179 protein-coding genes and 14 pseudogenes (2 of these 193 only partly in view) are annotated in these 230686 nt (G+C 60.2%); 100 read left to right on the top strand and 93 right to left on the bottom strand.

Annotated features, from left to right (window positions below):
• From CNO20_RS09845 to CNO20_RS09835, 3 genes and pseudogenes are all read right to left on the bottom strand, one after another.
• Positions 1–254, bottom strand: a pseudogene (locus CNO20_RS09845) (hypothetical protein); it reaches 179 nt to the left of the window's first position.
• Positions 251–706, bottom strand: a complete 456-nt coding sequence (locus tag CNO20_RS09840; RefSeq protein WP_332889003.1) for a winged helix-turn-helix domain-containing protein — start codon at positions 704–706, stop codon at positions 251–253. Before CNO20_RS09840 ends, CNO20_RS09845 begins: the two are co-directional and overlap by 4 nt.
• Positions 707–1012: 306 nt before the next feature.
• Positions 1013–1246: a hypothetical protein gene (locus CNO20_RS09835; protein ID WP_101295968.1), complete on the bottom strand. Its 234-nt coding sequence runs from the start codon at positions 1244–1246 to the stop codon at positions 1013–1015.
• A 135-nt stretch (positions 1247–1381) separates the two neighbouring features.
• On the opposite strand from CNO20_RS09835, the pseudogene CNO20_RS23755 reads away from it, so the two are divergent.
• The 3 genes and pseudogenes from CNO20_RS23755 (at position 1382) to CNO20_RS09820 (ending at position 2305) form a co-directional block, all read left to right on the top strand.
• Positions 1382–1667: pseudogene (locus CNO20_RS23755) on the top strand (hypothetical protein).
• Positions 1667–1989, top strand: a pseudogene (locus CNO20_RS23750) (DUF7558 family protein). The pseudogenes CNO20_RS23755 and CNO20_RS23750 overlap by 1 nt, the downstream one beginning before the upstream one ends.
• A 22-nt stretch (positions 1990–2011) precedes the next feature.
• The gene (locus tag CNO20_RS09820) at positions 2012–2305 is read left to right on the top strand and encodes a hypothetical protein (protein WP_233204072.1); all 294 of its coding nucleotides are present in this window, start codon (positions 2012–2014) and stop codon (positions 2303–2305) included.
• 270 nt (positions 2306–2575) lie between these two features.
• Here CNO20_RS09820 and prf1 read toward each other — a convergent pair whose 3' ends face one another.
• The gene (prf1, locus tag CNO20_RS09815; RefSeq protein ID WP_101295967.1) at positions 2576–3652 is read right to left on the bottom strand and encodes a peptide chain release factor aRF-1; all 1077 of its coding nucleotides are present in this window, start codon (positions 3650–3652) and stop codon (positions 2576–2578) included.
• 211 nt (positions 3653–3863) lie between these two features.
• Between prf1 and CNO20_RS24290 the strand changes: the two are divergent.
• Positions 3864–4070 (top strand): annotated as a pseudogene (locus CNO20_RS24290) (type IV toxin-antitoxin system AbiEi family antitoxin domain-containing protein); the annotation flags it as partial.
• 65 nt (positions 4071–4135) lie between these two features.
• Here CNO20_RS24290 and CNO20_RS23295 read toward each other — a convergent pair.
• Positions 4136–4489, bottom strand: a complete 354-nt coding sequence (locus CNO20_RS23295) for a hypothetical protein (protein WP_199174789.1) — start codon at positions 4487–4489, stop codon at positions 4136–4138.
• Positions 4490–4766: 277 nt separating this feature from the next.
• Here CNO20_RS23295 and CNO20_RS09800 point away from each other — a divergent pair, with 277 nt between their 5' ends.
• Entirely contained in the window at positions 4767–6254 is a 1488-nt protein-coding gene (locus CNO20_RS09800; protein WP_233204071.1) for a glycoside hydrolase family 32 protein, read from the top strand.
• 316 nt (positions 6255–6570) lie between these two features.
• Here the strand turns inward: CNO20_RS09800 and CNO20_RS09795 are convergent, their stop codons facing one another.
• Together CNO20_RS09795 and CNO20_RS09790 are read right to left on the bottom strand one after the other, a co-directional pair.
• Positions 6571–7923, bottom strand: a complete 1353-nt coding sequence (locus CNO20_RS09795) for a glycoside hydrolase family 68 protein (protein ID WP_233204070.1) — start codon at positions 7921–7923, stop codon at positions 6571–6573.
• 202 nt (positions 7924–8125) lie between these two features.
• Positions 8126–9205, bottom strand: coding sequence for a TrmB family transcriptional regulator (locus CNO20_RS09790; RefSeq protein ID WP_199174787.1), 1080 nt, complete (start codon positions 9203–9205; stop codon positions 8126–8128).
• 479 nt (positions 9206–9684) lie between these two features.
• Here CNO20_RS09790 and CNO20_RS09785 point away from each other — a divergent pair, with 479 nt between their 5' ends.
• On the top strand, positions 9685–9966 hold the full coding sequence (locus CNO20_RS09785) for a hypothetical protein (RefSeq protein ID WP_101295965.1): 282 nt from the start codon (positions 9685–9687) through the stop codon (positions 9964–9966).
• Between the two features lie 566 nt (positions 9967–10532).
• On the opposite strand, the gene CNO20_RS24085 is transcribed toward CNO20_RS09785, so the two are convergent.
• Positions 10533–10655 (bottom strand): hypothetical protein, encoded by a 123-nt coding sequence (locus tag CNO20_RS24085; RefSeq protein ID WP_269844134.1) that lies wholly within the window; start codon positions 10653–10655, stop codon positions 10533–10535.
• A gap of 303 nt (positions 10656–10958) precedes the next feature.
• Between CNO20_RS24085 and CNO20_RS09775 the strand changes: the two genes are divergently transcribed.
• The gene (locus CNO20_RS09775) at positions 10959–13256 is read left to right on the top strand and encodes a glycoside hydrolase family 3 N-terminal domain-containing protein (protein ID WP_101295963.1); all 2298 of its coding nucleotides are present in this window, start codon (positions 10959–10961) and stop codon (positions 13254–13256) included.
• A 103-nt stretch (positions 13257–13359) separates the two neighbouring features.
• Here CNO20_RS09775 and CNO20_RS09770 read toward each other — a convergent pair whose 3' ends face one another.
• A complete protein-coding gene (locus CNO20_RS09770; RefSeq protein WP_101295962.1) occupies positions 13360–15375 on the bottom strand; it encodes a beta-galactosidase in 2016 nt (671 codons plus the stop codon).
• 147 nt (positions 15376–15522) lie between these two features.
• Between CNO20_RS09770 and CNO20_RS09765 the strand changes: the two genes are divergently transcribed.
• Complete coding sequence (locus CNO20_RS09765; protein ID WP_101295961.1) at positions 15523–15714, top strand: hypothetical protein; 192 nt, start codon at positions 15523–15525, stop codon at positions 15712–15714.
• 82 nt (positions 15715–15796) lie between these two features.
• Complete coding sequence (locus CNO20_RS09760; protein ID WP_101295960.1) at positions 15797–17461, top strand: TCP-1/cpn60 chaperonin family protein; 1665 nt, start codon at positions 15797–15799, stop codon at positions 17459–17461.
• On the opposite strand, the gene CNO20_RS09755 is transcribed toward CNO20_RS09760, so the two are convergent.
• From CNO20_RS09755 to xacF, 8 genes and pseudogenes are all read right to left on the bottom strand, one after another.
• Positions 17458–18180: a hypothetical protein gene (locus CNO20_RS09755; RefSeq protein WP_101295959.1), complete on the bottom strand. Its 723-nt coding sequence runs from the start codon at positions 18178–18180 to the stop codon at positions 17458–17460. The two genes, CNO20_RS09760 and CNO20_RS09755, sit on opposite strands and share 4 nt — an antisense overlap.
• Before the next feature lie 91 nt (positions 18181–18271).
• Positions 18272–19501 carry an ABC transporter ATP-binding protein gene (locus tag CNO20_RS09750; RefSeq protein WP_101295958.1) on the bottom strand — a complete coding sequence of 410 codons (1230 nt, stop codon included), beginning with the start codon at positions 19499–19501 and terminating at the stop codon, positions 18272–18274.
• A gap of 121 nt (positions 19502–19622) precedes the next feature.
• On the bottom strand, positions 19623–20510 hold the full coding sequence (locus tag CNO20_RS09745; RefSeq protein ID WP_101295957.1) for a carbohydrate ABC transporter permease: 888 nt from the start codon (positions 20508–20510) through the stop codon (positions 19623–19625).
• Position 20511: 1 nt separating this feature from the next.
• Entirely contained in the window at positions 20512–21441 is a 930-nt protein-coding gene (locus tag CNO20_RS09740) for a carbohydrate ABC transporter permease (protein ID WP_101295956.1), read from the bottom strand.
• 115 nt (positions 21442–21556) lie between these two features.
• Entirely contained in the window at positions 21557–23134 is a 1578-nt protein-coding gene (locus CNO20_RS09735) for an ABC transporter substrate-binding protein (RefSeq protein WP_101295955.1), read from the bottom strand.
• A 74-nt stretch (positions 23135–23208) separates the two neighbouring features.
• Positions 23209–23970: an IclR family transcriptional regulator gene (locus CNO20_RS09730; protein ID WP_101295954.1), complete on the bottom strand. Its 762-nt coding sequence runs from the start codon at positions 23968–23970 to the stop codon at positions 23209–23211.
• A gap of 178 nt (positions 23971–24148) precedes the next feature.
• Positions 24149–25132: pseudogene (locus CNO20_RS24285) on the bottom strand (Gfo/Idh/MocA family protein).
• Positions 25133–25215: 83 nt separating this feature from the next.
• Complete coding sequence (xacF, locus tag CNO20_RS09720; protein WP_101295953.1) at positions 25216–26655, bottom strand: 2,5-dioxovalerate dehydrogenase; 1440 nt, start codon at positions 26653–26655, stop codon at positions 25216–25218.
• A gap of 142 nt (positions 26656–26797) precedes the next feature.
• Here xacF and CNO20_RS09715 point away from each other — a divergent pair, with 142 nt between their 5' ends.
• Entirely contained in the window at positions 26798–27664 is an 867-nt protein-coding gene (locus tag CNO20_RS09715; RefSeq protein ID WP_101295952.1) for a fumarylacetoacetate hydrolase family protein, read from the top strand.
• Positions 27665–27969: 305 nt separating this feature from the next.
• Here the strand turns inward: CNO20_RS09715 and CNO20_RS09710 are convergent, their stop codons facing one another.
• Both CNO20_RS09710 and CNO20_RS23725 read right to left on the bottom strand, forming a co-directional pair.
• Positions 27970–29199, bottom strand: coding sequence for a mandelate racemase/muconate lactonizing enzyme family protein (locus CNO20_RS09710; protein ID WP_101295951.1), 1230 nt, complete (start codon positions 29197–29199; stop codon positions 27970–27972).
• 103 nt (positions 29200–29302) lie between these two features.
• Positions 29303–29675: pseudogene (locus tag CNO20_RS23725) on the bottom strand (alcohol dehydrogenase); the annotation flags it as partial.
• 6 nt (positions 29676–29681) lie between these two features.
• On the opposite strand from CNO20_RS23725, the pseudogene CNO20_RS09700 reads away from it, so the two are divergent.
• The 5 genes and pseudogenes from CNO20_RS09700 to CNO20_RS09685 all read left to right on the top strand — a co-directional run.
• Positions 29682–29963, top strand: a pseudogene (locus CNO20_RS09700) (SDR family oxidoreductase); the annotation flags it as partial.
• Between the two features lie 2589 nt (positions 29964–32552).
• On the top strand, positions 32553–32876 hold the full coding sequence (locus tag CNO20_RS22555) for a hypothetical protein (protein WP_143423176.1): 324 nt from the start codon (positions 32553–32555) through the stop codon (positions 32874–32876).
• A 995-nt stretch (positions 32877–33871) separates the two neighbouring features.
• Positions 33872–34924 carry an ATP-binding cassette domain-containing protein gene (locus CNO20_RS09695; protein WP_101295948.1) on the top strand — a complete coding sequence of 351 codons (1053 nt, stop codon included), beginning with the start codon at positions 33872–33874 and terminating at the stop codon, positions 34922–34924.
• The gene (locus CNO20_RS09690) at positions 34921–35760 is read left to right on the top strand and encodes an ABC transporter permease (RefSeq protein ID WP_101295947.1); all 840 of its coding nucleotides are present in this window, start codon (positions 34921–34923) and stop codon (positions 35758–35760) included. Before CNO20_RS09695 ends, CNO20_RS09690 begins: the two co-directional genes overlap by 4 nt.
• Before the next feature lie 97 nt (positions 35761–35857).
• A complete protein-coding gene (locus CNO20_RS09685; RefSeq protein ID WP_101295946.1) occupies positions 35858–36967 on the top strand; it encodes an enolase-like domain-containing protein in 1110 nt (369 codons plus the stop codon).
• Between the two features lie 53 nt (positions 36968–37020).
• Here CNO20_RS09685 and CNO20_RS09680 read toward each other — a convergent pair.
• Positions 37021–37215: pseudogene (locus CNO20_RS09680) on the bottom strand (IS1595 family transposase); the annotation flags it as partial.
• A gap of 1503 nt (positions 37216–38718) precedes the next feature.
• Here CNO20_RS09680 and CNO20_RS22960 point away from each other — a divergent pair.
• The gene (locus tag CNO20_RS22960; protein ID WP_158237386.1) at positions 38719–38889 is read left to right on the top strand and encodes a hypothetical protein; all 171 of its coding nucleotides are present in this window, start codon (positions 38719–38721) and stop codon (positions 38887–38889) included.
• 86 nt (positions 38890–38975) lie between these two features.
• Here CNO20_RS22960 and CNO20_RS09675 read toward each other — a convergent pair.
• Positions 38976–39232 (bottom strand): annotated as a pseudogene (locus CNO20_RS09675) (PadR family transcriptional regulator).
• 1054 nt (positions 39233–40286) lie between these two features.
• Between CNO20_RS09675 and CNO20_RS09670 the strand changes: the two are divergent.
• From CNO20_RS09670 to CNO20_RS09660, 3 genes are all read left to right on the top strand, one after another.
• Complete coding sequence (locus CNO20_RS09670) at positions 40287–41051, top strand: IclR family transcriptional regulator (protein WP_101295945.1); 765 nt, start codon at positions 40287–40289, stop codon at positions 41049–41051.
• A gap of 678 nt (positions 41052–41729) precedes the next feature.
• Complete coding sequence (locus CNO20_RS09665; RefSeq protein WP_101295944.1) at positions 41730–42881, top strand: thiamine pyrophosphate-dependent dehydrogenase E1 component subunit alpha; 1152 nt, start codon at positions 41730–41732, stop codon at positions 42879–42881.
• Between the two features lie 2 nt (positions 42882–42883).
• Complete coding sequence (locus CNO20_RS09660; protein WP_101295943.1) at positions 42884–43849, top strand: alpha-ketoacid dehydrogenase subunit beta; 966 nt, start codon at positions 42884–42886, stop codon at positions 43847–43849.
• 111 nt (positions 43850–43960) lie between these two features.
• Here CNO20_RS09660 and CNO20_RS09655 read toward each other — a convergent pair whose 3' ends face one another.
• Positions 43961–45424 (bottom strand): YjiH family protein, encoded by a 1464-nt coding sequence (locus CNO20_RS09655; RefSeq protein WP_101295942.1) that lies wholly within the window; start codon positions 45422–45424, stop codon positions 43961–43963.
• Positions 45425–45633: 209 nt separating this feature from the next.
• Here CNO20_RS09655 and CNO20_RS09650 point away from each other — a divergent pair, with 209 nt between their 5' ends.
• A complete protein-coding gene (locus CNO20_RS09650; RefSeq protein WP_143423203.1) occupies positions 45634–46074 on the top strand; it encodes a gamma carbonic anhydrase family protein in 441 nt (146 codons plus the stop codon).
• Positions 46075–46336: 262 nt separating this feature from the next.
• Positions 46337–47731 (top strand): SLC13 family permease, encoded by a 1395-nt coding sequence (locus CNO20_RS09645; protein ID WP_101295941.1) that lies wholly within the window; start codon positions 46337–46339, stop codon positions 47729–47731.
• Positions 47732–47828: 97 nt separating this feature from the next.
• Here the strand turns inward: CNO20_RS09645 and CNO20_RS09640 are convergent, their stop codons facing one another.
• Together CNO20_RS09640 and CNO20_RS09635 are read right to left on the bottom strand one after the other, a co-directional pair.
• A complete protein-coding gene (locus tag CNO20_RS09640; RefSeq protein ID WP_101295940.1) occupies positions 47829–49163 on the bottom strand; it encodes a CoA-binding protein in 1335 nt (444 codons plus the stop codon).
• A gap of 89 nt (positions 49164–49252) precedes the next feature.
• The gene (locus CNO20_RS09635) at positions 49253–49798 is read right to left on the bottom strand and encodes a helix-turn-helix domain-containing protein (protein ID WP_101295939.1); all 546 of its coding nucleotides are present in this window, start codon (positions 49796–49798) and stop codon (positions 49253–49255) included.
• 356 nt (positions 49799–50154) lie between these two features.
• Here CNO20_RS09635 and CNO20_RS09630 point away from each other — a divergent pair, with 356 nt between their 5' ends.
• Complete coding sequence (locus CNO20_RS09630; protein ID WP_101295938.1) at positions 50155–51288, top strand: amidohydrolase family protein; 1134 nt, start codon at positions 50155–50157, stop codon at positions 51286–51288.
• A 3-nt stretch (positions 51289–51291) separates the two neighbouring features.
• The gene (locus CNO20_RS09625; protein ID WP_101295937.1) at positions 51292–51657 is read left to right on the top strand and encodes a Rieske (2Fe-2S) protein; all 366 of its coding nucleotides are present in this window, start codon (positions 51292–51294) and stop codon (positions 51655–51657) included.
• A gap of 61 nt (positions 51658–51718) precedes the next feature.
• Here the strand turns inward: CNO20_RS09625 and CNO20_RS09620 are convergent, their stop codons facing one another.
• Positions 51719–54802, bottom strand: a complete 3084-nt coding sequence (locus tag CNO20_RS09620) for an FAD-binding and (Fe-S)-binding domain-containing protein (protein WP_101295936.1) — start codon at positions 54800–54802, stop codon at positions 51719–51721.
• 429 nt (positions 54803–55231) lie between these two features.
• Here CNO20_RS09620 and CNO20_RS09615 point away from each other — a divergent pair, with 429 nt between their 5' ends.
• Positions 55232–55639, top strand: a complete 408-nt coding sequence (locus tag CNO20_RS09615) for an acyl-CoA thioesterase (RefSeq protein WP_101295935.1) — start codon at positions 55232–55234, stop codon at positions 55637–55639.
• Between the two features lie 51 nt (positions 55640–55690).
• Here CNO20_RS09615 and CNO20_RS09610 read toward each other — a convergent pair whose 3' ends face one another.
• Complete coding sequence (locus CNO20_RS09610; RefSeq protein WP_158237385.1) at positions 55691–57154, bottom strand: DUF3179 domain-containing (seleno)protein; 1464 nt, start codon at positions 57152–57154, stop codon at positions 55691–55693.
• A 268-nt stretch (positions 57155–57422) separates the two neighbouring features.
• Between CNO20_RS09610 and CNO20_RS09605 the strand changes: the two genes are divergently transcribed.
• The 3 genes from CNO20_RS09605 (at position 57423) to CNO20_RS09595 (ending at position 61190) form a co-directional block, all read left to right on the top strand.
• Entirely contained in the window at positions 57423–57812 is a 390-nt protein-coding gene (locus CNO20_RS09605) for a universal stress protein (protein WP_101295933.1), read from the top strand.
• A gap of 345 nt (positions 57813–58157) precedes the next feature.
• Complete coding sequence (locus tag CNO20_RS09600; protein ID WP_101295932.1) at positions 58158–59618, top strand: YjiH family protein; 1461 nt, start codon at positions 58158–58160, stop codon at positions 59616–59618.
• A 348-nt stretch (positions 59619–59966) separates the two neighbouring features.
• The gene (locus CNO20_RS09595) at positions 59967–61190 is read left to right on the top strand and encodes an FAD-dependent monooxygenase (RefSeq protein WP_101295931.1); all 1224 of its coding nucleotides are present in this window, start codon (positions 59967–59969) and stop codon (positions 61188–61190) included.
• A 99-nt stretch (positions 61191–61289) separates the two neighbouring features.
• On the opposite strand, the gene CNO20_RS09590 is transcribed toward CNO20_RS09595, so the two are convergent.
• Together CNO20_RS09590 and CNO20_RS09585 are read right to left on the bottom strand one after the other, a co-directional pair.
• Entirely contained in the window at positions 61290–61613 is a 324-nt protein-coding gene (locus tag CNO20_RS09590) for a hypothetical protein (RefSeq protein WP_101295930.1), read from the bottom strand.
• Positions 61614–61761: 148 nt separating this feature from the next.
• Positions 61762–63261 (bottom strand): aldehyde dehydrogenase family protein, encoded by a 1500-nt coding sequence (locus tag CNO20_RS09585; RefSeq protein WP_101295929.1) that lies wholly within the window; start codon positions 63259–63261, stop codon positions 61762–61764.
• Positions 63262–63407: 146 nt separating this feature from the next.
• On the opposite strand from CNO20_RS09585, the gene CNO20_RS09580 reads away from it, so the two are divergent.
• From CNO20_RS09580 to CNO20_RS09570, 3 genes are all read left to right on the top strand, one after another.
• A complete protein-coding gene (locus CNO20_RS09580; protein WP_101295928.1) occupies positions 63408–64493 on the top strand; it encodes a cupin domain-containing protein in 1086 nt (361 codons plus the stop codon).
• Positions 64494–64648: 155 nt separating this feature from the next.
• Positions 64649–64831 carry a hypothetical protein gene (locus tag CNO20_RS09575; RefSeq protein WP_101295927.1) on the top strand — a complete coding sequence of 61 codons (183 nt, stop codon included), beginning with the start codon at positions 64649–64651 and terminating at the stop codon, positions 64829–64831.
• A 91-nt stretch (positions 64832–64922) separates the two neighbouring features.
• Positions 64923–65798 carry a fumarylacetoacetate hydrolase family protein gene (locus CNO20_RS09570; RefSeq protein ID WP_101295926.1) on the top strand — a complete coding sequence of 292 codons (876 nt, stop codon included), beginning with the start codon at positions 64923–64925 and terminating at the stop codon, positions 65796–65798.
• A gap of 322 nt (positions 65799–66120) precedes the next feature.
• On the opposite strand, the gene CNO20_RS09565 is transcribed toward CNO20_RS09570, so the two are convergent.
• Complete coding sequence (locus tag CNO20_RS09565) at positions 66121–67668, bottom strand: class I adenylate-forming enzyme family protein (RefSeq protein ID WP_101295925.1); 1548 nt, start codon at positions 67666–67668, stop codon at positions 66121–66123.
• Between the two features lie 374 nt (positions 67669–68042).
• Here CNO20_RS09565 and CNO20_RS09560 point away from each other — a divergent pair, with 374 nt between their 5' ends.
• A complete protein-coding gene (locus CNO20_RS09560; RefSeq protein WP_199174785.1) occupies positions 68043–68807 on the top strand; it encodes a UbiA family prenyltransferase in 765 nt (254 codons plus the stop codon).
• A gap of 1962 nt (positions 68808–70769) precedes the next feature.
• Here the strand turns inward: CNO20_RS09560 and CNO20_RS09555 are convergent.
• On the bottom strand, positions 70770–71399 hold the full coding sequence (locus tag CNO20_RS09555) for an alpha/beta fold hydrolase (protein ID WP_269844133.1): 630 nt from the start codon (positions 71397–71399) through the stop codon (positions 70770–70772).
• A gap of 236 nt (positions 71400–71635) precedes the next feature.
• Entirely contained in the window at positions 71636–72460 is an 825-nt protein-coding gene (locus CNO20_RS09550; RefSeq protein ID WP_101295922.1) for an alpha/beta fold hydrolase, read from the bottom strand.
• A 153-nt stretch (positions 72461–72613) separates the two neighbouring features.
• Between CNO20_RS09550 and CNO20_RS09545 the strand changes: the two genes are divergently transcribed.
• The 7 genes from CNO20_RS09545 to CNO20_RS09515 all read left to right on the top strand — a co-directional run bounded on the left by CNO20_RS09545 (position 72614) and on the right by CNO20_RS09515 (position 79199).
• Entirely contained in the window at positions 72614–73411 is a 798-nt protein-coding gene (locus CNO20_RS09545) for a helix-turn-helix transcriptional regulator (RefSeq protein ID WP_101295921.1), read from the top strand.
• A gap of 194 nt (positions 73412–73605) precedes the next feature.
• Complete coding sequence (locus tag CNO20_RS09540) at positions 73606–74163, top strand: hypothetical protein (protein ID WP_143423175.1); 558 nt, start codon at positions 73606–73608, stop codon at positions 74161–74163.
• Between the two features lie 68 nt (positions 74164–74231).
• A complete protein-coding gene (locus CNO20_RS09535; protein ID WP_101295919.1) occupies positions 74232–74549 on the top strand; it encodes a hypothetical protein in 318 nt (105 codons plus the stop codon).
• Positions 74550–75285: 736 nt separating this feature from the next.
• Positions 75286–75819: a DUF7342 family protein gene (locus CNO20_RS09530; RefSeq protein WP_101295918.1), complete on the top strand. Its 534-nt coding sequence runs from the start codon at positions 75286–75288 to the stop codon at positions 75817–75819.
• Positions 75820–75827: 8 nt separating this feature from the next.
• Positions 75828–76271, top strand: coding sequence for a toxin-antitoxin system TumE family protein (locus tag CNO20_RS24280; protein WP_101295917.1), 444 nt, complete (start codon positions 75828–75830; stop codon positions 76269–76271).
• A gap of 475 nt (positions 76272–76746) precedes the next feature.
• Positions 76747–77118 (top strand): carboxymuconolactone decarboxylase family protein, encoded by a 372-nt coding sequence (locus tag CNO20_RS09520; protein WP_199174817.1) that lies wholly within the window; start codon positions 76747–76749, stop codon positions 77116–77118.
• Between the two features lie 170 nt (positions 77119–77288).
• Positions 77289–79199 (top strand): formate/nitrite transporter family protein, encoded by a 1911-nt coding sequence (locus tag CNO20_RS09515; protein ID WP_101295916.1) that lies wholly within the window; start codon positions 77289–77291, stop codon positions 79197–79199.
• A 100-nt stretch (positions 79200–79299) separates the two neighbouring features.
• Here the strand turns inward: CNO20_RS09515 and CNO20_RS09510 are convergent.
• Positions 79300–79967, bottom strand: a pseudogene (locus CNO20_RS09510) (DUF7509 family protein).
• Positions 79968–80077: 110 nt separating this feature from the next.
• Between CNO20_RS09510 and CNO20_RS09505 the strand changes: the two are divergent.
• Positions 80078–80470, top strand: a complete 393-nt coding sequence (locus CNO20_RS09505; RefSeq protein ID WP_101295915.1) for a winged helix-turn-helix domain-containing protein — start codon at positions 80078–80080, stop codon at positions 80468–80470.
• Between the two features lie 36 nt (positions 80471–80506).
• On the opposite strand, the gene CNO20_RS09500 is transcribed toward CNO20_RS09505, so the two are convergent.
• From CNO20_RS09500 to CNO20_RS09490, 3 genes are all read right to left on the bottom strand, one after another.
• The gene (locus CNO20_RS09500; RefSeq protein WP_101295914.1) at positions 80507–81853 is read right to left on the bottom strand and encodes an amidase; all 1347 of its coding nucleotides are present in this window, start codon (positions 81851–81853) and stop codon (positions 80507–80509) included.
• A gap of 487 nt (positions 81854–82340) precedes the next feature.
• Positions 82341–82490: a hypothetical protein gene (locus CNO20_RS22955; protein ID WP_158237384.1), complete on the bottom strand. Its 150-nt coding sequence runs from the start codon at positions 82488–82490 to the stop codon at positions 82341–82343.
• 33 nt (positions 82491–82523) lie between these two features.
• Complete coding sequence (locus CNO20_RS09490) at positions 82524–82850, bottom strand: Fic family protein (protein ID WP_101295912.1); 327 nt, start codon at positions 82848–82850, stop codon at positions 82524–82526.
• A 924-nt stretch (positions 82851–83774) separates the two neighbouring features.
• Between CNO20_RS09490 and CNO20_RS09485 the strand changes: the two genes are divergently transcribed.
• The 7 genes from CNO20_RS09485 to CNO20_RS09455 all read left to right on the top strand — a co-directional run bounded on the left by CNO20_RS09485 (position 83775) and on the right by CNO20_RS09455 (position 92024).
• On the top strand, positions 83775–84785 hold the full coding sequence (locus CNO20_RS09485; RefSeq protein ID WP_143423174.1) for a hypothetical protein: 1011 nt from the start codon (positions 83775–83777) through the stop codon (positions 84783–84785).
• A 205-nt stretch (positions 84786–84990) separates the two neighbouring features.
• The gene (locus tag CNO20_RS09480; protein WP_143423173.1) at positions 84991–85929 is read left to right on the top strand and encodes a hypothetical protein; all 939 of its coding nucleotides are present in this window, start codon (positions 84991–84993) and stop codon (positions 85927–85929) included.
• Between the two features lie 372 nt (positions 85930–86301).
• Complete coding sequence (locus CNO20_RS09475) at positions 86302–86763, top strand: DUF7344 domain-containing protein (protein WP_101295909.1); 462 nt, start codon at positions 86302–86304, stop codon at positions 86761–86763.
• 32 nt (positions 86764–86795) lie between these two features.
• Positions 86796–87221, top strand: coding sequence for a HalOD1 output domain-containing protein (locus tag CNO20_RS22550; protein WP_143423172.1), 426 nt, complete (start codon positions 86796–86798; stop codon positions 87219–87221).
• Between the two features lie 28 nt (positions 87222–87249).
• The gene (locus CNO20_RS09465; RefSeq protein WP_101295907.1) at positions 87250–87579 is read left to right on the top strand and encodes a HalOD1 output domain-containing protein; all 330 of its coding nucleotides are present in this window, start codon (positions 87250–87252) and stop codon (positions 87577–87579) included.
• A 1291-nt stretch (positions 87580–88870) separates the two neighbouring features.
• Positions 88871–89092, top strand: a complete 222-nt coding sequence (locus CNO20_RS22950) for a hypothetical protein (RefSeq protein ID WP_158237383.1) — start codon at positions 88871–88873, stop codon at positions 89090–89092.
• 2062 nt (positions 89093–91154) lie between these two features.
• Positions 91155–92024 (top strand): amidohydrolase family protein, encoded by an 870-nt coding sequence (locus CNO20_RS09455; RefSeq protein WP_101296188.1) that lies wholly within the window; start codon positions 91155–91157, stop codon positions 92022–92024.
• Between the two features lie 106 nt (positions 92025–92130).
• Here CNO20_RS09455 and CNO20_RS09450 read toward each other — a convergent pair whose 3' ends face one another.
• Positions 92131–95433 (bottom strand): family 78 glycoside hydrolase catalytic domain, encoded by a 3303-nt coding sequence (locus CNO20_RS09450; protein WP_233204054.1) that lies wholly within the window; start codon positions 95431–95433, stop codon positions 92131–92133.
• A gap of 204 nt (positions 95434–95637) precedes the next feature.
• On the opposite strand from CNO20_RS09450, the gene CNO20_RS09445 reads away from it, so the two are divergent.
• Both CNO20_RS09445 and CNO20_RS09440 read left to right on the top strand, forming a co-directional pair.
• Entirely contained in the window at positions 95638–97266 is a 1629-nt protein-coding gene (locus tag CNO20_RS09445) for a sodium:solute symporter family transporter (RefSeq protein WP_101295904.1), read from the top strand.
• A gap of 4 nt (positions 97267–97270) precedes the next feature.
• Positions 97271–97537 (top strand): hypothetical protein, encoded by a 267-nt coding sequence (locus CNO20_RS09440; protein WP_101295903.1) that lies wholly within the window; start codon positions 97271–97273, stop codon positions 97535–97537.
• Between the two features lie 409 nt (positions 97538–97946).
• Here the strand turns inward: CNO20_RS09440 and CNO20_RS09435 are convergent, their stop codons facing one another.
• From CNO20_RS09435 to CNO20_RS09425, 3 genes are all read right to left on the bottom strand, one after another.
• A complete protein-coding gene (locus CNO20_RS09435) occupies positions 97947–98711 on the bottom strand; it encodes an IclR family transcriptional regulator (protein ID WP_101295902.1) in 765 nt (254 codons plus the stop codon).
• Positions 98712–98982: 271 nt separating this feature from the next.
• Entirely contained in the window at positions 98983–100014 is a 1032-nt protein-coding gene (locus CNO20_RS09430; protein ID WP_101295901.1) for a TIGR03560 family F420-dependent LLM class oxidoreductase, read from the bottom strand.
• A 13-nt stretch (positions 100015–100027) separates the two neighbouring features.
• Positions 100028–101233, bottom strand: a complete 1206-nt coding sequence (locus CNO20_RS09425) for an enolase C-terminal domain-like protein (protein ID WP_101295900.1) — start codon at positions 101231–101233, stop codon at positions 100028–100030.
• Positions 101234–101545: 312 nt separating this feature from the next.
• On the opposite strand from CNO20_RS09425, the gene CNO20_RS09420 reads away from it, so the two are divergent.
• On the top strand, positions 101546–102580 hold the full coding sequence (locus CNO20_RS09420) for a zinc-dependent alcohol dehydrogenase (protein WP_101295899.1): 1035 nt from the start codon (positions 101546–101548) through the stop codon (positions 102578–102580).
• Between the two features lie 1145 nt (positions 102581–103725).
• Here the strand turns inward: CNO20_RS09420 and CNO20_RS09415 are convergent.
• Positions 103726–104496 carry an IclR family transcriptional regulator gene (locus CNO20_RS09415; protein WP_101295898.1) on the bottom strand — a complete coding sequence of 257 codons (771 nt, stop codon included), beginning with the start codon at positions 104494–104496 and terminating at the stop codon, positions 103726–103728.
• A gap of 648 nt (positions 104497–105144) precedes the next feature.
• On the opposite strand from CNO20_RS09415, the gene CNO20_RS09410 reads away from it, so the two are divergent.
• Together CNO20_RS09410 and CNO20_RS09405 are read left to right on the top strand one after the other, a co-directional pair.
• Positions 105145–106485, top strand: coding sequence for an MmgE/PrpD family protein (locus tag CNO20_RS09410; RefSeq protein ID WP_101295897.1), 1341 nt, complete (start codon positions 105145–105147; stop codon positions 106483–106485).
• A gap of 207 nt (positions 106486–106692) precedes the next feature.
• Positions 106693–107970 (top strand): MFS transporter, encoded by a 1278-nt coding sequence (locus CNO20_RS09405; RefSeq protein ID WP_233204052.1) that lies wholly within the window; start codon positions 106693–106695, stop codon positions 107968–107970.
• A 559-nt stretch (positions 107971–108529) separates the two neighbouring features.
• On the opposite strand, the gene CNO20_RS23720 is transcribed toward CNO20_RS09405, so the two are convergent.
• Entirely contained in the window at positions 108530–108976 is a 447-nt protein-coding gene (locus CNO20_RS23720; protein ID WP_143423171.1) for a hypothetical protein, read from the bottom strand.
• On the opposite strand from CNO20_RS23720, the pseudogene CNO20_RS09395 reads away from it, so the two are divergent.
• The 10 genes and pseudogenes from CNO20_RS09395 to CNO20_RS09350 form a co-directional block, all read left to right on the top strand.
• Positions 108890–109495: pseudogene (locus tag CNO20_RS09395) on the top strand (SDR family NAD(P)-dependent oxidoreductase); the annotation flags it as partial. The gene CNO20_RS23720 and the pseudogene CNO20_RS09395 sit on opposite strands and share 87 nt — an antisense overlap.
• 112 nt (positions 109496–109607) lie before the next feature.
• The gene (locus CNO20_RS09390; protein WP_101295893.1) at positions 109608–110813 is read left to right on the top strand and encodes an acyl-CoA dehydrogenase family protein; all 1206 of its coding nucleotides are present in this window, start codon (positions 109608–109610) and stop codon (positions 110811–110813) included.
• Positions 110814–110841: 28 nt separating this feature from the next.
• Complete coding sequence (locus CNO20_RS09385; RefSeq protein WP_101295892.1) at positions 110842–111429, top strand: MaoC family dehydratase; 588 nt, start codon at positions 110842–110844, stop codon at positions 111427–111429.
• Complete coding sequence (locus tag CNO20_RS09380; RefSeq protein WP_101295891.1) at positions 111422–112864, top strand: acetyl-CoA hydrolase/transferase C-terminal domain-containing protein; 1443 nt, start codon at positions 111422–111424, stop codon at positions 112862–112864. Before CNO20_RS09385 ends, CNO20_RS09380 begins: the two co-directional genes overlap by 8 nt.
• Positions 112865–112982: 118 nt before the next feature.
• Positions 112983–114065, top strand: a complete 1083-nt coding sequence (locus tag CNO20_RS09375; protein WP_101295890.1) for a TAXI family TRAP transporter solute-binding subunit — start codon at positions 112983–112985, stop codon at positions 114063–114065.
• Between the two features lie 215 nt (positions 114066–114280).
• On the top strand, positions 114281–116308 hold the full coding sequence (locus tag CNO20_RS09370) for a TRAP transporter permease (RefSeq protein WP_394337256.1): 2028 nt from the start codon (positions 114281–114283) through the stop codon (positions 116306–116308).
• A 72-nt stretch (positions 116309–116380) separates the two neighbouring features.
• On the top strand, positions 116381–117004 hold the full coding sequence (locus CNO20_RS09365) for a DJ-1/PfpI family protein (protein WP_101295888.1): 624 nt from the start codon (positions 116381–116383) through the stop codon (positions 117002–117004).
• A gap of 458 nt (positions 117005–117462) precedes the next feature.
• Positions 117463–117840: a VOC family protein gene (locus tag CNO20_RS09360; RefSeq protein WP_101295887.1), complete on the top strand. Its 378-nt coding sequence runs from the start codon at positions 117463–117465 to the stop codon at positions 117838–117840.
• 266 nt (positions 117841–118106) lie between these two features.
• The gene (locus tag CNO20_RS09355) at positions 118107–119666 is read left to right on the top strand and encodes a sodium:solute symporter family protein (protein WP_101295886.1); all 1560 of its coding nucleotides are present in this window, start codon (positions 118107–118109) and stop codon (positions 119664–119666) included.
• A gap of 44 nt (positions 119667–119710) precedes the next feature.
• Positions 119711–120289 (top strand): hypothetical protein, encoded by a 579-nt coding sequence (locus CNO20_RS09350; protein WP_101295885.1) that lies wholly within the window; start codon positions 119711–119713, stop codon positions 120287–120289.
• A gap of 158 nt (positions 120290–120447) precedes the next feature.
• On the opposite strand, the gene hisD is transcribed toward CNO20_RS09350, so the two are convergent.
• Entirely contained in the window at positions 120448–121755 is a 1308-nt protein-coding gene (gene hisD / locus CNO20_RS09345; protein WP_101295884.1) for a histidinol dehydrogenase, read from the bottom strand.
• Positions 121756–121859: 104 nt separating this feature from the next.
• Between hisD and CNO20_RS09340 the strand changes: the two genes are divergently transcribed.
• Entirely contained in the window at positions 121860–122633 is a 774-nt protein-coding gene (locus CNO20_RS09340; RefSeq protein WP_101295883.1) for an SDR family NAD(P)-dependent oxidoreductase, read from the top strand.
• A 73-nt stretch (positions 122634–122706) separates the two neighbouring features.
• On the top strand, positions 122707–123813 hold the full coding sequence (locus CNO20_RS09335) for a zinc-binding dehydrogenase (protein ID WP_101295882.1): 1107 nt from the start codon (positions 122707–122709) through the stop codon (positions 123811–123813).
• 422 nt (positions 123814–124235) lie between these two features.
• Here the strand turns inward: CNO20_RS09335 and CNO20_RS09330 are convergent, their stop codons facing one another.
• From CNO20_RS09330 to CNO20_RS09320, 3 genes are all read right to left on the bottom strand, one after another.
• Positions 124236–125675 (bottom strand): aldehyde dehydrogenase family protein, encoded by a 1440-nt coding sequence (locus CNO20_RS09330; RefSeq protein ID WP_101296187.1) that lies wholly within the window; start codon positions 125673–125675, stop codon positions 124236–124238.
• Between the two features lie 1493 nt (positions 125676–127168).
• On the bottom strand, positions 127169–128236 hold the full coding sequence (locus tag CNO20_RS09325) for a mannonate dehydratase (protein ID WP_101295881.1): 1068 nt from the start codon (positions 128234–128236) through the stop codon (positions 127169–127171).
• A 109-nt stretch (positions 128237–128345) separates the two neighbouring features.
• Positions 128346–129137, bottom strand: coding sequence for an IclR family transcriptional regulator (locus CNO20_RS09320; RefSeq protein WP_101295880.1), 792 nt, complete (start codon positions 129135–129137; stop codon positions 128346–128348).
• A gap of 423 nt (positions 129138–129560) precedes the next feature.
• On the opposite strand from CNO20_RS09320, the gene CNO20_RS09315 reads away from it, so the two are divergent.
• Complete coding sequence (locus tag CNO20_RS09315) at positions 129561–130235, top strand: carbohydrate-binding family 9-like protein (protein WP_101295879.1); 675 nt, start codon at positions 129561–129563, stop codon at positions 130233–130235.
• Between the two features lie 72 nt (positions 130236–130307).
• On the opposite strand, the gene CNO20_RS09310 is transcribed toward CNO20_RS09315, so the two are convergent.
• From CNO20_RS09310 to CNO20_RS09300, 3 genes are all read right to left on the bottom strand, one after another.
• Entirely contained in the window at positions 130308–131516 is a 1209-nt protein-coding gene (locus tag CNO20_RS09310) for a mandelate racemase/muconate lactonizing enzyme family protein (RefSeq protein ID WP_101295878.1), read from the bottom strand.
• Between the two features lie 105 nt (positions 131517–131621).
• On the bottom strand, positions 131622–132557 hold the full coding sequence (locus tag CNO20_RS09305) for a dihydrodipicolinate synthase family protein (RefSeq protein ID WP_101296186.1): 936 nt from the start codon (positions 132555–132557) through the stop codon (positions 131622–131624).
• 115 nt (positions 132558–132672) lie between these two features.
• Positions 132673–133119 (bottom strand): hypothetical protein, encoded by a 447-nt coding sequence (locus CNO20_RS09300; protein WP_101295877.1) that lies wholly within the window; start codon positions 133117–133119, stop codon positions 132673–132675.
• A gap of 119 nt (positions 133120–133238) precedes the next feature.
• On the opposite strand from CNO20_RS09300, the pseudogene CNO20_RS23710 reads away from it, so the two are divergent.
• A pseudogene (locus CNO20_RS23710) lies at positions 133239–133785 on the top strand (aldo/keto reductase); the annotation flags it as partial.
• A 187-nt stretch (positions 133786–133972) separates the two neighbouring features.
• On the opposite strand, the gene CNO20_RS09290 reads toward CNO20_RS23710, so the two are convergent.
• The 3 genes from CNO20_RS09290 to CNO20_RS09280 form a co-directional block, all read right to left on the bottom strand.
• A complete protein-coding gene (locus CNO20_RS09290) occupies positions 133973–135298 on the bottom strand; it encodes a sugar ABC transporter substrate-binding protein (RefSeq protein ID WP_101295876.1) in 1326 nt (441 codons plus the stop codon).
• Positions 135299–135425: 127 nt separating this feature from the next.
• On the bottom strand, positions 135426–136352 hold the full coding sequence (locus CNO20_RS09285; RefSeq protein ID WP_101295875.1) for a carbohydrate ABC transporter permease: 927 nt from the start codon (positions 136350–136352) through the stop codon (positions 135426–135428).
• 81 nt (positions 136353–136433) lie between these two features.
• Complete coding sequence (locus tag CNO20_RS09280) at positions 136434–137381, bottom strand: carbohydrate ABC transporter permease (RefSeq protein ID WP_233204048.1); 948 nt, start codon at positions 137379–137381, stop codon at positions 136434–136436.
• 107 nt (positions 137382–137488) lie between these two features.
• Here CNO20_RS09280 and CNO20_RS09275 point away from each other — a divergent pair, with 107 nt between their 5' ends.
• The 4 genes from CNO20_RS09275 to CNO20_RS09260 all read left to right on the top strand — a co-directional run bounded on the left by CNO20_RS09275 (position 137489) and on the right by CNO20_RS09260 (position 142917).
• On the top strand, positions 137489–138646 hold the full coding sequence (locus CNO20_RS09275; RefSeq protein WP_101295874.1) for an ABC transporter ATP-binding protein: 1158 nt from the start codon (positions 137489–137491) through the stop codon (positions 138644–138646).
• 149 nt (positions 138647–138795) lie between these two features.
• On the top strand, positions 138796–140274 hold the full coding sequence (locus tag CNO20_RS09270) for a family 4 glycosyl hydrolase (protein WP_101295873.1): 1479 nt from the start codon (positions 138796–138798) through the stop codon (positions 140272–140274).
• Positions 140275–140328: 54 nt separating this feature from the next.
• Positions 140329–141939, top strand: a complete 1611-nt coding sequence (locus CNO20_RS09265; RefSeq protein WP_101295872.1) for a family 4 glycosyl hydrolase — start codon at positions 140329–140331, stop codon at positions 141937–141939.
• An 87-nt stretch (positions 141940–142026) separates the two neighbouring features.
• A complete protein-coding gene (locus CNO20_RS09260; protein WP_101295871.1) occupies positions 142027–142917 on the top strand; it encodes an NAD-dependent epimerase/dehydratase family protein in 891 nt (296 codons plus the stop codon).
• 1091 nt (positions 142918–144008) lie between these two features.
• On the opposite strand, the gene CNO20_RS09255 is transcribed toward CNO20_RS09260, so the two are convergent.
• Entirely contained in the window at positions 144009–144776 is a 768-nt protein-coding gene (locus CNO20_RS09255; RefSeq protein ID WP_101295870.1) for an IclR family transcriptional regulator, read from the bottom strand.
• Between the two features lie 277 nt (positions 144777–145053).
• Between CNO20_RS09255 and CNO20_RS09250 the strand changes: the two genes are divergently transcribed.
• A complete protein-coding gene (locus tag CNO20_RS09250; protein ID WP_101295869.1) occupies positions 145054–146553 on the top strand; it encodes a CoA-acylating methylmalonate-semialdehyde dehydrogenase in 1500 nt (499 codons plus the stop codon).
• Positions 146554–146595: 42 nt separating this feature from the next.
• Here CNO20_RS09250 and CNO20_RS09245 read toward each other — a convergent pair whose 3' ends face one another.
• Both CNO20_RS09245 and CNO20_RS09240 read right to left on the bottom strand, forming a co-directional pair.
• The gene (locus tag CNO20_RS09245; protein WP_233204047.1) at positions 146596–147366 is read right to left on the bottom strand and encodes an HpcH/HpaI aldolase family protein; all 771 of its coding nucleotides are present in this window, start codon (positions 147364–147366) and stop codon (positions 146596–146598) included.
• 242 nt (positions 147367–147608) lie between these two features.
• Positions 147609–148409, bottom strand: a complete 801-nt coding sequence (locus CNO20_RS09240; RefSeq protein WP_101295867.1) for a sugar phosphate isomerase/epimerase family protein — start codon at positions 148407–148409, stop codon at positions 147609–147611.
• A 241-nt stretch (positions 148410–148650) separates the two neighbouring features.
• On the opposite strand from CNO20_RS09240, the gene CNO20_RS09235 reads away from it, so the two are divergent.
• The 3 genes from CNO20_RS09235 (at position 148651) to CNO20_RS09225 (ending at position 151081) form a co-directional block, all read left to right on the top strand.
• On the top strand, positions 148651–149775 hold the full coding sequence (locus tag CNO20_RS09235; protein ID WP_233204045.1) for a 2,3-butanediol dehydrogenase: 1125 nt from the start codon (positions 148651–148653) through the stop codon (positions 149773–149775).
• Positions 149776–149883: 108 nt separating this feature from the next.
• Complete coding sequence (locus tag CNO20_RS09230) at positions 149884–150669, top strand: hydroxypyruvate isomerase family protein (RefSeq protein ID WP_199174784.1); 786 nt, start codon at positions 149884–149886, stop codon at positions 150667–150669.
• Between the two features lie 28 nt (positions 150670–150697).
• Positions 150698–151081, top strand: a complete 384-nt coding sequence (locus tag CNO20_RS09225) for a hypothetical protein (protein ID WP_101295864.1) — start codon at positions 150698–150700, stop codon at positions 151079–151081.
• 33 nt (positions 151082–151114) lie between these two features.
• Here the strand turns inward: CNO20_RS09225 and CNO20_RS09220 are convergent, their stop codons facing one another.
• Together CNO20_RS09220 and CNO20_RS09215 are read right to left on the bottom strand one after the other, a co-directional pair.
• A complete protein-coding gene (locus CNO20_RS09220; protein ID WP_101295863.1) occupies positions 151115–152170 on the bottom strand; it encodes an alcohol dehydrogenase catalytic domain-containing protein in 1056 nt (351 codons plus the stop codon).
• A gap of 122 nt (positions 152171–152292) precedes the next feature.
• Positions 152293–153390 carry a Gfo/Idh/MocA family protein gene (locus CNO20_RS09215; protein WP_101295862.1) on the bottom strand — a complete coding sequence of 366 codons (1098 nt, stop codon included), beginning with the start codon at positions 153388–153390 and terminating at the stop codon, positions 152293–152295.
• 341 nt (positions 153391–153731) lie between these two features.
• Between CNO20_RS09215 and CNO20_RS09210 the strand changes: the two genes are divergently transcribed.
• The 4 genes from CNO20_RS09210 (at position 153732) to CNO20_RS09195 (ending at position 158152) form a co-directional block, all read left to right on the top strand.
• Entirely contained in the window at positions 153732–154823 is a 1092-nt protein-coding gene (locus CNO20_RS09210) for a Gfo/Idh/MocA family protein (RefSeq protein WP_101295861.1), read from the top strand.
• A gap of 267 nt (positions 154824–155090) precedes the next feature.
• The gene (locus CNO20_RS09205; RefSeq protein ID WP_101295860.1) at positions 155091–156092 is read left to right on the top strand and encodes an ABC transporter permease; all 1002 of its coding nucleotides are present in this window, start codon (positions 155091–155093) and stop codon (positions 156090–156092) included.
• 5 nt (positions 156093–156097) lie between these two features.
• Positions 156098–156859: an ATP-binding cassette domain-containing protein gene (locus CNO20_RS09200; RefSeq protein ID WP_101295859.1), complete on the top strand. Its 762-nt coding sequence runs from the start codon at positions 156098–156100 to the stop codon at positions 156857–156859.
• 231 nt (positions 156860–157090) lie between these two features.
• Positions 157091–158152 carry a substrate-binding domain-containing protein gene (locus tag CNO20_RS09195; RefSeq protein ID WP_101295858.1) on the top strand — a complete coding sequence of 354 codons (1062 nt, stop codon included), beginning with the start codon at positions 157091–157093 and terminating at the stop codon, positions 158150–158152.
• Between the two features lie 492 nt (positions 158153–158644).
• Here CNO20_RS09195 and CNO20_RS09190 read toward each other — a convergent pair whose 3' ends face one another.
• Entirely contained in the window at positions 158645–159460 is an 816-nt protein-coding gene (locus CNO20_RS09190; RefSeq protein ID WP_101295857.1) for a sugar phosphate isomerase/epimerase family protein, read from the bottom strand.
• 427 nt (positions 159461–159887) lie between these two features.
• On the opposite strand from CNO20_RS09190, the gene CNO20_RS09185 reads away from it, so the two are divergent.
• The gene (locus CNO20_RS09185; RefSeq protein WP_101295856.1) at positions 159888–160340 is read left to right on the top strand and encodes a universal stress protein; all 453 of its coding nucleotides are present in this window, start codon (positions 159888–159890) and stop codon (positions 160338–160340) included.
• A 466-nt stretch (positions 160341–160806) separates the two neighbouring features.
• Here CNO20_RS09185 and CNO20_RS09180 read toward each other — a convergent pair whose 3' ends face one another.
• The gene (locus CNO20_RS09180) at positions 160807–162042 is read right to left on the bottom strand and encodes a mandelate racemase/muconate lactonizing enzyme family protein (protein ID WP_101295855.1); all 1236 of its coding nucleotides are present in this window, start codon (positions 162040–162042) and stop codon (positions 160807–160809) included.
• A gap of 431 nt (positions 162043–162473) precedes the next feature.
• Between CNO20_RS09180 and CNO20_RS09175 the strand changes: the two genes are divergently transcribed.
• Positions 162474–163277 carry an aldo/keto reductase gene (locus CNO20_RS09175; protein WP_233204043.1) on the top strand — a complete coding sequence of 268 codons (804 nt, stop codon included), beginning with the start codon at positions 162474–162476 and terminating at the stop codon, positions 163275–163277.
• 76 nt (positions 163278–163353) lie between these two features.
• On the top strand, positions 163354–164508 hold the full coding sequence (gene iolM, locus CNO20_RS09170) for a scyllo-inosose 3-dehydrogenase (protein WP_101295853.1): 1155 nt from the start codon (positions 163354–163356) through the stop codon (positions 164506–164508).
• Between the two features lie 87 nt (positions 164509–164595).
• Here the strand turns inward: iolM and CNO20_RS09165 are convergent, their stop codons facing one another.
• Together CNO20_RS09165 and CNO20_RS09160 are read right to left on the bottom strand one after the other, a co-directional pair.
• Complete coding sequence (locus tag CNO20_RS09165; RefSeq protein ID WP_101295852.1) at positions 164596–166335, bottom strand: thiamine pyrophosphate-binding protein; 1740 nt, start codon at positions 166333–166335, stop codon at positions 164596–164598.
• Positions 166336–166413: 78 nt separating this feature from the next.
• Positions 166414–167391 carry a TIGR03557 family F420-dependent LLM class oxidoreductase gene (locus CNO20_RS09160; RefSeq protein ID WP_101295851.1) on the bottom strand — a complete coding sequence of 326 codons (978 nt, stop codon included), beginning with the start codon at positions 167389–167391 and terminating at the stop codon, positions 166414–166416.
• 2758 nt (positions 167392–170149) lie between these two features.
• Between CNO20_RS09160 and CNO20_RS09155 the strand changes: the two genes are divergently transcribed.
• Positions 170150–170947, top strand: coding sequence for an SDR family oxidoreductase (locus CNO20_RS09155; RefSeq protein ID WP_101295850.1), 798 nt, complete (start codon positions 170150–170152; stop codon positions 170945–170947).
• 528 nt (positions 170948–171475) lie between these two features.
• Here the strand turns inward: CNO20_RS09155 and CNO20_RS09150 are convergent.
• The 9 genes from CNO20_RS09150 to CNO20_RS09115 form a co-directional block, all read right to left on the bottom strand.
• A complete protein-coding gene (locus tag CNO20_RS09150; protein WP_101295849.1) occupies positions 171476–171796 on the bottom strand; it encodes a hypothetical protein in 321 nt (106 codons plus the stop codon).
• Between the two features lie 5 nt (positions 171797–171801).
• Positions 171802–172209 (bottom strand): NAD(P)-dependent oxidoreductase, encoded by a 408-nt coding sequence (locus CNO20_RS23705; RefSeq protein WP_233204040.1) that lies wholly within the window; start codon positions 172207–172209, stop codon positions 171802–171804.
• Positions 172152–172796, bottom strand: a complete 645-nt coding sequence (locus tag CNO20_RS23700; protein ID WP_233204036.1) for an NAD(P)-dependent oxidoreductase — start codon at positions 172794–172796, stop codon at positions 172152–172154. The genes CNO20_RS23705 and CNO20_RS23700 overlap by 58 nt, the downstream gene beginning before the upstream one ends.
• Positions 172793–173227 carry a universal stress protein gene (locus tag CNO20_RS09140; protein WP_101295848.1) on the bottom strand — a complete coding sequence of 145 codons (435 nt, stop codon included), beginning with the start codon at positions 173225–173227 and terminating at the stop codon, positions 172793–172795. The genes CNO20_RS23700 and CNO20_RS09140 overlap by 4 nt, the downstream gene beginning before the upstream one ends.
• 46 nt (positions 173228–173273) lie before the next feature.
• Positions 173274–174734 carry an SLC13 family permease gene (locus CNO20_RS09135; RefSeq protein WP_101295847.1) on the bottom strand — a complete coding sequence of 487 codons (1461 nt, stop codon included), beginning with the start codon at positions 174732–174734 and terminating at the stop codon, positions 173274–173276.
• A gap of 58 nt (positions 174735–174792) precedes the next feature.
• Positions 174793–176283 (bottom strand): tripartite tricarboxylate transporter permease, encoded by a 1491-nt coding sequence (locus CNO20_RS09130; RefSeq protein WP_101295846.1) that lies wholly within the window; start codon positions 176281–176283, stop codon positions 174793–174795.
• Positions 176271–176918, bottom strand: a complete 648-nt coding sequence (locus CNO20_RS09125) for a tripartite tricarboxylate transporter TctB family protein (RefSeq protein WP_143423169.1) — start codon at positions 176916–176918, stop codon at positions 176271–176273. The genes CNO20_RS09130 and CNO20_RS09125 overlap by 13 nt, the downstream gene beginning before the upstream one ends.
• Positions 176919–176966: 48 nt before the next feature.
• Positions 176967–178043, bottom strand: a complete 1077-nt coding sequence (locus tag CNO20_RS09120; protein ID WP_143423168.1) for a Bug family tripartite tricarboxylate transporter substrate binding protein — start codon at positions 178041–178043, stop codon at positions 176967–176969.
• 103 nt (positions 178044–178146) lie between these two features.
• Entirely contained in the window at positions 178147–179124 is a 978-nt protein-coding gene (locus tag CNO20_RS09115; RefSeq protein WP_101295844.1) for an aminopeptidase, read from the bottom strand.
• 189 nt (positions 179125–179313) lie between these two features.
• Here CNO20_RS09115 and tcuA point away from each other — a divergent pair, with 189 nt between their 5' ends.
• The 4 genes from tcuA (at position 179314) to CNO20_RS09095 (ending at position 184102) form a co-directional block, all read left to right on the top strand.
• A complete protein-coding gene (gene tcuA, locus CNO20_RS09110; protein WP_101295843.1) occupies positions 179314–180723 on the top strand; it encodes an FAD-dependent tricarballylate dehydrogenase TcuA in 1410 nt (469 codons plus the stop codon).
• A complete protein-coding gene (locus CNO20_RS09105; RefSeq protein WP_101295842.1) occupies positions 180724–181875 on the top strand; it encodes a 2-methylaconitate cis-trans isomerase PrpF family protein in 1152 nt (383 codons plus the stop codon).
• A gap of 53 nt (positions 181876–181928) precedes the next feature.
• Positions 181929–182915, top strand: coding sequence for an aminopeptidase (locus CNO20_RS09100; protein ID WP_101295841.1), 987 nt, complete (start codon positions 181929–181931; stop codon positions 182913–182915).
• Positions 182916–183334: 419 nt separating this feature from the next.
• Positions 183335–184102 (top strand): IclR family transcriptional regulator, encoded by a 768-nt coding sequence (locus CNO20_RS09095; RefSeq protein ID WP_101295840.1) that lies wholly within the window; start codon positions 183335–183337, stop codon positions 184100–184102.
• A 459-nt stretch (positions 184103–184561) separates the two neighbouring features.
• Here the strand turns inward: CNO20_RS09095 and CNO20_RS09090 are convergent, their stop codons facing one another.
• The 3 genes from CNO20_RS09090 to CNO20_RS09080 form a co-directional block, all read right to left on the bottom strand.
• Positions 184562–185356, bottom strand: coding sequence for an IclR family transcriptional regulator (locus tag CNO20_RS09090; RefSeq protein ID WP_101295839.1), 795 nt, complete (start codon positions 185354–185356; stop codon positions 184562–184564).
• Between the two features lie 366 nt (positions 185357–185722).
• A complete protein-coding gene (locus CNO20_RS09085) occupies positions 185723–186772 on the bottom strand; it encodes a Gfo/Idh/MocA family protein (RefSeq protein WP_101295838.1) in 1050 nt (349 codons plus the stop codon).
• Positions 186772–188070, bottom strand: a complete 1299-nt coding sequence (locus CNO20_RS09080; RefSeq protein WP_158237382.1) for a purine-cytosine permease family protein — start codon at positions 188068–188070, stop codon at positions 186772–186774. The genes CNO20_RS09085 and CNO20_RS09080 overlap by 1 nt, the downstream gene beginning before the upstream one ends.
• Before the next feature lie 153 nt (positions 188071–188223).
• Between CNO20_RS09080 and CNO20_RS09075 the strand changes: the two genes are divergently transcribed.
• On the top strand, positions 188224–189198 hold the full coding sequence (locus CNO20_RS09075) for an LLM class flavin-dependent oxidoreductase (protein WP_101295836.1): 975 nt from the start codon (positions 188224–188226) through the stop codon (positions 189196–189198).
• A gap of 157 nt (positions 189199–189355) precedes the next feature.
• Here CNO20_RS09075 and thrC read toward each other — a convergent pair whose 3' ends face one another.
• The 6 genes from thrC to CNO20_RS09045 all read right to left on the bottom strand — a co-directional run bounded on the left by thrC (position 189356) and on the right by CNO20_RS09045 (position 196125).
• On the bottom strand, positions 189356–190519 hold the full coding sequence (gene thrC, locus CNO20_RS09070) for a threonine synthase (RefSeq protein ID WP_101295835.1): 1164 nt from the start codon (positions 190517–190519) through the stop codon (positions 189356–189358).
• Positions 190520–191641, bottom strand: a complete 1122-nt coding sequence (locus CNO20_RS09065) for an ABC transporter ATP-binding protein (protein ID WP_101295834.1) — start codon at positions 191639–191641, stop codon at positions 190520–190522. It abuts the gene before it with no gap.
• Positions 191642–191643: 2 nt separating this feature from the next.
• On the bottom strand, positions 191644–192483 hold the full coding sequence (locus CNO20_RS09060) for a carbohydrate ABC transporter permease (RefSeq protein WP_143423167.1): 840 nt from the start codon (positions 192481–192483) through the stop codon (positions 191644–191646).
• Positions 192480–193400, bottom strand: a complete 921-nt coding sequence (locus tag CNO20_RS09055) for a carbohydrate ABC transporter permease (RefSeq protein WP_101295832.1) — start codon at positions 193398–193400, stop codon at positions 192480–192482. Before CNO20_RS09055 ends, CNO20_RS09060 begins: the two co-directional genes overlap by 4 nt.
• Positions 193401–194816, bottom strand: a complete 1416-nt coding sequence (locus CNO20_RS09050; protein WP_101295831.1) for an ABC transporter substrate-binding protein — start codon at positions 194814–194816, stop codon at positions 193401–193403.
• 148 nt (positions 194817–194964) lie between these two features.
• Positions 194965–196125, bottom strand: coding sequence for an alpha-amylase family protein (locus CNO20_RS09045; protein ID WP_101295830.1), 1161 nt, complete (start codon positions 196123–196125; stop codon positions 194965–194967).
• A 163-nt stretch (positions 196126–196288) separates the two neighbouring features.
• Here CNO20_RS09045 and CNO20_RS09040 point away from each other — a divergent pair, with 163 nt between their 5' ends.
• The 3 genes from CNO20_RS09040 to CNO20_RS09030 all read left to right on the top strand — a co-directional run bounded on the left by CNO20_RS09040 (position 196289) and on the right by CNO20_RS09030 (position 199613).
• Positions 196289–197242: an LLM class flavin-dependent oxidoreductase gene (locus CNO20_RS09040; RefSeq protein WP_158237381.1), complete on the top strand. Its 954-nt coding sequence runs from the start codon at positions 196289–196291 to the stop codon at positions 197240–197242.
• A gap of 104 nt (positions 197243–197346) precedes the next feature.
• On the top strand, positions 197347–198453 hold the full coding sequence (locus CNO20_RS09035; protein WP_101295828.1) for a mandelate racemase/muconate lactonizing enzyme family protein: 1107 nt from the start codon (positions 197347–197349) through the stop codon (positions 198451–198453).
• Positions 198450–199613 (top strand): M20 family metallopeptidase, encoded by a 1164-nt coding sequence (locus CNO20_RS09030; RefSeq protein ID WP_101295827.1) that lies wholly within the window; start codon positions 198450–198452, stop codon positions 199611–199613. Before CNO20_RS09035 ends, CNO20_RS09030 begins: the two co-directional genes overlap by 4 nt.
• A 94-nt stretch (positions 199614–199707) precedes the next feature.
• Here CNO20_RS09030 and CNO20_RS09025 read toward each other — a convergent pair whose 3' ends face one another.
• Positions 199708–200430 carry an MBL fold metallo-hydrolase gene (locus CNO20_RS09025; RefSeq protein ID WP_101295826.1) on the bottom strand — a complete coding sequence of 241 codons (723 nt, stop codon included), beginning with the start codon at positions 200428–200430 and terminating at the stop codon, positions 199708–199710.
• Positions 200431–200540: 110 nt separating this feature from the next.
• On the opposite strand from CNO20_RS09025, the gene CNO20_RS09020 reads away from it, so the two are divergent.
• Positions 200541–201746, top strand: a complete 1206-nt coding sequence (locus CNO20_RS09020; RefSeq protein ID WP_101295825.1) for a pyridoxal phosphate-dependent aminotransferase — start codon at positions 200541–200543, stop codon at positions 201744–201746.
• Positions 201743–202750, top strand: a complete 1008-nt coding sequence (locus tag CNO20_RS09015) for a Gfo/Idh/MocA family protein (protein ID WP_101295824.1) — start codon at positions 201743–201745, stop codon at positions 202748–202750. The genes CNO20_RS09020 and CNO20_RS09015 overlap by 4 nt, the downstream gene beginning before the upstream one ends.
• Before the next feature lie 134 nt (positions 202751–202884).
• On the opposite strand, the gene CNO20_RS09010 is transcribed toward CNO20_RS09015, so the two are convergent.
• Positions 202885–203334, bottom strand: a complete 450-nt coding sequence (locus tag CNO20_RS09010) for a TIGR03668 family PPOX class F420-dependent oxidoreductase (protein ID WP_101295823.1) — start codon at positions 203332–203334, stop codon at positions 202885–202887.
• Between the two features lie 940 nt (positions 203335–204274).
• On the opposite strand from CNO20_RS09010, the gene CNO20_RS09005 reads away from it, so the two are divergent.
• Complete coding sequence (locus tag CNO20_RS09005) at positions 204275–205105, top strand: PIG-L deacetylase family protein (RefSeq protein ID WP_101295822.1); 831 nt, start codon at positions 204275–204277, stop codon at positions 205103–205105.
• Positions 205106–205497: 392 nt separating this feature from the next.
• On the opposite strand, the pseudogene CNO20_RS09000 reads toward CNO20_RS09005, so the two are convergent.
• Together CNO20_RS09000 and CNO20_RS08995 are read right to left on the bottom strand one after the other, a co-directional pair.
• Positions 205498–205794, bottom strand: a pseudogene (locus CNO20_RS09000) (sugar phosphate isomerase/epimerase family protein); the annotation flags it as partial.
• Positions 205795–205889: 95 nt separating this feature from the next.
• The gene (locus tag CNO20_RS08995; protein ID WP_101295820.1) at positions 205890–206888 is read right to left on the bottom strand and encodes an alpha-amylase family protein; all 999 of its coding nucleotides are present in this window, start codon (positions 206886–206888) and stop codon (positions 205890–205892) included.
• A gap of 163 nt (positions 206889–207051) precedes the next feature.
• Between CNO20_RS08995 and CNO20_RS08990 the strand changes: the two genes are divergently transcribed.
• Positions 207052–207246, top strand: a complete 195-nt coding sequence (locus CNO20_RS08990) for a hypothetical protein (protein WP_101295819.1) — start codon at positions 207052–207054, stop codon at positions 207244–207246.
• A 78-nt stretch (positions 207247–207324) separates the two neighbouring features.
• Here the strand turns inward: CNO20_RS08990 and CNO20_RS24275 are convergent.
• The 9 genes and pseudogenes from CNO20_RS24275 to CNO20_RS08945 form a co-directional block, all read right to left on the bottom strand.
• Positions 207325–209552 (bottom strand): annotated as a pseudogene (locus tag CNO20_RS24275) (ABC transporter ATP-binding protein).
• A gap of 5 nt (positions 209553–209557) precedes the next feature.
• Positions 209558–210652: an ABC transporter permease gene (locus CNO20_RS08980; RefSeq protein ID WP_101295818.1), complete on the bottom strand. Its 1095-nt coding sequence runs from the start codon at positions 210650–210652 to the stop codon at positions 209558–209560.
• A 7-nt stretch (positions 210653–210659) separates the two neighbouring features.
• Positions 210660–211661, bottom strand: coding sequence for an ABC transporter permease (locus CNO20_RS08975; protein WP_101295817.1), 1002 nt, complete (start codon positions 211659–211661; stop codon positions 210660–210662).
• A gap of 160 nt (positions 211662–211821) precedes the next feature.
• Positions 211822–213648: an ABC transporter substrate-binding protein gene (locus CNO20_RS08970; RefSeq protein ID WP_101295816.1), complete on the bottom strand. Its 1827-nt coding sequence runs from the start codon at positions 213646–213648 to the stop codon at positions 211822–211824.
• Positions 213649–213926: 278 nt separating this feature from the next.
• Entirely contained in the window at positions 213927–215837 is a 1911-nt protein-coding gene (locus CNO20_RS08965) for an FAD-dependent oxidoreductase (RefSeq protein ID WP_101295815.1), read from the bottom strand.
• Position 215838: 1 nt separating this feature from the next.
• Positions 215839–217374 carry a sulfatase family protein gene (locus tag CNO20_RS08960; protein ID WP_101295814.1) on the bottom strand — a complete coding sequence of 512 codons (1536 nt, stop codon included), beginning with the start codon at positions 217372–217374 and terminating at the stop codon, positions 215839–215841.
• On the bottom strand, positions 217371–217580 hold the full coding sequence (locus tag CNO20_RS08955; RefSeq protein ID WP_101295813.1) for a DUF1450 domain-containing protein: 210 nt from the start codon (positions 217578–217580) through the stop codon (positions 217371–217373). Before CNO20_RS08955 ends, CNO20_RS08960 begins: the two co-directional genes overlap by 4 nt.
• A gap of 1005 nt (positions 217581–218585) precedes the next feature.
• The gene (locus tag CNO20_RS08950; protein WP_101295812.1) at positions 218586–218876 is read right to left on the bottom strand and encodes a hypothetical protein; all 291 of its coding nucleotides are present in this window, start codon (positions 218874–218876) and stop codon (positions 218586–218588) included.
• A gap of 84 nt (positions 218877–218960) precedes the next feature.
• Positions 218961–220757, bottom strand: a complete 1797-nt coding sequence (locus CNO20_RS08945) for a glycoside hydrolase family 97 protein (protein ID WP_101295811.1) — start codon at positions 220755–220757, stop codon at positions 218961–218963.
• A gap of 251 nt (positions 220758–221008) precedes the next feature.
• Here CNO20_RS08945 and CNO20_RS08940 point away from each other — a divergent pair, with 251 nt between their 5' ends.
• Both CNO20_RS08940 and CNO20_RS08935 read left to right on the top strand, forming a co-directional pair.
• Entirely contained in the window at positions 221009–222124 is a 1116-nt protein-coding gene (locus tag CNO20_RS08940) for a Gfo/Idh/MocA family protein (RefSeq protein ID WP_101295810.1), read from the top strand.
• Between the two features lies 1 nt (position 222125).
• Positions 222126–222860, top strand: coding sequence for a sugar phosphate isomerase/epimerase family protein (locus tag CNO20_RS08935; RefSeq protein ID WP_101295809.1), 735 nt, complete (start codon positions 222126–222128; stop codon positions 222858–222860).
• Positions 222861–222933: 73 nt separating this feature from the next.
• Here the strand turns inward: CNO20_RS08935 and CNO20_RS08930 are convergent, their stop codons facing one another.
• The gene (locus CNO20_RS08930) at positions 222934–223692 is read right to left on the bottom strand and encodes a ThuA domain-containing protein (protein ID WP_101295808.1); all 759 of its coding nucleotides are present in this window, start codon (positions 223690–223692) and stop codon (positions 222934–222936) included.
• A 125-nt stretch (positions 223693–223817) separates the two neighbouring features.
• Between CNO20_RS08930 and CNO20_RS08925 the strand changes: the two genes are divergently transcribed.
• From CNO20_RS08925 to CNO20_RS08915, 3 genes are all read left to right on the top strand, one after another.
• Complete coding sequence (locus CNO20_RS08925) at positions 223818–224264, top strand: universal stress protein (RefSeq protein WP_101295807.1); 447 nt, start codon at positions 223818–223820, stop codon at positions 224262–224264.
• 72 nt (positions 224265–224336) lie between these two features.
• Positions 224337–225362, top strand: a complete 1026-nt coding sequence (locus CNO20_RS08920) for a Gfo/Idh/MocA family protein (RefSeq protein ID WP_101295806.1) — start codon at positions 224337–224339, stop codon at positions 225360–225362.
• Positions 225363–225374: 12 nt separating this feature from the next.
• Positions 225375–226850 (top strand): amidase, encoded by a 1476-nt coding sequence (locus CNO20_RS08915; RefSeq protein WP_101295805.1) that lies wholly within the window; start codon positions 225375–225377, stop codon positions 226848–226850.
• Between the two features lie 73 nt (positions 226851–226923).
• Here the strand turns inward: CNO20_RS08915 and CNO20_RS08910 are convergent, their stop codons facing one another.
• Entirely contained in the window at positions 226924–228546 is a 1623-nt protein-coding gene (locus tag CNO20_RS08910; protein ID WP_101295804.1) for a sulfatase family protein, read from the bottom strand.
• Between the two features lie 104 nt (positions 228547–228650).
• On the opposite strand from CNO20_RS08910, the gene CNO20_RS08905 reads away from it, so the two are divergent.
• A complete protein-coding gene (locus CNO20_RS08905; RefSeq protein WP_101295803.1) occupies positions 228651–229895 on the top strand; it encodes a glycoside hydrolase family 38 N-terminal domain-containing protein in 1245 nt (414 codons plus the stop codon).
• On the top strand, positions 229892–230686 hold the 5' portion of the coding sequence (locus tag CNO20_RS08900) for an alpha-mannosidase (protein WP_101295802.1). Its footprint extends 777 nt past the window's final position; the window shows 795 of its 1572 coding nt (coding positions 1–795); the start codon lies at positions 229892–229894; the stop codon falls past the right edge of the window. The genes CNO20_RS08905 and CNO20_RS08900 overlap by 4 nt, the downstream gene beginning before the upstream one ends.

Genomic DNA, 230686 nt, shown 5'->3' with positions numbered 1-230686 from the left:
CGCCAGTTGACGTCTTCGCTATCGACGTAGTGAAACGAATACATCCCCAGTTCACTCCATTGGATATCGAGTCGCGCAGCGTCGGCGTCGTCGAGCCCGTCAGTGAGGCTGATCTGCAGTTCCGTGGGTGCGACGACGTCATCGTACGACGTTGCGCCGACTAACGGCTCAAGTTCGAGCCAGAGGTCACGAATCCGCTGGAGCGCCGGGAGATAGATCGGCCCAAACTCGCCGGCACGGTCGTCGTCGCTCATACAGCGAGCTGGTGGCTGGCCTCGTCGTAAGCGAGTGCAGTTTGGGCGACCGCGAGGTTCTGTCGCGTCGTTCGCCACCCGGTGAGGTCGTCCCAGCCCTCCGTCTCGTCGGCGTCGAGTTGCTGGGCGAGTTCCTCCGGTGATACCACATCGTAGCGGTCCTCATAGCGCCGGATCTCGATCTTCATGTCCTTGATGCCCTCGAGCAACTCCGTCCGATTGACTTCCTCACGAAGCTCGCGGATCCGGGACATCAAAACCCGGTCGCTGTTTCGCTTGTACAGCGTTGTTTGGCCATCCTGTTCCGTCTCGGCGAAGCCCGTGTTCACGAGCGTCTTGCAGTGTCGACGTGCCGTCGGCTCGCTCACGAGGGCCCGGTCGGAGATCTCGGCTGCCGACTGCCCCTCGTGGGTTTGTTCGACGATTTCGTACACCCGCTCGAACGGCTCCATCGACTCGATTCTCAGTCGGAGACGGCGGAGACGGACGAGGGAGCAGATCACGGCGTTGTGATCGGAAGCCCATAGGAGGGACGTGATAGCCGCCACGGCGAGAGCCATTCCGTCTCTCGGGGATGTCACATTCGGCCTCGGGTTGCCCTAGCTTGAGTGGTGACACTGGAAGAGCCTTCTGTGAGTACAGAGTAGGAGACGAGAAAGAAACGAGTTGAGAGTGAAGCCGGCGATTTCTCGGATCACACACGGTGTGATGAGCAAGGAAAAGCGTATAGAAGATCTCTCGTGAAGAAGGTCTCTCCTTCAGGGTCGTGATGGTAGCCGGAGTTCGTCATCGACTTCGTAGAGGTAGCCCTTCAGGAGCAACTGCTCAATGTGCGCTCGCGCGTCGGCACGTTCGATACCCTGGTCCATGAGATAGGCGACGGCGTCCTCGCAAGTGAGCGTCTTGTCAGTCCTCGCTCTGTCGACGTACTGCTCGAGATGATCGAGCGCGGCTTCCTCACTGGAGTTGATCGGGGTCCGCGAATTCTCCATTACATAGGGTATCGGTGTCTCTGGATTTGACGATTGGGGTGCTGCCTTCGTGTCACTACGATCTAGCCAGGGGCGAGTTTGTCGACGCCGAAAGGCGCGAGGCGCGCCTGCGGGCGTGCCAGAGCGTGAGTTTTCATGACTAGTCCAGACGCATTCGATGATACGGCAGCCAATCACGAGCGACTCGAAACCGAACTCCTCGCACAGGACCGGGATGCGGCCCGAGTGTCAACGGCGGACGTCGACGAGACGACGGCGCGACAGCTCGTCAGTGACCTCGTCGACGACGGTCTCGTGACGGCGGTTGCCGAACAACGAGTGCTAGTCCACGAACCAAGTGGTCACGCCTTCGATTCGGCAATTAGCTGTCTTCCATCGTGGCTGGTCGGCTGCCCGCGACGCTTACGAGGCAGACGAATGATGCAGCAGACGCTGTCCGGCTGTGCTTTCTGTGAAACAGTGCCCGGGTCCGCGACAGGAGTAGCGCATACGTGGGGGAAAGACGACCGAGTCACCCACCAGATCTGCGTCGACTGCGCCGTCCAAGAGCATCCCGATCCCGACAAACGGGACCACACGCCTGCGATGGCTGTGGACTCGTTGTGGACACACTCGCCGCGCTCACGCGGTTTCGTGTCGAACTCGGCCATCTCGAAGGTCCATTGCAGCTCTGCGCTCGCTGTAGCCCCGGTGGACCCGCGACGTATTGGACCTGTGACCTAGACCCACACCTCGTCAAATAGCGGTTCGATCAACGGCGAAGAGATGTATCCGAACTTCGAAACATGGTTTGTCTCGAATGACGTTGAGCGAGAAGCACTCTCGAACCCCCTCACCGTCGACTTCGACGAGCGACAGATCGAGATCAGCCCGCTCGAACTCCAAATCGCATACAAACTCCGACTCGCACAAGCTGCAGACAGCCTCAGCGGGAAAGATTTCGAAGATGCCCTCCGCCTCTATTTAACGTTCGAGGAACGATTTAACACGGAGCAGCTCGAAGCGTACGTCAAAGAACTCGGAGTTGAGAACTACTATGCTGAACTCAAAAGAGTTTGAGGACGATCAACGCCGGAATACGGAACAACGGCGTGCGATGATCAAGCGATGGGCCGAATACGTTCGGACGCACGACGATCGTGAGTGGTCACGGCAGCAGAACCGGCTCATCAATTCACAGCTCCAGTCGGCAAACGAGATGGCTGCTGCTGGCGACACGGATCCCGTCCGATTTACGGTCGCTCGAGATCGACTGCGCGACCGGTGACTGTCCATAGACACTCTTCCTAGGGAACGCTGCGACAGACATGACGTCTAACACTACTCGGATTAGTTGATCGGAAACCGAAGAAGCGCTCCAAGACCTCCGAATGCGGTATCGAACTGCGCACCTCGGTCTGTGTCAGTCGACACGACGAGACACTCACCTCCGTGGTCGGTCGTCGCTACCTCTAGCTCACGAATCTCCGCCGATGGTCGGGCGTCGGAAACGAGGAGGACGTCGACCGCTCCGTAGTCGAGGGCGGTTCGCGTTTCCGCAGCTCCGTAGGCGACGTCTCCATCCTGTCCGAGCGCCGTGAAGAACCGATCGAGAGCCTCCCGCTCCCGTCGGCGCTCAGCATCAGACAGTACGTCCTCGGCGCGCTCGACGAGCTGTGAGAGCCCCTGCTTGGTCGCGTACTCAATCGGATAGACGCCTAGTATGCGGTTCCGCAACTCGTGGTGGAGATAGCCACCCTGCTGGAACTCGTCGACGGTGATCGTCGTCCCGCCGAGGAGGACGCCATCGACAGTGGGCTCATCGAGGAATGTCTGTTCGACAGCGTCGGCGACCTGCTCGAAGAACTCGTGTTTCTGGCGGTCGCGCTCACGTTCGAATCGCTGCGCACTCTGACCGCCAGCACGGGATTTTCCCATCACCTGGCTCTCAAAGGTCCGGCTGGAAACGATGCGTTCGCCGGCGAGGCGACCGAGGGCGGCACGGCCCCGTTCGAGGACGACCAGACCGTACACCTCTGACGGGGTGAGCGCCTGCTCGACGGGGGCTGTCTCGAATTCGGCTGCACAGCGGTACAGCGAGACGTCGACGGGGACGCTAAGATCGTCGAAGACGGCATCCTGCAGCTCGCCGTCGATGACACCAGCGTAGATGACGAGGCCGCTTGGTGGCGTCTCTTCGTACGCTTGGAGGAGGCGTCGAATGCGTCCGAGAGCGTCCTGGACGTGGGTTCGTGTCTGGTCAGATTTGATGTTCGCAGCCTGTGCATATTCGCGGTTGATGCGCTCACGGACCGTATGGAGTGATTTGCCTGGCGGGACGGCGACGGTGATGAGTTCGGTACCCTCGCCACGGTAGGTTGCGAGCTGGTTGATTCGATCGCGGAGTTCGTATTCGGTGGTCTGCATTTGTCTCGGTGAACGCGGCGTCGCTGCTCGATGAGAAGGCGATACACCCGCCGGCGCCGCTACCACCTATGAAAGAACAGAGCAAGCGCTTATCGTCCGCACGTTCACCCGTTGCACCGGCGGTGTGTGGTGCATACTATGTCGTTCGCGACGGTGCAGGATAATGCTTACGTCGAGACTGCAGGCGGTGGCCGAGAACGGATAGAGAGCCCTCGGCAACGGCGTCGCAACCAAGCGCATCGTCTACCTCGCCAACCGGCTCGGCATAGACCTGCCGACCCGAGAGGCACTCGTCGAATCGTTCACTAGCGGCTACTCCCTCCTCGATACAACTCGTCCCGAGATGGGGCCGACAAACAGTGTATATCGTCTCCAGATCAACGTCGAACCGGAGACACTCGGGCCGACGGAGTCCTAAACGGGTCACCCAGTCGACGTGCCTTCACCCTCCGGCGGTGAGGACAGCTCTTTCCCAGCGACAAGCTACCCGGTTGTGCCGACATCAACGGCGTCACGTTCGGGCTCCTCGAACTCGAGCGCTTCCGCAACAGCCGCTGGAAGCTCCGGGCGTGGCGCCGATTCCTGGCGTTCGATTTTCTCGGTTTTACGAGTGTTTTCATCGAGGGCGCGGGCGACTGGGAGCCCGCGCAGATACTTGTAGTCGTGGAGGATCTCGACGCCCCGCTTGGTGAAGCCGTAGAATTGCGATGTGAGACTCCACTCCTCTCGATCGTGATCGAAGCCGCACAAGACGACAGCGTCACCCTCGTGACGTCCGATCGGAAACTCTGACCGACTGTTCGTGAGATTGCTGATCGAGAAAGCGTAGGCGACCACGTGTCCCTGCGCGATCCACTCACCTTCTTGTGAGACATTCTCATCCGACTGTCAACAAAGGGCTAATTCAGTGGCTTCGGCTTGAGGTCACGCTTATTGGCTGTACTCTGTGTTTGCTACCCATTATATTCATTATATCCAATCATTAATTTACAATATCGGAAGACAATAGTAGTTCATTATCATGATGGTTCATATGGTGCGGAATGACGTACCCCGAAGCAAAGATGCACCAAAAAAAAGACCGAAACTCTCACGACGTGGTCTGGCCCATGTCATGGGAACCGGTGCATTGGCGGCAGTGTCACTTGGTGGAGTCACTGATCTCCCCTCGGTCAGCAAAGCGGTGTCTGCAACGGATTCAGTGTCCGACCAATGGCGACCTGAATATCACTTTTCGCCAGCCGAAGGCTGGATGAACGATCCAAATGGACTTGTCTACCACGATGGCGTCTACCACCTGTTCTACCAGGCCGGCGAAACTCGTCGTCGCTGGGATCACGCCACAAGTACGGACCTAATCACCTGGACCGAACACGGAACCAAAATTCCTGCCACTTCGTCGATTCAGGCCTTTTCAGGCGGTGCGGTCATCGACCACGAGAACACCGCTGGCTTTGGCGAAGATGCACTCCTATGCATGTATACGGGTCACCACGACGATGGGACCGAAGACCAACGCATCGCGTACAGCACGGACAATGGCGAAACCGTGCATAAATACGACGGCAACCCAGTGATTCCAAGCGATGTCGGTGATTTCCGCGACCCGAACCCGTTCTGGTATGACCCGGATGAGAGCTGGCGTATGGTCGTCAGCCGGGTTCAGTCAACCGACGGTCGACCAGCAGGCATCGAGATCTACAGTTCAGAGAACTTCGTTGACTGGGCCTACGAGAGCACCTATCGGTCAGGTGTCGAGGGATGGGAATGTCCGAGTCTTATCGAACTGCCGGTTGAGGGAGCAAACGACACGCGGTGGGTTCTTCCAGTGTCGCCGATGGAACCTCGGTCAGTTGAATTCCACGTTGGCCACTTCACTGGGACCGACTTTATCGCGGAGAATATCGTCAGGGCGGATTATGGGTATGATTTCTATGCGACGCAATGTTGGGGGAATACACCGACTGAGAGGGGCTTGAACATCGCGTGGATGAACAACTGGGAGTATGCGATGGAGGGGCCGAATCCAGGATGGCGAGGTGCAATGACGGTTCCAAGAACTGTAACACTCAAAGATAGGGGAGAAACAACCGATGTACGACAACACCCCGCCGATGAGATCACCGCCACACGAACTAAGACGCTGGTTGAACTGGACTCAGAGATAATCACGCCAAGTAAAGACCCGCTTGCAAAACAGGAGGTTGAGGGGCGCACAGTCGAACTCATTGGAACTATCGATCCGCTGAGTAGCGATCGAGTTGGACTCCGAGTTCGGCAAGGCGACACTCAAGAGAGCGTGATCAGCTATGACGTTGTGGAGGAAGTGTTACACTTCGACCGGACAAATGCCGGTGAGTTCTTCGATGCTGGGTATTATGGAACGTCGTCCATGCCGATGGAGCCACTTGACGATGGAACCATTGCACTTCGCGTTCTGATCGACCGCTGCTCGGTTGAAGTGTTTGCAAATAACGGTCGCCGAACAATGACGAACCTAGTCTACCCTGACTGGAACAGTACTGGGATTTCCCTCTTCGCCGAAGAAGGGGCTGCGAAGGTAGAACACCTTATCGCGTACGAGCTATCTGACAACCAATAATCGATCAACCCGGAAGGCGGCATCGCCTTTCCGAGATACACATAGGCACTAAAACATCTGAACTCTTGCAACCACTATACAGCCAAAGTGAGTGGTCTTCCCGAGATCAAAAATAGGTCGTAGAATGCGAAGCGATCTTACAATAAATACGGGACTGCTACTGCCATACTAGTATGAGATAGAGAACTATCACTAATTCTCGTATAAAACCCATCGAAAAGAAGATGTATGCCTCCTCAGTTGCCTTCGAGGATAGAGGGCAAAGCCGCCGTCTTCCCAGGTGTCCCTCGTCGGTTACGACGAGAAGGATGCTTTGTTATTTTCGATTACTGCTTCCGCTCGAAGCACCGACAGAGGGCAGGAAGTGACCGTCGTTTAGTTCGGCGACAATCTTCGTCTTCATTCCATTGAGTTGGAGCTTCAGACTGGGAGCGAGCGTCCCGCCAAAGAGCTCTTTCTGCTCTTCTGGGGGGAGGTTCCCGACTTCTTTGAGACTGATTGCGCCTTGCGAGGTGTCATCGAGACCACGGAAGTTCTCGAAGCTCTCTACCAAGATGTGATCTCCGTGCGGCATAGCGAGCCACGAATACGCTTGGAACGGTGCTTCTTCAGGATTTGCGATAACCAGTCCACTCTCGTTAAGCGGTTCGTAGTCACCGTACAGCGAATCACCCACGAACCCGTACAGCGCGTCAGGGCCATCTAATCCGGGCGCAAAGGTGAACTGGTGGCTGATAGTGAACAGGTACCACTTGCCGTCGTTAAACACGAAGTGAGGGCGCTCAAGCTGCTGGTTGGTCCCGATCGCTTCGAGCACGGGGGGTAACAGCTCCCACTCGGTCAACTCATCGTTCGTCGCCCGCATGACGCCAACATTTCCATTAAAGCTCTGCGGATCGCTTGGATCCGTACTCCCCGTTGGCGTGTTCGCCTCGAACACCACCAGATCTTCACCAGACTCGGGATGCTTGAAGTACCAGGGGTCACGGAACGCGTAGACGATACCTTGATCCCTCGACTGTTCGAGGGTCTGGTACATCTCACCGTCGGGCGTCCCCATGATGACGTGTTCTTGCTCGCTGGTCAGTTCGACGCCATTTGGACTCGTCTCAATCGATGCACCGATGCCGAGTGCGGGACGCTGTCGGAACTCCGGCTCGGGACTAACGGCCGTGTAGAAGTGGTAAATTTGCCCCTCTGTTTGATCATACATTGCGGAGCCGGCCCATTGATGGTGGCCAAGCGGCGTATCGAATGCTTTGCCACCCTCTTGCCAACTCTTTCCGTCTCGCGAGTAGAAGTACCGGATGGTCGCTGCGTTGTGACGGGCGCCAGGAACGAGGTCACTGGGCGCTGTCAGAGAGAAAATAATCTGCCAGCCATCAATCTTCACGATGGAACCATCGCGGTTCCGCAGGGGCCACGTGTCCCAGATCCAGTAATCATCGGAAATGGAGTTGGGATTGTCGCTAATTACCGGGGCGGTGGTATCGTCAGTCAGCTTGATCTGCTCTGCTTCTTCACGTGTCCATTGGTCGGTTTCATTTGGTTCAACTGCAACCGCAGAACCGCTCACGGATGAGAATCCTAGGCTGGCGATACCGAGGCCAGCGGCCGTTTTCATGAAACGTCGTCGGTTCGTCTTCGGCGAGCCAGTCTCGTCGAACATTGCGCTCAGAACTTTTTACTACTGCTTAAATAAATTTCTGGTGAGGATGTTGATTATAGATAAGAATATTGCTTATGAATACTAGTAGATATAATATACAAATATTGTGGACGATTACTACCTCAGCAGTCACGGCTACGTCATGCGCCGCAGATGACCACCACAGAACGTCTTACGTAAGACTTTGGAGACAAGCCACAAATCAATCAGGCCGAAGGGTAACAGCTGTCGCTTCGTAATCTTCAAGAATCGCGTTCTGTCCCCCAATGCTGACCTCACCTGCATCGGTCTCAAGGTAGAGACTCGTTTCTAATGTGTGCTCGTTGGTGGGTGGCTCAACCAGGGCCTGGCGGATGTGACTCACTGTCCCGGAGATTGTCTCTCCACCGACCGTTTCGATGTCCGCCCAAAGATCGATGCCCGACTTCTGATGAAGCATTGCTTGGAAGACTGCTTGCCAGAACCACTCGAACCGTTTTGGAAGCGAATCTCGATTAGTGACAAAGACTTCCGTCCCAACTGGCCAGTAGGCGCTAAAGAACATCCCACGAACCGACCCTGCAAGGTGTTGTTCCGAGACTGCGACACCGTCTCCGAGATCGTGGGTTCCAAACAGTAATTGAGCATCGCCGATCAGAGCCGACTGGCGTGTTGAGTGATCTCTTGAAGGGGTATCTGTTGCAAAGAGGAACAAGAGGCTCTCACTCCAGCAGCGAACAACATCTGCGCCGCCTCTGTATCGATTTTCTGCCTTCTCAAGGTTATCAACGTCTTGGATGAGAAGAAAAACGAGCACGTCTCGCTCGATCGCACCCTGGAGTTCTGATTCAATTTCTGGGTAGACGTGTTCTGGGATCGCAACGATGACTTCTTTTTGAGCTTTTGAAATGGCATCTCGCAGCCGTCTGATTGCGGTTTTTTGTGATTTTACTATCTTCAGCTCGGGTGTCTGGGGTTGCGTGTCATTAAACCGGTCTTTAAGCACCGGTGTTATCGAATCTATCCGACTTGAGAGGGTCGCCATCGATTCTTCCGGCGGTATGGCACGGATCGTCTTCGGCGACGCGTGGTCGTTGACACGAACAAGACCACGGTCTTCGAGGCGGTCAGTGATGGTGTACACTGCCGGCTGCGTGACGTCGGCGTCTTCCGAAAGGGTGCCTGTGGTCGCTTCGCCTCGGGACAGGAGAGCGAGGTAGACATCAATCTCTTTGTCCGAAAACCCGAAATCGCCCAGCTCTTCTCTGAGCATTGTGTCCGTTTCCTCACCGTGCTGAGACATTGTACAGACAGTTGGGACCCCATGAATTATTTTCGTGTCCATTCCGGTATACATAGATTGCTGACTCGACACGTTCAGGCGGTCGAGGTACCTTGGTTGAACAAGGGGTCGACCTATCCTGGCCCGACGGGCTAGCGATCGGATTCACCGATGAGACGTTTCTCGAAGTGATCAAAGACGTGGAGATTGAGGAGAGTAGAACGATGATTTGACTTATCAGCGCCTTGGGTTCGAGCACATACCCTCATCCAAGTGTTAGAATACGCATATGCAGCAGGCATTTTTAGACAGCTTTAGACCTAAGACTTCAACAGACACAGGAGGAAAACTGAGCAATTCTTCAATAAATGGGCTGTTGGAATGACCGCTGCTCACCCTCGAAAGTGCCCGGCATATCGGAATAAGCCCTCTACGTACTCTCTCCACTCACTGCTCGCTAACCCACATTACCAATACAAACTAGCTCGTGGGTTAGCCCAATGTCCACCTCACCAGACTCACTCCCCAAGTACCTCGCCGACGGCCTTGCCAACCAATCCTCAGACACCCTCGAAGACATCATCGACTACGCACAGCAACTCCACGACGAGAAACAACACCAGAACGCCACAGAAAACCAGCGTCGCCAAAACAAGAGCGACCAGTACAAAAACCAGATCCAAGAGCAAGACGTCTCAGCAGATCCTGACGATCACGACGCAGTCCCCGCCAACGCATACGTGACGGTTAAACAAATTGATGATCGCCAATACTACTACTGACAGTGGCGCGAAGACGGTAGCACGTGGGTCTCGAGGTACATCGCTCCTGTGAACACGGCTGACTAATCTTAGGACAAGACACGAGGAGTTGTCCACAAGACAATCCCCGAATGGGGATGAACAGCTGTCTCTTCTTTCTCTCCTCTCCCAAGCTACCAAGCATCAGCTCAATTATGTAGGCGCCGAACAACTCTATCCGAACTTCTTCGGCGAGTCGTCCCCCGACATCCCCGCCGAGGACCAACTGTTCGACCGTGAGCGTGTGGCGGCTATCGTGAACGGCGACTTCTCGTAAGCGGACATTATTTTCTGCACTCCGTCCTCATGTAGCCGGGGGCGTTCTTCACCGCTTCGTCAGATAGAAACGCCATGAAACAGCCAACTACGTAAGCGTTGGTTTGGAAATAATGCGTGATAGTATATTGAATAATTGTTCTCTAACTCGACCTTAGGACACTAATCTCGAGATATACTGCGGTTTTTATTTATATTTTCATACACTATCGATAAAATATCGAAAATATAAAATTGGGCATCTAAAGTAGAGAATGCAATTTATTATGTGCCTATTCGTTCACCAGACCCCGCGCGAGCGACGTGAGGAACACTTCCTTCACCTGCTGGTAGTATTGCTCGTCGTAAGCGTCGTACTCCTCTCTGGGCAGGACGAAGAGACCGATTGTGCCCATCACGCCGAGGATCATCTCTGGAACGAGGTCGGCTATCGCCCGGTCACTCTGCTTCTGGACCTCCTCGACGAACGGGAGGAAGCCGGCGAGCGCCGCTTGCGCCGACGCAGTACTACGACCCGACCGCCGTCCTCATCGAGGGGACATACGACCTCGGCGGCGCGGTCGCCACCGTCGCGCTCGCCGTCGCGAGCGAACTGTGGTTCGGCCGGCGGGACGTCAACTGACCGCCGCCGACCGTTCGCCACGCGGTAGCTTCCGTCCGTCAGTAGTCTTTTATTCCTGTGGGTCGCGCGTGTGGATATGGCAGACAAGCCACTGTACCAAGACTCGTCAGTGTCGACGGACCGGCGAGTCGAGGATCTGTTGGACCGCCTCACCCTGGAGGAGAAAGTCGCGCAGCTCGGGTCGTACGGCCCGGAGCATCTGCTCACGGACGGGGAAGTCGACCACGAGCGGGCGGAGGAGCTGCTCGAACACGGCGTCGGCGAACTCACTCGGATGGGTGGCGCCAGCGACCTACCCCCAGAACAGGTCGCAGAAGTGACGAACGAGATCCAGTCGATGCTGGAGCACCTCGGACCGGGGATACCAGCGATTCCGCACGAGGAGTGTCTCAGCGGCTACATGGGGAAGGGCGGGACGACGTACCCGCAAGCGATAGGGCTCGCGAGCACGTGGTCGCCGGAATTGGTTCAGGAGATAACCACTGAGATACGGGCGCAGCTGCAGGCGATCGGTGCGGCGCACGCGCTCTCGCCGGTGCTGGACCTCGCGCGCGACCTCCGGTGGGGGAGGGTCGAGGAGACGTTCGGGGAGGACAAATACCTCGCGGCGCGGATGGCCCGCGGGTTCGTCGAAGGCCTGCAGGGTGATGGCCCCGAGGACGGGGTGGCGGCGACGCTGAAGCACTTCGTCGGCCACGGCGCGGGCGAGGGCGGGAAGAACCGCACGTCGGTCGATCTCGCGCCGCGGGCGCTGGCGGAGCACGCGTTCCCGTTCGAGGCGTGCGTTGAGACGGCGAACGCGGAGGCGGTGATGAATGCCTACCACGACATCGACGGTGTTCCCTGTACCAGTTCGGAGGCGCTCCTCACGAAGACGCTCCGCGAGGAGTGGGGGTTCGACGGGGTCGTCGTCTCCGACTACGAGAGCGTCGCCTTCCTCAAGGACGAACACGGGGTCGCGTCGTCGTACGACGACGCGGCGACGATGGCGCTCGAGGCGGGGCTCGACGTTGAGCTGCCGGCCTCGGAGTGCTACCCGACGCTGGTCGAGGCCGTCGAGAACGGCGACCTCGCGGAGGAGACCGTCGACACCGCCGTCCGGCGCGTCCTCCGCACGAAGATCCGCAAGGGCCTGCTCGACGACCCGTACGTCGATGTCGACGCCGTCGAGAAGGTGGTCGAGACGGACGAGCAGCGGGTGCTCGCTCGTCGGGCGGCCCGGGAGTCGGTGACGCTGCTGCACGACGACGGCGTGCTCCCGCTCGACGATGCGGCCGACGTCGCCGTCGTCGGCCCGAAGGCCGATGCCTCAGAGGGACTGCTAGGCGACTACGCGTACCTCGCGCACAACCTGGAGACCGTGGAGGCCGGCATCGACATCGTCACGCCACTCGCGGGGATCGAAGCCCGGACGGAGGGCGAGGTGACGCACGTCCCAGGGTGCACAGTCAGCGGCCCGTCGACGGACGAGTTCGAGGACGCGGTGGCCGCCGTCGAGGACGCGGACGTCGCGGTCGCGTTCATCGGCGCGCGTTCGACCGTCGAGTTCGAGACCGCGCCCGACGAGACGCAGACGGCGGCGTCGACCAGCGGTGAAGGGCGCGACGTGACGGACCTCGGCCTTCCCGGGGTGCAGGCCGAGTTCGTGCGGGCGGTCGCCGAGGCGGACACCCCGCTCGCGGTCGTGGTTGTGAGCGGGAAGCCGCACTCGCTTGCGGACGTCGCCGACGCCGTCCCGGCGCTCGCACACGCATGGCTCCCCGGCGAGGAGGGAGGCAACGGCATCGCGGACGTGCTCTACGGCGACCACAACCCCAGCGGTCGGCTTCCGGTGTCGCTGCCGAAGAACGTCGGTCAGCTTCCGGTTCACTACAGCCGCAAGCCCAACACGATGAACGAGACGCACGTGTACACGGACAGCGATCCGTTGTACCCGTTTGGTCACGGCGAGAGCTACACGACGTTCGAGTACCGCGATCTCGCGCTGGCCGACGACGAGATCGGGCCCGGCGACACCGTCGAAGCGTCCGTCACCGTCGAAAACGTCGACGACGTCGCCGGTCACGAGGTCGTCCAGGTGTACGGCCACGACCACAACCCGCTGTTCGTCCGCCCGGTCCAGGAACTCGTCGCGTTCGAGCGCGTCTTCCTCGAACCGGGGGAGTCGGCGGCGGTTCACGTCTCCGTCGGCGCGAGCCAGCTGGCTGTCCGCGACAGGGACCTGAACCTGACCGTCCACCCCGGGACGTACGAGCTTCGCGTCGGCCGCTCGGCGTCCGACATCCGCGCGAGCGAGACGTTCGATGTCGTCGGCGAGCGGAAGCGCGTCCCCCGGAGCAGTCGGCGCTACTTCAGCGAGACGCGCGTGGAATAACGGGTACGGCGGTCCCGAGTGAACGAGCGCGGCGGTCGGGTCGGCACAGAAGACCCGATCGCAAGCGATCCGTTTCCGATTATCGTCCGTCCGAGACGCGACGCTACGACCGTTCGACCGTAATTTCGTGGGACGGACCGGCGACGACGGCGAGGTCGCGGCCGGACACGGTGTCCTCGCCGAGGACGATCTCGTTCGAACCGGGGTCGACGGAGACGGCGTCCACGCGGAAGTTGGTGACCCAGGTGTGGCCATCACGCTCCGAGAGGCGGACGTTCTCGGGGAGGCGGTCGCCGATAGGGACACCGGCGCGGTCGAGTACATCGACCGCGAGCGCATCCGCCAGGTTGGCCTCGGGCCAGACGCCGACGTAGGTGGCGTGACCGTCGCCGTGGGCGTTGCGAACCACGGCGGGTTCGCCGGCAGCGACGTCCGAGCGGTGACGGCCGACGACCGTCGCGCCGTCCGGGACGAGCCACTCCGCCCACGTCCGGTAGCCGTAGGCGTCGCCATCGAACTCGACGCGAGTCTCCAGGCCCGGGGAGAGACTCTCGTGCTGTTCAACGTGCGCGCCGACGACGTCGGTCAGCGGACCCGGCGCGAGTTCGTCGCGCAGCGTGTCGTGTTCGTCCTTCGTCGCCGACCGGACTGTCAGCAGCAACTCGCCGCCGTCGGCGACGTAGTCCGCCAGTCGGGCGGCGAGGTCGTCGGGGACGAGGTGGAGTGCGGGCGCGACTGCCGCGGCGTAGCCGCCGAGATCGGCGTCGGCGGGGACGAAGTCGACGGTGACACCCCGTCGGCGGAGCGCGCGGTAGTACGTCCGGAGGTGCGCCCAGTAGTCGAACTCCGGCGCATGCCGCTCGGCATGCAGCGCCCACATACTGTCGTAGTCGAACAGGACAGCGACGTTGCCGACAGGCGCGTCGAGGTCGGGCAGTCGCGCGAATTCGGCGGCCGCCTCGGCAGCCTCGGGGAGGCCGCGGTCGGGCGAGCCGTCGTAATTGTTGAGCGCGCCCCAGTACTGCTCCTGACCGAACCGGCAGCGCCGCCACCGGAAGTATGAGACGACGTCGGCGCCGTGGGCGGCCGCCTGGTGGGCCCACAGTCGCATCATCCCGTCGGCGGGTTCTGCGGAGTATGGGTACGCGCGGACGTCGCCCGCCTGGTTCTCCATCACCCAGAAGGGACCGCCACTCGCGCCGCGGAACAGCGCGTGGTTCATGCCGGTGACGTCGGGGTCGCCACCTCGCTGGACGGTCGCAGCGGCGGCCTCCGCCGGGTCGGGCGTGTCCGGCGCCCGCTGGCCGTGCAGCGTCGGGTAGGAATCCCACGCGGCGAAGTCGAGGTCGGCGCTCACGTCGAAGGCGTCCAGCTGTTCGAAGTCGCCCATGAAGTTGTGCGTGACGAACCAGTCGTCGTTCGCCTCCCGGAGGAGGTCCGCCTGCAGTCGGTTGTAGTCGACGACGCTGTCGGAGGCGAACCGGGAGTAATCGAGGAGTCGACTCGGATGGTGGTAGGCGGGCGTCGGCCCCGGCGGGTCCACCTCGCAGAAGTCGGCGTACTCCTGACTCCAGAAGGCGTTCCCCCACGCCTCGTTGAGCGCGTCGATCGTGTCGTACCGGTCGCGGAGCCACGCGCGGAACGCCGACGCACAGTCGTCGCAGTAACAGCGGACCGTGTCGTGGCAGCCGAACTCGTTGTCGGTCTGCCAGCCGGCGACGTGCGGCGAGTCCGCGAAGCGCTCGGCCGTGCGCTCTGTGATGCGCCGACTCTCGCGGCGGTACGCCGGGGAATTGAAGCAGTAGTGTCGGCGGCTGCCGAACTCCAGTGGCGTGCCGTCGGGACGCTCCTGCCGGACGCTCGGGTACTCGTCGAGGAGCCACTTCGGCGGCGTCGCCGTCGGCGTACAGAGGACGGCGCGCATACCGCGGTCGCCGACGAGGTCGACGGCATCGGCCAGCCACTTGAAGTCGTACGCGCCGGGTTCGGGTTCGAGACGACTCCAGGCGAACTCCGCCATTCGGACGTAGTCGATGCCGGCGGCCGCCATCCGTTCGACGTCGTCGGCCCACCGCTCTCGCGGCCAGTGTTCCGGGAAGTAGCACACGCCAGTACGCATCGTGAACACTGTCGTCGAGCGTGATAATAACTGGTGGGGGCCGGGCGGGCGCCTCGCGAGTGCCTGGGGTGGCGAGACGCCCGCCGCCGGGAAGCCTGACCCCGCAAACCGCGGATTTTTTAATCCGGGACAGTGAAGAGAGTGGCAATGTCTGTCAATCTCCGGAAGCGGAGCAACGTCGGGTTGCTCCTCGCGCTGATAGTAGCGACGATCGCGGTCATGGTCCTCGGCCTGATGTGGCTCCGCGGGCGAGGCGAGCCGCTCGTCGTGGAGGTCGCGTACGGCTCGCTGGTGCTCATCGCCGCGCTGTTCGCGTACGACAAGCTGCTAGTCCAGTGACCCGATGTCGGTCGCAGGGGAGCGCCGAAGCGATTAATACCCGCCGTCAGTATCGATACGTACTCTCGTCGACGAAGCTACCATGACAACGAACGACCTGTACACGGGATGGTCGTCAGTGCCGTCCCGTGAGACTCGGCAGATGATTCGCGACGCGTCCCGGCAGATGGGGAGTCTGGTCCAGAGCACCCTCGGTCCGCAGGGGATGGACAAGATGATCGTTCGGCGGATGCCCGACGACGAACTTCGCTACTTCGTCAGCAACGACGGCAGCGCCATCATCGAGGAGTTCGACGGGGAGACGGACCACCCGATAGCTAAGCACTTCATCCGGGCCGTCGAGGACCACGAGGACGACTACGGCGACGGCGCGACGACCATGACGCTGCTGGCGTCGGAGTTGCTGGCGACGGCGATGGACCTCACCGACCGGGGCATCCACCCCAACGACGTCATCGAGGGGTTCTCCATCGGCGCCCAGCGGACGCTCGAGACGTGGACCGAGACGTCGATTCCGCTGGCGGACGCGAGCGGCGAGTTGGACCGCGAGAAACTGCGCGCCGTCGTGATGACCGGGATGACGAATGGCCGCGAGAAGGAGTGGCCGCTTGGAGCGATCGCGGACACGGTCGTCGACGCGGTCGTGCGCGTCTCTGACCCCGAGACGGGAAGCGTCCGCCTCGACCACGCGAAGACGGTCACCGTCCCCGGCGGCGAGGTGACCGACACGGAACTCGTTGAGGGCGTTGTTCTCCCGGAGACCGTCGTGACCGCCGAGCGGCTCCTGCCGGCGACCGGCCCGGTGCTGCTCGTCGACGGCGCGCTCCAGTCACGGAGCCTCTCGGCGGACGTGAACATCAACGTCGAGTCCGAGGGCGATATCGAGCGGACCGCCGGCGGCCTCGACGAGAGCGAAGCCATCGCCGCGAACGTCGCGCTGACGGGAGCGGTCGCCGTCGTCGCGACCGGTGATGTCGACATGGCCGTCGCGAAGGAGTTGGCACGCCATGGGGCGATACTCCTCCGGAACGTGAAGACGACGGACTTCAGGTACATCGCCCGCGCGACCGGCGCGAGCCCCCGTGGGCCGATCCGGCCGAACACGCTGATCGACGAGGCCGTCCTCGGGGAGGCAACGGTCCGGTTCCGCGACACCGGCCGCGACGACGACTGGGTCGCTTTCGAGCCGCCCGCGGGCGTCGACGTGCCCGCCGTCACGCTCGTCGTCCGGGGGGGCACGCAGACGGCGGCCGAGGAGGCCGAACGACGAATTCGGGACGGGAAGAACGCCCTGCGCGCCTGCGTGCTAAACCCGACGGCGTTACCCGCCGGCGGTGCCGCCGAACTGGCGGCCGCGGGGGAGGTCCGGGCGCTCTCGACCCACTTCGACGGCCGCGAGCAGCTCGCCGTCGAGGCGTTCGCGGACGTACTGGAGTCCATCCCAAAGACGCTCGCGCGCAACTCCGGACTGGATCCGCTCGGCGCGCTGGCGGACCTGCGCACCCGCCACGACGCGGGTCACGGCCGGGCGGCCGTCTCCGCCGACGGGACGATCGTCGACGACGTGACCGCGGACGGCGGCGGACTCGACCCCTTCCAAATTCGGGTATCGGGGCTGATCCGCGCCGTCGAGTTCGTCAATGTCCTCACTCGCATCGATGGCGTGCTGCTCGACGAGCGCGAGCCGACGGTCGACCGCGTGCTCGGCGAGCCGAAGTACGGACCCGGCGAGATGCCGGAGAACTAGAGGAGTTGGGTCGCGGTCACCGCGACCAGCGTCACTGGGAGCACCGAGAGGACGCTCGCCTTCTTGTCGACGTCGTACAGTTCGCTCACGACGGGGAGCATCAGGAACCCGACGAGTATCCACCCGCTGGCCATCGCGACGTCGACGATCCGCATCTGGACGGTGTCGGCCACCGCCCGGTGCGTCTCCGCGACCTCCGTCGCGGGCGCGACGCCCGCGACGACGGGGTCCGGCGCCGGAATCGTCAGCGCGAGCGCGGCCGCGAGGGCGACCAGCGGGACGAAAAGCAGCGTCAGGTAGCCGCCGATCTTGAAAACGGTCGTGTCGAGCGTCGTCTTCTCGGAGAAGTAGCCCGCGAGCGCGCCGACGACGCCGAAGTAGAGGAACCACGTGAACCCGACGAAGAAGAGCCCGTAGAAGAGGTTGATACCCAGCGCGAGCGGCCAGCCGGCGAAGACGTACCCCTGCGACATCGCGAACGGCTCTGCGAGGTGCTCGAAGATGCCCCGCGAGAGGCCGTGGACGAGCAGGCCGAGCAGCGGTGGGAGCCAGCCGTACCGCTCGACGGTCCCGACGCAGTCGCGGACGCTGCCCGCGTGGGTCAGTTCGTGACCGAGTCGGCGCCACGAGCGCTCGCTCACCTCGCCGCCACCCGACGCTCGCGGGGCCGGGGTCGCGTCCGCGTCGCGGCCGAACTCGGGAACGTCGTCGGTGCTCATGGGAACGAAGCGGACGCACTCGGCCGGGGAGCCGGGGCCGTTCGCCGCTCGAATCCGGCCGCCCGGAACGTTTCGGTTCGGGTCACGGGACTCAGTCGCTGGCCTCGGCGGCGGACTCGGCCTGCGCGTCCGCGGTTGCCATCCGGCCCTTGTTCACGTTCTCGCCGGTCTCCGGGTCGAACACGTGCATGTGGTCCGTATCGAACGTCAGGTAGATGCGCTCGTCGTTCCGCTCGTAGCTGTTGGGAATCGACCCCGGGAGGATGAACGCCTTGTACTCCTCCTCATCGCTCTGCTCGTCCTCGCCGATCTCGACGTGGTCGGCGACGACGTCGTCGACGCCGGTGCCGTCCTCGAGGTCGAAGTACAGCAGGTCGTTGCTCCCAAGGGGTTCGATGATGTCGACGGTCGCAGGCACGGAGCCCTCGACGGCCGTCTCGTGCACCTCGATGTGTTCGGGGCGGATGCCGAGCAGGAACTGGTCGGCGTCGCTCCGCGCGGCGATGGTCTCGGCCTCGCGCTCGGAGATCTCGACGTCGACGTCGCCCCGGAACCGCGGCCGCTCGCCGGTCCGGTCGAGCTCCGAGACGAACATGTTCATCGAGGGGCTGCCGATGAACTGCGCGACGAACGTGTTCTCCGGCTGGTTGTACACCTCGCGGGGGGAGCCGACCTGCTGGAGTTCGCCGTGGTTGAGGATGGCGATCCGGTCGCTCATCGTCATCGCCTCTTCCTGGTCGTGGGTGACGTAGATGGTCGTCGTCACGAGTTCCTGCTGGAGGCGCTGCAGTTCCGTCCGCATGTGCTTGCGCAGCTTCGCGTCCAGATTCGACAGCGGCTCGTCGAAGAGGAACACCGCCGGATTCCGGACGATGGCGCGACCGGTCGCGACCCGCTGGCGCTGCCCGCCGGAGAGGTGCTTCGGCTTCTGATCGAGCAGCTCCTCGATGCCCATCAGTTCGGCGGCCTCCTCGACGCGGGCGTTGATCTCCTCCGCCGAGAGGTTCGTCGACCGCTTGAGTCCGAACGCCATGTTCTCCAGGACATTGAGATGCGGGTACAACGCGTAGTTCTGGAACACCATCGCGATGTCGCGGTTGCGCGGCGGTAGCCGATTGACGACCGTGTCGCCGATGTGAATCTCACCGTCGGTGATCTCTTCGAGGCCCGCGACCATCCGCAGCAGCGTCGACTTTCCGGAGCCACTTGGACCGACGAGCGTCAGGAACTCCCCGTCCTCGATCTCGAGGTCGAACTCGTCGACTGCGAGGATGTCCCCCTCGTAGACCTTCGTTACACTGTCGAACAAGATCCGGCTCATATTGAACTAAGAATCATATCGTAACTATTTATTACTTTGGTCCTCCTGTCGGCGCCCTCGGTCGTCGTTCGATCGGCTGGTCGCACGCGACCGGCGCGAAGACGCCGCGGCGGCGGGACGGCTACGTCTTGACTGCCCCCTCTGCGAGCCCGTTGATGATGTACTTCTGGAGGAAAAACAGGATGACGAACAGCGGCAGGGTGGCCCCCAGCGCGCCGGCCATCATCAGGTCCCACTGGAGGGTGTACTGGCCGACCCACGAGCCCAGCCCCGGCGGGAGCGTCGTCTTCGCGTCGTCGTTGATGAGGATGAGTGCCATCACGAACTCGTTCCACGCGAAGATCCACGCGAAGATGGCGGTCGTCGCGATCGCCGGCGCCGACAGCGGCACGATGACCCGCACGACCGCGCCGATGCGGGTGCTGCCGTCGATCATCGCTGCCTCCTCTAGCGACTCGGGGAGGTTCTCGTAGAATCCCCGAAGCATCCAAATGGAGAACGGCAGCACGAACGCAACGTACGCGATGGTGAGGCCGAGGAGGCTGTTGAACAGGCCGATATTCCGGAAGATGAGGAACAGCGGCACTGCCACCAGGATGAGCGGGAACATCTGCGTGAGCAGCAGGAACGTCGCGACGGCCTTGCGGCCCTTGAACTGGAGGCGACCGATGCTGTACGCGCCGAACGTGCAGACGAGGATGCTCAGCACCGTGGACGCCACCGTGACGATGGCGCTGTTGCGGAACCACGTCGGGAAGTTCGTCTGGTTCAACATGCGACGGTACGCGTCGAGACTGGCGCCCTCCACCCAGGCGCCGGGGTTCTCGATGAACGTGTCGAAGGCGACCTGGTTCAGCGACACGATGAACATCCAGAACACCGGCAGCAGGACGACGAATATCAGCGACCACAGCAACGCGTGGAAGCCGACGGCTTTCGCCCACTTCTCGACCTTCGGCGATACCTCGATACCGAACAAATTCGACGTGTGTCTCGGTTTGCTCGCCATGTTACTTGCCTCCGACTTCTTCCTGGTACAGCCGTAGGTAGACCATCCCGTACCCGAGCATAATGACCAGCATCACGACCGCGATGGCGGCCGCCAGCCCGAAGTTGTTGTGCATGAACGCCTGGCGGTAGATATACACTGGCAACACCATCGAGGAGTTGCCGGGGCCGCCGTCGGTCATCACGAACACGAGCGTGAAGTGATTCAGCGTCCACAGGCTCATCAGCAGCGTCGTGACGACGCCGATGGGCTGGAGGAACGGCAGCGTAATGTGCCTGAACAGGTCCAGGCGGTTCGACCCGTCGACGCGGGCGGCCTCGTAGAGGTCCTGCGGAATCCCCTTCATCGCCGCGAGGAACGTGATCATGAAGAACGGGAAGTTCCGCCAGACGTACGCCAGCATCACGGAGAACAGCGCGTAGCGGGAGCGACCCAGCCAGGGGATGCCCTCGCCGAACCCGAGGACCTTCATGAGCCCGTTGAACATCCCGAGTTCGTAGTTGAACAGGAGCGTCCAGTTCAACGCGACCGCGATGAAGGGGATGGTCCACGGGAGCAACAGGAGCGTCGTCGCGACCGACCGGCCCTTGAACTCGCGGTTGAGCAGGACAGCGAATCCCAGTCCGATCGCCGCCATGAGGACGACGGAGGCGAACGACCAGACGAACGTGTTCTTCATGACAACCCAGAAGTCCGGGAGGCCGAACACTTCGACGTAGTTTTCGAGCCCGACGAAGACGTCCTCGCGGAGGCCGCCGTACTCGTAGAAACTCAGCGCGATACCTCGTAAGATCGGGACGACGCTTATTAGCCCGAGCGCCGCCAGCGACGGCAGCAGGAACAACCATCCCCAGAGGCTCTCCTTAGAGAACCAGTACTGGTACTCCTCTGGGATGGTGATCCCACCCAATGTCGAGGTGGTGTTTGACATGCTCTATCGAGATAGATACGTGCAACTACTTTATTTGTATGGATTATTCGCGTGGCTGTCAGCAAGGACCCGCCGCTCGCCGACCGAGGGCAACCCGCGAGCGGACCTCGGTGCCTTACTCGTAGGGGTTGTATATTTTTGGCACTCCGTCGCCGTTAATCCACGGCTGGACGGAGTCGGGGGCGTCGTTGAGCGACGGGCCCTGCTTCTTCGGCTTCAATTCGTAGTCAGTGTAGTCGGCGTCGCTTATTGTCGACCGGATGTTGTTACCGGCGTTACGCAGCACTGTCTTCGGGTCGTTGTCGGAGCCGATCATCCCTGAGATCGGGGTCGAGTACCCGGTCGTGCTACCCTCGATTGAGCCGAGGAACGGCGCGCAGCGGCCGGCGCCGGTGATGCCATAGCGGACGGCGTTCGGCGCCTGCTTCAGGCGCGTCTGCAGCCACGAGTCCGGAATCTTCGTCGGATTGTCGGTGAACAGCTCCATTTCCTCCTGCCCCTTCCGAACCGGCAGGAAGTTTGGCGCCGACACGGGGAAGTACTTGTTCATCGTCTCCGGTTGGGTCATGTAGTTCATGAACCCGACCGAGATCTTCGCGTCGGTGTCGTTGTTAGTGACCTCCTTCCGGAACGACGTCAGACAACTGCCGCCCATGAACGACTGTCGTTCGCCGTTCGGGCCGGCGGGCATCGGCGTCAGCTCCGTCGCCTCCGCGAGCTCCTTGTTCTCCTGGTTGACGCCGTCCTGTGGGTCGATGAGACTGCGGGCGAGGTCGGTCGGCAGGTGGGCGATGGCGGTCCGCCCTTCCCTGTAAAGTTCCTCGCCGGACGTGCTGTCGACGCTCCCCCAGCCGCCGGGGGCGATGTCCCACTGCTCGCGGAGGCTGAGCGCCCACAGGTGAGCGAACAGCGACGCCGCGTTGTCGATCTCGACGGTGAACTGGCCGTCTGAGGAGCCGTAGAAGGACCCCCCCGACTGGTGCGTGAAGGCGGCCATGTTCTGCCCTGCCGGGAAGTCCTGCGCCCCCGGCGTCGTGAATCCAGAGGCGTTCGTGTTCTTGGAGACGGCTTGGCCGGCCTCGATGAGTTCCGCCCATGTCTCGGGGGGCTTGGACACGCCCGCCTTCTCGAGGAGGTTCATGTTGAGGTGGCTGGTGCGGAGTTCCATGAACCACGGGAGGCCCCAGAACTCACCGTCGAACCGTCCCCACGCGGAGATGGTGTCGTACCAGTCGTCGTACTGGTCGAAAAGTTCTGTGTTGGACCGGGCGGCGCCGCGGTTGCCGAAGTCAACCGCGTGCTCGCAGGCCATCTCGGAGACGTTCGGCATCGACCGCCCCTCGATCGAAGCGCTCCACTCCTGGAACACTTGGTCCCAGACGATGACCTCCGTGGAGACATTGATGTTCTCGTCGGCGGCGTCCTCGTAGCCCTTCGCCGCCTGTTTGATCGCTTTGGTCTCCGCGGGGATGTACCCCCGCATCGTCCACCACAAGAAGTCCTGTTCGCCGTTGCCGTCGGTTCCGCCGTCGCCGTCCCCCAAGCAACCGGAGAGGCCCGTTGCCGCCGCGGCGCCGCCGACGGCGGCGGCCGTCTCCATGAATCCCCGGCGCGAATACTCGGCAGTCCTGTCGCTCGGCTCCTGGACGGATTCCGATTCGGAATCGTCGCTAGTGTCGTCTGTCGGCGACATGACCGAACTGTCGTAAAGAAGTATTATATAATTACCGGGGAAAGTCATCGGCCGTCGCGCCCGGAGGGATTGCCTCACGAGTAGTTGTGGCGGAGTTCAATGACGTTCGCGGTGCCGAGCACCTCGTCGGGCAGTTCCTCCCGGAAACGCTGGTCGCTCACGCGGTGCAGGGGACAGGAGATGCTAATCGCGCCGATGCTACGGTCCTGTTCGTCGGTGATGGGCGCGGCGACGCAGCAGAGGCCGGTGAGGCGCTCCTCGCGGTCGAGCGCAAACTTCTGCTCGCGAATGTGCTCGAGTTCCTCGAAGAACTCCTCGCGGTCCGTGATGGTCGATTCCGTCATCCTCGGCATGCCGTGAGTGTCGAGGACGTCAACGACCTCCTCGCGCGGGCGGAACGCCAGCAGTGCCTTGCCGAGGCCGGTGCAGTGGAGGGACACCTGCTTGCCCTCGTACGTGTCGAGGTCGACGGCATTCTCCCCGCTAGCCTGGTAGAGGTAGATGCCCTTCCCATTCTTCTCGACGAGCAGGTTCACGAGTTCGCCCGTGTCGTCCGCCAGTTTGTCCGCCTCCGAGCGTGCGGAGTCGTAGATGTCCATGCGGTTCCGGGCGTACGCCCCGAGGCCGAGAAACGAGAGGCCGATGTGGTACTGGTCGTCTTCCTTGACGAGGTACTCCCTATTGACGAGCGTGTTGAGGTGGTTGTGAACCGCGCTCTTGCCCACGTCAACGCGGTCGGCGATCTCCGAGACGCCTGCACCGTCGAGATCCTGGATCACCTCGATGATGTCGAGGGCCCTGTCGACGGAGCGGACGGGATGTTTCGGCTGGGACATACCCCGACTTGCTCGCGAACCTAAATATAGGTTGTTCTACATTGGGCGAGAATCGTTCACTTCTGCTTGTATGCGGTCGATATAATAATTGTCTGAATAATCGTGAAGGTAGGCGCACGGCTGGCGAACCAGCCGGAGCGGACGACGTCGCCAGTCGACGATCCGCCGGACGACTCCTTCACAGTTCGACCGGCCCGCGGGTGTCCGCCGCCTCGTGGATCCCGCGGATGATGCGCATATCCTCTAGGCCGTGGCGGCCGTCGGGGTAGTCCACCTCGTCGGCGAGCAGCCGGTTCGCGAAGTAGTCGAACTCCTCGTGCATCTCACGCTGGGCGTCAAACACATCGTGTTCGACTCGAACCGACAGGTCGCCCCACGAGAGGTGGAGCGTACACTCGCCGTGGAACGCGGGGTGGAGTTCAATCTGCCCTCGGTGCCCGTGAGCTTCAGGTGCGTGTCCTCGTGGGCGTTCTGACTCGACGAGGAGACCATCCGGACGCCGTCCTCGAAGCGGAGGATCGAGGCCGACCGCTCGTCGGGCACGTCGGCGAACGCCTCGTGGCGCGACTCCATGCTCGAAGCGACCTCGACGGGTTCCCGGCGGAGGAGGAACCGCGTGTGTTGATGGAGTAGATGCCGAGATCCATGACGGACGTCCCGTAGCCGGAGCGGTCCAGGTCGAGTTGCCACTGGCCCGTGTCGGGAATCGTCTCGAGGAGCGGCTGGCTGTTGTTGCCGTACACCGACACGGGGTCGCCGAGGAAGCCGTCCTCGATGAGTTCGTGCGTCCGCCGCACCGCCGGGTCCGTGTGCATCCGGTAGGCGATCATCAGCGGCACGTCGGGGGACTCACAGAGCTCGACCATCTGCTCGGCGCGTTCGACGTCGCGACGTAGACGGCGTCATACGATTCCGCGGAGGCGCCGTTGTGGAACGCCTCATAACTGATTCCGACTTCGACGTCGTGCTCGGCGGCGAGTCGCTCGGCCTTCTCCACCGAACTGCTCACGAGCACCGTGGCTTCGCAGTAATCCGACTCTGCTATCGCCGGGAGGGCGACGTCCATCGTCCACCAGCCGAGCCCGATCAGCGCGTACCGTCACGTCCCGTCGGTCGGCGTCTCCCAGTCGCGCTCTTCGTAATCGTCGATCCAGTCGAGCATCACCTACGACTTCCGCCCGGCGGTACCAAAAAACTCCGCCCGAGGTGACGCGTCGCCGGTCCGTCGGCCGGCGCGCAATGGCTTCAGTACGCGTCGTAGACCGTCTTGCTGATGGTGTAGAAGTCGAGGCCCGCCTCGCCTTGCTCGCGGTAGGTCTCACTGGAGGATTCCTTCACGCCGCCGAAGGGGACGTGGAGTTCCAGCCCGGTCGTCTTCTGGTTGATCTTCACGACGCCGGCGTCGACGTCCTCGACGAACCGATTGGCCTCGCCGTGGTCGTCGGTGACGATGCTCGCCGAGAGGCCATACTTCACGCCATTGGCAACGTGGATTGCCTGCTCGTAGTCGCTCACTGGGATGACCGACAGCACTGGCCCGAAGATCTCCTCCTGGGCGATGCGCATGTCGGGTTCGGCGTCCGTGAAGACGGCTGGTTCGACGAAGTACCCCTCGCGGTCGAGCTTGCCGCCGCCGTACGCCAGCGTAGCACCCTCTTCCCGACCGATGTCGAGGTACTCGAGGGTGCTTTCAAGTTCGCTCTTGCTGACGTGCGGCCCCATGTCGAGGTCGTCGAGGCCGTGGCCGATCTCGATGCTCTCGGCGCGCTCGACGATGGTGTCGACGAACTCGTCGTAGACGTCCTCGTAGACGATGGCGCGCGAGCAGGCGGTGCAGGCCTGACCGGTCACGCCGAAGGCGCCCGAGGCGACGATGTCGGCCGCCTCCTCGACGTCCGCGGCGTCGCTGACGATCGTCGGATTCTTCCCGCCCATCTCGAGCTGGACGCGCTTGCCGTCCTCGGTCGCTGTGTCGTACACCGTGTTCCCGACGGCCGTGCTTCCGGTGAAGGAGATGGCGTCGACGTCCGGGTGACTGGCGATGGTGTCGCCGACCTCGCTGCCGGGGCCGGTGATCACGTTGAGAACGCCGCCGGGGAGGCCGGCCTTCTCCAGCGCGCGCGCCATCTCGTGGACGACGCCCGGCGCGAGCGACGCAGGTTTGATGAGGACCGCGTTGCCGGAGGCGACCGCCGGTGCGATCTTCCAGGCGGGGATGGCGATGGGGTAGTTCCACGGCGTGATGAGCCCCGCGACGCCGAGCGGTTCGGTACGCGTGTAGAGGTTCGTGTGCCGCGAGCTTGCCCCCTTGACCGTGCCGCCGAGGTCGCGGGCCTTCGCCCCGTAGTAATCGAAGATGTCGATAGCGCGCTGGATCTCACCGCCGGCCTCAGTCCGTGTCTTCCCCTCCTCGCGGACGAGCAGTTCCGTCAGTTCGTCCTTCCAGTCTGTGAGGATGGCGCTGGTCCGGGAGAGAATCTGCCCGCGCTCCGGACCGGACGTGTTCCGCCACTCCTCGCTGGCTCCGACAGCCGCCTCGACGGCGGCTTCGGTGTCCTCCGCGGTTGACTGCGGGTAGGTCGACACCGCTTCCTCGGGGTTCGCGGGGTCTACGGTCTCGAATGTCTCGTCGCTCTCGGACACGGTCCACTCGCCGTCGACGTAGTTCAAGCGCTCGGTTGGCATGCATCCGCTAGTCCGCTGGTCCGCGCATAATAAGTTACGCTCCAAGTGACGCGCGCGAAAGTCGATGATCTCCGACCTGAGACGGTCGTCCCCCCCCCTCACAGGCGGGAAGTTTATCACCAAGAAGATAATCGTTCAGTGCATGCGCTACTACCGCCTACCCAGCGGGGGAGAGTCTCGGCTCGTCGCCGACGACGGCGACGCCGTCTACGACCTCACGGCCGTCAAACCGCGGCTCCGCGACTTCGCCGACCTTGCGGCCGCGGCGAACGTCGCCGAACTGGATGTCGACGACATCGCCGCCAACCTCGTCGACGCCGCGCCGACCGTCGACCCGGACGCGCTCGCCGACGCCGGCCGACCCGTCGTCCCGGACGAAGTGTGGGCCGCGGGCGTCACCTACGAGATAAGCGAGGAAGCACGCCAGCGAGAGAGCAGCATGCCGGAGATGTACATCCGAGTGTACGAGTCCGATCGCTCCGAGATTTTCTTCAAGGCGACGCCGAGCCGGACCGTCGGTCCGGGCGAACCGGTCGGCATCCGCGGGGACTCCGACTGGGACGTCCCCGAACCGGAACTCGGCATCGTCCTCTGCGACGGCGACGTCGTCGGCTACACCGTCGGCAACGACGTGAGCAGCCGCTCTATCGAGGGTGAAAACCCGCTGTACCTCCCGCAGGCGAAGATGTACGACCGCTGCTGCTCGCTCGGGCCGTGCGTCGCCTCCGCAGGGACCGTCGGCAACCCCCACGAGCTGATGATGTCGATGACGATCCGCCGCGACAAGACGGTCGTCTACAAGGAGGAGACGTCGACGGCCGAGATGGCCCGCAGCTGTGAGGAGCTCGTCGACTGCTGGCGGAGCCACGACATCCTCCCCGACGTCGGCGTCCTCCTCACCGGCACATCGCTCGTCCCCGACGAGGGATTCACCCTCCGCCCCGACGACGAGATCCGCATCACCATCGAGGGTATCGGCGACCTCGTGAACACCGTCGTGGAAGTCTGACCGCGGCCACGAACTCGGTCGGGAGCGGTCACGCGGCTCGGCTTTTCGACGACGAACCCACGCACCGACAGCGGAGCGCACGACGGGACTGCATCGGCGACTCGACGGACCGTCGAGCGCGAAAAGATCGGTGGTCGCTGGCTCAGCGAGACGCGCGTTCGTCCTCAACCAGAGAAGTCGCGGAGAGAGGCTCGCGGACCGACCAGGCCACGGTTCGTCGAACTTCTGAATCGATGCTCTGCGCGCTCGACGGACCTACGCCTCGTCGAACTCCTCGGAGCGGAACTCCGTATGCGCGGTGAGGCTCACGCCTCGTCGAAGAGGGTCTCACCCTCAGCCATGTGCTCCTCGACGGCGTCGAAGTCGAGCGTCACGCCGAGACCTGGTCGCTCCGGCACCTCCGCGTACCCGTCCTCGATGATGGGCTCCTCGACGAGGTCCTCCCACCAGCCGAGTTCGTACGAGTGGTACTCGACCGCTAGCGAGTTCGGGATGGCGGCGCCGACGTGGACGCTCGCCATCGTCGCGATCGGCGAGGAGACGTTGTGCATCGCAACCGGCACGTAATAGAGGTCCGCGAGGTCCGCGATCTTCCGCGTCTGGCGCATCCCGCCGATCTTAGGCACGTCGGGCGCGATGATGTCGACCGCCTGCTCTTCGAGGAGGCGGCGCTGTCCGTGCGTCCGGTAGACGTTCTCGCCGACAGTGATGGGCGTCGCGGTGCTCCGAGTGACCTCCCGCTGAACGTCATGGTTCTCCGGCGGAATCGGGTCTTCGAGCCACCAGACGTCGTACGGTTCGAGCGCACGGGCGAGCCGGTGGGCGCTGCCGGCGCTGAACGACCAGTGGCAGTCGAACGCCGCATCCGCGCGGTCGCCAACGCGCTCTGTCACCTTCTCGACGATCTCGACTTTATGGTCGATTTCGGGCTTCCGGAGGTGGCGGTTCGCGCGGTCCTTCTCGAAGCCCGAGGGGACGTCGAGGTCGAACTTCAGCGCGTCGTAGCCGAGCTCCTCGACGACGCGTTCGGCCTCGTCGGCGCACGCGTCCGGGTTGGCTTCGTCTTCGGTGTGGCAGTCGCAGTAGATGCGCATCTCGTCGCGGTACTTTCCGCCGAGCAGCTGGTAGGCCGGGACGTCGAGGAGCTTCCCGGCGATGTCGTGCAGCGCGAGTTCGATGCCGGAGATAGCGGAGATGACCTTCCCTGAGATCGACCCTTCGCCGGACATCTTCTGGACGAGGTGTTCGTAGATGCGGTCAATGTCGAGGGGGTTCTCGCCCTTGATGAATGGCGCCATGCGCTCGATGATCTCCGGTTCGCCGGCGCCCCAGTAGGATTCTCCGTTGCCAACGACGCCGGCGTCCGTGTAGACGCGGACGAGCGTCCACGGGTAGTTTCCCTCGACGATGGTCGTCTGCACGTCCGTGATCTCCACGTCGCGGGGACCGCGGGAGTTCGTCACGCCCATCGTCTCCGCGGAGAGGTCGCGCATGGTATACTCTGCGTTAGGATCGGACAGCCGTCTGTAGTTCATCTACACGTAGAAATTACAATTGTACCTACTAAAACTTCCGTCGGGCGGCGCGACGCGGGATCCGATGGCGCGCAGACCCCCACTCGGCCCCGTGCGAACCCCCTCAGTCGCGGAGTTCCGAGACGTCGAACACGGGTTTGTAAGTACCGCCGGCGACGAACGCCTCGAAGGCCTCCTCGGCGTCGAGTAGCGAGAATCGGTCGTCGAGGAACGTCTCGGAGTCGACGTCCCCAGAGCGCATCAGCCGGAGCGACCGCTCGAAGTCCTCGAACGTCGACCGTAGGAGCACTGTCGGTCGATCTCAGCGGGACGAGCGGCGAGTACGGCATCGTTGTCTCGCCGGTCTGCCCGCCGAGGACGATCTGGCCGCCCTTCCGCACTTCATCAACAGACATCGTCGGTCCCGACGGGTGCCTGGTGGTGTCGAAGACGACGTTGTACCCGACGCCGTCGGTCAGTCCCTCGCGGCGGGCGTCGAGGGCGGCGGCACAGAGGCGTTCACCCGGGCGTCAGCGAAGCAACTCACGCCCGAGATACGGGGGAACGTCATCGCACCCCGGTTCGTCATCACGCCGCAGAACGAGGACACGTACGTGGAGAGGGCGGAGAAACGCCGGCGCATCGACGAGCGGACGCCGCTCGGTCGAGTCGCCGACCGTGCGGAGATCGTCGGCGCGGTCGTCTACCTCCCCAGCGACGCCGCCTCGCACGTGGCGGGGGAAGTGGCGACGGTGGACGCCCGATTCGCCGACAGCGCCCTTTGAGCCGCGGTCGTGACCCACCGTCCTGCTCGAGGGAGTGCGGTTCTGACCTCGGCGAGTTCGACTCCGGCACGACCCTCCTCGAGGTCAGCGATGGTGACGGCCGTTCGTAGACGGTGAATATCGTTCTTTCATTTAGAACGAAGGTCGTTCAGTACTTCCCAATCGGCGCTGAATTACTCGGAGGCAAGTTATCATATACTGTTACAGCCGCGGTACCGCCCCGAAAACCACGTCGTAGTACCCCACTACGTCGGCTCTACGCGCGAATCTACGAGAGGGACTTAACCCACCGTTCAACCGTCCGTTTTGTCCTGTACGCACTCTGTTCTGGATTACCGAACGCCGTTTTGAATGACTTCGACAGACTACTCCAGTAACAAACCGGCCTCCATCGGTGCGTCCGCAAACGTCAACCGGGTCACCGCCGAACCTCCGTTACGGAACCAACGCTGTAACGCGTTGTGCCGAAAAGCGACGGGCGGACCGGCCGAAGGTTGTGACATACATACTACTGTCACGGAGTCGTTCGCCGACGAGTGCGGAGCGCGGTTCGTTGTTTACTCGGTTGACGTCCTGATCGCAGCCGCGACCATACGTCAGCGGAAGATTGAACTAGTTGAATAAAAGCTGCACCAAACCTCCTGAACGACGGCTCTTAGTCGGAGTTGAATACTCGAGATAGCGGTTTATAAGCCTTCTCATGGGACGAAGACCACCGCTCGCCCGCCCACCAACCCAATTCTGATATGTTCCGTATATTTGCCATGAGAGTTAAAAATAATTGATTAAAGTGGGAAATTGTAACCATTACCAGTGCTTTTTCCTTAAAATTCTTATTATTATCGATTAAATGGCCTGATTTGGTGTTCAACCACTAACGTTCACCGTGCGGTCGGCTCGTCAAGGGGTCGAACCTGGTCTCAGTAGTCAAGGTAGTCGTTCAAATCTGCAAACTCAGCCGGGAAGAGGATGCCTTCAGCAGACACGCCGTCGACGCGGTCGAAATCCCCGAGGGTGCACCCTGGTTGTAGGCTACACTCTTCGAATTAAGCCTTCGATTTCGACAGATTACACATAGAAACCGACACAGCGTTGAACGTGTCTTTAAAGAGCTACAACGCCGCAACAAACAGTTGCCGATTCGTTCCACCATGCACCGCTCCGCCGAAATCATGTTACAAACGCTCACCTCCATAAGGAAGCACTACTCTGAACAATACCAAAAGGTGAACCCTAAATGAGCGCACCTTCGGTTTCCTCTCATCCCATCAGTACCACCTCAGTCTCAATGATTACACCAATGGTCCTGTAGCACCGTTCGACTCTACTTCGACATCTTATCTAGCCAGTTGAGAACAGCCGAATTGCCATAGTTTATCCAATAATCAATGTTTAAGGAGAGATAGTTCGATTGAGAGTTGGCCAGAATTTATTCGAGATCTGTGACGAGTTATTGACGATTTAGTCGGTCATTCCGCGTATTCCCGACGATCTCGAAAGAACGCGAGTTGCGAGGAGAAACTTATTTGTTTATTCTACTCTACCGTGTACTAGATGCCCAATATACTGTGTTTTCCCTGCTCAAACGGATAATTTTCGGAGTTCTCTTCCTAAGCAGGAATATTCAAAAATTCCTATGCAATATAGGCGAAATAAATCCTGCATAGATAATTAGATAAAGAGGGGGTATAGAGAAGTGCAGAACGCCTACAGGTTCGGGGTAGAGTTCATTCGGCGGTAACGATCGATCACCGTCAGTTTAGGCCACGTAATAGCTGATATCGGCGACCAGCCGAGTGATTTCCGCCATTCACCCCAGATTTAAACAGTGACATTAGCTGATTGTCTACTCTATCAACAAATATATCGTGAGGGACTCAGTCGATACCTGATACGTCGCTTTCGTTCAACTCAACTCGCGATCCATCGACGGTGCCGCGCCTGTCGCTCACGACGAGCCCAACGCCTAGTACACGCCGGCCGTCTGAGCGCAGTACGAAGACCACTCCAGCATCGTCGCCAGAAGCGAGACGGACGCCGGAATCCACACCCAGCCGCCGACTCCGTGATAGCAGCCGTCGCCAATGCCTGGTGAGTCGAATCCATCCTCAAGCCGACACTCGGCAGATCACTTCCGACAGCTGTCTTCCAGCACGAACTGATCCTTCCACTGGTAACGATCCCGTATGCGAACGAAGACGAAAACAACCATTCACCCGATGAGAACCTCGCGCTCAATTGCTTCCATACTAGTATTTGGACAACGACATGACTGCTCGCAGAGTTTGCCGACGCCGAACGAGAGTCAGCGGTCTTCTCAGTGAACAGTGGTCGAGAAATAGCCCATCGAATGAATCTTCGAGGCCCACGAGTCGCTGTCTTCGCGCTACTGCCAGTAGTGGCGATCGTCGATTCATTCGATGGGCTATTTCTCGATACATCGCTCCTGTGAACACGGCTGACTAACCTTAGGACAAGACACGAGGAGTCACCCACAACACCTGAGTGGGGATGAACAACTGTCCCTTTCCCCACTCCCAAACCACCAAGCAGAGCCTCGGTTATGACCGCAGGACGCTAGTTCCCTGTATGGCCACTGGGCGGTATCCACGAGTCGAGGTGACCGCAGACCCCTCACCACGTACCGCGCCGTTTCGATTCACAGTCGAGAAGCTCACAGACTGTTCGCCGCAGACGCCCGCGCAGATCAAAATCTCCTGCGAGTACCGCGCATCGACAGCGCAATCGATTGGATCCGGCGAGGACGATGTCGAGATCGTCAAGCGGCGTGGAACACGGCGCGTCGTTTTCTCATCTCGGCTCGTCGAACGGCTCCGTCAGCTCGGTGCACAGTCGGAGACGGCGGGGACGAACGAGGGAGCAAATCGCGGCGTTGTGATCGGGAGCACGTAGGAGGGACATGATAGATACCACGGCGAGAGCCTCCCCATCTCTCGGGAATGCCACATCCGGCCTCAGTTTGCCTGTCCGAGAGTGGCGACACCGGAGGAACCTCCCGTGAGTACAGAGTAGTAGGAGAGAGCAACAGAATGCGGGTGATACTGGCGACTTTCCGATCACACGCTATGATGAGCGAGAAAATCGGGGGATCACCTGTTCTCCGTTGGTGTCTCTACTTGCGGAGTGAGTGGCCGAGAAGAATCCCAAGAGGAGGCGTATTCTGAACGAAAGGGCGCCTGACGGTGGAATACGTCAAATCCAGGCGGATGAATGGGCCCCGATAAACTGCTGGAGCGTGGTGGCCTGTCAGAGCCATCCGAGCAGCTTGAGCGCGGGTAGAACCGAAACAACAAGGCCGGCGGCCTGCTCGGTTAATTCTCACTAGACCTGGCTGCTCTTCGTTGACCTGGATCTGGAGGTAATGTTTTACCTCAATCTCATCGTTACTTCCCACGTTTCCTTATGTTCCAAGTTCGGTGACTTTTTGCTGATTGAGGTTGGAGGTATGCTTGGCCTGGGTTTGGAAGTAAACGCCAAAACCCCGCGGGGGTTTCTCACCCTCGCTTTTCATGAGACGACAACTATCGAGCACACTGTTTTGTTCGCCGACAAAGTGAATTCCGGATAGGGTAGGGTGGAACAAAGTTTCGGAAGAAGCGTGGGAGTGTGAGAGTAGACTGAACCAGACCGTCGTTGAGCAGAGTTCAATCTCTGAATCGACAGGTAGTCCCAGAGAGGCGAGAAACGGCGTTGAGAGACTACAGCGGATCACTTTCACTCCGCATATGGCTCGAGTTTATGCCCTGATGAGGCGTCAGAGTAGTGAGGAGATGTAGAGCTATGAACAACCGTACTCACAGAGAAGAGTCAATGGAAGTGAACGCATGAGTGAGCGCCACTCACCACGAGATGCAGTCCATTCTTCGAAGCCATCGAATCCGGCGAAAATGACTTCAATCGAGGCGGATGGAGATTCTCAGTCCTCATCGATACTTTCTGCCGAAGAGGACCGAACCCTCCAGAAGTCTCCAACTGAACTTGATCTCGCAATTGAAACCAACGGCCTAAAGAAAGCATTCGGCGACACGCAGGCCGTAGACGGCGTCAACCTTCGGATCCCCCGGGGCACCGTGTACGGACTGTTAGGCCCTAACGGCGCCGGAAAAACCACGACGATCCGGATGCTCGCAACGTTGCTCCGCCCGGACGCCGGGATCGCAACCGTCCTCGGACACGATATCGTCCAGGACGCAGCCGAAGTTCGCGCAACGGTGAGTCTCACGGGCCAGTATGCCTCTGTCGACGAGGATCTTACTGGACGTGAGAACCTCGTCCTCGTGGGGCGCCTGCTCGGATTCTCTTGGCGCGACGCAAAGACACGCGCCGACGAACTCCTTACAGCCTTTGGCCTCGACGACGCTGCCACACGCCAGGTACGGACGTACTCCGGTGGTATGCGACGCCGACTTGATATCGCCGCGAGCCTCGTCGTTACGCCGGAAGTACTGTTTCTTGACGAGCCGACAACGGGCCTCGATCCGCGCAGCCGAAATCAGGTTTGGGCCATCATCCGTACCATCGCCGCGGAGGGAACCACTGTTCTCCTTACTACGCAGTACCTTGACGAGGCAGACCGCCTCGCCGACCGCCTCGCCGTGATCGACAACGGTCACGTCATCGCCGAGGGCACGAGCCGTGAATTGAAGGCCGCCGTGGGCGCCAGCACCCTCCACATCCGCCTCCGGGATCCAGAACGCCGAGAGGAGGCCGGAGCCATCCTGCGAGACGTCCTCGGCGTGGTCGTCCATAACGGAACCGATCGAGATGCCCTCTCCGCGAGCGTTCCGCACGATCAGGAGGCAGCAGCGGTACTAACGGCGCTCGCGGATGTCGGTATCCGCGTTGCCGAGTTCTCGCTCGGCCAAGCGAGCCTCGACGAAGTCTTCCTTGCACTCACAGGTCGGCCCGCTGAGGACACGACGGAGGAGATGAGCGCATGAGCAGCGAGACCACTCGGCCACCCACCGTCGTAGAGGAGGAACTCGGTGGAGTCCTCTCACGGATCGAGCGGCCGCCCCGCCCCGGACCCGTCTCTGCGTCGATTACTCTCGGGTGGCGGGCGCTTTTAAAAATCAAGCACGTGCCCTTCCAACTCTTCGACGTCACGGCGTTCCCGCTCATGACCACGGTGCTGTTCACCTTCCTGTTCGGCGGCGCCCTCGCGGGGTCCCCGCGCGAGTACATCCAGTTCCTGCTGCCGGGCATCCTCGTGCAGGCCATCGTCTTCATCACCGTCTACACGGGCGTCGGCCTCAACACGGATATCGACAAGGGCCTGTTCGATCGCTTCCAGTCGCTGCCGATCTGGCAGCCTGCACCGCTGGTCGGAGCGCTCCTCGGCGACGTATTGCGCTACTCGATGGCGGCGGTCATGGTCGTCGGACTCGGCGTTGTCCTCGGCTTCCGTCCCGAGGCCGGACTCGTGGGAGTACTTTTCGCACTTGCGCTCGTGCTCGTCTTCGCGTTCAGTCTCTCTTGGATCTGGATCGTCGTCGGACTCCTCGTCGATACACCCGAATCCGTTATGACGTCGAGCTTCCTCCTGCTCTTTCCGCTCACGTTCGTGAGTAATATCTTCGTCGATCCAGCAACCATGCCGACGTGGCTCCAGACCGTGGTCAGGGTGAATCCAGTCACGCATCTCGTCGACGCCTCGCGCGGCCTCATGCACGGTGGCGTCGCCTTGGCAGATGTAATGTGGGTGCTCGTCGCCTCCGCGGTGCTCGTTGCCGTGTTCGCGCCGTTATCACTCTACATGTACCACAAAGAGCGGTAACTAGAGGGGAGAATTAGCGAAGAGAGCGCTTCGAGCAATTCAGTCTCATAGCAATTATGACCAAGCATATATTCCGGAATCGGGAGAGAACTAACGTATGACATCATACGACCGTATAAAGGACTTGCCGCTCACTATCGATAGCTATGATCTTAGCTACCGCGAGCAGAACTGTACGGGGGATTTTGCACGTGCGAGCGTTGTGTTGTCAGTACAGGACGATATTCCAGGTACTCCTGAATTCAGGCGACCGTGTACTGAGATAACACTCCACGGAAAGGAAAGTACCGGCTACGGCGAAGACGTTACTTACGACGACGTGGACCATCATGCACTCATCGAATCCTCAACCGAACTCCCGCTTTCCGGTAAGTATACGATAGCGACATTTTCGGCGGCGCTCGACGGAATGGATCTTTTCCTGAATCGCGAACCAGAACGTAAAGCGTCTCGACACTATCGCCGGTGGGCAATCGAAAGTGCGGCCCTTGACCTCGCGCTCAAGCAGGCCAAAACGGATTTGGCTACAGTCTTAGACCGTGAGTACCATCCCGTTCGTTTCGTCGTCAGCAACCGATTGGGTGATCCACCAACGTTTGACCGGGTGGCTACCTGGCTCGGTTTGAATTCCAATTTAGAGTTCAAACTCGACATCACCCCCGGGTGGACGGACAAACTGATCAGGCAACTTGTGGATACCAATGCCGTCCGGATTCTAGACTTCAAAGGCCAATATAAAGGGACGGTGGTCGACCAGCCCTCGGATCCAGCCCTTTACCGACGTCTTATCGAGAACTTTCCGGATGTGCTCATCGAGGATCCAGTTCTCACCGACGAGACGCGGGCGCTCTTCGAAGGCATCGAACATCGAATCACGTGGGATGCGCCGATTACGAGTATGGAGAGTGTCAAGCAACTTCCGTTTGAGCCCGACTGGCTCAACATTAAGCCCTCGCGATTTGGCACACTTGAGAGCCTCTTCGATACCATCGACTATTGTGTGGAACACGACATTCGAATGTACGGCGGCGGCCAGACCGAGTTAGGCGTTGGGCGTCAGCACATCCATGCCCTCGCGTCGTTGTTCTATCCGTCGTCGCCGAACGATATTGCTCCACGAGAGTATAATCACCCGGAACCGACTCCTGGCCTTCCCACTAGCCCCCTTTCACCTCCATCAGATCCTCGCGGTCTCGAATGGTACTGACGCTCGAAGGCGATGACAAAGGACAGATGCTCATATGTGACAAATTGTTGATCTCAGAGGGCGGCTCGAATAGTGCGTTTGAGTGCTTCTTGACCTGGTTTATCGAATAACTCCCTTCGAATTTGAATCGCCCGAAGATACTGCGTGAGTTTGTCTTTTGAAACGCCTCGATGGGGTGAGAGTCACGGTCGCAACAGAGACCTGTGGCTCTCACAAATGTTGACGTGAACGTCTTCGTCAATCGGTTCGGTGAGGACGATGTCGAGATCGTCAAGCGGCGTGGAACGCGACGCGTCGTTTTCTCGCCTCGGCTCGTCGAACGGCTCCGTCGCCTCGGTGCCACAGTCGGAGACAGCGGAGACGGACACCGCGAGAGCAAATCACGGCGTTGTGATCGGAAGCACGTAGGAGAGGCATGATAGACGCCACGGTGAGAGCCGTCTCGTCTCTCGGACCTCCCACGACCGGCCTCTGCTTGCCTGTCTGAGAGTGGCGACACTGGAGGAACCTCCCGTGATTACAGAGTAGTAGGAAAGAAAGAAACGAAATGCAGGCGAAGCAGTCGATTTCTCCGATCACACACAGTGTGATGAGCGAGAGAGTCGTGGATTCTCTGCTCTGCCGTTGGCGTCTTTACGCGCAGAGGGAGTGACGAGAATGGCGGGCAGCGTGACGTCCTCGCCCGCCGTGAACGGCGGGGTTTCCCTTCCACAGCGGGGAACCCAGTCGGTCCGGTTCGATTTCGGGGCCCCCTCTCCCAGCGTCGGCGGGGCGGGTTGCACCCCTCGACCGGGAGCGTCCTGTGGCACCGCCACGTGTGCTTCCATCCGCGTGCGAGTCATCGTCGCGCGGTTTCTCAACGCGGCTCTCTCCCGAGCGGTCGATCTTCGCAGGTCCTTGTTGCCGGCCCCGGTCACACCTTTTGACTGGGCTTGCAGGGCACCGCAAACATGGGTGGAGTGCGGCCCGTCTCCTCCGGTGGCCAATCTGAGAGGAGACAGCGGACCCCGTGATACCACGTTTGTCACGGCGTCTCGTAAGCGTTTGAGTGCCGTGCTGGCACTCAACGGCGGTTGCATCGCTGTGGGCGGATTTCCGCCCCCCTTAACGGCGGGATTCTCTCCGAGAGGAAGATAATGATCTCTCCCCGGGTGTTTATCTTAAATGCAGAGGCTGGGAATAGATTTCCTTCTTCGAGGAGGTACACCTCAAAAATGAGAGACTCTACTACCAGGGACCTCACGTGCCCACGGCGACGAGAGGCACCATACCCTTCACAACGGGAGTTTCCCGCCTATGGTGCCTCCCACTAATAAAATACGCAGTAAGGTACCATACCACTAGCGGATTAGTAACCGAGCGAGAGTGCAATCAAAAGGGGGGATGGTGGTGTGTCAACCCGCTGAACGTCCTCGTGGTGCCTCTGAGCACGTTCATCCTCACGATATCGCTCACTCTATTAAACTCTCTCGAAATCTTACTTTCTCCTTTTTATGAGGGAATAATATGTGTGGTGGAACGATTCCCACACGGGGTTCGACCCCAGAGGAGTTTGGTGTGTCAGCGTGTGCCGGGGGATCGGGGAAACTATCTCCCGCACCATTTCGAAGCGAGTCTACTCCTGTGAGTCGTCGGGCCTTCTGAAGAGGCGATCAAACCGCTTCCGAGCGGCTTGCTCACACTGAGTGGTCGTTTCCGGGCCAGACTCCTGATTAACTACCTTTCCGTCCGCAATAACCACTTCAAGGACATTGCTTTCCCCCAGCGTCCGCCGGAAGCTGCTCTTCGTCAAGCCGAATTTCGTTGGCGATCTCGTCGTCCACTTCGACGAGCACGACAGCGTCCCCCTCTTCGAGACGATCGACCGTCACAGTGAACACTCCATCGTCAACTCCGCATTACGGAGGCTCGCTGTCTCGTGAGGCCCCACTCTTCACTCTGACAGAGGGGTTCTCTGGTATGACGTTCGAGGTTAGGCGAGTGCAGTCTCTCGAAGGTACTGGTCTTCCTACTCACGACGCTCTCTGAGGGCATCTCGTCCCTCATCGGAGATCGCATAGAAGTTGGTGCGGCGGTCGATCTGCCCCTTCTCGACGTAGCCCTCGGTGACGAGGACGTCGAGATTGGGGTACAATCGTCCGTGGTTGATCTCTTCGGTGTGGCGTCTTCGAGGTCTGCTTTGATCTGTTGGCCCGAGGGCTGGTCGTGGCCGGCGATCACGGTCAGGAGGTCGCGCTGGAAGCCGCTGAGGGTAAAAACCGCCATGACATGGAACATCATTTACTAGATGTGTATATACCTGCATTCAGGTTACATCATGGAAATTAGGAAAATTGTCTGGTTCAAGCCCCGACCTACACCTATATAGAAGGAACTATTGACGTTTCTAACGAATAGGAGAATTAGAATAACCAGGTTGAGGAAGTCGATGATCACAGTGAGATAGACGACGAGCCATAGCGATCGCCTACCAGGAGAGGGCAAACTTGTGTTGGGAAACTAGCCTTCGCTCTCCTACTTACGAGCGAGTGTGTCGTATGCGTTACAGTTGTGCTCACGGAGACGCCAGTTCACGTCAGGACTATCTATACGTGCCAGGATCATAGTTGTGAGAGTGTATGAAGGTGAAAAACTCCATGGCTCGCTGTTGTGCACCTTGCTCAGGGCAGCCGTAAGTGGAAGTTCGTTTTCAGCGAGTGCGTCTGCGTACCAGTTTATCACGAACTCATTGTATTCATTGGAGTCGGCAATCGTGAAAGTAGCCATTTCTTCAGAAGGCCACGAACAAGATCATCTCATCGGGATGGTAGTAGAGTAATCGAAGAGATCTGATTGAGTCTTGTCATCCTACCAACGAACAGAAATTATTAAACATTATTTAATTTCCAACTTGAACGAGCGATGCGCGATGGGTAGGTCCAGACGAATCCCAACAAACTACCCTGCCTCGGCAGAAGTTTGGCGGTTTGGCAGAGCTTTCTCGGTTCTTCTACTCAAGAACTGACGCGGTTAGTGTATTCGCAGAAAACACCGAGAAAGCGTACTAATGCGGCGCTATGTGGAGGAAACGCCAAGTAATTCTTCGCGGTGCTTTTCGTCTTGATTGGGAGAATATTCAAAATCCGTGCTCAGACAATTTGTGCAATCAAAATTGTGCCGAACGACCGGAATCTACTTAAATATCTAATCTATGTCATGTTTTCCCCCCAAAGGAGATCTTGGGTACACTCGAATGGTGATGCAGGTATTCCGGGAAAGCACTCGAGATTTGGTTTATGAATCAGTGTATTCAAAGGGGCGTGTGGCGTGTAATTGACGTATGGGAACAAACAACTCACCTCGTCGGGTCAAATCAGACGAGACTCTGTTCGCTATCCTAAAATCGCTAAAGGAATCGAATGGAGCAGGCGTAACGGAACTAGCGAAACAATTGAACCTAGCAAAAAGTTCCATTCATCGGCATTTGAAAACGATGGAAGATCACGGGTTCGTAGTAAATGAGGAGGGGAAGTATAAGATCGGACTTCAATTTCTCAATTACGGGGAGTATGCACGGAACCGATATGAGGTTTATCAAGCCTCGAAGCAGCAAGTGGAGATGTTAGCAGCAGAGACAGGCGAGATGGCCTGGTTAATCGCTCACGAGAACGGAATGGTGATGTACCTCTACGGCGCAGGCGGTGACACGGAGTTGAACGTGGATACGATCGTTGGCACGTGGACATACATGCACTACAATTCAGGTGGGAAAGCGATCCTAGCACATTTACCTCGTCCTAAAGTTGAAGAGATCGTTGCCAATCGCGGTCTCCCCGCAAAGACAGAACAGACAATTACTGATTCTGAGGACCTCTTCGAGGAGTTGGCAGAAGTCCGTGATCGTGGATTTGCATTGAACATGGGCGAGGACCTCGAAGGCATTCGAGCGGTTGGCGTTCCTATCATCTTCGAAGGGAGGGTCCACGGTGCGCTTTCTGTTGCTGGTCCTGCTCACCGATTAACGAAGGAACGTTGTGTCAACGAGATTTCCACTCAACTCCTCGCTGCCGCTGACGATGTCGAATTGAACTTGGCTTATAAATGAACAGATTACAAATCCCACTACGATCCACTACCATTGTTAATGATCAAAAGCGTGTAGATGGCAGATGTTCTTCAACTTTAGTGCCCCCTGCTTTGTGAAAATAGCTAATAGACTATCCATTTCTCCGCGAGTTATTTATCACTTATCGAGAAATAAATGGGCCTCCCAGTCGTTTGGGAAGCGGACTTCACCTGCATCGAAACGTACCTCCCCTTACTCTGACACCTGTTCGCTGACAGCGAACAAATCATGAGGAGCTGAGGTAGGCTGCCTCATAGCACCGTTCGGTATGACAGTAATAGAACTGTAATAAGATAAGGGTTGCGTTCGCTGTCACGCAAAGTAGTGTACTCATCGATAGTTGCAAAGTTTCTCCCCCACTTTATCGGTTATTGAATTCTACATTATCTTCAAGAACAATCCATCGTCATGGACAGATCGGTCGCGATGAGATGATGCGACAACACCCATGCCGAAGCGGCATGCCTCAGTGAATATCTGCGTCGTGAGCCCTCTTTCAACTCCGCCATCTCGGATTTCCTCCTGGAATTTCACGGTACCCCTCAGAGGAGGGTCACACTCTTCAGTCCCGTTTTTGATCGTGGTGATCGATCCTATGGCACGATGGTTTTATATGTCGATCTCCCAATTCTCGGGACAGCAGGTGTTCAATAGCTCATGGACGAGGACGGAATGTATGAAACGTCAATAGGGCCGCAGAGTGGCCGAGTCTCACAGAACGATCTCGATGTCGGGCTCCTCCAAATCGTCGAACCGGATGGTTCATACGCCTCGGAGGAGGTTCCTGCCCTTCATGATGACCAGCTGTGCGATCTCTATCGGTGGATGCTGCTCGAACGCACTTTCGATGAACGGATGGTGAAGCTTCAGCGGCGCGGTGAGCTTGGGACGTTTGGCTCTGGGTACGGACAAGAAGCGAGCATCATCGGTTCGGGATATGCACTCAAGGACGAGGATTGGCTCCTCGGGATGGGACGAGAAGCCGGCGCGATGTTCCTTCAGGGACTGCCGATGCGTGATATGATCCTGTTTTGGCGCGGCATTGAGGACGCCAATCGAGAGATGGCGAAACGTAACCTGATGATTGCCATCTCCATCGGTTCACACCTTCCGTTGGTGACCGGTGCGGCGTGGGGGATGCAACTTGACGGTGCCGACTCGGTCGTCGCAGCTTACTTCGGCGATGGTGCGAGTAGTACTGGCGCCGTCCACGAAGGAATGAATTTTGCAGGGGTCCTCGGTGCGCCTGCAGTATTCTTTTGTCAGAACAATCAGTACGCCATCTCGACGCCGTTTGAGAAGCAGACGCAAGCACGTTCCCTGGCACAGCGGGCTGTTGGGTATGGAATAGACGGAATTCGGGTCGACGGGAACGACGTGCTTGCCGTCTACAAGGCTATGGCAGAGGCCCGTGAGGCGGCCCAGGCTGGCAGCCCGATGTTGGTCGAATCTCTGACGTACCGACTAGGAGCGCACACGACAAGCGATGATCCGACACGGTATCGGGACCGTACAGAAGAAGCACAGTGGAAAAGACGTGATCCGTTAGACCGGTATGAATCGTTCCTCCGGTCTGAGGGACTCTGGAGCGAAATCAATCACGAGGCCATTCTTGAAGACGTCAACAACGAGTTCGATGCTGCCTTGCAAGCAGCAGATGAGTACGAACCGCGGCATGTCGATGAGATGTTTGACTACCTCTATGCTGAATTGCCACCATCTCTGCAGCAACAACTCGTGGAGTTCAAGGCGTTTCTCGAGGACCGCCCGGATGCGTACGACTACATCGACCAGCGAGCGAAAGGGTGACCATGCAGGAAACAATCGTCGGTGCGATTAACGATGCACTGCACTCGGAGATGGACGCGGACGAGCGGGTGCTCATCTTCGGTGAGGATATTGCAGAGAGCGGTGGTGTCTTCCGAGCGACTGATGGGTTGAAAGAGCGCTTCGGTGATGATCGCGTTCTTGATACACCCTTATCGGAGATCGCTATTGTTGGCGGTGCTGCTGGCCTTGCGATGTATGGGTACCGTCCAGTGGCTGAAATTCAATTTTCAGGCTTTCTTCCCCCGGCATTCGACCAACTGGTCACGCACGCCAGCCGAATCCGTTGGCGGACGCGTGGTGAGTGGAGCGCACCGCTGGTCATTCGAACGCCCTATGGCGCAGGCGTCAAGGCACTTGAACACCACTCGGAGAGCTTAGAGGGCGTCTATGGACACCTGCCAGGGCTGAAGGTCGTTGTTCCGAGTACGCCACGGGATGCAAAAGGGCTTCTGACAGCCGCCATCCGCGATCCTGATCCAGTGCTGGTCATGGAGCCGAAGCAAATCTATCGGTCGTTTCGAGATGAAGTGCCCGAGGAGTCGTACGAAGAGCCCATTGGCGAAGCTGCCATCCGACGGGAGGGATCCGAACTGAGCGTTATCTCGTGGGGGGCAATGATGTATCCTACGCTGCAGGCTGTTGAGAACCTTGGCGTGGATGCAGAGGTAATTGACCTCCGGACAATCTCGCCACTCGATGATGAAACGGTCGTAGAGTCGGTTAAGAAGACCGGGCGAGCACTGATCGTCCATGAGGCGGCCCGGACTGGCGGATTCGGCTCGGAGCTGATCGCTTGCATCAACGATCGAGCACTGATGTACCTCAAGGCGCCGATCGAACGAATCACCGGGTTCGACGTGCCAGTTCCACTGCTTTCGATGGAGGACTATTACCTGCCGAACCCGCCACGCATCGAGGAAGGAATCAAACGCGTCCTCACCGCCTAACAGGCGCGGTCCGTCACGTCTTTCTTCTCGTCCTGTTTCGGTCGGTAATTGCTCCCTTCGCGTTTGGTTGGGGTGCTGACAAAGCGAGCACTGAGTGCTAAGATCACCCCATCAGAGAAGTCCTAACCAAGCTACCCCGTGAGTAAGTGCTGCGGCGACAGGAATGAGAATGGCCGTTCGAAGACAGAAGACGATGACGAGGTCACGGAATCTAATTGGGATATCGTTGAACATATCTACCATCATCGGGGCAGACGCCGCGAAGAAGATGATCTGCGAAATGGCGATGATTGTGACGAAAAAGCGGGCTGTCGTGCTCGCCTGAGCGACGACTGCGGCCGCTGAAACCTGTTCAACTCCACTAATGAGGATTGCGGACGCGACCAAGTTCGCGTCAGGAATCCCGAAAACAGCGATTAGCGGCGCGAGTGGGGCAGAGATGAGCTGAAAGACGTTGGTCTCGGCGATCAGTAAGAGCGTGACTGTACTGATTGTGACAACCGTACCGAGAATGACGGCGGTGACTTTTAGCCCGTCGATCAAGCCTGTAACGGCCGTCTTAACGATTCGTCCGTTTTGGGCCTCGTCCATGGCTTCGCTGATCGCGAAGCGGAAGTAGTCGGTCAGCGATCCAGTGAAGGGAGTTTCGGGATCTGGCTCAGCGATGTACTCTTCGGGTACGTTACTGAGTGGCGGAATACGGACGAGGATTACGGCGCAGATACCTACTGCGACCAGCCAAGACACAACGATCACTGGAAAGAGATGTAGAAGTCCAACCGTCGAGACGATGACGCCGACGAAGCCGATACTCACCGGTGCGAAGCAAGTTGCTATAACGAAGACATCGCGCTTGTTGTAACCTCCACGGTTGAAGACGTTGTACGTCACGTAATATCCAACGGTGAACGCCCCAATCCAGGATGCGACCGAGTCGAGTGCTGCTCTCCCTGGTAGGCGAAATAACGGTCGCATGAACGGTCGCGTGAGAGTGCCGACAAATTCCAATCCGCCGAGTTCGACGAGCAGATTCACAAAGGCCGCTCCGAGCGGGATGATGACGACGACGCTCAGAACAATAATGCTCCACACCAACCCACCAACAGTTTTCGTGTGAAGCACGCTTGGGCCGAGTTTAAAGAATAGCAACGCCCCCACACCGATGCCGAGAATTCGAAGCATCCAGAAAAGCGGGGTAGTTTCCCAATAGGAGAGGTCAAGTCGTTCTTCCATATCGTCAGAGAGTGAAATAACGCCATTCTGATGCAATTGAGCCACGGTCGTCATGACACCACCTAGTGTGAGTACCGCAAGGCCAACTATGCCAACAATCACGGGGAACCGTGTGGTAATCGCGCTGGCAGCGACATCGAATGGAACGGTCAATTGTCCGTTCCAAGAAATGGGCACGAGAAAGAAGAACACGCCGAGCCCGAATGCAAACAGGAATCGAAGTCCGGGAGTAGGCTCGATATTCGTCACATCAATATCATGAATAGTCGCTTTTTTACTGGTCTCATCGCTAGGTTGCCACGTGCGTTGCTCCTCGGACTGCCACGGCCTCGATTTGAACATAACCGTTGATCGGAATCAAGGGTTATAAATGTTATCCGCTCACACTCACCGCGCCATTCATTGGCACAGTTTACTACCGAGTATCCTCGGAGCCATCGGTAGCGATGGAATTAGGGCGAAGCACCACATACAGAGACTGGGACATGTGTCCAAAATACCCATACAACGGCGCCACCCCCACGGTGGCCGACGACGCCTTCATTTCGGAGATGAGTTACCTTGTCGGGGATGTGTCGCTCGGACAGCGGTCTAGCATCTGGCCATTCGTCTGCCTCCGTGGTGACGCAGGGTCTGTCGAAGTTGGCGATGAAACAAACGTGCAAGAGTTCAGCATGATCCACGGAGCTAGGGTGGGTAATGGGGTAACCGTGGGCCATAGTTCAGTCCTTGACTATGCGACCGTCAAGGACAACTCGCTGATTGGGATGCAGAGCGCCGTTCTGCGTGGCGCGACAGTGGAATCACACGCTATCGTCGCGGCAAACGCCGTGGTGCTGCAGGACCAGACGATTCCCTCAGGGTATCTAGCGTATGGAACTCCGGCAGAAACCCGACCGCTCACAGAAGATCAACGAGATCAGATTGCGCGTACCCGTGACCATTATGTTACGCTCGGTCAGCAGTTCCGAGAGATCGAATCGGTCGACTAGTTGTGACGCTGCTAGGAGACCGGTCAAGGAAGCCACACAGAGCAGAACTCCCATATGGGGGGTTCCTGCGCACATTCAGTCCTGACGCGTCTCCCAACACCGAGTAAGGTACCGAGTGGACCGCGTGCATCTCGGATTGAGCCGCGCCGAAGGAGATAAACATAAAAACGACTCGGAGCGGAGACGTCGGCATCGTCTCTTTCCGGAGATGAGTACAGGTATGCCGACAAATTTAACCTATTGGTATGACCGATTATCCCTGATGGATCGCTGGACTTTGATCGAGGAACTTCGATCCCCGCCGATCGCATTCCTCCTTGCGACGGTTATCGCTGTGACAACCTATGCGATGGTTCCTGAAAAAGGGAACGTCGCATGGATGCTTTCGATTACGGCATTCTGTATTGTCCTTTGGATTTCTACGCCGATTAAACCCGCCTACACTGGGTTGATCGGTATTGGCCTCATCGCCGTTGTGTTCTCAACCGACCGTGCGCTAATTGGATTTCAAAAACCAGCTACGTGGCTCATTGGATTCGGGCTGTTGATGGGCGAAGCGACTCGCCGGAGCGGTCTCGCCAACTTGGCAGGGACTCGTATTACAGCCCATACCGTCTCTGAATCAGCCAGTGACCAGACCGAACGAACCTATCTGCGGCTTCTGGTTGCCCTTTCAATAGGGGGTCACGCCTTCGCCTTTCTCATTCCCTCGTCACTCGTTCGCATTCTCATCATTGCACCGATCCTCACGGAAATTGGTAAGGTTTTCGACGACCGAGATGCACGAGTCGGGTTGTTCCTTGGTCCTGCTTTTGCCACATTCTATGGTTCCTCCGGCGTTCTCACCGCGGACCTACCAAACATCATAATCACCGGATTCGGGAGCTCTATTGCAAACCATCACATCTCGTGGACAGAGTGGTTGTTTCACATGTACCCTCTTATGGGGTTGACGCGCGTAGTAGTCGTCTCTGGTGTCGTCTACTGTCTGTTCCGACCTGACCCCACCTCGAATGTCGATCTCCCGAAACTATCCCGAGACGATGCGACAAGCGCCGAGCGGCGCATGCTCGTTTTTCTTCTCCTAGGCTCTGGTATTTGGGCGACCGACTTCTTCCACGGGTTCCACCCGGTCGTCGGTGCGGTCACAGTTGTCGTGCTCGCGTTCCTGCCAAGTATCGGTGTAGCCGACTTCCAGCACGTGGGCGACACCGATTTCTCGATTCTGTTTTTCATCGGCGCCGTGTTTGCAATCGGTGACGGGCTGGCATATACGGGCTTTACTGCCGATGCGGCCAACTACCTACTTGAGTTGATTCCGACGGATGCATCGTTGGCGATCATCTTCGCGGTCGTCTTCGGTATCACGTTCTTGCTCACGTTTCTGATGGAGGGGTTGGCCGTTGCGAGTGTACTCACGCCTATCCTTATTCCGTACGCAGAGAATGTGGGCCTGCCGCTGACACCTGTGTTGATGTCGGAAGCGCTGGCGTTGAGCTCATACTTCTTCCCCTACCAGTCGGCGGTTCTCGTTACGATTTTAGCTGAAGGAGTTGCTAACACGAGGGAAGTCATCCGGACGACTGTCGTCTGTTCGGTCGTATCAATTCTTGTCCTCCTCCCGCTTCAGTTTGCGTTCTTCACCCTCCTTTACTAGTCGCTCTTCTGTTTTAGAACTAGCGCTGAGAGTGTTCGCGCCGTATTCACCATCGGCGAAACGGATTGAAAAATCAGCTCTTCAAGCGTTTAGCGACTTACGCACCGTCGATCGAACTGATCAGTGCAGCAGCTGCGTGCGCACCCCGTTCTGGCGCTTGGAACGTCGGGATCCCACGTTCCTCCATCTGGAGACGTTCTTCTTCAAGAGAATCAGCTGGTCCGGCAACTGTAAAGAGGATGGGTTTATTGACCTCCTCGGCGAGGGTTTCAAGTTCTTCAATGGGATACCCGAGAGAGTCCTCGTAGATCTCGTAAACGATGACGATGTCGACGTTCTCGTCACGGGCGACGGCGTCGATGACCTGACCAAATTTGGGTAACGGTCGACCGGTGTCAACCGGGTTTCCCGTGTAGGTGATCCCTTGTAGGAGGTCGTCAACTCGCTCTTGGGTCTGGCTCATCAGTTCGGGGAATTCGGCGCCGCGTTCGTCGAGTTCGTCGGCAATGATGATTCCCGGTCCGGCCTGCGCCGTGACGACGCCGACGTTCCGGCCATTCGGAACGGGCGAGTTAGCGATAACGCGACTAGCGTCCAGCAGCTCGGTCACCGACGAGACAAATACGACTCCCTCCTCGGCGAGTGCGTCTTCGTAGCTTTCGCGGCTTTGAATCGGTGCGGCGGTGTGTGAGTGGACGAACTCGCGGAGATTCTCGCTACCGACCTTGTAGGCGATGATCGGTGTCTCTGCGCTTCGGCAGGCTTCGAGGGTGTTCTCGATATCGTCGGTGCCCTCGATGTGGACCCCAATCGCCTCGGTCCGAGGATCATCGTCAAGCATCGGAATAAGTTCCGCAAAGTCCGCGGTCGCCCGGTTACCGAGTCCGAACATCGCTGACACGCCGTAGCCTTCGCGGTCAAACTGAAACGCGGAGGTGATGCCGACGCCCCCGCTCTGGGCGAGAATGGCGACGTTTCCCGTCTCAACCTTGCGGATTTCTGGGACGAACGAACCGTACAGGTCCAAGTGAGGAATACAGTACCCTGCTGTGTTCGGTCCGAGAACTGTGATATCGTACTCTGCGGCGATCCGAATGATCTCTTCTTCGAGTTTCTGGCCCTCCGCGTCGACTTCAGCGAATCCGCCGGCAAATATCACGGCTGCGCCGACCCCGCTCTCGCCGCACTCTTCGAGGACTTCCGGAACGATGGGGCTAGGCACACAACACAACGCTAAGTCGGCATCGACCTCGCTGACCGAGTCGACGAACTCGTATCCGTAGACGCTCCCCGAACTGGAAGGATTAACCGGGTAGACGTCACCATCATACGACCGGATATTAGTCATTGCGTCGTTCCCGAGTTTGCCGGGGGTCTTCGACGCGCCAATGACGGCAATTCCGTTCGGGTCTAAGAAGTCGGCTACACCCATATCGGTTGATTGACGAATATTGTAATATAGCTTACGAAGAAACGATTATGACGGCCGGTGATTGATCGATTGTTCTGGTACTTGTAATGTTATTCCTTTTCGTACTCGAGATATTTCTGTCCTTCTTCAGTTTCCAAAAGGATGTTGTCGAAGATCGCCGCTTCGGTTTTGAACTTATGAACACTGTGGAGCATCGTGTTGTGGAACTGGTCGATGAGTTCGCCATGCTCGACAAAGAACTCATGCACCCAGCGTTCCATTTTGTTGTCTGTCCGGAACTGCGCGATAACGTGCCACTGGTAGTTACTATCTGCCGTGAAAAACATCAGAACGTGCGGATCGTTTTGAAGAACATTATAACATTCACGCCAATTCTCCTCGAACTTCGGGAAGTTAAACGAGAGACGGAACAGGTAATGACGGAACATCTCTCGGTTCGGAAGAATCGTCTCACGGAAGATTTCCTCCTCAGACATCATTCGGAGGATCTCGTTGATACGGTTGTGCGACAGCGAGATTCCGTACTCGTCTTCGAGAATTTCGCTGAGTTCTCGCGTCGACGCTGTGGGATTGGCGACACGCGCTTTTAGAATCGTGATGTCGCGGGGAGAAACGTCGAATGAGTTGTCGTTCATCGTGATGATTCTGTGAAAGGCACCATAAAAAAGCTTCTCCAATCTTCCGATCGGATGCGTCGAACTGGGACGCGACCGACACAGAGCATCTAGAACAGTCGGACGAGATTCGACGTGTTCGAGAGAAGGCGATCGTCGGGTTGTCCGTAGCTAACGGGCTCTTCGATCTTCTGTGATACGGGTGGACGTGCGATGTTCGTCAAACCTCCGCGGGAGTACGGATCAGCGACGATTTTCTCCCCATCTTTGTTCGAAATTACCGGATATGAGTTTAAAGACCTCTCGGGCTAACGCAAATACAGCAGTCGGATATCTACCCGAACTTTGAATATCTGTGATTCGGTATCGTTTGTCGTATGGAGTCATCAATCAAGCGAATCAGGGGGGTTGCCGAGGCTCCGGAGCAGGCGTTCGACGACGAAATCGTTGATCTGGATTTCCATGTCAATCCTCTCGAAGACGAACTGTTAGCATACGTCGAAGACGACCGTGCGTTGGACAAGTTAACGACCGAGTTCGGCGCGACGCCAGTGATGGGGAAGTGGGACGCCGCCTACGGTATCAAGGAGGGACAAGAGGGGTTGTTTACGCAAGGTCGCGCCAAGTACGCCGAGGATGTCCGCGAAGCCTGCGCGCCGCTCGCCATCGATGAACCCATCGTCAACCCGGGAATTAACAATCTTAACCTCCAGCACCATCCCGTTCTGAAGAACGCGGTCTGTCAGGCGGCCAATGACTACATGCTCGACCACTTCGTTGACGAAGGTGTCTACACCGCGATGATGGTTCCCAAATGGGACCCCGATTACGCCGTCTCAGAAATCGACCGTCTCGCCGACGAGGACGGCATCGTCGCGGGGTATTCGTGGTTTGACCCGAAGGTGCCGTGGGGCAACGAACAGTTCGACCCTGTCTTCGAGGCGCTCGTCAAGCACGACCTCCCGTTATTGCTCCATGGGTCGCTCGCGTATTGGCCGCAGCACTCCTACATCGGCGACGATATGCTCACCTGGACTGAAGTGCTCGGGTTCGACTGGCCGATACACGCGATGGTCACTGTCGTTAACATGATCATGCGAGGCGTCTTCGATAAATATCCCGACCTTAGTGTCGTCATCCAGGAGGGAGGACACTGGTGGGTCCCCTTCCTTCGCTACCGAATGGACGAGTTCTACGAGATGCATCCCGAAGATATTCAGATTACGCCGCGAAAGATGGAGTCCGGCGAGCGCTACCTTGGACGTCTCCCGAGCGAGTACCTCCGCGATAACGTCTACTTCTGTACACAACCGTTCGCGCTGCCACGGAACGCGGGCGAGGCGGAAAATTTGTTAGATCTCTCGCTCGCAGACGAGATGTTCCTGTACTCAAGCGACTGGCCTCACCAGACGCTAGATCCGCCGACGTGGTTCTACACCTCAAGAGCGTTCGATGAGGAGACGCGTAAGCGGATACTGAGTGAAAACGCAAAAGAAATCCTCACTATTTGAACGATGGCTCACACCGAGAACTTCCGGAAAGTAGCAGAGGTCGGTGATATCCCTCTGGGCGAGGGTGAAGGGTTCGACGTCGGCGGGATTGAAATCGCCGTGTTCAATACCGGCGATGAGTACTACGCGATCAGCAATCGATGCTCTCACCAGCACGCCCCGCTCTGTAAGGCCGGAGAGCGAAAGATCAATGCCGAGGACACCTGGACCGACGAACGCGGTGGCGTCGACACCGAGGCTTGCACCGTCTCCTGTCCGTGGCACCTCTGGGAGTGGGATCTCGAAACGGGCGAACACGAGGCGTCAGGCCAGCGTATCGGCACCTTCGATTGTACAGTCGAGGATGGCGATATTCTCGTCCGAATCTGAACGCTGGCGTTAACGGCATCGGTCGACGGCGTGTCACCGAAGACGGCTGCGGATGTAACTGTCACCGCGAGATTGCGTGGGCGAGCAGTTCGATCGGCGTCGGCGGTTCTTCACCGTCGAGGTTACTGCCAGCCAGCGAACTATCTTCGGGAACTGGATCGAGGCATCTGTCGCCGAGTTGAGTTCGACAGGATGTGCCCGGTGCGGTGACGACGCGGGCATCGCTGTCTGCGATCTGGTCGACGAGGATATCGCCGATGGACTGGCTCATCGAGTAATGTTCGACCTCGTAGCCGAACGACCCCGCCATGCCACAACAGCCGGAGTCGAGCGGGTCCACCTGGTAGCCCGCACGTCGGAGGACACCGACGGCATGGTGGTCTTTCTTCGTGGCCTTCTGGTGGCAGTGGCCGTGGTAGACTACCGATTCGGCGGGCGCGTCCCAGTCGATGTTCTCGTCGAGGCGGAACGCGTCGAGATACTCACAGACACCATACGCGTTCGCTGCAACGGACTCCACGGACCGACCGTCCAGGAGGTCGAGCGCGTCGGACTGGAACATCACTGCGTCGGAGGGCTCCGCGAGGATGGCATCCCACCCATCGTCAACACGAGGTGCGAGTGCTGCGACGTTCGAGTGCATTGACTCCCGTGCCTTGTCGATGAATCCCTTCGAGAGCGCTGGTCGGCCGCTGTCTGTCCGTCTCGCTACATCGACGTGTACGCCGGCGGCTTCAAGGACGCGGACCGTCGCTTTGCCGACCTCGGGATGATTGTAGTTGGTGTACGTGTCGACGAAGAAGACGGCCGTTCGCTCGGCCTCGGCTTCAGGGACGCGTGAGCCGCCACGGGCCTCGAACCAGTCTTGGACCGTCTCGCGGTGGAATGTCGGCAACGACCGCTCGCGGGCGATACCTAAAGTTCGCTCGGCGATAGCTCCGGCACCGGGAAGCGACTCCACCATGTTCGAAAGCGGCGCGAGTGCACTGCCAAGGGGGGCGAGTCGGTCGAAGTTGGCGAAGAGTCTATCGCGTACGCTCGCTCCCTGCTCTTGATGGCGGGCGTACTGGACCTCGGTTTTCAGTTTTGCCATGTCGACCTCGCTCGGGCAGTCACGCGCACAGCCCTTACAGCCGATACAGAGGTCGAGTACCTCCTCGGCAAACTCATCGTCCGTGGGATCGTCCGGGAGGTCACCGCTCATCGCACGCCGAAGGAGATTCGCGCGACCTCGAGTGGCCGCGATCTCCTCGTTGGCTGCCCGATAGGTCGGGCACATGACGCCACCGGTGGTTTCCTGTCCACCCCGGCAGCCACCACACCCGTGACAGAGTTCGACCATCCCCTGCATCCCATTCTCGTTCCGCCAGTTCAACGCCGGCTCGAAGCCGGCGTCGTAACTGTAGGCATCGTCATACCGGAGGTTCTCGAGCATGTCATGGTCACCGCAGACGGTTCCGGGGTTGAGCAGCCAGTTGGGGTCGAACGCTGTCTTCAGACTCCTGAACGACTCCCAGAGGTTATCGCCGTACAATTTCCGGTTCCACTGAGTCCGCGCTCGGCCGTCGCCATGTTCGCCAGAGACGGAGCCGCCAAACTCGACAACCATATCGGTTATCTCATCGGCGATGGCGACCATGTCCTCGCGGTCGCGTCCGGCTTTTGTGTTTATCAGTGGGCGAACATGGAGCACGCCAGGTCCAGCGTGGGCGTAGAACGCCGCGTCGCTGTCACGACCCATCTCAACGAGCAACGACTGGAACCGCTCAACGAATGCGGGAAGGTGCTCGGGCGGGATTGCACAATCCTCGATGAAGCTAATGTGCTTCTCATCGGACGTCCGCGAGAGCAATATCGGAAGTCCTGCCTTGCGTAGCTTCCAGAACGTCTCTCGCTCGGCCGCTTCGTGGGCTTCAAGGCCCTCGAAGGAGAGTGTCTCGTCGTCGTCCAGACGGTCTGTGGATTCGGCACCCTCGCTGTCGTCCTTGGGAACACGGTCGGCGAAGAGGTTGGCGGTCTGTGAGCGCCCGTGGTCGTTATCCTCGGCATAGAATTCGACCAGCAGAGCGGCTTGAGCACCGTCAGGGACGAGCGCCGCGATCTCCTGAAATTCGGCCGTCTCGCGCGCAAGACCGATGAGGACGTCATCAATAAGTTCGACCGCCGCTGGCTCATGTTTGAGAACGTACTGGACGTCGGTCACGGCCTCAAGGACGCTCTCGTAGAACAACAGCGACACCGCCTTTGTCTCGGGAAGGGGTTCGAGCGAGAGTTCGGCCTCGGTGACGATGGCGAGAGTGCCTTCGCTCCCGGCTAGTAATCGCGCAAGGTTGACGGTCCCCGTCTCGGCCTCCTTAACGAGTACGTTGAGATTGTACCCGGAGACGTTGCGCTTCAGGTTCGGGAACCGATTTCGGATCTCGTCGCTTTCGTCGTCAAGGATGCGGATAAGTTCCGCGAAGACGCGTTCGAGGATATTTCCCACCGGATCCGCTCGCTCACGCATGTCGGCGACATCTATCTCGCCGAGTGTGACAACCGTTCCGTCGGCGAGCACGACTTCACACTTTTCGACATACGCGTCCGTCTTTCCGTACACCAGCGAGTGCGCACCTGTCGAGTTGTTTCCGATGGCGCCGACGACGACGCTGCGGTCACCCGCCGCCGGATCGGGCGCAAACTTCAGTCCGTGCGGCGCGAGTTGTTCGTTGAGATCGGCGAGAACGACACCGGTCTGGACGCGCGTCAATTGGTCATCGGGATCGATGTCAACGATGTCGTCCATATACCGGGTGAAATCGAGGACGACCGCCTCATTGACTGCCTGTCCGGCGAGACTCGTCCCGCCACCACGCGGGAGAACGGGGATTTCTCGTTCGGCGCAGTAGGAGACGATGCTCGCGACGTCTGTGGTCGACGTCGGGAAGACGACGCCGATGGGGACCGCCTCGTAGGCGGAGGCATCGGTCGCGTACAGCTGCCGGGTGTACTTGTCGAAGCGCACGTCGCCGTCAACGCGCGAGTCGAGATCGCGGACGAGATCCGGGCGGTCGACATCGTCCGAGACGTAGTCATACTCGGCACGCGCGTCCGCTGTTGGTTCAGTGTCGGTATCGTCGCCAGCAATGGTCGGACTCGTAGTCATAACTCGTTCAGATGACGACTACGGACAACAAGCGTGACACCGAACCCATGGGATCCCGTTCGGTCGTGCACCGGCTCGGTCTGTCTGTGTTGCGCCATGATCATCGGTTCATGATACGAGCAAGTAACGTTGTTGTTTCGGTTCATGAACAGTGGTTCACAGTTACTCTGCCGGGCTCGGTCCTGGGATCCCTTCGAAACCGTTCTCATCAAGGGAAATAAGACATCGTCTAAGTCGGCCGTTTCCTATTCCTAGCGTTCATCTGTGATAGCACGTTGTACGGTGAGCGCCATAAATTCGCTCATTGTACTCTTACCCACCGATTTGTAATTACGCATAGATCCATCTGGTTACCAGAGATGATATCCCTCTCACATGAGCGTGGCAATAGACTTATACGATGTCCGGACTCGTTTCGAGTATCGACGCATGAGTTTCACACGCAATTGGACCGTACGGTTTTCGGATACGGACCCATTTGGAATCGCGCACTATCCGCGAATGATCGACGCACTCCACGAGACCTCGGATATGTTCATGGAGCAGATCGGTTGGCCCTACTGGGAACTCCACGAGCGACACGAACTAGGTCTCCCTCTCGTCTCGATAGAGTTCGACTTCCACGGACAAGTGAAGGGGGGCGACGAGGTCGAGATTGAACTGCAGACAGTCGTCGGAGAGTCAAGTGTTCGGTTCGACTACCACGCGACCCACGACGGTGAGGTCGTCTTCGACGGGGCCGAATACCGCGTCTGCGTCCCGATCGGCGGCGACCACGGCGTTACGATCCCCGACGACCTGCGAGACGCCTTGGAGAGTGGTGTTGATACCAGTTGAATCACCCTAGGCGCTGAGTGAACACTGCCGGACGACGTGCAAACAGATGGGTCACTGAGAGCGGCGACGGTCCTTCGACCCAACTTCGACGCGGTCGTACTGCGACCGGAACGCGAAGAACAGACCGTGGCGGCCGGGAATGCGAGGCAGTTCTCGGCTGTCCGCCTCGCTCACAAGCGCGTCGTGAGCGACTCTCCAGCGTTCGCTATTGCCATCGACGAGCACCTCGCCGTCGCGCTTAACTGGTGTCAGCGGGGCTTCGTAGACGGCGACGTCGTTTGCGGGGTCGCGGAGGACGACTATCGCCCGCCCGTCGATCACGTCTGTCTCGATGGTGTTTTCGTCGATTTCTTCGATGGGATAGACGCGGACGGTCGTCCCGTCGTCGGTGACTACCCCGTAGACGTCGGTCTTCTCCGGTAACTGTCCTTCTTCAGTGGTTACTCCGGGCTGTATTGCATTCTCGTCATTCCAATAGTGGCGGAAGAACCCAATGTTGTTCTCGTAGAAGTGATAGTTAAAGTCGTACCCGGTCTCGATGTCGAGTGCGAGGCTCTCGGGATGCGTTTCGCGCCACTCTCCCCACGTGGTCTGCGTGACTGGACGGATATCGAGACGGATGTCGGACTCATCTTCGAAGTACTCGCCTGCAATCGGCACTCCGCGATGTTGGCTCCAGAGACTCTCGGTCTGCTCGTCGAACATGATCTTGTTCCCTGTGAGCAACATTCCCGTATTGTTGAATGTCAGCGTTCGGTCGCCGACGTTCCGGTCGTAGCAGATGGGAGCGTTACAGAGCGTACAGAAGCTAAGCGTCACTGATTCATCCTTGAGTGAGAGGTTCGCAAGTTCATGGGGAAACAGTACCCATCGGGGAACAGCGTAAGCGGTGTCGTCGATGGTGAGGCCGAAGACGGTGTCAGTTGGTCGAAGATAGCGTTCGTAGTCCCCCTCCATCTCGTCTCCTTCTGCGTCTGTCGAGACGGCGTCGCCGGGGGCGAAGTTCGGTTCGTTGCACGCAGCGAGGAACGACGGATCGCAGTTTCCCCAGCGAACGTCTTGGAGGTCGAACGCTCGCGATTCAGCGTCGAGTAGTCGACCCGCAGGTGGAAGGAACGACCGATAGAGTTGTAGTTTCCACTCATCGAATCCCTCAAGCGGGTCGATATCCTGTTGTGAGTACCAGCTTTCCCACTCGACCCAAGCGTACCCGGAGTCGTAGTCCGGTTCAGCGATGCTCCGTAATGCATCGCGGACGCCTGGCCAGCGTGCTTCCGGTAATTCGAGATACCGCGGTGGACTGTGCTCTCGAAGCACCTCAGGGAAGCCAAACTGGTCCCAATTGCTGGCTATCTCATGAACCATCAGTATCTCGATCAAATGCGGCACGACACGCCGATCACCCTTCGCAGTGATCGCGTCCAGTGTCGCCGCATGGACGTCCGCGTCACGAACTAAGAGATTCGCGACGAGTTCGTCAAGGTCGTCGTCTCTATCGTTGGCAGGTTGTGGCACGCTCACCCATGCGGTAGACACACACAAAAACTCCACCATTCGTTTGCGGGTTACTAGTCGTCGACGCTCCGAATTGGCACCCGAGACCGTCAGGGGAGCCGGTTTTAGATGGAGTCAGACACGGAAACAACTGAACTGTGCTAACAAGGGACAAAAAATAATATAACGATAGGAAGTAATCGGGTACAAACACGAGGTTAAACAGATGGGAGACCACGAATCGATCGGTGGAGTCCACAGTGACCCAGTTGGATCGAGTGATCAGTAGATGAAAACGGTACTCTTCTGCATCGACACTGAGGTCGACCGGGCGAAAAACCAGGTCGCATCGCTCACCACGCTACCGCTGGAGTCCGACCGTGTCCGAGTTGTCGTCTTCCACGTCTTCCGTGGCGACAACGAGGCAGATGCAAAGAAACTCAAATCGGTCATAGAAGCTACCACGCGGCTGGAAGAGGCAGGTTTCGTCGTCGATGTGCGCCAGTCAAGCGGTGACGCGACCCGAAAGATCCTGGATACGGCCGACGAACTTGATGTCGATGTGATAAGCATAGCCGGCAGAAAACGGTCGCCGACCGGAAAAGCACTTTTCGGGAGCGTCACGCAAGACGTGATTCTCAAATCTGAGAGACCAGTAATACTCAGTACGGCCGAGTAGCGTCGCTCAATACCACCACTCAGCTTCGTGAGACCGGGTTTACCATAGCTCTGGCGACGGAACAGCTCTCTTAGAACATCCGCGCCCATTACGAGCCTCTTTCCACGTAGTCTACAAGGAAAGAGATTCCTTAGGCCAGCAGAGAGCCAACCGCGAAACTGGGTCTACCGTTTCTTCAGGACAGGCCGTCACAAGTGATCTTCCTTTTGTCTTGGTCACCAGCGCGACGCTACCAGTTAGCCATAGAATTCAGTTGTGTTATAGCTTCCTCAACGATTATTTTAATAGAATGTTAGTGGACATGTGATCGGTGTTTTTATGACCCATGATACGGTTTGTCGGAATATGTTCGGTAGCCAGAGCTGGGAAGATGACGATCACATATCGGGTGAGACAGTGACTCCCACGGTAAAATCAATCAACGAGGTACACTTCGTCGACAAAGGGTTACACTCGACGTTGAAGTTCATCGTCGCGTTCGCAACCGGCGCGTTCTTTTTCCTCTTCCCAGTTCAATGGGAAGGGCAGACGACAATCCCCCTTGATGTCTTGATGACGCTCATTACCGATACGTCGGTCTTTGCCGTTGAGGTGTTTACGCTGCTAGTTCTCTTCGCTGGCGGTATTCTGACGACCATCTCGATGCTACACTACCAGGGGACGATCGCCCTAAGCGAGAGAGCCCGGAGGCTCGTCGAGGTCGACTACTGGCAAACGTCGAAATTGTTCTGGACCTTTCGCGTAACTGCGATGTTCCTTGGAGTCATGATGTTCTTTGGCGTCGGTCCGAGTTGGTTGCTCGGCGACGCCGTCGGAGGCATCGCCTGGGATGTCCTTATGATCACCATCGTTCTTGTCATCCCGCTCGGAGGGATCTTCGTCAACCTCCTCGCAGAACTCGGCGGTCTCGAGTTCATCGGCACGTTAGCCCAACCGATCATGCGTCCGCTGTTCGATCTCCCGGGTCGTTCAGCCCTCGACAGTGCGGCGTCGTGGCTTGGGTCGTTCAGTATCGGATACTACCTCACCCGCAACGTCTTCGATCGCGGTGGGTACAACAAGCGCGACGTGTTCGTGATCTGTACCTGTTTTGCGACCGCCAACCTCGGAACCGTCGGTGCGGTTGCCGCCGTCTTGGATCTGCTCGATATCTTCCCCATCCTCGTTTTGCTCTACCTTATTGCGACGCTTATCGTAGCGGTGGTCCTTGTTCGCGTTCCACCGCTCTCGACGGTCCCGGAGGAGTACGTCGCCGAGCCTGACCCAGAACCGATGTTCACTGGAACCCCTACCGACTATCTCCGTTTTGCCTTTAATGAGGGTGTGAGAACCGCACGAGAGGGTGAATCGATTCCCCGTGCTGCGCTCAACGGGTTCGTCGACGGAACGAAACTCACCGCGATGATCCTCGGAACGGTGCTAACGATTGGAACGTGCGTGCTCGCGCTTGAAGCGTACACACCGTTTTTCGAGTACCTCGCAGCACCGCTCGTCCCTGTGATGACTGCCCTCGGTATTCCGGATCCCCAGATGGCCGCTACGGCGATTCTCGCGGGTGCCGGTGAGTACTTCATTGGCGCGACACTCGTCGTCAAGGCCGATCTGGTCACGAAAGTCTTCGTCGTAGTCGTCACAAGCGCGCAGGCGATCTTCTTCGCCGCATCGCTCCCGATGATGGTCGACATGTTCGACGACATCCCCATGCGGATTCGCGACCTCACTGCACTGTTAATTCTCCGAACGGTGCTGCTCATCCCTATCGCTGCCGTATTGACCCATGGTGCTGTAACCATAGGGCTCATCTAATATCCTAAACACCTGCTGGCTAGCCGACCAAGTCGACTGTGTCGCAAAGTAGTTCGAAATGAATTACAGTCCGTCGACGGATGACGCCATCGTGCCTCCTTTGGCCATCTCACATTTGTGGTCAGTGTTAGCCGTTACGAAGTGAGCCACTCCGATGCGGTGAACCAGTGAGAGCGTCGACCTCAATACACAACTCACAGACGCTGAAGAACTGGAATCGTTGCTGGAGTTAGAACGCTCCCGGTAGATGTAATCCTGACACACGGATACTCGATTTTTGTAATCTCTTGTTCATCGTACGGTGTACGACCACAACTACTATACTGCCGTATTTCGTCACTGGTTCTCATGAGCGACGTACCAGTACTGGTAGCAGGCGCCGGACCGGTCGGGATGACGACGGCACTGGCGTTGCACGCACGTGGAGTCGAAACGGCCATCCTCGAGGCGGAACCCGAAGACAGAGACCGCTCGGGGAGTCGGGCCATCTACGTCCACGGTTCGACTCTTCGGACGCTCGAACGTGTCCATCCCGGGTTAGGCACGAACCTCGTCGACGAGGGCCTCGTCTGGCCGACTCGCCGGACACTATACCGCGGGAAAGAAGTGTTCAACCGGACATACGACTCACCCGGTGGATCCGGCGACATCCCGCACTTCACGAGCGTCCCACAGGTCGTCACCGAGCAGTATATGCTGGGGGCGCTGGCCGATATCGGAGTTGGCATCCACTGGGAAGCAGAAGTCAGGTCAGTGGAATCCTCACCCGACGGTGTTCACGTCGAGACGGCCGACGGTCGGGAGTGGGAGGCCAAGTATCTGATTGGCGCCGACGGCGGCGGGTCGACCGTTCGCAAGGAGATTGGATCAAACTTCGAGGGCAATCAGTCCGAGAACGCCTTTATCATCGCCGACGTCGAAGACGAGGAGATCGACGACGATCACCCCGACCTCGAACGATTGTTCCACTACGATGCTCCCGAGGCTGACGGCCGAAATGTGTTGCTTGTGCCATTCACCGGCGGCTGGCGCCTCGACATCCAGTGTATCGAGGGCGACGACCCCGACGAACTCAGCAGCACTGAGCGAATGCAGGAGTTCGTCCACGATATCATGGGTGAGGAGTATGCGGACAGTCTAAAGTGGGTCTCAACGTACCACTTCCTCCAGGTGATGGCGGACTCGTTCGTCGACGAACACCGGCGGGTGCTGCTGGCTGGCGAGGCGGCCCACCTGTTGGCGCCGTTCGGTGCCCGCGGAATGAACTCCGGCATCGCTGACGCCGACGAGGCCGCCTCGGCCATCGCAGTGGCGCTTAACGCGCGCACGGAGGCGGTTGCGCGCGACGAAGTCGAACTGTTCGCCGCCCGCCGCGAGAAGGCGGCCGAGTACAATCTCGACGCGGCTGGTCAGGCCCTCGAGTATCTCCAGGGCGAAGACCCCCTGACGGTCCTCCGAAAGGAGGCGGCCGCCGAACTCGCCGACTACTTCGAGGTCGCCGGCGAGTGGCTCGACGATGCACCGTACGGTCCCCACGGTGCGCCGCCGATCGTCTCGACCGGAAACTACTGAGTCGCCCTTACTGACATCTTCTCTCGTTTTACTGAACCGTAACCTCGCTCGTCCAGCGACGAGCGTGCAGGTAACAGTGCAGCGATGAGTGCGACCTGCTTAGGTCAGGTCCAATCTCTTAGCGACCCAGTGGTCCCGGGCAGCCATCACCAGTGCCTTCTCGTTTTTGAAGTCGGTCGTCTCGGCGACAAACTCGTCCCACTCCCCGTGACGGACCCGTTCTAATTCGTCGGCGGAAGCGGCGTCGCTGGGGCTTGCGGCGACCATCTCGTCGAACGACTCGAACTCGGTGTGCGCTCTGATGAACGCCACGTCGAACAGATCGGTAACGTGGGGCGTTTCGTCGTGGTCGTAGACATCGCTGGCCTCCGGTAGGGTGTCACGCTGCTCGGCGACCGCTTCAATATCCGGTTCTAACACCATGGTCTGTTTCCGTGTCGATACCTTGTAAATCCATCTCATCCGCAAGCGTCGGTGACGGCGTGGCGTTTCTGAAACTCGACGTTCCGAGAGAGGCGATGGGCGTCCCACCTCCCTCGCGGGACGTTCTTACTAGTTGCGGGTTAGCGGTTCAGAAGGGGAACTTGCGGGGTTCGTGCTGGAGCGAGATCCATTTTTTCTCCGTAATCTCGTCCAGAAAGTCCTCGCTGTTATAGCCGCCGACGCCGGAGGCGCCAGTGCCGCTGAAGGGGACGTGCGCCTCGTCGTTGATTGGCTGGTCGTTGACGTGGATCATCCCGGTCTCGATGCGATCGGCGATGCGTTTTCCCATGCCGATGTCGCCCGCTTGGACCGACCCCGAGAGACCGTACTCGGTCGCATTGGCAAGTTCGACAGCCTCGTCGACGTTCGAGAAGGGGATGACCGGCGCGATCGGACCGAAGTGTTCGTTGCAAGCGACGGCCATCTCATTGGTCACGTCCGAGAGCACCGTCGGAGCAACGACCAGCGAGTCGTTAACGCCCTCAAGTTCGACCGTTTCACCACCTGTTTCGAGCGTCGCTCCAGCGTCGACGGTCTCTTCGACGTAGCTGAGCATCTCGTCGCGCTGGGACTCGTCAATGATGGGACCAACGACAACCTCATCGTGAGCGCTGCCGACCGGGAGACCCTCTGCGCGATCGGTGAGTTTCTGGACATATTCGTCGTAGATATCCTCGTGGACGAGGTGTCGGTTGATGGAAATACAGACCTGTCCTTGGTGAACGAAGCTCCCGAACACGGCGGCGTCGATGGCGGCGTCAACGTCGGCGTCAGCGGTGACGATGTGGGCGTTGTTCCCTCCGAGTTCCATCGCGGCAACCGCAAGGTTCTCACCGGCGGCTGCAGCAACGCGCCGTCCGACCTCAGTCGACCCGGTGAACGCGATCACGTCGCTCTCAGGGTGGCTGGCGACGCGGTCGCCGATATCGGACCCACGTCCAGTAATGACGTTCAGTACCCCGCCGGGCAGTCCTGCCTCCTCGAACAGACGCGCGAACAGGAGTCCCCCGACGATGGGGGTGTTCGTCGCCGGTTTGAGCACCACAGCGTTCCCGGCGGCGATTGCGGGAGCGACCGCCCGCATCGAGAGGTTCAGCGGGAAGTTCCACGGCGAGATGACCGTGACAATCCCTTGGGGGACGCGCTGGACGATGTTCTCCTTGCCAGGGATGTTCGACACGACGTGTTCGCCCTTCAGCCGTCGCGGGAGCGTCACAGCTTCGGCAGCCTGGTCGGACGCCAAGTGAAGCGACGTCTCGCCCATCCCGCGAGTGCCGCCGGCCTCGTGGGTGAGCAGTCCGATTATCTCCTCATCGTGCTCATTCAGTAACCTGAGCAGCTCCTGGACGACTTCCTGACGGCGCGCCGGCGGCGTCTGTCCCCACTCCTCCTGTGCCGCGGCGGCTGCGTCGTAGGCGGCGTCAACGTCGTCCACGGTTCCGGCCGGGACCGTCGCGACCGTCTCGCGCGTCGAGGGGTCCTCGACGTCTATGGTCTCCCTACTGGCCGACCCACGCCACTCTCCGCCGATGTAGAGTCGGTTCCAGTCGGCATCGATACCGTATGCTGCTGATTGTCCTCGTGCCATACGATGTCATTGGACGAGTCGGTAATCAAGATTTGGAAAAACGGGATGGTTCGGACGCGCTCCGGAAAGAGGGCGAGTCGGATAAGTTCGGTCGCGCCACGAGAACCTCCAACACACTTATGGCGTTTCTTCCGGAAACAACTTCTATGGCACAGCAAGATCCTGAAGAGCGCATAGAACTGACTTCAGAGACCAGGCGTCTCCTCGAGGAGACGGACCTCCGACCGCTGTGGGAGGTTGAAGACACGATGGGGCACGTCTACGACGATCTCGAAGCCGACATCTGGAAGTGGGGCGACATCAAACAGGCAATCGATCACGTCGAGAGAGACATGCCGATAGAGGAACTCCCGCCGGGCTTCCAGCGGCGTGTCGCCGTTCCCATCAACACCGGGATGCAGAACGCCATCTCGAACACCATCTATGTCGGCGTCCAGACCGTCTCACCCGGCGAGACTGCGCCGTCGCACCGCCACGGGGCCAACGCCTTGCGCTTTACCATCGACGGCTCCGAAGACATGAAGACGGTCGTTGCAGGCGAGGAGTTCCCGATGGAGAACAACGACCTCATCACGACGCCGCAGTGGGAGTGGCACGACCACGTCAACGACTCCGACGAGACGGCGATGTGGCTCGACGTTCTTGATCTGCCACTCATTCTCGATTCGTTGAACTCGACGAACGTCTTCGAGAATCATGAACTCGAGCGTCAGCCTGTCACCAAGACCCAGGGCTACTGGGACTCCCAGTACGGGCACGCTCGTCCCGCCGGTGAGTCAAACGATGGGGGTATTCCGGGTCCGTTTGAAGGCATTCGCGAGCCGACGCCACCGTACCGATTCGGCTGGACCGAGATCCTCGAGACGCTCCGCCAACGTGCCGAAAACAACAACCCTGACCCCTACGACGGCTACAGCATGGCCTACGTCAACCCGACAACGGGCCAAGAGCCACTGTTTCCGACGATGTCGTTCCGGGCACAACTGCTCACCGAGGCGACGGAAGCGCACTTCCATAATGCCACGGAGGTCTTCTTCGTTATCGAGGGCAAGGGTACTACCCACGTCGACGGCGAAACGCTTGAGTGGGATCAGTGGGACATCTTCGTCGTGCCGCCGGACAAGCCTCATCACCACGACCCCGAAAACGACGAAGCCATCCTCCTCGGCATGACCGACCGTCCAGTGTTCGAGGCATTCAACTTCTACGCCGAGTCCGCAGCGGATCAGTAACCACGTCCACCTCTCGCAAACGGCGTTTCACCAGTTACCGAACATCGAGTGGGGTTCGTTGTCAGGTTCTCGGCATGCGATGTATCAGCTTCTTTCTGAACCCGGACGAGCAAAGGGGGAAATCCTTTATGAACTGGTGACCATACTGTGTTAATATGGCAGAGTTCGAGAACCCGTACGCTGAGCACGATCCGTTCGTTCAGGCGCACTTTGACTGTCTGGACTGCGGTGGGAAGCTCTGGGAATACGCGATCGACGGGCAGATGGTGTGCGAAGACTGTCGTAGCGTCTTCGAGTCCGAGGACGTCTTCGATGCCCAGATCCACGCCAGCGACTGAGTCCGTCCTCTCATATTCGTCGCAAGAGTGGTGCTGAAGCTCGATAGCCGAGAAAGGATGATTTATGTAGACGGACCACACTGGTCCCCGTATGCGACTCGTCAGATTCAACGACGATCGACTCGGTCTGCTGAATGACGGTGGCATCGTCGACGTCACCGACCGACTCGACCTTCAGACGAACGATCCACTGAAGGAGTACGCCCGCAAGGGCCTTGACGCGAGCACCTATGAGGACAAAGAGCCGGATTATCGCCGCGAGCAAGTGACGATTGAGTCGCCCGTCCGCCGCCCCGGCAAGGTAATCGCAGCGCCGCTGAACTACGAAAACCACGTCGAAGAGGCGTTAGCCGACAAAGATATCGTCACCGAAGAGTGGTTCACTATCGAGGACAAAGGCTACTTCCTCAAGGCTCCCTCTAGCGTCGTTGGTCCAGAAGATGGCATCGAACTGCCGTTCAACGACCGCCGTGTCGATCATGAGATCGAACTCGGCTTCGTCATGAGTGAGGACGTCAAGGATATCGAGAGTGACGACGTGTGGGACGCGATTCTCGGCTACACGATCCTTCTCGATGTCTCCGTTCGAGGTGATCAGGATCGATCGAATCGCAAATCGTACGACACCTTCACGGTTATCGGGCCGTGCGTCGCCACACCCGACGAACTCGACGACCCACACGACCTCGAGATGGAACTTCAATTGAATGGCGAGACTCGGCAGCAGGAAAATACGGGCGGGATGATTTACAGCTGTGCCGACATCGTCGAGTACGCCTCAATCGGAATGACCATCGAAGCCGGCGATGTCGTCACTACCGGGACGCCAGAGGGGGTTAGCGCAATAACCGGCGGCGACACGATCGACGCCACAATCGAAGACATCGGGTCGATGACCGTCGAGGTAACTGAACGCAACCTCGCATTCGCGGACGTGGACGTCAAGAAGAGCCAACAGAGCGACTGAGTGATTAAGTACTAGTAAGAGAGTTAGACTTCAAAGATAGTCAGACTTCATCACCGTTGATGGCAATTCAGAGGTAGCGTGAACGAGGATTTGAGCTCATTTTGGCTCGTTCGTTGAGATGAATTGGTTCACCACGTTTGGTTGATCTCATTCGTCACTTGGTGTCTGGTGATCTAAGTGTACGTAAGACTGTGATCAGGTTTAAACACTCAATGCCGTCGTCGGTGAACGACACGTCTACAACTGATTGTCGATGTCCCCTCTTCCGGGTGCGGAGGTTCGAATCGAACCCCGCTCCGTCACCTCATCGACTCCTCCGGATTCACTCGTCGAAGAATTTGACGACGATCGTCTCACGTTCGAGAGTTCCAGTATCAGTTCGTGGAAGCGGTTCGGTTGTCAATTCATACCGTCGCGGACGTTTGAAATCGGCCAGTTGGTCATGGTCTTTGCAGAATCGATCGAGTTCGTCGATGTCGAAGTTGGTCGATCCATTAGTATAGAGAACGCACGCGACTCGATGTCCCCACTGTTCGTCCTCGAGTCCAACTACAGCAGCCTCCTTTACTCCCTCGTAGGTCTCGAGAACATCTTCGATCTCCTCCGGATAGATGTTCTCACCGCCGCTGACGATCATATTATCAGTTCGTCCGACAATGTACAAGTAGCCGTCTTCATCGACTTCGGCACAATCGCCCGTCCGAAGCCAGCCGTCGACGTACGTTCGCTTGGTCGCCCCAAGATTATCTACGTATCCGTCACTCATACCTGGTCCGCGGGCGATTAGTTCTCCAGCCTCGCCTGGACTGACGACCGCCGTTGGATCGAATGCTTCCTCAGAGTCGGCAATTTCGACGACTCGAATTTCCCACGTGAACGATTCCTTTCCAATCGTTCCCGTATGGTCCTCCTGTGAGGATGGATGCGCGAACGTCAAATTTGGGCCACCCTCGGTCAACCCATAGGTGTTGTAGATGCCGTCGGTTAAGTGCCTGGACGCTTTTTGCACGAGCCGATCAGTTACGATCGATCCACCAGTTCGAATGTACGAGAGAGTCGTGACATCGTATTCCTCTACTGCTTGCGTCTCAGCCAATCTGTGTAACTGCGTCGGGACGGCAAGCAGCCCTGTCACGTCGTAGTTCTTCACAAGTCGAAGTGATTCTTCTGGATTAAAATCAGGCTGGAGGATGAGCGTCGCACCAGCTTGTAAGTGTGGAAGAATCCAGGCATCAGTCGTCACCATGTGGTACCACGGTGTCGTGACGAGTGCCGTGTCTCCCTCGTCGAGACCCATCTCCATAATCACCTGAGTACTCCCGTACCACATCTGTTCTTGGTCGAACAACACCGCTTTCGGCGTGCTCGTTGTTCCGCTCGTATAAAACACGCCGTGTTCGTAGTCTGGGGTCGGCTCTACTGGATTGGCAGATGACCCCGCAACGATCTCTTCGTATGCTTCAACATCGTCTCGGTTGATCGCCTTCTCTCCTGCGTGTATGCCAGTGTTGATCTCCGTTCGGTCGAGCACCTCGACTGCCTTCTCAACGTTCGCGTCGTCGAAGAGTAGCACCTTCGCCTCCGTCGGGCGGAGCATCGATGTGATGGCTCCAGGACTATCGCGGAACGGCAGCTGTACGTTCCCCACTCCTCGCTTCTGACTCGCGAGCATCGCTTCAATCGCCGTTGGGCCGGTTACCGCGAGCGTCGCGATTCGTCGATCAGCCGCGCGTTCGTTCAGTGCGTTCGCGAGTCGAGTCGTCCGTTCGCCCAGCTCTTCGTACGTCAGTGCCCGGTCATCGTCGGTGATGAATGCCGCTTTCGAGGGATGACACCGGACAGTTCGTTCAAACGCATCAGTGTACTTCATCAGTTGGGTCGCCTAAATGTGTTTCCTGTTACCGAATACATTAATGATTATGGTGCGCCTTTCAGCGGTCGATCAATTTACTCTACCTCAGTTCTCCACCGTGCGTTGCGAGTCTCTTCCTCACCCTCTGGTTATGTACCAAAATAGCCTGGATGCCGGCTCCTACTTATGGTCACCACAATCGGGCTTTTGGGAGTGTGGCTGTGGACGTGGATCTCTCCCTCCCTACACTGGAACCCGACCGATATATGACGCCTGCCACAAGATGATCGGGCGTGTACGATCGTTTGCACCGATTTCGATCTCACTTCGACAGACGGATTCGAGGGCTCTGGATCCACGTCCAACCCGTTTTTCTTCTCCCAGCGGTAGCAATGTCGTGGTTCGGTGCGCTCCTCGCAGACGACCTTTCGATTGCGACAGGGGTCGGACACAGTCTTGCGATCTGTCTTGCCGTATACGTTGCCCATCTCAAGGACGGGTACATCGATTTCTACACTCGAGGCGAGGACACTAGCAACCCTCTCACTCCAGCCGAGATCCACGTTGCAATTACCGTCTCAGCCGCCACATTCATGGGTTGCGTCGGGTTTCTTTGGATAACATCTGGAATCGTCGCAGCCGTTCTCACCATCCCAGTCGTCGTGCTTGCTCTCCTCCATGCCCCCTATCTTGATACGACTCCGGTCACCACGACCATTGATTATCCACTCGGTATCGCCTTTACGACGATGGGTGGGTATGCAGCGCAGACGAACTCGATGGCCTCGTCCGTTATCGCGGTGTCACTCATATTTTTCTTACAGCTCGCGGCGATCGGAGTGTTGCTCGATCTCCTTGATTACCCCCACGATCACCTCATTGCGAAGCGGACACTCCCGGTCGTACTCGGACGAGACCGTGCTAAACTTGTCACTTGGACTCTCGTCGCTGCAGCAGTCTGTCTGTTGGTCCTCTCAAGTGCCCTCGGAGTTTTTCCTCACTGTGCCGCCACAGCGGCTTCCCTCCCTCTCGGTGCCATGATGGTCTGTCTCAATCGCGGGTACGCGGCCGGCCGTGCTGTTTCGTTGTTCATCAAAACCACCTATGCGTTCGGCGGCGTGCTGTTTCTCACAGTTCGCCCCGGCCTACTCTGCTGAGTGAAAAAGTCGAGCTACGGGCTAGTTGTAGACGAGTCGAAGTTCGAGGAACAGCTCTAGCTTCAAGCGACTCGTTCAACTCGTCTGCAAGTGAAGAATCGGTGTCTAAGCCGATACTGCTCGTTTCCCAGACACCGTACCGATTTGTTCGAGACTGACGAGGTGTATGTGTGGTAAGTTCTTGACCACCCCGAGTCGGTCGGCGAGTCCGATCACTCCAAGTTGACTGGTTCGATTTTTAATTCGACAACAGCGAACAGCGCACCATCCAATTTAATGGAATGATCATGAAGTTCGTCTATTTTCCTGATGACCTCATATTACGGCACGAAGTAAGATATTTCTCCACTAATTCGAGTTTGGTTCTTAATAGAAAACGCTGATGTTCGCTGTCAGAGAACGTGATTAGGGGCCGGGAAATGAAGTTATCTTGGCGGCCGGTTCATTACAATCTTATGCTTGTAAGGCAAGTGCGACACCTAGTCACGGTCCCCCGGTCTGAGCTGTAGTGAGTTGATAAGAAGCAACTAGAAGATCGTAGACTGCTGTTCCGTCACAGCGAATGGTGCGTGAAGCCCTCAAGTAACAGATCTCTTTACGTGTCTTTGTGCAATTGATCGAACGGCTAAGAGACGATCATCAAGTGAAATTACGACTCAGCATCTGTGGACCGAGTGGGCGATATGGTATTCACGACCGTCGACGAAGCTCTGTGGACGTCGCTTGGCGTGATGGAGAGACAATCATCAATGATAACGAAATCTGCTGGCGGATCGGCCTAACGCGTTCATCAGCGGAGACGACTCTAACCTGCCTTGAGTCCATCAGATAGTTTATATTTCTGCGCAAGACAGTCGGCTAGTTTTGAATGCCACAGCGCTTCTCATACAGATACCGTGAAACCGCGACCTATCCAGGCAATCCGTGTCGTCAATAGTACTCCCAAATTGAATTCGGCAATAACGTGTGTCGAAATGGGGTTTGACCGTTGCACTGTCTGTCTAGTACGACCGCTAGCTTAGAACTATGTAGTAACGTGCTTTCCAGCGTCTCGCCTTTCCCTTACATATTCGGGACTGTAACGGGCCTTTAGTAAGGCATTGGAGTACTAGATTGTTAGAAACACGCTCATTATCGTTCCCTCATTTTGACACTTGATCCGCATGACGCCAGCAGTGTTATCACGCAACCATAATGGTTGTTCTCGACGTACACCTTACTACGTATATAATTAGACACTCCATAGCCAATCATAAGTGGGTGACATTAAGAAATATCTCGCGATTACAGCCATATGGTGCGTTATACCGTCGTATTTCCAGAAAACAAACCATTACTGTAGATATTCGTCTAAATTGCTCTCAATTCATAGCTAATGACGGAAAGTAGACGTAGATGGAGAGATACAACGCATAGATCTCTCTGTGTAAGGGCTACAGAGTTAGTAACATTTTTAGGGACAGTCGTTCTCCAATTTTTTCTAAGTAGATTCTTCTCACGCCAGATATTGCTGAGTGACTTTTTGAACTGATGAGGCACGAATTACCTAGGCGAGAAAATATTGATCTGCTTTTTACGGTAACCAACCATTGGCCTGTGAATGCGATCGTGGGGTTAAGCTAGAGCAGTCTCTCGGAGGTACTGATCTTCCCATTTATGACAGCCTTGGAGGGCACGATTGCGAGTTCGAGCTGCTGCTGGATGTGGGAGCCTGCCGGCCCCGCGTGGCTCTGAGGCGCAGTTCATCTGATTGCTCGGCGGTCGGCTTGGCCTCCGCGTCGGAGAGACCGCACACTTTCATACTCGTGGCTGGACTGGAACCGCAGGCTCATTCGAATCCCACAGCACGAACCGTGTGATTGTGGGTACTGTCAGCGACAGGCCCGCCAGGAAGCCGTTCACAACAACCAGCTCACCGAGTCCGATGCCGTCGTGTCCCGGTGGCACCCCAAGACCGTCGCCTCAGCTCGATCGATTCCATTCGACCTGGCTGGCACTTCCCGACGGGCCAACCGGCGGTTCGTTCTCTTCTCCCGGAGATCGAGCGATCTGGGCGAGGAAATCCTCGAGAGCCCCGTTGAAAAACCCGGGGTTATCCCATGGAGAGGCGTGGCCGGCATTCGGGACTTCCTGCACCGTCGCATTGGGGATCTCGGCAGCTAATGGCGGAGCATGACGGCTGATCACCGGTGATTCGTGTTCGCCATAGAGGATTAGCGTCGGGACGGTAATCGAGGCGAAATCGATGTCGACTTTGTGAAAGGACGTAACTGCCTGCAATGCGTTAACGGCGGCCGCTGTATCCATATCTGGAAACACCTCAACACGGAGGCTCGTGGTATTATCCCCCTCCAGTTTCCGTCCAGACCACAGCATGAGGCCCTTGGCTCGGTTGTACCCGACGAGGCGAAGGAACAAAATCAAGGTGTTCACTAACATGGTCCACTCGATGCGGTCCCGCCGGTTGACGAACGCCGGTGTGAAGGTATCGGCGAGCACGAGGCCGCTGAGACGATTGGGATATCGACTCGCGTAGACTTGGGCAATCGTCCCACCCATCGAGAGAGACCATACTAGTCGTTTCAGTGCCAACTCCCTCGAATAGGGGTTCGAACAGCCGGATGGATCTGTGCTCTGTATTCGGCACAGTCGTTGAAACTTATCATCGACTGAAGATCCCAACAGGGCCGCTCAGCGAGTCGGCGCTTAACGGACGGAGTCGGACAGTAAGAACGCCGGTTGTTTTCGGCGTACAGCGAAGCGCTAGGAGTCGTTTTCGGCGCCATATGGGTTCCAAGCTACCTCCGGTGCGTTCTGAAAGGAGAGTATCACGCTCGAAACGAGACTTCCGCGAGAAATTCTCGAACCGCAGTCGTGAAAAACGCGGGGTTATCGAGATTTGACGCGTGGCCACCGTCAGGCACCGCTCGAAGAGTGGCGTTCGGAAGTTTACTTCCTAACTCCACGGCGTGACGGCGGATGAACCCTACATCGTGTTCTCCATAGAGGACGAGTGTAGGGACGATAATCTCCGAGAAGTCGATCTCGGTCTCGTGGAAGCTGGTAAGCGCCCGGATTACCTTGGCGAACTCGTCGGTAGCCATCTTCGGCCCCTCTGCTCGAAGCTGTTCGATTTTCTCGTAGTCGCCGCTGACTCCCTCGCCTTGGATTCGCTCTTGGAGCCAGACCATGACCTTCTCGACTCGTTCATAGCCGACGAGGCGGACCAGCGGAATAGTAGCTTTCAACATCAGAAATTGGAGTCGTTCGCGCCAATCGAGTAGCTCTGGCGTGAATGTATCAGCGAGTACGAGCCCGGCGAGTCGCCCTGGGTATCTAGCCGCATACACCTGTGCGATACAGCCGCCCAGTGAGAGGCCGCAGAGCACGGGACGGTCGAGGTCCAACGCCGTGGTGAGCGCATGGAGGTCCTCGACGAACAGCTCGATAGAATACGGATCAGTCGTCGAGCCTCCAGTCCGGCCGTGTCCTCGAACGTCGTAGGCGATCGTCGTGTATTCGTCGCTGAGCGTCTCCAGTTGTGGCGTCCACTGGCTGTGGTCAACGATCGCCCCGTGAATGAACACAAGTGGTGGACCATCGCCACGGTGCTCGTAGTACGTCTCGATACCGTTTGTGTGAAGAGTCGGCATACGACTCCTTCTTTCGCTCTACTGTGGAAAATATACCCCTTGTACTGGACTGTCTAGAAGGCAATTGTACCCGGAGAGGAAGTGGTTTTCCGTCAAGCTCGATCGTGCAGAGGAGCGCCAAGACATATTCACGTGGTCGCAGTATCGAACCGTATGACCGCGCTCGACGACGTTGCCTTCCTCGCTCGCTCGCCGAGGCGCGTGAGGGTGCTCGAAACGCTAATCGAGGGCCCGCACACTCGTGCAGACCTGCAGGAGGCGACCGGCGTGCCGCGGGCCACGGTCGGGCGGATCGTCACCGAACTCGAAGCGAGAGGGCTGGTGACCAGTCACGGAGTAGATTACCGCGCCTCGCCACTCGGCGAGTTGCTCGCAGGGGAGTTCCTTTCGTTGGTCGAAACGGCAGAAACCGTCGACAAGCTGCGTCCAGTGATCGAGTGGCTCCCAGTCGAGGAATTCGACTTCTCACTCGAACACTTCGCCGACGCCACGATCACATTCCTGAAACAGAGCGACACGACCGCGCCCGTCGAACGAGCCGCCGCCCTCGTTGAGAACGGGGATTGTGTGCGTATCCTCGCGTTCGGATCTGCACCTCAGGTGATCGAAGCAGCCTGGCGAACGACGGTTCACGGGACACAATCGCTCGAAATTATCTTCGCTGCTAGTACCCTTGCTGAACTGTTAGCTGACTCGGAACTCGAATCCGGACGATGGTTGCGCGACCTTGCGCGCTGTGAGCGAGGAGCGGTGTTTCGGTATGACGGTGTGGTTCCATACAACATCGCAGTCATCGACGACACGGTCGGCTTCGCACTGGTCGACGAGTACGGAGCGCCGTCGGCACTGATCGAAACCGAGGACGAGGCGATCTACGCGTGGGCTGAGTCGACGATCAATACCTACCGACACGAGGCCGAACCACTCGATCCTGACGAGCTTCCGTCGTGAGGCTCACATCGTGAGCGAATCTCACGAGGTAACATGATAAGATGTCAGCGCCAAGAGATCCCTCGTGAATCATCACACCCTGGTGATGAGTGTGATCAGTTTCACGCTCTGGAGAAATTACCATGTCTCAATACGAACGGCAGCAACGACAACCTGAAACCGCGAGTCGACACACGTGGTGGCGCTGGAGCGCAGTGAGCGCCACGCTGGGCGGGATTTTGACGGCTGTAGTCAATCTATACTTGTTCACCGTGTTGAACCCACAGGAGTTCGCGCTGGTCGAACCTCCCGGGATTCTCGGGGGAATTTTCCTGGCGCTCGGATTGCCGGCATTGTACGCGAGTGAACATCACTGGTTTGGCCGACTCGCAACGGTCGGATTCTGGGTCATGGCTGTCGGGTGGATCGGTGCAACCATCGGGCTCCCAGTGGCTACCTACGGTCCAGGGATCGCGTTCCTCGCGACCTTGCTGGGGTGGCTCATCGCGATGCTCGGCGCGCTCATGTTTGGCGTGGCGATCTTGCGCACTGACGCCGCGACGGTCCCTCGACTCGGCGCTTGGCTCTACGTCGCTGCACTGCCCGTCGGTCTCCCGCTTGCCATCGGGTTCACCACCTACGTGATGGGCCAGGGCGCTGATCCGTGGGCCGGACCACTGCTGTTCTACGGCCTCGCCTGGATCGTCTTCGGACGCTCTCTCCGGAGAGCGAGCGAAGCGAAGGACGCCACGACGGAGATCGCGAACGCATAAGCACAGCACCACGAGAACACACAGATGGCTCAGGACGCGGCCCGTTCACGTCGACTCGACGCCGGTTTATGAGTGTCATCGGTGCCGGAGCGACGTTCTCGGCGACAAGCGGCCTTGCTCGTGCCCAGCGCCAGAATGAATCGAATTCGGACTCAGAGTCGGACGCCGCTATCGTCGACACCATTGCCAGGGAGCTGTTCGGCGGAGCGGTCATCCGTCCACGCTTCGGATACACCGCTCTCAGCGGCGAGAAACCACCTATTGAGCTCGACTACGATATCGAACTCCGGATGCGCACGCGGACTGGTAACGGACAGCTGGGGTTCTTCTTCGAGCCGACGGGTCTATCTGTCATCTACTTTGTATCGATAACCCTTCAGTATTGACATCCTCCCTGCGCTAAAGCGCGAGGATTCCTTCCTGGGGCCGTTCGAAACGGCTTCGCCGTTTCGTGATGACGGGAGAGCTCCGTTCTCCCGAACCACGTCGAGCCGCCCAACGCTACCCCGAAGGCAACTTCCTCTCCCCGCGTGGAGAGTACCGGGTTCGTGCGCTACACGTCGGCCCCCGAAACGAGGGTATGGCGTATTCGGCGTCCGAGATGGACGCGGTATCCGCTTGTGCCGTACCCGATACCGCTTCACCGCGAAGCGTCCGAATACCGAGCAACCACCCACGGTTGGAACGTGGGCGGACACGGGTCGTACCATCGACCATACTCCGCCGACGAGGGCGGAGTGTAACCGCGAACGGGGCGTGTTTTAGATGCTGTCGCCCCCTCGTTTGCGCGGTCGCTGCCGACCGTCTCCAGTGACGGGTAGGGGTACTGTGAGGACGGCGAACGAGTCTCAACCACGTAACTACTCGAATGTACGCTCGCACGTCGGCACGCTCGACCCGCTGTGTCGAAGTACCGCTCAAGGTGACTGATCGCTGGTTACTCACTGGAGTTGATCAGTGCCCGCAATCTCCCCTTGTGTACCGCATTAATGTCTCAAGGTTTGAGAATTAGGATGGTTCCGCGGTGCCATCTGCCGTCCGGCGACGGGAGAGGGTGTTGATCGAAGTGGGGAAACTATTCCCCGAAGCAAGAACTATATCCTTCGTCACGTAAGGTCGCGTATGTCCGATCCTGTGTCTCCGGATGGCCCCCCACCATTCGAGAAGGCGTTCCGTGGTGACGACGTCGAACAACGGATCTACGGAACGATCCTCCAGATCCGCAAGTCTGCGACGGCGAGCGCTATCGCCGAACGAGCCGAGTGCGATCCGAAGACAGCCCGGAAATACCTGGGCTGGTTCGCCGACCTCGGCATCGTCACGCGTCATGACGGCCACCCGGCCACCTATGAGCGCAACGACGCGTACTTCAAGTGGCGACGCGTCAACCGACTCGCGACCGAACACACCGTCGAGGAACTTACGGAGCGCGTCCGCGAGCTGACGACGCGGATCGACGATTACGAGGACGTATACGACGCCGCGACGCCAGCTGCTGTCGATGCTGTCGCCGTCGCAGAGGCGAGCAACGAACGGACGATCGACGACGTATACAGTGACCTCGGCGATTGGGCGACCGCACAGCAAGAGCGCGAGCGCTACGAACGCGCCCGCCAGCAACGCGCTCGCGTCGAGACCGAACAGGCATCTAGGTAGCCACATCGATGGTGCCACCAGCTGGCGATGGGAGCAGCCCTGCCCCTATCGACCGCCTAATCCTCGAGTTCCTCCAGACACGTCTGCGGGCGACACGGCAAATCGAGCAGGCGATCATCACGGACGCCAACGGGTATCTCGAACTTCACGTCCGGTTCGCATCGCCGTACTCCCCCCCGACTGTCGACGAGGCGACGCTACTTGTTCGCTGGTATACGAACGACGACTTCAAAATCCACTATCGAGAGGTGCATCCAGATCAGGCTTGGGAGTGCCGGTGGGATCGACATCCGAACCCTCACAATACACGGGATCACTTCCATCCCCCGCCTACGGCCCCGACAGCTGGCGAGAATACCTCCTGGCCAACGGATCATCGCGACGTACTGAGGCTCGTTCTCAGCGAAATTGAAGACCGGATTACGACGCTCTGGAATGGAGATGAGAGCTAGTCTCGTTCTCATAGTCTCCACTCTCTGTCAGGTGACTAGGGAGGTCGAGAAAAGTCATCCCGCCGAACGAGGAGATGACCTGGGCAGTCTCTCTACTAACCCACACGACGTCGGAAGAATAAGTGTGGGTTAGTCAAGCGATTGAGGATGCGGTTCGGGCACGAGAGCTTCGTAACCCTGCATCTCCTGCTCTGTTAACTTCCGGTTCGAATGGATTTATCCATCAATGATATCCTCTGACGGTCGTGCTGTATACAAGGCGCGTATTGTTCGCAGAGCTAACCTCCAAGCAAAGACAGAACTAAACCAACACATAGCGGTACGTAGGGAGGCTTAAATTGAATCGAATTGACGTTTTTGGCAAGCTACATGCTATATGCTGTCGACTTACATACTGCACCTCCTACCGCCGAGAGAGATGGCGACGGGAGGTGAAGGTGGTTGGTCCATGGTATCGGAAGCCACACAGCAAGAGATGGAGGAAATGCTCGGTCAAGTACCCAGCTGGATGGAGCTACTCGCAGACCCGGCGAGCGAACACAGTTGGGGACTGTTTCGCGATCTCGAAGCCGGAGAGACTGACCTGTCCGCACGCGAGAAAACGCTCATCGGCGTCGGCGTGGCAGCCGCTATCAGCTGTCCTTACTGCACCTACTTCCACAAAGAGGATGCACGGCTAGAGGGCGTCACGGAGGATGAACTCGAGGAGGCGGTCAACCTCGCCAGCGTCACGAAGTACTTCTCGACGATTCTCCACGGGAACGAGGTCGACATAGACGACTTCGTCGCCGAAACAGACGAGATCGTCAAGCACGTCAAAGAACAAGAAGCTGCGGCAGACGACTGACGCAACCGACACGAGGGAGGAAATTCCTCTCTGTCGATATTTTGCTGAATACAATCACTATACGCAATCCGAAGGAATCCGGCCGCTGTATGCAGCAACCCTGTTGCTCTCCGCCTCGCCGCAGACCACAAAACTACTTATCGCTCCCTCGAAAGGACGTATACACGGAGATGGCCAGCTCGCACTCCGACCCCACGCCCGCTGACGAGCCTGAACCCGACGAGAAGCAGGAAGACGACGTGCTCACCGATCAGTTCTCCACCGACGAGGTCTACCAGCGGGTGGTCGCTGACGCCGACCATGAGATCACCTCCGGGACGCGGGAGCTGTTCTTCAGCGCGCTGGCTGCCGGCTTCGCGATCACCGTCACCTTCCTGCTGTACGCTTCGGTGACGGCGACCACCGAGACGAAGATCGTCGGCGTCCTGCTGTACCCGCTGGGGTTCATTTACATCATCATTGGCGGCTACCAGCTGTACACGGAGAACACGCTGCCGCCGGTGGCGCTGACCCTGGAACGGCTGGCCTCGGTCCCTACGCTGCTCCGCCACTGGCTGATCGTGCTCTCGGGTAACTTCTTGGGGGGCGGTCTCGGGGCGCTGGCACTGGCCTACGGTGGGGTGTTCGACGACGCCACCGCGGAGGTCGCGATCGGCTTCGCGGAGAAGGGGATTGCCACCCCTGCCTCTACCCTGTTCGTCAAGGCCGCCTTCGCCGGGCTTATCGTCGCCGGCGTGGTCTGGATCAACTTCGCCGCCCGGGATACCATCTCCCGGCTGGTAGTCGTGTACTTGGCCTTCTTAGCCATCCCCATGGGTAACTTGTACCACGTCGTGGTTTCGTTCACCGAAGTGGTCTACCTGGCGCTGGTCGCTGGCGCCAACCCGGTGCCCGCGCTGGGTGGATTCGTACTGCCGGTACTGGTGGGCAATACGCTCGGCGGGGTAGTGCTGGTAACGGTGGTCAACTACTACCAGACCTCCGACCGACGCCTGGAGATCGACCGCTTTCAGAACGTCCGTCGGCTCTCGGTCCGGGAGTGGCTGGCAGGCTCGCTGGCAGGCCGCTCGTACGTCCCGGTGATAGACACCGTCGAGGAGATCGTCCGCGATCCAGAGACCTACCGCATCCTCGTCCCCATCGCTAACCCACGGACCGAAACCGGGGTTGTACGGCTGGCCTGCCAGCTGGCCGGCAGTCACAAGAAGGGGAGGGTTCACGTCGTCCACGTCGTCCAGGCGCCCCGACGTTGGTCCCGGGACACCGATCGCCCACAGTGGGACCGGATCACGCGCGAATCCAAGCGGCTTCTGGAGGACACCCGCCGGATCGGTACCAAGTACGAAGTCACCCTCGAGACCTCGACCGTGGTCAGCCCACGGTCGTTCGAAGAGATTTTCATCCTGGCCAGACGGACCAGTCCCGACTTGGTGGTGATGGATTGGGACCGGGAGGGCCTGTGGAGTTCGGCCCGCGCGGAGCGCCCACTGGACGAACTGACTAACCGACTGCCCTGTGACTTCCTGATAGCCAACGACCGCGGGCTCGACCCCTCGCGGATTCTCCTGCCGACTGCCGGTGGCCCCGATTCCGACCTGAACGCGGAGGTTGCCCGAGTGCTCCGGCAGGTCGCGAACGCGGAGGTCGAGTTGCTCCACGTCGTCGCCGACGAGGCCGACGAACGCGCCGGGGAGGCGTTCCTCCGGAACTGGGCCGAAAAGCGCGGCCTCGAGGACGCAGCGATCACCGTCGACTCCGGCGACATCGAGCAGGCCATCGCCCGGGCGGCCTCCGACAGCACGATGCTCATGATGGGTGCAACCGAGAAAGGCCTACTCTCCCGACTGGTCCAGGACTCGCTCCACTTGGAGGTCATCAACGACGTGGACTGCTCGGTGCTGTTGGCCGAACGGCCCTCCGCGCGGTCGATCCGCGAACGACTGTTCGGCTCCTCAATCCGGGAGCGCCGCCCTGCCCGGGCGTTCCGGGACCGTGTCGAGGAGGCCGTCGGCTCCGAGTCTCCCGAGGCCGCCGAACCCGCCCAGAACGAGGCCGAGCAGGATCAGGAAGCTGGGATGTGACGCCCCGATTGCTTCCGACCGATACCTCAGAAGGGCGACGCCCACACGCTTGACTGCGTTCGATCCATTGACCATCGACGGCTTCTTCTCGGCGCGCGCTTCAGTCGAGGCGGTCAAGCGAGCCGTAGAGTTCCTCGTTCTGAATGTGGGTGCAGAACTGTGCGCAGAGCCGACAGCAGTCGGCGGCGTCCGTGAACGCCCGGACGCTGGCGTCCCAGCGTGCGTGGACTGACCCGAGCATCGCACTCCGCACCGATGGTTCGGTCGCGACCATCATCCGTCGGGTGCGTTCTGGTGGCGTGGCCTCGGCCGCTGGCCCCTGCATGCCGTCGCCCGACAGCAGGTCCTCGAGGACACTCCCGATCTCGATACCGACGCCGAGATTGTCGCCCACCTGTGGCGCGATGAAAATGGTCACGTTGCTCGCCCGCGCGAAGGCGATACTCTGCGTCGCGGCGTCCATCTCGTCGAGTGGGACCCCAACGTCGATTGCGAGGAAGGCGTTGAAGCCGCGGTCGCCGAGACAGTCACGCGTCTCCTGGAGGAGCCGCAAGACCTCGTCCTCGGCGTACTCACCGCTGGCCTCGTTCCACGTCACGAACGATGGAACGTCGGTCTCGACGTCGGCGTCCGCTGGTAGCAGCGCGTCGACGTCGAACGTCCGGTACGGGCCCATCAATAGACGAGAAACTGCTCGCGCCGGACTGGGGGAAGGGCATCCGAGTCACCGACCGCCCGAGGGAGAGTGTCGATAATCCGATTCCGCATTCGCGTCGCCGATTCGGAACGATTACTTATAAATACGGGTGTTTTCAGGAATCCTCTACTAGAGAACGACCAAGTACGTGGCGCTACACCACTCGAACCGAGGCATCCCAATGGCTGAAACCGACCGCCGCCCGACCGACGAAGTCCGCCAGCCGGAGCCCCCGCTTCCCGAGGAGAGTGGGCTGACGCTCGAGGAGCACCTCGCAATGCAGCGGGCGATCGGGCACCCGACGCGGTTTCGCATCCTGCGGACGCTCGTTGCCAACGACGAACTGAGTGCCGCCGAACTCAAGTCTGCGGTCGACGTCGAATCCCATAACTTCCACTACCACCTCGACGAACTGGTCGACGTTGGGCTCGTCGACAAGCGCCAGCGACGGACCGCCGACAGCCGGGGGTTCTATACGTACTACCGGCCGACCGCGATGGGACGAGGCATCCTCGAGCACGGCGTCGAAGAGCTGATGCGCCGGGAACGCGGGTTCAACGACGCGTATTCGTAACCAGATCTCGCACGCCTGAGCATGCCATTGAGCGCCTTAGGTGAGACTGGACTCGTCGAGCGTGGCCTCCATCTGCTCGGCCCACGCAAGCAACCGCTCGTCTTCGCCGAACGCGCCGGCGCACTGCAGGCCGACCGGGAGGTCGTCGACTGAGCCGCCCGGAAGCGAGACGGCAGGTACCCCCGCGTGGGTCCACGGTAGGTTCATCACCGGATCGCCGGTGTCGTCGATCCCTTCGGGCGCGGGACCCGGGGCCGACGGACTGAGCCACACGTCGATGCCTTCTTCGACCATCGTATCGGCCAGCTTCGTGCGGAGGTCGCGCCGACTTGCGCGCCCGTCGGCCAGCTCGTCGACCGAAACCTCCCACCCGTCGCGAAGCAGGTCGACGGTGCCCTCGGCGTACTGGGCCCCGTACTCGTCGTACCACTCGGCGTGCGCGAGCGCGGCTTCCGCCGCGACGAGCCGGGTGTGACGCTCGTTGAGCGCCTCGATGTCCTCGAACAGTTGGACTCGACGCACCTCGTACCCGGCGCTGGCGAGCGCGTCGACCTGCGCCTCGAACTGTTCACGTCCAGCCTCGGACGCCTGCGAGAGGTACCGACCCGCCGGTACACCGAGCACGGGGGACCCGTCCCTGCCTGCCTCGTCGGTCTCCCAGCCCTCGCAGAGTACCGACGCGGCCAGCCGCATATCCTCGACGCTCCTGGTGAACGCGCCGACGTGGTCGACCGATTCGGCGAGCGGGAGGACTCCATCGATGGGGATGCGCCCGTAGCTCGGTTTGAAGCCGACGATCCCACAGAACCCCGCGGGCCGTATGACTGAGCCGATGGTCTGGCTCCCGAGCGCGAGCGGCGTCTCGCCCGCCGCGACCGCAGCTGCCGACCCGCTACTGGAGCCGCCGGGCGTGTGGTCAGGGTCGTGAGGATTTCGCGTCGGTCCCGGTTCGAAGTACGCGAATTCGGTGGTGACCGTTTTACCGAGCACCAGCGCGCCGGCCTCTCGGAGCGCGGAGACCGCACTGGCTTCTGCGCCGGTGAGCTCCGCAATCGGCAAGTCGGAACCCGCTCGCGTCGGGAGTCCGCCGACGTGGAAGATGTCCTTGACGCCGACCGGAACGCCGTACAGCGGCGGGCGGTCGCGCGGCTCTGGATAGCGGTCGCGGAGCGCCGCCGCGTCCGCGGTAAGCCGGTCGTGTCGGTCGGACTCGGCCACGAACGCGCGTACGGTCGGCTCGACCGCTTCGGTGCGGTCGTACAGTTCCTCGGCATAGGCGACAACGTCACGCCGGCCTGATCGTAGTCCCGCTGCGGCCTCGGCGAGACCCGCAGCGTCAGTATCCGCGGGTATCTCGCTCGGTGCACCATGCTCGTCAGGCATCGATAGGCCCGACCACGTGTACGGACGTGATTAACATTGTGCTGCCGGCCTTCAACCAGGGTTGAGTCAACCACTTTGACATCCTCATCGCCCTAAAGGGCGAATAACCTCCGGAATACTTGGGCGGGTCAAGCGTGTCGTAGAATCCATCTCATAGCTTGAGCTTCTCACGTCCCGGACCGTCTCCTCGCCCACCAGAGTGAGGGGATTCACGAGCGGGTCGGTAGATTTGCGGCGTCTCAGTCGACGACGATAGTCTCCGCGATTGTAGTACTAGACGTGTTGAGATCCGGTCACGGGTCGTGACACGGAGTTGCGCTGGGCAAACAGACGATTCTGCGTGCTACTGTGTATCGTGTGCTTCCCGCACCGTCCCTTCCAATGGTGCATCGCTGACATCTAACGGAGAGCTCTCCAACCACCCTAATTGCGAGACGAACACCTTGACAGCGGGGAGCGCTTCTTGCAGCTGGTTACTATCTCGTGGCTATTCGCGAGCGAGCTTCTCGTACGTCTCACGGTTTTCCTCTCGCTCACGACGCGCGAGTTCAAGCTGCGCCTCCACGCGGACATCCTTGTCGTCACTACGTGCGAGTTCCCGAAGGCGCTTCTTGTCGTCCGTTTCGAGGCTGGACATGAGCTTACTCTCCCATAGGTGGGCCATCTGTATTTACTCTTTGTTCGTGTGCGCTTCGAGGTACGATACAACCTCATCGATATCGACGCCTTCTGCATCTCTCCCGAATGCCTTGAGGGCTGTACGTTTCTTGCCATCGGCGAACGGATGTCGTGCTACGAGTAAGCGCATGAGATGGACCGCTTTCTCGTGAATTGTTTCCGGTGCTTGCCCGAAGTATCCCTCGGAGACATATGTGACAGCCGCTTCTATCGCACCCGGTGAATGGACCCCGGAGTCTGTTACATCACTTTCGGACACAATTTCAGCGTGGAGCCCATGAATCACGTCCGCCTCCGGGTAGACGATCTCGTCGGCCATTCAATCGGTTATATTCTCGCGTTTAAGAAGAACTCCGCGATTCGTTGTTTGGACTCCTGATGAGTGGTAGAGTGAGACAGTAGTTTTACGAGTGAACAGACCCACTTCTTTTCTGAAAACAATCGTTTCAGAGGTTGGGTTATAGAGGGGAATTTTTCTGCCAATTTGATTTTATGAGTTATACATAAATGAAAGAATTAGTTGAGAGTGAAGCGGGCGATCTCCCGGATCACACGCACTGTGATGGGCGAGGGAGTCAAGGATCCTCTGCGCTGCCGCTGGCGTCTTTATCTCCTTTAGGCGAGATCATCTCGACGTTTAGGGCCGGCGTGAATCGCCACGCGGGTCGAACCTGTCCAGACCGGCAGACTGAGGCGTTCTCCGAACGTTTTTTGCCCATTCGACGTGGCATGTCCGCGCCCATACCGCGACAATCGGGCAAATTCGGGTCCCCGGCTGAAGCTCGATGGTACCCTAGCGGGATACGTCAGATACCGACGCTAAACACCCAAGGACCTCCGAATCTCAGCAATCGAAGTGAACCCACGGTCGTCTGGAACCCAAACGGCCGACCAACTGCGGCTCAGAGACAGGAGTAACGGGGCGTGGCACTCCTAGCACCTCGTCAGTGTGCGACCCTGCAAACACCCACCTCAGCAAGACCGGTCTTGTGGGATGCTCTGTCGTTTATGACGGAGAGGATATCACGCGCGGAGTGACCGAGAATGGTTTCAATGTCCTGCAGACAATCCTCGTGTGACCGTTTCGCGTACTTCAGTAAACGCGGGAAACCATACACCTTTCTCGGAGGCTAAGTGGTGACGTTGGGGATAGCGGTGGGAACTGTCTACCGACAGTGTCAATCCATTTATGTTCTTTGCTGACGTTGTTTGCTAGCAGTTGCCCCGGCAGGTGGTGAGATTCATGGGAACAAAGACACACGTAGAAAGGAGGTCAGTACATTGGAGGGAACCACTAACGAGGACGATTCAACGGTTGACCGGTGTAACAGGGATCCTCCGCAATGCAGTACTGCTCCTTCTGCACGCCCTCACCATGCTGTTTTCATCGAAACGACACCAGCGATTGATTGTCTTTTCAGTCGTGTATATTGGGCTATTGTTAGTAGGTGTGTCGTACCTCTTAACGACACACATCTCTGTAGTGGTCATCCCCCTCACCGGGCGAATTGAGACGATGGATTATTTCCATGCGTTGGTAGCTATCCTTTCCGCACCTGTATTCGGGATAGCCGTCGAGATCTCTCGAGAGTATTTAAGTGATGGACACGCGCACCTACCACGAACCAGCTGGGTCCACCGGACCGCCGTCGGCGTTGAGATCATTGCGATACTGCTCTCACTGTACTTCGTGACGGATCTTCTTATCGAGGCGCTGCTCGGCCCGGTCGTCGTCCTCACGAGAAACATTTGGATAGGCATCGCCGGACCAACCATTGGAGAACGACTTGCCCTCCACGAATTTGTAGCGTCGATGGCGGGGTTCTACCTGTGGGGTGCAATATTTTTCTACTACATCCGTCGCGAACGGCTCAGTGATTTGCTCCCGCTGACGAAATACTCGGGTGTATTCTTCAGCCGAGACTACGCCGTCCTCGGACTAGCTATCACGCTCTCTGGGTTCGGCTCAGTGTTTACCCGCTTCTGGTTCGTAAATCTCGTCATAGCTCCTATCTACTCAGCAGTTGAAGCCATAAACCCGACTATGGGGTTGGTATTCGGAGTCCTCTCGCTAACGCTTGCAGATACGCTCGTCTATTTCTGTGTTTTCTTCATCCCCCTTTGTTTGGTCGGGATGACCGCCCGATCGGTCGAAAAATTCACTACTCAATGGCCGTGTCTATGCGATACGACGGTTCAAACGGACCTCTCCGACTTTGCGTCGGAGAACCCTCCCTCGTCACGGAGTGGGTAGAGAACCCTTTCGGGAGGTCGAGTCCGTAAGACCGCTTTGTGGACTGTCTGCCCCTTACGTCAATTTATTTATTATTTCGTAGTGCGTTATCTACTAGCGGTTGTCATTACAGCCGATGAGATTCATGGCAATACAGGCCCGCACACCGCCGAGACCGGTATATCGAAAAAAGTCTATACAAAAATCGATTCGGAATCTAAAGGGAGTGACTGGCGTTATCCGTGATGCGATAGTGCTCTTTCTGCACGGTTACGCGATGCTCGTTCGAGCGAAACACGCGTCAACACACCATCAGCAATTACTTTTCCTCTCATTCGGGTACGTAATGCTGATAAATATGGGTATAGTGATGGTACTCTGGAGGTATGGTTCGGTAGTGGACCTTCCGCTTCGCGGGCAGGTTGATATCTGGGACGTTTATTTGCCGCTAGTTGCCATCGCATCCGCTCCCGCAATCGGGGTGGCCGTCGAAATCGCCCGTAACTACTTGAATGGCGGCCGTGCCACGATACTGGAGGGTACTTGGCCCCATCGGACTATCGTTGGCTTCGAGGTCGTGGTAATACTGCTCGCACTATACTTCACGACAGACTATCTGACCGGAACGCTGCTCGGCCCAGTCGTTGACCTTACCGGAGACGTTTGGAGTGGCGTCGTCGGACAGACGGCTGCGGAACGAGTACCAGTTAGTAACTACGTTGCTTCCATCGCTGGGTTCTACCTGTGGGGCGCGATATTTTTCTACTATATCCGCCGTGAACGGCTGAGCGACTTATTACCGCTGACGAAATATTCAGGCGTATTCTTCAGCCGCGACTACGCCGTTCTCGGATTAGCCATTACGCTCTCCGTGACTGCAGGGCGAATAGGCCGACCGTTGTTCGTAAACTTCGTCGTGGCCCCCACCTACCCGATAGTGGCAAGCGTGAGCCCGGCGATTGGATTCTGGTACATCATCATCTCAGTATCGGTGTCGTACGCAATTCTTTACATTGCAGCCTTCGTCATTCCTCTCTATCTGGTTGGAACGACTAGCCAAACGGTCGGGAAATTCTCGACAGAATGTCGGCCGTTGTGTGATACAACCAGACAGGCGGAAATCACAGAGTTCGCCCCAGGACCCGCCCGACTCGTCGACGAATAGTCCGAAGTCCCATACCGGGCTATTCAGTGTGGTCAACCGCCGCGGAAACGCTCGTCGCTGTCGAGTTAGACAAACATGGCGTATACGAACCCGGAGAGCCAAGCGTGAGTGACGCACGCGCGTGGATTGACCTATGGAGACGATCTTGTATGGGTTCATCCGCGGTATCTCGACTAACGCAGCAGACCCTACGAGAAGCCACTCTCTGGCCGTGCTGAACCTCAAGCGGTCTCCAAGTTGGGTGGGTGCGTCACGACGCGAAAGGTGTTCACTACCGACCGAGTATACGCTGTTAGTTTACAATCCGCATGCCTGGGAACGCGTTGACACGTAGAGGCAAATTTTTCTCCGCGTCGCACCAACCGATGAGGCATGACTGACGATTCGGAGCAGCCAGAAAACGGGGTGGACCTGCAACGAAGCGTCGATGACTACATCCGGAGCGCTCACCCGCCTCCTGCAGAGATCCTCGAACTGGATTTCGTCTATGAGGCGCTCGCCCATCCGAGACGGCGGTACATCATCTATTCACTCCTCTCGAGCTCGCGCTGGACGCTCAGGAAGTTGGCGACGAAGCTCGTCGCTTGGGAGCAAGACATTCTCGAGGAGGACGTTACTGACACCGCTCGCGACGAGATGTACGTTTCGCTGTATCACACTCACGTCCCGAAGCTGGTCAAATTGGATATCATCGACGTCGAGGACGGCGAGACTGAAGAGATACTCGTCGCAGACGAGAACGCCGTGCAGGTGCTCGCCGTCCTCGAGGGGGCAGGGGCGAGTCTCGACGCTGCTCAGGAATCACACGCACGGAGAGACTACGACCAGGGGTAACCACAAGAAACCTTAAGCTAGGAGTGACACCGATGGACGAGAAATCAGCCAATTCAAGTCCCTCGTATGAGCCTGACCATCCCAGAACCGAACCCGCATCCGCCGAAAGGCGAGTGGATGCTCCGACGCCCGGGGAAGTCTCTGATAGAGGTTGGACCTTCGTGACACAGGCCCATTACGATCCTGGCGGGCCTCGCGACTTGACCACCGTGATTATCAGTGCGATCGCCGAGGCCGAGGACGTCTCATTGACCGACATTAAGCACCCACGATTGTACGAACTAGTGGACGTCACAACCATCGAACGCACGCTCTTCGGCCAATCTGAGACGACCGAAACCAACAGGGAAGCGACCGTCGAATTCCAGTACAAGCAATACAAGGTGCGCATTGAAGCCGACGGTTGGGTAACTGTCTTCGATCGCTCCACGGAAGGAGCGGCTGAGAGAGACGCCTAGTGGCTGTCCGTCCAAGGAGACTGGAAACATGCCAGACGAACGTGAGACCGATTCATCAACTGACTCGCTGACACGGCTGGAGAGCCTCGTCAGTCAGTATCACTATGACCTGGATGAGACGTACGATTTGACGGCTGCCATCCTCAAAGCCGTCGCCAAAGCAGAAGAGGTCGACCTACTGTCCATCACGGGACCGCCGTTCTTGTACGACTCGATTGACGCGGTGGCTCTCGAAGAGTCCTTGTTTACCGATCCGACGAGTGCTGACCCTCAGGCGGTCCAGTTTTCATTTTACGGCTATGAGATCACTGTTGAGAGTAATGGCTGGATTCAGGTGTATGAACGGCCGCCCGGGTGACTCTCGCTTATTCATCTGAGTGACTGTGAATCAGTATTAGGATCATCCAAGATATGTGCCGTGTTCTGGGATACGTTTCAACTCCTATACGACCTCCGTGGTAGCACGTCTCGGGAGAAGGGGGTATCGCACATCAAAAATTTGGCTTGATTCAAGGGGTACACAACCTAGTGCCGAAACCCTGCAACGGATCCCACTCAGAAGGCAAGCCAAACGCCGGTAGAAGCCGCTCATGGGTTAGTTGAATAACTGTATTAGCAAACCGGCCCCCGCACATCTTCACAACGGCCTCTCAGAATACCGTCCGAGAGTAGTCAACAAGAGAGCGTTGGCCATCACGATTTTTACTGATGGTCACCCACCGAGTTAGTGGGAGAGACCAGCGTACTCGCCACCGATTCAACCAGGTCTCTTCCGCTGGGGTCAGCACCCCTCAGATGGATAGGTTGTGTCGCCAGCACGCCAGTTCCCTCTCCGGGGTCTCGTCTTTGGTCCGACTCCGTTTGAGAACGCCTTCGACTGACGGAGGCCCTGAAGTAGGTTCAGAGATCGTCGAGCAGAATCTCACAGCGGCACCTATTGATCGAGAAAAAATCGGATTGAAGCTGCCGTCGACGCACAAGGCGATTCGGATGACATTCGAGGCGAACCCCACGACTCAAGTCGTGGGAGGAAGCCGACAGGGTACTCAACAGCCAATACACGGTTGTTTAGCCGAGTTTCGACAGGTTTAGGTATCATGTGAACGTCTGCCATGACAGTCAGGTGACGCACAAGTCGTTGCCTGTACGGGTCGAGAGTAGGCCGGCCCCGAACTCGGGGACTGTGACCGCGAACGGGTGCGAGTCCCGTTCCCCGCGTGGGGATAGAGCGCGAGAACACCGGGAATGAAATCGGCGGGACAACTTCCGACGCGGGTTCGGTAAGCGAGGTCGCAGCACACACTCCGACCCGCTGCCCAACTCGGATGCAGGAAGCCGGGCCTTCGACGGCGGATGAAGCGTGGGCCGAAACCCATCGGGGGAAAGCCCACGACTAAAGTCGTGGGTAGCTTACGAGAGAGAAGAAGACGAGGAACTCTTCTTCGTAAACTCCAGTATTCCGGAGTTAAAGGCGCTGCTTCACAAATCTCGTCTGAGGGCACAGAACATCCGGGAGCGACGGCAATGATCAGTGACCTGTTAAAACCAGATCAGGTGTTGAAGGTGCTCTCTGCTTCCGGAAGTGGCTTAATGCGGAATACATAGTCCGCATAAGCACCGTCAAGATTCACAGGATGCTCCTCGACGGTATGCTCCTGACAGAGGAGGGCCTCTGCCTCGACGGCACCGTGTCCTGTTTCCTCTTGATACCGTTCAAGGACGACAAAGGTTGCAGGCTCTTCGCAGCCCCGACGGTGACACGTACGAGGAGGGTCCGGGGAGTTTCCCTCTTCGGGTTGGGTTTCGTCTTCTTCATCGTGATCGTCGCGTGGCGGCTCAGCTTCATTGAGACGATCACGCGCCTCCGCTAATTCCCGCTCTCGCTGTCGATTCTCTTTATCGTGAGCTTTCTTGTCTCGGCTTTTTTTCGTGTCGGCCATGTAGGACGGAGGAGCCGAAGTGGGATAACCCTGTGGCCGCTAAAGTTGTGGGTTCCCGTGTCGAAGTATGTGTGATACCGTTGTTCGACAGTGAGAGTCTTGTGCACGGCGTCATCGAAGCGTTCTCGCAACTCTCCGCTAATGTTCGATTTGAGATTTTGGAAGGCACTCATCGGTTGAGCTAGTTGTTGCTCGATCAGCCTCAAACTGCTGTCGGTGGTTTGCAAGACGAATTTTAAGCCATGAATGGAAATCCGATTCGTCTGCATCTGTAGAGAGTTCATTGGGCCTTGTTTCGAGTGTCTCAATTTGGTGCATGCGTTTCAATAATGGATGAGCAAGTGCTGAGTCGGCGAGTAGAATCGCCTTCTTGGTTTTTCTCTCAAGTCGCCCGATGAACTTTGTAGGGAGTTGCACCCTTTGTGAAGGCGGTTTTCACTTTGGCAAGTCAGAGCGGGATCTCAAAGAGAATCTCATCATCGTCGAACTCGCGGAGTCCCTGTCAGCGTAAGCGGGTTTCATTCGCATCAAGGAGATCTTGTTCCCGGGTAGCCGTGAGTGAAAGACCGTTTTCGGCGAGTGCGTCTGCGTACCACTCGGCAGTGACATCCTCCCACAACTGAAGTCGTGGGCTTCCCACAAGCCGTTCTTGCTGAGTTGGGTGTTTGCAGGTTTGCACTCCACCACCGCAGTCGGAGTTGGAATCTCCGAGCGCAGTCCCGTGAGGGTATTGGTGGACTGCTGGCAGTGCCACGCTACCGGTACTCCTATCCTCAACGTGTTCTAACCCGTCGTTTCGGTTCCGGCGGGACCGAAAACACGTCGTCGTCAGATTCGGAGTTACTTGCTTTGAGTCGCACTCGGACGCGCCAGAAGGGGTCTACCTTCCGCTCTTTTGGTTGTTGTTGGTTGTGTTCGTCCGATACTACAATAGACGGCGGGAAGTATCGTAAGCGTTTCCACGACAAAGACGGCGATTCATCCCACGACTCAAGCCGTAGGTTTTCTCGCCTGCAATTCTATAACTCCCTGTATTTACTATAGTTCGTAATCGTGAAGGCAGTTATCTTTCGTTAGATAGGCCTACCACGAGCAAGGACATCTCGTCGGTGAGGTGGCGATAGTTCAAAACAACTGCGGTGAGTTCTAGGGATGCTGGACAACAAAAGTAATCAAACGACGCCAGTCTTCAACGCCAACGAGAGGTACTCAGTCGACGTGTCTGCTCTAATTCCTGTGAAACTCCTTTAGGTGGCTTAATAGGCCGTTTGTTGTTCTAACAGAGCCTTCTCCGTGCTCCTGGCTGGAAACGCGAACTGTCGAAATAAGCATGGAATTACTGCTTTCATAGGGCGTACTAAAGAGGATCTAAACGAGAATAGTCATTTATTTCGTAACTGTATTTTTTGATTCGAATCTGATTTTTCCAAAGTTCGCAATCGGGGATATTGTGCAGATACATTTGTAGAGGCCTCCTAAATCCGTTCAGATCGTTGTTCTCCTCAGGTTGTTTTCTTAAATAGAATCTCGTTTGAATCTTAGACTTTGCTGACGGTAGGCACTCGGTTGGTCCCAGGGTTGCGTGTGCAGAATAGCGAGGACGATCCTTGCTGTTCGGGTCGTAATTCTATGACTACCCCATTTCGAGTGAGAGATCGGTTTGATCAGTTTTTGACTGAATTTTAAGATCAATTAGCCGTTCGTGGAATACCTGAAATGGAGTGCACAGGAAACCCTCCATCGTCTGTATTCTATATCGAATCTCGATCGGTGGAGCGGTGGGGGTTTAAAAGGTGTACAAGTAAACGGATGATCTCCGCGTACGCAAGGCCAAAAACGCGTCAGAGGTCGACAGTACTAAACGATAACTCTGCGTGTCAAGAGCTCACCATTAAGTGGCGTTGATTGTGTAACGCTCCGGACGGGCGCGGTCTACAGCCCAGTAAAGAGAAGGAAGACTTAGGAGTCTTTTATGAGTACGTGCGGCCGCATGGTGCTCGATACACACACTCACGCCTGGGGACCGCCGACGCCGGAGCATCCGTGGACGAACGGCCCATTAGTTGAGGAGTACGTCGATAGCTTTTCGGTGAGCACCGTCTACCGGAGCGAGGCACTGCTCAAGGACATGGACGAAGTCGGCGTTGACGAGGCCGTCGTCGTCGGCTATCCGATCGGCGAGTGGACGGACAACTGGTACACTGAACGCGCCGCCGGCCACGACCGCCTCTACGGCGTCGTACTGCTCGACCAGTTCGCCGACGGTGCTGCGGACGAACTCCGCCAATCGATGGCCGTCGACGGTGTGATTGGCTTTCGCCTCGGTGCGATTTGCCCCTATGATCGAATGTGGGAAACGTTTGACCCTGACGTAACGTGGCTTCGCGACGCGATCAACGAAACGGAGTTCTGGGAGGCGGCACGGCAGACGGATGCGTTCGTTCAGATTCTCGCACACCGAGAGCAACTGGATCAAGCAGTCGAACTCGTCGAAACCTATCCTGACCTGACGTACGCGTTCGACCACTTCGCTCACGCCGATCCTACCGTGTCTCCCGAGGAAGGATCGTTCAGTCGATTTGCTGACCTCGCCGAGTACGAAAACGTCACCGTCAAAGTCTCGGAGATCCCACACCTGTCGAACGAGGCGTTTCCCTACGAGGACATGCACGACCACGTCCGGTGGTTACTCGAGACCTTCGGACAGGAACGGGTCATCTGGGGCTCCGATTATCCGAACGTCAGTGACATCGCTACCTACGAGGAGAGTCTTCGGTGGATTGAGTACGTCGATGGCCTCTCGACTGCCGACCGGGAATGGATAACTGAAAAAGCATTCCGACGGCTTGTCGACGTCAGGTAACTCCGTCGGAGCTCGAATTCGGAGCGAACTGGTCGTTCACACGCCGAGCTCTGTAGCCGGTCGAAAAAGACGATGAAAACCGATGCTATGAGCTGAGTTCAGGAGGTCACCGGGTGGGATAATTCACGACGTCAAATCGGTACGATCCCGACTCGACCTCCAGCACGATCGCCTCGTTTTCGTCGAATACGCGTCGTATCCCATCCGGAAGCCTCGCTTTGGCGCCGTCGTTCCAGACTTCACCTTCGAGTTCGGTTACCGTGATGTCGTTCCTCTCGATCGGGATTCGGACCGTGACGACCGAGTTCCACGGCACTTCGACTTCGAGCGTGATTCCGTCGTCCGTACGGTCCCATCGAGAGAACAGCCGCCCGTTCTTCGTCTCAATCTCTCCTTCGGCCCAGTCTAGATCGTCGATAATGAGCGGCGCGATCCGTAGTCCACTCGTGTCATCGGCAGATTCGTCGAATCGGAGCCCTGCAATCGCTTCGAAGAGCCACTCCGAGACGAAGTTGAACGGAGAGTGATTGAACGAGTTCATTCCGTCACCGATCCGGGAATCGCTGTCCCACCGTTCCCACATCGTCGTCGCCCCTTGTCGAACCATGTACACCCAGCCGGGCCGTTCGGGCTGACTCACGACTTGGTAAGCGATTTCCTCGTATCCGTAATTGACGAGCGTGTGGATCAGCGGTCGCGTCCCGAGGAAGCCAGTCTGAAGCTTGTTCCCGTCGGAATGAACTTTCTCCGCCAGACCTGCCGCGACAGCCTCTTCGCGTTCGTCCGGTACCAATCCCACGAAGAGGGGGACAGCGTATGACGCCTGCGTTCCCGGCCCGTACTGTCCCCCGTCAGCGTCGAAAAACGCCTCGTTGAACGCTTCCGCAATCTGTCCGGCGCGAGTAGCGTACAGCTCGGCATCCGCATTGTTGCCCAAGACAGTTGCGATCTTCGCGAACAAGTGCGTCGTGTGGTAGTGGAACGCCGTATTGAACAGATCGAACGGTAGTCCGCGTCGTCCGTCGTTGTTCTCGAATGCGAGCCAGTCGCCGTAATTGCCGTACTCGTCCGGAACGATGCCGTCATCTGACTGGTCGTGCCAGTAGTCGACGTACCGTCGCATTCCCTCGTAATGGCATTCCAGGACGCCCACATCCCCGTAGTGTCGGTACAGGTGCCAAGGAATCGTAACTTGGGTGATTCCCCACGTCGGATCCTCTGGCACTGTTCCGTACCCGTACGGAATCGTATCAGCGATGTATCCGTGTTCGGACTGTGCGTCGGCATGGTCGTCAAGCCACTTCTCGTAGAAGAGCAGTGCATCGAAGTTGTACATCAGTGCGCGCGCCGCGATGTGATTGTCCCCTGTCCAGCCGAATCGTTCGTCCCGCTGGGGACAGTCTGTCAGCACACTGTGTATATTTCCTCGCAGCCCCCACCGAGCGTTTCGCTGGACCTGACTCAAGTCTTCGTTCGAACAATCGAACGATCCGATCGATCTCACGTCGGTGTGGACGACGCGAGCGCGCACGTCTTCCGGAGCTAACTCACCGGGATAGTTCTCCACTTGAGCGTAGCGGAATCCGTGGTAAGTAAATCGAGGGTGGTACGTCTCGCACTCCGATCCGGCAGCGATGTACGTATCAGTCGCATCAGCTGTTCGAAGATCCACTAACGAGAGGCTTCCGTCTTCGAGTAAGGTCTCGGCGTGTCGGATCCGTATCTCGTCGCCTTCGCTCGCACCGTCGATTGTCAGTTCGACCCACCCAACGAGATTCTGACCGAAATCGATAATCGGACCGTCGTTGTGATCGTGTACTTCGACGGGGTTGAGCGTCTCGGTCACCCGAATCGGTGGCGTCCGTTGCGGAACGAGGTCCCCGCCGGGAGAGTCGACTACCGTCGCCCCGTCCCACTCGGCGTCGTCGAACCCTGGCTCTGCCCAGCCTGGCTGCTCAAGTCGTGCGTCGTACGTCTCCCCGTCGTAGATGTCGTTCATCACGATAGGACTTTGTGATGCCCGCCAAGAGCTGTCGGTCGAGACGGATCGCGTCGTCCCGTCCTCGTATTCGATCTCGAGTTGGAGTATCGCCCGCGGAGCGCCGAATCCGGTCCAGTCACGGGCATTCCTGGAGAACCATCCCCTGCCCAACCAGATACCGAGGGCGTTTTCGCCTTCTTCGAGTGCGTCCGCGACGTCATACGTGCTATATAAGGCCCGTTCATCGTACTTCGTCCAGCCGGGATTGAGTACGTCGTCACTGATCTTCTTGCCGTTGACGTACAACTCCCCGTACCCTAGCGTGCACACGTGGGCCATCGCACGCTTGACCTCGCCGCCGAGAGTGACCTCGGATCGCAAGAGCGGCGAGCCGGGAGCGGTTCGTGACTCGTAGTACCCGTTGACGAGACGCTGGCCGCCCCAGCCGTCCTCCTCAGTGCTTGACGAGGCTTCGACCGGTCGGCCCAGCGCGAGGTCGTCGCCGTTCGCGTCGCGAACTGCTAGTGCTGCGAGCGAAAACGTCCGCCAGGCCCGACGCTCCTCACCTACGTACTCAGTCTTCAGCTGGTGAAACGGATCGCTTGGAGGGTCAGACGGGTCAAACTCGTAGAGCTCGGTCGCCGTAATCCGAACGTAGCGCGCCGAGACGTCGGTATCGATAGCGACGGTGTCCGTTCCGGGGTTTTCCTGTGCCGTGTCCGTTCGGTCGACCACCGTCCGCGAGTCTTCGAAAGTTGGATCGTCGGAAACATCGATACGATAGCGGACGGGGAATCCGAACCCACTCGGACCGCCCGCATCGGCGAATTCTCCGGGCGGATCGCCCGCAGCGTACACCGCCGAGACTTCCATTCCGTCTGGGGTTTCGGGGCCGTTGAACGGGTTCGCCGGGTAAAGTTCGACTCGGTCGATCGGCTGTGAACCGCCGAGGTCGACTTGAATCCACTCCTCAGCGTCAGTGTCGGCGGGATGCCATCGGCTCACGTATCCGTTTGAATCTCCGCCGTCAGGGCGGTATCCGATCCATCCTCCCTCCCACGCCCGGTCACCTGCTAACGCCGTTGAAAACGTTGCGACGTCGGCCCATTCCGACGGCCGATCGTTCTCGTCCCAGACGCGAACCGTCCAGTAATAATCCGCATTCGAGTCTAGCTTCGTTCCATCGTAGGTGACGTTCGTCGTCTTAGAACTGTACACCTTACCGGTGTCCCATAGCTCGCCGCGTTCTTCGGCTGCAGCATCCGGGCTCCGGGCGACGAGGATTCGATAGGCGGTTTGTTTCGCCCCTCGATCGGATGAGTTCGCACGCCACGAAAACCGAGGTTCGGTCGGCTCGACATTGATCGGGTTGGTCTCGTATTCGACTCGAAGGTCGTCCACGTCTACGGAGCGCTCCCTCCTGGACATTGGCGGCATAGGGTGCGTGGTTCGTAGTAGCGTGACTTAGATGTTGGGTTGACGGTTCATTCGGCGAGAACCAATCGATCGGATCATTCAGTGAGGACTGCGAAGCGGCGTTCATGTGAACTGGCGGAGCGTCCCGGTATGTACGTTCGGCGTACACGGTACCGTAAATTATAATATGTGGGAATCTACTTTATCCGATGGTCAATGACAGCACCTGGCATACTAGGCGCGGCCGTAGTACAGACTTTAGGAAGCCAAACGCTCGTTGTGACGGAGTGGACCGCGATTAGCGTGTTCCTCCTGGGGTTGATCGTTTTCGGGGCGTATATGCGCCAAAACACCGTCAACTCGGCGAGCACGTTCCTCGCAGATCGATCCCTCCCACCGCTGGTCCAGGCTTTCTCCACGGTGGCGACGAATCTAAACGCAAACGATTTCCTCGGCCTCGCTGGATTCGCGTACGCGTTCGGTATTATCGTCCTGTTAGGCCCGATTACCAACGCGATCGCGATCGTGTTCGCGACGATCGCAATCATTCCCTTCATCAGGCAGATACAGGCCTTTTCACTGGGCGAATGGCTCAACGAACGGTTCGCGAGCCCGGTGGGGGACACGTACGACTTCATCTGGACGTTCGTTTGGATGTTCGTCAACATGGGACTGTACATCTACGCTGGATCGCTCGTCCTGAACACGCTGCTCGGATGGGATCTCTGGTTCTCGATCGGCGTTGTAGTTTTCATCGGGACCGCATACACGATTCTCGGCGGGTTCGGCGCCGTTGCCGGTTCTGATACCATCCAGTTCGTCCTCATGTTCGTCCCGCTGGCGTTACTCCTCCCGATCTCGTTGAAAATGGTCGGCGGAATACCGGGACTCCTCCAGGGGCTCGAACCGTATCAAGCGTCCATGACGCCCACGGAGCACCCTCTCGCGGCCGAGTTTCCGTTCGGCGGTCCAGTCGCCATGTTTCTCCTGTACTTCGGCTTTCTCGCGTCCTCAATTTCTTACTGGAGCGCGGAGTCCCAGATTCTCCAGCGCCCGCTCGCGGCCGAGAGCGCCGAATCCGCTCAGATCGGGTATCTGTATACGGGCATCTGGTACGCGGTTCTCGTTCCGCTGTTCATCCTCATTCCCGGTTTGACAGCGGCCGTGTTGTACCCAAACCTCGAGGTTGCTGATCACGCGATGCCGATGCTCATTCAGGATGTCATGCCGCCCGGCCTCTACGGCGTTGTGATCGTTGGATTGCTCGCCGGCGTTCTTTCTAGCGTCGATTCACAGCTCAACAATTTCCAGACGTTACTGACTGAGCGTATTTATCGGCGGTACGTTGCCTCGGATCGCTCGCCCGATCACTACGTGAGGGTAAGTCGAATGGCGGGTATCGTATTCATGATCGCCTGTATCGCGATGGCGTACGTTTTTTCCCAGCAAGACTCCATGTACTTGGTCGCAGTGTCGATACTCGCAACGATCATGCCCACGTTCGCCGCCGTCGCAATCGTCGGCGGACTGTGGGACGGGGCGACGACGACGGGTGCACTCACCGGCGTCGGAGTGGGCCTCGCCACCAGCGTCTTCATGGGGTTCGAACTCGGCCATGAGGCGGTGTACTCCCGGTCGCTCTACTCCCTCATCTTGGTGGTGGTCATCGTAGGCATCGTGAGCGCGTTCACGACCCGGAAAGACGAAGAAACACCGACTAACTTCTCGGATTCGTCCTCGACTACGGAGACGATGGTCTCCTCCCGCGTCAAGCGAACCGCACTCACAACCATAGCCGTCGGGCTACTGACGCTCGTTGCGGCGATAGTCATCTTCCAGGTGTGAAACCATGCAGGACCAACACGGTACCTCAACGAAGGACGGACAGGCAAGCGACCTATCGACGATTCAAAAGACCGACGACGAGTACGATCTCCCGATCGAACTGTTCGCCGGTACGATCATTCTCACCATGGGAATTCTCGTCCTCGTAACTCCGATCGTCACCGAGATGCCCACGGACTCGCCGTGGAACCCCACCGCGATGAACGTCATCACCGGCGGTATTTACTTGCTCATCGGAGCAGGTTTCCTCCGCCGTGCCGGATTCCCGTAAGCTCAGTCGACTCTGAACGAATAGCGACCGATACCGGCTTTTTCGAGCATATTTCCTGTCCCAAGTCGGCCAAAGCCTACGAGCGCTTTGGCCGGCTCGTAGAGGCGTGGAGCGATGGCCCCGCCTTCATAACGTCTACGGCTTCCATCAAATCACGCGGTCAGCCCAAGAGTTCACGTTCTTCGTTCTAAAGCTCTAATGGGGAGAGCGGTGCCGTTATCCGGTATTGTCGGACGAAGTAGCCGCCTCAGTCAGTCAGTGCTACGGCCGCTCGGACCCTCAGTTCCCGTCAAAACAGGACAGCGGCCGTATCACCAGTTAGGGAGTTCTGGCCGTTGCTAACAATTACAACACGGGGATTACTGCCCTACGTGTGTAACTCCACACTGTCCGGTGTTACCGGATGAAGTCAGGAGTAGGTCATGTTGACTTCGACGACGTTTGCGGCACTCAGAACGCTTTTCGGGATTCGGTCTTCGAAAACCTCCCCATCGAACCGGTTTGTCGGACCGGAAACGCTGATAGCGCCGAGAGGCGTATCTGAGGGGTCACAGATCGGAGCTGCGACACAGCGCATTCCTCGAACCCGCTCCTCATCGTCTATCGCGTATCCACGCTCGCGGACGGTTTCGAGTTGCTCTTTTAATTCGTCTGTGTCCGTGATCGTCTTCTGCGTTACGCCGGGCAGTCCGCGTCGATCGATGATCGCGTCGACGTGCTCTTCCGGGAGCTTCGCAAGGATTGCCTTCCCCAGTGCCGCCGTGTGGAGGTGCACGCGCATGCCGACGTGGGTATCGAGTTGGACAGCCTCTTCGCCCTTGACCTTGTAGAGGAAGACGCCCATTCCGTGTTCTTCGATCAGCAGATTGGCGTGCTCGCCCGTTTTCTCGGCTAACTTCTTGATCTCCGGTGAGGCAACGCGGTACAGTTTCATCCGGCTCCGAGCATATCCCCCGAGTTCCAGAAAGCGCGCACCGACGTAGTAAGTCCCGTCAATGTTAACGAGGTATTCGATGTCGGTCAGCGTCTTGAGGTGGTCGTGAACCGTGCTCTTCGGCATATCGAGCTCGTCGGCAACCTCGGCGACGCCCGCACCGTCAAGCGCACGCAACGTTTCGATGATTCTGAAACTCGTCGCCGCAGCCTTCACCGGAAATTGGGCCTGTTTTGGCATCTGCTACCAAGTGGTGGCACCACCACTTAATCCTTGTCCGGTCATCCCGGATAACTGTCTTCTAGCTTTTATTCCTTTCCTCGAAGCCGAGTTCGTTGAGGACATTTTCTCCGCGATAACAAACACGGTTCCACTGATGAATAATGGCTAATTCTAGGTGGCTGATCGAATAGTTCGACAATGAGTGTAGAAAAACGGTAGTACGAGCGAGACGAACAGAGCGCCAAAAGGGAGCGCAGATAGAAGCTCCCCCGAGTTGCGTCTCCGTAGTTTAGTCAAACTGTGAGATTACTTCGTCTGCGAACAGTTCCATGCCGCCAATGTCTGGGAAGTCGACAAACCAGCATTGAAATTTCGTGATACCGCGCTCTATTCGTCGTTCAATCGCCTCTGCGCACTCCTCGGGCGTTCCTGCGACGAAGTACTCCTTGGCATCCGCCTCGGTTTCGATATCGGCCTGGTCGACGTACTCCTCTTCGAACTGGATGGGAATCATGAGATCGAGCACCCGTTTGAGTTTCTCGGACTCGCGGGTACAGATGACGTGGCCGTCCCACGAGTACTCGATCTCATCGGGATCTCGGCCAACGGTGTCGCAATGGCGCTCAATGACGTCTATTTTGTGTTCAAGCGTTTTCGGTCTACCATTGAAGACGTCAGTGTTCCAGATGTCCGCGTGATTGGCGACAAGCTTCAGCGTCACCTGTTCGCCCTGTCCGCCAACGAGAATCGGCGGATGGGGCTCTTGGATAGGGCCGGGGGCGCAATAGGCATCGTCGATTTCGTAGTGGTCGCCATCGAAGGAGGCTCCCTCGCCGGGCTCCGCGGCCCACATCTCTTTCATCAGTCGGATGGCCTCGTCGAGGCGCATCAATCGCTCGAAGCCATCGCGGTACTCATAGCCGTAGGCGTCGTACTCGGGTTCGTGCCAGCCGGCCCCGAGACCGAGCTCGAGGCGGCCCTCAGAGATCACGTCGAGCGTCGCAGCCATCTTGGCGACCAGTGCCGGGTTGCGGTAGTCGTTGCACAGTACTAGCGAGCCGATGTTGATCTCCTCTGTGAAGCCAGCCATCGCCGAGAGCAGCGTCCAGCACTCGTACTCGGCACTGTCACGTCCGAGCAGCAGGTGATCCGGCGCCCACGCGGCATCGAAGCCGAGGTCCTCAGCCTTCAGGATGCCCTTCTTCGTCGTCTCCCAGTCGAGTGCCTCGTAGCAGGGCGTGTCCCGGTGGACCGGTTCGGACCCCTCGTCGGGCGCTCCGGCGAACACCGGCACGTTGTATTCGAACGTAATGTCGGTCATCTGTGTGGCAGGATCACTCGACCTCGTGGTGTTCTAACGCTTCACGGTTGACCTCCGAACTGAGACCAACCCCGTCGGGTAGCGGGATGACGCCGTCTTCGGCCTGCGGCGGATTGGCGTAGATGGCGTCAGCGTAGGTCGATTTCTTCTCGCTCTCGCGTTCGGCGTACCATTCGGGAATGGGGAAATACTCGGCCATCGGTGAGTTGGTCGACGCGGCGATGAAGTGGAGATGAGGGTTCGTCCCGGAGTGGGGGACCACCGGCACGTCGTGAGCGCTCGCCATGGCGTCAATCCGCAGTAATTCGGTCAGCCCGCCACAACGGTGGACGTCGGGTTGGAGGATGTCCACGGCCCCGCGCTCGATAAGTTCCTTATGTCCCCATCGGGTAAACTCGTGTTCACCGCCGGAGATGGGCACGTTCGAAGCCTCGCGGACCTCGGCGTAGCCGTCGATGTCGTCCGGGATGACCGGCTCTTCGATCCACTCCATGTCATAGCGTTCCAGGCGTTTTACCATCTTCTTGGCGTACCGGACGTTCCAACCCATGTAGGCGTCGCCGGCGACCGCGATGTCGTCGCCGACGGCATTGCGGACAGTCCTCACAATCTTCTCGTTCTCTTTCATTCCCACGCGACCAGCCTCGGGCCCGTATCGAAAGCGCAGTTTCATCGCGTCGAAGCCCTTCTCCGCGTAGTCGAGTGCCTCTCGCTCAAGTTTCTCGTGATCGACCGGGTGAAGGTTGCTCGCATAACAGGCGATCTCCTCCTTGACGGGACCGCCGAGAAGTTCGTACACGGGCTTGCCGACTTCCTTGCCGGCGATGTCCCAAAGCGCGAGGTCGACGGCACTGATAGCCTCAACGGCGGCACCCTTTCGGCCGAAGGGGATCGTCGCACGGTACATCGTATCCCACAGGCGTTCACGCTCGCGGGGATCCTCTCTGACGATCAGCTTCGAGAGCGTCTCTTCGACGATGGTTTCGATCGAACCTGTTGCCCAGTTACCGACGCCGATACCGGTGATGCCAGCGTCCGTTTTGACTTCGACAACGACGTCGCCGACCGGCCCCATCCACTTCCGGCGTGCTTGTGGGTTGTCGCCGTCGGCGTTGTTGTACTCGTCGAACTTACTCATGACCGTGACGAGCGGAAATTCGACGAATTCGCCCCAGGACTCGGTACTGACCTTCGTGACGTCTACGTTCGTTATCTCCATGACTGAATGGTCACTCCCATCAACTCGGTACCGAGTGTGTTCACTGCTCACATAAGCGTTTATGACCCGGAGAATTGACGAACCGCTGGAAGGGGGATCGAGAGGGGGCAAACGGAGTCGCGTCGTTGGATTCCACGAAACGAAGGGCGTGTGAGCGGATCACCCCTTTGTTACGTTCTCACCGTCGCCTTTCATCACGTCTTAACGGGAAGTGGCCCCCCACACCGCTGGCGGCGCTAGCGCACCTAAAGATATTTCTACGAGAGTCTCTGATTTACTGGCAGCTCGGCCAGAGCACAACGGCATACCACCATGAAAGCGATAGTTCAGACCGGTCCACGGTCCGTCGAGATTCGTGAGTGCGAGAAACCGCAGCCCGAGGACGACGAGTGCCTCGTCAAAGTCCACTCCGCCGGCCTCTGTGGGAGCGACGCCCACGCGTACAAGTACGAAGGAGGCTACGAGTGGATTCCAGTTCCGCGGATCATGGGACACGAGTATTCCGGTGAGATCGTCGAGATTGGCGACGCCGTCACCGACTTCTCGGTCGGCGACCACGTCGTGGAGGAACCGATCCACGACTGCGGGTTCTGCTTTCAGTGTAAGAACGGCCAGCCCAACGTCTGCCAGAACTTCGAAATTACTGGCATGCACACCGACGGCGCTTACACTGAGTACACGACCGTACATCCTCGTGATCTCCACCACATTCCCGAAGAGGTTCCGCTCAACCAGGCGGCGATCACCGAGCCGCTCAGCATCGCAACCCGAGCGGTGTTCACCCAGTCCTCTGTAACGCCGGGTGATACCGTCCTCGTCGAGGGGCCAGGACCGATCGGCGTGCTGGTCGCCGCGGTCGCCGATTCGATGGGTGCCGACGTCGTTGTTTCGGGTCTCGGCAAGGACAGTGAGTATCGCCTTCCGCTCGTCGAAACACTCGGTGTTGAAACGGTCGATATCGAGGATGCCGATCTCGAGGCGGTCGTCGACGATCGGACTGGCGGTATCGGTTTCGACGCCGTTTTCGACACGACCGGGCACCGAAGCGGCGTCGAGATGGCGGTTAACCACGTCCGAAAAGGGGGCCACATCGTCATCGTCGGTCTTCCGGGGGAGCCGAGCGAGCTGTTCATGACTCCCGTCGTCCGCGGGGAGATCGACCTGAACGCGTCCTATGGTTCGACGTGGCGGAACTTCGAACAGGCGATCCGTCTGCTGGCCACCGGTGCCGTCGACGCAGAGGCGATCATCGATACCTCCTACAGCGTCGTCGATCCGACCGCGGCGTTCGAGGCGTTTCTCGAGTCGGAAACGTGTAAACCTGTCTTCTCGTTCGCGGACCTGTAAGCGGTGCTCCCATCGGGCGATTTCCGCTTGGTTTGACGGGTGAGAACGTCTCGATACGCTTCACAACGAACTACAGCCGCGTGAGCTGATCGGCGTACCAGCCGTGATTCCGCCGTTCGAGCGAAGAAGTCTATGGCTCGTATCGTTTTCCACCCGCGAATCGCCGACTGGCGGCACGCGGAGTACAGGGGAAGGACGAGCCTCTCACGGGTCCAACGCCGGCAGAGAGACCTACAGCGTCTTCGACAGGGACGGTCGCGTCTTTGGTTGTATGGTGTTTGAAGGTCTCAAAGCGATCAGGGGGGTAATGGAGCAGAGCAAGGAATAGGGGCGCTAAGACGAGCGCATGATGCTGCTCCTCGTACTGGCCGACACCGGCTTCTCACGAGACGTGGTTACTGCGAGATCTGGCTGTAACTCGCTACGGTCGACGGCCGGACCGGCGGGTTATTTAATACTCTTTGAAATCTACGTCGCTCTTTCTGAGCGTTCGCCATTACCGGACGCCTCATCTTCTCACGTCTGATGATCAAACATTAATCAGTTATCGACTGAGACCCGATGGATGAGCAGGTTGTCAGCTAGATCACTTTTCGAACTCGTAGTAACAGAGAGTCGAACCCCCAATTCAATTGGCATCTCGGTTCGCGATTATCGTAGATATCGTGGTGGATCACCTCTGAAGCCTGAGCGCTCGTGAGTGAGGCACTCTGGTCGACATTGAAACCGTGCATTCCGAGCGATAACTCGGAGAGAGCAGGATTTGAACGGGTTTTTTAATTCACGCTATTCCGTGTGAACGCCGAAATTCGGGATCAATCCACCACGAGTCCGACGAGTTATCGCCCGTCATGTCTAATATCGATATACTGGAGCACGGAAGCCCGAAGAATGCCTCGCCGCTACACAGTGATTCGATGAGACGATACTAGTACTAAGTTGAACGATTACTGGAATCTGATCGTTTAGCGTAGTGCCAATAGTACGACCCACAGGGGGGGGGGATTGTTAACCAAAGATACTCCTCTCTCCATTACACTACTATATCTGTTCTTCGGAGGCCTGAGAGTAAGAGAAGCGGGGTGAATCCGCAGGGTGGTCAAGACACGGTTTCGGGAATGAAGCCTGGACAACGTTTGCGAGCCTCAGAGATACGCGATGTTCAACTCAAGCTCATTGGCAGTGCCGAGGAGGAGGTCGGGGAGTTCCTTAACGAACACGTTGCCCTTCATACGGTGTGTCGGTCCAGAGACGCTCAGGGCTCCGATGACTTCCTTGTTTTTTCCTCTAACAGGCACGCCGATCGCGTGGAGCCCCTCGATATTCTCCGCTTCGTTGTACGCGTATCCCTGCTCGCGAATCTGCTCGAGTTCAGCGAACAGTTCTTCCTCGTCGGTTATCGAGTTGGGTGTCACGGCGGGCAATCCACGCTCTTCGATGATCTCTCGCACCCTGGATTCAGGCAAGTGCGCTAGAATAGATTTCCCGGCCGCCGTCGAGTGGAGGAACATTCGCTTTCCCGTTTCCGAACCGGTTTCGACCGCATGATTTCCGAACGCTCGATACAGGAACACGCCCCTTCCCCGCTCTTCGATTACGAACTGAGATCGCTCGTCTGTCTTTTCCGCTAGTTCCTCGACCTTTTCTGCGGCCATCCTATATTCTTCTTTCCTCGTACGTGAATACTCTCCCAGGAGGAGGAACCGTGTTCCCACTTGGTACTCATCGCCTTCTTTGATGAGGTACCCCATTTCGTTCAACGTGGCGAGGTACGCGTGGAGGGTGCTCTTTGCAACGTTCATGTCGTCCGCGAGTGCGGAGACGCTCACACCTTCGAGTTCACGGATGCGTTCGGCGATTTCGAACGCTCGCCGGACCGATTTGAGCTGACCACGTCGTGTGTTTTCACCCTGCATATTGGTTGGTATTAGGCCCCACTTTATATATCGTTCGGAAGTTGTTAGTAGCTCTCCAGTTCGAATTCGTTTTCTCAACAGCAATTCTAGCGAAAGAGGATTCCAGACCAGCTACCTGTAGATCGGGAGGAAACCCGCTTTCGCGACTTTGGCCACCTATTCTAGAGGGTGCCGACCGCGTCTACGTCCAATATTCGTGATTACCGAATGGAAATCGAATGACGGTAGAGAATACGGCGCCGTACCCTTACTCCGCGTCACGAGAGCAGAATTCCAAACAGTGGCTTTGAATTCATGTTCTCTACTCCTGACCTCCATGGGGAAGACTGAAGAGGAACACCGAGGTTGATTATTCCGAATGATTATTAGCTGCCTTGACGGAGATGCGATGACAACTGCCGTCTGTGGCCGTGTAAAGCCGAAGGCCGGGAGGTACAGTCTTAGGCGGCGGTAGCCCGTTCGATAATCCCGAACCCACCCCTACACTTCCCGTCGGATCGAAGCCCGAGAACTGGCGCATACTTTGTAGTACGGCCACGTATAGTTGCGCGTCACTCAGCTAACTTGGAGCCTTGTTTGGTACCCTGGGTGGATTATCGAATACGTATCAGCCGAACGTTTATGAATCGATGACGGATAGTGCATTGCATGGAATCGACATCGCCAGAAATGGCTATCAGCGAATTCGTCACCAATATAACGTACGATGACCTCCCGGCGGAGAGCATCAAGACAGTCACGAGAGCGTTCATCGACACGGTTGGCGTAATGATAGCGGGGTCGGTCGAAGGAGCTGGCAGGACAACGGCCAAGTCAGCGGGGGTCGACCCAGCAAACGCTGACGTGGGGGAGTTGCTCGGCGTCAACGTGGCTGCTCCACCTGACTCTGTTGCTCTGCGGACTGGAACAGCTAGCCACGCGCTCGATTTTGACGACCTCTCGTGGGCAATGAACGGACATCCGAGTGTAACCCTGATTCCTGCGCTCCTTGCCCTCGCTGATGAGACCGGCGCAAGTGGCCGTGACCTCATTACGGCATACGCAGCCGGCTTTGAGACGGAATGTGCTGTTGCCGAACCGATTAGCCCCACTCACTATGAGGCAGGATGGCACGCAACGGCCACGTTCGGGACGTTTGGCGCAACTGCGGCGGCGGCTAACCTTCTCGGCTTAGATGCAACAGAGACCGCGCACGCGCTCAATATTGCTGCCTCGATGCCGTCTGGACTCAAGCGAAACTTCGGGTCAATGACCAAGCCGCTGCACGCCGGTCTCTGTTCCCGGTCCGGGGTCACTGCAAGTCTCCTCGCCATAGATGGATTCACCGCCGACACTGCAGCAATAAGCGGTGAACGGGGATTTTGGGATCTCTACAGCCGAGACGGAGGGGGTCAATTTTCTATTGGCGATCGCTGGGCGCTCCAGGAGGAGGGAATACACATCAAGGCGTACCCCTGCTGTTACTTTACCCACACTTCTATCGCGGCAGCCCAGACACTCACCAACGAAGGTATCGATCCCGATGAGATTGAATGTGTAACGGTTACGGCGTCACCGGGGGCAGGCGACGCGCTTCATTACGCCGATCCAGACACTGGTCTTGAGGCGAAGTTCTCGATGGAGTATGCCGTCGCCAGCGCTATTGTCCGAGATAGTGTTGGATTGTCCACGTTCATGGACTCTCCCATCGACGATCCTCAAGTCCAACGGATACGTGACCGAGTTGATTTCATTGTCGATGGAGATCTGGCCTACGATTCCCACAAGGCGACAGTGCGTATTACTACTGCCGGCAAAACCTATGAGCGATACCAAGAGAATCCGCCTGGTACTCACAATAACCCCCTGACGGAAGACGAACTACGTGCTAAATTTGAGGACTGCAGCGGCACAATCCTCAAGGATGCAGAAGTCGATCGGTTGTACGACGTTTTATCATCGCTACCGGCACAAGCAGGCGTCTCGTCGGCAATCTCTAGCGACCACTGACGCGCAGCACTAGGGAGCTTTGAGAGCCACCTTCTTCTCACGGTCATCTATCGGTGGGGGCGGGATTTCTCATCTCGGAAGACATAGCGAATCGAAGGTGAGATGTGGCATTGTGATCACTTCGAGGAGATGGTGAAACGTTTCCTACGGCTCACCACCCTGACGCACGCATCAGATACTCACCGCGCTTCAGACGGTACGCTTAATTTGGCTGAGGAAGAGCGAATAGAAGTGCGCCTGCTTTCATCGGTGGTCGGCGATGAGGCTGAATTACTCCAGGAAAGGCCGTTCCAGCTTCTTTTCCTTTCCAATATGCTCCCACCCCTTGGAACGGCCCTTCTTTCTCCCGTGCTCGGATCGCTCATCGATCCACTTGGTACGACACCAGCGAACATCGGCCTCGTGATGTCGGCTTTTACCGCACCTGCGATTATCACGATTCCCATCGTTGGAGTGATCGCTGATCGATATGGCCGGCGGCCGGTGATTCTCTTCGGACTGGTGTGGTTCGGTGTCGCCGGATCCGCGATAGCGCTGACAACCAACTTTCAGCTTGTGCTTTTCCTACGGGTGCTCCAAGGGATCGGCTTTGCCGCACTCACGCCGATTATCATCACCAGCATCGGTGATCTTTACGCTGGAACAAAAGAAGCGACAGCCCAGGGACTACGGTTCACGGGTTCCGGCATCTCACAGACGATTTTCCCACTCGGAGCAGGCGTGCTCGTCGGTTTGGCGTGGCGGTATCCATTCCTGTTGTACGCTATTGCCTTCCCGATTGCAGCGGTGGTCTACATTTATTTCGAGGAACCAGTTGATTCGGACGCTGCTAGCGACTCCGGCGTGAAAAACGTGAGACAGCAACTCCGTGCGTTATGGAGTCTCGTCTCACAGCGGCGTGTGTGGGCGATGGTGATCGTACGTGGAACGCCAAACATTGTCTGGCTCGGGTTCCTCACCTACAACTCGATCATCGTCGTCGATCTTATAGGTGGCACGGCCACAGAAGCCGGTTTGCTCGCCGCCCTCGGGAGTCTCAGCTACGCACTCTCGGCTACCCAGGCCGGACGTCTCTCCGCTCGATTCGACAGTCGGCTATTCCCGCTCATCGTAATGAACGTCGCGATGGCAAGCGGTCTTTGTATCGTGTTTATCGCTAGAACGCTCCTCCTAGCCTTCGTCGGGATCGTTTTCTTGGGGATCGGATTCGGTCTCACCCTCTCACTTTACCGAAGCATCATTACGAATTTGGCTTCACCCTCGGCCCGTGGCGGCCTCGTAAGCCTCGCAGAAGGTGTTGGCCGGATCACGTCGACTCTTACGCCAATTGGTATGGGTGCTACCATTGCCATCGCAACACGGTGGATGGAGTTCAGCGCGTCGGTACGGCTCGTAGGGGTCGGAACGGGGCTGGTTGCAGCTACAATCGGTATCGTGTCTTTGGGTATCGTGAACCGCTCACCACCAACTCACCTCAAAGAGTGATATCTATCGCCCGTGTATCGCGCAGTTGCGCAGATGATCGGGATACGTTACTTGTTGCCTTACCGTCGCACGTTGTGGGTCGCCGTCTACTTGGCGAACCGTACATTCTCCGTGAGACCGCCGTACCGATGAGGTGGGGTTGGAGGATGCTCACCACGCCCTCATCATACTGCAGTTTACGGGTTCCGGTGCCGAACGGTATGTCGGGTTCCTCTTACTTTCTCGTGAAAGTGATCTCCAGAATGTGAAGAAAGCGGAGGAAACCTACCGCTCTTCGTTTTTCAGCCCCTAACCGACTGAAAACGCTAATGAGGAACCATGGCGATGACTTCTGTATAAGGTGAGTTCCCAGATTACGCGACAGTGGACGAGAGCGACTCAACAGGCAGTCTGGCGCGTCACACGCTATCTTCAAGCGAGATGATAGTGGAGTCACCGACCCCTACGTTCACGAGGTGATAGATACCCCTCTGGACGAAGCGGCCACCACCGGCATCAGTTCAGTTACCGAGACCGATGGCGACGGCGTACTGACCACCGTGGCGGTGGGAGGCGGCGATCACGAAGCGGCCATCCGCGATGTTCCCAATGACGTCACGGCGATCGAGACCCTCGTTGCGGCCTCAGAACTAACATCGGTCGGAAAGGCTGAGCGTGAGAACGGTATGATAAGTGTCCTTCTGAATGGCGACGGACCAGTTCTCAGCGGCAGGTGACGATGAATCTTAAACTCGCCGACAATCGGGTGCTCCTCTTCGCCGCCAGCAAAGGTCTTGGCCGTGCCGACGCGACGGAACTCGCCCGAGAGGGCGCACGGATAGCGATCGCCGCCTGAAATCCGGCTAACCTCACCGAGGCAAAGGCACACGTCGTTGACAACGCAGGTGTAGATCCCGATTCCGTTCGCACGTACGCCTGCGATCTCGTCGCGCTGGACGACATTAAACGAACCGTTGAGGCCGCCACTGATGAGTTCGATGGTCTCGATGTGCTGGTGACCAACCACGGCGGTCCACCGGTCCAGCCGATCGGTGAGGTGGACGTGGGAACGCTGGATCGAACGTACGAACTCGTCCTCCGCAGCACCGTTATAGCACTTCAACCCGCCCTTCCCGTTCTCGCCGACGGTGGCACCGAGGCGTCAATTGTGAACATCGCCTCCACGACGGCGGCTGAACCGACCGCAGGAGACGTACTGCAGGCAGCGTTCCGGCCGGTCATCTACGCGCTTTCGAAGAGCCTGGCCGAGGAGTACGGGCCGCAAGGTATCCGGGTGAACTGCGTCTGCCCACGGGGGATTGTCACGGACCGCCTTGAAGACAAAATCGAACTCCTCGGCGACCGTGAGTCCATTTCTGTCGGAGAAGCAAGGAAACGCCGCACAGACGAACTGCCGGTGCGGAAACTCGGTGATCCGCCGTCGTTCGGCCGTGCTGTAGCCTTCCTTGCCTCGCCGGCAGCCGACTTCATCACCGGTGAGACGCTCGCGCTGGACGGTGGCTGGCTGGACGAGATGTCGCCCTAACCCCCCACCCGTGCTGAGTCCGGTCACCGTCACATCGGTTCTGAGCCCACCATGCGGAAATCGGTGTGTGCCTCCAATACGTTTAATGCGACCATCGAATACGTGTTGAGTGATGGCAACCTGTATCGACAGCGAACGGCTACTATCTCCGACGCAGCAAGCGGTTCGCAAGGAAGTACAAGTGGTGTGTCGCGAGTTCAATGAGACATACTGGCGTGAGCGAGACGCTGAGGGGGAGTACCCTCATGAGTTCGTGAATGCTCTCGCCAGAGCAGGTTGGCTCGGCATTCTCCTTCCCGAGAAGTACGGCGGGAAGGGATACGGAACCGAGGAGGCTGTAGTGCTGATGTACGAGATCGCAAAGAGCGGTGCAGGATTCAGCGGTGCACAGACGGTTCACGCCGCTATCTACAACTCAACGCCGATCGTGAAATACGGCAGTGACGACCTCAAAGAGGAGCTCCTTCCGCAGGTTACGAGTGGTGACGCGTGGATCCAGTGTTTTAGCCTCACCGAACCGAAAGCGGGATCCGAGTCGACCGCGATCACCACCTATGCCGAACGGGACGGCAATGAGTACGTAGTAAACGGTGAGAAACTTTGGACCTCTCGGATTGACGTCAGCGATTATCTCGTCCTGGCCGCGCGCACTACACCGCTGAACGAGGTCGAAAAGAAGACCGATGGTATCTCACTGTTCCTCGTCGATATCGAGCGCGGGATCGACGCGGGAAGCATCAAGTTGGAGGAGATAGAAAAGACCGTCAGCGGCGTGGTTAGCTCCTTCCGTGTCACCTACGATGACCTCCGAATTCCTGCTGACCAGCTAATCGGGGTGGAGGACGCAGGATTCTATCAGGTGCTGGACGGCCTCAACGAGGAGCGGTTGGTCATCGCTGCCGAAACGGTCGGTCTGGGCGAACTCGCCATCGAAAAAGGCGTCGCCTACGCGACCGACCGCGAAGTGTTCGACCGTCCTATCGGGAAGAACCAGGCGATTCAGCATCCGCTGGCCGCAGCGTTCGCCCGCGTCCAAGCCGCGAAGCAGTTCACGTTCAACGCGGCGATGCAAACGGACGACGCAGATCGGAAGGCCATCGGCGCGCGAGCGAACATGGCGAAGTATCTCACCGCCGAGGCCGCCTTCGAGGCCGCGGACGCCGCCGTGCAGGCCCACGGCGGACGCGGTGTCGCCCGCGAGTACGACGTTGAGCGGTACTTTCGTGAGGCGCGGCTCACCCGCCTGGTCCCCATTACGCAGGAGCTAGCGTTGAACTACCTGGGGGAGAACGTGCTCGGGCTCCCCCGGTCGTACTGACGAGCAACCACATGAGACACGCAGAACGATGAGCGATAACGACACTACGACGAACGATACGGCGGAGACTCGACTCGTTGAAGGATGGCACGGGCGTTACTACGAGGATTTCGACGTCGGTGACGTGTACAAACACCCATTCGGGCGTACAGTCACCGAGACAGACAACGTCTGGATGACGAACGTAACCATGAACCTCAATCCAATGCATTTCAATGAGGCGTATGCGTCCGAGACGGAGTTCGGTGAACGCCTCGTCGACGGAACGTTCGTCATCGCGCTCGCGGTAGGTATGAGCGTCATCGATGTCTCCGTCAACGCCACCGCGAACCTCGGTTACGATGACATCCGCCACCACGCCCCCGTCTTCCACGGCGACACCATCTTTGCCGAGAGCGAGGTACTCTCCAAACGGGAAAGCAGCTCCCGGGATCACGTAGGCATCGTCGAGACGGAGCTCCGGGCGTACAACCAGAACGCTGAGAAGGTCCTCTCGCTCAAGCGGACGCCAATGGTGTTGAAACGCGAGCACGCCCAACCCAGCGCCGCGCAGCCGCCAGGGTGGCCCGAGGGTATTGGCACCCAGCCAGCCGGCGACAAGGGAACGGATGACTAACCCCGACGATCGGATCGCGGACGGCCTCCCCGTGACCGACGAGTCAACGGCCGCCGACATTGTCGATCCCGAGGACGTTGTCCTGGTCAGCGGGTTCGGCGGTGTCGGTTACCCTAAACGAGTTCCGATAGCGTTGGCCGACGCCGACCGTGACCTGTCATTGACGGTTATCTCCGGGGGCGGCGTTGGTGGTGAAATAGATGACGCGCTGATCGAGGCTAACCAAGTGGCTCGCCGGTTCCCGTTCCAAACCCGGAGAATTTCCCGGGCAGCAATCAACGAGGACGAGGTCGCTTTCCACGACCGACACATCTCCCGGTTCGGGGACGAGGTGCGCCTTGGCGACTTCGGCGATCCGAATGTCGCCATCGTCGAAGCCGTCGCCGTCGGCGAAGACTGGTTGATCCCGTCAACCTCGATCGGCCACACACCGTCGTTCGTCGCCGCCGCCGACCGGCTCGTCGTAGAGGTGAACCGCCGACAACCCCGCGCCCTCGAACACGTTCACGACGTCTACCAGCGTGATCTCCCTCCAAACCGCGAGCCGATCCCGATAACGGATCCGGTTGAGCGAATCGGTTCGCCGGAAGTCACGTTCGACGCGGGGAAACTTGCTGCCATCGTCGAAACTGATCGCCCCGATGACCCGTACAATTTTCGGGAGCCAACCGTCGTCGACACCACCATTGCTGATACCCTGCGGTCGTTCTTGGAAGCGGAGCTAGAGCGGAATCCAACGCTCCAGGACCGCGTCCATCTCCAGTTCGGCGTTGGCAGTCTCGGAAACGCACTCATGGGCGCGCTCTCCGAGATCGATTTCGGAGATCGTACGGTGGTGTACTTCGGCGAAGTGTTCCAGGACGGTTTGTTGAATGCCATCGACGAAGGACTGTTGTCGGGGGCGAGTGCGACATCGCTCGCTCTCTCGGTTGAGGGGCAGAAGCGACTGTTCGAGGATGTCGACCGATACGCGGAGCACGTCGTGCTCCGTCCGGCTGACGTGTCTAACAACCCCGCTCTCATCGACCAATTCGGAGTGGTAGGAGTCAACAGCGCCGTTGACGTTGATCTCTATGGGAACGCCAACGCAACTCACATCGGCGGCACACGACTCGTCAACGGCATCGGTGGTGGCGGTGACTTCAATCGCAACTGCCGTCTCGGAATCATCGCGCTCCCGTCGACGGCCGGCGGTGGTGACATCTCGCGAATCGTCCCGGCGGTTCCGCACGTCGACCACACCGAACACGACCACTCCGTCATAGTCACAGAACACGGTGTTGCCGACCTCCGTGGATTGAGTCCGACTGAGCGGATGGACGCGATGATCGACGTTACCCACCCGGACTTCCGTGACGATCTCCGAAGGTACAGGGACCGCGCCCTTGAGGATGGTGGACACGTCCCGTTAAACGCCGATTTTGTGTCCCGATAGAAGGCGACATCAGAACTTCTTTATTTACTGTTGATCTCCCCCGAGTCTAATACACGCTGTCTTGACCGTTACGGAAGACAAAACATTTATGAATAACAATGAGAGTCATCGATTGTGCATGCCTGAAGATAACATATCTCGCCGTGAGGTAACGAAATGGGGAACGACGCTCGGGGCGATAAGTTTGGCTGGCTGTACTGAGACGATCACTGGCAGCAGTGGCGGTAGCGGCGGTGGCGGCGAACAGTATCAGATGGTCATCGCCGGCACCAGTTCCGGATCGTCGACACAACAGGCTGCTCAGGCCCTTGCGCGGGCTGCTAGCCAGCACAGTGATAACCTCTCTATCACCGTCCAAGTCACCGACGGCTGGACGGCAAACCTCTACGAGTACAACGACGACAACTTCCACACGATCGGTGTTGACAACAACTCTCTCTCGAAGGCGATGAATAATGAGGGGCCATTTGCAGAGGACCCGGTTGACTCCCTCCCGATGCAAGGGTTCGTCTTTACAAACCTCGAAATTCACTGGGTCGCAATGGAGGGATCAGGCATCAAGTCAACTGCTGATCTCAAAGAGGGTGGCTACACCATCTACCCGATCCAGCCTGGCTTTGGGACTCGCTTGCTCACTGAAGAAGTGATCAAGAAGGCGGGTCTCTGGGATCAGAACGAGATCCTCAACGTTGACACCAGTGACATCCCCGGTGCCGTTGAGGAGGGACGTGTTGATGCCCTCTGTATCTACGGCGCGAACGGCGTCAACCTCTCTAGCTGGGTGCAGGAGGTTGACGTCCGAAGTAACGGTAGCTTGTACCTCATGCAGATCGACGACAACTTCCGCCAGGCTATTGAGACCGTACCCGGTGCAATCCTGAAGGAGTTTGATAACTATCCCTATAAGTGGGAGCAAGACGTCACCCGCGTCACGGATACCACCGCCGCATGGGTCCTCGCCGGTCAGTGGGCATTTGGCCCCGAGGTCCCCGTCGATGCGGCCAAGGAGGTTGCCCGCCTCTCTGCCGAACATCACGAGTCTATCCGCGAGGCCGACCCGACCGCGCTTGACCACTCGGGCGTCAAGTCGATGACTACCGCGATCCTCCCCGAACTCGAGATCCACCCGGGCGTTGCCAAGTACTGGAAGGAAAATGATGTTTGGAACGATGAGTGGCAAGAAGGTGCGACGGATGAGTGACTCTCTACTCGGAGCGAACGTTCCGCGTATCTGGACATGGCTCGGACGCCACCGTGATCGCGACCACATATCATGCAAGAACACACAACAAACGTTAGATTACTGATGGTTGGGCGAGGTGAATGGCCGTGAGCGAACCGCTATCAGACGACTTTGAACCCGAGACTGGGCAGGGATTCGACACTGAAAGTCCGGGCGATGCTGAGGCTGAGTCAATGCGCAACGTCCTCATCGGGCTTTCAGTCGTCTTCTGGATGATTGTCATCTGGTACGCCTGGGACCAGACTATTCCACGGGCCCAGTACGGCGTCATCTTCTTCGGTGCCGTCCTCGAGTTGTTCATACTCTCTGAGCTGATGGATCTCGCGGGCGGTGGGCGAGACGAGCTCTTTGTCGACCTCAAGCGGGTCTACGGCCAGGCAAACCGGATTGAGTCGGCGCTGCTCACACTCTCGGCGATCGACGTGGCGATCACCTGCGCGTACATCGCAATAAATTTCCAGACGCTGTACGTCACCAGACAGGGGCGCGCATTCCAGCACGAGATCTACATGGCGGCGATCTTTACACTCGTCGTCATCTACCTAACGTGGCGGTCGTTCGGCACGACGTTCTTATCGATTATTCTACTGGGGATCGCCTACGGTCGGTGGGGCATGTTCGCCCCCGGTCCACTTGCGCATGGCGGCATTGGCTGGGATCGACTCATGCGCATTTTCGTCCTCAGCGTCGACGGGTTCTTCGGGTTTCTAACCCAACTCGTCGCGGCGTGGATTGCTCTGTTCCTGCTCTATGCGGGCTTTTTGAAGGCCTACGGTGCGTTTGATCTGATCATGCGCCTGGCGTTCCGCTCGGCCCGGTACATCGACTCTGGAATCGCACAGACCGCGGTGCTGTCGTCCGCTGTCATCGGGTCAGTCAACGGGAGCCAAACCGCCAACGCCGGCATGACCGGATCGTTCACCATCCCACTGATGAAGCGTAACGGGATTAAACCCGAGACCGCGGGTGCGATTGAGGCCGTCGCCTCTACCTCGGGGCAAGTGCTTCCGCCGGTCATGGGTGCCGCCGCGTTCATCATGGCGTCGCTAATCACTGGGATCACCTACGCAGACGTCATCGTCGCTGGCCTGATTCCGGCGGCGGTGCTAGTGGTGACGATTTTCATCGCGGTCCATTACGTCTCCGTGCCGCAACTCGACAACACAGACCCCGAAGACCTTATCCAAGATCCAATGCCGCGTATGGCGTTCCTAATTGAGATTGTGAAATACGGGGTTCCGCTGGCGATCCTGATATACAAGTTGGGGATCGAGCAGGTGACGGTGATGACAGCGGCGCTGTGGACGGCCACGGCGATGCTGCTTACCGGCACACTGACGCCTCTGCTCTTGGCCATGGCGGGGATGAGCGACGAATCCATCTCGGCATCTGCTCGGCGCAGCGTCTGGGAGACGCTCGATGGTGCGCGTGAGGGTGTGGTCGTCCTTGCGCCGGTTGCGATCATTCTCGGTGCGATTAACGGCGTTGTGGACGTCCTCACCGCGACCGGCGTCCCAACGTCTATCTCGCTCACGCTGATGGAACTCTCAGGTGGCGTGCTCTGGGTCGCGGCCGTCCTTGCGATGATCATCTGCATTATCCTCGGACTCGGAATGCCGACAACGGCATCGTACACCATCGTTGCGCTGCTCATCGCACCGACACTCATCAACCAGTTCTTTCTCCCAGAGCTCGCGGGACACTTCTTCGTGTTCTACGCCGCGATCCTCGCTGGGCTCACACCACCGATCGCGACCTGCGTCGCCGTGGCCTGTGGTATAGCGGGTGCCGACTTCTGGAAGAGCTGCTGGGAGGCCGTCAAGCTCTCGGCGCCGTTGTTCGTCCTCCCGTTCGCGTTCGTCTACCATCCCGAGATGGTCTCCGCACAGTTCGATACGCAGGTGTTTCTAACCGGCGCATTCGCGATGGTCGGTGCAATTGCGATGATCCACGGAATCAACTATCCGTTCGCGTTCGGCAAGCCAATTACTCTCCCGGCCCGATTCGCGTTCACTGTGACGGGCATCGTCATGATGCTACATCCCTCACGGCTGGTGCAGGCGCTCGCCCTGATTGTCGCCGTCGCGATGTACGTTGTCCAGACGGCCGTCGGACGACCGAAACCGATCGGCGTTCTCCGCCGTACGGTCGGCTCCACGAGCAGAAAACGGCCACAGACGGGGAAGGTGGAGCGCAAGTAACTCCGTCGGCTACACCGACCTCGCCGTTGTGCTCGTCCAAACAGCTTTACCGATTCCGGGCTGAGACGGACCATGAAGATCGCGATTGTCCTCTTCGAGGGATTCGACGAATTGGACGCGATTGCTCCCTACGAGGTGTTCGAGAACGCACACGAAGAGGGGGCAGACGTGACAGCGACGCTCTGTACGATCGATGACCTCGCTGAGGTAACCGCGAGCCACGGCCTCCAGGTCAGAACCGACCACCAACTCGTCGACCTCTCGCCGGATCTCGTCCTCGTTCCAGGCGGTCAATGGGGAGCACGCGGTGAGACTGGCGCCTGGGCCGAAGCAGAACGCGGCACCTTTCCGGAGACAATCGCTCGCCTCTTCGACGAGGGCGTCTCCGTCGCGGGCGTCTGTACTGGTGGGATGCTCCTCGCACGAGCGGGGATCACCGACGGACGCCCTGCGATAACCCACGCCAGCGCAGTGGACGACCTCCGAAGGTCGGGCGCAGAGGTGGTCGATGCTCGCGTCGTTGACGATGGAGACCTGGTAACCGCCGGAGGCGTCACCTCGGGTCTTGACCTCGCGTTCCATCTTCTGCGTCGGGAGTTCGGCGACGAGATAGCCGACGCCGTCGCCGACCGCATGGAGTACGAACCCCGCGGGCCGGTCTACTCCGAGCCGACCCAAAACCACCGGTCGCAGTGAGAGCGTCGGACGTGCCAACGGACAAAGTACGGGGACGATTGGCGCGTATCACTTGTATGCCCTCGGTTTTCGACAGTGACGTCATCGACCCCCGAGACGACGCTGAACTCTATCGTCTACTTCCTACGACGAGTGCAGACCCCAGGAAGCCGCATCATCGGTTGAACGTCGGGAACGTGTCGAGGAAACTAGTCGCACGTATCGCGTATTTAACACGGATGGACGCTTGAGACGACCGCCCACGCGCTGGCTCAGGGCGCTGGTACCCTCGATCCGACCGTTCACTGGACATCACTCACTCCGAAGCGGATCTCTCCTCGACCTCCTTGCAGAGGCTGTCGCTGGATCCAGCCTCGTCGTGAGAGGTTAGATCGAGAACACTCGGTCAGCGTTGTCCGTGACCGAGTGTTAGCATCCGGTAGGCCAAAGGTTATGCTTCTCCTCGGGCGTTGCCAGGTATGGTGCGAGACGCCATTCACACCGCGCTTTGGGTATCGGACATCGACGACACCATCGACTTTTACGTCGGCGGTCTCGGTCTCGACCACAATTGGGAGTTCACGAGCGACGGCGTGCGGAACGTTTACCTCGGTGGTCCCCATGGTGAGTTCCAATTCAAATACGATCCTGCTGGTGACCACGAGACGGGGCCGGGAGGCGGGTTCGCCCACGTCGCTCTCGGCGTCGAGAGCGCTGATGAGGCCTTTGAGGCGCTCCTCGAGCACCGCGATCCGCTTATCGTCGAAGAACCGACGACGATAGAGCAGATAGACCGTCGGGTTGGGTTCGTTGAGGATCCTGACGGCTATGTCGTAGAACTCGTTGAACGACTGTAGCGCTTTATACCTCGTCGGGCGATCACCCGTCGCCGAGACCGTTCGTTCTGTTCGATGACTAACGCGCCTGAGCGTAGGGAAAACATTTAATTCTGTCTCTGCGTATCTACCGTCAGGTGCACGACAGTGAATGTCTTGCAAATCCTAACGATAACGACGATCGCGTACTTCGTATTCGTAGCGCTGTGGATAACCAAGATGGAGGATCTCCTTCAAACGAGGGAAGAAGAACGAGCGTCGATGAACGGTAACGGAGGTCGACACTAATGGTCGAGGTTGAGAGGACAATCGTGACTTGGGGGTGGGGCTTTCTCATCGCATATATTCTTTTGATGATCGGTCTTGGCTATTTAGGATACAAACGAACGGACTCTCAGGACGACTACGCAACCGCCCGCGGAGGGTTCGGATTTCTCGCATTGGCCTTCGCCTACGCGGCGACAGTCGCCAGCGGATCGACGTTCATGGGCATCCCCGGTATGGCCTATGGAATGGGTTTCAAGGCCGGATACTATGCTCTTATCTATCCCATCGGTATCTATCTGGGGATGCTGTTCGTCGCTCGCATCACCAAGAAGGTGGGTGATCGATTCGGTTCCCAATCAGTGCCCGATTTCCTCGGTGACCGCTATCAGAGTCCACTGCTGCGCCTTTTAGCCGCTCTGCTGGCGCTGTTTTTGCTCTTTTACATCATGGCGCAAATCGCTGCAGCAGGATGGATGTTCGACACCATTCTCGGCTTGCAGTATGAATTGGCGATTTGGGTTGCCGGTGGGTTGCTCCTCCTGTACTTGACCGCAGGGGGATCACACGCCGATATCATCACCGACGCGGTTCAGGGCGTTATCATGGTTGGCGTTACGGTTCTGATCGTAGTGATGTTCGTCACGGGGTGGGGAGTCGATGGAGGCATCACTGGAGTCAACGCCGCGCTGCCCGCTGAGATGCAGTGGGACTCCCATACGGATCCAGCTAACCCGACGTTCGCGAATTGGTGGGTAATCTTCCTTCTGTTCATCGCACACATCGGCTTTACCGCGCTCCCTCATCTCGGTAACAAGTTCTTCGCGATCAAAGGGACACAGTACATGAAGAAGTTCATGAGCGTCGCCGCAGTTATCGGTATGGCACTGCCGTTGATGTTTTTAGGCGGTGTTCTCGGACGCGCCCAGGGGATTCAAATCGAAAATCCCGACGCAATCATTCCGATGCTCTTCGTGGAAAACCTCCCTCCGATACTGGCTGCGTTCCTCGGTGTGGCGATTCTCAGCGCGATCATTTCTACGGCCGACGGGCTGATTATCGCGGTTTCACAGATCTTCGCCAACGATCTCTATCGGAAGTCGTACGTCCCTTGGACGGGAGGCGACCCCAACAGTGATCGGGTGAATCAGCGAGCGCTGTGGATTTCGCGGGTCTCGACGATTGTCGTGACGATCGCGGCTGTAGCCGCCGTGATGACGCCGCCCGAATACCTGGCGATTCTCCTGTGGGTCGGCATCGGCGGCATCATCGCGGCCTACGGCGGTCCGTATTTCATAGGTACGTTCCGCGAGGAAACCTCAAAGATGGCCGCTCTTGTGGCGTTTATCGTCTCTTTCGGTATCTACTTCGTCATCCACTTAGGGCCACAATTTGGTCTCTACGAGGGGTGGTATCCTTACAATGAGAATCCGTTTGCCTCTTCCGCTATAGGATTTGTCTGCTCGTGTTTCCTCACCTACCTGATTAGCAAGTTCACCGAACCGCTTCCCGAAAGCCACCTCGACGACGTGTTCCGACCCGAGCGAGAAGTAACCCCCGACGGAGGTACCAGCGACGATTGAGTGACGCCAATCACTAAGTAATCGCAGAGACGTGTTATCCATCGATGGAGATTCGGACGTTCGACCCGCGGCTTGACGCCGAAACTGCGGTCGCTCGCGCTGACCGAATTACGATTGGCACGTTTCTGCGAGCGAGGGCGGCCGCGTTGCTCGGGATTTCCGAGGAACCTCTCGATGTTTCGATCGTCTACTATCCTGACTACATCGCCTTCACGACCGTGGAGTTGTATCACTACCTCACAAGCGATCGAACCCAGAAATTCCTCGTCGGCATCGATGCTGTGACCGGTCGTGTCGGCGAAATAGACATCGAACTACCATCACGGAACACCGTCGAAGCGGATCCTGACAAGGTGATCGCCCGGGAGTTAACGCCGGACGAAGCCAGAGAAGAGTGGAAGGATTGGCTTTTTTCGTACGTTGATCGCCGATTTCGCCCGTTCAAACGTCCAGATTTCTCCCTCGACGAGCTGGAACTCATATACGTTCCGTACTGGGTGGTGGACTACGGAACAGTGGCCAATAGTTTCGCCGTCAGCGGGCTCACCAAACAGGTGGAAGAACTCGTCTCACTCAAGCCTATAAAGGGATACTACGAGGAAGTTTATCAAGAGAAATACTGATAATCTGATAGGAACCGGGCAGCTCGAATGATCGACGTAGTCCGATCGTCTACCGTTACATACGAACCCATATCTATGATGCGCGAGTAGCTAACGACGGGAAAGCTCTCACCGTCGTTCCGAGGCAAAGGCGGTCAGGCTCGGAGGTTGTTCCCGCCTCAGTCGTCTTCGACCTCCGTCCCGTCGTTCCGGATGTCGCTGGGGATTCGAGCCTCCGCGGAAAGCTGGTGTGCGTGCGTGCCTTCCAGTTCGCAGATCTTCGCCGCGAGCGGGGCGATTCGCGCTGCGCCCTCGGCCGTCGCCTGCTGGTGGGTGAGTGTCTTCAGATACGTTCCGACCCAGATCCCGCCGCTGTACCGGGCGACTTCGAGCGTCGGGAGGCTATGATTCGTCCCGACCGCCTTGTCGCCGAAGACAACCGGCGAGTGTTCGCCGAGGAAGAGCGACCCGTAGTTGTGGAGGTCGTCAACGATCGACCGCGGATTGTCGATCATTAGGTGCAGATGTTCAATGGCGTAGTCGTTTGCGACGTCGACGGCGCTGTCCAGAGTGTCGGCGACGAGCACCTCACCGTTGGTCTCCCAGCACTCGCGGGCAGTTTCCTCGGTCCGTAAATGCGGAAGCTGTTCGCGGACCGAATCGATCGCCGCGTTCGCGAGGTCTTCGTCCGTCGAGACGAGGACCGGCCGGGAGTTGGGGTCGTGCTCTGCCTGCGCCAGTAGGTCAGTCGCGACGAGGTCCGGATCGGCAGTCTCGTCGGCGACGATCAGAATCTCCGTCGGGCCGGCGAGGAAGTCGATCCCTACATGGCCGAACACCTGACGCTTGGCCTCGGTCGTGAAGACGTTCCCTGGACCAGTAACCTTCGCAACCGCCGGAACCGTCTCGGTGCCGTACGCCATCGCACCGATCGCCTGCGCACCGCCAACGGCGTATATCTCGTCGGCGCCGGCTCGATCCATCGCGTACAGCTGCGCCGGCTGGACGCTTCCGTCCTCCTGTGGCGGCGCGCACGTGATCACCGTCTCGACGCCCGCAACTTTCGCCGGCACGATCGACATCGCAGGCGCTGCGACCAGTGGATGGCGGCCGCCAGGGATGTATGTCCCTGCGGACTCGACGGGAACGATGCGCTGGCCGAGCCTGATTCCCTCGGTGAACTCCCGTTCGAACCCCTCGATGTGTTCTCGCTGTTCTTCGTGAAACTCGCGCACGTTGGCGATCGTGCTCTCGATCGCCTCCCGTTTCTCGTCGGAGAGCGCCTCCGCGGCGGTCTCGATCTCCTCGTCGCTCACTCGGAGATCCTCCCGCTCGACGCCGTCGAACCGCCGCGTGAGTTCGTGGAGCGCCTCGTCACCCCGTCGTCGGACTTCCGAGAGGATGTCCCGGACGGAGTCGGTTACTTCCTGGTCGATATCGATCGACTCGCTCTCTGTCTCCTTGAAGTACGTGACACCTTCTGTCATACTCGTCCTCACACTGTCTGTCGGTAGGTCACGTGATAAATCCTGCTCGTCGGTCGATTCTGCGACTCGTAATGCATTTATAACTCCTCGTCACACCCCTTACCGTGCTATCGAACGACACGGTATTCGTCACCGGCGCGAGTCGCGGTATCGGCCGGGAGATCGCAGTCACACTGGCGGAGGCCGGGGCCAACGTCGCGCTGGCGAGTCGAAGCGACGGGATTGAGGAGACGGCTGAAGCGATCGGCGAACCGACCCGCACCCTCGCCGTCAGAACCGACGTCACAGATGAAGCATCGGTTACTGCGGCAATCGAGGAGACGGTCGAGACCTTCGGCGGGCTCGACGGGCTGGTGAACAATGCCGGCATCGCCGGACCGACGGCCCCCGTTGAGGAAGTTGACCGCAAGGCGTGGGACCGGACGTTTGCCGTGAACGTCACTGGAATGTTTCTCACGGTTAAACACGCCACGCCGCACCTCCGTCGGAGTGACCGGGCCGCCGTCGTGAATATCTCGTCGATCAGCGGGAAGCGGCCGCTCGAACACCGTACCCCGTACACGGCCGCCAAAATGGCGGTAATCGGACTCACGCGAACTCTCGCATTCGAACTCGGCGAGGATGGCGTTCGGGTGAACGCGATCTGTCCCGGCGCGACCCGCGGTCCCCGGATCGAACGGGTTATCGAGCGGCAGGCGGAGCGTCGAGGTATCACCTACGAGGAGGCGAAAGCGTGCGTGTTCACCGACACGGCGGCGCTCGGATCCCTCGTCGAGGCTCGCGATGTCGCCGAGTTGACCGCCTACCTGCTGAGCGAGCGCGGGCGACACATCACCGGGCAAGACATCAATGTGGACGCGGGCACGGTCTGGTACTAATCGGCAGCGTCCCGGAGTGAGCCATGGTACCGCCCAGCAGTACTTTTATGAGGGTCGATAGGGGATAGACGCTATGGCATCTCGTCCCACCGGTAGGCTCATCTACCTCGACGAGCCGGAGAAGCTGGAGACCCAAGAGTACGAGGTTCCGGAACCCGAACCCGGCGCTCTGATCGCCGAGGTCGTACGCGCGAACGTCTGCGGTTCCGAACTGCACATCTGGCGGGGACACCACCCGCAGGTGAAGGAGGGGGTGCTCGGTCACGAGGTGCTCTGTCGTGTCGCCGAACTCGGCGACGGCGTCACAACCGACTACGCCGGCGAGCCGATCGAGGTGGGCGACCTGATCGCGCCCGTCTACTACATCACCTGCCAGCGGTGTTATTCCTGTCAGGCGGGCCAGTTCCACCTCTGCCAGAATGCCTATCGCTACTGGTCAAAGCCTCCGGAGGAGCCCCCGCACTTTCACGGCACCTTTTCAACACACTACTATGTCCATCCCGACCAGTACTTCTACAAGGTCCCGGACGGACTCGATCCGGGTATCGCTGCGGGCGCGAACTGTGCGCTTTCGCAGGTCATGTTCGGTCTCGATGAGACAGGCGTCGAGTACGACGACACGGTCGTCGTTCAAGGTGCAGGCGGCCTCGGCCTCAACGCGATCGCGTACGCGAACGAGCAGGGCGCAGAGACGATCGTCGTTGAGGGGGTCGACGGGCGAATCGAACGGGCCCGCGAGTTCGGCGTCGACTACGTCGTCGACTTCCGAGAGTACGACACAGTTGAAGCCCGAAGCGAGCGTGTCAGGAAACTCACTGGCGGCATCGGTGCCGATGTGGCTGTCGAAGTAGCAGGCGTGCCAGCCGCCTTCGCCGAGGGGATCCACCTGCTTCGCGATGGGGGTCGTTATCTGGAGATGGGGAACGTCAGTCCCGGTCATACCACGCAGTTCGACCCCGGAGCGCTCACCCGTAAGTCGATCGACATCACCTCCGTTGTCCGATACAACCCCTGGTATCTCCACCGAGCGCTCGACTTTCTCGACGAGAATAGCGACAGCTACCCGTACGACGAGCTGATCGACGCAGAGTTTGCATTGGACGACGTTGAGGAAGCGCTCCATAAATCTGACAGCCGTGCGGTCACTCGGGCGACGCTGATCCCAGAACACAAACACTGAGGACGATCGTGGGTGCCCGATGGTCGCACCGGGACACCTGGAGGCATCCATCATCACACGACGCACTTGTCTTAAAGCCCGAATATCGATGACAGCGTCTTTTAGGCCTCATTTTCGCGTCGCCGTCCGCTGACCGTCAGTCAGATTGTGTGTGGTACATCAAACAACGATCCAACGCCGGCCACGTCAGCAATACCGAACGTGAGAGCGTATGCTTGTCGTGGTCCCAACGGCGGGACGGCGTCACCACATCAACCCTGTCGATAGTACCGGTCCGATCGCCATGTGTCCTGAGTCTGTCGGACACGCCCATCCGCGACCCCCTCCCGTCACAGCACCCATCGTCCGTTCTGATCCGTATCTCGGTGCGCTCCAACGCTTGATCGTCGAGTACTGACCGTGCGTCGTCCGTGGTGGCTTCATCATTGGTCGATCTTGAGGCAGACGTTCTTTACTTGCGTGTAGCTCTCGATCGCTTCGAGCCCCTTTTCGCGACCGATCCCGCTCTGCTTGTACCCGCCGAAAGGCGTCTCCACGCCGCCCGCAAACCATTCGTTGACGTAAACCTGACCGGCGTCGACATCACGTGCAAAGCGGTGGGCGCGACCGACGTCGGTGGTGAAGATACCGGCAACGAGTCCGTAGTCGACATCGTTCGCCAGTTCGATCGCCTCGTCATCATTTTCAAACTCGATAACGCTCAAAACCGGCCCGAAGATCTCTTCTTGGGCGATACGCATGCCGTTGTCGACGTTGTCGAAGATGGTCGGCCTGATAAAGTACCCGTTCCGGTGAGGGGCGTCGCCGCCGACAATCGGATCGCCGACCTCACTTCGACCGATGTTGACGTACTTCTGCACCTTCTCATACTGGTCGGCGGAGACGAGTGGGCCGACGTTTGGGTCGTCACTCCCCGGCCCGATCGAGAGGTCGGCAGTCCGCTTCGCAAGCTCGTCTACGAAGACGTCGTGGATCTCCTTGTGGACAAGAAGTCGCGACCCGGCCGAGCAGACCTGCCCCGCATTGGTGCCGAAGATCGCCTTGATCGTCTCGTCGAGTGCGACGTCAAGGTCGGCGTCGGGAAAGACGACGTTCGGGCTCTTTCCACCGAGTTCGAGGTGGGTCGGCGTAACGTTGTCCGCAGCGAGCTTGGCGACCTGCCGCCCGGTCGCAACTGACCCCGTGAAGCTGATCCCGTTGACATCGGGGTGGCTTGCTAAGGCGGCCCCCGCCTCCGCGCCGAAGCCGGGGATGACGTTAAGAACACCCGAGGGAAACCCAACGTCTACGGCAAGTTTTCCGACCTCCAACGCCGAAAGCGACGTCTCCTCGGCGGGTTTGGCGACTGCGACGTTGCCTGCTGCGAGTGCCGGCGCAGTGGTCCGGCCGACAAGGTTGATTGGGAAGTTCCACGGGATAATCTGTCCCGTAACGCCAAGCGGTTCGTGGATTGTGTAGTCCGTATAGCCGTGCGTCAGCGGAATGGTGTCGCCGTGGATTTTGTCCGCGATGCCCGCATAGTACTCGAAGTAGCGTGCACAGCCTTCGACGTCGGCTCGGGCCTGCGACAGCGGTTTGCCGTTGTCCCGCACCTCGAGTTCTGTTAGGCGGTCGATGTCATTCTGGATCGCCGTGGCGAGGCGCGTGAGTAGTCGACCACGCTCCTCCGGTGGAGTCGTCCGCCACTTCTCGAACGCCTCTCGTCCACTCTCCACCGCACGGTCGATGTCCGCCTCCGCTCCTCTCGCTACCTCAGCAAGTGGCTCTTCAGTCGCTGGATCGTAGGTGGTGAACGTCTTTCCGGACGCTGCGGGAACGGATTCGCCGTCTATTAGCAGACCGTATACGTCTGTCTCCGACATACTGTTCGTATTCAGGAGCAAGTGAATGAACCTTATCCTCGAACCCCGACAATTGGACGCTGGAAGCGTCGCGATTCCGGCAACGAGGGCGACGAACCACTCGGCGTTGAGACGCTCAGCGTCGAGAATACTGATTTCGAGGTGTTGGTCGACGATCGTGGGGGATAGTAGACCGAGACACATCTCCACCGCCGCCGAGAACTGGGCGGTGCCGTGACGGATGAGAGCTGCTTTTCTTTTGGGTGCAGACGATGAGAGATTCAGGTCTTAGAATGCACCAATCCGTGTCGACGCCGTGGACAGACAGCTTATCGCAGTGTCGAAGCGGTTCGCCGATTCCGAGATAGACCGCGGCCACTTCCCTAAACGGTCGCAGACCTCGCAGAACGTCTTACCGCACGCTGTCCTTTATTTCGACCCGACAGAAACCGCAGAGGAAACCGCGCCTACTCGGGGACCTCCCTGCCCGCGTAGCGTAAAATCCCTGCAGTCGACAAGCTTTGTCCCTGCATTCGTTGATGACGAACGTATAAGGCTGATACCATCAATGGGAAGTATACTAGATCGAGCGTAATAGCGGCCATATCGTTGATGGATATAGAGCAGTATCAAAAATCTTCTTAGAGAATAAACGAATGTTGCAACGTTTTCCATGACTCTCTTCGTCAGATCGAAACTTTGGTGTCCGATAAGACTGAACAAGCGACGCGGTACTACCGCAATCACCTCACTTGTGAGTGTCCCGGCGCTTACTCAAAACAAATCCAAAAAACTAGCCGAATGCAGAAACTCCCAGACAGTGGCGGATTGCTTGTAGAGAACAGCCATGACGGCCGGTTCCGGTTCTTTGTTCTCGGTAGTGATTACAGCTATACTGTTGTAACTATGGCTTCGAAGCGGTTCGTCATCGGTGCACAGGACCGCGTGAGAGAGTAATTACTTGTGCTACGCGTTTTCAGAGTGCAAACTCGGCGAATTAGATACTCGACATCCAGTTTCTCACCACTAATGTCTTTATTGGAAGATGGTAGCGACACACGGTTCGGCGTTGGCTTTTCGCCGGCTCCGGTGTCTTTCTCCTCGGGGAGTAATTCGTCCTGTATCGGTGAACGCGCTGACGTGGGTGTGAGCTGGATCACGCTCGTCAGAGTGAGCGCCTCTTGGAGCACGGAGACAGAGCCGACATGATGACAGAGCCGTTCTGTCGGCATCGGCGGTTAAATCGTCTGTCGTGGCAGGAGGTAGCCCGCCTAGTCCTTACGCTCGCTCTTCGACGGTTGTAGGGCGAACCCCGGCAACCAGCGAGTGACCTGACAGACATCTATTCGAGCCGAAGGTTCGAGGACCGCCGAGGGTGCCGCTGGGCGACACCTATCTCGAGTTGCAGAAGGGCGGAACCGAAGAGCAGCAGCGGGACACGGTTACTCGAACGGGATGCGACAGATACAATCAGTCAAACGACGGAACTCGATTGTAGGGCGTCGCTCCTCGATTTAGTTCCCCGAACGCACCGTGTCGATGACACCTCGAAGGTACCCAACAGTGAACCCTCGGGCACGGTGTCGCCAGTCGTCGTCCCCGACGACCTTCGGGACGTGATCGGGAATGACGACACCGTCGAAGCCGATTTCGTGGAGCGTCCGGACGGCCTCGCTGGTATCGAAGTTCCCCTCGTCGACTAACGTCTCATTGAATCGCGGGACGGTTCCCTCGACGTCGCGGAAGTGGACGAAGACGATCTGATCGCGCTCGCCGAACCGACGGAGCACCGCGTCTATGTCCTCGCCCATCTGCGAGAAACAGCCCAGGCAGAGCTTCAGTCCGTGGTTATCACTCGGAACGAGGTCCATCGCCCGCTCGAAATTCTCGACGTTTCGGAACAGCCGCGGAATGCCTCCGAGCGATTCAAGCACTGGCGGGTCGACAGGGTGCAGCGCGAGTCTGACGCCTGCCTCCTCGGCGACCGGCAGGACGGCTTTCAGAAACGACTCGTAGTGTTCCCAAAACTCCGCTTCGGTGTACGCCCGATCGAGACCGGGGGCTAGGCCGTCCGGATCGTCGAGGTCGTCGAGGTCGAAGCCGGTGCCGACCGCGCCGCCGCGAAGTTCGACCGGCGCGGTCCGCATCGGAACCACCCCGCGGGGGTTCCACTGGTAGCCCAGAATCGGGATGTCTGCCTCGCCGAGATTGCGCACGAGCGTCGTAATCTGGTCGAGCGCTTCCTCTGCCCCGTCGCGTCCGAACATGATGTCCCCGTACAACGAATATGGGAGTGACTGGATGCCGGTGAGGGTGAGCCCCGCGCTTTCGACGCGCTCACGGGCCGCATCGAGTTCGGCGACGGTGGGTATTGCATCCCGGCCGACGGAGAGCGTGTCGGTGCCGTCTCGATCGTTGAACTCGTCCGGCTCTTCGTCCGTGTCGGCGTGGTCGACGAAAATATCGGTTGCGCCTAGCTGTCTAATGTACTGAAGTCGAGGTTTCGAGAGTGCTCGCGTCCGAACACCGACGCGAACGTTCGCGTCGGTAGCCGCCTCAGCCGTCGCAGTGCTCCTGTTCATGGGTACCGATGTCCATGGAGGGACAAATAGTAGGGGGATGAATGCCCACCCGTGTGAGTGGTGTCAACATCCTGGCCCGATCAGGGGCACGAAACGTCGACTTCTGCGTTCACAACGATGAGTACTTGGTGTTGAGTTCGATGACGTTCGCGGTCTCCTGGGCGAGTTCGGCGAATTCGCGTTCGAGATGCCTGTGGGAGAACCGATGCGACGGACCGGTGATACTCACCGCGCCGAACACGTCGTCCCCATTCATAACCGGTGCCGCGACGCACCGTACTCCTTCGAGATTCTCCTCGTCGTCGAGGGCGTACCCCCGCTCACGCGTCGTCGCCAATTCCTCCATAAGGTTGTCACGGTCAGTTATCGTGTTCGGTGTTCGCGCCGGCAGCCCTCGCTCGCGGATGATTTCGTCGACGCGTTCTTCGGGAAGGTGGGCGAGAATCGCCTTGCCGAGCGACGTAGAGTGGACCGGCGAGTGGGACCCGGGTCGCGATGCGGTAACGACCGCACGCTCACCGCTGGCCTTGTAGAGGTACTTCACCCGCCCGTGTTCTTCAAGGCCGAACTGGATGACTTCGTCCATCTCCTCGGCGACCGAGTCCAGTTCGGCCGTGATGATGTCGTAGTTGCCTATTTGGTCGCGGACCCGCCCCGCGAAGCTCAGCAACCGGAGGCCGAACCGGTACTCGTTGTCCTCCTTCACGATAATTTCGTTCTGTTCTAGCGTGGTGAGGTGACTGTAGACCGTACTCTTCGAATGACCGACGTGTGACGCGATCTCCGAGACGCCCGCACCGTTGAGCGATTTGATTGCTTCCAGGATGCGATACGAGATATTCACCCCCCGTATCGTCCGCGGCTGTCGGGCTGGTTCGTCGATATCTGTGCTCGTGTTCATGCTTCGTACGACATTATCCCAGTTACTTAATTCTGTTCCTAGTAGGGGAACGGCTGGGAGCTACAACGAAGGTCGCCGACGAAATCGTTCGTGGCGTTTCACCTGCATTTCCGCGTTAACGTTCCAAATCCGTTCCGGTGATAACCTCGGTCTGTGAACCGGTGACGGCGTTCGACACCCCGGCTTGGTACCTCCGAGCGGTGAGAGAGGTTGCACCGGGATTCAGCAGGGAGGCACGAGTAGCACGTGTTCCCGTGAGGGGAATATACGTGTCGGCCCGTCGACGAATGCCACACTTTCGCCGCTTTCTCCTGCCCGGACGTTCCCCTCCCAAGAACGCAGGGGCGACACGTGACCGGTAAGCCGCCATCGTCCTTCCTCCGGCGAAGCGTTTAGTACCCGGCCGCATCACCGTTCGGGCGTATGAAGACCTACGATGTGGAGCGAACCGACCGACAGGTTCCGCTCACCGGAGACGTCAGCGATACCCCGTGGGAAGCTACCGCCGTCGCCACGCTCAACGAGTTCAACTGGTACGAATCCGGCCCGCAACTGGAAGCTACAGCGAGGGCGCTCTACGACGCCGAGGCGTTGTATCTCCTGTTTCACGTCGAGGACCAGTCCATCTCGGCGAGCGTCACCGAACTGAACGGTCCAACTTTCGAGGATAGTTGCGTCGAGTTCTTCGCTACCCCTGCTAGCCGTCACCCGAACCACTACCTCAACTTCGAGGCTAACTGCTGTGGAACGTTTAAACTCGCGTGGCAGAAACGAGGGTGGCAGGTTCGCGGACTCGACCGTGATCTCGTGACGCCGTCCCTCGCCGCCGACGTGCGCGTGGCGGCGTCCGAACCGGGGCCGACGCGCCAACCGACCGCAGACGACGAGTCGTGGTGGCTGGCCGCCGAGATTCCGTTCGCCGTCCTGCGCGCCCTCACTGGTCTCCCGTTCACGCCTGATACGGGATCCGTCTGGCGGGCGAACTTCCACCGCACGGGTGTCGAGACACCGTCGCAGGAGGTCACCTGGAACCCGGTTGACACGGACGAACCGAAGTTCCACAGCCCCGAGTGTTTCGGACGACTCCGATTCCAGTGAGTACTCGCAATGATTCCCTGGTGATCGTACTGATGCCGGCTGTGACGCGCCGTCTACAGGGTGTTTGTCTCTTCATCCTCTACCGTCTACCTTGGTTCCGCCGAGGGCGCGCTCGTCTCCTCGGTCGATTCGGTATCGTTCGACCGCGGCCTCGTCGACATCGATGCCGAGTCCTGGACCACGTGGGACCGAGATGGTACCGCCCGTCGGGTCAAGCGGATCCGACAGGAGTTCATCCCGCAGGGGGTTCTTGCTTCGGTCGACTTCGAACAACTTGTGCTCCGGGAGACTCCCTGCGTGCGGGTAGCTCGGAACGCTGGCAGCGAAGTGGAGCGCCGCTGCCAGACCGACACCGCCGTTCCAGACGTGCGGTAGCACCGCAACGTTCTCCGTCGCCGCCAATTTCGCGATGAACCGCGCTTCGGAGAGGCCACCGCAGTGGGTCACGTTCGGCTGGACGATGTCCACGTGTCGATCGTCGATGAGCCGCTTGAACTCAAATCGGTTGAAGTGCGCCTCCCCCGCGGCCAGCGGGATGCTCGTGTATCGGTTGAGTTCGGCGTATCCCGACAGATTTTCCGGCGGAACCGGCTCTTCTATCCAGGTGATATCGTACGGTTCCAGCGCTGTCGCCGCCTGGGCGGCCTGTTTCGGGCGATAGTTCCCGTTGAAATCGACCATGAGATGCGCATCGTCCCCGAGTATCTCCCGCGCCGTGGCGACGCGCTCTACGTCGTCCGCGACGTTTCGCCCGACTTTGATTTTCGCTGCGGTGAATCCCTCGTCCGCCGCGGCTCGCACCGGCGCTGCTGGGTCTTCGTCCCACTCGGTTATGTACATTGTCGAGGCGTAGGGGATCACCTCGGTCGGATCGTCGCCGCCGAGGAACGCCGACGCGCTGGACGTCCCGAGGAGGTCGGACACCGGTCTCCCGGTCGCCTTCCCGAGTATGTCCCACAGTGCGATGTCGACGGCGCTCGCCGCGCTGTGAATGAGCGGGCCGCGGCCGAAGTGGTACTCGTCGACGTAGATGTCGGCTGTAAGCGTCTCGACGTCGTACGGGTCCATGCCCCGGACCCGCTCGGCGAGTACTTCGTCGACGACAGTTGCGACCGACCGGGGCGGTGCGAGGGCCTCCCCCCAACCGACCGTCCCGTCGGCCGTCTCGATGCGGACGAGCGCGGCCGACCGAGACTGTGTGATTCCTCGCGCGCCACCGAGTCCCTGTCCCTCGCCGAGTGAGTGGGAGAGCGGAATTGCAGTTATTGAACGAACTTCCATATCACTTGGTCCTCCATTCCATCGTCATCGAGGGTGTCCCATCGATAGATCTCACCACCCGCTGTAGCCAGTGAGCGCCGATTCGGATATCAGAGCTGCCCGGACTCATGGAACGTCGGCCGCCTCGATACGGTGGTACATCTCCTCGGCTCGCGCCTTATCCTCATGCGAGAGTTCGACCAGCGGCGGTCGGACCGCACCGCCCGTGAGTCCGGCGAGTTCGAGACCGTATTTGACCGCCGGAATGCTGACTGCCCCGTCGAAGGTGTTATCGTGCCCGCATTCGGTCCGAAACCGCTGATACTCGAGTGTTACGTCTCGTATCTCCTTCGCGCGCTCGAAGTCGCCCGCTTCGAGCGCCTCCATGAGCGCGAGGCCGATTTCGGGGCGGAAGTTACTGACGCCGGCTGTGAAGCCCTCAGCGCCCTCCATGTAGAATTCAGGAGCGAGCGTTTCGGTGACCGCCACCCAGATCACGTCGTCGCTCCCCGCGGATATCGCCTCGCGGAACGTTACAATGTCGTCCAGCGCGTACTTGATTCCGGCCACGTTGTCGATATGGGTCAGCGCTGCGAGGAATTCGACGGACGGAGAGAATCCACGGATATAGGGGATGATCCCCGTATCGGCCACCTCCGCCAGCTCACGGTAGTACCGCAGGAGTCCCTGCTCATGTTTGTACGCGTGCATCGGCGGCATAACCATGATGCCGTCGACGCCGGTTCGTTCGAACGCCCCAATGAGTCGGGTAGTCGTCTTCAGGCTTCCTCCCGCGCCCGCGAGGACGCATGCGTCGGCCGCCAGCGCATCGACGCTCTCTTCGGTGATCGTGATGCGCTCTTCGTGTGAGAGGGAGTGGTACTCGCTGATGTTCGCACAAGCCAGGAAGGTCCGGACGCCGGCGTCGTAGAGGGCCTGCACGTTCGACCGGAGCGCGTCGTAGCGTATCTCCCCATCTTCCTCACCAAACGGAGTGAGGATTCCCGTCGCGACATCGCGTAGACCGACCTCTAGCTGCGTCGGCTCTGACTGCCGTTGCATGGTGTTATCACGCAAGGCAGTACTAATAAATCCACCGTACGCCCACCTCTGAGCTTCCGTCTGCTCCGCCCTCGACACCTGATCGAGGCTGCTGCCCAGTCCCAGGACGCCGCATTCACGGAACGCCAACGGCACGGTGTCGTCGGTAGAGATATACGGTAGAGATGCCCGCCGAGACGGCAATGAGGACGAAGAGTAACAGGACCGGCGCGAGGACTTCGTCGCGGCCAACAGTACGCACGGCAAGGTACGCAAGGAAGGTGACGCCGATGCCGATACCGACGTACTGCCACCAGCGCGGTTCCCACTCGACGTGCTCCCGGTTGACGTATATGGCGTCCTTGAACAGTGACGGGTACACCGCCACGCTCAGCAGGCTCGCCACGGAGAGGACGATACCCGTTAGAAGATCCGACGGCGCGACTACCACGTGAGCCGCGGCGATAGCGAGGTAGATCGTCACCACTACCCCGCTGACGATCTGCGCGGCCAGCACGTACCAGTACCTGCGTCCGGTACGGGCCCGCCCCGTGACGCTCGGGTTTCGGGGTTGTTTTTCCATGGACGTGGTCTCACGGCACGGCCCTAAATCAGTTCCCTCTCGGCGAACCGTCGCGCACTACGCCGAACCCCGTTGCCGCCGTCCGTGCTATTTTACGCAGAGGGTGCGGCTTGACGACTGTGGAGTATACGACCCTCGGGTCTCCCGGGACTACGGTGTCCAAGCTGTGTCTCGGAACGTGGCGCTTCACAAAGGAGACGAACGGCGTAGTCGAGACGGACCGCGCGGCGGCACACGACCCTCTCGACGCGGCGTGGGCACGGATCAACTTCATCGACACGGCGAACGTCTACGGGTCTCCCCCCGGCGAGAGTGAGCGATACAGCGGGGGAGTGGCTGGTCGATCACGACCGAGAGCAGTTTGTCCTCGCCTCGAAGGTGTACGGGGAGATGGACAGCACGAATCCGAGAACGGTCGAGGTCTCTCGGAAACACATCCGAGCGAAAATCGAGGAAACCCTCGGCCGACTCGGGACTGACTACCTCGACCTGTACTACATCCACCGGTGGGACGAACGGACGCCTGTCCGCGAGACACTCGCGACTCTCGACGATTTGATTCGCGAGGGGAAGAGCAACTATCTTGGCGCGAGTATGAGGACCACGTGGCAGCTGGCGACGGGGCTCTGGCCGAGCGACGCACGTGGCGGCTCAAGACACCGCGTCCGCACAGGTCGCTCTCTCCGACGAACAGGTCCGCTGCATCGCGGACGCGTACCGACGCAGACATGCGTCAGAAGGTTAACTGGAAGTCGCCGGCAGATACTTTCGAACGGTCTCACGGCCAACGCTCTGAGATGGTGGTCTTTGATATCTCGTTGCTGGAAAACGAAGTTTGGCTCGTCGACGTGTCTCAGATTTGACTGGCCGCCTGCGACCACTGCTTGTGCAGCTGCTTGCCGGCCTCCATCGGGTCGGTTTTGTCGTAGATGACGGCCTGACTGAGATCAAAGAAGGAGTCCGAAACCTTGCTCACACTCCAGAAGCCGTAGGACTTGCCCGTCTTGAAAACGTCTCTGAACCCCGCCCAGTCGGGGTTGTCGGTCTCTTCTGGTCCCTTCCACTCGACGTCCTTGTGAGCCGGGAGGTTGCCGGGGTCGTTCTTGAGGAACATGTTGATACCTTCCGGGCTGGTACCCGCTTTGATTGCCTTCCACGCTGCGTCCTTGTTCTGCGAGTGTTTATTCATGAAGATGGGCTTTACCTCCATGTACGTCCCCTTCTCACCCCCCTCGATTCGAGGGTTGTGCGTCGCAGCGCTCGCCCGGTAGTTCTCCATCGCCTTCGCGTTCGAGTTGTCCGACCCCTGTGCCACGCCGGGAATCCACGGACCGGTGGAGATGGCGGCGTAGTTCCCGTTCACGTACGCGATGTCGTGTTCGAGCGACCCGATACCGCGTGCGTTCGGATTCGTGGCCGGCGGGTCTGTCGCGTAGAATGGATCCCAGTAGTACTGTTTGAATACCTGACCGAAGTCTTTCTGGCTGACAGCTAGTTCCCACCCGTCACCCTTCGGTTCGAAGATGGAGTCGACCCGCTGGAAGAGGAACGAGAAGAACTCCTGGAGCATCCGGGTGTTACCTTTCTCACTGGTCAAGGTGAAGCCGTACATGCCGTCTTCGCCCCTCGTAATTTCCGAAGCCATCTGAATGAACTTCGACCAGTCGTCCGGAATCTCCCCGTACTCCTCCACTATGTCCTGCCGATAGACGAACCCGCGGCCGTTTCCGATGTAGGGGAGCGCCCAGACGTCATCTTGGTACGTCATCGTGTCGAGACCGATGTAGTCGTCCGAGTAGTCGAGTTCGTTGACGCGGTCGGTCAGCGGTTCGATGAGGTCGGCCGATACGTAATCCCCTCTGTGGTTCGGCGTGGCCTCGACGACGTCCGGGGTGCCGGTCTTCGCACCCGTCAAGAACTTCTGCTTGATGGTGTCATACCGCATATCGTTGAAGGTGACCTTCACCCCGGTCTGGTCTTTGATGTGGCTCTGCAGGTTGTTCACCTGCGAGTCCCATGCGTCGGTCCAAATGGTGATTCCCTTATTGCCGGAGTTTCCGTCACCGCCTCCCGACTGGTCGCCTTTACCTGTGCCGTCGGTACAACCGGCGAGTCCACCGGCGGCGAGTGCGGTCCCGAGCTGTATGTACTGGCGTCGACTGTAGCTATCTCTACCCATGCTAACTCCAATCACAAGTTGTTAATATAAAAATACTGTGTTCGACGTCTGTCAGTTCCCGACGAGCCGCGCCACCCATAGCTGCTCGCGTGCGCCGTGTCCGTCCGACGAAAAACGACCGGAACCACTATTCGCCGTGCATCCCGCCGCTGGCGAGTCCCTCGACGATCTCATTCTGGACGAGGGCGAACAGTACGATGGAGGGAACCGCGGTGATGGTCGCCGCGGTGATGGTCGCACCCCAGTTGATACTGTTTTGGCTCTGGAAGAGGAAGAGGCCGAACGGTAAGGTGCGCGTTGTGCCACTCTGCGAGAGCACGGAGACGAAGAGGAAATCGTTCCAAGAGGTGACGAACGTGTAGAACGCCGCAACGGCGATACCTGGGAGGGCGAGGGGGATGATGATGTGCACCAGCGTCCGGAAGTGCGAACAGCCGTCGATGCGCGCAGACTCGTCGAGCGCCTGTGGGATGTCGTCGAAGAAGCCCTTCAGGAGCCACAGCGCGAGCGGCAACGCTCGGATGGAATGGGCGAGGATTATCCCCAGGTACGTGTCGACGAGGGTGTACGAGTACATCATGAGGAAGAAGGGAATGATGATGAGTGCCGGCGGGAGCATCTTCGTCGCCATGAAACTGACGAGGATCGCCGAGCGGCCGGGGTAGGAAAACCGACTCAACGAGTACGCGCCGAGGATACCGACGGACAGCGTCAGGACGACGGTGCTGAGAGCGATGACCGTTGAGTTGACGAACAGTCGGATGAACTGGGGATTGGTCAAGACCTGTTCGTAGTGTCCTAAAGTGAAGTGCTCCGCCGACGGGATGATGATAAGCCGGTCCGCCTGGATAATCGCTCCTGATTTGACGGTCGAGAGGGCAAGCCAGATGACCGGAACGAGAAACCAGGCGAAGTACAAGAAGAGGAGACCATATACCAAGAGCGCACGCCGAGGGCTCGTGGTCTCGTCTAAGTACCGCTCGACGTTGAGGTATCTGCGGAGCCGTCCCCCGGTCGTATCCGGATTGAGTTCCGGCCCTGTCTCACTCGCCATGGGCACGCTCCGTCGGGCGGGTCTCGATAGCGGTCGGCTGGTTGTGCGCTGGTCGGATCTGGGGTCGGGAGTATGTCTGGGTCATGATGTGTTCTCCAGCTTGATGTATATCGCAGTGAAGACGGTGAGCAGGACGAGCATCACCACGCCGACGGCCGATGCGTATCCAAGCACGTATTGACCGAACGCCTGTTCGTACACGTACGTCCCGAGAACCTCTGTCGCGTTCACCGGACCGCCGCCCGTAGCGATGTAGATCATTTGAAACGAATTGAATGCCGCGATAACCTCGATGACGATCATCACCATTGAGATGTAGGAGATGTTTGGAAGCGTGATGTAGCGGAACTGTTCGAGGTTCCCGGCTCCGTCGATTCGTGCCGCCTCGTAGTATTCGTCGGGAATTGACTGCATGCTTGCGAGCAATGCGATCGCTACGAACGGGGTGTCCTTCCAGACTCGGAGCATCATCACCAACGGGAGCGCCAAATTGATGTCGCCGAACCAGTATTTGTTCGGGCCGCCAAATTGTACCAAGATGAGATTGACCAGGCCGTAGTCGACCTGGAACATCCACGTCCAGATAATGACGATGACGACCGGCGGAATCACCCACGGCACCATCGAGAGACTGCGGAGGAGACCGAGGCCAGGGAGGTTGTGCCGCAACAGCAGGGCGAGTCCGAGACCGAGGAGGTACATCGCCCCGACAGCCCCGACGGTGAAGATTACTGTGTGGATGAACGCTGTCGCGAACACCGGGTCTTCGAGTAACTGCCCGTAGTTCGCTAAGCCAACCCACGTTGACTGCTCCGGGTGGAGGAACGACCGCTGATGGAAACTGATCCAGATTGCCTGAAGAGTTGGATAGACGATGATGACCAGCATTAGCGCGGTCGCCGGGATGACGAGCCCATATCCGACCCACGTCTCCCGGGTATACCAGTCGGCCTCGTCGAGGATCCGGCGTGCTTTCTCCTGCCATGCCGCTTGTGCGGAAGACATCACAGCCGTGTTCTCGTATGTCATGCTTAAATCCTTCGTCGCGTGCCGCGTACATCTGGTGGTAGTGCGAATAGTTTCGACTACTTGAGGGAAATCTATTAGTCAACCGTTGACAGTACACACTATCAGAGATGGCGACCTTACAATTAGAGCGTCTCACGAAGGTGTACAACGCCCACTCCAATCCAGTGGTCGGGGTGGAGGAATTGGACATCGAACTCGACGAGGGAAACTTCCTCGTTCTCGTCGGCCCGTCCGGCTGCGGGAAGTCGACAACGCTCCGTAGCATTGCAGGGCTCGAATCGCCGACGAGCGGGAACATCCGCATCGGCGACGAAGTGGTTAACAAGCAAGAGCCGAAGGATCGGGACATCGCCATGGTGTTCCAGAACTACGCGCTCTATCCCCACATGACCGCGCGGCAGAACATGGCGTTCGGACTGAAGATGACGACGGATCTGTCGGCGTCGGAAATCAACGACCGGGTTGAGCGCGTAGCGGCGATGATGGGAATCGAGGACCTGCTCGCGGACAAGCCGGGCGAACTCTCCGGCGGCCAGCAACAGCGTGTCGCGCTCGGACGCGCGATCGTCCGCGAACCGCAGGTGTTCCTGCTCGACGAACCGCTTTCTAACCTCGACGCGAAGCTCCGCGCGCACATGCGGACGGAAATAAAGGAGCTCCAGCAGGACCTCGGTATTACGACGGTGTACGTCACCCACGACCAGACGGAGGCAATGACGATGGGCGACCGTATTGCCGTCCTTAACGGAGGCGAACTCCAACAGCTGGGGACGCCGCTCGAGTGCTATCACCGCCCGGCGAATCAGTTCGTCGCGGGGTTCATCGGCGAACCCTCGATGAACTTCTTCGAAACTCGCCGAAAGGGCGACCGCCTCGTCGGAAGCGGACTCGACTACGCTCTCTCGGACGGTCTTCTGGCGGACGTCGATAACGCGGAACGGATTGTCCTGGGTATCAGGCCGGAGAGTGCAGATCTCGTCGATACCCCCGGACCGCACACCGTTTCAGGGACGGTCAACGTCGTCGAACCGCTCGGCTCTATCAACTACATCTACGTCGATGTCGACGGGGAGGAGCGCATCGTCGAAGTGCCCGGGACCCGCTACGCGACCGAAGGACAGCGGGTCGCAATCCACCTTCCAGAAGAGCGCGTCCACCTCTTCGACGGCGAGACCGGCGATGCCCTGCACAACCCCGACATCGAGGAGGAGACCATTGACGGGTTGGACTTCACCCCTGACCAGAAGGAAGCCACCGGCGACTAACCGGTTTCGACGCTTGGTACTCGCGCCTCCGCGTCGCCATCTCGCCTTCGTTCCGCGCACCTCGACCGAATGAGTCGCGTGGTCGATGAAACCCGGCACCGATTTCCGGTTCACCAGCGGTCATGTGCGACTCTCTCGCATCCCCCGGCATGCAGACAGACGAGATCGGTAACAAGACCAGCGGTGCCGTCGCTTCACGGCGGCCGACGGCGGCCGAGCGCGTCAAAATCGGGTACGTCGGCGGCGGGAGCCGAGGGTGGGCGTACACGCTCATCAACGACCTGGCACAGTGTTCCGAGATATCTGGTGAAGTCGCGCTCTACGACGTCGACTACGAGGGGGCGAAACGGAACGAGCGATTCGGTAACTGGGTGCAGGAGCGAGACGACGCGGTCGGCGACTGGACTTACACCGCTGTTCGCGACCGAGAGACGGCACTCGCGGATGCCGATTTCGTCGTCCTCTCCACTCAGGACCCGCCAAGCGAGACGTTTGCCCACGAACTCGACATCCCCGCGGAGTACGGTATCCACCAGACGGTCGGCGATACGGTCGGCCCCGGCGGTGTCGTCCGCGCGATGCGGACGATTCCCATCTACCGCGACATCGCGGCGGCCGTCCGCGAGCACTGCCCCGAGGCGTGGGTGCTCAACTACACCAACCCCATGACCCTGTGCACTCGAACGCTCTACGAGGAGTTCCCGGACGTGAAGGCGGTCGGCCTGTGTCACGAAGTCTTCCACGCGCAGGAACATCTCGCTTCGCTCGTCGCCCGCTACCGCGACGTTGACCAACCTCCGCGGCGCAACATCGAGGTCAACGTCAAAGGAATCAATCACTTCACGTGGCTCGATTCGGCGACCTGGCGCGGCGAGGATTTGTTTCCGCTCATCGAGCGGCACCTCCGGGAGACGATCAGCGAGCGGTCGTTCGACCCCGGCGATCTGGACGACGAGTCGTGGTTCGTGGACAATCAACTCGTCGCGTACGAACTCTACCAGCGGTTCGGGCGTCCGACCGCGACGTCGGACGCAGCGTTCCCCGCAGCGGGCGACCGCCACCTCGCGGAGTTCGTCCCCTGGTACCTCAGCGTCGATGATCCTAGCGAAGTACAGCGCTGGGGCATCCGCTTGACGCCGAGCGAGTACCGGCGAAATCGTCAGGAGGACGCGTTGGCGAAGTTCCGCCGGCCGATGGCGGGCGAGGAGTCGTTCGAGTTCTTCGACTCGGGCGAGGAGGGCGTCGACATCATGCGCGCCCTCCTCGGCCTCGGGGACTTGAAGACGAACGTCAACCTCCCGAACCGGGGCCAGATGCCCGACTTGCCCGACGGTGCCGTCGTCGAGACGAATGCGCTGGTCGCGACTGACGAAATCCGTCCCCTCGAAGCTGACTCACTCCCCACACAGGTACGCTCTCTCATCACGACCCACGTCTCCAACCAGGAGACGCTGATCGACGCGGCGTTCGCCGGCGACGTGGACCTCGCCTTCCGAGCGTTCCTGAACGACCCGCTCGTCACGCTCCAGTTTGATCAGGCACGTTCGCTGTTCGCCGAGGTGGTCGCCGCCGTCGAACCCTACCTCACGGATCACTGGGATCTCGCCGACGCGGCTATCCTCGAGTGACGTTTCCGACAACCCAATGTTAATGGTACTCGAACTCACGGTGGTAGACGAATAATGGCAACAGAAGAACTAGCAGCGCCGGAGAGCGAACAACGCGTCGCGCTGACCACCGACGGTGCGATCGATCCGGAGGACATCAAAATCGGCTACATCGGCGGCGGGAGTCGATTGTGGGCGCTCGAACTCATCAACGACCTCGCACAGACGCCCGACCTCGGCGGCGAAGTCGTGCTGTACGACATCGATATCGACAGCGCGCGCCGCAACGAGCGCTTCGGTAATTGGATTCAGGAACGCGACGGCGCAGTCGGGGACTGGACCTACACCGCAACGGACGACCGTGAAGCGGCTCTCACGGGCGCCGACTTCGTCATCCTCTCGACGCAGTTCCCGACGAAGGACACGTTCAGATACGACCTCGAAATCCCGAAGCGGTACGGCATCTACCAAGCGGTCGCCGCTACTATCGGCCCCGGCGGCATTATGCGCGCGATGCGAACGATTCCCCCCTACCGCGACATCGCGGCGGCCGTCCGTGAGCACTGTCCCGAAGCGTGGGTGCTCAACTACACCAACCCCATGACGTTCGTCACCCGAACGCTCTACGAGGAGTTCCCGGACATCAAGGCGATCGGATTCTGTCACGAAGTCTTCCACCTCCAGTCGCTCCTCGCGTCGCTCGTCGAGGAGTACTGCGGCGCCGACAACGTGAGCCGCGACGACATCGACGTGAACGTGAAGGGCATCAACCACTTCACGTGGGTCGATGAGGCACAGTGGAAGGGACAGGATCTCCTGCCACTCGTCGAACACCACATGGACCAGCCGAGCGTTCGGCGACCGTACACCCCCGAGGAGATGGACGGCGAGTCGGGGTTCGTCGACAACAACCAGGTGACATACGAACTGTACGACCGGTTCGGCGTCCTCCCCGCCGCCGGGGACCGCCACCTCGTCGAGTACGCCACCTGGTTCCTCAATGGTGAGATGCCCGAGGACCTCCTGCGTTGGGGTGTGAAGCGGACGACCAGCGAGTACCGCATCAACCGGTGGAACGGTGCGCTCGACCACGACGAGCTCGACCGCTACCTGGACGGCGGTGCACTCGACGCCGACGAGGCGGTGGCAAAGGACGTCCTCCACGCCCTCGACAGTCTCAAGCTCACCTCGCCGTGGAATGAGGACCCAGAGCGGGTCGAGCGGTACATGACCGGCGAGGCCGACTACGAGTTCGAGTCCTCGGGCGAGGTTATCGTGGACGTTCTGGAAGCGCTGAGCGGGCTGAAGTCCTTCGAGACGCACGTAAACCTCCCTAACGAGGGACAGATGCTCGACGTACCTGAGGACGCGGTAGTCGAGACAAACGCCCTGCTCGGGGAGAACGACGTGAAACCACTCGTCGCCGGTCGCCTTCCCCGTCCCGTTCACACGCAGATCATGACTCACGTCCACAACCAGGAGACCATCATCGAGGCGGCCTTCGACGGCTACGACGTCGACCGGGCCTTCCAGGGGTTCCTGAACGATCCGCAGGTCAAAACGCTCCAGGTCGATGTGGCCCGCGACCTGTTCGCCGACCTCATCGACGCGGAACGGCAGTTCTTCGACGACTGGGACCTCGAACATGCCGACGTGCTCGCCGAGTCGGACCGGATTTCGGTGTAACAGGCCCGCCCGGCACGTTCGTCGGCGATCTCTGTTGGCAACGACACCAACCTTTATTCGCAGCCTCCTCGAAGGCCCTCGTGTCACATGTCTACTATCCTCGTGACCGGCGGTTTAGGGAGGCTCGGCCGCTGGACGGTCGATCACTTCGTTGAGGCGGGATGGAACGTAACGTGCGTCGATGTCGACCATCCAGGATTCGGCCAGACGCCCCGCCCGGGAATAACGTTCCGAGCGGTCGACCTGACAGACGCTGGTGAAACGCGAGCCATCGTCGAGGAGTCCGCACCGGACCACGTCGTCCATCTAGCGGCGATTCCAAACCCCGAGGTGCACGCGGGACCGCGTATCATCGAAAACAACGTCATGAGCACCTACAACGTCCTGACGAGCGCCGGACGGGACGGTATCCCCGTCACATGGGCGTCGAGCGAGAGCGCCTACGGTTTCCCGTTCGCCGCCAAGCCGCGGCTTCCCGAGTACCTGCCAATCGACGAGAACCACCCGATGGAACCGGAGGACCCCTACGGTGCTTCGAAGGTACTCGGCGAGGAACTCGCGGCGATGGTAACCCGGAGCTACGACGTGCCCGTGGTTTCGCTTCGCCTCTCGAACGTTCAGTATCCAGGAAATTACTCCGTGGGTAAGGGGACCGACGACCTCCATCGCGGGGTTGGTAACTTTTGGTCGTACGTCGACGGCCGGGACGTCACCCGGGCTATCGAGCGAGCGGTCGACACCGACGTGACCGGGCACGAACCGTTCATCGTTGCGGCGGACGAGAACTATCTCGGCCGGTCGACCGCCGATGCCGTCAAGGAGTGGTTCGGCCGCCTTCCTCAACACTGCGACCTGTCGGGAGATGAGTCCGCCCTCTCGAACGAGAAGGCGAAGACGGTGCTAAGGTGGGAACCGACTCACACCTGGCGAACAGCGGCCGACGAGGAGGTCACTGCACCACGTTTGACGATGGGGTAATGGCTGTTACTCAGGTGGATCGTCCCACTCATCGCCGTCGTCTCGGGCGGCGTAGCTGATTCGGGTACTGGCTCGTTCAGCGTTGAGTCCGCGCGGGTCAACAGGGTTATTTGTGGCCGTCCGTTGCTCACACGCCTACTCTTCCCACGAGGAGTGGTCCGGCTGAGCCGCTACCCGAACGTCTAAATCGACGAACCCCTTGCCCGACGTTCCCGTATCCCGAACTACTACTGACGGTTCTGCCTTGGGTAGACGGCATGCCTCGTATGTTTAGTAACCCCTGTGGAGCATCGCTGACGACTACACGCGGTTGGCGAATAAACGACGCGTCCCTCCTCCTCAGAACGAGGCCGCTACGAGATACCAGTACTGGTTTATGGTACACAACTCTTCGACTGATTTCTGGAGCTTTGGGATCTGGTATGTTCCCGCATCGGGAACCATTCGACGGCTCACAGAGCCGTAACAGCGCTATGAATGTGACCCACTTTTACCTGGGCAAAAATTCATTCGACTTGTGTCTGATCCCGAGTATTTAACCAGAATCAGAAATTTGACGTGTTGGCCACCCATTTATGCCGTCAGTGATCAGCAACACCTGAAAGGGACTAACAGTTCGTTCCCCAATGGGGAACAAACGGCATCGTCTAACCAACCGGTTTGAGCGATTGCGTAATCTCTTTTCCGTATTCGACAGTCGATACTCCTACAACTAGTCGCGGGAGGGTAGCCCTTGCTCGATATCAGCTCCCTCTGCTGAAAAGATCCTCCTCTCAGAGTTGATGCGAGACAAGGTCTCGAACAGACCATGGGTTTACGGATCTAATCTTGTCATGCCTTTAGTATTGCTTTACGGCGTGTTCGAAGGCGGTACAGCGTACGGAGCTTCTTCCCTCGACTCTCTCAGTGATCGGAGAGTGGCTGGTTTGAAGAATCCCGAGATCGAGCGGTATAGGAGCATCCAAAGTGTGAGATTCTGAATGGGGAGTGATACACCCATCACCTTCTGTTCGGCTCTTCCGCACAGCCTCGCTCGAAAAGATCGCACTCGATAAGAGGCCCGAGAGTGTGTTCGTACAGTCCGAACACAGTTAGGAAAACTGGATGTTGATTTCGATCACGTTTGCAGAGCGAGTGACCATTTGTGGGAGCTCTTCTTCGAAACGTTTCCCCTGCATCCGGCTAGAGGGGCCGGAGACGCTGACAGCGCCGAGAACGTCCCCATTTGGAGAGGTAACTGGAGCAGCAATACACTTGAGCCCCTTTATTTTCTCCTCGTTATCGATTGCGTATCCCCGCTCGCGAATCGTCTCCAGTTCGTCGAATAGTGCTTCACGAGTTGTGATTGTCTGGGGGGTGTACGCCTTGAGGCCGTTTCGATCGATAATGGCTCCCACTCGTTTTCGTGGAAGATGGGCGAGAATTGCCTTGCCGAGCGAGATGCAGTGTGGATATTCTCGCTTCCCGATGGTCGACGCAGACTCGACCGCCTTCTCGCCTCGGGCTTTGTAGAGGTACACGGCCATTCCGTGCTCTTCGGTGGCGAACTGCGCTAATTCCCCACTTTCTTTGGCTAAATCGTCGAGTTCGTCCGCGATTACGCCGTAATACCCGAGACGATCCTTCACCGTCTCGCCAAGTTCGAGATACCGAAGGCTTAAACGATACTTCGACCCCTTCTTCGTCAGGTAATCACTCTGGACGAGCGTCGCAAGGTGGCTGTGGATTGTTCCTTTTGATCGGCCAAGTTCGTTGGCCAGTTCCGTCACACCTGCCTGTTCTTCTCGCTGGAGGTATTCGATGATACCCAACGCCGTTTCCACCGCTTCCACCGTTCGAGGGGATTCGCTCTTTTCCATGGGGCTTTTCTGAAGTACAGGTCTATAATTGTTTGGTTCTCCCGAACAAACTGCCACGACTCGCATGATTTATAATCGTACACTGTCGCTGTGAGACCGACGTAATGACCCGAATGGGGAAGTCTGTGTTTCCTCTGAAAGTTCTCTCAAGTACACTAAACCGCTCGACGCAATCCGTGTCCGCACCCGTTCGTTTCCTCCAAACTCGATTCGTCTACTCTGAAGTGGAGCACCTACCAAAACCTATTTGCCATCTCATTATCCACGTGAAACCGTAATGACCGGCATGCAAGAGCGGACAGCAGAGAGTGCAGCAGTACCGGATGCCGTCAATAACTACGTCAACGGTCAATGGACGAAATCGAGTGGCGGGGAGGAACAGGCGGTCGTCGATCCAGCGACCAGCGAAGAGTTAGCGTCGCTAACGTTCACTCCCGAATCGGAGGTGGATCACGTCGTCTCATGCGCGACTGAGGCTTTCGAAGAGTGGCGGCGAACGCCAGCGGTGGATCGCTCACAGTACCTCTTCGGTCTGAAAGGCGAGCTTGAGGATCGAAGCGAGGAGATCGCACAGGCGCTTTCACGTGAACACGGGAAGACCGTCGGAGAGGCTCGCGGCGAGATTCGCCGGGGGATTGAGAACGTGGAGGTGGCAGCAGGGGTGCCGAACATGCTCAGAGAGGAAAGCGGCATCGTCGAGGATGTCGCCAGCGGAATCGACGAGTCAGCCATCCGACAACCACTTGGTGTGTTTGCTGCCGTCATTCCGTTTAATTTCCCGGCAATGATTCCGCTGTGGTTCCTCCCGTATGCTGTCGCAACAGGGAACACCTTTGTCCTCAAACCGAGCGAACGCGTCCCGTTGAGTTCGCAGCTCATCTTCGAGGCGGTCGACGCTGTTGGCTTCCCGGATGGTGTGGTAAATCTCATCAATGGCGGAGAAGAAACGGTGAACGCGCTGTTGAAACACGAGGATATCGAAGGCATCTCCTTCGTCGGCAGTTCGGGCGTCGCCCGTCACGTCTACGAGACAGCCGCGAAGAGCGGTAAGCGAGTGCAAGCCCAAGGCGGCGCGAAGAACTACGCCGTCGTCACCGAGAGTGCCGACCTGGACCGAACCGTTCCAAACGTCCTGGGATCCGTCTACGGGAACGCAGGGCAACGCTGTCTCGCCAACGACGTGGTCATCGGTGTCGGCGATGTCTACGACGACCTCCGCGATCGCCTCACCGCGGGTGCAGAAGATCTGACTGTCGGTATCGGTCTTGACGAGGACACCGATGTCGGACCGGTCATCACACCGGAGTCACGGCAGCGAATCAGCGATTTAGTGGATGATGCCGTTGAGGACGGCGCCGAACTCGTTCTTGACGGACGTGATTTCGAACATCCTGACTACCCGGAGGGGAACTTCATTGGACCAATCCTGCTTGAAGGTGTCACCTCCGACATGACGATCTCCCAAGAGGAAATCTTCGGTCCCGTCCTGTGTCTCGCGTCGGTTGACGATCTTGATGAGGCAATAGAGATGGTGAACGGGACCCAGTACGGCAATGCATCTTCAATTTACACTGAACGTGGCGGAGAGGCCCGACAGTACCGTCACGAAGTCGACGCAGGGAATATCGGTGTTAATGTCGGCGTATGCGCCCCGATGGGTTTCTTCCACTTCGGCGGTCGGAAGGAGTCGTTCTTCGGTGACCTCCATGCGCAGGGTGAGGACGCGATAAATTTCTACACAGAGAAGACGATCGAGATCGAACGCTGGTTCAGCTAACTGATCCACCCTCCTTTCGAAGGTACTAGACGCGCCTCCTACTTACCACTCGTTCTGCGTGCGATCGTCAGGAGCTATTTGACCGTATTGATTCACTGCCTCGTTGTATACTGCCCGCGCTTCGTCATTTGCTGTCGATAGATTCGCCGTATCTTTGCCAACGATGAGAAAGTCAAATCCTCGTTCGACTCGATCGGCGACGTCAGCGGGATCGACAGTTAGCGTCCCGACCGCGATGTCCGCATCATGCCCCGCTTGGACGACTCGGTCCATCGCCTCAGTGAGTTCCTGCGCGTCGTTTTCACCAAACACACCGAGCGCCCCGGCCATGTCCGCTGGGCCGACAAAGAGTGCGTCGATTCCCTCGACGGCTGCTATCTCATCGACGTTTTGCAGACCGGTTTTGCTCTCGATTTGTGCGATCGTCACGAACGATCCGTTTGCGTTCTTGACGTATTCGGTAAACCGGTCGCCGTATTCGGCTGCTCTGCCCGAGGCAATGCCTCGACTTCCCTCTGGCGGGTAGCGCATTGCGTCGACGAGATCCTTAGCTTCTTCAGCACTCTCGATCATGGGAACCATTACGCCATCGATGCCGATGTCGAGGACGCGCTTCAGGCGAACCGGATCATTCCAGGGAACGCGAACGATAGAGTCTGTCGGATTGGCTGCCGCATCGATTCCGCGCGACATACTCTCAACCGTCTCGAGCGAGATTGTCGTGTGCTCAGTGTCGATGAGGACAAAGTCGACGCTCTGCGATGCGCTGACCTCAGCGATAGCCGGATGGCCGACCGACAGCCACGTTCCCATCGGATACGATCTCGCCTCCAGTGCTTGTTTCAAGGTATTCGTCATAGTTGTGTGGTAGTGGGGTTGTGTTCGAGTCAGTCTGCGCCTGCCCTGATAGGCGTTCCCCGTAACGCCATCAAAGCGGTCACGGTATTGAGTGCGACCACTGGCTGTGGTTCGCTTGCGCATATCTTTCCCCGGTAGATTATAAAAATACGGGTTTACACCAGTGACAGCTCTCAACTACCGCGCGAAGCTCCCGGCTACGCCTTCGACAGCGCTCTCCAGTAGTCGTAGTTCCGTTTCGCGTGAGCCGACGGTGTGTCGAGTTGTTGGTCGATTTCGGCCGTGAAGCGGCCTGTGTATCCCACCTCCTCGAACTCGTCGCGCACCCGTCCGAAGTCGATGACGCCCTCACCCAGATCAGTGAACGAATGAAGGAGAGCGAACAGACTGTCGTAATCCACCTTCCCCGCCGAGAGGCGGTCAACGTGGTACTGGAGGTTGGCCGGTGGGTCGATGTCCTTCAGGTGAACGTATGCGATGTCGTCAGCGAATCGGCGGATTCCATCGTAGACGTCTCCGTACGGGTAGTAGTGGGCCGTATCGAACAGTAACTGGAGGTTGTCTGGGGCCCGGTCGAGCCACTCGCGAATCTCGTCAGGCTGTTCGATGTGGGCGGCACCGTGGTGATGGACGACCGGGACGACGCCGGCGTCCGCCGCGGCCGTACAGATGTCATCCAACCACCGCACCAGCGTGCTGTCGTCGACCTGCCCTCGCGGCGGGGGGAGGATACCGAGGAAGTCGGCCCCGAGTCGGGCAGCGACGGACGCACCCTCCACGGCGTCCTCGGCGTCGTCGTCTTCGATGAGCCAGCCGCTCATCACGCAGTACGTGTCAAGGTCGTTCGCGACCAGGTCGTCCCGCAGTCGGTCCGGACCGATGTGCTGGACCTTCGGTAACCCGATCTCGACGCCGTCGTACGGACAGGCGGCGAGGTCACTGAGGCCGTCAGGAACGTCTTCTGGACCGTACATCAGCATCGCGTATCCGTAGCCCATGAACCGATTCGTGATGGCCACGGTAATAAATCATGCTCCAGTTGGCTGAGGTTCCCCTGGTTCGAGACGGTTCGCGTCGGTCTCGCCCGGGAGAACGGATGCGAATAAGGAGTTGATGGAGAGGGGGTGAGAACGAAGGAGTGTGCACGTCGAATATACCGAAAGACGCGTTCCAGACAGCGGTTCTGACTTGTGTGACAGGAACTATATGTGGATTGATAGAAAGTAACTTAACACCGTGATGTGTTGCCACACACGGCTTGTCGACGCAAGAGCGGCAACCGGGAGTCAGCCAATGAGAGCAGCACGATTCCACGACGGAGGAGACGTTCGCGTAGAGAACATCGAAAGCGCCCCAGTTGGGCGGACGGACGTCCGCATCGAGGTAAAGGCGTGTGGGATCTGCGGATCCGATCTGCACGAGTACCGGACGGGCCCCCACTTCACACCCCAGGAGACCCACTCCAAGACAGGGCAGCGTAACCCGATCACGATGGGTCACGAGTTTAGTGGGACAGTGAGTGAAGTCGGCGCGGAGGTATCGCGCATCGCCGTCGGGGATCGCGTGACGGTCGAGCCGAACATCCCCTGCGGCGACTGTCTCTACTGCGAGGACGGGATGTACCACCTGTGCAAAAACGCAGTCGCCGTTGGGTTCCACACGGGGGCCGGCGGATTCGCCGAGAACGCGGTCGTTCCCGAACAGCAGGTTCACGTCCTCCCCGACGAGGTCTCGCTGGAAGAAGGCGCCCTCGTGGAACCGCTCGCCGTCGGTCTCCACGCGGTTCGGCAGTCAGGTATGAGTGTGGGCGACGCGGTCGGCGTCTTCGGCTGTGGCCCCATCGGACTCACGGTTATCAACGCCGCGGTCGCGGCCGGTGCGAAGCGGATCTTCGCATCAGAACCGAACGAAACCCGCCGGGAAGTCGCACTTGAACTCGGGGCCGACATCGGCATCAATCCGATGGAGGAGGACGCGGTCGATACGATCAAAGAGCGGACTCCCGACGGCGTGGAGGTCGCCTTCGAGTTCGCCGGAATCGGACCCGCCTTCAATTCAGCCGTCCAGAGCACCAAGCGTGCCGGGACCATCACCGTCGGGAGCATCAGCGATGCCGACATCACGACGAACATGCTCGATATAGTCGCGACCGAACGGAAAGTTGTGGGAACGAACTGCTACGGGTTCCCGCCGCAGTCGTTCCGAAGCGAGTTCGACGCCATCATCCAATCGCTCGCGGCGGGCAATATAAACACGGACGCGTTCATCACCGGCCGGATCGACCTTGAGGATATCACCGAGGAGGGCTTCGAGGAGTTACTCGACTCCGAGACTGACCACGTGAAAATCCTGGTCAAGCCGTAGCAAGTCTCCCTCACATTCAACAATGGACAGGACCCATCATATGCACTCGCTACACGAACTGAAGACACGACAGCGAACCACCAGTCCGGAACAGGAGAATCGCCGACGATGATTCGACCGTCTATCTGTCTGGAGATGATCTACGAGGACGCGCCGTTCGTCGACCGCATCGACCGCGTCGCCGACCACGGCTTCGACACCGTCGAGTTCTGGACGTGGCCCGACAAGGACCTCGACGCCGTCGAGGCGGGCCTCGACGAACGCGACGTCTCCGTCGCCGGAATGGCCGCGAACACCGAGCTCCGGCGTCCCGAAGAACTCGAGCGAGCGTTGACCGACCCGTCGAAGCAGGAGGCGATCGTCGGCGACTTCGAGAAGTCGATCGAGGTCGCGAAACGGTTCGACTGTTCGAACCTCATCGTCCTCGTCGGCCCCGAACTCGAGTACGCGCACGCGGAGATGTACGAAAGCGTCGTGACCTGCCTCCAGGAGGTCGCGCCGACGGCCGAAGCAGCGGACGTTACGCTGATTGTCGAGCCGCTAAACACTGCTGTCGACCACGAGGGCTACTTTCTCGAACAGTCGAGCGTCGGCTTCGATATCGCCCATGAGGTCGACAGTCCAGCGGTGAAAATTAACTTCGACATCTACCACCAGCAGATCAGCGAGGGGAACATCATCTCGACCGTGACGGAGAACCTCGACGCCATCGGTCACCTCCACGTCGCGGACGTCCCGGACCGTCACGAACCCGGGACGGGAGAGTTGAACTATCCGAACATTCTCGCGGCGGTCGACGACGCGGGATACGACCGCTACGTCGGATTCGAGTACACCGCCGCGGAGGACGACGACCGGGCGCTGACCGCGATTCGAGAACTCGTGACGGAGTAGATGGTCTCCGGTAAATTTCGGGCACACGATGATAAGGTTTCCCGCCTCACCGGAGCTGAGTTACGAGGACGATCCGTTCGTCGACCGCATCGGCCGCGTCGCCGACCACGGCACGGTCTTTATCGCGCTGTTCGGTGCCTCTCGATCGTCGCGACGACAGGTCTGCGTCCGCGACCGGACGGTGCTCGTCACGTTCACGCCCGCAGGGGGTGTTCGTCGCGGCGAACTGGCTCGCGTGGTTCTCCGCGCTTCAGCTCGGAACAGTCGTCACGGTGGTCTGCTCGCGAACGTCTATCCGCGCTTCATCGTCGCCGTCTCCTACGCACTTGTCCGACACCCGCCGACGTCACCGCGCGTTATCGGGGAAATCACCGCGATCGTCGCCGGGACCACGCTGATGCAGTTGGGCTGACGGCGTCGGTCTCTGTAGAGCGTGTCGCCTCCCTCATCGCTCGAACGAGACGACCGTCTTGATCGTCTCGTCCGAATCTGCGAGCGCCTCGTCGATCTCCCCGATCCCGTACACGCCGGTAACTAGGTCGTCGAGCAGTTCGTTCGGTGTCTCGTCGAGCCACGCAGCGGCCGCCTCGAAGTGTGCGCGGCGGGAGTTGACCACCCCGAGGAGGGCCTTGTTGGCGGTGACGAGCCCCGCGTGGAAGGCGGCCGCGTCGACCTCGAACGTCCCCGACGTCGGGATGCCCTGAAGCGTCGCGACGCCGTTCGGAGCCAGCGCGTCCACCGCGTCGATCGCGTGTCTCGCGTACCCCGTCGTCTCGAAGACGAAGTCGGTGGGTTCGTGCACTTCAGGGAACGCCTCGAGTGAGGTCTTTCGCGAGTCGATGTAGGTTCCGTCGACGCGCTCGATGAAGTCGATCGTCGGGTCCGGCCGGTCACGTCGGCCGAGACAGTAGGTTCGGGCGAACTCATCGCCGGCCGCTAACCGCGCGAGTCCGAGCAGTCCGAGGTTGCCGTTCCCGAGCACGAAGGCGCTCTGCGGTTGCCAGTCGAACGCCGCGCGAGCCGTGAACGCCTGTTCGAGCGCTTTCTCGACGAGGCTCGCAGGTTCGACGAAGAAACCGTAGTCGGTGAGTGAGTCCGGAACCGGCACGAGGAACTCGGGCCGACAGGTGAAGACCTCCGACAGGTAGCCGTGGGCACCGACGATGCCGCACTCGTGGAACGTACCCGGCGGTGCCATGTCGAGCTCGTCCGACGACTGGCCGTCCAGCGGGCGTCGAACCAGCGGTATGACGGTCTGCCCCTCCTCCAGTGCCGTCCCGTTGGCATCCTCGACGACGCCGACCGCCTCGTGGCCCATGACGAGGTGATTCTCTCCCGCGGGCGAGTCACCGCCGATTTCGTCGGCGGCGATCCGTCTGTCGGAGCCGTCGATCCCGACAGCGAGCGTCCGAACCAAGACCTCACTGTCGTCCGGAACAGGGTCGTCTTTCTCGACTACGCGTACCTCGGAGTCGTCCGGAAACAGCGCGATAGCTTGCATTGGTACGAGTAGTGTGGTATCAAGACGAGTAATAGAACTTCCCCTGTGAGACGAGTGTGCACCGTTGTTTGCGACGGAATATGGCCCCGGGAGATGTAGAGGACCACGTCGAGTGGTTCGATTCAAAGCGTGATGCGTGAGCCGGTACTGTGACTCCGCTTGACCGCATCGACTACCTTCTGGGTCGCGAGGCCCTCGGCGAAATTCGGGCTGTACGTACCGTCTTCCGCGATGGCAGAGAGGAACTCGTAGTTCTCGTGGACGAAGGCGTGCTCCCAGCCGATGATGTGCCCAGTCGGCCACCATGCGTCCATGTACGGGTGGTCGTCGTCGGTGACGAGGATGCGCCTCCACCCGTTATCGTCTCCAGTCCTGACCTCCAGTTCGTTCAACCGTTCCATGTCGAACCGGAACCCACCCTCGGAGCCGTACACCTCGATGCGGTTACCTCCTTTGTGCCCCGTCGCGACGCGTGACCCCTCCATGACTCCCATCGCTCCCGATTCGAAGGACACGAGTGCGGAGAACTCATCGTCGGTCGTCACCGGTCGCATCTCATCCGATCCCTCGACGGGACGTTTGTCGACGAACGTCTCGAGATTGCCCATGACCGAGTCGATGTCCCCGACGAGCCACCGAGCGAGATCAATGGTGTGTGAGCCGACGTCGCCGAGGACGCCCGTCCCGGCCATGTCGGTATCGTTGCGCCACGACCACGGAAAGTTCGGATCCGCGGACCAGCCCTGTAAGTACTGCCCTCGGAACCGTCGGATGTCACCGAAGTCCCCGGCGTCGGTCATCCGCTTCGCGAGTTGAATCGCGGGCACGTAACGGTAGTTGAATGCCACGCCTGCGAGCGCGTCGCTCCGACGCGCGGCGGAGTCCATCCGACGGGCTTCTTCGAGCGTGGGTGCGAGGGGCTTCTCACAGAAGACGTGGACATCGTTCTCTAGGGCGGTCACGGTCGGCTCGACGTGGACGTGATTCGGGCCGAGGTTGTACAGGACGTCGATGTCGTCGATGGCCGCCTCCCAGTCAGTCTCGACGCGGGCGAATCCGAACCGATCGGCAGCCTCCTCGACTGCGTCTCGGTTCCGACCGATGAGGATCGAGCGCTCGATTGCGGGTGCGTCGGGGAAGAACATCAGAAGCCTGTCGAGCGCATTCGCGTGCGCCTTACCCATGAATCGGTAGCCGAGGAATCCAGTGGTGAGTGTCATCGTTGTGGGTCGTCTGTCGGATCGTACACACCGGGAGGCGCTGGCACTGTGATGTCGTATCAGTGCCGGCGTCTACCGACGCCGGCGGTTCACGAGGTCTTTCCACGTATCCATACTGAAGCTAGTGTAATAATTGGTCGGGTTTCGAGGAGCCCGTGTCGCCGTTCAGCCACTCCATGCGGTACAACGGACATGAAGCCGAACTCGGGGAACTGTGACATCATCGGGACAGTACGCTTGATGGACGCCCACGTGCCGGCCAGATATCCCTGCGTTGCTCACGAGAGGCAGCGGTACCGCACCCGAAGGTATAACACCATCTGTCCGAAACGCATGTGACGATGCAATTCGGAGTCATCGGCTGTGGCACAGTCGCACAGATCATGCACATTCCCTATCTCGCGGAGCTCCCGAAGGCAGCGCTGTACGCGCTCGTCGACCCGGCCGAAGACCGGGCCGACGAGCTCGCGGACCGGTACAACGTCCCGCACGTCTACACGAGCCACGACTCGCTCCTCGAGGAACGCGGTGATGAACTCGACGCGGTGATCGTCCTCACGCCCGCGCAGACACACGCAAACGTTGTTGTCGACACGCTAGCGGCGGGGGTACACACGCTCGTCGAGAAGCCGCTCGCGGCGACGCTCGAGGACGCAACCGCGATGGTCGAGGCGGCCGAGACGTCCGACGCGACCGCGATGGTCGCGTACATGAAGCGGTACGACCCCTCGTACGAACGGGCACGGGAACAGATCGACGGTCTCGACGCTATCGACCTCGTCACCGCCTACGACGTGGACCCGGACCACTTCCGAATCATCGACGAGGTGTACGACCTCGTCGGCGGGACCCCACCGGCGGACCTCGTCGAAGAGAGCGTCGCCAAGCGACGGGCAGACATCGAACAGGCGATCGGTACCGACGACAATCTGCTCGTGGACGCATACGACTTTCAGCTCGACCACCTCTGCCACGACGTGAGCGCACTCCGAGGTCTGTTCGGCGAGGTCGAGCGCATCGCCCACGTGGACATCTTTGCGGGGGGACGATACGCCTCGGCACACCTCGTCTACGAGGACGGCGTCCGATGCGTGCTGGAGACCGGCAACTCCGACCGCAAGTGGTTCGAGGAGTTCATCCGGGTGGACGGGCCCGACGGGATGGTCAAAGTGGACTTCTCGAACCCGTTCATCAAGAACACGCCGACCGAACTCCGCGTCAAGCGGGGTATCGAGGAACTATTGGACACGGTCTACACGCCGTCGTACGACGAGAGCTTCAAGCGCGAACTGCAATATTTCATCCGGTGTGTCGAGGGTGATGCCGAGGTCCGGACCACGTTCGCCGAGGCGCGCGAGGACCTCCGCGTCATCATTGATCTCTTCCGGACCTATCGTGGAGAGCACCCTCGAGCCGACCGGGAGGAGCCGTGACCGTGGTGCCTGGTACGACTGGTTGCCTGCTCTTCGCGGTCGCGAAGGCAAGCGACGACGGGGGTCCTCCCTCACTCATCGAAGTCTGACTCGGTGTGCCCGGATACAGAGCCATGCTGTTCGGTCACTGATCGCCCTTCTCCACCAGAGAATCGCGGAGAGCTAGCTCACGGTCTTCGTCGCACCTCCCAGCGCGATCGCACCCAATATAACATATTTCTTATGGGTTGAGCAACCTTTATTTCCTCCAAGAGCACTGTGTCACTCATGAGCGTGGAGATGAGGTCCACAGTAGTCGATAGACTAACAGCTCCGATAATCGAATATTTGATCGAGTATCCCGTCCTGGTTGCCGTTTTGACCTGGCTCGGCGTCACCGCGCTGTTCACGTTCTTGAATCCGTCGGTGATGTTCCAGGCGAACATCTGGGGGAACATCTTCCGTCAGACGGCGCTCATCGCCCCGGTGGCGATCCTGGTCGCCCTGTTGATGATCGGTGGCGACTTCGACATGACCGTCGGCGCCAACTACGCGATGTCGGCAATGTTCTTCATTCTCATTGTCAACCAGGGAGTCCCAGCGTCGCTCGCGATACTCGTGACCCTTGCGCTGGGTGGCGCAATCGGGCTGCTGAACGGGGTCATGGTGACGTCCACCGGGATCCACTCTTTCATCATCACGCTGGGAGGCTGGTTCTCCATCCGCGGGGCCCTGCTGTTGCTGTTCAGCGGGAGCGCGCAGCTGGAAAGCGACGCCGCGATCATGCAGCTCTTCAGCTACGACTTCGGTGCCAACTTCGAAGCGGCGATCCTGTGGATGTTCCTCATACTGCTCGGCGCGCTGTACCTCGTCCACCGGACGACCTACGGAAACCACCTCTACGCGGTCGGAAGCGACAGGGACGCCGCGCGCGCCAGAGGTATTCAAGTGACCCGGACTCGGATCACCGCGTTCGTGCTGACCGGTATGGCCGCCTCGTTCGCGTCCCTGATGCACGTCGCGCGGTTCGGGTCGGCCCGTCCCGTCCTCCAGACGGAGCTCCCGCTGGTGGCGATCGCGGCGGCCGTCCTCGGCGGCTGTGCGCTGTTCGGCGGCCGTGGGAGCCCGAACGCGGGATTCTTCGGCGCGCTGACGTTCGGGACGTTCGGTGCCGGCCTGATCGCGGTCGGTGCGAGTTCGTCCTGGTACCAGTTCTTCGTCGGCATCGTCCTCGTCGGTGCAGTGGTTTTCAACCGATACGTTAACAGACTGCGGCAGAAAAGGCGGTGATCTCAATGAGCGAACGTACACCACTATTACAGCTGAATGACATCAAGAAGAGTTTCGGTTCCATCCAGGCGCTCAAGGGAGTGTCCCTGGAGGTGAACGAAGGAGAGGTCCTCGCCCTCGTCGGCGACAACGGCGCCGGCAAGAGCACCCTCATCAAGAACATCGTCGGCTACCACCAGCCCAACTCGGGCGAGATCTATTGGAGGGGCGAGCGCGTCACGTTCAAGAATCCCGACGAAGCCTTGGAGCGGGGTCTCAGCATCGTCTACCAAGACATGGAGCTGATCCCGTCGCTGACGGTCGCGCGGAACCTGTTCCTCGGCAAGGAGCCGACAACCCGCTTCGGAAAACTCGACTTCGACCTGATGTACGACGAAACGAAGAAGGTCCTAGACGAGATCGGTCTGGAGTCGTTGAACGACCCCACCCTGCCAGCGGAGAACCTTTCGGGCGGCGAGGCCCAGAGCATCAAGATCGGCCGGGCGCTGCACTTCGACGCGGACCTACTGATCCTCGACGAACCGCTCCGGAACCTCTCGGTGAAGGAATCCGAGAAAGTCCTGGAGACGGTCGAACGGACGAAAGAGCAGGGGATCGGCACCATCTACATCTCGCACAACATTTTCAACGCCTACGAACTCGCCGACCGAATTCACCTCCTCGATGCGGGCCGGACGATGGACGAGTTCAGGAAAGAGGAGATCGCGGGTCCGAAGGAGCTGATCAATAAGATGAAGACGGTCGCCGGAGGGGGAACAATCGCGTAACCGGTCGGAATGCGATTCACCCGTTCACGCAGCGGTGCCGTAACGATTGACAACCGGCGATTCCCTGCAACGGTGTGTTCGCCGGCAACTGTTCGACGAGACATCAGCATTGCAGCCGAGACGGCTGCGTCCGTCGTCGCGATGAACGGCGTGTGGATGACGGCGTAGACCTGTATTTGTACGAAATAATCGACATACTTATGTGCGCGTGTTCATTGATATCATACGTGCATGAGCCCGAAGCAGATGCCTGACAGTTTCGAGTACGGACAGATATCCCGGCGCCAGGCACTAGCAGCGACCGGCGCGGCCGGAGTAGCCATCCTTGCCGGGTGTGCTGACCAAGGTCTCGGTAACGAGAATGGGTCCGACGCTAGCAATCAGACGCAAAACGTCCAGATACGGTACATCCCCCACGGAGCCCCGGGTCAGGACCCGTTCTGGGAGGCCCAGAATGATGGCTGGAAAACGGCCGTCGATCAGCTCGGCGTGCAGGCGTCCTACCAAGGTCCGGACGAGTCGTCGAACTTCACTCAACAGGTTAACAACATCGAAACGGCCATCGACGCCGGCGTAGACGGTATCGCGGTAACGTTGCCTGACCCGCCGCTGTTCCAAGAGGCACTCCAGCGTGCCGCCGACGAGGGCATCTACGTCATTGTCACGAACGTCACCGAGACGGGCGAGAAGACGATGCCTTGGCACGGCTACATCGGTCAGAAAGAGGCCATCGTCGGCAACGAGTTGGCGACCCAGACCCTTCCTCTGTTCAAGGAGAAGACCGGCTCCCCTCCGAGCGGGGCTGTGATTCTCAACCAAGATCCGGGCCACTCGGCACTCAAACTCCGCCAGGGGGGGATCGAGGAAGTCCTCAATAACAACAACATCCCTCACGACTGGATCGAGGTGCCAGCAGGCGACCCTTCGGGCGTGATCAGCCGGCTCGCCAGCCATCGCTCAAACAACCCCGACGTGAATCTCGTCTTCACACTCGGTCCGGTCGCCGGAGATCCGGCGATAGACTACATCAAGAACGAAGGACTCCAGGGCAAGGTGTACCATGCAGGGGTCGACATCTCTCAGACTCAAGCTACCGCGATCCAAGAAGGTCACAACTTGGCACAGGTCATCCAGCAGCCGGCACTGCAGGGCTACCTGGCGGCCCACTACCTCACATCGAAGTTAGCGTGGGGCATCCTGACTCCGTCTCACACACCGACGGGCCCGACGTTCGTTCACGCAGGGAACGTGGACTCGGTCATGACGCAGATCGAGACGTTCAGTGTTGCCTGAACGGCTCGGTTCGTCCGCCAGCGGTCAAACGTTCAGTGTTTTTTAGTCCACGCTTCTCTCGACAGCACACGTCACGAAGTTGGAGACTAGGTGGGGAACTCCCGGTGCTCCATACAACGACAGGTACCGCGACTGTGTAGTCATACGAGCGACGAGGACCGTGGAACTCGATGCAGAGCGGAATCCACGTCTCAACGACGAACCGACGCCGGCCGAGCGCGAGACGAAGCGCCCGACGTCCTGGCAGTCGTCACCGACAGCTTCTGTACCGATTGCGACGAGGGCCTCGGTACACTCACTGGTCATTCTACTCGCCTCGGGCTGTTAAAGGCCGGGACTCCCGGTCGCTCTCGATTGAGAGAACCGGGCTGAGGAGTAAGCGGTGGCAGAGACCGGGATCCACGAACCGCTGTCGTCACACCGTTCGACACCGTCGACGACCCGCTAGACGGGCAGTCCGGCCTCGAAGTCCGTTCGTCCGAGCGGTCCGGGTCAGTCGCCGCGCACCCCCCGCCAGAAGTCGTAGTTCTGTTTGGCGTGGACGAGCGGCCGTTCGGTCCGGTTCTCGATCTCGATGGTGTAGTGTCCGTCGTAGCCGGCGTCCGACAGGGCGTCGTGGACTCCCTCGAAGTCGAGGATCCCCTGCCCGAGGTCGGTGAACGAGCGGAAGTAGTTGATGACGTTGTCGAGGTGGAAGTCGGCGTTCGACAGCGCGTCGCGGTTCGCCGTGAAGTCCTTGACCGGGTCGATGTCTTTGAGGTGGACGTACGCGATGTCGTCGGCGAACCGCTCGATGCCGTCGGTCACGTCCCCCTCGGGGTAGTGTTCGCCGTACGGGTAGTAGTGGGCAGTGTCGAAGATGAGCTCCAGTCCGTCGACGGCGTCGAGGTAGTGCCGTATCTCGTCCGATTGCTCGACGGCGGTCGCGCCGTGGTGGTGGATGAGGGGACGTACCCCGGCGTCGACGGCCGCGTCGCCGATCCGCGACAGCCAGTCCTCGACTGTCGCCTCGTCGTGTCGGCCGCGCTGTGGGGGTAAGAGTCCGACGAATTCGGCCCCGAGGTCGGACACCATCGGCATGGCGTCGACCATCCGCTGAACCGCCACCTCCGTCTCGATCCACTCGCCCATCGCGAGGTAGAATTCGAGATCGTAGTCGTCGAGCCACCGGCCGACGTTCTCCGGGCCGGCTGCACGGATCTTTTCGACGCTGATCTCGGCCCCATCGTAGCGGCAGGCCGCGATATCCCCGAGCGCGTCCTCGATCTCCTCGGCATCGTACATGATAGTAGTGTATCCAGTACCCATGGTAGCGACCATCACGAGCCATTGAAAAATAGTTTCTGGAGTATAGGTTGACACAGCGCTCGACCGGTCCCCCCCATCGACCGAAGGGTTCTACCGACCCGGGAGAGGGCGGACTCCGGCAGCGCGCTGCCGACCGACGCGTTCAACGACTCCGACGTGGACATCTTTCAGCCCACACGAACAGCGAGCGTCCCACACCGCCGACCCTTATTCTGGCAGTAGACGAGGACGTCGACCGTACGGGTCGTCACGTCCAACCTTCGAAGACCGCCTCCTCGATATCGAGGTCGAACGTGCTCCCCGCAGTGACGCCCACGGCAGTCGTCTTTTGCGTATTAGTCATCATCGTGTGCCCCTCTCTGACGAACACTAAAAATTCCCATCCCAGAACCCAAACGATATACGACCGTGATCTGAACTGTTGACTATGCCACGAGCGATAAACAGCATTCTGCTCGTTATCGGTCCAAACGACCGCGATCACGTCGACGCACTGCTCGACGAAGTACTCGCCATCGCAGTCCCGACCGGCGCGGAAGTCTACCTTCTTCACGTGTTTCCGCGTGACGAGTACGAAGATCTCCTCGCACAGATCGACTCCTCGGGCGGGAGCATCCCACCGGACGAACTTGCGGCACGCCATGCGAGTATCAGTACGCCAGCGAGCCGATTCGAAGAGTTGGACGTGGCTTACGAGATCCGGGGCGTCATCGGGAAGCCCGAGTCCGAGGTCGTTCGCGTGGCGAACGACCTCGACGTCGACCGCATCGTCATCGGCGGGACCGGTCGGTCACCAGCTGGCAAGGCCATCTTCGGCAACCACGTCCAGCAGGTGCTTCTCAACGCGCCCTGTCCTGTGACATACGTCCGGCGGGACTGACAGCCCTCGAGCGCGGCGACCGTCGGTTCCGCTAACGCTCGGACGTGTCGGGAAGCGCCGAAGACGCTAAACCGTTACCCCGCAGTCGATACTGCGTTCGACAACGAGACGAAGCTCGCTTGCAGCCTCGTCGACGTGCCTATCGCCGCGAATCAGAAGGCATTCGAGGTCGATGCAATCAATGGCTGGCAAACACGATGTCTCCGAAGCCGCCATGAGCCTCGCGTAGCTCCTCCCAAAGGACGAGCACGGGCGAGCATCATACGGGACAACCTCAGCGCACAAGTTCGAACTCGATGTCGATGACGTCGAGCGAATCGATGCGAAAGCAGCGTCATCGTCGTACCGAAGACGATTCGGACGGTGTTCGTGGCCACAACGGTCGAAAGCGGTGAGGACAGCCGAGGGCGGGTACGACCGTGTGCCGACGCTGATAGCGATACGAGCGACGGGCCGTGGGGGTTGGTTACTCCTTCTGGTGCTCCTCGACGACGTCCCAGTCGAGTTCGATCCCGAGCCCCGGCCCGTCGGGGATCTGGATGCGACCGTTCTCGATGAACGGCTCGTCCCGCACGAGTAGGTCCTCCCACCAGGGCACCTCGCGCGCGTGATACTCCAGCGCGACGAAGTTGGGAACCGTCGCGCCGACGTGTGCGGTCGCAGCGGTCGCGACCGGGCTGCCGATGTTGTGGGGGACGAGCGCCTGGTAGTAGGCCTCAGCCATGTCGGCGATCTTCTTGGTCTCAGCGATACCACCCGTCTTGGGCACGTCGGGCGCGAGGAAGTCGACGGCCTGCCCTTCAATGAGGTCGCGGAAACCGTGGCGACCGTACCGATTCTCACCCGTGAGGATGGTCGCGTTCACGCGCCGCTTGAGTTCCCGTATCGCGTCGCCGTTTTCCGGCGGGAGCGGGTCCTCGATCCACGCGATATCGTACGGTTCGAGCGCGCGGCATAGCCGTTCGACCGTCTCCGGGCTAAAGTTCCAGTGGAGGTCGACCGCCACCTCGGCGTCGTGACCGACCTCGCCCGTGACGGCCTCGACGACCCGTCGCTTGTGCTTGATTTCGGGCGGATCGAAGTGCCGAGAGAGCGTGTCGAACTCCCGGCCCGAGGGGACATCGAGGTCGAACTTCACGATGTCGAAGCCGTCGTCGACGGCCGCCTGCGCGGCCGCGGCGTACGCCTCCGGCTCGTACGTCTCGGTCGCCTGTCCCTCCTCGGCTGACTCAACCATCGCCTCCCCGGCGTGGCAGTCGGCGTACACCGTCACTTCCTCGCGCATTTTTCCGCCGAGGAGTTGGTACACCGGCTGGCCGAGGAGCTTCCCCGTCGCGTCCCACAGCGCGATCTCCACGCCGCTGATCGCGATGGTTCCGATCCCCTGCTGCGACCCGCGACCCGAGAGGCTCTCGCGCATCAGGTTGTAGAGCCGCTCGACGTCGGCGGGGTTCTCTCCGACCAGCACCGGCCTGAGGTAGTCCGTGATGATCTGGTGGACGCCCGGGGAGGGGTAGCACTCGCCGATACCGGTGACCCCCTCGCTGGTCTCTACGGTCACGATGGTCCACGGAAAGTTTCCGTCGACGACGACCGTGCCGAGGTCCGTTATCTCTGCCAGCGGGCCGTCCGCCCGGCGAGGCGTCTCGTCGAAATCGGCCCACATCGTCGCTGCAAGCGTTGACGCGAAGTCTTCGTACATGGTTTGTGGATTTCCTGTCCGCTTCGTTTCGTGTTACGAGTGGAATGGGTCCGCGCTGCGTCGCTGGGTAACGGACGGCATAGAGCTCGACAGGACACGAACAACACACCCGGTGTTACCGAAGCGCATCATTTACTGTTTCGACAGTTCCCATGTTATACTTTCCGATGCGACGAACCGAGCGAGTCGTGCCGGCGACCGACGGCCAGGCCCCCATTTTATTCCTGTACGTAATCTCCGGTTTTCAACATACGGGGCGTAGTGTTTTCGTGAAAACAGAGCGTACTCACCGACTACAAACACTACGCACCGATGATACCTATCAAAAGGTGTCCGGTCTTGGGACGGGCGTAGCGGTACTGTGTCGACGATGCACTCCTTTCCCTGTAGCGTTCGTCACACATTTATCCGATGCCCAAGTATCTCGTTTCGTGTTCGATTCAGAGACGGAACTCGGCTTCGGAACGTACAGCCTCGTCGGCGACGAGGGTTCGGCCGTCATCGAGACGGCCCTCGAAACTGGGTACAGACACATCGACACTGCCCGCCTCTACGGGAACGAGTCGGAGGTCGGCGACGCCATCGCTGCCTCGGACGTCGACCGCGACGACCTCTTCGTTGCGACGAAGGTCGCCCACTTCGAAGAACCCGAGAAGACGCCGGAGTACGTGCGCACGGCCATCGATGAGAGCCTCGAGCGCCTCGGGCTCGACCGCATTGACCTCGTGTACCACCACTGGCCGCGAAACCAGGAAGAGATCGAAACCGTCCTCCCCGTCCTCGAAGAGTACGTCGAGACGGGTGCCGTCGCCAACCTTGGCGTCAGCAACTACACCGTGGACGACCTGTCGCTGGCCCGTGACCTCGTGGACATCTCCATCGCCGCCAACCAGGTGGAGATGCATCCGCTGCTTCAACAGACGAAGCTACGCGAACACCTGCGCGACACCGAGACGCAGCTCGTCGCATACTCGCCGCTGGCGCAGGGTGAGGTGTTCGACCAAGACGCCGTGCTCGCGGTCGCCGAGAAACACGACATCTCGCCCGCCGTCGTCAGCCTCGCGTGGCTCCTGTCGAAAGACGGCGTCGCGGCGATTCCCCGAACGAGTTCGGTCGATCACCTTCGCGACAACTACCGGGCGAAGGCGCTCGAACTCAACCCGGAGGACGTCAAACGAATCGACGCCATCGATCGAACGCACCGGTGCGAGGACCCGTCCTGGATGTCTTGGTGAGCCATCACGCGGAGCGGCGGGTCGGACGGTCCGCTCGACACTTACACTTATTATACAGTGGCTGTTCGGTTCACGCATGCGAGCACTCGTGCTTGATGCGGAGTGGAATCCGCGTGCAGACTACGACCTGAGCGACGACGAGCGGGAACGACGTCGCGCGATGAACAGCGGTCAGGTGTGGCAGCACCCCGAACTGCGCGTCGAAGAACGCGAGCGTCCCGAACCCGCCACCGACGAGGTGCTAATTCGAGTCCGGTACGCGGGGATCTGCGGTAGCGACGTCTCGATGATCGAGACGGACGACGAGGGATACATGCACTACTCAGCGTACACGCAGTTGCCGAACGTGACGGGTCACGAGTTCGCCGGAGAGGTGGTCGAGACCGGTTCAGACACTAGCCTGTTCGAGGTGGGCGACCTGGTGACAGCGGAGGTGACGGACTACTGCGGGCGGTGTCAGATGTGCCGACAGGGGTTCCACGGTCACTGCGAGAACTTCGAGCAACTTGGATTCACCATCGACGGCGCGTTCGCCGAGTACGTCGCCGTCCCGGAGAAGATCGTCTGGGACGTCTCCGACCTGGCTCGGCAGTACGACGACGAGGATCGGCTGTTCCGCGCGGCCGCAACCATCGAACCCAGCACCATCTCCTACTACGGCCTGTTCGGGAGAGCCGAAGGTATCCTCCCCGGGGACTACCACGTCTACCACGGGGTGGGTCCAATCGGCCTCACCGGAATGAACGTCTCGCGGGCCGCCGGTGCGGGCAAGGTCATCGCGTTCGAACCGTCCGACGAGCGCCGGGAAATCGCGCACGGACTCGGCTTCGACCACGTGTACGATCCGCTCGATGTCGACCCCGTGACTACCATCGACGACGTGACCGACGGCGAGGGGGCCGACGTCCACGTCGAGACGAGCGGTGCCGTCTCGGCGACCTATCCCGTCATCGAGGACTCGCTTAGCGAACGAGCCAACGTTATTCACATAAGCAACGCCGGGTCAAACCCCGAGATAGCGCTCCGGAAGTACCAGGGCAACAGCGCGCAGCTATACGGTTCGGAGGGGCATACCGACCAGCAGGTGTACCCGCGAACAATTCGGCTGATGGCCGCGGGCCGCCTCGATAACCTGCCGATGGTAACGTCGACGTTCGACCTGGCAGACGCCGCCGACGCGGTCAGACAGGCGGCGATGCGAGTCGACGGTAAGGTGCTCATCGAAATGTGATACCGCGGTCATATGGGGTGTCAACTCTTAACCGCTGTTCCGCCGCGGGTGGTGAGCGTAATACGCGGAAAGGAATCGTCGACTTCGTTACTCTTCGAGATCCGCGAGGTCCCACTTGCCGGTAATGATAGCGCCCGAGTCCGGATTGTCGGGTTCGACCACCGCCTCCACGATGGCGGGACCGTCGTGGGCGATAGCCTCCTCGAGCGCGTCGGCGAGATTCTCGGGCTTCACGACGCGTTCGGCGTAGCCGACGTTGAACGACCCGGCCATCTCCATGAAGTCCACGTCAGTCTCTGGATCGAACTCGGTGTCGAGGACGCGGTCCCACCCGTACTTGCTCACCTGGAGATTGCGAATCGACTTCCAGCCGTGGTTGTTGACGATGAGGTAGGTCACGTCTATATCGTGTTCGACCGCGCACGCGACCTCCTGGTTACACATCATGAAGCTCCCGTCGCCTTCGACGGCGACCACGGGACTGTCGGGTTTCGCGAGTTTCGCTCCGATGGCCGCGGAGACGCCGAAACCCATAGTCGAAAAGCCGCCGCACGAGATGTTCGTCCGGGGTTCGTACACCGGGAACTCCGGATTCACGGTTTCTTGTGGTTGGCCGGCGCTGGAGACCACGACACCGTCGCGGGGGAGGACGTCGCGGAGGCTGGCGATGGCACGCGAGATGCTCATGGGCACATCGTCGTCGCGCCAGCGCTCGGCGACCATCTCCTCCCACTCGGACCACAATTCCTGTATCTCGTCGTAGTAGTCGTTACCCTCCTTCGAGACGGGGTCGATGCGCTCTTGAAGTTCGTTCGTAATCTGTCGGGTGACCACCTTCGCATCGCCCTGAATCCCGACCTCCACCGGGAAGTTCTTCCCGATCTCCTGCGGGTCGATGTCGACGTGGACGAGCTTACTCGGCGGGATGTCGAAGCTGACACCCTCCTCGAACGAAGAGGTGTGGAGGTCAGTGAAGCGGCAGCCGATGGCGAGTACGACGTCGGCGTTCGACGCCAGTTCGTTGCCCGCCGTGGAACCGATCCACCCGGCGTAGCCCACGAATAGGTCGTGATCCTCGGGGATGATTCCTTTCGCCTGGAACGTCGGAATCACGGGGGCTTGGAGGTATTCAGCGAGCTCGCGGACTTCGTCCCACGCCTCCGCGAGCATGGTCCCGCCCCCGGGAACGATGACCGGACGGTCGGCGTCCGCGAGCAGCTCCGCTGCGTCCGAGACGGTTCCCGGATCGCCGCCGGGGCGACTGTGTGGGCGACTCTGCGTCGGTTCGGGTAACTCGATGTCGGCGACTGCGCCCTGCACGTCCATCGGGACGTCGACGTGGACCGGTCCCGGACGGCCCGAGAGCGCGATCTGAAACGCGCGTCGGAGGATGCGCGGGAGTTGCTCTACGTCCCGGACTTCGAAGCTCTGTTTGGTCACGGGCTCCATGACGCTGGGGAAGTCACCGGGGTTCTGGCGCTCTATCTCCTGGAGGATGCCTTGGCCGTACTCATGGGTCTGGGGCGCACCAGTGAAGATGACCATCGGGATCGAGTCCACGTACGCCGTCGCCGCCCCCGTCACCGTGTTCGTTGCCCCCGGTCCGATAGAGGTGAATACGGCCAGCGGTTTTCCGCTGGCGCGGGCGTACCCATCTGCAAGGTGCGTCGCGCCTTGTTCGTGCCGCGGTTGAATGATCTCTATGTCGGAGTCGTTGAACGCGTCGAGCAGGTTCGTACTACCGTGGCCGGGGATACCGACGAGGTACTCGACGCCCTCCTTTTCCAGGTACTTGGCGATAATCTCGCCACCGTTCAGTCTGGGCATCTCGTTCGGATAGATGTGGACCCCTTTCTTAAACGTTCCCCCAGGCAGGACGGATACGCAATTTTGATCCAGACGGCCTCACAGCGACGGGATGACCTCGTCGCCCATCACCTCGAAGAATCGCTCCGGTTCAGGGCTGGTGTTACCCAACGCGATGCGGTCGAAGCCCATCTCGGCGTATTCCTCGAGTTGCGCGGCGACGGCGCTCGGATCATCGGCAATGAGGAACTTGGCCTCTATCTCCTCCTCTGTGGCCTTCTCGCCCTCGCGTTCAATGTCCTTGGGGTTCGCCATCGCGCGGTCGAAGACGTTTTGGGTCGTCGCCCACCAGGGACGGGTCGACGCGCGCGCACGCTCGTAATCCGAATCGTAGGAGGCGATGACCAGAAGCGTCGTCTCAATTTCATCAGGATCGCGACCAACCTCCTCGGCGTAGCGGCGGATGGCCGGGTACAACCGGTCCGTGTACTCCTCGCCCTTCTTGACCGTGATGAAGCCATCGCCGTACTGGCTGGCAAGCGTCGCCGTACTTGGGCCGTTCGCGGCGATCTGTATTGTGGGACGCTCGTCGGGCATCGTGTAGAGGCGGGCGTCGTCGACGTCGAAATGTTCGCCCTCGTAATTGTAGAATCCCTCGTTCTCCCAGAGGCCGTGGACGATTTCGAGCGTCTCCTCCAACCGATCGCGTCGAACCGGGTACTCGGGCCAGTCGTGGCCGAGGGGTTTCTCGTTCATCGCCTCACCAGTCGAAAGCCCCAACACGACTCGCTCGTCGTGCATTTCTTGGAGCGTAGCGAACGCCTGCGCCATCAGCGCGGGGTGGTAGTGCTCCCCGGCGGGCGTCACGCACGTTCCGAGGGGGACGTCGATGCGCTCCGTGGCGGCCCCCAACCACGACCACGCGAATCCGGCCTCCGCGTCGGTGTGAAACCACGGATGAAAGTGGTCTGACGTCCAGACGAAGTAGAATCCGTTCTGTGAGGCGAGTTCCGAAAATCTGAGTAGTTGCGACGGGCTGTACTGCTCTTGGTGAGCCATGTAGTCGATGCTGACCATTGTCGTGTAAGTATATACCAGAGTGCATCATAGTATTTTCCCACTCCGGAGGCTCGCGGCCGCTGTCCCCCAACACGGTGAACGTGGTTCTACGCAGCCCGTAGCTCACTAGCTGGCTCTCGTCAGTGACCGTGCGTGCCGTGTAAGCCCGCGTTCGGAAGAAACGAACGACTGTCGTACGTGAACGGTCGCTCCTGATGAGACGAACGACCTTGTTCAAAGAGTCGATGCAGACACGGCGAATCGAGTGTATTCTCATGTCGATATCGCGAAGTGCGTTCGGGGGTTACGAACGGATAACATTCGATCGTAACGATCTAACATATTTAGTTCAGACGGCTTCATCAGGGGGTAACTGCAAGTACCTCCACTGTATCTCGTTGGGGGAAGTAATACTCGCCAACACGGTCAAAGAACTGGTTGAGGAGATAATCGACAAGCATTGACTCTCCAACACACTTACTCGATCAGGTGTGTGACGATAGTACGATTGTAACGGCGTCTCGGTGACGATTCAAAACGAGGTTACTAAATCGTGTCGTTTTGTTGTAAAGGGAAGTAAACCTCTGTCCTTGGCTAACGATAACCGTTCGGAAGAGACGAATCCCTACGACTCGCACCGAGATGACGTGACAACTATGTATCCCGGTCTGAATTGACAATATAGCTGCAGTTGTAGAGGGGCACCGCAAAAACTTTGCGAGCGAGATCTGCTGTACACTTCGGTAATATCGGGTAACGCTATTAAGAAAGAGATTCTGGGGTAGGGCTCTTAACGAATACGGCCAGTCCTACCTTTTCGCTACAGACGTTAACCTTCTCAATGGTTTATGGAAGGAGCTATCTCTACACCGCACTGGTTGTTGTTCAGAAACGAGTTGAGTGACAGCTCGAGATTATCCTACAACAACGACTGAGCGGTAGTATTATACCTCTTCCTCTTTGAGTTGCCGTTTACGACGCCATATAAGAGATACGTCAGCAGAACGAGCAGCACGATGAAGATGAGCAGATCAAAAACGATAGTCCGAAATAGGCGTAATGGAGCGCGCCATCCCCGACGTACTCAACGTCGACATCGTCGACAAGGCAATGTTCTTTCTGTGTCTCCACCTTGACTCGGTTGACGCAGATATTGGCGATTGATACGATGCTGGAGCTATCAACCCGTCATTCAGCTGTGGGACATCCGCAGCTGACATCCTTGTGTCAGCACGATGGGTGTTGGCAGTTTGGTCCGTCATCGCGGTGAGGAACACTGTGAGCATCGGTCTCCGCGGGGGCTGCAGGGTGAACAGTAAGGTCACGAGAGGCTTGCAGATGAGGTGTTACGGCGGGCAACGTTCATATCTCATCCTACTACCTCAATATCGTAGGTCACGAGAACCCACAGGACAGCGGCAGGAGTGGTAGAGTCACGTGCGAGTCCTCGATTTGCTGGTTTCCCAGCATGCGTAATGGCTGTCTTTAGGTATATTTGCTTCCATCACTGGCCGTTTCGCCGTCGTCTCAAGGATTGCTGAAGATCTGCTCCCAGGGCCGCGAAGTCCCGAGTACAGACACAAATTTAGAGTAGCAGGGTAGTATGATGGGTCAGACGGTGAATCTTCAGGACGGGTTCCCAACGGAAGTAGTTAAACAAAGACGTTTTCTACCCATAGTAGACTGTCTTTAGCGGGGAGAGCTGGTCTACTCTCTCCAAAACCCTATAGTTGGTTTCAGTGGATCTACTGGTGCCCTAACACTGTCTTCACTATTTTCCAGAACGCTACCCCGAATTATCGAAGATGATCTGGATCAACACTCTACAGAACGTCCGAAAGTGGTTTTAGATAGGAACAAGAGTGTAATTCACAGAAAACATTTTGTGTCAGACGTAGCTTTTTACGTTCGAGAGCCAGAAAGGGTGATACAACTATTTTTGTATCTCACCATCGGAATCATTTGGATAGTTACCCCCTTCAAAATTGTCTCTACATCTCACTGTCTCGTTTACGTTAACGATTTCGCGGATAGCAGGCGCTCCATTAGTTCCAGTATTGCGTGCGCTGATCGGCGAGTACGGCCTTCGTTTTAGGGTTCTATAATTCTAAGACTGCGAACAACGTCCCTTGTTCGGAGGGTGAGAATGACTCGGATCGGACAGCGTGTCTACCTCCACAGCATGGCACTCAGAAAGGCAATTCTCGCGCACTTCTCGAGTCACTAGGTGACGAGATCCTTGATATTAGATCAAGGATGCATTGGTAAATAGCCGCTCAGGCCACCCTCTTCAAGAACAGGTAGGTTATGAATGCTCCAGTAAATTCCAGTTCAATGCACCTTGATAAGCTACGCCGCGGAGACGGAGTTCGGTAAGCGGCTCGCCGATGATGCGTTCGCCATTACCTCACCGTCGATGTCTCCTTCTGCATTACTCGATTCTGGCTCCGTAACCCAAAATTCCAATCATCCTCAATATCACGATGCCACAATTCGATTGTATCTTGGATCAACGTGGGATTTGGTGAGGATAGCATGATTCTGCTCGGATTAGTTCGCGTAGCGGCCTGTTGAACGTGCGAGTGGCCTTTTCCGAGATACGATATCATTTGTTGTAAGCTGCGTTAGAGGGAAGGTGCGACAGCGTGCATTGTGAGTGTCAAGGTGATCGTCGCGTTTGGCACCTCGGCGTTCTGCGAGAAGCCGCAGAATGACGATTGAGAACGCGATTCGCACGAACAGGTAATTATATCCTTCCGCTGGCTGTGGCGATCACATGGATCTCGAACTCGGCGGGAGTCGCGTGTACGTGACGGCGGCAAGTGGTGGTATCGGGCGAGCGGTGGCGGAAGCGTTCGTCCGCGAGGGGGCCCGCGTCGTCGTCTCCTCGCGCGACCCGGACAACCTCCAGGAGGCCGCGCGGTCGATCCGTGCGGCGACCGAGTGTGACGACGACGCAATCGATTGGGTGGTCTGTGACCTGACCGACGAGGCCGCGGTCCGCACTGCGACGGACGACGCGATGGACCGCCTGGGCGGGCTGGATGTCCTCGTGACCAACCACGGCGGCCCGGCGACGACGCGGTTTCCGGACCTCTCGATCAACGCGTTCGACGATGCGTACCGCGGCATTCTGCGGAGCACCATCCTGACGTGTGAGCGCGCGCTTCCGGCGCTCTGCGAAAGCACCGGCGCGATAACCAATCTCGTTGCGGCGTCGGCGCTGGAGCCGTCCGCCGGCGGTGCCCTCGGAAACGTCTTCCGACCCGGAATCTACGGTCTCTCGAAAGTGCTGGCTGAGGAGTACGGCGAAGATGGCGTCCGAGTAAACTGCGTCTCTCCCCGCGGGGTCATGTCCGAACGGATTGAGAACAAGATCTCGGAGTTAGCCGACCGTGAGGGCATAAGCGAGCGAGAAGCCCGGAGGCGCCGCGTTGCGGAACTCCCGCTCGAGGACCTCGGAACGCCGTCGGCGTTCGCGCGTGCCGTCGCCTTCCTTTCCTCCCCCGCGGCGGAGTATATCACCGGCTCGATCCTGCCCGTCGACGGTGGGTGGCACCGACACGCGTTTTAGCGGTGACGCCTCGCGGAGCGGTCTGTCGCCGTTTCGGGTGCCGCCTCCGCGCCAGTGACAGGATCACGAACAGCCCCGCCGCAAGGAGCGTGAGAACGGCGTATGCGTAGAACACCTCCGCCGCGAAGCCGCGGTCAAGCAGGGTGCCGGTCGCCGCGGCGGCGGTCGAACCGACGGCGAAAAAGTGGGTTCGTCGAATGAACCCGTACTCGCTCCCCTGCTCCGAATCTTGGAGCGCCGCCGGGATGTAGCCGTTGCTGACGCCGCCGCTATAGCGGAGAACGCGTCGAAAAGGAACGGCGCGACCGCCGGAGTGACGTCCTTCTCGACGGATAGGTACGTCAGGAGAAACACAGAGAGCCTCTGGTAGACGAACGTCATCAGCGCGAGCGCGGCGGTCGCCCGAAAGACGGCGGGACCGAGGAGCTGACCGCCGACAGCCCGCAAGCCGCCCGCGGTTCGACGCAAAAGAAGGGTTCGAGGCGTGACACGGGGCGTCCGAGTGCCGCCAGAGCGCGGGACGACGGCCTACGTCCCAGCGAGGGCAGCTGCGAAGGCCGGTACCGTGACGAGGTGGCCCGGGTACCTCCCGATCACGGCCGTGATAGCGCCTGCAACGGCCGGGAGGACGGCGAAGCCGAGATTCCGCGCGGCGAATGTCGCGCCGAGCGCACTGCTCCGTCGTCTTTCATAAACGGCCGAGAGAATCGTCACTCGCGGCGGGACGTAGAATTCCACACCGACGCCGAAGAGGAGGCCGACGAGAACGACGACTACCGGTTCTCGAAGCACACTACCGACGAAGGTAGTCGATTCCTTCCGTCCTTCCGCGACCTCCTCCCCTAACATCGGTGTCAATCGTTCCGCGACGGGCCGAGTCGGCTCCCCGGCGGCACGGCGACGAATCGGTCGTCGACGGGGCGGCGTTCGAGAGCGGCGGCGACGCTGGCAACGAGCGTGTCGATGATTCGAACACGCGCTCGGACGGACGACGCGCCCATGTGCGGCGTAAGGACGACGCTTTCGCGGTCGTGGAGTGGCGAGTCGGGGGGGAGCGGTTCGGTTTCGAAAACGTCGAGTCCAGCACCGGCGATTCGCCCATCGTCGAGCGCGTTCACCAGCGCAGCGGTGTCGACGATCGGGCCGCGGGCAGTGTTGACGAGCGTCGCGTTCGACCGCATGCGGTCGAACGCCGCGGCGTCCATCATGCCGCACGTCTCGTCGGTGAGCTCCGCGGTGACGACGACGGCGTCGGAAGACACGAGGAGTTCGTCGAACTCGACGAGCGTTGCGCCAGTGACGTCGGTATCGATCTCGTAGACGTACGGATCGTACGCGAGGACGTGACGTTGAAGCCGGTAAGTAGACCGGCGAACCGGCGTCCCACGTCGCCAAACCCGACGATCCCGACGGTGGTACCGGTCACGGGTCGGCTCGTCGGCATCGTGTCGCGCCACCCGCCCGCGCGGAGCGTGTCACGTCCTGCGACGACGTTGCGGTTGACGGTCAACAGAAGCGCCAACGCGTGCTCGGCGACCGACAGCGCGTTGAAACCGGGGGTGTAGATGACGCCAACGCCGAAGTCGGCAGCCGCACTGAGATCGACGCTATCGAGGCCGGTTCCGACCTTCGCGACGAGTTCGAGCGACGACGCTCGTCGAAGCACGCGCTCCGAGACGGGAAGCCGGGACGTAGTAAAGAGGACCGACTGCCCCTCAAGCGACTCGATGAGCGCCTCCTCGGTGGAGTCGACGCCGAACGTGAGATCGAACCGATTCGTCGACCGCTCGCGGAGGCGTTCAGCAGGCTGGATGTCCTGATCGACGAGGGCTCGGGGGAGCGACGTCATGTGCCTTCGTTCAAGACGGCGACGACAGGGCAGTCGGACCGCAGGAGAACGGACTGGGTGACGCTACCGAACAGGGCCTTCCCCACCGGCGAACGCTGGCGACCGCCGACGACGACGTATCGGGCGCTCTCGTTCCGGGCGTACGTGACCACGGCATCGGCCGGATCGCCGACGAGGCCAACAGGCGTAGCCTCAACGTCCGCGGTGTCGATGGCGTCTGCAGCGATTTCGCGAGCCAGCTCCCTGACGTCGTCGAGGTCGACGGTCCGTCCGGTCTGCTCGACACTGTCCTCCTCTAACGCTTGGAACGCCTTGCGATCCATCGAGTGGACCACGCGGAGTTCGTCGCCGAAGGCGGCGGCGAGTTTTTGTCCTTCTTCGATGAGCGCGGTCTTCGGTCCGGACCGATCGACTGCGACGACGATAGGCATCGTCAACGGACACGAACCACTGCCTAATAAGCCTATGGACGACCGTTCAGGCGACCAGCGGCCAGTAGACCAGCCACGAAACGGCGATCACCAGCGCCCCGTAACACATAGTCACGAGTCCAAATGCGAAGACGTCCCAGTTAGACAGCGGGCCGCGGTCGAACGAGAGGAGGACGGAGGTCGTATTGAATGGAAGAAAGGTCGTAGAGCCGACGATGATGAGAACCGAGAGGGCGAGATAGAGCCGGTTTACCCCCAGTGCCTCTCCGAAGCTGAGCAGGATGGGGAGGACGACGATGATGGCGGCCGAAGCGGTCGAGAAGAACACTCGGATGAGGACCGCGAGCGCGAGGAGCGTTGCGACAGTCTCCCCGTAGGCGAGCGACGTAAACGGAATCGCGCCGGTTATCGTATCGACGATGTAGGAGAGCGTGCCCGTCGCATCCATTGCTTCGAGGATGGAGAACATGGTCCCGATGACGAAGAGAATCCCCCAACTGACGTTCGCGATGTCCTCGCGGGAGATGACGCCGACGCCGGGAAGCGCTAGCACCCCGACCGCGAGTGCAGCGGGGACGATGGTCGGCACGCCGACGAAGGACCCGATCACCCAGAGGAGGACGGCTCCGACCATGACGCCGGCGACGATGCGCTGTTCGTCCGTGAACGAGTCCGTCGGCGCCGCGTCGAACGTTTCCGCCGGGGTCGAAATACCCCCGTTTGCGCGCGCCGCCGACGCGTCGAGTTCCGAGAGTGCGCCGTAGAACCGCTCTGCGGTCAGCGCGGACAGGACGTAAAGAACCACAACCGGCGGAATCATCAGGACGGCCCACTCGACCCACGTTATCGGGCGAATCTCTGCCTGGACGAGTTCGGAGGTGATGATCGCCATCCCGCCGCCCGTCATGAGCGCCATCGACGCGATCGGATTGACGTGTCCGAGAATTAGAAACGACGATCGTTCGAAGTCGCTCCCGTGGCCGACGCCGTACGCCTCGGAGAGTTTTCGGACGACCGGGATGAACGTCACCGCGCGCGCGACTGCGGACGGCATGACGAACGAGAGCGCGAGCAGGTTCATCGAGAGCGACCTGAGGGGCCGCGGCGAGCGGTCGCCCGCTGACAGGAGTTTGGAGGCGAACCAGACGTCGAGATTCACCTTTGCGATAGTTTGACCGAGCAGGAGCAGGAGAAACAGGAAGAACACGAGCGTCGAAGCGAACCCGATGGCCGCCGCTCGAAACGTCTCGACGGCGCCGAGCGCGAAGAGGAGGGTGACGCTCAGCGTGCTCGAGACGACGTACGGGACGGCCTTCGTCAGCCAGAGAAGCAGCGAGAACACGAACACCGCAAAGACACCCTGCATCGATGGTGTGAGTCCCGGTGGCGGCGGAGACGCTATGCACCACAGTATCGCCGCACTCGCGGTGAGGAGACCGCCCCACGCGACTGCGTCCTGCAGCCAACCGGGGCGAGACTCACCGTCCAGGTCGGGGTCGTCGGTCATTGACGCGTCACACACCGACCAGCGTTAAAAGGCTTGTCGAGACGGTAAGGCGACGGAGTCAGGTCAGCCGGCGTTCGAGCTGTTCCTTCACCGCCGGGCCGAAGAGGACGACCAGGATGAGGATGACGATCAGCAGCGAAAGGGGCTCCGTGACGAATATCGAGTAGGACCCGCCGGACAACTGGAGCGATCGAATGAGGTTCTCCTCGGCGATCGGCCCGAGCACGACTCCCAGGACGAACGCGATGATCGAGTAGTTGTACTTGACCATCAGATAGCCGAGAATGCCGAGACTGACGACCGTCGCGACATCGATCCAGTTCGTTCTGAGCGTGTACCCACCGACCATCGAGAGGACGACGATCGTCGGAACGATGTAGTGGGTGTCGATCTGCGTGAGACCGCCGAGCTTCGTCACGAGGAAGACGCCGACGAGGAAGATGAACACGTTGCCGACGAGGAGGGCGAGCAGGAACGTGTATGTCGTCGCCAGTTCGGTTTCAAACAGTTGCGGACCTGGGCGGAGGCCGTGCATGAGGAGCCCCCCGAGGAGAACCGCCGTCGAGCCGCTCCCGGGAATGCCGAAGGAGATCGTGGGAATGAGCGATCCGCCGATGGTGCCGTTGTTAGACGCCTCGGAGGCGATCACGCCGAGCGGCTCGCCGTTACCGAACCGTTCGGGGGCGTTCGAACTCCGCATGGCCTCGCCGTACGAAAGGAAGTTGGAAACCGTCGCGCCGGAACCGGGAACCGCCCCGATGAACATCCCGATGAAGCTGGATTTGACGAGCGTCACCGGGTGACTGAGCGCTTCCTTGACGCCGGTAACGACGTTTCCCGTGAGTTCGATGCCTTCGGCCGCGATCCCGCCGCGCTGGGCGGAGAGCTTTATCATCTCCGCGATCGCGAACATCCCGATGAGGGCGGCGATGAAGTCGATCCCGTCGTAGAGGCTAAGCGAGCCGAATGTGTACCGCAACTCGGGTGAGTTCGGGGCAATTCCGATGGCGGTCAGGAGCATCCCGAAGGCGCCCGCAACGAGCGCCTTCACGGCGGAACCGTGGGCAACGACCCCTATCATAGAGAGGCCGAGGACAGCCATGAGGAAGTACTCGGGGGTCCCGAACAGGAGAACCACTTCGATGAGGATGGGCGAAATGAGAATGAGGGTGAGGACGGTCAACAGGCCGCCGAGGGACGACGACGTCGCCGATATCGACAGCGCGTCGACCGCTCGTCCCTGCTTCGACATCGGGTAGCCGTCGAACGTCGTTGCGGCGGCCGCCCCAGTGCCTGGAACGTTCACGAGGATTGCGGCGATGCTTCCGCCGTACATCGCCCCGCTGTACATGCTCACGAGGAGGACGATGGCGTTCACCGGCCCGAGTGGGAGCGTGAGCGGGAGGATGATGGCCATCCCGAGCGAGGAGCCGACGCCGGGCAGCGCCCCCGCGATCATCCCGAGGACGAGCCCGATGGCGATCCACATCGGGGTCGGCCACGTAAAAAGCGTCTGGGCCGCCTCGGCGAGAGCGCTCACGGTAGCCATGAGACCCCCTCCGTGAGCAGGAACGCGCCGCCGTCCATCGGAACGTTCAGCACGATCATGAAACTGTACGCGATCCCGAAGGCGATTGCGGCGAGAAGCGCCGTGTAAAGCGGACGAAGACGGAACCAGACGCCGTAGGCGACGACGAACAGCGGCGTCGCCCAGAGCAGGCCCACGGAGTACCCCAAAATCGCGTACGCGATGACGGACAGCGAGGTGAACAGCGAGTCGTGAACGGGTCGTCCAACCGTCGAGATCGCGCGCTCGTCGGCCGACGTTCCGGCTTCTCGCACGCTCTCGACGATCTCCTGACGTTCCGCGAACTCCTCGTCGGCCTCGAACATCCCGCCGGACGCAACGAGGGGATTTCGGAGCGGTTCAGGGAGGAAGTCGCGAACAAGAAGGAGGACGGATCCGACGAGAACAACGCTGGCGGTGAGGCGAGGGAACCGTGCGGCGCTCTGTATATCGAACTGCGTCGTCCCCCAGAGCATGTACCCCGAGGTTGCGGCCATAACAAGTATCAACACGGTCTCCTGGTCGATTACCTCCGTCGTGAGCCGCCGGTACCACTCTCCGAAGACCGTTGAGTCCGTACGTGCTTTGCGTTCATTTGCCATGTGGATAACAACCACTAAGTGAGCCGTGATAAATCCTGCGGGGAGACAGCCGAAGAGCTGCGATCAGTTTGCGGCTTCGCGGACCTCTTCGAGATCGACGTTCTCGGGGATCTGTTCGAACGCATCTGCGACGGCGGACTCGGCGGCCTCCGGCGGACCGTACTCGATGACGTTGCCAGTGTTCTCGGACCACGTCTGGACTTTCTCCGTCTGGAGTGCGGTCTCCAGCGCGCCGGTGAGCGTCTGGACCACGTCGTCCGGAGTCTCAGGCGGCAGGAACATACAGCGACGGAGCTGGCCGAGGTAGTCGATGTTCGGGAAGCCCTCGTCCGCGACCGACTGGAGCTCGGGGAAGACGGAGGTTCCCTCACTCGACAGGCACGTAACCGTGTTGATTCGCCCGTCCTCCACCGCAGCGGCCGCGGCGGTGTCGGTGCTGATAGAGACCGGTACCTCGTTCGAGACGACCGCCTGAACGGCTGGACCGGACCCGTCATAGCCGACGTACTGCTCCCAGGATAACCCGTACTCGTCGTTCCCCTTCATCAAGAGAGCGAGCACGTGGTCGACGCCGCCGCGCTCTTTTCCGGCGAACGTCGTCAGCTCGCCCGACTGGTACCGCTCGACGAGGTCTGACATGTCTTCGATCTCGTGTTCCGGGTTAGCGACGATCACGAACGGTGTGCGAGCGTACGCTCCCACGCCCACGAGCTTCCGAAGGTCGTAATCCGGGGGGTTCACCATCGCCGAGACCGGCGTCGACGGTGGGTTGAACCCTCCGAAAGTCGAGCCGTCCGGCTTCGAAATGTAGAGTTTCCCTGTGCCGCGGAGCGACGCCGCTCCCGGAATGTTCTCGATGGCGATGTTCACGCCGAGCTCCTCGGCCATCATGGGAATCACCTGGCGGGCGTAGGTGTCGGTGCCGCCGCCCTCGGAGAACGGGACGATGTACCGGAGGTCACCTGACGGGTACCCGGAGCCGGAGTTGTTGTTCGATCCCGAGCCGCCGCCCGAACCCGAGTTGTCGTTCGCTTCACCTGAACATCCGGCCAACCCGGCCATCGAGGCCGCCGAGGCCGCGCCGGAGTACTTCAGGAATGTCCGACGGTTCACGGACTGTCCGTTGTCCTCATCTGACATGGCAAGTTTGCACTTAGTTCGTCTATATATAAGTTTTTTGCACGATAGCGCGAGGAGTCGGACGCTATCGGACGATACGGAGAGGAATGAAACGGAAAGTAACTCAGAAGAAAGTGAATTCTCCGTCCTCAAGGACAGCTTCGCCGTCGAGTTCGAGGGTCGGTTCGGCCATCATCGCATCGAAGTGAACCGGCGCACGCGTGGTGCCGCCCAGATTGCTACTCGTTCCGATGCCGAAGTGAACGTTGCCGTACCGACCGTGGTCGTTCGAGAACCAGCCGTTGAACTCCCGGCACTCGGGATTCATCCCGACGGCGAGCTGGGCGATGTTGTAGACGGCGGGGTCGTCGTGTTCGGCCCACACGCTCGCGATACGTTCGGCCTCGCGTCCCCCGTCGACGGATGTGACCGCGCCGTCTTCGATCTCCATCGTCACCGGCGTCTCGAGAACGCCGATGTCGAGATTCGGAATCGCGCCGTCAAAAACGACCGTTCCTTCGGTCGTCCCTTCGACCGGGGCGATGTTCGATTCGATGTGAACGAGTGCGGTGAACTCGCCCGGTTCGTCCGCGATTCCGGGGTGAGCGTTGCCCGGCCGTCCCTCGAGGCCGACGGTGACGTCGGTGCCCTGTGGCGAGGTGATGCGCGCCTCGCTCGCCTCCGTGAACCTCTCCGCCATCGCCTCGCAGTTCGGTCGCATCCCCTTGTAGTCGGCGTAGAGCCCGCCCGTAATCAGTTGCTCTCTGGTGAACTTCACCATACTGACGACGCGCGCGCCGGCGTCCTTCGCTCTCGCGACGGCACTCGAATGGGTGATAGAGCGGTGAACGGGAGTGATAATCACGTCGGCTTCGAGCATTGCGGCGGCGACCGTCGCCTCCGGTTCGTTGCCATCGTACTCGCGGGGGTCCATGAGCGTCATAGACACGTTGGCGTCGCGCTCGTTGGCGGCGGCGGCGACGCGCTCGGCGATGCCCGCGACTTCCCAGTCGGAGACCACCAGCACGTCCTCCCCCGGTTCGACGGCGGCACAGGTTTCGACGACAATACTCGCACCTTTCATCTCCTGGACGGAGTTCATAGCGGGCGATGATTTCGAGTACTGGTATATAGTGGTTCCCCCTCGGTGGGAACGCCGCGCTGCGACCAGCTTTCGACAGACGGTAACCTCGTCCGCTCCGCGCCGCTATTCCGTATCTCGGGAGGGACCGCAATATTCGGCCTCCGGCGAAACTACTATCTATACGCATTACCCCGATGAAGACGGACGATGAATGTCATTAGCGATCATGACGTTATTGTAGTGGGGTGTGGCATCGCCGGGCTTTCCGCCGCGAACCGCGCGGTCGAACTCGGATACGACGTTGGCGTCCTAGAGAAGGCGCCGCAAGAACACCGTGGCGGACACACCCGCTTCAGCGAGTCGTTCCGCGTCCCGTCGACCGACACCGACATCGGACAGTACGGCTACGAGTTTGCAATCGACGATTACTCGCCGGACGATTTCTACGACGACATCATAAAACAGACGAACGGCCGAGCCGATCCCGACATCGCTCGGACGCTCGTGGACAACGCGGGTCCAACCGTCGAGTGGCTCACGGACCGCGGCGTCTCGTGGGACATGGAGCCGCTCAACGTCGGTTACACCGTCTCGCGAACCTTCTTCGAGGGGGAAGAACTCGTCTCGACGCTGGTCGAGGCGGCCGAAGCGGACGGTGCGACGTTCTATTACCGGACAGAAGCTCGCGAACTCGCGCTCGACGAACGGGGTGAGGTCGCCGGCGTCCGCGCTCGAACCGACGACGGATTCGTGGAGTTCGCAGCCCACGCCGTCGTCGTCGGCGCCGGCGGCTATGAGTCGAGCGAGGAAAAGCGGACCCGCTACTACGGATCCGACTACGACGCAATGAAAGTCCGCGGAAGCCGATACAACACCGGGGAAGCCATCGACATGCTCATCGACATCGGTGCCGACGCGGTCGGTCAGTGGGGCGGCGCACACATGGCGCTCATCGACAGCGCGTCGCCGGACGTCGAGGGGGGCGCGAACCGCGTCGACGGTTACCAGTACGGCGTCATCCTCAACAACGAGGGCGAGCGCTTCTTCGACGAAGGAGAGGACGCCCGCGCTCACACGTACGCGAAGCTCGGCCGACGCATCTTCGAACAGCCCGGCCACACAGCGTACATCGTCGTCGACGAGCCGTTGAAGCGGTACGTGCGAGCCACCGGGCCATCAGATCCTGTCGTCGGCGAGACAGTCGACGCGGTGCTGGAAGAGCTCGGATGCGAGAAGCCGGTCGCCGGAGCCAAGACGGTCAGGGAGTTCAACGCTGCGTGCACCCCCGGCGAGTTCGATCCCGACGCTCTCGACGGAAACTGCACGGAGGGGCTGGACGTCGAGAAGACGAACTGGGCGCTGCCCATCGACGAGCCGCCGTTCCACGGCTACAGCGTCACCGGCGGAATCACGTTCGGTTTCGGCGGCGTTGCATCCGACACGGACGCCCGCGCGCTCGACACCGTCGGCCGACCTATCTCCGGGCTCTACGTGGCGGGTAACACCGTCGGCGGACTGTTCTTCGACAACTATCCCGGCGGGACCGGTCTCTCCAACGGCGCCGTATACGGGAAAATTGCCGCCGAAAGCGCCGCAGCGTTCCTGGAGGGAGAGTAGATGGACCAACAGTCCGTCCGCTGTGCGATCGTCCGCGGGGGCACGAGCAAAGGGGTATTCATCCCCTGCGAGGAGCTCCCGGCGGACGACCGAGACGCTGCCGTCCTGTCGCTGTTCGGGAGCCCCGACGACCGGCAGATCGACGGCCTCGGAGGGGCGACTTCGACGACCTCGAAGCTCATGATCGTCGGACCGGCCGGGGACGAGGTGCCCACCGACGCGGACGTCGACATCGTATACACGTTCGGACAGGTCGCCGTCAACGAGCCCGTCGTCGACTACGGCGGCAATTGCGGAAACCTGACCTGCGCCGTCGGAGCGTTCGCCGTGGACGAGGGAATGGTCGACGTGCCGGCGGAGGCCGAGGCGGTTGATCTCCGGCTGTACAACACGAACACCGACTCGACGATCGAACAACGAATCCCGCTGTCGGGCAACCACGCGGCCACGCGCGGGGAGTTCAAAGTGCACGGCGTTCCCGGAACTGGCGCGCGGGTCGACACGACGTTTCTCGACCCAGCGGGCGCGGTCACGGACGAACTCTTCCCGCTCGGCGGGCCGACGGTCGAACTAGAGATCGACGGCGAGGCGCTCGAGATGACCGTCCTCGACGTCACGACGCCGATCGCGTTCGTCCGGTCGTCAGATCTGGGGCTCACCGCCACGGAAGGCCCCGAACGGATCGACGGCGACACCGCGTTGCTCGAACGACTCGAACGCATTCGCGGGAGGGTCTGCGCCGAACTCGGTCTCGTGGACGACCCGGCCCGGGCGTCCGTCGAATCGCCGGGGTTCCCCAAGCTCGTCTTCGTCGCTCCCCCGACGGACTACGCGACGACTGAGGGAGGGAGGGTCCGCGAAGACGAAGTGAATCTCGCGGCGCGCTACATGAGTATGCAGAAGCTCCATCCCGTTTACGCCGTCACCGGCGTCTCTTGTACGGCCGCGGCCGCGCTACTGCCGGGGACGATTCCAAACGAGGCGGCAGAGCTCGACGGGGAAACGGTAACGCTCGGTCACCCGAAAGGGACGATGTCGGCAACGGTTCGTCTTGACCCTGACGCGCCGCGCGTCGAGGCCGTGACGGTGTACCGAACGCAGCGCCGGTTGATGGACGGCACCGGCTACTACGTGACCGACACGCAGTCGTGACGATTATCTTACAAAAGACATATACAGGGTGACAATCTCTACCAAGTAGAACGATGACGCAGGACCTAGTGGACCTAGAGATGTCGAGCGCCTCGTACGCGATCGTCGAACAGTGTTTGAGCGTGGAGCCGGGAGAGGAGGTGCTCGTCATCACCGATCCGAAAACGTTCGGCGTTGGCCGGAGCATCGCAGCGGCGGCAAACGGCTTGGATGCCGAAGTGGTCACATCGGTGATGCCACTCCTCGAGAGTCACGGAAACGAGCCGCTTGACACCATCGCCGAGTCGATGGCGACCGCAGACGTCGCCTTCACGTGTACGACGCACGCCATCACTCACACTCGGGCGCGACTGCGGGCCGCCCGCGAAGGAACCCGGATCGGGATCCTCCGCGGTGTGACCGAAGAGATGATGATCGAAGGAGCGATGACGGTCGACTTCGAGGCACTTCGGCGGCGGACGGAGGCGGTTTGCGACCTCATCACCGATGCCGACAGCGCGCACGTCACCGGGGACAACGGTACGGACGTCAAATTCGAGCTCGACGGCTGTCGGTCGTTCTCGCTCGACGGGTACTTCCACGAGGAGTACGGCTTCGCCACGCTTCCGCCGGGCGAGGCGCCGACGCACCCGAAGGAGGGGACGGCGAACGGAACGATCGTCGTCGATGTCTCGATGGACAACCTCGGGCAGCTGGACGCACCCGTCGAACTGGGCCTCGAAGACGGGTTCGTGACCGACGTCGACGGCGGTGCTCAGGCTGAGGAGTTAGCGGCCATCTTCGACGCCAACGGAAAGAACGCCCGTAACCTCGCCGAATTCGCCATCGGTACCAATCCGAAGGCGAAGCTCATCGGCAATCTCGCGGAAGACAAGAAACGCGAAGGAACGGTGCACTTCGCCGTCGGCGACAACGAATCGCTCGGCGGGACGACGAAGAGCGACATCCACCTCGACGGGGTCATCCGCCGGCCGACCGTCCGCCTCGACGACACCGTCGTCGTCAAGGACGGCCGCCTCCGTCGCGAGCTCTTCGACTGACCGCCGCGGGCATCTACTTTTCCAGGCACCACTCGCCGAGTGAACGCCGAACGACCGTTCGACGCGCGGATACATCTCTGTCGACTGGCGTACGGCGAAAATTGTGCGGCGATATGACTCGTATTCATTCTGTATATTCGGATATCGGCGTCATCCCGATTGTACCCGTGCTTGGTACCTCATCTAGCGATTTTATTCCGTTCCGATTGTCCTGTGTGGTCATTCTTTTGAATTCAATGGACAAGCGTCAAACAAACTAGCGTCAGTCGGTCTCTCACAATACAGTACTGCCGCCTGTTCAAATCGGGATACTATCAGCCTAGTCGGACGCTCGTTCGACCATCTCACGCCGAGTTGAGGCGGAAAACCGCCGATCCCATAATACGGAATTTTATTACGGTGGGGACGTACGTTCTCATATGACCACCCATCAAACGCGATCGACGGTTTCGACGGTCGATACGAACTTCGATATCATACACGCTCTGCGGGAGCGGAAGAGTGCGCAGATAAAGGAGTTGGCCGAGGCGCTAGATCTCGCTCCTAGTACCGTCCACCGCCACCTCCTCACGCTCCGCCAACGTGGCTACGTCACGAAGCGTGGCGAATCGTACCAGCTCGGAATGCGCTTTCTGACCCTCGGCGGCCACGTCCAGACCCGACACCCGGCCTTTGAACTCGCGAGACAGAAGGTCGATCAAGTCGCGGACGAGACCGGCGAGCGCGTCCAATTCATCGTAGAAGAGCACGGTCACCGCATCTACCTGTACACCCAGATCGGCGAAAACGCGGTTCAAACCGACGCCAGCATCGGCAAACGCGGCCACCTTCACACCAGCGCCGCCGGAAAAGCCATCCTTGCGAACTTTCCAGAAGAGCGTGTCGAATTGATCCTTGACGAACACGGACTCCCGGCGTACACGCCGAATACAATCACCGATCGCGACGAGCTGTTCGCAGAACTCGCTGAAATCCGCGAACGCGGCTACGCGTACAACGTCGAAGAGTCCACCCCGGGGCTCAGTGCCGTCGGTAGCGCCGTCTGCGCGTCCGATGGCACCGTCGTCGGTGCCCTGAGCATCTCGGGCCCCGTCCATCGGTTCAAGGGTGAGACGTTCGAAGAGGAACTTCCCAGCCTCGTACTCGGATCTACGAACGAGATGGAACTCAAACTCGAGTTTTCGTGAGGCGATCGCTGCTCGCTCGGATTACCGGTCATCCCTTGCACTACGATCAGTTGGCATTACACTCGTATCGATGTAATCTCGCACGTCCCTGTGGCGAGTCGCCTTACCAGCAGTTCCTTGTATCTCGTCTTTCTATCCGTTCAAGCACACCAAGACCGGAAATACGAGATAGAGTTTTGGCGTGTTTACACATTCGTTCGCTCACGAACGCCCGGACGGACTCCTCCTGATGGCACAAACACTATCTAATTAGCGGATATTCCGTTTGCTTTAGGTGAATGGGTTTTGCCCTGTACGGACAGTTTCACCGAGTGACGTAATCCTGCCAGTAGCCGGTATCCACCCTAGAAGTCGTACTACCGACGTCCTCCCTCCTGCAGTGACAATGGTGCGCCTGTTCGCCATTTGCGGGGAGAGTCGCTTCTCTACTGGCACAGATCCGTCATTCCCGGCGAAAAATCAGATCGCTAAATCAGCCGTTTGGAGGTTAACTTCGATGACGTTAGCAGCCTGAACGACTCGTTCGGGGATCTCCTTTCGGAAGACGTCCTCTCTGATCCGACGAACCGGCGCAGACAGGCTCACGGCGCCGAGAAGCGTATTATCGCGATCGGTGATCGGTGCCGCAACGGCGCGCATCCCCTGGATCTCCTCCTCGTCGTTGAGGGCGAATCCTCGCTCACGGACCCGTTCGAGCGTCTCCAGCAGCGTTTCCTCGTCGGTGATCGTGTTCGGAGTCCGAGGCACGAAGTCGAGGCGGTCGATGATCTCGCGGATCCGCCGATCGGGCAGGTGCGCCAGGATCACCTTCCCGGAAGCGGTGCACTGGAGGTGCTCACGCGGTGCTTCCCGGTTCTGGACGTAGAATTTCATCCCGACGGCGTGTTCGCCGAACGCCTCGTAGAGGCTGACTTCGTACCCGTTCTGCTCGACGATGAGGTGAGCGCACTCACCGGTTTCGGTAGCGAGGCGGTCGATCTCTTCTTTTCCCGCTCGATAGAGGTCCGAACGGTTCCGGACGTGCTCGCCGAGCGCCACGAAGTGAAAACTGAGACGGTACGAGTTCCCCTCCTGAACGACGTACCCTCGCTGTCGAAGCGTCGCGAGGTACGTGTGTACCGTCCCAACCGATCGGTTGACGTGCTCTGCGATTTCCGACACGCCGGCTCCGTCGAGTCGCCGCAGGGTTTCGATGATCTCGAGCGTCGTTTCGGCCGATTTGACCGTTCGAGGAGGATCGCTTTGTGAGGCCATTGTGTCGTGTCATTAGCTACCGATCACCAAGTACTTTCGGGTATATCAAAACGCCTGCCACCGTGGATTACAGGCGTACTTTTGTAACGATAAGGACGTGCACGGGGACTGACTTGCGGACGGCGCAAGTTCAGGATGAACGACGCCTCAGCCGGTGAACCGGCCAAACGATCCGTTTTGGAACTATCAAATAGAGAAACGGTGAAGAGGGCTCGCCGTCGTCAGTGATCGGCGTTTTTCCACTTCTTCGCCGATTCGATGGCCATCCGTGGCGTTCTAGTTCGGAATTATCAAATGAGATGGTTCGGATATCCGCCTGTAGCCGTCGATCTGGACGATCGAGAATTCACGCGAAATCGGGAAGATTCAGTTGGAGACGGTTTCGACTGTCCGGGTCGCGGCGGCGCGCTCCCACGCTTCGCAGAGTTCCATGACCTCCACCGCTTGATCCGGGGACAGTTTCGCTGCGCCGGATTCGACACCGTTTCGGACCGTTTCGAGGAACGCGGCGAACTGCTCGTCGAGAATCGGGCTCTGCGTCCGGCCGAAGAGTTCGGTCCGACGACCAGCGGCGTTGCTGTGCCAGTGAATCCCCTCGTATCCTTCGTGTCTGGTCCGTATCGTCCCGTCGGTGCCGACGGCTTCGAACTCCCAGTTTCCGAGCGGTTCCCGGCAGTCGGTGGCGTACGTCATCGTCATCGTCCCGAGCGTCCCGTCTTCGAACCGAACCGTCGCGGTTCCGAGATCGGGATGCACGCTGTGCGGCGTATTCAGGTTCGCGTACTCGGCGTACACGCGCTGCGGAACGGCGTCGATCAGCCAGAGTAACGCGTCCGCGGTGTAAAATGCCATCGCGTACGCTGCGCCCGCCTCCTGCGGTCCGTGTTCTGCGTTCGCCTCGATTCCCGCTTCGGGGACGCGGTCGTGGCGGATCGAAGCGTGCACGCGGAGCACGTCGCCGACGGCCCCCGTGCGGACGCGGTGAGCCAAGCCCATCACCGCGTCGTCAAACCGGGCCGGACTCGTCGTGACAGCGGGGACGTCCGCCTCCGCCGCCGCCGCGGCGATCCGGCGGGCTCCCTCGGCGGTCGCCGCCGGCGGTTTCGCCGTCAGGACGGGACGATCCGCTCGGAGGACGCGCGCGGCGTCGGCCGCCCGTCGAGTCGTTCGGCTCGCCACGACGACGCCGTCGACGGCGTCGTCCGAGAGTAACTCGTCGAGGTCGTCGTAGACTGGACAGTCGTACGCGGCGGCGAACGCGTCGGGCGTCGGTCGACCGAGCGCCGCAAGTTGCTCTCCCGTCGCGTCGCCGGGCACGACGCCCGCCACAGTCACGTCCGGGCGGGCGGCCGCCCGCTCGGCGTACGCTGGTCCGTAAAAGGACGCGAGCCCGACGATGCCGACGTCGATCGTCATCAGTCGGCGGGTTTGCCCGTCCTCGCTCGGCTTTCGATCCAGTCGTCGACGGGACGCTTGGCGACGTAGTAAATCACGCCGGCCACGACGGCGCTGCTGAGCGCGGGCACGAGGTACTCCGGCGCCAGAATCGCGAACACGGCGCCCACGATCCACGCGCCGACGGCGGTCGGGTTCCAGCCGCGGAGGTACCAGTACGTTCCGTCTCGGGTGAACAATTCGTCCTCGTCGAGGCCGCCCTCGAAGAGGTAGTAGTGAACGAGCAGGACGCCCGTCGTCGGGACGAGCGTTATCGTCAGCGCCGAGAGGAAACTCATGATGCCGCCGAAGCTGAAGATACCGGCGATGGCGAGAACAGTGCCGATGAGCCCGGTCAGCGTCGTCATGTACACCCGCTGCAGGCCCGTGATCTGCGAGAGGGCGATCCCGCCCGCGTACACGTTCGTGACGTTCGTCGTCCACGACCCCGCAACGAGCAGCAGGAGCCCGACGGATCCGAGACCGAGCTCTACCATGATATCGACGGGATTCCACGTGCCGGCTGCGGCGGCCGCGACGATGCCGATGGCGGCGAGCGCGATGGCGAACGCGACCCACGCGATGCTCGCCCCGAGACTCGGCCGATCTGGGTCCTCGGGCGTTCCGTATCGACCGTAGTCCATCGCGACGATGAGGAACGCGGCGGTCGCCGCGGGGAAGACGTTCAGCGCCGCCCAGAACGTCATCCCCTCGCCGCCGGTGCTCAGATCCGTCGAGTAATTGGTGACGATCTGGTAGACGACCATGGCGAGGAGGACCGTCATGATCGGCACCGCGATCTTGTTCAGCCACTCGATCCACTGATACCCGAAGATGGCGACCGACGCCATGACTAATCCGAGTATCGCGGCCAGCACGGCGAACGGAACCGAGTACCCGAAGTTCGCGAGGATCTGTTGCGTGCTCGATGCGACGATACCGGTCTGGACGCCGAACCAGCCCACGGTCGCGAGAACCATCGCCAGCGACGGGATGACGCGTCCCTGAATGCCGAACGGAGCCCGCATGGCCGTCGTACCGGCCGTCCCTTCGGTCGCCGCGATCTTCGTGCCGAGGTAGACGACGATGCCCACCAGGGCGATGCTGATCACCGCGGCGGCGAAACCGGTGACCAACCCCGCCGTCACCGTGAGCGATCCGAGCAGGAAGTTCGTGATGACGATGGTGAATCCCGCCCAGATCACGAATATCTGCCAGAACCCGCGGTTTCGATCCGACTCCGGAACGACGTTCACACCTTCGGTTTCGATTAACGGCATTTCGATTGTGATGTGTGTTATCATCTACTAAAGACTTTTCTCGTAACGATCTGATACGTGCTGAGATTCTTCCGATAGTACGATTGATCCAACGGCGTCAGCCCGGTGAGAGAGACGTGAGGATTTATTTTCGATCGATTCGATCCCCAACATATGGAGTTCGGTATCTACCCGAATCAGTACGGCGACGAGCGATCCGAGTTCACGTTCGAGGATCTGTTCGAGCAGGTCGATCTGATGGAAGAGGTGGGGTACGACACGGTGGCCGTCGGCGAGCGCCACTTCTACGAGGACGGGTTCTTCGACGTGCGCACCTGCCTGACGGCGCTGGGAGCGCGGACCGACACGCTCGACATCATGTCGAACATCATCATCCTCCCCATCTATCACCCCATCCACCTGGCCGAACACGTCACCACGCTCGACCATCTCACGGGCGGCCGAACGAGGTGGGGACTCTCTCTGGGGTACCGGGAGAGCGAACTGCGCAACTTCGGCGTGGCGATGGACGAGCGGGTATCCCGCTTTCTCGAATCGATCGAGGTCCTCAAGCGGTTACTCGAAGGCGAGCGGTTCGACCACGACGGGAGGCACTTCCAGTTCGAGGACGGCTTCGTCCGTCCGGAGCCGGTACAGAACCCTCGCCCCCGGCTCTGGGGCGGCGGGAGTTCAGCGGTCGCAATCAAGCGCGCGGCGTACCGATGCGACGGGTTCACGGCCGCCGTCACGGTTCCCGAAACCCTCGAACGCGACGTCGAGCGCTACTACGACGCCGTCGAGGAGGCCGGAAAGGATCCCGACGACGCCGACGTGACGATCATGGTCGACGGCTACGTGGGCGAGACCACCGAAGCGGCCTACGACGCGCTCGATCCCTATCTGCTCGATCTCACGGCGAAGTATCTCGAATGGGGCAACCCCGAGTTCGAGGGGCGGCCCGGGTTCGAGGACATCGAGGAGCAGCTTTTGGTCGGGACGCCGGCGGAGGTCGCAGAGAAGGTAGAAACCTACCGAGAGATCGGCGTCAACCACCTCATCTTCCGGACGCAGTTCCCCGGCATGGACCAGGAGACCGCTCTGGCGAGCATTCGACGGTTCGGTGAGGAGGTCATGCCGGAGTTTCAGTGATGAGCTCGTACCGGCGTTTCGGCGACGAGGTCGTGCCGGAGTTCCGCGGACCGCCCGCGACAATCGTGACTGGCTTCTGATAGCGAACCGTTCGAGTCCACCGGTTCTCCAACGAGGGCGGAAGGCGTAACCGAGCGGAGGCGGGGGTCGTTCCGACTCACCGGAGAAGCGTATCCCGGACGGCGTCCGGGTCATCGCTGATGTGGGTCGTCCGCACGTCATCGCTCGTGGGCTCCTTCAGTCCGTGGCCGGTGACCAGTGCGACGGCCACGTCATCCGGTCCGACGGCGGTACACTCGGCGAGGGCGGCCACGCTCGCCGCGCTGGCGGGCTCCGCGTACACGCCCTCCCGAGCGGCGAGCCGGGCGTGCCACTCGTGAATCCGATCGTCGGGAAGGGCGACCGCCGCCCCGCCGCTTTCGAGTACGGCTCGTCGGGTGTGTTCGCCGTCCTCCGGGTATCCCCGAAGCGGATCGGCGATCGCGCCGACGGCCGTCGTGATCGGCCCCGTCCACTCCGACACCGGCTCGCCGCGCTCGAACGCCCGGACGATCGGGTGACACCCCCGCGCCTGGACGCAGAGCATGCGCGGAGCGGACTCGGTGAGCCCCGCCTCGCGCAGTTCTTCGAACCCGGCGTAGGTGCCGCCGAGTAGCGGCCCCGCGCCGACCGGCACCGAGACCCAGTCGGGAACGGTTCCAAGCTGCCGGACGAGTTCGAACGCCACCGTTCGGTTCGCGGAGGCGACGTAGGGGTTCGCCGAGTAGACGGCCGTCGCGTTCAGGACGCGGTCGTCGGCGACGCGCTGACTCAGCGCGAAGCAGTCGCTGAACGTTCCCTCGACGGTGAACAGGCGCGCGCCCGCCGCCGCTGCCTGCGTCAGTTTCGCTGTCGACGTTCCCTCGGGGAGGAGGACGGCGCAGGGAACGGAGGCGCGCGCGGCGTACGTCGCCACGCTCGTCGCGGTGTTCCCGGTGCTGGCGACGACGACCGCCTCGAAGGACGTGTCGTCCGAGCGCACGTGAGAGAGCGCCAGCGCGCTCCCCCGGTCTTTGAACGAGCACGACGGATTGAGCGACTCCAGCTTCGCGTGCGTGGCGTCGGGCAGCGGCCCGTCCGTGAGCCCGACCAGCGGCGTCTCTCCCTCTCCCAGCTCGACGCGGGATTCGACTTCCGGGAGCGCGGCCCGGGCGTCGCCCGCGACCGCAGCCCGCAGCGCGTCCGCGTTCGACTCCCGGTAGCGGACGAAGCCGCCGCACGCCGGACAGACGGCTACCGGTGACGGTTGCCGCTCGCCGCAGGCGGTGCAAACGAACGGCATCTACAGGAGCGCGGCTTCCGTCCGCGGGTCGAAGAGGTGGAGTCGGTCGACCTCGACCGCGACGGTGACCGAGTCCCCGACGTCGACGTTCTCCATCGCCGATTCGTCCGCCGATTGCACCACGATATCGGTACCGATGCCGGTGTCGAGGTAATACCAGTTGAAATCGCCGAACGTCTCGACGATCGTGACCGTGGCGTCGATGGTCGGGGTTCCGTTCCGAGCCGGCGTCGACTCGTCGGTGACGAAGCGAAGCGCCTCCGGCCTCATTCCGACCCGGACATCCCCCTCGTCGACGGTATCGCGGAAGGCGTCGGCGACGTGCGGCGGGATCGTCAACCGGAACGAGCCCGCGTCGAGATACGTCTCCCCGTCGGCGACGAAGGTCGCGTCGAACAGGTTCATGCTCGGGGAGCCGATGAAGTCGGCGACGAACTCGTTGGCCGGATTGTGATACAGCTCCAGCGGGTCGTCGAACTGCTGTAGCCGCCCGTTGTTCAGAAGGAGGATCTCGTCGGCGATCGTCATCGCGTCCTCCTGGTTGTGCGTCACGTGGATGAACGTCGTCCCCAGTTCCTGGTGGACGCGCGCGAGTTCGGTGCGCATCTCGAGCCGGAGACGCTCGTCGAGCGACGACAGCGGTTCGTCGAGCAACAGAAGCTCCGGCTCGCGGACGAGACTGCGGCCGAGCGCCACTCGCTGTTGTTGGCCGCCGGACAGGGACGCGGGCGATTCGCCGAGTTTGTCCTCGATTCGGAGTATCTCGGCGATTTCGGCGACGCGAGCCTGCCGCTCCTCTTTGCCGACGCCCCGCATGCGCATCCCGAACTCCATGTTCTCCTCCACCGTCTTGTGATCCCAGAGCGCGAGGTTCTGGAACACCAGGCTCAGATCGCGTTTCTGCGGCGGTTTGTTCGTCACCACTTCGTCGTTGATGAGTATCTCTCCCTCCGTCGGCGTTTCGAGGCCCGCGATGATGCGGAGCGTCGTCGTCTTCCCACACCCCGACGGGCCGAGTATCATCGTGTAAGCGCCGTCGCGGAACGAGGCGTCGATACTGTCGACGGCGACCACGTCGTCGCCGAATCGTTTGCTGACGTTTTGAAGTGCGACTTCGCCCATGGTCAGACAGCTCCGGTTCCTTTTGCGATCCCCTTGCCGAGGTACTTCGCCATCAACCAGAACAGCGCGAGCACCGGCAGCGTCGCGATGACGCCGACGGCGCTCAGCAGCCCCCAGTCGACGGCGTACGAGCCGAGCAGTTGAAAGAGCGCCACCGGGACGGTGTGGCTGGCCGAGGTCGTCATCAACACGTACGCGAACATGTACTCGCCCCAGGACATGATGAACGCGAACGTCCCTGCGGCGATGATACCCGGCATCGCCTGCGGAATCGTCACGTGGTAGAACGCCTGCAACTCCGTCGCCCCCTCCACGAGCGCGGCCTCTTCGAGTTCTCGCGGAATGTCTTCGAGGAACGCCTGGAGGATCCACAGGCAGAACGGCAACGCGAGCATCGAGTGGAGGACGATCAGCGTCACCGGGTGACCGAGCACGTTGAGCGTCGACGCGAGCTGGTACATCGGGACGATGAGCGCCACGTGCGGGAACATGTACGTCAGGAGGATGAGCCGCGCAGACGCACCGCGGCCGGGGTAGGTGTACCGCAGCACGCTGTACGCCCCGAGGAGCGACGCGCCCGTCGTCAGGATCGTCGTTCCGACGGCGACGACGAGGCTGTTCTTCACCGCATTGAGGAATCCGATCTCGATTGCCCGCTCGTAGTGGGCCATCGTGACATCAGTCGGGATGAGCGTGACCTCCCCGTACAGCAGCGAAGACGGTTCGAACGACGACTTGAGTATCCAGAGGAAGGGAAACAGAAACACGACGATAACTGCGGCGAGAAGCGCGAACCGCGCGAGATCCGCGAGCCGCCGGTAGACGGCGTAGTTCACGCTCACGCGAACTCACTCTCCTTGAACTCGCGCTGTCTGAAGTACAGCGCCACGAACACCACCAGGAGCAGGAACAGGACGACGCTGACGGCGCTCGCCCTGCCGATGTTCCGGAGGTTGAAGGCGACCTCGTAGATGAACACCGGCAGGGTCGTCGTGACGCCGACCGGTCCGCCCTTCGTGAGCAGCCAGATGAGGTCGAAGATGTTGAACGTGAGCAGAAAGCCGATGAGACCGAGGATGAGCAACGAGTCCTTGAGGTGCGGGTACGTCACGTGGTAGAACTCCGAGAAGATCCCCGCCCCTTCGATGCGCGCCGCCTCGTACTCCTCGCGCGGGATCGTCTGCAGAACCGCGAACACGACGAGCGCGACGAGCGGCGCCCACCGCCACGTGTTAATCAGGATGACGGTCGGAAACGCGAGCTCCGCCTCCGAGAACGGGTTCACCGGCGTCGAGAGGAGACCGAGCGTCAGCAACCACTCGTTTACGGGGCCGTACGAGGCGTTCAGCACCCACTGCCACGAGATAGCCGTAACCGCCGACGGGATCACGAACGGGATGAGCATCACCGTTCGGACGGCGTCCCGGCCGAAGAAGTGGCGGTGGAGCAGGAGCGCGATGCCGATTCCGACGGCACCCTGCAGCGCCAGATTGGCGACAGTCCAGACGACGCTCCTCCCCACAACGGCCCAGAACACGTCCTGGCCGATCAGCCAGCGGTAGTGCCGTAGCCCGACGAACTCGTTCGTCCCGATGTTCAGGAAGCTGATCTGGATCGCCCCGAGAAACGGATAAATGAGCGCGATGGCGACGATGACGAGCGCCGGTACCATGAGAGCCATCCCCGTGAGCGTGCGCCGATCCCACGACCGCCGGCCTCGTCGCCAGCGCTCCACCGGGAAGTACTCCGAGATCCCCATCTAAAGCCCCTCGCTCTTGCCGACGCCGAGCACTTCTTGGAGCCGCTGCTGCCCCCACGATGCGGCGGCCTCGGGCGATCGGTCGTTCACGATCAGCTGCTGGACGATCTCGGCGAGCACGTGTGATCCCTCCAGCGTCCCCACGCTGGGAATGTACAGATCGTTCTCGGTGTGGATGTCGCGGAAGCCGTAGATGGACGCGTTCGGGAGAGCCTTGAACTGCGTCCTGACCATGGTCTCGTACTTGCTGATGAGCTCGTGGTTCCAGTACGAGTCGGCGTTTTCGCCGGCCTTCGTCACCGGCAGATAGAGCGTCGGTTCGAGGTTGGCCAGCCACTCCCCGTAGTTCTCCGGGTTGTGCATCCACTGGACCCACGTCCGAATGGCGTCCTTCTTCTCCTCGTTGAACACCATGATGTTGTTCACGTAGTGGACGCTGCGCGACTGCCCCCCCGTCTCGACCGGCGGCTGCTGAATGGCGCCGAAGCTGTCGGCCAGATCCGTCTCCTGCAGACTTCGGATCCACGAGGAGAAGCCGATGGTCGAGTGGGCGTTTCCCTGGAGGAGGGACCGCTCCCACTCGGCCCATCCCCAACTGGTCGCCTCCGACGGGCTGGCTCGATTGAACATCCGCTTGTAGAAATCCAGCGTTTCGACCGTCTCCGGGGTGTCGAACATGATTTTGCCGTCCGGCCCGTACACGTACGCGTCGTTCTCGATCATCAGCGTGTAGAGGTTCTCCGTCGTCCAGAGGTTCTTGTTCGCCGGAAGGACGATTCCGTATCTCCCCTCCTGCGCGTTCGTCGCCTGTGCGGCGCTCTCTAACCACTGCTCCCAGTTCTCGGCCGGCCACGTGTCGATATTCCCGTACGTGTCCGTCCGGAAGTGATCGAGGAAAACCATGTCCCACATCGGGACGCCCCACGTCCCGCCGTCGTACGTGAAGGGAGTGACCGTGTTGTCGTACAGATCGCGTTCGCCGTCGACGCTCTCGACGATGTCCGCGACGTCGACGAGGTCGCCCTGCGACTGGAACGTCATCGTGAACGCCGGGAGGGAGAACATGAAGTCGGGCTCGTTGCCCGCCTCAAGCGCGCTGCTCAGCTTTCCGAACACCTCATCCCAGTTCTGGGGCTCTTGGCGGACCTCGATGTTCTCGTGCTGCTCGTTGAACCTGTCGAGGAAGCGTTTGAACGTCTCTACCCGGTGTGGGACGCTCTCCTGGTGCCAGAAGGTCAGCGTAGTAGCGTCGCCACTCCCGTTCGCCGCACCTCCGTTCGCACCGCCCTGCTGGCCGCCGTTTCCGGTGAACAGACAACCGGAAAGACCGACCGTCGAGGCCAGCCCCGCCGTCGCGATAAACCGCCTTCGCGACGAACGGTGCCCATCACCCTGTGGTGTGCACTCATCCGTCATGGCTAACAGTTCGAAGTAACGCCGAAACTCGGTATAAGTGTTGCGGGCCGTTCGAGAGACGCGAAGCTGAAGCTCGACCGAGCGGGGCGATTCAACCCCCGACCGTCCGACCGGAGTCACCGAAGGCACATTCGGCGCGACCGAGGCGTCAGCCCGTAACTCGCTTGATCGCGGTTTCGATCCAGTCGAGGTTTCGAGTCGGAAGCAGCCCGTAGTTGTAAAAGGAGACGCGGTCGGCCCCCGCGTCGGCAGCGCCTGCAACCAGGTCACAGACCGTCGCCTCGTCGTGGACCGCCGGGTGGCCGGGCAAGAGGCCGGCGTGAATCGAGGCGTCGGGCGCGAGCGCGGCCGCGGTGTGCAGGCGATCGACCGCCTCCCCCCGGGTGGAGACGTACGCGATCACGGTGTAGTAGTCGAGCGGATCCGCGAGCGCCCGGAGATCGGCCCCGTGCATCCACGCGTTTTCGACGCCGAAAAACCCGGTGTAGTACCCGAGCTCCGCTCCGTTCGCCGCGTCGGCGAGCGCTGCGAACAACGATTCGAGCGTGTCGGTCCGCGCGTCGGCGTACGCGCGGACCTCGGGGTTGCTTTCGAACCAGCCAGCGACGTCGACGTCGGCCGGGAGCCGCCCCTCGGCGATCTCGGTGATCGTCTCACGACAGCGTTCCCGCGCGCGCTCTGCGTCGACGCCCGCGAGGCGGGCGTGCTCTCGGCAGTAGTCACAGAAGCAGAGACCGAAGAGGAACTCCCCGAGCGCTCCGAGTTCCGTGTGGTACTTGTCGTGGTGCCACCCGAAGCCGCTTCCGTGGAAGTAGTCGAACGTTTCGAGTTCGATTCTGTCGAAGGTGAACCGGTCGGTGAGATCGCGAACGAGGGCGAGCAGGTACTCCCGGACGTCGGGGTGCGACGGGCACAGGCCGAAGACGAGCGAGTCGCCGAACGGTGTCGTGAGCGTGACGTCGGGGTGACGCATCCCGAGGCGGGAGTTGTGACAGCCGACGGTCCACGAGTTCAGCGTCAGCGGCGCGTCCGCCACCCGCTCGTCGATTCGCGCGACCCAGTCTTCGCCGCTCATCGTCTCGTTCGGGACCGGCGAGAGCCGTCCGTACTCGTCGCCCGGCTGGAAGTACGAACTCGCGCGTGCGAAGAACGTCTTTCGCTCGGGGTTGTGCGGCAGGAACGCCTGTACCGAGTGGTAGTTCGTCGCGAGGTTGAGTTCGGTCACGCCGAGGTCCAGCAGCCGGTCGGAAACCCGTTCGACGCCCTCGTCGAGCACGTCCCAGGGGTACGCCCACATCGCGAAGTCCATGCGTTGAGAACGCATGGCATGCCGCTTACCTGTTACGGTGGCCCGGACACCGCCTTCGCATCGTCGATCGTCAATCACTCTTCGCGCCGCCGAACGCGCCAGTCGCCGCTACCGAGATCCAGCGGACCGCATCGTTAACACGGACTCCCGCGTAGTAACGTGCATGCAGTTGGGAATCGATCTCGGCGGAATGTACGAATCGCCCGGCTACTATCTCGACCGCGCCGAGCGAATCGAGGCGGCCGGCTTCGATTCGCTCTGGTTCGGCGATCACTTTCAGCCGTGGTTCCACGAGGGGGGCCGCGCGCCGTTCGCCTGGTCGTGGATCCCGGCGGCGCTCGAACGCACCGACGCGATCCCGATCGGCGTCTTCGTCACGCCGCCGCTGTACCGCTATCACCCGCTGATCGTCGCCAACGCCGCCGCGACGATCGACGAGCTGTATCCCGGTCGCTTCCGCCTCGGCGTCGGCACGGGCGAACGCATGAACGAGCAGCCGTTCGTCGACGAGTGGCCGTCGTGGAGCGAGCGCGGGGCTCGACTCGCGGAGGCGATGGACGTCGTTCGCAGGTACTGGACGGAGGACGACTTTTTCGACTACGACGGGGATCACTTCTCGTTCGATCCCGTTTATCCGTACGAACAGCCGGTCGCGGACGTCCCCGTCTACTTTGCCGCAACGGGGCCGAAGAGCGCCCGTCTCGCCGCCGAGCACGGCGACCACCTCGTCACTATTGCGAGCGTTCCCGACGTGGAATCGCGAGTCGTCGGCCCGTATCGCGACCACGGCGGCGACGGCGAGGTCGTCTTCCAGATGGTCGGCGGGTTCGGCGACGTCGATCGGTTGATCGACCGAGTCGGGGACTCTTTCGCTTCCACGCTGCTTCCGGAAAACCTCGACGAGTACGACCCGCGGCGGTTACAAGCGTCGACCGACCGCGTGTCGCGCTCGGAGGTCCGCGACGCGTTCCTGTTCGCGGAGAGCGCGGAAGACGTGCTCGCGTGGTTGGACGACCAGGCGGAGAAGGGCGCCGACCACGCCGTGATTACCGACGTGAGCTACGAGCAGGACGCCTTCTACGAGACCGCGGCCGAAGAGATCCTCCCGGCGCTGTGAAACCGTCGGCTCCGCGTCCGCGCGCCCCGGCCGAACCGCGGGCAGCCTCTGATCGTGTGGATCGCTACCAATGTTGAAGTGGGGGGAGCGAGAAGCTACCGCGTATGGAGATCGAACGGGTGACGATACACCGGTACGAGATTCCCCTCGAAGAGCCGTTCGTCACGGCGCTGAAGCCGATTCCGGAACTCGAACGGGTTCTCGTCGAGGTCGAGACGGACGACGGCGTCGTCGGCCTCGGCGAAGGGGCGCCCGCCTACGAGGTGACGGGCGAAACCCAGGGATCGACGGCGGCCGTTCTGGAAGACGTTCTCGCCCCGCTGATCCTCGGCGAGGATCCGATCGACGTCGAGCGGGTGACGCGGCGGATGTGGGCGCTCGTCGACGGCGCGCCAAGCGCCCACGCGGCGATCGAACTCGCCCTGCAGGACATTCGCGGAAAGCGCGCGGACCTTCCGCTGTTCAAGTTGCTCGGCGGGGACGCGGCGGAGGCGACTATCGACGTCCCGAAGGTGCTCAGCATCAAGTCACCGGCGGAGATGGCGGCGGACGCCGTCGAAGCCGTCGAAGCGGGGTACGAACAGATCAAGATCAAGGTCGGCGCCGACCCGGCGACGGATATCGACAGAGTCGCGTCGATCGCCGAGGCGGTCCCGTCCGACGTCAGCCTGAAAGCGGACGCCAACCAGGGGTGGGGTGACGCGAAGACGGCGATGCGGGCCCTCGACGGCATCGCCGAATTCGTCGACGTCATCGAACAGCCGGTGGACAAGGAGAACGTCGACGACCTCGCGTTCCTCCGCGAACACGTCGACGTGCCGGTGATGCCCGACGAGAGCGTCGAGACGGCGCACGACGCCGTAGAACTGGTAAAGCGGGGGGCCGGCGACATCTACAACATCAAGCTGATGAAGACGGGTGGGATCACCGAAGCCGTTCGACTCAACGCGGTCGCCGCGGCCGACGGCCGCCCGACGCAACTCGGATCGATGGTCGAGGGGCACGTCGGGACCGCCGCCGGCGTCCACTTCGTCACCGCGTTCGAGAACGTCGTCTGGAACGAGATGGTCGGCCCCTTCATGACGACCGACGGGATAACCGACCTCGACGCCGACGTGCCTCGCATCAGCGTCGGGGGACCGGGGCTCGGCGTGACCGTCGATCGCGAGCGGCTTCGCGCGCTCCGCAGCGAACGCGCGGTGGTCGAATGACGCGCATCGACGAAGAGTCGTTGGTGAAGCTGACCGGCGACCTCGTCGGACGCCGAAGCGAGAACCCCCCGGGGGAGGAAGCGGCCGTCGCCGACTTCCTCGCCGAGCGACTCGAAGCCTCTCCGGTCCCCTTCGCCGTCGAAACGTACGACGCCGTGGACGGGCGTCCCAACGTCGTCGCGCGGGCGGGGGACTCGGCTCGCGGCACTGTGCTTCTCACCGGGCACACGGACGTCGTCCCGGCCGACCCCGATGAGTGGAGCGGCGATCCGTACCGACTCCGCCGCGAGGGCGATCGCGTCGTCGGTCGAGGCATAGCCGACATGAAAGGGGCGCTCGCGGCCAAGATCCTCGCCGCGGAGTCCTATCTCGCCTCGGCCGACGCGCCCGGGGAAGTCGTGCTCGGCTTCGTCGTAGACGAAGAGTGGGGCGGCCGGGGGACGCGAGCGCTGGTCGCGCGCGGTGTCGACGCGGACTACGCCGTCATCGGCGAGCCCACCGACCTGCAGGTCTGCGTCGCACAGAAAGGCGTCGCGCGCTATCGGATCACCGTCCGCGGTCGGAGCGCCCACTCCGGGCGACCGGACGCGGGGCGCAACGCCATCGAGGGGATGAGCCGGGTGCTGACGCGCCTGGAGGAGTTCGACGGTCGCCTCCGCGAGGAGACGAGCCACCGACTCCTCGATCCGGAGACGGGAACCGTGACCGAGATCAGCGGCGGATCCGCGCCGAACGTCGTTCCCGACCGCGCGACCGTCACCTTCGACTGGCGGTTCCTTCCCGGCGCCGGCGAGACGGCCGAGCCGTTCGACGAGCGCCTGCACGACGCACTCGACACCGTCGAACTCGACGGCCAACCGATCGCGTGTGAGGTCGAACGCATCGTGTTCGCCAGAGCGGCGGAACTCGCGCCCGATCACGACCTCGTCGAGGCGACGGTGACCGCGGCGGCGGACGTCGGCGTCGACAGCGCGCCGGTCGGTTTCAACGCCGCGACGGACGCGCGGTTCTTGATCCACGACGCGGGCGTACCGACCGTGCTCTTCGGTCCAGGGAGCATCGAACGCGACGCCCACACGGTCGACGAGTCGGTTCGGACAGCCGACGTCGTCGACTGTGCGAGAGCCTACGAACGGCTGCTGACGCTGCTCTTCGACTGACGTGACCTCCCGCCGCGTCGGTTCCGGATCGCACCACGGCTGGGTCTACGTCCGGATCGAGACGTTCTCCAACTGATCTCGCCGGGACGTCGGCTCACGTTCGAGACGGAGGGACGTACATCCCTTCGAGCGCCTCGGCGGCCAGTTCGACGCACTCTTGTCCCCCTTCGAGGCGCGGCAGCCCGTGCCCCGGAAGCAGCGCGTCGATGCCGCGTCCGCGCAGGTTGTCGATGTCCGATCGGTACGCCGCGAGAGACGACCCGGGGACGTTGAGCAGACTGATCGACCCGTCGGGGTACACGGCGTCGCCGACGAAGCAGACCCGCCCGTCGTCGGTCTCCGTCAGATAGCACACGTGGTCGGAGGCGTGGCCGCGCAGCGACACGACCTCGAACTCGCGGCCTCCGACCGTGACCGCCGTCCCGGGCACGACGGTTCGGTCCGGCTCGTAGTTCGCGAACTCGTACTCCGCCGGGTACACGCCGTCCCGCTTCGCGGCGACGATGCCGAGTTCCTCCTCGGTCCCCGTTCGGAGCAGAGTGGCGCTCGCTTCCGACGCGATCACCGGAACGCCCTCGCGCTGGAACGCCGGACCGCCCTGGGAGTGGTCCGCGTGGGCGTGGGTGAGGAGCGCACCGACGGGCGCGCCGATCGTTTCCCGCGCGTGTTCGAGGAGCCGCTGCGGCGCCCGGCCGCCGCCGGTGTCGACGAGCACCGCACCGTCGGGCGCCTCGATCGCGTACACGTTGCAGTCGTACCGGTCACTGAGTCGAGCCTCGCCGGATCCGACGAGGGCGAGTGACGACCCGAGTCGCATGTCCGTACCCAGTACGGCCTCGACCGTAGCTTTGTGGGGTCGGCGCGTCGTGCCGACGGGACCCGGTCAAAACGAAATTATATGGCGCTCGGCCCAGAGATAGTTCCATAATGCCCCCAGACTCGTCGGTAGACCTTCCAGCGACCAACCTCGCTGACAGGATCGGAGGCGTCGAGCGGTCGAAGATCCGCGTGATGTTCGACCTCGCCCGGCGATCGGACGACCCCGACCTCGTTCACCTCGAGATCGGCGAACCGGACTTCGACACCCCCGAACACGTCACGAAGGCCGCGTACAAGGCGGCCCGAGAGGGGAACACGCACTACACGTCGAACGCAGGGCTGTCTGCCCTTCGGCAGGCCATCGCGGAGATGTCCGCGCGACGCGACGGAGGTACCGTCGACCCGGAGACGGAGGTCGTCGTCACCGTCGGCGCGATGGAAGCGCTTCACCTGGCGGCGTTAACCGTCGTGGATCCGGGCGACGAGGTCGTCGTCCCGTCGCCGTCGTGGCCCAACTACGAGATGCAGGTGAAACTCGCGGGAGGGAAGCCGGTCCAGACGCCGCTTCCGGACGACAGGGAGTTCGACCTCGATCCCGACCGCGTCGCGGACGCGATCACGAACGAAACCGCCGCCGTCGTGCTCACGACGCCGTCGAACCCCACCGGCCGGGTGTACGACCGAGACGCGGTCGAGGCGGTCGTGGCGGCGGCGGCGGCCCACGACGCGTACGTCATCGCCGACGAGGTGTACCGGCGGTTGACGTACGAGGGGCCCCGGTCGAGTCTCGCCGCGACCACCGAGTATCCGGACCACGTGATCACAGTCGACTCGTGCTCGAAAGCGTACGCGATGACGGGGTGGCGAGTCGGCTGGTTGATCGCCCCCGAGGAGGTCGCGACCGCGGTCACGACGATACACGAGAGCACGACCGCGTGCGCCGCGAGCGTCTCGCAATACGCCGCGCTGGCCGCGCTGACCGGACCGCAGGAACCCGTCGCGGAGATGCGTGAAGCGTTCCGACGGCGGCGCGACTACCTCGTCGAGCGGATCGCCGAGGTTCCGGGTCTCTCCTGCCCCGAACCGCAGGGGGCGTTTTACGCGTTCGTCGACGTTTCGGGGCTGGACGGATCGAGCTTCGACATTGCAAAGCGGCTCCTCTACGATCACGGCGTCGTCACGGCACCCGGCGAGGGGTTCGGTGCCGCCGGGCAAGGCTACCTCCGACTGAGTTTTGCGAACAGCCTCGAACGGCTCGAAACCGGCCTCGACCGCATCGAAGCGCTCGTCGAAAACGAGGGGGAGTCGGGATGATCCGCGTCGGCGTCATCGGGACGGGGTTCATGGGCGAGAACCACGCCCACGCGGTGAGCGACCACCCGTCGCTCGCGTTGGAAGCGGTCGTCGACATCGACGAGGAGCGGGCGTCCGACGTCGCGGACCGATACGGCGCAGCGCGCGCGCTCACCGACTACGAGACGGCGCTCGACGGGGTCGACGCGGTGATCGTCGCGACGCCGGAGTCGGCGCACGCAGAGCAGGCACGGGCGAGTATCGAACGGGATATCCCGCTGCTGCTCGAAAAACCGGTAGCGACGACGGTAGCCGATGCGAAGTCGCTCGCCGAGCTGACGACGGAGACCGACGCGACGGTCGGCGTCAGTTTCGTGCTGCGCTACGACCCCGCGTACGCCGCCGCTCGCAGGGCGGCGGTGACGGGCGAACTGGGTGACCTGGTCAGTCTCCGAGCCAAACGAGGCATCACGATCGAGGAGTCGCGGCGTATCGGAGAGCGGGGTCACCCGCTGTTTTACATGAACATCCACGACGTCGACGCGGTACGCTGGTCCGTCGGCGCGGACGCGGCCGTCAGCCGCGTTATGGGCGTCCAACGCAGGGGAGAGCTGGCCGACGTCGGCGTCCCGGACGCGACCCAGGCGCTGCTCGAGTTCAGCGACGGAACGATCGCCGGCATAGAGGGGTACGGGACGCTGCCTCCCGACACGCCGGGCGGGATCGAAGCCTCGTTCGAGCTCGTCGGCACCGACGGAACGGCGCGCGTCGAGACGCCGAGCGACGCCGTGACCGTCCACGGCGACCGATACGACAGACCGGACACCCGTCACTGGCCGATTCTGCACGGGCGCATGGACGGGGCCGTTCGGCGACAGATCGACTGGTTCGCGAAGGCGATCCAGGGAGAGACGGAGATGCTGGCGACGATCGAGGACGGATATCGCGCCCAGGCGGTGACTCAGGCGATTCGCACGGCTATCGAGAAGGGGCAGCCTATCTCCGTCTTGGTCTCCGAGGAGTGATCCGGGGGTATCACGCGACGGAGGCGAAGCGAGTCGGCAAATCGGCCGTCGGCGGTCACGCGTCCGTGATTTCAGTCCGTCTGTCGCCTCGTCCGTATCGACTCCCAGCCGCAGAAAACCGAGTGCGCGGCGGGTTATTCGTCTGCCGACTCAGACGTCTTCAAGTTCCCCCACGATCGAACGTGCCTCGGATCGATCCGGACGAGCGGCCGCTCTTCGAGCGCGTGTTCCGCGTACTGTTCGTATTTCGCTCGCAGCGCCCGAAGGAGCCCGCGGTGATCTTCGTCGTCCGGTTCGACGAGGGTCGCGGTTCCTCCGATCTGCACCCACCCGAGTTCGCTCCACTCCTCACTGTATCGATCGACGACGACGGCGACGGCCGGCCGTGCGACGATGTTACGCACCCGCTGGAGGTCTTTGGGCGCGACTCGCTTCGGCTTCTCGTCGAGCGCGAACGCGAGTTGCTCGTCGACGAGCGCGTAACAGATCGGAACGACGTGCGGCCGGCCGTTCGGATCGACCGTACCGAGCCGGGCGACACGCATCGCTTCTAAGAATCGCCGTTCCGCCTCGTTAAATGTCATACGTCGGTGGTACTCGCTCGGAGTCGAAAAACCCCTCGTGGAATCGTTTCGGGCACTCGTTCGCTGACGACCGGGCGCATTCCTGTCCCCTCTAGCTCGTCGCTCACTCCCGTGGTCTGCCCAGAAGAGTCTCCGGAAGCGGGTGCAGCAACACCTGTTTCGACTCGATCTCTGGGCGGTGCACGTACTGGCCAACGGTTGTCGCGTTCGATTTACGATGGTTCGTTTACCGCTGAACTACATACGATTTCTCTCCGTTGCGTGATTAGCTGTCCGTGCCAGTGACCCTCTTCCTCGGTGAGTAACGCGACGATCAACGGCGAACTCTGGCACATTGCAATAAAAATTATTGGATTCATCATCTGTTGGATGGAACTGCCGGTACCGATCCGAAAATTTGGTTCCATACCCTAACGTGCTAATTAACTCAGTTCTTTGGGGTTTTGGACCTTTGCGCTACGCAACTTCCAGTAATAATAGTATAATGCGATTCTCGAAATAGCTTGAGATCAAGAGCACGTCAGAATCGTTCTAGATCGGCTAAGACGGGCTTAAAACGATTCATTTACCCAATAGTATTATATATTAATCTGGATATCAAGTCCATGCCTTGACGTGTTATCCAAATATATTTGATCGAAGTACACTGCCGAGTTTACTTTGTCGGCAACCCACCACGGCCAGTTCCAGACGGCGAGGATGGGGGTCGACGTTTGACCCGTCGGTTCGGGCGCTAAGCGGCTCATTGATGCCTGTGCGAGCAGGAGAGCATCGACGGACCGAGCCAGTTCGAGTAACCGTCGGGTCACCAACCGGTCGTGTTGCTCTGCGGCTCGTTCGAGTCTTTCCTCTTCTCTCTGCGCTCAACGGCGATCTGTGAACCACCGCAAAGGCGACCGATACCCCAAATATTTCAGTGGAACGATGCGAGTTGGTTCCCATGAGTGGTACGCTCTGTCTCTTAGTTATCGGGCCACACCCGGATGACTGCTCTATCAAGGCAGGCGGTATTGCTGCGAAATACGTCGAAGCCGGTCATGACGTTACCTTCCTCTCGGCAACAGACGGCAGCGCGGGTCACCACGAGATGGGCCCGCAGAAACTTGCCGCTCGAAGGAAGCGGGAGACGGAGGCCGTCGCAGAGACCCTTGGCGTCGAGTACCAAGTGTTCAACATTAGAGACGGCGCACTCGAACCAACGCTGGCGAACCGTCGGCGATTCATCCGGTTCATACGCGAGGTCGATCCCGACCTCGTACTCGGCCCTCGTCCGAACGATTACCATCCAGATCACCGCTATTGTGCCCAGTTGCTCCAAGATGCGGCGTACATGCTAATCGTCCCAAACGTGTGCCCCAACACCCCATCACTGAGCGCAAACCCCGTCATCGGGTACGTCGCCGACCATTTCCAGAAGCCTACGCCGTTCGAGCCTGACGTCGTGCTTGACGTAACTGACGTCGAAGAGCGCAAAATCGACGCACTCCACTGCCACGAATCGCAGATGTACGAGTGGCTTCCCTACACCTTCGGTGAGCTCGAGGCAGTGCCCGAGGGGGACGCCGAACGGCGCGAATGGCTCGCTAATGACGGCTTGAGCCACCTCGTGGCGAACACCGAAATGAACGTCGCCGATCGCTTCCGTGAGGGACTAGCGGACCGCTACGGCGCGGAGGCTGGGATGCAGGTTGAACACGCAGAAGCTGTCGAAATATCGGAGTACGGTGCCCCGCTGACCGACGAAACGGCGGAGACGCTCTTCTTTTTCTAGCATCAGCTCTACAGTCTCATCGCACAGTACGGCATCGTATATTCGCGTAACCCTCTCACCACAGCGTTCTCGCTCCTCGGTGCTTTTCGACACAGCCTCCGGCCAACCGCCGAAAAGGGCGAGACCGGAGGTCAACTTTCGAGTAGTGCGTCAAGTGCGATTTCCGGTCCGGCCCGGCCGGTTCCTTCGACGCTGGGCCGTTCTCCTTGGCGCGCCGGACGAGCTTGTCGAACGTTTCCATGGCCAGGTCGGGACTCGAAAGGATCGAAATGGACGTTTACGCCGTTAGTTCCGGCACCAAGTGACTCATCGACGCCTGTGTGAGTGCGTGGATGTCACTATTCCGCCCAGTACGCCTCCCCGGGGGTGGTTTCGAAGACCGAGCGCTGCAGCACCTCGATCGCCTCGCGCAACTCGCGGTCGGCCTCCGCCGCCTGCTCGTCGTCCGGGTGCAGCGGGTTGTTGTGCGTCGCTAGCGCGCTCACGTACAGGTCGTACTCGTCGAGCGTCTCGCGGAACGCCGATTGTGCCCCCTCGTCGTTGAGATGGGTCTCTCGATCGAGATGCTCGCCGCCGTGAAGGCCACCGACGCCAGGTTCGACCGCATCGACGCCGAGTCCGGCGAGGTACTCGGCGGCTTCTTCGAACGGCTGGTCGATCAGGGGCGCCGTAAGGACTCCTACGTCCATGCGAGAAATTCGCAATCGAGGGTGATAAATATCTGGGTTCACGGATCGGAGTCAGCGATCGCCCTCCTGTCGGTCCGGTCGGGCGCGTCGGCGCGCTACCCGGAAAGTGCGTCGAGGTATGACTCCCACACCCGATCGGGGTTTTCCGAGGCGATCGAGGAGATCGAGCGGCAGCCGTCGTACCCCCACATGAAGACGCTGTCGACGCCGCCTTCGGCCGCAGAGCGGGTTGTAGTTCGGACGTGATCGTACGTCGCGGTCTCGTCGGGCAGACCGAATCCTTGCACCCAGATCTGACTCCGGAGATCGTACGTCGACGCGAGGTCAGTTACTCGGTCGATCGCGTCGCGGACGAACGCCTCCACGTCGTCACCGGCGAACAGCCCCCAGTACGGGTCCGTCGAGATGAGATCGATGTAGTCGCTCGATGCGAGCCGCGCCCAGTCGGCGATGCCGTGGTCGGCGTCCGACTCCGGCACGAGACAGACCGCATTCTCCGCTCCCCCTTCGTGGACGATAGCCATCATCTCGTCGAGGAAATCCAAAAGCGTGTCTTCTCGGAATCGACGGACGGTGGCGTCCTCGGTCACTGGCATCGGCGCGTCGTATTTCTCGCGATACCGTCGCTGGCAGTGTTCACAGCGACAAACCCACGCATCGTCGGGCTCGTCGTCGTCGAACCACTCCGGGAGAATCCAGTGCGGTTCGTCCCAGAACACGACGTCGGGGTCGAGGCCGACGGCCGAGCGCGTCCACTCACGGACGAACTCCCTGAACGCCGGACTATTGAAACAGGCGGCGTGTTCACGGCTCCCCGTAACGAGTTGTTGTCGGTCATTCGGGTACTTTCCGAGGAACTGTGAGAACGCCTCGCCGCCGAATACCTTCCCGACCCCCCACGGGTTGACATACGTCGTGAATCCCCGATCGTTGCTCGCGGCGACGATATCGGCCATCGTCTCCTCGTAGAACGTTTGGTCGCGTTCACTGTACGTGTGCAGTATCGCGTTCAGTCCCTCATCGACGAGTCGATCCAGGTCCTCCTCAACGTGACGGGGGTCCCGAACACCGAAGTAGCTCGCGCCCTGCTCCATACCTCGGACGTGGGCTAGCTGCTGCAAATAACTACCGGACGATCGTCCCCGTGTCGGTTTCGGCGACGTCGATCAAGTCGTCGATTCGTGTCGACTTACCGCCGCCAAGCCTCGATCGCTCGTCAGCGGTACCCTCATTACCGTCGACGATGAGAGACCACGTATGCGCGAGTTCTTCCGCATAATCTTCGGCGTGAACATGGTTCTGCTGGCGTTGCTCGCTATTTCATTCACCGTCATCGAACCCGGATCCGGAGCGTACGTCGTTGCGGTACTGAGCCTCGGAATCATCGCCGTTACTTTAGCCATCGTGAGTGCACTGCTGTACGTCGATTGGCGGGGACTGAATCCGAGGTAACACGGGACCGACGGTGATCGAAGGGACAGGGAACGTAACACCTTCGCGCTTTGCGTTTCTGTTTTTCCCACGACCGAACTACGACCTTCCGATCACATTCTCCTCCGAGCGGGCGTCGTCCGTGATTGTGGAGTCGGTCAACTCGGGGCTGTTCCAGTACTCGTGCCCCCGTCTCTGGAACTGCCGGAAACAAGACGCCGCGTGGGACGACGGATCTTCCGAGTGGGAGAACAGATCGGGGTCCTCGTGGACACAGACCTCGCGCGCTTTTGGACATCGAGTGTGGAAGCGGCAGCCCGACGGCGGATCCGACGGATCGGGGATGTCTATCTTCCTGACGGGCGGGGTTCCCGCGTGCGCTTTGTCCGGATCGAGATCGGCGGTCGCCCATCGGAGAACTTTCGTATAGGGGTGGCGAGGGTTCTGGAGTATTTCCTCCGCCGTCCCGATTTCGACGATTCGGCCGAGGTACATCACCGCGATTCGCCCGCCGGCCTTCTGTGCGAGATAGCGCGCGTTCGAGAGATTGTGGGAGACGAAGACGAACGACGTGCCGAACTCGTTCTGCAGATCGAGCAGGAGGTCCATCATCTCGACCCGCAAGGAGACGTCCAGCGCTGACACCGCTTCGTCGGCGAGGATGACATCCGGGTTCATCAGGAGGGCGCGCACGAGCGCGGTCCGCTGTTTCTCTCCACCGCTGAGTTGGTGTGGGTAACGATTCGCGTAGTCGTCCGGCGGAGCCATGCCAACGTGTTCTAACATTCCGAGGACCCGCGTACGGCGATCCCTCGGACTGAGCTCCGGTTGCCACTTCTTCAGCGGCGCCTGCAGGCTCTTCATGATAGTTTTGTTCGGGTTGAGCGAACTACCGGGGTCCTGGTGGATGATCTGCAGCGATCGACGGATCTCCTGGTAGGGGATTTCCACGTTGCCCTTCCCGTCCTTCGCATCCCAGATGTCCTGTCCTCGATACGTTACTGCGCCGCCCGTTGGCCGTTGGAGGGCGACCGCTGTTTTGCCGAGCGTGGTCTTCCCGCAGCCGGACTCGCCGACGAGCGCCACCACGTCCTGCTCTTCGATGTCGAGCGACACGCCGTCGACGGCCTTGACGGTTTTTCCGCCGGGGTTACGGAGCAGCCGATCGAGGACTCCTCGCTGGCCTTCGAAGTGCACCTCAACGTCGTCCAGCCGGAGGAGCGGCTCGTCAGCCGTCATTCGATCGCCCCCACGTTGTCACCCTGATCGGCGTCAGTTTCGCTCACCAGATACGGAATCGCTTCGCTGGACTTCGTCCAGTGGTGACAGGCAGCGACACGGTTTTCGCCAACGTCGTAGTAGCCGGGGTCTACCTCGACACACTCGTCGTCGGCCAGCGGACACCGTGGATGGTACGAACAGCCAGTCGGGACGTTAACTGGATCCGGTGCCGAGCCAGCGATCGGTCGCATCCGTTCGAGCGGCGCGTCGAGGTTCGGCACGGCCTTCAGTAACGAACGCGCGTACGGGTGCGCTGCGTCTCGGATGACCTCTTCGCTCGGACCGATTTCGGCGAACTCGAACGCGTACATGACGGCGAGACGATCGGCGAGACCGGCCACCAGCGGGAGATCGTGCGTGATGAAGATGATCGTCAGGTTGTACTTGTCCTGTAAATTTTCGAGGAGGGTCAGGATCGACCGCTGCATGAGCAGGTCGAGCGCGGCGGTCGGCTCGTCCATCACGAGCACCCGCGGTTCGAGCACCAGCGACAGGGCGATGAGCGCCCGCTGGCTCATCCCGCCGCTCAGTTCGTGCGGGTAGCTCCGGAGGATGCGGTCGGGATCCAGGTACAGGTCCGAGAGGAGTTCGCGAGCGTGTGCGAGACCTTCTTCTCTGTCTCGTTGGTGGGCGTCCAGCGTCTCCTCGAAATGCTGGCGTATCTTCATCGTCGGATTGAACGAACTCATCGCACCCTGGAATACCATCGAAATTTCCTCCCAGCGCAGACGCTTGAGTTCAGCCGGAGTCAGATCGAGGAGGTCGATTTCTTCGCCTTCCGTCGGATAGTACGTGATTTCGCCGGTGAGTTGACCCGGGCGCACGACCGCGTCGAGCAGCGCCGATGCGAACATCGATTTGCCCGAGCCCGATTCGCCGACCACGCCCAGAATCTCGTCGCGGTAGATGTCGAGCGAGACGGAATCGAGCACGCGAGACTCTCCCCGGTCCATGTCGAAGCTGACGCTCACGTCCCGTACTTTCAGGATGACGTCTCGGTCGGTTCGTTTACGCATCGTTTCGGTCGAGTGGTTTACTCTCGTCATGGGTTTCAGTTCGTTGGTACAGTGGTCATCGGGCTCGTCTGCTCTTCGTCGTCATCCGCACTGGAGACGCTTTTGACGTGGCGGGCGCGCACTCGTGGATTAAATATTCGATCTAATCCCTGTGAGAACAGGATGAGCCCCACTGAGAGCACGGTGATCGTAATCATGGGGATGAACAGCCAGTGTGCGGACTGCCACGTGTACAGCGCGCCGGACGTCGTGTAGGCGAGATTCATCATGACGCCCCAGTTGAACGTCGTGAACGGCAAGATGCCGAGGTAATAGAGACCAACCGATTCGAAGATAATGCCTCGAGCCGCGGTGACGAAGTGGATGGAAACGTACGACATCAGGTCCGGGATGATGTCATCGACGAGAATGCGCGGCGTCGATAGTCCCATCGCGCGGGACGCTTCCACAAAGTTCCGCTCGCGGACACTCAGCACCTGAGATCGGACCGCACGACAGAGCCCCGCCCAGTTGTTGATTCCGAGTATTAGCCCGATGATGTACGGGTTTTCGGGCTGGAGCGCGGCGGCGATGATGATCACCAGCGGCAGCCCTGGAATCGTCATCGTAATGTCGGCCAACGTCATGATGCTCCGGTCAGTGTACCCTCCTTTATATCCCGCGAGCGTCCCGAGGATCGTCGCGACGACCGTCGAGAACACGGCGCCCGCGATGATCATCTTCAGCATCGACGGCGTTGCGTGAACGATCTGCGACCAGAGTCCTTTGCCGAGCGCGTCGGTCCCCAGCGGGAGGTAGATGACGGGATCGAGCGGAAGGTGAAGGCCCAAGACGGAGACGCTCTCGAACGTCAACCAGCCGTCGTGAAAGGGCTGCAGGTATCGTTCGTCCATGCCAGCGGTCGGAACCGGGTTGACGAGCACGCCGACGGTCCCCATCAGGACGTACAGGAGGATGATTAGAAATCCCACCCTGGCGCGCCAATCGGCCCACAGAATTCGAAACGGTGCAATGAGGAGCCTGTCGACACTGTAGAGGAACTGTTCTCGGTGCGAGACGTCCGTCTCGGCCGTCGTTCTGAACGGGATCTCCGTTTCGACCCGTTCGCCGTCTGATTGTTGTGATGCCATTGGATTTTCAGTACGACTCGCGGTCGCCTTCGCCGGCCGCTCGCGGATCTATCTTGCTGTACGTCAGGTCGGCGATCAGTACTCCGATTATTACCGCCGTCGAAATCATGATCAGTCCACCCATCATGACCGGGTAATCACGCGATACGGTTCCCTGGAAAAGATAGTATCCGACACCAGGATACGCGAATATCTCCTCGAGGATCACGGAACCGCCGAGCATGAACGCGATGGCCAGCAGGATCCCGGTGTACATTGGAAGCATCGCGTTGCGCGCCACGTAACGAATTGCGATGCGTCGCCGAGGCAAGCCCCGGAGGCGGGCGATGCGAATGTAATCCTCGCCGAGGACGCTAATACTATTCCCGCGCATCGACAGCGCTGTCCCGCCCCAGCCGACCAACGTCGTCGAGAGGATGGGCAGAGCAGCGTGATACAGCACGCTCTCGATGTACGGCCACTTGAATCCCGGCACGAGCTCGGGGTCGACCTGGCCGCCTGTTGGAAAGTACTGAAGCCGGTAAGCGAATACGTAGAGAAGCCCGATAGCGAGGATGTAGTAGGGGATGCCTCCCGCGATCGTCGAAAACAGGGTGACGCCTGTATCGAATTTACTTCCTTCGGTGTACGCCATGAAGCCGCCGACGACGATCCCGATCACGGTCGTCAGGAAGGTTCCAATCGCCGCGAGAAAAACCGTCCACGGCAGTGCTTGCGCGAGGATATCGAACACCTGGCCGTCCAAGAAGTAGGCCTCTCCGAAATCACCTTGCAGGACGGAGGCCATGTAGTCGAGATATTGCAGCCAGAGTGGCTGGTCAGGCTGGAAACTCACGTAGTTCCGAACGTAGTTACTTATCTGCGACTCGGGGATCCCCTGTTTTCGGAGCTGGACGACGAGGTAATCGATCGGTCCACCGGGGAGAAACCGGATGAGTACGAATGACAGGGTTATCACCGCCCAAAGGGTGAAGAGGGCTTGGCCAATTCGCTTCGCAAGCCATTGCATACCAAAGAGCTTCTATAGCAGGGATTGTAAACCCTCCGGTGACTTTTGGAATTGCCCGTACATCCTGTTACGGCGAATGACCACCGAAATCACTCCATCGCAGCCCAAGTGGGATTACGAAAAGACTCGGCTCACCTAAGAGGAGCCGTCGTTCGTAGCGTCACTTCGTTTTCGCCTTGAACTTTCCTGTCTTCAGAACGTAGTGGAACGGCGTGTAGAACTGTCGTTTCATGATGTCGCTATCGAGCGATGGGTACTCCCACTCGTCGTTAGTGAACCACGTTTGCGTCCGGTTTTCGTACACCTGAATCTGTGGCATCGCGTAGCTGCACGCCCACGCGAGCTCCCGTACGACCTGCCGCAGGTCCTTCCCCTCGTACTTGGTGAGGTTGACGACTGCCTCGTCGAGGTTGATCGTGAGGGCATTCTGGTCCCCGTCAGGTCTGCCGACCGGCGGTAAAGAGATCTCGTCCGGCATCCCCACATTCTCGCGGTCCTCGAGGAACGTGAGGTTGTACCACGCGTACGGCTGAGGAAAGTCGGCGGTGAACGCCCCGCTTGCGATTCGGAAGTCACCCTGATCCCAGACATCGGACTCGAACGATGTCCCTTCTAAGGTCTTCAGCTGTGACGCGATCCCGAACTGCTTGAGCTGGCTGGAGATCGTTTCGAGGGCGATCAGGTCGGGTCCGCCGGTCGTTCCGCTCTTGATGTCCGGGCCGAACTGCTCCCCGTCCGGCCGATACCACTGATCGCCCTGTTTCGAGAACCCGGCGTCCCTGAGGAGTTGGGCCGCCTTCTGGTGATTTTTCCCGTACTTCGGGTACGGACTCTTGTCGCCTAAGTAGTCCCACATGCGGCTCGGAGACATTCCTGTTTGATAGGTGACCGGGTCGTGCGTTTCCTTCCCGGCGTTCGTGGCGACGGCGTTCTGGTCGATAACGTACGCGATCGCCTGACGCACTCGCGGGTCGCCGAGCACGTCGTCGTCCCACCGGAACTTGAGCGCAAGGCCGCCCAGCGACGGATACGTCGTGTTTTCTACGTGATCGGGAAAGCCGGAGGAGACATCGGCCGGGACGTTCAGGCGCACGTGGCCATCGAGTGGGCCGTTGGCCAGCGACTGGTAGATCTTCTGTTCACTTCCGAAGTACTGGAAGACCATGTTCGGGAAGTTGATCTCGTCGGCTGCAGGGTGTCCGTCGTTCTTGACGGTGACGAGCTTCTCCCGCGAGGCGTCCTTGACCGCGAACGGGCCGTACGATTCCATATCCTCGCTGCTGATGCTGAGTTCGGAAAGTTCCGATGCGATCTCGTCTCGTTCGCCGTCGCCCTGAGCGCCTTCGAACCGTTCGAGCCACTCTTGGTACTCCTCCATACCGTGTGAAAGCACGTTCGTTAGTAAGCTGAACAGGATGTAATCCTTGTTCTCGTGCCCGCCCTTGAGCTGAAATTCGACGGTGTAGTCGTCGACTGCTTCGATCTCGTCGATGAACTCCGACGAGGAAAAGCCCATGTACTGTTCCATCATGAAGTGAACGTACACGTCCTCGGCGGTGACCGGCCTGACAGGTTCATTGCCGTCGTGCCACTCGTAGTTCTGGTTGAGATTCAGTTGGAGGGCCTGGTTTTCGGTGTCGACGGTCCAGTCGTCCGCGAGTAGGCCGACGAATTCGCCCGATGTCGGGTCGTACACCGCGAAGGGATCCATGACGTGGGCTTGCACCATCCACTTGTAACTCGCGAAGTTGAACTCGTTCCACTGCACGTCGTCCGCCGGTTCGCCGAGAGAATCGAGCGTCAGTTCCGGATCGAGAACGTTGCTGTCGGCGTTTCCGGAACCGTTCCCGCTACCCGGGGCGTCGTCCGTATCGGCCTGACAACCGGCGAGTCCGGCGAGCGCTCCGACGCTGGCGGCTTTGAGCACCCGTCGTCGAGACGTCCAACCATCGGTGAACTGCTTCTGGGAGTGACTGTCGCGTGTCATTCTCTGTCACCGTCGGGGGTACTCCATCAAAAGTGTTTTGTTAATTTACGAGTTTAATGAAGGTATTAATATCCCGTCATCGCATCCACCGCGAACGCCACTCGAACCCCCGATCAGCGGACATTTCGGCTCGCGCTCCGCGTCGAAAGACGACGTATTTCCACGCGACCACTATCCGAGCCGCAGAAGTCTATCGGAAGACCGTACCGTCCGTGGTCGTTCATCGGTCGAACGCCGCGAGGTCGTATGACGCCGGCGATGGCCGGGAGGTATCGCCGTCACAGATGGTTCCTCTGCACCGGCTCCGCGTACGGTGAAGTGACGTCGGCAGCGACGGTTTCGGCTTCGACGCCATCGTACAGCCGGTTCAACAGTTCTCCCCTCGTCGTCCGGTCTACTTCGTACCCCAGCGACGCAGCCGGGGCGGCCCAATCGAGCCACCGCTCCGCCGTCGATGCCGTCACCGCGTCGTCGAGCCGCGCCTTCCACGCCGGGACGAATCCACGGACGCCGAAGAATTGCAGCGCCTCGAAAGCGGGGTGCGTACGGTCGACATCCTCGTAGTGAATAAGTACCGTACCTCCCGCGAGTAACTCTCGCTGGAGGAGACTGATCGGGAGGTTTCTCACCTGGCATTCCTGATCGAGCGATAGACTCGCCGCTACCCCTGCTGCTTCGCCGAGCGCCATCCAACACGGTTCCATCCGGAGTGTACTGAATCCGATGTGAGTCCCCGATACCGGTACTGGTGTGAGCAGTCCGTCGATTCGCTTCGGTACGAGAACGCCGAACGGAACGGTGTACGGTTCCGTCGGCTCAGCGAGGAAGACGAAGCCATCGAGATGCGGCCGTGCGGGCTCACGCTTGCGGACGCCGTGCGAGTCGAGCGCGTAGTGATTCGCGGTCACGGATGACGGATGAATCGGTGGGCGAGAGTGAGTTGGACGATGGGGGTCGTGAGCCACGGTTACGCTCACATTACCTGGGAGAGCCTCGTCGTCGACACCGACCGGGAGGGCGTCGTAGGCGGTGAAGGTGTATTCGCCTTCGACGCGCCGGCCCTCCCGCACGTACACCTGCCGAGGGAAGTGGTCGTTGTCCTCGTACTCGTCGGCGGCGAGGCCCCACTCACCGACCTGCTCACGGGTCGCCTCGGGCACCTCGGGGTCGTGTTGAAGAAAGTAGAGCAGACCCAGCGTGTAGTTTCGGAGGCGCCCGGCGAAGCGGTCGCGCCACGCCCATCCTGCACTCGGCCACGGCCAGTTCTCCTCGGGAAGATCCGTCGAGAGTTTCGTCAGGTGGCTGTTGTTCGCGTCGACTTTCCCGTTCGGAAGCGGTGCGAGACTCACCGCCCATTCGATGCCCTCCGGCGTGAACTCTTCACCGCCGGCGTGGGTGTGGTTCCCCGTCCGAATGTCCTCGGCGAGGGGGAGATACTCGGACCGGTCGTAGTTCGGCGGCTTCTCTATCGACGCCTTCTCTTCGCCAGTCGTCAGACAGAGCCGGTAGTTGTACGCCTGTATCGCGTTGTCACCCCGCCCCGTCGACACCGCGTCGGCGGTTCCGGCCCACGCTGCGTAGACCTTCCCGGCGAGTGGCTCGCCGTGGGCGTCGACGCCTTCGCGACCGATGCGGTAGGAGACATCCGCCGCAGCGGCGAGATCGCCTTCGTAGGTGGCGTCGACGAACACATCGCCGTGATACCGCTCTCTCTGACCGCCGTTTCGATCTTCGACGGTGATTGCGGCCACGCGTCCGTCATCGGTAGCGACCGAGGCGTGAGACTCGCCGCCGTCTCCAAGAGACGACAATTCCTCCTCGTGATCGAACTCACGGCACCGACGGACGGTTACCGCCGGGTGGTCGACGAGCATACCTTCGAACACCGCCTCGGCGACGGATGGCTCGAAGTGGTATCCATCTCGACAGTCGGCTACCTGTTCGGAGGCGGGCCCGTACGTGCGGACGTAGTAGTCGCGGACGCGTTCGACGAACTCGGAGAACAACCCGCCGACAGCGTCGCGAGTAATGATATCCGTCGCTCCGAGACCGTTCGCCGGGAGGCCGCCGACGTGGGCCGAGCGCTCCAAGACGATCGGCGAGCGTCCCATCCTCGCGGCGGCGATAGCCGCGGCGATGCCGCCGGGGGTCGCCCCGAGAACGACGATATCGAATTTGAACTCGTCCACGTTACTCCGTCCTCCTCGAAGCGAGGTTCAAACGATCGTACTGGTGAGAAGGAGTCTCCAGTTCGTCGAGCGCTGCAACCAGCAGGTCGCACATCCGATCGGACTCGTCTGGATCGGAGGTGAGACGCTTCTCCTGCCACGGATCCTCCTCGACGTCGAACAACAGGGGCTCGCTGTGGCGGGCGTACGACGGAGCGGCGTAGCGCCAGACGGGGACCTCGGCGTACGGGAGGAATTCACCCGATGCCGCGTCGGGGCGTGGCTTCGGCGGCGTGAACCAAGAGTGGGGGTTTATCATCCGCGTTGAGTGACAGAAGCTGCCGATCTCGGCGTTGCACGGATGAAGGTAGGTGTACTTGCTGTCGGTGACGTTGACGCTCGATCCCCAGTAGCCGTACAGCGCCCAGTCGCGAACCGCGTCGACCTCACCGTCGAGCAGTGGCAGGAGACTTCGACTGTGTGGACCGGACTCCTCGACGATCCCGAAAACGTCGAGCAGCGTCGCGTTGAGGTCGACGGCCGCCGTGAGCGCTTCGATTCGCTCGCCGGTCCGGGCGGCGTCGGGGTGCCAGATAAACAGTGGTGTATGCGCCAGCACGTTGTACAGCGGCGCCTCGAACGGCTTGCCCACCCAGCCATGTTCGCCGAGGTAGAAGCCGTGGTCGGACGTGACGACGACCACCGTCTCCTCCCACAGATTACGGTCGTCGAGGACGTCCAGAACGCGGCCGAACCACCGGTCAGTCATCGTCAGTTTGCCGGCGAACTGCGATCGAACGAAGTCGAGTTCGCGTTCGGAGAGCTCGCTCTCGCCGCGATCCGTCCGCCCGTACGGCGGCCAGAACGTGAGCTCCGGATCTCTGGGATCCTCGTCGGTGTACATGGAGGCGTACGGTTCCGGCAGGTGAAACGGCTCGTGAACGTCGAAGCTATCGACGTACAGGAACCAATCGTCCCATTTCTCGTTTCGGCGGAGCCAATCGGCCGTCTCGGAAAACACCTTCGGTGCGAAGGAATCTCTCTCCTGGTCGAATCCGTCGGCGTTCCGAACGTACTGGACCGGATTCAGGTATCCGAAGCCAGAAGGGTCGTCGGGGACTGCAAAACCCAGCTGGTCGTGGATGGGCGACGAAGACGGTTCCCGCGGTGTAGTCTTCCACGCGTCGTACTCGTGGCCGCGAATGAACTCGAATCCGTTGAAGTCCTCGTAGTACCCGCCGCTGCCGTGCTGGAAGTAATGGTAGTGGTCGGTGATCAATTCCGTGATCACATCCTCAGCGCGCAGCGCTCGGGGCACTGACGTATCGAACGGCTCTATCGGTCCCCACGGACGCCAGAGGAACTCCTGTGTGCCGGTGAGCCACTCCCGTCGAGCTGGCATGCAAGGGAGGCTTCCGGCGTAGTGAGCGTCGAAGACGGCCGACCGCTCGGCGAACCGATCGAGGTTCTCCGTCTCGACATCGAGATCGACGTTCGGATCGTAGACATCGAGAAAGTGTCGATTGAGACTGTCGATAGAGACGAATAGCAGCTTCATTCGCTTTTTAGTCGGTGAGTTTTGACGAGCGCGGCGTGGCTCTCCCCCCGCCGCGGTTCGCCGTCGATGATCAGAAACGGGCCGGCGTTGCAGGCTCCACACCGCCGAAGACAGCACTTCTCTACGACCGTCGCATCTAGTTTCGCGAGCGTCGTTCGGGCGTCGGCGGTAACGTTGGTACGGCAGTACTCGACGTATCGAGGCATGGGGAGTGACTTCACGCCCACCTGCAATTAATGTGCGCCTCTTCGGTTTCGGAACCCTGTCTCGGTGCGCCGCTCAGGTCGTTTCCCTCGGCGTTCCCTTAGACGGCGCGCCCGCTCACTAACCGTTAGAAGACTATTATGTCTCTCGAAGAAGCCGGTCGTCTCTGATTGCTACGTGTGAACCGTCGAACGCGGCTCACGACGCCACCGATCGGTCATTGAGGCGTAAGTGCACTTTTCGAAACATCGTCGAGCGTAACTGATCCGTTCAATAGTGCCGATTTCATTATTCTTCGAATGGTGGTTCTGGATGCAACTAAGAGCCACGGTCTGCCGCCTAAACCGTGTATCTAAGGAAGACCTCAGATTGAAGTCGCCACGTCTTGCGTTCACGAGTATTGAACATTCGACGCCCCGTCAGGTCCTTCGACGCACCTCCGCGAAGAACACACAACCCAGGGGGTCCCCCACTGACGACCGAAAATTGCTGATAGTGGAGACGGTGTCGGGCACCAACCGACCGTGCTCGCGAACCACCGTACCGCGGGATTACAAACGTACAACCGTCACACACGTGGGCCTGATACTAGAGATGACTGATTACACCTCTGGTGTCTGATGGAGGGGTACCACTCGATTTCCGAATTAGTCATGATGAACGGAAAGAACGCACTAATACGGGGTCCAAGAGACGAATTTCGTTGACTACTTCTCCTTGGTCCAATTTTATAGGTGAAGGCGATTGAATCACTGTTCATCACAATTGAACAAGAAATTTCGACGCTCTCGATTTCGCGGTGCAATCGTAATCGTCACCGCCAGTGCCACCCGCGTTGTGAGGATAATGCGCACTTCGCTCGGAGAGCGAGCGAAGAACGACCGCTATCCCTACGCCCCATCTGGTACAGCGCTACGGCGGCCTGATCGCACCTGCTCTCTTCAGCCAGCTACCCGGTCACGGCGGACCGGTCTAGCCGAGCGTCAAGGAGTCACTGTTATGAGAGCTCACCGGCGGTCGATTCGGATCCAGAGCCTGGACACAGCCGCGAGCAGAAAACCAACGAGGCCGAGGAGTCCGAATACGACCGCCCAACCGCCGAGAAGTCCCGCTGCGACGTCGGTGATGTCAACCCCACTCGGGCCCAGGGAATACGACGTCCACGTGTCGAGCCAGTAGGCCGAGACGACGAAACTCGTCTCGATCAGGATGAAATAAGTGAGGAGACGATTCTTGTCGACGAACTCGCGAATGCTAGCGGCGAAGTCGGACCGCGATCCTTCGCTCCGTGTTGCCATAAGTGTCGGTACCATTCGTCAGGGGTGGAGTTAAACATACGTGTTGATCTCAGCGGGGGGCTGCCCGAACGCCGAGCGTCACTATCATTCTCCGCCGAGCGGGCGGAAAATCGCTGCAAATCCGCCGTTTTCGGGCAGCGAGACAGCGAACGCGTCGTCGCGCGCGATCCGCCGATTCTCTCGCGCGATCGACTCGCCGGCCTCGTCGTCACGATAGATATCGACGCGGTAGGGGCCTTCGATATCGAGGAATTCGCACGAACCCTCGACAGTCCGACCTTCACCCGCGGTGATGCACCCGACGAACCAGCGCTCTCCGTGGCGACGGGCGATCGTCGCTTCCCTCCCCGGGTAACCGCCGACGAACCGCGTCGCATCCCAGGCGGCGGGAACGTGTTCGAGGAACTCCTCCGCTAACGGTCGTTTACGGTAGGTTTCGATGTCGTCCGCGAAGTGCTGGAGACCCGTCTCGAAGACGACTGCGAGTGCGAGTTCGTGGCCGACGGTGGTAGTGCGAGTTTCCGCGGAGAACGTCACTGGCGTGTAATCCATCGGTCCGATAACGTTGCGGGTAAATGGGAGGATGACGTTGTGCTCCGGTGGGATCGTCTGCGGCGCGGGATGGTAGTTCTCCGCGCCGTAGACTCCCTCATAGGTGAGCAAGTGGGGCCACCGCCGACGTAACCCCTTCGGGGTGATCGACCCGTGAACGTTCAAGAGGAGTTCGTGGTCGGCCGTCGCCGCCGCCAGCTCGTCGTAGAACTCCATCATCTGTTGGCTGTCGGAGTTCATGTAGTCGACCTTGACGCCCGCGACGCCCCACGACTTCCACCGGGGGAGCCGCATCGCCCGTTTCGCCTCCGTGTCGAGATCCGACCACCGCGACCAGACGAGTACGTCGACGTTGCGCTCGGTCGCATAGTCCACGAGGTCAGTCATCCAACTACCCTGACTCCACCCGGCGTCGACGAGAACGTACTCCCAGTCGCGTTCGCTCGCGTAATCGACGTACCGTCGCTGCGTAGCTGGATCGCTCGGACTGGCGCCGTCGGACCACCAAGACCACGCGACGCGACCGGGTCGAATCCACGACTGGTCTTCGATTCGACACGGATCGGTGCCGTACGACGGCGCGTCGATCACGTCCGTGACCAAGTCCGACTCGACAACGGTCGCTAGATCGCCGACGATGGCGACGCGCCACGGCGTCGCGAGCGGTCGCGTGGTGCTCACGTCGGCCGATTCGGTCGCCATTCGGTGGCGCTCCGAATCCGGAAAGTGGACGCGAAACAGCGTGTCATCCGCTTCGGCGGTGACGTGGGATGCGACGTACCGACCGTCGACGCCCGCCTCCGTCAGCAGCACCCAGCGACTGCCTACTTCGAACAGCGACGGGAAACTGTACCGTCCTGCCGCCTCTTTCGCCGATGTCGATCGCCAGACGTCCTCGTGTTTCGCCTCGAACGGCATCACCCACGCCGACGCCCCCTCGGGGAGACGAAACGCGCTCTCCTCGCCGGTCACGACGACGGGCCCCTGGCCGGGAAGGCGGTAACGGTAAGCGACCCCATCGTTCGACACCCGGAGGTCGATTCGAACGGTGGCACCGTCGTCGTCGACGAGCGTTACCGTTTCCTCGTTAGCCCGACAACGGTGGTGCCGTCGTTTGCCCGCGGGCGTTTCGTACGCGATCTCGGTCGTCCGCCGCTCGCGGACCTCGACAGAGAGACCGGCGCTGAACGAGGTTTCGAACGTCTCAAGTCCGAGGGGTGACGGCTCTATGACGCCCGTCCCAGCAGAGCGGACGCTGAGGATCGGTCGCCCGTCTCCGTCAAGGCCCAATTTAACACCGACCGTCCCGTCCGGACTTTCGAGGGGCATTCGCTCAGCACCCTCCGCGGTGCTTCCGGTGACAGTCTGCTCGAACCGTTGTCTCTCCTGTCTCGTCGAGGATGGACGCGTCGCGTGACATACTCTCTCGAACCCTGTGGCCGGTTCTCCGCCCCTATGGAAAAATCATCCGGTGACGGAGGTGTCGCGGAATCGTTCCCGCGAATCGGTGCGAACGCGCCAAGATTCATCTGAGAAATCGCAATACATACGGTTCTGTGGGCAAATTGTGAGCCGTCTACATGGAAGAACGTAACAATGATGTCCGCGTCGGCATCGTCGGACTCGGGTCGATGGGCCACTGGCACACGGAACTGGTCGAGAATGCAGGACACGACGTAGTTGCCGGCGCAGACATCGTCGAAGACGCACGCCGTCACTACAACCGAAAGTGGGGAGTCGACACGTACGCCTCGCACGAGGAACTGTACGCCGAAGAGGAACTGGACGCCGTCATCGTCACCACGCCGAACAAGTTCCACGAACCCGCGGCGGTCGATGCCTTCGAGGCCGACATCGATCTCCTCTTGGAGAAACCGCTGGCGCACACACTCGACAGCGCCGAGCGAATCGCCGCAGCCGCGGCTGCCTCCGACGCCTTCGGGATGGTCGGCTTCCACAACCGCTTTCTGAACGCCGCGACCGCGCTGCAGGGGTACGTCGAGGGCGGTTACCTCGGTGACGTGACCCGCGTCGAAACGAACTACTTGCGGCGACGAGGCGTCCCCGGGCGGGGATCGTGGTTCACCGCCAAGGAAGTCGCCGGCGGCGGCGCCCTGATCGACATTGGCGTCCACATCATCGATCTGACGCTACACGTACTCGGTCACCCCGAAGTGACCCAGGTCACGGGCGTTACGCGGTCGGAGTTCGGAAACCGCGACGACTACAGATATCTGGAGATGTGGGGCGACGACGCCGGGGCCGGCGCGTTCGACGTCGAAGACTCCGCGATGGCCCTGTTGCAGACAGCCGATGGACAGACCGTCTCGCTCGACATCGCGTGGGCGACGAACGGCGAGTGGGAGGAGACGATTTCTCTCCGGGGGACGGAGGCCGGCGCGACGCTCGACAAAGCGGAGGGACACCTGACACTCTACGAGACCAGGGACGTCGGCACCACTCACCACGTCGATTCGGCGGTGAGGGTCCCCGAGCAGGACTGCAAAGAGGCCCAGGCGGAGTGCTTCCTCGGCGCCGTGGCGACGGGTGATTCTCCGGGGATAAGCACGATCGCCGAGGCACTCACCGTCCAGCGCGTCATCGAGGCAATTTACCAATCGAGCGAGCACGGCGGTCGCCCGGTCCAGCTGGAGCCGAACGAGATCGTGGTCGAAGAGCCGATGGCCCTCGACTGACATGCGCAGCGCAATACAGCTGTTCACCGTTCGGGATATCGATGAACCGCTTCCCGACCTCGTCGGACGCGTCGCCAGCGCCGGCTACGACGGCATCGAACTCGCCGGACTTCCCGACGACCCTGTCGCACTCGGGGACGCACTCGACGATCACGGAATCGCGTGCGCCGGCGCTCATGTCAGCTACGACCGCGTTGACGAGGATCCCGGGGGGGTTGTCGAGACAGTCGGCAGCTTCGATTGCGAGTCGGTCGTCGTCCCGTACCTCGACCATGACCACTTCGCCTCTCTCGAGGCGCTCGCGTCGACGGCGACGTCCCTCGAACGCGTCGCCGACCGCCTCGGATCCGACGGCTGCCGCCTCTTCTACCACAATCACGCTCACGAGTTCGGGGACGTGAACGGCCGGACGGCGTTCGATCGCCTGATCGAAAGAACGTCGCCGTCGGTGCTGTACGAACTTGACGTCGGCTGGGCCGCCGAGGGAGGGCGTGACCCCGTCGACCTCCTATCGGTGCTCGACGGCAGATGTCCGCTGATCCACATCAAAGACGTCGATCTCGACGACGGGAGCCCCGCCGAAATCGGCGAGGGCGACGTGGACCTCGCCGCCTGCGTCGATGCAGCCATCGAGGCGGGCGCGGAGTGGTTCATCTACGAGCACGACGCTCCCGACGATCCGACCGAGTCGCTCTGTCTGGGAGCGGAGCGGCTTGACGACCTCCTGGGACGTTAAAACGAGATCGGATGGGGTAACCGATCAGCTACGGTGCGACGAAACCGAGGACGAACGGCACATCGGCGTCCGCTTACCGGTGTTCGGGAGGACGGCCCTCCTCGATCTCTTCGAGCGGGTCGCGCTGGTCGGCGAACTCCGGTTCGGGCCCGTCGACGGGTGCCGCCCACTGAACAGCGTTGGCGATGACCGTCCGGACGCCGTCCTGCTTGTAGACCGGATACGTTTCGTGACCCGGACGGAAGTAGAACACTCGCCCCTTTCCACGTTGATAACAGCACCCTGAGCGGAACACTTCGCCGCCCTCGAACCAGCTGATGGTGACGAGCGTGTCGGGCGCTGGGATGTCGAAGCGTTCGCCGTACATCTCCGCCTGCGGGATCTCGATGTACTCCTCGTCCAGTCCGTCGACGATCGGGTGACCCGGCTCGACGATCCAGACGCGCTCGCGCTCGCCGTCGGTCAGCCGCGTGTCGCGCCACTTCAGCGACCCGGTCGTACCCATGAGCTCCTGGAAGATCTTGGAGTAGTGTGCCGAGTGGAGAACCAGGAGGCCCATTCCGTCGAGCACCCGCTCTGTTACCTTCTCGACGATATCGTCCGCGACCTCGTCGTGGGCCTCGTGACCCCACCACAGCAGAACGTCTGTCGCTTCGAGGACATCGTCGGTCAGTCCGTGGTCGGGTTCGTCCAGCGTCGCCGTCCGTACGTCATGGTTTTCGGCTTCGAGTAGCGCGGCGAGTTCGGCGTGGATGCCGTCCGGATAGAGCTCGCGCCCGCGCTCGTGTTTCGTCTCGCTACGGTGTTCGTTCCATACGGTGACCTGAACCATCGCGTCTGAACAGGTTTCGGCGGCATGCAAAAAGGTATCCCTCATTCATCAAACATCTCGTGCCCGCGCCGCACAGCGTGGAACTCACCACCAAGAAATAAATACGGACGACGAAACTGTCCACTATGCAACGAGCACTGGCAGTTGTTGATTCGGACGACCGATCGAGGGAAATGGTGCGCGAGGCCGGGGAATTGGCCGCGGGCGTCGGCGCCGAGGTCGTGATCCTGCACGTGACGACCGAGGAGGAGTTCCAGGAGAATCAGGATCGTCTCGCCGAGGTATCGTCGGGAACGTCGATGTACAGCGTCGAGACGGCTCAGGAGGGCGCCCGCCAGTACGCCGCCAACGCCGGCACCGAACTCCTCGACGATCTGGACGTGTCGATCACTCCCGTCGGCGCGCTGGGCGAGAGACGCGACGAGATCCTCGCGGCGGCGCGCACCCACGGCTGCGATTACATCTTCGTCACCGGCACGAAGCGGTCGCCGACGGGGAAGGTGCTCTTCGGCGACGACGCGCAATCGATCATCCTCAACTTCGAGGGCTCGGTCGTCGTTCGGACCGAGTAACGCGGAGATCGCGGCCGTTTCCTGCTCAATTGAAAACACTTAACACACCACACGATAGTGGTGAACTGGAGCATGGAGAGCACGTACTCTGCTGAGGTACCGTTTCGAGCGGGAATTATCGGGACCGGCTTTCTCGGCAAGGCGATGGGACGAGAGTTCCGCCGCCACGACCGGGCGACCGTCGGCGCACTGGCCGAACTCAATCCCGACGTTCTCATCGAGGCGGCGGATGAACTCGGTGTCCCTGAAGAATCACGGTACGAAGAGTACGAGCGCATGCTCGAAGAGGAGGACCTCGATGGGTTGGTGATAACGACGCCCCATGCGCTCCACCACGAACAGATCGTGGCAGGCCTGGAGCGCGACCTCCACGTCCTCTGCGAAAAGCCGCTCTGTACGTCCCTCGACGACGCCAAGGACCTCGTCCGCCGGGTCGAGCAGTCCGACCGAACGGTGATGCTCGGGTACCAACGGCACCTCGATACCGCCTTCCGAACGGCCCGCGAATACTGGAGCGAGCGCGAGACGAGCCCCGAGTTCGTCACCGCCGAGCTCACCCAGGACTGGATCAACGCGGTGCGCGGGTCCTGGAAGGCCACCGCCGACCTGAGCGGCGGCGGACAGCTGTACGACTCCGGGAGTCACGTCGTCGATGCGGTGCTGTGGGTGATGGACGAGACACCCTTGTCGGTGACCGCCCAGATGACGTTTCACGACGACGAAGAACGGATCGACATCCAGGCGGGGCTCACGGTCCGGTTCGAGAACGGCGGCGTCGCGACCATCGCCGTCTCGGGAGACGCTCCGCGCGTGAGCGAGGCCTACCAGTTCTGGGGCGAGGATGGCGCGACGCTCATCGACGGTCACGAGTGGAATCCCCGCCGATTCCGCAGCATCGACGGCGACGGCGACATCCGCACGCCGAATATCAATTTGGGATCGGAGATTCCGAAGGCCGACGCCTTCATCGAGGCCATCGAGACCGGCAGCGAACCGCCGGCCACCGTTCACGACGGGCTCCTGTCGACGGCCGTGACCGAGGCGGCTTACGAGTCCGCCTGGACCGGTAAACAGGTCGACGTTGACCTCGACTACTGACGCTTGACGACAATGAGCATGTACAGACGCCTCTCGGAGGCCGATGCGGAAGCGCTCGCCGAGCAGATCGGCATGGAGGTGACCAAGGGGGAGGCGGCGGCCGCCGCAGCCTACTCGGAATCCGACGCGTACGCCGACCTGGAATCCGCAGCACTCGACGCGCTGTGCGATTTTTCGGGCGGCGGAGACACGTACGGAGAGCCGCCGTACCGGCCAACGGACGGTGAGAACCCACACAACGCGTGGATCACCCTATTCGATCTCGTCCGGACGGGCGCCGATGGATTACTCTCGGACGTCGAGGTCGGTGTGAAAGACAACATCTGCGTCCGCGGCGTGGAGTTGACGAACGCCTCGCGCGGCTTCGAGGGGTTCGTCCCCGGAGCGCACGCGACAGTCGTCGAGCGCCTCCTCGACGCCGGCGCTCGCCTCCGCGGGAAGACGAACCTGGACGAGTTCGCCATGGGGCCGACGAGCGAGAGCAGCGCCTTCGACCCAGTGACGAACCCTCACGACGCCGAGCGGGTCGCCGGAGGCTCCTCTGGTGGGAGCGGCGCCGCCGTCGCCGCCGGCACTGTCGACCTCGCGCTCGGGTCCGACACGGGGGGAAGCATCCGCATTCCGGCGAGCTACTGCGGTGTCGTGGGGCTGAAGCCCACCCACGGGCGCGTCTCCAAACGCGGGTTCGTCACGCAGGGCGATTCGCTCGAAGAAATCGGTCCGATGGCGGCCGACGTAGAGACCGCCGCCCGCGGGATGGAAGTCATCGCCGACCCGCTTCCCCGCGAGGGACGCGAGCGCTTCGTCGACGATCTCGGGCGTGACCTCTCCGACACGCGGTTCGGTGTGCTCGGCCGGTACACCGACGGATTCGCACGCGACTCGGTGCTGGAGGAGTTCGACGCCGCGCTCGATCGCCTTGAGTCGCGTGGCGCGACTGTCGACACGATCGAAGTGCCGGAACTCGACCACGTCGGCGCGGCGTGGTGGGGAATCGCCCCGGCGGAGTTCGCCGCCGCGTACTTCACCAACGACATCGGCCTCTGGCGCCGTCGGGCGGGAATTCCGAGCCTCGCGAAAGGGTTCGAGCGGGTTCGTCGGGCCACCAGCGACGATATCAGCTCCGTCCCGAAGGAGGTTATCCTCCTCGGGGCTCATCTCCTGTTCAACCACGGCGGCTACCACTACGTCCGGGCACAGAATCTCCGCGCCGCGCTCACCGATGTCGTCGACGAGGCGCTCGAAGCGTACGATGTGCTGGTGACGCCGTCGACGCCCACGGTCGCCCCCGAACTCGGTGCATTCGGTAACGAGGAAATGCCGCCACCGAACGGCGCGCTCGCGCCGGCGAACGTGACCGGTCACCCGGCGCTCAGTGTCCCGTGCGGCGACGTCGACGGCCTCCCGGTCGGCCTTCAGTTGATCGGTCCGTGGCACGGAGAGAAGGACCTGCTCGACACCGCCTACGCATTCGAACAGAGCGCCTGAGCCCCGCGCGCTGAGAAGACTGACGACGGCTTCCACCTGTACCGGGCGAAACACCGTCGTTCTCACGACACGGCTACGCGTGGCACAACCGCCGGGGGAGCCCCCGTTCGTGAAGGACGTATTGCTCGAAGAACTCCGAGAGTAACCGCCCGCGGACGTCGGCGTACCGTTCGTCATCCCATCGGTTGTACAGCTCTTCGGGATCCGCGCGCAGATCGAATAACTCTCCGTACGGCTCGCCCGGGTACACCGTCAGCTTGTAGCGGTCGGTGACGTACGTGCGGACCCGGAGGCCGAGGTAGTCCTCGTCGTTCTCGACGACGGCGCCGTCGCGGACGGCGTCGATCTCGCCCGCCAGTTGCGGGCGGAGCGATCGGCCCGGCCACGCCGGAGGCTCCTGCGCCGCCTCGCGTTCCGGGGGCACCCGTCCTTCCGGGATCGGTACGTCGCAGAGGTCTAACACCGTCGGCGCGACGTCGACGGCACTGACGAGCCCGTCGCTTCGCCGACCGGCCGGGAGCTTTCCCGGCCAGCTCCACACCATCGGAACGCGGAGCAACCCTTCGAAGTGGAACGGTCCCTTGCGGAGCATCCAGTGGTCGCCCATCATGTCTCCGTGATCGGACGTGAACACGACAAGCGTCTCCCCGCGAAGCCCCGCGTCGTCGAGCGCGGTCAAGACGCGTCCGATCTCCCGGTCGACGAAGCTGATCATGCCATACGTCACGGCGACCTGTTCTCGAAGCTCGTCGTCGGAGAGATCGCTCGTTCCGTGGAACCCGCTGAGTTGCGTGTCGGTGTCGGCGTAGGCCTCACGATAAAACGGCGGCAGGTCGTCGAGTTCGCCCTCGCGCCGTGTCGGGAGATCCACCCTGTCGGGGTCATACATGCTCCCCCACGGTTCGGGCGCGGCGAAGGGGTGGTGCGGGTCGGGGAACGAACACCAGAGGAAAAACGGGTCGTCGCCCCCCGACAACCCGATGAATTCGCGGGATCGGTCGGCGATCCACCGGTTGTAGTGGAGTTCCTCGGGAAGCGACCAGTCGAACGTTTGGGGAGCCGGCCGGGGATCGTTGCCGGGGTGATCTTCGCGCAGGCGAGCCGCGGCGTCCGGACGCTCGCGTTCGAGCCACTGGCGGTACTGTCCGAAGATCCAACTCACGTGTCCGCCGGTGAAGTCCGCGGTTTCGAGGCCATAGTACGGTTCCGGCAGCGCCCGGTGACGCCCCACGTTCCACAGCGATCGCGCCTCGGGGAACTCCTCCGGCGCGACGACGCCCGCTTCCGCCGACGAACCGTTGATAGCGCCTGCAGCGGATTCGGCCTCGGTCACGTTCGCGGAGGCACTCTCCGCGACATCGGCACCGTTCGGGAGATCGTAGGTGTGCAGGTGGAGCTTGCCGACCGCGTGTGTCCGGTAGCCCGCGTCCCGGAGCGCGCCGGGCAGTGTCGGCAATGAGGGATCGAGCGGGATACCGTTCGTCCGGACGCCGTGATCCCGAGGCATCAATCCGGTGAACAGACTGGCCCGTGCGGGCATACACAGCGGGTTGGCGACGTACGCGCGCGAGAGCGCGACCCCTCGCTCGGCGAGCGCGTCGATGTTCGGCGTTTCGACGGTCGCGTTGCCGGCGTAGCCGAGGTGATCGTACCGCAGCTGGTCAAGAACGAAACAGATGACGTTTGGCCGATTCATCCACGGTCGTACCGACGGCGTCGGAGGTGGTAGGTGTTCTCGTGTGACGCGAGACCGAGAGACGAACGTATATAACGGTAGCCCGTGACAGGGGCGGTGTTCAGATGAGCCAACTCGACGAGATATTCGTCGTCCACCACTGTCACACGGACGTCGGATACACGCACGACCAGCCGGTCGTCTGGGACCTCCAGCGCCGGTTCATCGAGAGAGCCGTCGACCTCGCCGAACGCGGCCTCGACCGCCCGGATCACGAGGCGTTCCGCTGGACGGTCGAGACGACCGAACCATTGCTGCGGTGGCTTCGGACCGCGGACGACGAGCGTCTCGCCAGGTTCCGGGCGCTCGAAGAGCGGGGACGCATCGAGGTGAGCGCCATGCTCGGAAACCTCACGCCCCTGTACGATCAAGCGGAGCTCGTCGAGTCGCTTCGGCCGCTCAGACGGCTCCGCGAGGAGTACGGATTCGAGATCCGGACCGCGATGAACGGCGACGTGAACGGGCACAACTGGCCTCTCGTCGACCGCCTCCTCGACGCAGGTATCGACGGGTTCTCGATGGCGGTCAACAGACACTGGGGGGGCGCTCCGCTGGATCGACCGATGGCCTTCCGCTGGGAGGGACCGAGCGGTCGAACGCTCCGGACGTACAACGGCTTTCAGTACGGCGGCGGCTACAACATGGGCATCGGCCGGGACGCCGAGGCACTCGCCGAACGATGGCTCCCTCGACTCGAAGCGCTCCTCGACCGAATCGACTACTCCCCGCCGATACTGATGGTGCAGACGACCCACCCCTTCTTCGACAACAACCCCCCGTTCGCGGAGCTTCCCGCGTTCGTCAGCGAGTGGAACGGTCGCCCCGACGTGGCGGACGGGGACCTCCCGTCGCTCCGCCTCGCGACGCCGACCGAGTGGTGGGAGGCCGTCGCGTCCTGCGACGCGGAGCTCCCGGCGTACCGCGGCGATTGGACCGATTACTGGAACTTCGGCTCGATCACCAGCGCGCGAGAGACGGCGATCGCGCGGGAGAGCCGCCGTCGGCTGCGGACGGCCGACGCGGTGGAGGCTGCCCTGACCGCGATGGGTGCCGGACGGGACAACCGACAGCCTGCGCGGCGGAGCGGACCGGCCGAACGCGAACGCGCGTGGCGTGCCGTGACGATGTACGACGAGCACACGTGGGGTGCGGACGTCTCGGTCGAACAGCCGGAATCCGAAGACACGCGCAGCCAGTGGCACCACAAGGCCAAACACGCCTACGAGGCTCGAAGTCGGAGCCTGTTGCTCCGTCGCGACGCGACCGCCGAGTTCGCACGCCGCGTCGTCGGTCCGGAGGACGCGCGATGAGCGACGCGTACGACCGGGTGCTCGTCGCGAACCCGCTCCCGTGGGCGCGGACGGTTTCGGGCCCCGTCTCGAAGTACGCCGTCCACCCCCGCGGCCGTCCGGACGACGACCTGTCGGCCCGCCACTGGCAGGACCGTTCGATCAACGACGACGCCTTCCTGCTCCCTCCGACGGATGTCCCCGGCTACGGCTACGCCGTCGTTCCGACGGAGGAGCTACGTTCGAATGGCGGCTGGCCGTTCGACGAGCGGCGCGTCGTCGAAACTGACACGTACCGCATCACGTTCGACCGGGATCGGGGCGGTATCGCCGGATGGTGGGACAAGCGTCTCGACTGTGAGTGGGTCGACGAGGAGGCCGACTACCCGCTCGCGGGCATCGTGCGAGAGCGGCTCGCCGACCCGCACGGAGAGAGACCGCGAGACCGACTGTTTCGGGCGCCGTCCGCCGGCGAGGACAACCCGGACGGGCTGTGGAACGCGGCGCCAGACCTCGTCGAGGCCGAGGCCGGGACCGACACCTCGTGGGAGTCGCCGACGTGGGGGTACCAGACCGACTGGCACGCCGAGCGGTACGGTCCCGAGCAGGTGATCCGCCACCGGGTGTACCGGACGCCGCTCGGCTACGACGTCCGGCAGACGCTGGCGGTCGAGGGACTCGCGTCGGCCGTCGACCTGAGGGCGGTCGTCCCGCGCGAGGGGGCCGAAGTCGTCCTCGAAGCGACGTGGGAGGAGAGCCGTGACACGCTCCCTGCGTCGACATATCTGGCATTCCCGTTCGCGCTGCCCGAG

The organism is Halegenticoccus soli (assembly GCF_002844195.1).
GTDB lineage: Archaea > Halobacteriota > Halobacteria > Halobacteriales > Haloferacaceae > Halegenticoccus > Halegenticoccus soli.
This window is presented reverse-complemented; position numbering and strand designations above follow the sequence as displayed.

Excerpts from the sequence above, each read along its gene's own strand:
- CNO20_RS09840 (WP_332889003.1), bottom strand. The coding sequence starts at position 706 with ATGGAGCCGTTCGAGCGGGTGTACGAAATCGTCGAACAAACCCACGAG.
- CNO20_RS09835 (WP_101295968.1), bottom strand. The coding sequence starts at position 1,246 with ATGGAGAATTCGCGGACCCCGATCAACTCCAGTGAGGAAGCCGCGCTC.
- CNO20_RS09820 (WP_233204072.1), top strand. The coding sequence starts at position 2,012 with ATGTATCCGAACTTCGAAACATGGTTTGTCTCGAATGACGTTGAGCGA.
- prf1 (WP_101295967.1), bottom strand. The coding sequence starts at position 3,652 with ATGCAGACCACCGAATACGAACTCCGCGATCGAATCAACCAGCTCGCA.
- CNO20_RS09800 (WP_233204071.1), top strand. The coding sequence starts at position 4,767 with ATGGGAACCGGTGCATTGGCGGCAGTGTCACTTGGTGGAGTCACTGAT.
- CNO20_RS09795 (WP_233204070.1), bottom strand. The coding sequence starts at position 7,923 with ATGTTCGACGAGACTGGCTCGCCGAAGACGAACCGACGACGTTTCATG.
- CNO20_RS09790 (WP_199174787.1), bottom strand. The coding sequence starts at position 9,205 with ATGTCTCAGCACGGTGAGGAAACGGACACAATGCTCAGAGAAGAGCTG.
- CNO20_RS09785 (WP_101295965.1), top strand. The coding sequence starts at position 9,685 with ATGTCCACCTCACCAGACTCACTCCCCAAGTACCTCGCCGACGGCCTT.
- CNO20_RS24085 (WP_269844134.1), bottom strand. The coding sequence starts at position 10,655 with ATGGGCACAATCGGTCTCTTCGTCCTGCCCAGAGAGGAGTACGACGCT.
- CNO20_RS09775 (WP_101295963.1), top strand. The coding sequence starts at position 10,959 with ATGGCAGACAAGCCACTGTACCAAGACTCGTCAGTGTCGACGGACCGG.
- CNO20_RS09770 (WP_101295962.1), bottom strand. The coding sequence starts at position 15,375 with ATGCGTACTGGCGTGTGCTACTTCCCGGAACACTGGCCGCGAGAGCGG.
- CNO20_RS09765 (WP_101295961.1), top strand. The coding sequence starts at position 15,523 with ATGTCTGTCAATCTCCGGAAGCGGAGCAACGTCGGGTTGCTCCTCGCG.
- CNO20_RS09760 (WP_101295960.1), top strand. The coding sequence starts at position 15,797 with ATGACAACGAACGACCTGTACACGGGATGGTCGTCAGTGCCGTCCCGT.
- CNO20_RS09755 (WP_101295959.1), bottom strand. The coding sequence starts at position 18,180 with ATGAGCACCGACGACGTTCCCGAGTTCGGCCGCGACGCGGACGCGACC.
- CNO20_RS09750 (WP_101295958.1), bottom strand. The coding sequence starts at position 19,501 with ATGAGCCGGATCTTGTTCGACAGTGTAACGAAGGTCTACGAGGGGGAC.
- CNO20_RS09745 (WP_101295957.1), bottom strand. The coding sequence starts at position 20,510 with ATGGCGAGCAAACCGAGACACACGTCGAATTTGTTCGGTATCGAGGTA.
- CNO20_RS09740 (WP_101295956.1), bottom strand. The coding sequence starts at position 21,441 with ATGTCAAACACCACCTCGACATTGGGTGGGATCACCATCCCAGAGGAG.
- CNO20_RS09735 (WP_101295955.1), bottom strand. The coding sequence starts at position 23,134 with ATGTCGCCGACAGACGACACTAGCGACGATTCCGAATCGGAATCCGTC.
- CNO20_RS09730 (WP_101295954.1), bottom strand. The coding sequence starts at position 23,970 with ATGTCCCAGCCGAAACATCCCGTCCGCTCCGTCGACAGGGCCCTCGAC.
- xacF (WP_101295953.1), bottom strand. The coding sequence starts at position 26,655 with ATGCCAACCGAGCGCTTGAACTACGTCGACGGCGAGTGGACCGTGTCC.
- CNO20_RS09715 (WP_101295952.1), top strand. The coding sequence starts at position 26,798 with ATGCGCTACTACCGCCTACCCAGCGGGGGAGAGTCTCGGCTCGTCGCC.
- CNO20_RS09710 (WP_101295951.1), bottom strand. The coding sequence starts at position 29,199 with ATGAACTACAGACGGCTGTCCGATCCTAACGCAGAGTATACCATGCGC.
- CNO20_RS22555 (WP_143423176.1), top strand. The coding sequence starts at position 32,553 with ATGGCCACTGGGCGGTATCCACGAGTCGAGGTGACCGCAGACCCCTCA.
- CNO20_RS09695 (WP_101295948.1), top strand. The coding sequence starts at position 33,872 with ATGACTTCAATCGAGGCGGATGGAGATTCTCAGTCCTCATCGATACTT.
- CNO20_RS09690 (WP_101295947.1), top strand. The coding sequence starts at position 34,921 with ATGAGCAGCGAGACCACTCGGCCACCCACCGTCGTAGAGGAGGAACTC.
- CNO20_RS09685 (WP_101295946.1), top strand. The coding sequence starts at position 35,858 with ATGACATCATACGACCGTATAAAGGACTTGCCGCTCACTATCGATAGC.
- CNO20_RS09670 (WP_101295945.1), top strand. The coding sequence starts at position 40,287 with ATGGGAACAAACAACTCACCTCGTCGGGTCAAATCAGACGAGACTCTG.
- CNO20_RS09665 (WP_101295944.1), top strand. The coding sequence starts at position 41,730 with ATGGACGAGGACGGAATGTATGAAACGTCAATAGGGCCGCAGAGTGGC.
- CNO20_RS09660 (WP_101295943.1), top strand. The coding sequence starts at position 42,884 with ATGCAGGAAACAATCGTCGGTGCGATTAACGATGCACTGCACTCGGAG.
- CNO20_RS09655 (WP_101295942.1), bottom strand. The coding sequence starts at position 45,424 with ATGTTCAAATCGAGGCCGTGGCAGTCCGAGGAGCAACGCACGTGGCAA.
- CNO20_RS09650 (WP_143423203.1), top strand. The coding sequence starts at position 45,634 with ATGAGTTACCTTGTCGGGGATGTGTCGCTCGGACAGCGGTCTAGCATC.
- CNO20_RS09645 (WP_101295941.1), top strand. The coding sequence starts at position 46,337 with ATGGATCGCTGGACTTTGATCGAGGAACTTCGATCCCCGCCGATCGCA.
- CNO20_RS09640 (WP_101295940.1), bottom strand. The coding sequence starts at position 49,163 with ATGGGTGTAGCCGACTTCTTAGACCCGAACGGAATTGCCGTCATTGGC.
- CNO20_RS09635 (WP_101295939.1), bottom strand. The coding sequence starts at position 49,798 with ATGAACGACAACTCATTCGACGTTTCTCCCCGCGACATCACGATTCTA.
- CNO20_RS09630 (WP_101295938.1), top strand. The coding sequence starts at position 50,155 with ATGGAGTCATCAATCAAGCGAATCAGGGGGGTTGCCGAGGCTCCGGAG.
- CNO20_RS09625 (WP_101295937.1), top strand. The coding sequence starts at position 51,292 with ATGGCTCACACCGAGAACTTCCGGAAAGTAGCAGAGGTCGGTGATATC.
- CNO20_RS09620 (WP_101295936.1), bottom strand. The coding sequence starts at position 54,802 with ATGACTACGAGTCCGACCATTGCTGGCGACGATACCGACACTGAACCA.
- CNO20_RS09615 (WP_101295935.1), top strand. The coding sequence starts at position 55,232 with ATGAGTTTCACACGCAATTGGACCGTACGGTTTTCGGATACGGACCCA.
- CNO20_RS09605 (WP_101295933.1), top strand. The coding sequence starts at position 57,423 with ATGAAAACGGTACTCTTCTGCATCGACACTGAGGTCGACCGGGCGAAA.
- CNO20_RS09600 (WP_101295932.1), top strand. The coding sequence starts at position 58,158 with ATGTTCGGTAGCCAGAGCTGGGAAGATGACGATCACATATCGGGTGAG.
- CNO20_RS09595 (WP_101295931.1), top strand. The coding sequence starts at position 59,967 with ATGAGCGACGTACCAGTACTGGTAGCAGGCGCCGGACCGGTCGGGATG.
- CNO20_RS09590 (WP_101295930.1), bottom strand. The coding sequence starts at position 61,613 with ATGGTGTTAGAACCGGATATTGAAGCGGTCGCCGAGCAGCGTGACACC.
- CNO20_RS09585 (WP_101295929.1), bottom strand. The coding sequence starts at position 63,261 with ATGGCACGAGGACAATCAGCAGCATACGGTATCGATGCCGACTGGAAC.
- CNO20_RS09580 (WP_101295928.1), top strand. The coding sequence starts at position 63,408 with ATGGCACAGCAAGATCCTGAAGAGCGCATAGAACTGACTTCAGAGACC.
- CNO20_RS09575 (WP_101295927.1), top strand. The coding sequence starts at position 64,649 with ATGGCAGAGTTCGAGAACCCGTACGCTGAGCACGATCCGTTCGTTCAG.
- CNO20_RS09570 (WP_101295926.1), top strand. The coding sequence starts at position 64,923 with ATGCGACTCGTCAGATTCAACGACGATCGACTCGGTCTGCTGAATGAC.
- CNO20_RS09565 (WP_101295925.1), bottom strand. The coding sequence starts at position 67,668 with ATGAAGTACACTGATGCGTTTGAACGAACTGTCCGGTGTCATCCCTCG.
- CNO20_RS09560 (WP_199174785.1), top strand. The coding sequence starts at position 68,043 with ATGTCGTGGTTCGGTGCGCTCCTCGCAGACGACCTTTCGATTGCGACA.
- CNO20_RS09550 (WP_101295922.1), bottom strand. The coding sequence starts at position 72,460 with ATGCCGACTCTTCACACAAACGGTATCGAGACGTACTACGAGCACCGT.
- CNO20_RS09545 (WP_101295921.1), top strand. The coding sequence starts at position 72,614 with ATGACCGCGCTCGACGACGTTGCCTTCCTCGCTCGCTCGCCGAGGCGC.
- CNO20_RS09535 (WP_101295919.1), top strand. The coding sequence starts at position 74,232 with ATGAGTGTCATCGGTGCCGGAGCGACGTTCTCGGCGACAAGCGGCCTT.
- CNO20_RS09530 (WP_101295918.1), top strand. The coding sequence starts at position 75,286 with ATGTCCGATCCTGTGTCTCCGGATGGCCCCCCACCATTCGAGAAGGCG.
- CNO20_RS24280 (WP_101295917.1), top strand. The coding sequence starts at position 75,828 with ATGGTGCCACCAGCTGGCGATGGGAGCAGCCCTGCCCCTATCGACCGC.
- CNO20_RS09520 (WP_199174817.1), top strand. The coding sequence starts at position 76,747 with ATGGAGGAAATGCTCGGTCAAGTACCCAGCTGGATGGAGCTACTCGCA.
- CNO20_RS09515 (WP_101295916.1), top strand. The coding sequence starts at position 77,289 with ATGGCCAGCTCGCACTCCGACCCCACGCCCGCTGACGAGCCTGAACCC.
- CNO20_RS09505 (WP_101295915.1), top strand. The coding sequence starts at position 80,078 with ATGGCTGAAACCGACCGCCGCCCGACCGACGAAGTCCGCCAGCCGGAG.
- CNO20_RS09500 (WP_101295914.1), bottom strand. The coding sequence starts at position 81,853 with ATGCCTGACGAGCATGGTGCACCGAGCGAGATACCCGCGGATACTGAC.
- CNO20_RS22955 (WP_158237384.1), bottom strand. The coding sequence starts at position 82,490 with ATGTCCAGCCTCGAAACGGACGACAAGAAGCGCCTTCGGGAACTCGCA.
- CNO20_RS09490 (WP_101295912.1), bottom strand. The coding sequence starts at position 82,850 with ATGGCCGACGAGATCGTCTACCCGGAGGCGGACGTGATTCATGGGCTC.
- CNO20_RS09485 (WP_143423174.1), top strand. The coding sequence starts at position 83,775 with ATGGGAACAAAGACACACGTAGAAAGGAGGTCAGTACATTGGAGGGAA.
- CNO20_RS09475 (WP_101295909.1), top strand. The coding sequence starts at position 86,302 with ATGACTGACGATTCGGAGCAGCCAGAAAACGGGGTGGACCTGCAACGA.
- CNO20_RS22550 (WP_143423172.1), top strand. The coding sequence starts at position 86,796 with ATGGACGAGAAATCAGCCAATTCAAGTCCCTCGTATGAGCCTGACCAT.
- CNO20_RS09465 (WP_101295907.1), top strand. The coding sequence starts at position 87,250 with ATGCCAGACGAACGTGAGACCGATTCATCAACTGACTCGCTGACACGG.
- CNO20_RS22950 (WP_158237383.1), top strand. The coding sequence starts at position 88,871 with ATGCTCCTGACAGAGGAGGGCCTCTGCCTCGACGGCACCGTGTCCTGT.
- CNO20_RS09450 (WP_233204054.1), bottom strand. The coding sequence starts at position 95,433 with ATGTCCAGGAGGGAGCGCTCCGTAGACGTGGACGACCTTCGAGTCGAA.
- CNO20_RS09445 (WP_101295904.1), top strand. The coding sequence starts at position 95,638 with ATGACAGCACCTGGCATACTAGGCGCGGCCGTAGTACAGACTTTAGGA.
- CNO20_RS09440 (WP_101295903.1), top strand. The coding sequence starts at position 97,271 with ATGCAGGACCAACACGGTACCTCAACGAAGGACGGACAGGCAAGCGAC.
- CNO20_RS09435 (WP_101295902.1), bottom strand. The coding sequence starts at position 98,711 with ATGCCAAAACAGGCCCAATTTCCGGTGAAGGCTGCGGCGACGAGTTTC.
- CNO20_RS09430 (WP_101295901.1), bottom strand. The coding sequence starts at position 100,014 with ATGACCGACATTACGTTCGAATACAACGTGCCGGTGTTCGCCGGAGCG.
- CNO20_RS09425 (WP_101295900.1), bottom strand. The coding sequence starts at position 101,233 with ATGGAGATAACGAACGTAGACGTCACGAAGGTCAGTACCGAGTCCTGG.
- CNO20_RS09420 (WP_101295899.1), top strand. The coding sequence starts at position 101,546 with ATGAAAGCGATAGTTCAGACCGGTCCACGGTCCGTCGAGATTCGTGAG.
- CNO20_RS09415 (WP_101295898.1), bottom strand. The coding sequence starts at position 104,496 with ATGCAGGGTGAAAACACACGACGTGGTCAGCTCAAATCGGTCCGGCGA.
- CNO20_RS09410 (WP_101295897.1), top strand. The coding sequence starts at position 105,145 with ATGGAATCGACATCGCCAGAAATGGCTATCAGCGAATTCGTCACCAAT.
- CNO20_RS09390 (WP_101295893.1), top strand. The coding sequence starts at position 109,608 with ATGGCAACCTGTATCGACAGCGAACGGCTACTATCTCCGACGCAGCAA.
- CNO20_RS09385 (WP_101295892.1), top strand. The coding sequence starts at position 110,842 with ATGAGCGATAACGACACTACGACGAACGATACGGCGGAGACTCGACTC.
- CNO20_RS09380 (WP_101295891.1), top strand. The coding sequence starts at position 111,422 with ATGACTAACCCCGACGATCGGATCGCGGACGGCCTCCCCGTGACCGAC.
- CNO20_RS09375 (WP_101295890.1), top strand. The coding sequence starts at position 112,983 with ATGCCTGAAGATAACATATCTCGCCGTGAGGTAACGAAATGGGGAACG.
- CNO20_RS09370 (WP_394337256.1), top strand. The coding sequence starts at position 114,281 with ATGCGCAACGTCCTCATCGGGCTTTCAGTCGTCTTCTGGATGATTGTC.
- CNO20_RS09365 (WP_101295888.1), top strand. The coding sequence starts at position 116,381 with ATGAAGATCGCGATTGTCCTCTTCGAGGGATTCGACGAATTGGACGCG.
- CNO20_RS09360 (WP_101295887.1), top strand. The coding sequence starts at position 117,463 with ATGGTGCGAGACGCCATTCACACCGCGCTTTGGGTATCGGACATCGAC.
- CNO20_RS09355 (WP_101295886.1), top strand. The coding sequence starts at position 118,107 with ATGGTCGAGGTTGAGAGGACAATCGTGACTTGGGGGTGGGGCTTTCTC.
- CNO20_RS09350 (WP_101295885.1), top strand. The coding sequence starts at position 119,711 with ATGGAGATTCGGACGTTCGACCCGCGGCTTGACGCCGAAACTGCGGTC.
- hisD (WP_101295884.1), bottom strand. The coding sequence starts at position 121,755 with ATGACAGAAGGTGTCACGTACTTCAAGGAGACAGAGAGCGAGTCGATC.
- CNO20_RS09335 (WP_101295882.1), top strand. The coding sequence starts at position 122,707 with ATGGCATCTCGTCCCACCGGTAGGCTCATCTACCTCGACGAGCCGGAG.
- CNO20_RS09330 (WP_101296187.1), bottom strand. The coding sequence starts at position 125,675 with ATGTCGGAGACAGACGTATACGGTCTGCTAATAGACGGCGAATCCGTT.
- CNO20_RS09325 (WP_101295881.1), bottom strand. The coding sequence starts at position 128,236 with ATGAACAGGAGCACTGCGACGGCTGAGGCGGCTACCGACGCGAACGTT.
- CNO20_RS09320 (WP_101295880.1), bottom strand. The coding sequence starts at position 129,137 with ATGAACACGAGCACAGATATCGACGAACCAGCCCGACAGCCGCGGACG.
- CNO20_RS09315 (WP_101295879.1), top strand. The coding sequence starts at position 129,561 with ATGAAGACCTACGATGTGGAGCGAACCGACCGACAGGTTCCGCTCACC.
- CNO20_RS09310 (WP_101295878.1), bottom strand. The coding sequence starts at position 131,516 with ATGGAAGTTCGTTCAATAACTGCAATTCCGCTCTCCCACTCACTCGGC.
- CNO20_RS09305 (WP_101296186.1), bottom strand. The coding sequence starts at position 132,557 with ATGCAACGGCAGTCAGAGCCGACGCAGCTAGAGGTCGGTCTACGCGAT.
- CNO20_RS09300 (WP_101295877.1), bottom strand. The coding sequence starts at position 133,119 with ATGGAAAAACAACCCCGAAACCCGAGCGTCACGGGGCGGGCCCGTACC.
- CNO20_RS09290 (WP_101295876.1), bottom strand. The coding sequence starts at position 135,298 with ATGGGTAGAGATAGCTACAGTCGACGCCAGTACATACAGCTCGGGACC.
- CNO20_RS09285 (WP_101295875.1), bottom strand. The coding sequence starts at position 136,352 with ATGGCGAGTGAGACAGGGCCGGAACTCAATCCGGATACGACCGGGGGA.
- CNO20_RS09280 (WP_233204048.1), bottom strand. The coding sequence starts at position 137,381 with ATGACATACGAGAACACGGCTGTGATGTCTTCCGCACAAGCGGCATGG.
- CNO20_RS09275 (WP_101295874.1), top strand. The coding sequence starts at position 137,489 with ATGGCGACCTTACAATTAGAGCGTCTCACGAAGGTGTACAACGCCCAC.
- CNO20_RS09270 (WP_101295873.1), top strand. The coding sequence starts at position 138,796 with ATGCAGACAGACGAGATCGGTAACAAGACCAGCGGTGCCGTCGCTTCA.
- CNO20_RS09265 (WP_101295872.1), top strand. The coding sequence starts at position 140,329 with ATGGCAACAGAAGAACTAGCAGCGCCGGAGAGCGAACAACGCGTCGCG.
- CNO20_RS09260 (WP_101295871.1), top strand. The coding sequence starts at position 142,027 with ATGTCTACTATCCTCGTGACCGGCGGTTTAGGGAGGCTCGGCCGCTGG.
- CNO20_RS09255 (WP_101295870.1), bottom strand. The coding sequence starts at position 144,776 with ATGGAAAAGAGCGAATCCCCTCGAACGGTGGAAGCGGTGGAAACGGCG.
- CNO20_RS09250 (WP_101295869.1), top strand. The coding sequence starts at position 145,054 with ATGACCGGCATGCAAGAGCGGACAGCAGAGAGTGCAGCAGTACCGGAT.
- CNO20_RS09245 (WP_233204047.1), bottom strand. The coding sequence starts at position 147,366 with ATGGGAACGTGGCTGTCGGTCGGCCATCCGGCTATCGCTGAGGTCAGC.
- CNO20_RS09240 (WP_101295867.1), bottom strand. The coding sequence starts at position 148,409 with ATGGGCTACGGATACGCGATGCTGATGTACGGTCCAGAAGACGTTCCT.
- CNO20_RS09235 (WP_233204045.1), top strand. The coding sequence starts at position 148,651 with ATGTGTTGCCACACACGGCTTGTCGACGCAAGAGCGGCAACCGGGAGT.
- CNO20_RS09230 (WP_199174784.1), top strand. The coding sequence starts at position 149,884 with ATGATTCGACCGTCTATCTGTCTGGAGATGATCTACGAGGACGCGCCG.
- CNO20_RS09225 (WP_101295864.1), top strand. The coding sequence starts at position 150,698 with ATGATAAGGTTTCCCGCCTCACCGGAGCTGAGTTACGAGGACGATCCG.
- CNO20_RS09220 (WP_101295863.1), bottom strand. The coding sequence starts at position 152,170 with ATGCAAGCTATCGCGCTGTTTCCGGACGACTCCGAGGTACGCGTAGTC.
- CNO20_RS09215 (WP_101295862.1), bottom strand. The coding sequence starts at position 153,390 with ATGACACTCACCACTGGATTCCTCGGCTACCGATTCATGGGTAAGGCG.
- CNO20_RS09210 (WP_101295861.1), top strand. The coding sequence starts at position 153,732 with ATGCAATTCGGAGTCATCGGCTGTGGCACAGTCGCACAGATCATGCAC.
- CNO20_RS09205 (WP_101295860.1), top strand. The coding sequence starts at position 155,091 with ATGAGCGTGGAGATGAGGTCCACAGTAGTCGATAGACTAACAGCTCCG.
- CNO20_RS09200 (WP_101295859.1), top strand. The coding sequence starts at position 156,098 with ATGAGCGAACGTACACCACTATTACAGCTGAATGACATCAAGAAGAGT.
- CNO20_RS09195 (WP_101295858.1), top strand. The coding sequence starts at position 157,091 with ATGAGCCCGAAGCAGATGCCTGACAGTTTCGAGTACGGACAGATATCC.
- CNO20_RS09190 (WP_101295857.1), bottom strand. The coding sequence starts at position 159,460 with ATGGGTACTGGATACACTACTATCATGTACGATGCCGAGGAGATCGAG.
- CNO20_RS09185 (WP_101295856.1), top strand. The coding sequence starts at position 159,888 with ATGCCACGAGCGATAAACAGCATTCTGCTCGTTATCGGTCCAAACGAC.
- CNO20_RS09180 (WP_101295855.1), bottom strand. The coding sequence starts at position 162,042 with ATGTACGAAGACTTCGCGTCAACGCTTGCAGCGACGATGTGGGCCGAT.
- iolM (WP_101295853.1), top strand. The coding sequence starts at position 163,354 with ATGCGAGCACTCGTGCTTGATGCGGAGTGGAATCCGCGTGCAGACTAC.
- CNO20_RS09165 (WP_101295852.1), bottom strand. The coding sequence starts at position 166,335 with ATGCCCAGACTGAACGGTGGCGAGATTATCGCCAAGTACCTGGAAAAG.
- CNO20_RS09160 (WP_101295851.1), bottom strand. The coding sequence starts at position 167,391 with ATGGTCAGCATCGACTACATGGCTCACCAAGAGCAGTACAGCCCGTCG.
- CNO20_RS09155 (WP_101295850.1), top strand. The coding sequence starts at position 170,150 with ATGGATCTCGAACTCGGCGGGAGTCGCGTGTACGTGACGGCGGCAAGT.
- CNO20_RS09150 (WP_101295849.1), bottom strand. The coding sequence starts at position 171,796 with ATGTTAGGGGAGGAGGTCGCGGAAGGACGGAAGGAATCGACTACCTTC.
- CNO20_RS23700 (WP_233204036.1), bottom strand. The coding sequence starts at position 172,796 with ATGACGTCGCTCCCCCGAGCCCTCGTCGATCAGGACATCCAGCCTGCT.
- CNO20_RS09140 (WP_101295848.1), bottom strand. The coding sequence starts at position 173,227 with ATGCCTATCGTCGTCGCAGTCGATCGGTCCGGACCGAAGACCGCGCTC.
- CNO20_RS09135 (WP_101295847.1), bottom strand. The coding sequence starts at position 174,734 with ATGACCGACGACCCCGACCTGGACGGTGAGTCTCGCCCCGGTTGGCTG.
- CNO20_RS09130 (WP_101295846.1), bottom strand. The coding sequence starts at position 176,283 with ATGGCTACCGTGAGCGCTCTCGCCGAGGCGGCCCAGACGCTTTTTACG.
- CNO20_RS09120 (WP_143423168.1), bottom strand. The coding sequence starts at position 178,043 with ATGTCAGATGAGGACAACGGACAGTCCGTGAACCGTCGGACATTCCTG.
- CNO20_RS09115 (WP_101295844.1), bottom strand. The coding sequence starts at position 179,124 with ATGAACTCCGTCCAGGAGATGAAAGGTGCGAGTATTGTCGTCGAAACC.
- tcuA (WP_101295843.1), top strand. The coding sequence starts at position 179,314 with ATGAATGTCATTAGCGATCATGACGTTATTGTAGTGGGGTGTGGCATC.
- CNO20_RS09105 (WP_101295842.1), top strand. The coding sequence starts at position 180,724 with ATGGACCAACAGTCCGTCCGCTGTGCGATCGTCCGCGGGGGCACGAGC.
- CNO20_RS09100 (WP_101295841.1), top strand. The coding sequence starts at position 181,929 with ATGACGCAGGACCTAGTGGACCTAGAGATGTCGAGCGCCTCGTACGCG.
- CNO20_RS09095 (WP_101295840.1), top strand. The coding sequence starts at position 183,335 with ATGACCACCCATCAAACGCGATCGACGGTTTCGACGGTCGATACGAAC.
- CNO20_RS09090 (WP_101295839.1), bottom strand. The coding sequence starts at position 185,356 with ATGGCCTCACAAAGCGATCCTCCTCGAACGGTCAAATCGGCCGAAACG.
- CNO20_RS09085 (WP_101295838.1), bottom strand. The coding sequence starts at position 186,772 with ATGACGATCGACGTCGGCATCGTCGGGCTCGCGTCCTTTTACGGACCA.
- CNO20_RS09080 (WP_158237382.1), bottom strand. The coding sequence starts at position 188,070 with ATGCCGTTAATCGAAACCGAAGGTGTGAACGTCGTTCCGGAGTCGGAT.
- CNO20_RS09075 (WP_101295836.1), top strand. The coding sequence starts at position 188,224 with ATGGAGTTCGGTATCTACCCGAATCAGTACGGCGACGAGCGATCCGAG.
- thrC (WP_101295835.1), bottom strand. The coding sequence starts at position 190,519 with ATGCCGTTCGTTTGCACCGCCTGCGGCGAGCGGCAACCGTCACCGGTA.
- CNO20_RS09065 (WP_101295834.1), bottom strand. The coding sequence starts at position 191,641 with ATGGGCGAAGTCGCACTTCAAAACGTCAGCAAACGATTCGGCGACGAC.
- CNO20_RS09055 (WP_101295832.1), bottom strand. The coding sequence starts at position 193,400 with ATGGGGATCTCGGAGTACTTCCCGGTGGAGCGCTGGCGACGAGGCCGG.
- CNO20_RS09050 (WP_101295831.1), bottom strand. The coding sequence starts at position 194,816 with ATGACGGATGAGTGCACACCACAGGGTGATGGGCACCGTTCGTCGCGA.
- CNO20_RS09045 (WP_101295830.1), bottom strand. The coding sequence starts at position 196,125 with ATGGACTTCGCGATGTGGGCGTACCCCTGGGACGTGCTCGACGAGGGC.
- CNO20_RS09040 (WP_158237381.1), top strand. The coding sequence starts at position 196,289 with ATGCAGTTGGGAATCGATCTCGGCGGAATGTACGAATCGCCCGGCTAC.
- CNO20_RS09035 (WP_101295828.1), top strand. The coding sequence starts at position 197,347 with ATGGAGATCGAACGGGTGACGATACACCGGTACGAGATTCCCCTCGAA.
- CNO20_RS09030 (WP_101295827.1), top strand. The coding sequence starts at position 198,450 with ATGACGCGCATCGACGAAGAGTCGTTGGTGAAGCTGACCGGCGACCTC.
- CNO20_RS09025 (WP_101295826.1), bottom strand. The coding sequence starts at position 200,430 with ATGCGACTCGGGTCGTCACTCGCCCTCGTCGGATCCGGCGAGGCTCGA.
- CNO20_RS09020 (WP_101295825.1), top strand. The coding sequence starts at position 200,541 with ATGCCCCCAGACTCGTCGGTAGACCTTCCAGCGACCAACCTCGCTGAC.
- CNO20_RS09015 (WP_101295824.1), top strand. The coding sequence starts at position 201,743 with ATGATCCGCGTCGGCGTCATCGGGACGGGGTTCATGGGCGAGAACCAC.
- CNO20_RS09010 (WP_101295823.1), bottom strand. The coding sequence starts at position 203,334 with ATGACATTTAACGAGGCGGAACGGCGATTCTTAGAAGCGATGCGTGTC.
- CNO20_RS09005 (WP_101295822.1), top strand. The coding sequence starts at position 204,275 with ATGAGTGGTACGCTCTGTCTCTTAGTTATCGGGCCACACCCGGATGAC.
- CNO20_RS08995 (WP_101295820.1), bottom strand. The coding sequence starts at position 206,888 with ATGGAGCAGGGCGCGAGCTACTTCGGTGTTCGGGACCCCCGTCACGTT.
- CNO20_RS08990 (WP_101295819.1), top strand. The coding sequence starts at position 207,052 with ATGCGCGAGTTCTTCCGCATAATCTTCGGCGTGAACATGGTTCTGCTG.
- CNO20_RS08980 (WP_101295818.1), bottom strand. The coding sequence starts at position 210,652 with ATGGCATCACAACAATCAGACGGCGAACGGGTCGAAACGGAGATCCCG.
- CNO20_RS08975 (WP_101295817.1), bottom strand. The coding sequence starts at position 211,661 with ATGCAATGGCTTGCGAAGCGAATTGGCCAAGCCCTCTTCACCCTTTGG.
- CNO20_RS08970 (WP_101295816.1), bottom strand. The coding sequence starts at position 213,648 with ATGACACGCGACAGTCACTCCCAGAAGCAGTTCACCGATGGTTGGACG.
- CNO20_RS08960 (WP_101295814.1), bottom strand. The coding sequence starts at position 217,374 with ATGAAGCTGCTATTCGTCTCTATCGACAGTCTCAATCGACACTTTCTC.
- CNO20_RS08955 (WP_101295813.1), bottom strand. The coding sequence starts at position 217,580 with ATGCCTCGATACGTCGAGTACTGCCGTACCAACGTTACCGCCGACGCC.
- CNO20_RS08950 (WP_101295812.1), bottom strand. The coding sequence starts at position 218,876 with ATGGCAACACGGAGCGAAGGATCGCGGTCCGACTTCGCCGCTAGCATT.
- CNO20_RS08945 (WP_101295811.1), bottom strand. The coding sequence starts at position 220,757 with ATGCCCCTCGAAAGTCCGGACGGGACGGTCGGTGTTAAATTGGGCCTT.
- CNO20_RS08940 (WP_101295810.1), top strand. The coding sequence starts at position 221,009 with ATGGAAGAACGTAACAATGATGTCCGCGTCGGCATCGTCGGACTCGGG.
- CNO20_RS08935 (WP_101295809.1), top strand. The coding sequence starts at position 222,126 with ATGCGCAGCGCAATACAGCTGTTCACCGTTCGGGATATCGATGAACCG.
- CNO20_RS08930 (WP_101295808.1), bottom strand. The coding sequence starts at position 223,692 with ATGGTTCAGGTCACCGTATGGAACGAACACCGTAGCGAGACGAAACAC.
- CNO20_RS08925 (WP_101295807.1), top strand. The coding sequence starts at position 223,818 with ATGCAACGAGCACTGGCAGTTGTTGATTCGGACGACCGATCGAGGGAA.
- CNO20_RS08920 (WP_101295806.1), top strand. The coding sequence starts at position 224,337 with ATGGAGAGCACGTACTCTGCTGAGGTACCGTTTCGAGCGGGAATTATC.
- CNO20_RS08915 (WP_101295805.1), top strand. The coding sequence starts at position 225,375 with ATGAGCATGTACAGACGCCTCTCGGAGGCCGATGCGGAAGCGCTCGCC.
- CNO20_RS08910 (WP_101295804.1), bottom strand. The coding sequence starts at position 228,546 with ATGAATCGGCCAAACGTCATCTGTTTCGTTCTTGACCAGCTGCGGTAC.
- CNO20_RS08905 (WP_101295803.1), top strand. The coding sequence starts at position 228,651 with ATGAGCCAACTCGACGAGATATTCGTCGTCCACCACTGTCACACGGAC.